This window comes from Bacillus sp. AC266 (genome assembly GCF_979253805.1).
This window is the reverse complement of record NZ_CEEDEC010000007.1, coordinates 1-217905: the sequence shown is the minus strand read 5'-3', so window position 1 is coordinate 217905 and position 217905 is coordinate 1. Positions and strand designations below refer to the sequence as shown.

182 protein-coding genes, 9 tRNA genes and 5 pseudogenes are annotated in these 217905 nt (G+C 35.3%); 141 read left to right on the top strand and 55 right to left on the bottom strand.

The genetic code is table 11. The features are described 5' to 3' along the window. The 8 genes from AC0IXC_RS25005 to AC0IXC_RS24970 all read left to right on the top strand — a co-directional run bounded on the left by AC0IXC_RS25005 (window position 1) and on the right by AC0IXC_RS24970 (window position 744). Window positions 1-76, top strand: a tRNA-Thr gene (locus AC0IXC_RS25005). Window positions 77-86: 10 nt separating this feature from the next. Beyond that, window positions 87-170 (top strand) — tRNA-Tyr (locus AC0IXC_RS25000). Between the two features lie 8 nt (window positions 171-178). Further along, a tRNA-Trp gene (locus tag AC0IXC_RS24995) sits at window positions 179-252 on the top strand. A 19-nt stretch (window positions 253-271) separates the two neighbouring features. Further along, window positions 272-347: transfer RNA gene (locus AC0IXC_RS24990), tRNA-His, on the top strand. Between the two features lie 66 nt (window positions 348-413). Then, a tRNA-Gln gene (locus AC0IXC_RS24985) sits at window positions 414-488 on the top strand. Window positions 489-493: 5 nt separating this feature from the next. After that, window positions 494-568, top strand: a tRNA-Gly gene (locus tag AC0IXC_RS24980). A gap of 14 nt (window positions 569-582) precedes the next feature. Next, window positions 583-653, top strand: a tRNA-Cys gene (locus AC0IXC_RS24975). Window positions 654-662: 9 nt separating this feature from the next. Then, window positions 663-744, top strand: a tRNA-Leu gene (locus tag AC0IXC_RS24970). Between the two features lie 209 nt (window positions 745-953). On the opposite strand, the pseudogene AC0IXC_RS24965 reads toward AC0IXC_RS24970, so the two are convergent. Next, window positions 954-1285 (bottom strand): annotated as a pseudogene (locus tag AC0IXC_RS24965) (DUF3884 family protein). Window positions 1286-1946: 661 nt separating this feature from the next. Here AC0IXC_RS24965 and AC0IXC_RS24960 point away from each other — a divergent pair. From AC0IXC_RS24960 to AC0IXC_RS24900, 13 genes are all read left to right on the top strand, one after another. Then, window positions 1947-2666 (top strand): YebC/PmpR family DNA-binding transcriptional regulator, encoded by a 720-nt coding sequence (locus AC0IXC_RS24960; protein ID WP_002113875.1) that lies wholly within the window; start codon window positions 1947-1949, stop codon window positions 2664-2666. A 150-nt stretch (window positions 2667-2816) separates the two neighbouring features. After that, window positions 2817-3278 carry an NUDIX hydrolase gene (locus tag AC0IXC_RS24955; RefSeq protein ID WP_002010362.1) on the top strand — a complete coding sequence of 154 codons (462 nt, stop codon included), beginning with the start codon at window positions 2817-2819 and terminating at the stop codon, window positions 3276-3278. 529 nt (window positions 3279-3807) lie between these two features. Continuing rightward, a complete protein-coding gene (locus AC0IXC_RS24950; RefSeq protein WP_002029649.1) occupies window positions 3808-4584 on the top strand; it encodes a transglycosylase domain-containing protein in 777 nt (258 codons plus the stop codon). A gap of 186 nt (window positions 4585-4770) precedes the next feature. Continuing rightward, window positions 4771-5424 (top strand): DsbA family protein, encoded by a 654-nt coding sequence (locus tag AC0IXC_RS24945; protein ID WP_002091101.1) that lies wholly within the window; start codon window positions 4771-4773, stop codon window positions 5422-5424. A 115-nt stretch (window positions 5425-5539) separates the two neighbouring features. After that, window positions 5540-5613 (top strand) — tRNA-Gly (locus AC0IXC_RS24940). A gap of 200 nt (window positions 5614-5813) precedes the next feature. After that, on the top strand, window positions 5814-6956 hold the full coding sequence (queG, locus tag AC0IXC_RS24935) for a tRNA epoxyqueuosine(34) reductase QueG (RefSeq protein ID WP_012260276.1): 1143 nt from the start codon (window positions 5814-5816) through the stop codon (window positions 6954-6956). A 44-nt stretch (window positions 6957-7000) separates the two neighbouring features. Next, a complete protein-coding gene (locus AC0IXC_RS24930; protein ID WP_002029655.1) occupies window positions 7001-7888 on the top strand; it encodes an amidase domain-containing protein in 888 nt (295 codons plus the stop codon). Window positions 7889-7946: 58 nt separating this feature from the next. Continuing rightward, the gene (gene trmL, locus AC0IXC_RS24925) at window positions 7947-8435 is read left to right on the top strand and encodes a tRNA (uridine(34)/cytosine(34)/5-carboxymethylaminomethyluridine(34)-2'-O)-methyltransferase TrmL (protein ID WP_002029656.1); all 489 of its coding nucleotides are present in this window, start codon (window positions 7947-7949) and stop codon (window positions 8433-8435) included. A 124-nt stretch (window positions 8436-8559) separates the two neighbouring features. Then, window positions 8560-10629: a sensor domain-containing protein gene (locus AC0IXC_RS24920; RefSeq protein ID WP_471653510.1), complete on the top strand. Its 2070-nt coding sequence runs from the start codon at window positions 8560-8562 to the stop codon at window positions 10627-10629. Between the two features lie 403 nt (window positions 10630-11032). Continuing rightward, window positions 11033-12928, top strand: coding sequence for a PrkA family serine protein kinase (locus AC0IXC_RS24915; RefSeq protein ID WP_471653509.1), 1896 nt, complete (start codon window positions 11033-11035; stop codon window positions 12926-12928). 448 nt (window positions 12929-13376) lie between these two features. Then, window positions 13377-14552: a sporulation protein YhbH gene (gene yhbH, locus AC0IXC_RS24910; RefSeq protein WP_002029660.1), complete on the top strand. Its 1176-nt coding sequence runs from the start codon at window positions 13377-13379 to the stop codon at window positions 14550-14552. A 126-nt stretch (window positions 14553-14678) separates the two neighbouring features. Next, entirely contained in the window at window positions 14679-17624 is a 2946-nt protein-coding gene (locus tag AC0IXC_RS24905; protein WP_471653508.1) for a leucine-rich repeat domain-containing protein, read from the top strand. Window positions 17625-17780: 156 nt separating this feature from the next. After that, window positions 17781-18644, top strand: a complete 864-nt coding sequence (locus AC0IXC_RS24900; protein ID WP_471653507.1) for a GNAT family N-acetyltransferase — start codon at window positions 17781-17783, stop codon at window positions 18642-18644. A gap of 130 nt (window positions 18645-18774) precedes the next feature. On the opposite strand, the gene opuD is transcribed toward AC0IXC_RS24900, so the two are convergent. Further along, window positions 18775-20325, bottom strand: a complete 1551-nt coding sequence (opuD, locus tag AC0IXC_RS24895; protein WP_000591600.1) for a glycine betaine transporter OpuD — start codon at window positions 20323-20325, stop codon at window positions 18775-18777. A 270-nt stretch (window positions 20326-20595) separates the two neighbouring features. On the opposite strand from opuD, the gene colA reads away from it, so the two are divergent. From colA to AC0IXC_RS24860, 7 genes and pseudogenes are all read left to right on the top strand, one after another. After that, the gene (colA, locus tag AC0IXC_RS24890) at window positions 20596-23493 is read left to right on the top strand and encodes a collagenase ColA (protein ID WP_215590661.1); all 2898 of its coding nucleotides are present in this window, start codon (window positions 20596-20598) and stop codon (window positions 23491-23493) included. Window positions 23494-23738: 245 nt separating this feature from the next. Next, entirely contained in the window at window positions 23739-24287 is a 549-nt protein-coding gene (locus tag AC0IXC_RS24885) for an NfeD family protein (protein ID WP_088032433.1), read from the top strand. A gap of 12 nt (window positions 24288-24299) precedes the next feature. After that, window positions 24300-25874, top strand: a complete 1575-nt coding sequence (locus AC0IXC_RS24880) for a flotillin family protein (RefSeq protein WP_002029662.1) — start codon at window positions 24300-24302, stop codon at window positions 25872-25874. 112 nt (window positions 25875-25986) lie between these two features. Then, window positions 25987-27174: pseudogene (locus AC0IXC_RS24875) on the top strand (HAMP domain-containing protein); the annotation flags it as partial. Then, window positions 27166-28113: a methyl-accepting chemotaxis protein gene (locus tag AC0IXC_RS24870; RefSeq protein ID WP_471653512.1), complete on the top strand. Its 948-nt coding sequence runs from the start codon at window positions 27166-27168 to the stop codon at window positions 28111-28113. The pseudogene AC0IXC_RS24875 and the gene AC0IXC_RS24870, both read left to right, overlap by 9 nt. Before the next feature lie 306 nt (window positions 28114-28419). Continuing rightward, a complete protein-coding gene (locus tag AC0IXC_RS24865) occupies window positions 28420-30030 on the top strand; it encodes an ATP-binding protein (protein WP_471653506.1) in 1611 nt (536 codons plus the stop codon). Further along, the gene (locus tag AC0IXC_RS24860) at window positions 30030-30722 is read left to right on the top strand and encodes a response regulator (RefSeq protein ID WP_061689360.1); all 693 of its coding nucleotides are present in this window, start codon (window positions 30030-30032) and stop codon (window positions 30720-30722) included. Before AC0IXC_RS24865 ends, AC0IXC_RS24860 begins: the two co-directional genes overlap by 1 nt. Window positions 30723-30791: 69 nt before the next feature. Here the strand turns inward: AC0IXC_RS24860 and AC0IXC_RS24855 are convergent, their stop codons facing one another. After that, a complete protein-coding gene (locus tag AC0IXC_RS24855; RefSeq protein WP_061689361.1) occupies window positions 30792-32096 on the bottom strand; it encodes a CitMHS family transporter in 1305 nt (434 codons plus the stop codon). A 254-nt stretch (window positions 32097-32350) separates the two neighbouring features. Here AC0IXC_RS24855 and AC0IXC_RS24850 point away from each other — a divergent pair, with 254 nt between their 5' ends. The 20 genes and pseudogenes from AC0IXC_RS24850 to AC0IXC_RS24755 all read left to right on the top strand — a co-directional run bounded on the left by AC0IXC_RS24850 (window position 32351) and on the right by AC0IXC_RS24755 (window position 52858). After that, window positions 32351-32605: a hypothetical protein gene (locus AC0IXC_RS24850; RefSeq protein ID WP_149190134.1), complete on the top strand. Its 255-nt coding sequence runs from the start codon at window positions 32351-32353 to the stop codon at window positions 32603-32605. Between the two features lie 136 nt (window positions 32606-32741). Then, window positions 32742-33245, top strand: a complete 504-nt coding sequence (locus tag AC0IXC_RS24845) for a nitrous oxide reductase accessory protein NosL (RefSeq protein ID WP_002140312.1) — start codon at window positions 32742-32744, stop codon at window positions 33243-33245. Between the two features lie 289 nt (window positions 33246-33534). Continuing rightward, window positions 33535-34407 (top strand): ankyrin repeat domain-containing protein, encoded by an 873-nt coding sequence (locus tag AC0IXC_RS24840; protein ID WP_002029673.1) that lies wholly within the window; start codon window positions 33535-33537, stop codon window positions 34405-34407. A 170-nt stretch (window positions 34408-34577) separates the two neighbouring features. After that, window positions 34578-35258 carry a GNAT family N-acetyltransferase gene (locus AC0IXC_RS24835; RefSeq protein ID WP_002125110.1) on the top strand — a complete coding sequence of 227 codons (681 nt, stop codon included), beginning with the start codon at window positions 34578-34580 and terminating at the stop codon, window positions 35256-35258. A 307-nt stretch (window positions 35259-35565) separates the two neighbouring features. Further along, window positions 35566-36132 (top strand): glycerol-3-phosphate responsive antiterminator, encoded by a 567-nt coding sequence (locus AC0IXC_RS24830; RefSeq protein ID WP_002169199.1) that lies wholly within the window; start codon window positions 35566-35568, stop codon window positions 36130-36132. Continuing rightward, window positions 36129-37226, top strand: a complete 1098-nt coding sequence (locus tag AC0IXC_RS24825; RefSeq protein ID WP_471653505.1) for an ABC transporter ATP-binding protein — start codon at window positions 36129-36131, stop codon at window positions 37224-37226. Before AC0IXC_RS24830 ends, AC0IXC_RS24825 begins: the two co-directional genes overlap by 4 nt. Beyond that, window positions 37226-38158, top strand: a complete 933-nt coding sequence (locus AC0IXC_RS24820; RefSeq protein WP_000573576.1) for a carbohydrate ABC transporter permease — start codon at window positions 37226-37228, stop codon at window positions 38156-38158. The genes AC0IXC_RS24825 and AC0IXC_RS24820 overlap by 1 nt, the downstream gene beginning before the upstream one ends. Beyond that, on the top strand, window positions 38155-38976 hold the full coding sequence (locus AC0IXC_RS24815) for a carbohydrate ABC transporter permease (protein WP_002125118.1): 822 nt from the start codon (window positions 38155-38157) through the stop codon (window positions 38974-38976). The genes AC0IXC_RS24820 and AC0IXC_RS24815 overlap by 4 nt, the downstream gene beginning before the upstream one ends. 27 nt (window positions 38977-39003) lie before the next feature. Next, window positions 39004-40380: an ABC transporter substrate-binding protein gene (locus AC0IXC_RS24810; protein ID WP_002029681.1), complete on the top strand. Its 1377-nt coding sequence runs from the start codon at window positions 39004-39006 to the stop codon at window positions 40378-40380. Between the two features lie 419 nt (window positions 40381-40799). Next, on the top strand, window positions 40800-41504 hold the full coding sequence (locus tag AC0IXC_RS24805; RefSeq protein ID WP_002029682.1) for a metallophosphoesterase family protein: 705 nt from the start codon (window positions 40800-40802) through the stop codon (window positions 41502-41504). 212 nt (window positions 41505-41716) lie between these two features. After that, on the top strand, window positions 41717-42388 hold the full coding sequence (locus AC0IXC_RS24800) for a response regulator transcription factor (RefSeq protein ID WP_002091066.1): 672 nt from the start codon (window positions 41717-41719) through the stop codon (window positions 42386-42388). Between the two features lie 11 nt (window positions 42389-42399). After that, the gene (locus AC0IXC_RS24795; RefSeq protein ID WP_033708775.1) at window positions 42400-43638 is read left to right on the top strand and encodes a sensor histidine kinase; all 1239 of its coding nucleotides are present in this window, start codon (window positions 42400-42402) and stop codon (window positions 43636-43638) included. 233 nt (window positions 43639-43871) lie between these two features. Further along, a complete protein-coding gene (locus tag AC0IXC_RS24790; RefSeq protein ID WP_002140315.1) occupies window positions 43872-44693 on the top strand; it encodes a hypothetical protein in 822 nt (273 codons plus the stop codon). Window positions 44694-44736: 43 nt separating this feature from the next. After that, a complete protein-coding gene (locus AC0IXC_RS24785; RefSeq protein WP_002125127.1) occupies window positions 44737-45465 on the top strand; it encodes a C39 family peptidase in 729 nt (242 codons plus the stop codon). A gap of 293 nt (window positions 45466-45758) precedes the next feature. Beyond that, window positions 45759-46802: pseudogene (locus tag AC0IXC_RS24780) on the top strand (HAMP domain-containing protein); the annotation flags it as partial. After that, entirely contained in the window at window positions 46794-47741 is a 948-nt protein-coding gene (locus AC0IXC_RS24775) for a methyl-accepting chemotaxis protein (protein WP_433736617.1), read from the top strand. The pseudogene AC0IXC_RS24780 and the gene AC0IXC_RS24775, both read left to right, overlap by 9 nt. Window positions 47742-47819: 78 nt before the next feature. Continuing rightward, window positions 47820-49418 (top strand): sensor histidine kinase, encoded by a 1599-nt coding sequence (locus AC0IXC_RS24770; protein WP_002029689.1) that lies wholly within the window; start codon window positions 47820-47822, stop codon window positions 49416-49418. A gap of 1 nt (window position 49419) precedes the next feature. Further along, window positions 49420-50127: a response regulator gene (locus tag AC0IXC_RS24765; protein WP_033708776.1), complete on the top strand. Its 708-nt coding sequence runs from the start codon at window positions 49420-49422 to the stop codon at window positions 50125-50127. A 122-nt stretch (window positions 50128-50249) separates the two neighbouring features. Next, window positions 50250-51596, top strand: a complete 1347-nt coding sequence (locus AC0IXC_RS24760; RefSeq protein WP_002029691.1) for a 2-hydroxycarboxylate transporter family protein — start codon at window positions 50250-50252, stop codon at window positions 51594-51596. Between the two features lie 59 nt (window positions 51597-51655). After that, complete coding sequence (locus AC0IXC_RS24755; protein ID WP_215590670.1) at window positions 51656-52858, top strand: NAD(P)-dependent malic enzyme; 1203 nt, start codon at window positions 51656-51658, stop codon at window positions 52856-52858. Window positions 52859-53151: 293 nt separating this feature from the next. Here AC0IXC_RS24755 and AC0IXC_RS24750 read toward each other — a convergent pair whose 3' ends face one another. Both AC0IXC_RS24750 and AC0IXC_RS24745 read right to left on the bottom strand, forming a co-directional pair. After that, window positions 53152-53676, bottom strand: coding sequence for a DUF4871 domain-containing protein (locus tag AC0IXC_RS24750; protein ID WP_002029695.1), 525 nt, complete (start codon window positions 53674-53676; stop codon window positions 53152-53154). 181 nt (window positions 53677-53857) lie between these two features. Next, complete coding sequence (locus AC0IXC_RS24745; protein WP_002140321.1) at window positions 53858-54784, bottom strand: DMT family transporter; 927 nt, start codon at window positions 54782-54784, stop codon at window positions 53858-53860. Between the two features lie 120 nt (window positions 54785-54904). On the opposite strand from AC0IXC_RS24745, the gene pdxR reads away from it, so the two are divergent. Then, entirely contained in the window at window positions 54905-56305 is a 1401-nt protein-coding gene (pdxR, locus tag AC0IXC_RS24740) for a MocR-like pyridoxine biosynthesis transcription factor PdxR (RefSeq protein WP_341086774.1), read from the top strand. A 34-nt stretch (window positions 56306-56339) separates the two neighbouring features. On the opposite strand, the gene AC0IXC_RS24735 is transcribed toward pdxR, so the two are convergent. The 3 genes from AC0IXC_RS24735 to AC0IXC_RS24725 form a co-directional block, all read right to left on the bottom strand. Continuing rightward, window positions 56340-56852, bottom strand: a complete 513-nt coding sequence (locus tag AC0IXC_RS24735) for a GNAT family N-acetyltransferase (protein ID WP_002029700.1) — start codon at window positions 56850-56852, stop codon at window positions 56340-56342. A gap of 146 nt (window positions 56853-56998) precedes the next feature. Continuing rightward, complete coding sequence (locus AC0IXC_RS24730) at window positions 56999-58462, bottom strand: sensor histidine kinase (RefSeq protein WP_002188251.1); 1464 nt, start codon at window positions 58460-58462, stop codon at window positions 56999-57001. A 77-nt stretch (window positions 58463-58539) separates the two neighbouring features. After that, window positions 58540-59211, bottom strand: a complete 672-nt coding sequence (locus AC0IXC_RS24725; protein ID WP_002010439.1) for a response regulator transcription factor — start codon at window positions 59209-59211, stop codon at window positions 58540-58542. Window positions 59212-59544: 333 nt separating this feature from the next. Here AC0IXC_RS24725 and AC0IXC_RS24720 point away from each other — a divergent pair, with 333 nt between their 5' ends. Next, entirely contained in the window at window positions 59545-59667 is a 123-nt protein-coding gene (locus tag AC0IXC_RS24720) for a hypothetical protein (protein WP_002029704.1), read from the top strand. Window positions 59668-60029: 362 nt separating this feature from the next. Here the strand turns inward: AC0IXC_RS24720 and AC0IXC_RS24715 are convergent, their stop codons facing one another. Then, window positions 60030-60536 carry a GNAT family N-acetyltransferase gene (locus AC0IXC_RS24715; RefSeq protein ID WP_002010444.1) on the bottom strand — a complete coding sequence of 169 codons (507 nt, stop codon included), beginning with the start codon at window positions 60534-60536 and terminating at the stop codon, window positions 60030-60032. A gap of 501 nt (window positions 60537-61037) precedes the next feature. Beyond that, window positions 61038-61844 carry a formate dehydrogenase accessory sulfurtransferase FdhD gene (fdhD, locus tag AC0IXC_RS24710; protein ID WP_215590673.1) on the bottom strand — a complete coding sequence of 269 codons (807 nt, stop codon included), beginning with the start codon at window positions 61842-61844 and terminating at the stop codon, window positions 61038-61040. A gap of 295 nt (window positions 61845-62139) precedes the next feature. Between fdhD and fdhF the strand changes: the two genes are divergently transcribed. The 8 genes from fdhF (at window position 62140) to AC0IXC_RS24670 (ending at window position 74415) form a co-directional block, all read left to right on the top strand. After that, window positions 62140-65082, top strand: a complete 2943-nt coding sequence (fdhF, locus tag AC0IXC_RS24705; RefSeq protein ID WP_002010447.1) for a formate dehydrogenase subunit alpha — start codon at window positions 62140-62142, stop codon at window positions 65080-65082. A gap of 12 nt (window positions 65083-65094) precedes the next feature. Next, on the top strand, window positions 65095-65577 hold the full coding sequence (locus tag AC0IXC_RS24700) for a helical membrane plugin domain-containing protein (RefSeq protein WP_002140332.1): 483 nt from the start codon (window positions 65095-65097) through the stop codon (window positions 65575-65577). Between the two features lie 154 nt (window positions 65578-65731). Further along, window positions 65732-67603, top strand: coding sequence for a glycerophosphodiester phosphodiesterase (locus AC0IXC_RS24695; RefSeq protein WP_341086772.1), 1872 nt, complete (start codon window positions 65732-65734; stop codon window positions 67601-67603). Window positions 67604-67973: 370 nt separating this feature from the next. Beyond that, window positions 67974-69107 (top strand): alanine dehydrogenase, encoded by a 1134-nt coding sequence (gene ald / locus AC0IXC_RS24690; protein WP_002010453.1) that lies wholly within the window; start codon window positions 67974-67976, stop codon window positions 69105-69107. A gap of 103 nt (window positions 69108-69210) precedes the next feature. Continuing rightward, window positions 69211-70626 carry an amino acid permease gene (locus tag AC0IXC_RS24685; RefSeq protein WP_016101851.1) on the top strand — a complete coding sequence of 472 codons (1416 nt, stop codon included), beginning with the start codon at window positions 69211-69213 and terminating at the stop codon, window positions 70624-70626. A 126-nt stretch (window positions 70627-70752) separates the two neighbouring features. Beyond that, window positions 70753-71313 carry a class I SAM-dependent methyltransferase gene (locus AC0IXC_RS24680; protein WP_016101850.1) on the top strand — a complete coding sequence of 187 codons (561 nt, stop codon included), beginning with the start codon at window positions 70753-70755 and terminating at the stop codon, window positions 71311-71313. Window positions 71314-71662: 349 nt separating this feature from the next. Next, window positions 71663-72040: an ArsR/SmtB family transcription factor gene (locus AC0IXC_RS24675; RefSeq protein WP_002010461.1), complete on the top strand. Its 378-nt coding sequence runs from the start codon at window positions 71663-71665 to the stop codon at window positions 72038-72040. Between the two features lie 20 nt (window positions 72041-72060). Beyond that, on the top strand, window positions 72061-74415 hold the full coding sequence (locus AC0IXC_RS24670) for a heavy metal translocating P-type ATPase (RefSeq protein WP_471653504.1): 2355 nt from the start codon (window positions 72061-72063) through the stop codon (window positions 74413-74415). A 224-nt stretch (window positions 74416-74639) separates the two neighbouring features. Here the strand turns inward: AC0IXC_RS24670 and AC0IXC_RS24665 are convergent, their stop codons facing one another. Next, window positions 74640-76103 carry a nicotinate phosphoribosyltransferase gene (locus AC0IXC_RS24665; RefSeq protein WP_002169184.1) on the bottom strand — a complete coding sequence of 488 codons (1464 nt, stop codon included), beginning with the start codon at window positions 76101-76103 and terminating at the stop codon, window positions 74640-74642. 199 nt (window positions 76104-76302) lie between these two features. Between AC0IXC_RS24665 and AC0IXC_RS24660 the strand changes: the two genes are divergently transcribed. The 3 genes from AC0IXC_RS24660 to AC0IXC_RS24650 all read left to right on the top strand — a co-directional run bounded on the left by AC0IXC_RS24660 (window position 76303) and on the right by AC0IXC_RS24650 (window position 79576). Next, entirely contained in the window at window positions 76303-77574 is a 1272-nt protein-coding gene (locus tag AC0IXC_RS24660) for a helix-turn-helix domain-containing protein (protein WP_471653503.1), read from the top strand. 1 nt (window position 77575) lies between these two features. Next, the gene (locus tag AC0IXC_RS24655) at window positions 77576-77701 is read left to right on the top strand and encodes an NprX family peptide pheromone (protein ID WP_002029719.1); all 126 of its coding nucleotides are present in this window, start codon (window positions 77576-77578) and stop codon (window positions 77699-77701) included. 174 nt (window positions 77702-77875) lie between these two features. Then, a complete protein-coding gene (locus AC0IXC_RS24650; RefSeq protein WP_012260292.1) occupies window positions 77876-79576 on the top strand; it encodes a M4 family metallopeptidase in 1701 nt (566 codons plus the stop codon). Between the two features lie 63 nt (window positions 79577-79639). Here the strand turns inward: AC0IXC_RS24650 and AC0IXC_RS24645 are convergent, their stop codons facing one another. Beyond that, window positions 79640-80188: a TVP38/TMEM64 family protein gene (locus AC0IXC_RS24645; RefSeq protein WP_002029716.1), complete on the bottom strand. Its 549-nt coding sequence runs from the start codon at window positions 80186-80188 to the stop codon at window positions 79640-79642. 399 nt (window positions 80189-80587) lie between these two features. On the opposite strand from AC0IXC_RS24645, the gene AC0IXC_RS24640 reads away from it, so the two are divergent. Further along, window positions 80588-81106, top strand: coding sequence for an RNase A-like domain-containing lipoprotein (locus AC0IXC_RS24640; RefSeq protein ID WP_002125157.1), 519 nt, complete (start codon window positions 80588-80590; stop codon window positions 81104-81106). 14 nt (window positions 81107-81120) lie between these two features. Continuing rightward, window positions 81121-81393 (top strand): hypothetical protein, encoded by a 273-nt coding sequence (locus tag AC0IXC_RS24635; RefSeq protein ID WP_016101844.1) that lies wholly within the window; start codon window positions 81121-81123, stop codon window positions 81391-81393. Between the two features lie 54 nt (window positions 81394-81447). Here AC0IXC_RS24635 and AC0IXC_RS24630 read toward each other — a convergent pair whose 3' ends face one another. The 3 genes from AC0IXC_RS24630 to AC0IXC_RS24620 form a co-directional block, all read right to left on the bottom strand. After that, window positions 81448-82710, bottom strand: a complete 1263-nt coding sequence (locus AC0IXC_RS24630; protein ID WP_002010475.1) for a VanW family protein — start codon at window positions 82708-82710, stop codon at window positions 81448-81450. 234 nt (window positions 82711-82944) lie between these two features. Continuing rightward, a complete protein-coding gene (locus AC0IXC_RS24625; protein WP_002029713.1) occupies window positions 82945-83961 on the bottom strand; it encodes an LCP family glycopolymer transferase in 1017 nt (338 codons plus the stop codon). A 331-nt stretch (window positions 83962-84292) separates the two neighbouring features. Continuing rightward, window positions 84293-85471 (bottom strand): NupC/NupG family nucleoside CNT transporter, encoded by a 1179-nt coding sequence (locus AC0IXC_RS24620; RefSeq protein WP_088038426.1) that lies wholly within the window; start codon window positions 85469-85471, stop codon window positions 84293-84295. 91 nt (window positions 85472-85562) lie between these two features. Here AC0IXC_RS24620 and gloA2 point away from each other — a divergent pair, with 91 nt between their 5' ends. The 3 genes from gloA2 to aspA all read left to right on the top strand — a co-directional run bounded on the left by gloA2 (window position 85563) and on the right by aspA (window position 88970). Beyond that, entirely contained in the window at window positions 85563-85949 is a 387-nt protein-coding gene (gene gloA2 / locus AC0IXC_RS24615; RefSeq protein WP_001017670.1) for an SMU1112c/YaeR family gloxylase I-like metalloprotein, read from the top strand. 107 nt (window positions 85950-86056) lie between these two features. Continuing rightward, a complete protein-coding gene (locus AC0IXC_RS24610) occupies window positions 86057-87355 on the top strand; it encodes a hemolysin family protein (protein ID WP_016093357.1) in 1299 nt (432 codons plus the stop codon). Between the two features lie 181 nt (window positions 87356-87536). After that, the gene (aspA, locus tag AC0IXC_RS24605) at window positions 87537-88970 is read left to right on the top strand and encodes an aspartate ammonia-lyase (protein WP_002029742.1); all 1434 of its coding nucleotides are present in this window, start codon (window positions 87537-87539) and stop codon (window positions 88968-88970) included. A 38-nt stretch (window positions 88971-89008) separates the two neighbouring features. Here the strand turns inward: aspA and AC0IXC_RS24600 are convergent, their stop codons facing one another. Further along, the gene (locus AC0IXC_RS24600) at window positions 89009-90628 is read right to left on the bottom strand and encodes a lactate permease LctP family transporter (RefSeq protein ID WP_002029741.1); all 1620 of its coding nucleotides are present in this window, start codon (window positions 90626-90628) and stop codon (window positions 89009-89011) included. Window positions 90629-90831: 203 nt separating this feature from the next. After that, on the bottom strand, window positions 90832-91260 hold the full coding sequence (locus AC0IXC_RS24595; RefSeq protein ID WP_471653511.1) for a TlpA disulfide reductase family protein: 429 nt from the start codon (window positions 91258-91260) through the stop codon (window positions 90832-90834). Window positions 91261-91758: 498 nt separating this feature from the next. On the opposite strand from AC0IXC_RS24595, the gene AC0IXC_RS24590 reads away from it, so the two are divergent. Both AC0IXC_RS24590 and AC0IXC_RS24585 read left to right on the top strand, forming a co-directional pair. Further along, a complete protein-coding gene (locus AC0IXC_RS24590) occupies window positions 91759-92046 on the top strand; it encodes an ArsR/SmtB family transcription factor (RefSeq protein WP_001075217.1) in 288 nt (95 codons plus the stop codon). Window positions 92047-92253: 207 nt separating this feature from the next. Further along, complete coding sequence (locus AC0IXC_RS24585; protein ID WP_002010492.1) at window positions 92254-92433, top strand: acid-soluble spore protein H; 180 nt, start codon at window positions 92254-92256, stop codon at window positions 92431-92433. Window positions 92434-92475: 42 nt separating this feature from the next. Here the strand turns inward: AC0IXC_RS24585 and AC0IXC_RS24580 are convergent, their stop codons facing one another. Both AC0IXC_RS24580 and AC0IXC_RS24575 read right to left on the bottom strand, forming a co-directional pair. Then, window positions 92476-93825 (bottom strand): peptide MFS transporter, encoded by a 1350-nt coding sequence (locus AC0IXC_RS24580; protein WP_061674012.1) that lies wholly within the window; start codon window positions 93823-93825, stop codon window positions 92476-92478. Between the two features lie 380 nt (window positions 93826-94205). After that, window positions 94206-95174, bottom strand: a complete 969-nt coding sequence (locus AC0IXC_RS24575) for an ABC transporter substrate-binding protein (protein ID WP_002125165.1) — start codon at window positions 95172-95174, stop codon at window positions 94206-94208. Window positions 95175-95346: 172 nt separating this feature from the next. Here AC0IXC_RS24575 and AC0IXC_RS24570 point away from each other — a divergent pair, with 172 nt between their 5' ends. From AC0IXC_RS24570 to AC0IXC_RS24560, 3 genes are read left to right on the top strand one after another with little or no spacing between them, the layout of a single operon-like run. Beyond that, a complete protein-coding gene (locus AC0IXC_RS24570) occupies window positions 95347-96351 on the top strand; it encodes a FecCD family ABC transporter permease (RefSeq protein ID WP_002029732.1) in 1005 nt (334 codons plus the stop codon). Then, entirely contained in the window at window positions 96348-97406 is a 1059-nt protein-coding gene (locus AC0IXC_RS24565; protein WP_002125167.1) for a FecCD family ABC transporter permease, read from the top strand. Before AC0IXC_RS24570 ends, AC0IXC_RS24565 begins: the two co-directional genes overlap by 4 nt. A 12-nt stretch (window positions 97407-97418) precedes the next feature. After that, the gene (locus tag AC0IXC_RS24560) at window positions 97419-98240 is read left to right on the top strand and encodes an ABC transporter ATP-binding protein (RefSeq protein WP_002188271.1); all 822 of its coding nucleotides are present in this window, start codon (window positions 97419-97421) and stop codon (window positions 98238-98240) included. Window positions 98241-98272: 32 nt separating this feature from the next. Here AC0IXC_RS24560 and AC0IXC_RS24555 read toward each other — a convergent pair whose 3' ends face one another. Then, on the bottom strand, window positions 98273-99004 hold the full coding sequence (locus AC0IXC_RS24555; protein WP_326997117.1) for a class I SAM-dependent methyltransferase: 732 nt from the start codon (window positions 99002-99004) through the stop codon (window positions 98273-98275). A 212-nt stretch (window positions 99005-99216) separates the two neighbouring features. On the opposite strand from AC0IXC_RS24555, the gene AC0IXC_RS24550 reads away from it, so the two are divergent. From AC0IXC_RS24550 to AC0IXC_RS24540, 3 genes are read left to right on the top strand one after another with little or no spacing between them, the layout of a single operon-like run. Continuing rightward, complete coding sequence (locus AC0IXC_RS24550; protein WP_078180279.1) at window positions 99217-100407, top strand: glycine C-acetyltransferase; 1191 nt, start codon at window positions 99217-99219, stop codon at window positions 100405-100407. A gap of 44 nt (window positions 100408-100451) precedes the next feature. After that, window positions 100452-101417, top strand: a complete 966-nt coding sequence (locus AC0IXC_RS24545) for an L-threonine 3-dehydrogenase (RefSeq protein WP_033708778.1) — start codon at window positions 100452-100454, stop codon at window positions 101415-101417. A gap of 60 nt (window positions 101418-101477) precedes the next feature. Further along, complete coding sequence (locus AC0IXC_RS24540; RefSeq protein ID WP_002029727.1) at window positions 101478-101900, top strand: NUDIX hydrolase; 423 nt, start codon at window positions 101478-101480, stop codon at window positions 101898-101900. Between the two features lie 40 nt (window positions 101901-101940). On the opposite strand, the gene AC0IXC_RS24535 is transcribed toward AC0IXC_RS24540, so the two are convergent. From AC0IXC_RS24535 to AC0IXC_RS24525, 3 genes are all read right to left on the bottom strand, one after another. Then, the gene (locus tag AC0IXC_RS24535) at window positions 101941-103824 is read right to left on the bottom strand and encodes a vWA domain-containing protein (protein WP_215590690.1); all 1884 of its coding nucleotides are present in this window, start codon (window positions 103822-103824) and stop codon (window positions 101941-101943) included. Window positions 103825-103827: 3 nt separating this feature from the next. Continuing rightward, window positions 103828-104721, bottom strand: a complete 894-nt coding sequence (locus AC0IXC_RS24530; protein ID WP_000892986.1) for an ATP-binding protein — start codon at window positions 104719-104721, stop codon at window positions 103828-103830. Between the two features lie 127 nt (window positions 104722-104848). Continuing rightward, window positions 104849-106378 (bottom strand): cardiolipin synthase, encoded by a 1530-nt coding sequence (locus tag AC0IXC_RS24525; protein WP_002010479.1) that lies wholly within the window; start codon window positions 106376-106378, stop codon window positions 104849-104851. A 380-nt stretch (window positions 106379-106758) separates the two neighbouring features. Between AC0IXC_RS24525 and AC0IXC_RS24520 the strand changes: the two genes are divergently transcribed. Then, window positions 106759-107094: a hypothetical protein gene (locus AC0IXC_RS24520; RefSeq protein ID WP_431169705.1), complete on the top strand. Its 336-nt coding sequence runs from the start codon at window positions 106759-106761 to the stop codon at window positions 107092-107094. 823 nt (window positions 107095-107917) lie between these two features. After that, the gene (locus tag AC0IXC_RS24515; protein ID WP_002010499.1) at window positions 107918-109621 is read left to right on the top strand and encodes a putative bifunctional diguanylate cyclase/phosphodiesterase; all 1704 of its coding nucleotides are present in this window, start codon (window positions 107918-107920) and stop codon (window positions 109619-109621) included. A 31-nt stretch (window positions 109622-109652) separates the two neighbouring features. Here AC0IXC_RS24515 and AC0IXC_RS24510 read toward each other — a convergent pair whose 3' ends face one another. Beyond that, complete coding sequence (locus AC0IXC_RS24510; protein WP_002010500.1) at window positions 109653-111050, bottom strand: amino acid permease; 1398 nt, start codon at window positions 111048-111050, stop codon at window positions 109653-109655. Between the two features lie 438 nt (window positions 111051-111488). On the opposite strand from AC0IXC_RS24510, the gene treR reads away from it, so the two are divergent. The 3 genes from treR to treC all read left to right on the top strand — a co-directional run bounded on the left by treR (window position 111489) and on the right by treC (window position 115597). Next, a complete protein-coding gene (treR, locus tag AC0IXC_RS24505) occupies window positions 111489-112199 on the top strand; it encodes a trehalose operon repressor (protein WP_002029746.1) in 711 nt (236 codons plus the stop codon). A 295-nt stretch (window positions 112200-112494) separates the two neighbouring features. Next, on the top strand, window positions 112495-113922 hold the full coding sequence (gene treP, locus AC0IXC_RS24500) for a PTS system trehalose-specific EIIBC component (protein ID WP_002010521.1): 1428 nt from the start codon (window positions 112495-112497) through the stop codon (window positions 113920-113922). A gap of 13 nt (window positions 113923-113935) precedes the next feature. Then, a complete protein-coding gene (gene treC / locus AC0IXC_RS24495; RefSeq protein ID WP_193652946.1) occupies window positions 113936-115597 on the top strand; it encodes an alpha,alpha-phosphotrehalase in 1662 nt (553 codons plus the stop codon). Window positions 115598-115628: 31 nt separating this feature from the next. Here the strand turns inward: treC and gerKC are convergent, their stop codons facing one another. Genes gerKC through gerKA form a run of 3 tightly spaced genes read right to left on the bottom strand, consistent with a single transcriptional unit; the run spans window position 115629 to window position 119323 of the window. Next, on the bottom strand, window positions 115629-116753 hold the full coding sequence (gene gerKC, locus AC0IXC_RS24490) for a spore germination protein GerKC (protein ID WP_471653502.1): 1125 nt from the start codon (window positions 116751-116753) through the stop codon (window positions 115629-115631). Continuing rightward, window positions 116734-117840 (bottom strand): GerAB/ArcD/ProY family transporter, encoded by a 1107-nt coding sequence (locus AC0IXC_RS24485; RefSeq protein WP_341086764.1) that lies wholly within the window; start codon window positions 117838-117840, stop codon window positions 116734-116736. Before AC0IXC_RS24485 ends, gerKC begins: the two co-directional genes overlap by 20 nt. Continuing rightward, window positions 117821-119323, bottom strand: a complete 1503-nt coding sequence (gene gerKA / locus AC0IXC_RS24480; RefSeq protein ID WP_044444478.1) for a spore germination protein GerKA — start codon at window positions 119321-119323, stop codon at window positions 117821-117823. The genes AC0IXC_RS24485 and gerKA overlap by 20 nt, the downstream gene beginning before the upstream one ends. Before the next feature lie 408 nt (window positions 119324-119731). Here gerKA and AC0IXC_RS24475 point away from each other — a divergent pair, with 408 nt between their 5' ends. The 16 genes from AC0IXC_RS24475 (at window position 119732) to AC0IXC_RS24400 (ending at window position 138904) form a co-directional block, all read left to right on the top strand. Continuing rightward, window positions 119732-121564, top strand: a complete 1833-nt coding sequence (locus AC0IXC_RS24475; protein ID WP_215590693.1) for a GAF domain-containing sensor histidine kinase — start codon at window positions 119732-119734, stop codon at window positions 121562-121564. A gap of 1 nt (window position 121565) precedes the next feature. Beyond that, entirely contained in the window at window positions 121566-122207 is a 642-nt protein-coding gene (locus AC0IXC_RS24470) for a response regulator (RefSeq protein WP_199634200.1), read from the top strand. A gap of 389 nt (window positions 122208-122596) precedes the next feature. Then, window positions 122597-126838, top strand: coding sequence for a S8 family serine peptidase (locus AC0IXC_RS24465; RefSeq protein WP_215590695.1), 4242 nt, complete (start codon window positions 122597-122599; stop codon window positions 126836-126838). Between the two features lie 258 nt (window positions 126839-127096). Continuing rightward, window positions 127097-127696 (top strand): TasA family protein, encoded by a 600-nt coding sequence (locus AC0IXC_RS24460; protein ID WP_000023369.1) that lies wholly within the window; start codon window positions 127097-127099, stop codon window positions 127694-127696. 200 nt (window positions 127697-127896) lie between these two features. Further along, entirely contained in the window at window positions 127897-128583 is a 687-nt protein-coding gene (locus tag AC0IXC_RS24455; protein ID WP_215590696.1) for a CPBP family intramembrane glutamic endopeptidase, read from the top strand. 23 nt (window positions 128584-128606) lie between these two features. Next, on the top strand, window positions 128607-129578 hold the full coding sequence (locus AC0IXC_RS24450; protein ID WP_002029766.1) for a phosphotransferase enzyme family protein: 972 nt from the start codon (window positions 128607-128609) through the stop codon (window positions 129576-129578). Between the two features lie 159 nt (window positions 129579-129737). Continuing rightward, complete coding sequence (locus AC0IXC_RS24445; RefSeq protein ID WP_002029764.1) at window positions 129738-131198, top strand: alanine/glycine:cation symporter family protein; 1461 nt, start codon at window positions 129738-129740, stop codon at window positions 131196-131198. Window positions 131199-131208: 10 nt separating this feature from the next. After that, entirely contained in the window at window positions 131209-132063 is an 855-nt protein-coding gene (locus AC0IXC_RS24440) for an amino acid ABC transporter ATP-binding protein (RefSeq protein ID WP_350472269.1), read from the top strand. A 12-nt stretch (window positions 132064-132075) separates the two neighbouring features. Next, window positions 132076-132906 carry a glutamine ABC transporter substrate-binding protein GlnH gene (glnH, locus tag AC0IXC_RS24435; protein ID WP_215590698.1) on the top strand — a complete coding sequence of 277 codons (831 nt, stop codon included), beginning with the start codon at window positions 132076-132078 and terminating at the stop codon, window positions 132904-132906. Window positions 132907-132993: 87 nt separating this feature from the next. After that, window positions 132994-133650, top strand: a complete 657-nt coding sequence (locus tag AC0IXC_RS24430) for an amino acid ABC transporter permease (protein WP_002090963.1) — start codon at window positions 132994-132996, stop codon at window positions 133648-133650. Then, window positions 133651-134295 carry an amino acid ABC transporter permease gene (locus AC0IXC_RS24425; RefSeq protein ID WP_088031299.1) on the top strand — a complete coding sequence of 215 codons (645 nt, stop codon included), beginning with the start codon at window positions 133651-133653 and terminating at the stop codon, window positions 134293-134295. A 205-nt stretch (window positions 134296-134500) separates the two neighbouring features. Then, on the top strand, window positions 134501-135919 hold the full coding sequence (locus AC0IXC_RS24420; RefSeq protein WP_002029755.1) for an amino acid permease: 1419 nt from the start codon (window positions 134501-134503) through the stop codon (window positions 135917-135919). Then, window positions 135903-136280, top strand: coding sequence for an OsmC family protein (locus AC0IXC_RS24415; RefSeq protein ID WP_002090961.1), 378 nt, complete (start codon window positions 135903-135905; stop codon window positions 136278-136280). The genes AC0IXC_RS24420 and AC0IXC_RS24415 overlap by 17 nt, the downstream gene beginning before the upstream one ends. A 62-nt stretch (window positions 136281-136342) precedes the next feature. Further along, on the top strand, window positions 136343-136777 hold the full coding sequence (locus AC0IXC_RS24410) for an HIT family protein (protein ID WP_252188902.1): 435 nt from the start codon (window positions 136343-136345) through the stop codon (window positions 136775-136777). Between the two features lie 179 nt (window positions 136778-136956). Continuing rightward, window positions 136957-137514 carry an RNA polymerase sigma factor gene (locus AC0IXC_RS24405; protein WP_215590700.1) on the top strand — a complete coding sequence of 186 codons (558 nt, stop codon included), beginning with the start codon at window positions 136957-136959 and terminating at the stop codon, window positions 137512-137514. Beyond that, window positions 137480-138904, top strand: a complete 1425-nt coding sequence (locus AC0IXC_RS24400; protein ID WP_215590701.1) for a DUF4367 domain-containing protein — start codon at window positions 137480-137482, stop codon at window positions 138902-138904. Before AC0IXC_RS24405 ends, AC0IXC_RS24400 begins: the two co-directional genes overlap by 35 nt. Before the next feature lie 53 nt (window positions 138905-138957). On the opposite strand, the gene AC0IXC_RS24395 is transcribed toward AC0IXC_RS24400, so the two are convergent. Next, a complete protein-coding gene (locus AC0IXC_RS24395) occupies window positions 138958-139899 on the bottom strand; it encodes a helix-turn-helix transcriptional regulator (RefSeq protein WP_471653501.1) in 942 nt (313 codons plus the stop codon). A 106-nt stretch (window positions 139900-140005) separates the two neighbouring features. Here AC0IXC_RS24395 and AC0IXC_RS24390 point away from each other — a divergent pair, with 106 nt between their 5' ends. Then, window positions 140006-140530: a dihydrofolate reductase family protein gene (locus tag AC0IXC_RS24390; RefSeq protein WP_016101817.1), complete on the top strand. Its 525-nt coding sequence runs from the start codon at window positions 140006-140008 to the stop codon at window positions 140528-140530. 38 nt (window positions 140531-140568) lie between these two features. On the opposite strand, the gene AC0IXC_RS24385 is transcribed toward AC0IXC_RS24390, so the two are convergent. Next, entirely contained in the window at window positions 140569-141939 is a 1371-nt protein-coding gene (locus AC0IXC_RS24385; RefSeq protein WP_471653500.1) for a sensor histidine kinase, read from the bottom strand. 11 nt (window positions 141940-141950) lie between these two features. Further along, a complete protein-coding gene (locus AC0IXC_RS24380; RefSeq protein WP_002029819.1) occupies window positions 141951-142628 on the bottom strand; it encodes a response regulator transcription factor in 678 nt (225 codons plus the stop codon). 174 nt (window positions 142629-142802) lie between these two features. On the opposite strand from AC0IXC_RS24380, the gene AC0IXC_RS24375 reads away from it, so the two are divergent. The 4 genes from AC0IXC_RS24375 (at window position 142803) to AC0IXC_RS24360 (ending at window position 146586) form a co-directional block, all read left to right on the top strand. After that, a complete protein-coding gene (locus tag AC0IXC_RS24375) occupies window positions 142803-144050 on the top strand; it encodes a cell wall-binding repeat-containing protein (protein WP_215590705.1) in 1248 nt (415 codons plus the stop codon). 156 nt (window positions 144051-144206) lie between these two features. Next, a complete protein-coding gene (locus AC0IXC_RS24370) occupies window positions 144207-145658 on the top strand; it encodes a SulP family inorganic anion transporter (RefSeq protein WP_002188312.1) in 1452 nt (483 codons plus the stop codon). 65 nt (window positions 145659-145723) lie between these two features. After that, window positions 145724-146146 (top strand): universal stress protein, encoded by a 423-nt coding sequence (locus tag AC0IXC_RS24365; RefSeq protein ID WP_002010593.1) that lies wholly within the window; start codon window positions 145724-145726, stop codon window positions 146144-146146. Window positions 146147-146469: 323 nt separating this feature from the next. Next, a complete protein-coding gene (locus AC0IXC_RS24360) occupies window positions 146470-146586 on the top strand; it encodes a DUF4027 family protein (RefSeq protein WP_002125236.1) in 117 nt (38 codons plus the stop codon). A gap of 119 nt (window positions 146587-146705) precedes the next feature. On the opposite strand, the gene opp4A is transcribed toward AC0IXC_RS24360, so the two are convergent. The 6 genes from opp4A to glpT all read right to left on the bottom strand — a co-directional run bounded on the left by opp4A (window position 146706) and on the right by glpT (window position 153956). Beyond that, window positions 146706-148481, bottom strand: coding sequence for an oligopeptide ABC transporter substrate-binding protein (gene opp4A, locus AC0IXC_RS24355; protein WP_341086746.1), 1776 nt, complete (start codon window positions 148479-148481; stop codon window positions 146706-146708). A gap of 12 nt (window positions 148482-148493) precedes the next feature. Then, on the bottom strand, window positions 148494-149399 hold the full coding sequence (locus AC0IXC_RS24350) for an ABC transporter permease (RefSeq protein WP_215590709.1): 906 nt from the start codon (window positions 149397-149399) through the stop codon (window positions 148494-148496). Window positions 149400-149416: 17 nt separating this feature from the next. After that, window positions 149417-150385 (bottom strand): oligopeptide ABC transporter permease, encoded by a 969-nt coding sequence (opp4B, locus tag AC0IXC_RS24345; RefSeq protein WP_215590711.1) that lies wholly within the window; start codon window positions 150383-150385, stop codon window positions 149417-149419. Window positions 150386-150399: 14 nt separating this feature from the next. Then, window positions 150400-151326, bottom strand: coding sequence for an ABC transporter ATP-binding protein (locus tag AC0IXC_RS24340; protein WP_002140382.1), 927 nt, complete (start codon window positions 151324-151326; stop codon window positions 150400-150402). After that, window positions 151313-152332 (bottom strand): ABC transporter ATP-binding protein, encoded by a 1020-nt coding sequence (locus AC0IXC_RS24335; RefSeq protein ID WP_215590713.1) that lies wholly within the window; start codon window positions 152330-152332, stop codon window positions 151313-151315. Before AC0IXC_RS24335 ends, AC0IXC_RS24340 begins: the two co-directional genes overlap by 14 nt. Window positions 152333-152606: 274 nt before the next feature. Next, window positions 152607-153956 carry a glycerol-3-phosphate transporter gene (gene glpT, locus AC0IXC_RS24330; protein WP_002029809.1) on the bottom strand — a complete coding sequence of 450 codons (1350 nt, stop codon included), beginning with the start codon at window positions 153954-153956 and terminating at the stop codon, window positions 152607-152609. 271 nt (window positions 153957-154227) lie between these two features. On the opposite strand from glpT, the gene AC0IXC_RS24325 reads away from it, so the two are divergent. The 12 genes from AC0IXC_RS24325 to AC0IXC_RS24270 all read left to right on the top strand — a co-directional run bounded on the left by AC0IXC_RS24325 (window position 154228) and on the right by AC0IXC_RS24270 (window position 166524). Next, complete coding sequence (locus AC0IXC_RS24325; RefSeq protein ID WP_002140385.1) at window positions 154228-154695, top strand: MarR family winged helix-turn-helix transcriptional regulator; 468 nt, start codon at window positions 154228-154230, stop codon at window positions 154693-154695. 19 nt (window positions 154696-154714) lie between these two features. Continuing rightward, window positions 154715-156328, top strand: a complete 1614-nt coding sequence (locus AC0IXC_RS24320) for an MDR family MFS transporter (protein ID WP_044444494.1) — start codon at window positions 154715-154717, stop codon at window positions 156326-156328. Between the two features lie 138 nt (window positions 156329-156466). After that, entirely contained in the window at window positions 156467-157438 is a 972-nt protein-coding gene (gene rbsR, locus AC0IXC_RS24315) for a ribose operon transcriptional repressor RbsR (RefSeq protein WP_002029805.1), read from the top strand. Between the two features lie 13 nt (window positions 157439-157451). Then, on the top strand, window positions 157452-158348 hold the full coding sequence (gene rbsK / locus AC0IXC_RS24310; RefSeq protein WP_002140386.1) for a ribokinase: 897 nt from the start codon (window positions 157452-157454) through the stop codon (window positions 158346-158348). Continuing rightward, window positions 158345-158740: a D-ribose pyranase gene (rbsD, locus tag AC0IXC_RS24305; protein ID WP_002125248.1), complete on the top strand. Its 396-nt coding sequence runs from the start codon at window positions 158345-158347 to the stop codon at window positions 158738-158740. Before rbsK ends, rbsD begins: the two co-directional genes overlap by 4 nt. Before the next feature lie 18 nt (window positions 158741-158758). Continuing rightward, complete coding sequence (rbsA, locus tag AC0IXC_RS24300; RefSeq protein ID WP_002029800.1) at window positions 158759-160243, top strand: ribose ABC transporter ATP-binding protein RbsA; 1485 nt, start codon at window positions 158759-158761, stop codon at window positions 160241-160243. A 3-nt stretch (window positions 160244-160246) separates the two neighbouring features. Continuing rightward, entirely contained in the window at window positions 160247-161182 is a 936-nt protein-coding gene (locus tag AC0IXC_RS24295) for an ABC transporter permease subunit (RefSeq protein WP_002029798.1), read from the top strand. A 14-nt stretch (window positions 161183-161196) separates the two neighbouring features. Continuing rightward, window positions 161197-162120, top strand: a complete 924-nt coding sequence (gene rbsB, locus AC0IXC_RS24290) for a ribose ABC transporter substrate-binding protein RbsB (protein WP_002090926.1) — start codon at window positions 161197-161199, stop codon at window positions 162118-162120. Between the two features lie 38 nt (window positions 162121-162158). Next, window positions 162159-162806 (top strand): fructose-6-phosphate aldolase, encoded by a 648-nt coding sequence (gene fsa, locus AC0IXC_RS24285; RefSeq protein WP_000667669.1) that lies wholly within the window; start codon window positions 162159-162161, stop codon window positions 162804-162806. Between the two features lie 298 nt (window positions 162807-163104). After that, entirely contained in the window at window positions 163105-165495 is a 2391-nt protein-coding gene (gene inhA2, locus AC0IXC_RS24280; RefSeq protein WP_471653499.1) for a M6 family metalloprotease immune inhibitor InhA2, read from the top strand. Window positions 165496-165824: 329 nt separating this feature from the next. After that, complete coding sequence (locus AC0IXC_RS24275) at window positions 165825-166166, top strand: hypothetical protein (protein ID WP_471653498.1); 342 nt, start codon at window positions 165825-165827, stop codon at window positions 166164-166166. A 28-nt stretch (window positions 166167-166194) separates the two neighbouring features. After that, entirely contained in the window at window positions 166195-166524 is a 330-nt protein-coding gene (locus tag AC0IXC_RS24270; protein WP_471653497.1) for a hypothetical protein, read from the top strand. A gap of 17 nt (window positions 166525-166541) precedes the next feature. On the opposite strand, the gene AC0IXC_RS24265 is transcribed toward AC0IXC_RS24270, so the two are convergent. Then, window positions 166542-167696 carry an MFS transporter gene (locus tag AC0IXC_RS24265; RefSeq protein WP_088038465.1) on the bottom strand — a complete coding sequence of 385 codons (1155 nt, stop codon included), beginning with the start codon at window positions 167694-167696 and terminating at the stop codon, window positions 166542-166544. 226 nt (window positions 167697-167922) lie between these two features. On the opposite strand from AC0IXC_RS24265, the gene bdhA reads away from it, so the two are divergent. From bdhA to AC0IXC_RS24235, 6 genes are all read left to right on the top strand, one after another. Then, window positions 167923-168975, top strand: coding sequence for a (R,R)-butanediol dehydrogenase (gene bdhA, locus AC0IXC_RS24260; protein ID WP_000645834.1), 1053 nt, complete (start codon window positions 167923-167925; stop codon window positions 168973-168975). Between the two features lie 118 nt (window positions 168976-169093). Beyond that, window positions 169094-169438 (top strand): potassium channel family protein, encoded by a 345-nt coding sequence (locus AC0IXC_RS24255; RefSeq protein WP_000948238.1) that lies wholly within the window; start codon window positions 169094-169096, stop codon window positions 169436-169438. A 264-nt stretch (window positions 169439-169702) separates the two neighbouring features. After that, window positions 169703-170554 carry a phospholipase CerA gene (cerA, locus tag AC0IXC_RS24250; protein WP_002029789.1) on the top strand — a complete coding sequence of 284 codons (852 nt, stop codon included), beginning with the start codon at window positions 169703-169705 and terminating at the stop codon, window positions 170552-170554. Between the two features lie 76 nt (window positions 170555-170630). Further along, a complete protein-coding gene (sph, locus tag AC0IXC_RS24245; RefSeq protein ID WP_471653496.1) occupies window positions 170631-171632 on the top strand; it encodes a sphingomyelin phosphodiesterase in 1002 nt (333 codons plus the stop codon). Window positions 171633-171745: 113 nt separating this feature from the next. Next, window positions 171746-172918: an amino acid deaminase/aldolase gene (locus tag AC0IXC_RS24240; RefSeq protein WP_002140393.1), complete on the top strand. Its 1173-nt coding sequence runs from the start codon at window positions 171746-171748 to the stop codon at window positions 172916-172918. Further along, window positions 172906-174219 carry a D-arabinono-1,4-lactone oxidase gene (locus tag AC0IXC_RS24235; protein WP_193663954.1) on the top strand — a complete coding sequence of 438 codons (1314 nt, stop codon included), beginning with the start codon at window positions 172906-172908 and terminating at the stop codon, window positions 174217-174219. Before AC0IXC_RS24240 ends, AC0IXC_RS24235 begins: the two co-directional genes overlap by 13 nt. A gap of 4 nt (window positions 174220-174223) precedes the next feature. Here the strand turns inward: AC0IXC_RS24235 and AC0IXC_RS24230 are convergent, their stop codons facing one another. Continuing rightward, a complete protein-coding gene (locus tag AC0IXC_RS24230; RefSeq protein WP_471653495.1) occupies window positions 174224-175378 on the bottom strand; it encodes a VanZ family protein in 1155 nt (384 codons plus the stop codon). A gap of 171 nt (window positions 175379-175549) precedes the next feature. On the opposite strand from AC0IXC_RS24230, the gene AC0IXC_RS24225 reads away from it, so the two are divergent. Next, window positions 175550-175753 carry a hypothetical protein gene (locus AC0IXC_RS24225; RefSeq protein WP_002010557.1) on the top strand — a complete coding sequence of 68 codons (204 nt, stop codon included), beginning with the start codon at window positions 175550-175552 and terminating at the stop codon, window positions 175751-175753. A 190-nt stretch (window positions 175754-175943) separates the two neighbouring features. Here the strand turns inward: AC0IXC_RS24225 and AC0IXC_RS24220 are convergent, their stop codons facing one another. Both AC0IXC_RS24220 and AC0IXC_RS24215 read right to left on the bottom strand, forming a co-directional pair. Beyond that, on the bottom strand, window positions 175944-176756 hold the full coding sequence (locus tag AC0IXC_RS24220) for an undecaprenyl-diphosphate phosphatase (RefSeq protein ID WP_002010553.1): 813 nt from the start codon (window positions 176754-176756) through the stop codon (window positions 175944-175946). Between the two features lie 132 nt (window positions 176757-176888). Beyond that, window positions 176889-177392 (bottom strand): annotated as a pseudogene (locus tag AC0IXC_RS24215) (methyl-accepting chemotaxis protein); the annotation flags it as partial. A 661-nt stretch (window positions 177393-178053) separates the two neighbouring features. On the opposite strand from AC0IXC_RS24215, the gene AC0IXC_RS24210 reads away from it, so the two are divergent. From AC0IXC_RS24210 to AC0IXC_RS24190, 5 genes are all read left to right on the top strand, one after another. After that, window positions 178054-179349 (top strand): 3D domain-containing protein, encoded by a 1296-nt coding sequence (locus tag AC0IXC_RS24210; protein ID WP_471653494.1) that lies wholly within the window; start codon window positions 178054-178056, stop codon window positions 179347-179349. A 103-nt stretch (window positions 179350-179452) separates the two neighbouring features. Next, window positions 179453-179680, top strand: a complete 228-nt coding sequence (locus AC0IXC_RS24205; protein WP_078185072.1) for a helix-turn-helix transcriptional regulator — start codon at window positions 179453-179455, stop codon at window positions 179678-179680. Beyond that, window positions 179673-180146, top strand: a complete 474-nt coding sequence (locus tag AC0IXC_RS24200; protein WP_002134421.1) for a DUF2178 domain-containing protein — start codon at window positions 179673-179675, stop codon at window positions 180144-180146. The genes AC0IXC_RS24205 and AC0IXC_RS24200 overlap by 8 nt, the downstream gene beginning before the upstream one ends. A gap of 116 nt (window positions 180147-180262) precedes the next feature. Continuing rightward, window positions 180263-180895 (top strand): class A sortase, encoded by a 633-nt coding sequence (locus tag AC0IXC_RS24195; RefSeq protein ID WP_002186970.1) that lies wholly within the window; start codon window positions 180263-180265, stop codon window positions 180893-180895. A 145-nt stretch (window positions 180896-181040) separates the two neighbouring features. Beyond that, window positions 181041-182162, top strand: a complete 1122-nt coding sequence (locus tag AC0IXC_RS24190; RefSeq protein ID WP_012260322.1) for a YHYH domain-containing protein — start codon at window positions 181041-181043, stop codon at window positions 182160-182162. A 30-nt stretch (window positions 182163-182192) separates the two neighbouring features. Here AC0IXC_RS24190 and AC0IXC_RS24185 read toward each other — a convergent pair whose 3' ends face one another. Further along, on the bottom strand, window positions 182193-183578 hold the full coding sequence (locus AC0IXC_RS24185; protein ID WP_002167113.1) for a peptide MFS transporter: 1386 nt from the start codon (window positions 183576-183578) through the stop codon (window positions 182193-182195). Between the two features lie 253 nt (window positions 183579-183831). Between AC0IXC_RS24185 and brnQ1 the strand changes: the two genes are divergently transcribed. Together brnQ1 and AC0IXC_RS24175 are read left to right on the top strand one after the other, a co-directional pair. Further along, entirely contained in the window at window positions 183832-185133 is a 1302-nt protein-coding gene (gene brnQ1, locus AC0IXC_RS24180) for a branched-chain amino acid transport system II carrier protein BrnQ1 (RefSeq protein ID WP_445685348.1), read from the top strand. A 132-nt stretch (window positions 185134-185265) separates the two neighbouring features. Further along, on the top strand, window positions 185266-186987 hold the full coding sequence (locus AC0IXC_RS24175; RefSeq protein ID WP_471653493.1) for a DUF2339 domain-containing protein: 1722 nt from the start codon (window positions 185266-185268) through the stop codon (window positions 186985-186987). Between the two features lie 40 nt (window positions 186988-187027). On the opposite strand, the gene AC0IXC_RS24170 is transcribed toward AC0IXC_RS24175, so the two are convergent. Both AC0IXC_RS24170 and AC0IXC_RS24165 read right to left on the bottom strand, forming a co-directional pair. Further along, window positions 187028-188575, bottom strand: a complete 1548-nt coding sequence (locus tag AC0IXC_RS24170) for a DNA-binding protein (RefSeq protein WP_215590724.1) — start codon at window positions 188573-188575, stop codon at window positions 187028-187030. 181 nt (window positions 188576-188756) lie between these two features. Continuing rightward, window positions 188757-190148, bottom strand: a complete 1392-nt coding sequence (locus AC0IXC_RS24165; protein WP_002029773.1) for an amino acid permease — start codon at window positions 190146-190148, stop codon at window positions 188757-188759. Window positions 190149-190413: 265 nt separating this feature from the next. Here AC0IXC_RS24165 and AC0IXC_RS24160 point away from each other — a divergent pair, with 265 nt between their 5' ends. The 3 genes from AC0IXC_RS24160 to AC0IXC_RS24150 all read left to right on the top strand — a co-directional run bounded on the left by AC0IXC_RS24160 (window position 190414) and on the right by AC0IXC_RS24150 (window position 192485). Then, window positions 190414-191706: an NCS2 family permease gene (locus tag AC0IXC_RS24160; RefSeq protein ID WP_002029772.1), complete on the top strand. Its 1293-nt coding sequence runs from the start codon at window positions 190414-190416 to the stop codon at window positions 191704-191706. Between the two features lie 139 nt (window positions 191707-191845). Beyond that, window positions 191846-192046, top strand: coding sequence for a helix-turn-helix transcriptional regulator (locus AC0IXC_RS24155; protein WP_000301182.1), 201 nt, complete (start codon window positions 191846-191848; stop codon window positions 192044-192046). Between the two features lie 4 nt (window positions 192047-192050). Then, entirely contained in the window at window positions 192051-192485 is a 435-nt protein-coding gene (locus AC0IXC_RS24150; RefSeq protein WP_016101797.1) for a hypothetical protein, read from the top strand. 33 nt (window positions 192486-192518) lie between these two features. On the opposite strand, the gene AC0IXC_RS24145 is transcribed toward AC0IXC_RS24150, so the two are convergent. From AC0IXC_RS24145 to AC0IXC_RS24110, 8 genes and pseudogenes are all read right to left on the bottom strand, one after another. Further along, window positions 192519-192956, bottom strand: a complete 438-nt coding sequence (locus AC0IXC_RS24145) for a GNAT family N-acetyltransferase (RefSeq protein WP_471653492.1) — start codon at window positions 192954-192956, stop codon at window positions 192519-192521. Between the two features lie 14 nt (window positions 192957-192970). Continuing rightward, window positions 192971-193261: a DUF4022 family protein gene (locus tag AC0IXC_RS24140; RefSeq protein ID WP_033708800.1), complete on the bottom strand. Its 291-nt coding sequence runs from the start codon at window positions 193259-193261 to the stop codon at window positions 192971-192973. An 18-nt stretch (window positions 193262-193279) separates the two neighbouring features. After that, a complete protein-coding gene (locus AC0IXC_RS24135) occupies window positions 193280-195109 on the bottom strand; it encodes a monovalent cation:proton antiporter family protein (RefSeq protein WP_044444514.1) in 1830 nt (609 codons plus the stop codon). Window positions 195110-195378: 269 nt separating this feature from the next. Further along, on the bottom strand, window positions 195379-195690 hold the full coding sequence (qoxD, locus tag AC0IXC_RS24130; protein WP_002029843.1) for a cytochrome aa3 quinol oxidase subunit IV: 312 nt from the start codon (window positions 195688-195690) through the stop codon (window positions 195379-195381). Then, complete coding sequence (gene qoxC / locus AC0IXC_RS24125) at window positions 195691-196293, bottom strand: cytochrome aa3 quinol oxidase subunit III (RefSeq protein WP_002029841.1); 603 nt, start codon at window positions 196291-196293, stop codon at window positions 195691-195693. 13 nt (window positions 196294-196306) lie between these two features. Next, a complete protein-coding gene (gene qoxB / locus AC0IXC_RS24120; protein ID WP_002063826.1) occupies window positions 196307-198241 on the bottom strand; it encodes a cytochrome aa3 quinol oxidase subunit I in 1935 nt (644 codons plus the stop codon). Window positions 198242-198274: 33 nt separating this feature from the next. Then, window positions 198275-199150 carry a cytochrome aa3 quinol oxidase subunit II gene (locus AC0IXC_RS24115; RefSeq protein ID WP_002010605.1) on the bottom strand — a complete coding sequence of 292 codons (876 nt, stop codon included), beginning with the start codon at window positions 199148-199150 and terminating at the stop codon, window positions 198275-198277. Window positions 199151-199444: 294 nt separating this feature from the next. Then, window positions 199445-199652 (bottom strand): annotated as a pseudogene (locus AC0IXC_RS24110) (amino acid permease); the annotation flags it as partial. Window positions 199653-200061: 409 nt separating this feature from the next. Between AC0IXC_RS24110 and AC0IXC_RS24105 the strand changes: the two are divergent. From AC0IXC_RS24105 to AC0IXC_RS24075, 7 genes are all read left to right on the top strand, one after another. Further along, window positions 200062-200772, top strand: a complete 711-nt coding sequence (locus tag AC0IXC_RS24105; RefSeq protein WP_033708232.1) for a C39 family peptidase — start codon at window positions 200062-200064, stop codon at window positions 200770-200772. Between the two features lie 129 nt (window positions 200773-200901). Beyond that, window positions 200902-202077: an amidohydrolase gene (locus AC0IXC_RS24100; RefSeq protein WP_326997146.1), complete on the top strand. Its 1176-nt coding sequence runs from the start codon at window positions 200902-200904 to the stop codon at window positions 202075-202077. A 1-nt stretch (window position 202078) separates the two neighbouring features. Continuing rightward, a complete protein-coding gene (locus AC0IXC_RS24095; RefSeq protein ID WP_002029838.1) occupies window positions 202079-202276 on the top strand; it encodes a DUF3311 domain-containing protein in 198 nt (65 codons plus the stop codon). Then, window positions 202273-203736 (top strand): sodium:solute symporter family protein, encoded by a 1464-nt coding sequence (locus AC0IXC_RS24090; protein ID WP_471653491.1) that lies wholly within the window; start codon window positions 202273-202275, stop codon window positions 203734-203736. Before AC0IXC_RS24095 ends, AC0IXC_RS24090 begins: the two co-directional genes overlap by 4 nt. A gap of 101 nt (window positions 203737-203837) precedes the next feature. Further along, complete coding sequence (gene gerLA / locus AC0IXC_RS24085) at window positions 203838-205316, top strand: spore germination protein GerLA (protein WP_080019353.1); 1479 nt, start codon at window positions 203838-203840, stop codon at window positions 205314-205316. Beyond that, window positions 205317-206441: a spore germination protein GerLB gene (gene gerLB / locus AC0IXC_RS24080; protein WP_471653490.1), complete on the top strand. Its 1125-nt coding sequence runs from the start codon at window positions 205317-205319 to the stop codon at window positions 206439-206441. It abuts the gene before it with no gap. Continuing rightward, window positions 206425-207591, top strand: coding sequence for a Ger(x)C family spore germination protein (locus AC0IXC_RS24075; RefSeq protein WP_471653489.1), 1167 nt, complete (start codon window positions 206425-206427; stop codon window positions 207589-207591). Before gerLB ends, AC0IXC_RS24075 begins: the two co-directional genes overlap by 17 nt. 203 nt (window positions 207592-207794) lie before the next feature. Here AC0IXC_RS24075 and AC0IXC_RS24070 read toward each other — a convergent pair whose 3' ends face one another. Genes AC0IXC_RS24070 through AC0IXC_RS24060 form a run of 3 tightly spaced genes read right to left on the bottom strand, consistent with a single transcriptional unit; the run spans window position 207795 to window position 210149 of the window. Beyond that, window positions 207795-209195, bottom strand: a complete 1401-nt coding sequence (locus tag AC0IXC_RS24070; protein ID WP_131247887.1) for a nucleoside recognition domain-containing protein — start codon at window positions 209193-209195, stop codon at window positions 207795-207797. Further along, window positions 209173-209895: a FeoB small GTPase domain-containing protein gene (locus AC0IXC_RS24065; protein ID WP_002090874.1), complete on the bottom strand. Its 723-nt coding sequence runs from the start codon at window positions 209893-209895 to the stop codon at window positions 209173-209175. The genes AC0IXC_RS24070 and AC0IXC_RS24065 overlap by 23 nt, the downstream gene beginning before the upstream one ends. Next, entirely contained in the window at window positions 209892-210149 is a 258-nt protein-coding gene (locus tag AC0IXC_RS24060) for a FeoA family protein (protein WP_002090873.1), read from the bottom strand. The genes AC0IXC_RS24065 and AC0IXC_RS24060 overlap by 4 nt, the downstream gene beginning before the upstream one ends. Window positions 210150-210649: 500 nt before the next feature. On the opposite strand from AC0IXC_RS24060, the gene AC0IXC_RS24055 reads away from it, so the two are divergent. The 4 genes from AC0IXC_RS24055 (at window position 210650) to AC0IXC_RS24040 (ending at window position 214101) form a co-directional block, all read left to right on the top strand. Beyond that, complete coding sequence (locus AC0IXC_RS24055; protein WP_002167124.1) at window positions 210650-211549, top strand: phosphate ABC transporter substrate-binding protein PstS family protein; 900 nt, start codon at window positions 210650-210652, stop codon at window positions 211547-211549. Window positions 211550-211620: 71 nt separating this feature from the next. After that, on the top strand, window positions 211621-212511 hold the full coding sequence (gene pstC / locus AC0IXC_RS24050; protein ID WP_016101789.1) for a phosphate ABC transporter permease subunit PstC: 891 nt from the start codon (window positions 211621-211623) through the stop codon (window positions 212509-212511). A gap of 2 nt (window positions 212512-212513) precedes the next feature. After that, complete coding sequence (pstA, locus tag AC0IXC_RS24045; protein ID WP_002010630.1) at window positions 212514-213434, top strand: phosphate ABC transporter permease PstA; 921 nt, start codon at window positions 212514-212516, stop codon at window positions 213432-213434. Window positions 213435-213573: 139 nt separating this feature from the next. After that, window positions 213574-214101, top strand: a complete 528-nt coding sequence (locus tag AC0IXC_RS24040; RefSeq protein WP_471653488.1) for a P-loop nucleotide/nucleoside kinase family protein — start codon at window positions 213574-213576, stop codon at window positions 214099-214101. 49 nt (window positions 214102-214150) lie between these two features. Here the strand turns inward: AC0IXC_RS24040 and AC0IXC_RS24035 are convergent, their stop codons facing one another. After that, window positions 214151-217195, bottom strand: a complete 3045-nt coding sequence (locus tag AC0IXC_RS24035) for an efflux RND transporter permease subunit (protein ID WP_471653487.1) — start codon at window positions 217193-217195, stop codon at window positions 214151-214153. Between the two features lie 569 nt (window positions 217196-217764). Here AC0IXC_RS24035 and AC0IXC_RS24030 point away from each other — a divergent pair. Continuing rightward, window positions 217765-217899 carry a hypothetical protein gene (locus tag AC0IXC_RS24030; protein ID WP_274605602.1) on the top strand — a complete coding sequence of 45 codons (135 nt, stop codon included), beginning with the start codon at window positions 217765-217767 and terminating at the stop codon, window positions 217897-217899. Window positions 217900-217905 lie beyond the last annotated feature (6 nt).

Genomic DNA, 217905 nt, shown 5'->3' with positions numbered 1-217905 from the left:
GCCGGCTTAGCTCAATTGGTAGAGCAACTGACTTGTAATCAGTAGGTTGGGGGTTCAAGTCCTCTAGCCGGCACCATGTAAGTTTCGGAGGGGTAGCGAAGTGGCTAAACGCGGCGGACTGTAAATCCGCTCCTTCGGGTTCGGCAGTTCGAATCTGCCCCCCTCCACCATTTTACATAGGGGCATAGTTTAAAGGTAGAACTGAGGTCTCCAAAACCTCCAGTGTGGGTTCAATTCCTACTGCCCCTGCCAAATATATAAACACAACATGGCGGTTGTGGCGAAGTGGTTAACGCACCGGATTGTGGCTCCGGCATTCGTGGGTTCAATTCCCATCAGTCGCCCCATTTTTATTTTTTAAAAAATTACAAATAAATTAATGGATACTTACATATAATTAAGTAAAACTTCGGTGGGCTATAGCCAAGCGGTAAGGCAACGGACTTTGACTCCGTCATGCGCTGGTTCGAATCCAGCTAGCCCAGCCATTTTTGCGGAAGTAGTTCAGTGGTAGAATACAACCTTGCCAAGGTTGGGGTCGCGGGTTCGAATCCCGTCTTCCGCTCCATTTTAACTTCATATGGCGGCATAGCCAAGTGGTAAGGCAGAGGTCTGCAAAACCTTTACCACCGGTTCAAATCCGGTTGCCGCCTTTCTTTTATGCCGATGTGGCGGAATTGGCAGACGCGCACGACTCAAAATCGTGTTCCTTCGGGAGTGTCGGTTCGACCCCGACCATCGGTATCACGAACGGCGTAACATCAAGGCTCTACACTAATTGTGTAGAGTTTTTTTGTGTTTTTTTCACACTACAAAATAAGCACTAATAGTGCGTTGGGGTAGTGTGCGGTGAGTAAGTGACGAACTTTAGATACAGTTGGAAAAAACTATGAAGTATTAAAAGGATAAAATTTCAGTAGAATATTACATATACAAGAATTTTTTCGAGCACTCTAGAGAGAATCTCTCCACCCTGGTGACATGAAGTTAAATCCGATACCACCAGTTGAAATTACCACATTATCAGCTGGTAATTTCGTAATTTCGAAAAACTTCTTTTCAAACTCTTCTCTGTTGTACTTGTGTTGTACTTGTACATAGTTGAGTGACACGACCATATTTGTGTTGAAGTACTCAACCAGTCCCCTAATTCCTTTAATTTAGGGAACGAATCAAAGTGAATTGGACCATCCAATTTTATGAATCTCACTTGATAGATAGTTGGGTTTAACTTCTCTCCTATTCCTTTAAAACCATGTGATTTTTTCTCATTTGAATGTGTCATAATTCTCCCCCTATCTTTCCTTCAAATTTTTTCCTATTTTAATTATACAGCAATAGAAAGTAATTAAGGAAATATTATGGGATTAGTAGAGGAATGAAAAGGAATAACTTTAGTTTGATAATGAATAGTTCATAACATACTACATAACAAATCTTTAAAAGGACATGGCAGCTTTGCCCTGTTTCTTATTGTTTAGCGAGAAATAATAAAATAAATCATCACAGTAATAAATGAAATATGATAAATTTAATCAAGGGAGAGAAATGAAAGTAAAAGGTGTCAGTTATTTAATATGATTCCATTTTGGCTCCGTTTCATTTTAATTTATCATGTTTAAAGAAGCTCAAAATTTTTAAAATGCTTTAAAATAAAGGATTTTAAGGGTAGCACTCTATATAAATGTCACCTAAAAAGACCCTAACAGAAATGTTAGGTTTTTTTTTGTTAAATTATGCTATGTGATTCTAAAATTCGTAATAAACTTAGGAATTCATGTATAATATAACTTGTCGAAAGAACAAAATGATAGTGATTTATATTATGTCTGTAATATGAATCAAAAATGAACTTTTTATATTTCTTTTAAAAATGTGTTGAATACACATTATATTTCATATTAATATTTTTATGTAGATTTAAAATGGGAAAGAGAGTGGAAAGTATGGGCCGTAAATGGAACAATATTAAAGAAAAAAAAGCATCAAAAGATGCAAATACAAGCCGTATATACGCGAAATTTGGACGTGAAATTTATGTGGCAGCAAAACAAGGCGAGCCAGATCCAGAATCAAACCAAACGTTAAGAGTTGTATTAGAACGTGCGAAAACATACAACGTGCCAAGAACAATTATTGACCGTGCGATTGAAAAGGCAAAAGGCGGTTCAGAAGAAAACTATGACGAGCTTCGTTATGAAGGCTTTGGACCAAACGGATCTATGGTAATTGTAGATACACTGACAAATAACGTAAACCGTACTGCAGCAGATGTACGAGCTGCATTTAGCAAAAACAGTGGTAACATGGGTGTAAACGGTTCTGTCGCTTACATGTTTGATGCGACAGCTGTTATCGGTCTTGAAGGTAAAACATCAGATGAAGTTCTTGAAATCTTAATGGAAGCAGATGTAGATGCACGTGACATTCTAGAAGAAGAAGATTCTGTTATCGTTTATGCTGAACCTGATCAGTTCCATTCAGTACAATCTGCACTTAAAGGTGCTGGTGTTGAAGAATTTACAGTTGCAGAATTAACAATGCTTGCACAAAGTGATGTAGAACTTCCTGAAGATGCTCAAGTGCAATTTGAAAAAATGGTTGATGCATTAGAAGATTTAGAAGATGTACAGCAAGTTTACCACAACGTAGACTTAGGGGAATAATATAAGATAGAAGACCCTTTCCTTTAACGGATAGGGTCTTTTTTTATGGAGTTAATTAAGGTGGTAAAGTATTAAAGGTATTTTGTAGCTGCTAGGGAATATGGTTATAGGTTTGTATTTTAAATAATCATATTTCTAGGAGGTATTTCTGTGGAGCATAAAACACCAAAGCATATTGTTGCCGTAGCAGGTTATTTAACAAATGAAAAGAATGAGGTGCTTTTAACGAAAGTGCACTGGCGAGCAGATACGTGGGAAATGCCTGGAGGACAGGTAGAAGAAGGGGAAGCGCTCGATCAAGCTGTTTGCAGAGAAATAATGGAGGAAACAGGATTAACTGTGAAGCCTATCGGAGTTACAGGGATTTATTATAATGCTTCTATGCATATTGTAGCTGTTGTTTTTAAAGTAGCATATGTTAGTGGTGAAATAAAAATTCAATCTGAAGAAATACAAGAGGCTAAATTTGTTGCTTTAAACGAAGAGAACATTGATGAGTATATAACGCGTCCTCATATGAAATCAAGGACACTTGATGCGATGAAAGCAATGCATTTCATTCCATACGAAACATGGGAAGTTCAGCCATATAATCTTATAGGAAGGTTGTAAAGTTTTGGTTAGTTATTTGAGGACAGCTCAAATTGCTAACCTTTTCTTTATGTATACTGTTTCAGAAAAAGGTCACAATAATAAAGTGTAGGCTAATAATTAGTGGAGGAAGCAGGACTACCACCTAATTTCCTAGCTTTAGCCAAGTTTTGAGGGAGAATTCTTACTGCACACAAATAGCGAGATAATCCGAAAGCTAGTATTGATTTATAGAACGTTTGTTCTGTATAATGGTGATATATCGTATATAATTAGATTGCTAGATGTTTAAAAGCATAAATGTATAAACTGATATAATAAAAGAATAAAGTGAAATTAAGGAGAGTCCTACTTCCTATAAATAGTGTGATAAATAAATGTATATTCAATATTTCATATGAATAGTAGATAAAAAGGGACTGTGATACAATACATTTTTACACCTTACAATGTTGTAAGGTAGGTGTAAGAGAAATCGATGGGATATTCTTTTATAACAAGGTATTCTTAAATTAAGAGTTATATGCTGTGTGGAAAAGAGGTGTTCGAGATGAAAGAACGAGTATTATCAAGAGTGAACTATCATCAAAAAGTTGCATTAAATCCATTAACTAAATTTCTTTATAAAGCCATTATATTATTATTATTGTTAAGTTTTGCATTATTATTCGTTGGAAATGTAATGATTGAGCGAAGTGATATTAGTAAATTACATGTACCTGCTAATTTAGAGGTGCCAGAATCATTAACACACGCATTTATTGCGACGGAAGATAAAAGATTTTATCATCATAACGGTTTAGACTATATAGCGATTATCAGGGCGTCTATTGAGAATATAAAAGCTGGTGGTGTTGTGCAAGGAGGAAGCACGATTACACAGCAGTTATCTAAAAATGCTTTCTTATCTAATGAACGTACATTTTCCCGTAAGTGGAAAGAAATTTTTTATACGAAAAAGATTGAACGTACATTCACAAAGGATGAGATATTAAAATTGTATGTAAGTAATATTTACTACGGAGAAGGCGCATGGGGGATTGAAAAAGCAGCAAACCTTTACTTCGGTAAAAAAGTGGATCAATTAACACTGGCTGAAAGTGCAATGATGGCTGCTATAGTAAAAGCACCGGCTTATTACTCACCTGCACAAAATTATGATAAAGCAGTTGAGAGACGGAATGTAGTTTTAAGGCTAATGGAGAAAGAAGGGTATATAAATCATGATGAATATGTGCAAGCAGTTAGTGAGAAATTAGTAATTCGCCATGATATAAAAACAGAGCAATCCATGTTAAAAAATGCCCGTGAAAAAGCAGTAAGTTAAAAGAAGTTCCTACATAGGAGCTTCTTTTTTTAATAATTTGTGACAAAAGGCGACACAATATTGTCACAAACGTTGTATTTTTGTAATTTATGTGAGCGTGTTCATTGCGTGACCTATGTAAGTATTGATATTATGTGTATTGTGTACAATGATGTATACAGAATATGAAATTAAAGAGGAATGTATATGAAATCATCAAACAAACTCATGGCTCTTGGTATAGTTTTTTCTATCGCAGTATTGATTGTAATCGGGACGATTGTGTATAGCATCATAAATGACAAGAAAGATAAAGGGAATGAGATGTTTGCTTATTCTACGCAACAATCTTTAGGAAAAGATGATGCTCCAGTTAAGGTAGTTGAATTTGGAGACTTTAAATGTCCAGCTTGTCGTACTTGGGATGTAACAGTATTACCACGATTAAAAGAAGAGTATATTGATAAAGGTAAAGTGCAGTTATATTTTATTAACTTCCCGTTTATCGGAAAAGACTCTGATTTAGGTGCAGCTGCCGGTGAAGCAATTTATAAACAAGATCAAGATTCATTCTGGATTTTCTATGATGAGATTTATCAAAATCAAAAGAAAGATACGGAAGAATGGATTACAGAAGAATTACTTCTTAATATTGTGAAAGAAAAGCTTCCGAAAATTAATGTAGAACAGTTTAAAAAAGATTTACACAGTAAAGAAATGAAAGACAAAGTACGTAAAGATTCAGATCGTGCTCAAAAATTAAAAGTTCAAGGTGCTCCTTCAGTATATATAAATGGGAATCTTGCAAACCCTGATTTCGATAGTATGAAGAAGGCGATTGATAAAGAATTGAAAAAGTGATGAGGTATCTCATCACTTTTTCGACTTTTTTCGATAAATTTCTTGCTTCGATTTTTTTTACATGCTATACTACTATACATAAGTTATTTCAATATCTTATATTTTTTTCATATTTGCGGGTGTAGTTTAGTGGTAAAACAAGAGCCTTCCAAGCTCTGGTCGAGAGTTCGATTCTCTTCACCCGCTCCAAATTTTATTTAATGTTTTTCTAATAAATTGTGATCAACGCAGTGTTTCGTTTCTAAGATAAACGAAGCATTGCGTTTTTTAATGTTTGAAAATCATAATTGTATGCGAAAATAGAAGTGAAGAATATTATTCCAAAAGTGAATTGATAACCAGTATAGTCGTTACATAAGGGATGGATTCATCGGTGGAGGCGATTGAAAATGGACTTTGAACAATTAAAGCAAGATGTAATTGCGTATAGTAAAACGATTGGTATAGATAAAATAGGTTTTGCCAGTGCTTCACCATTTGAGGAATTAAAGCAGCGCCTAATCCAGCAACAACAATTGAATTATCAGTCTGGATTCGAAGAGCCTGATATAGAGAAGAGAACGAATCCACAGCTATTGCTACCTGGTGCGAGATCAATTATTGCGATTGCTTTAGCATACCCTTCAAAATTAAAAAATGCACCATTAAGTAAACGAGGGGAACGACGTGGGATTTTTTGCCGTGCTTCTTGGGGCCAAGATTATCACCTTGTTCTACGAGATCGTTTGCAAAAGTTAGAGGCATATTTAATCGAAAAGCTGCCGGATATAGAAGTGAAATCAATGGTTGATACAGGGGAGCTAAGTGATCGAGCTGTTTCAGAGCGTGCCGGTATTGGATGGAGTGGTAAGAACTGCGCTATTATTACGCCGGAATTTGGTTCGTATGTATACTTAGGAGAAATGATTACGAATGTTCCATTCCCTCCTGATCGGCCAATAGAAGATCAATGTGGAAGTTGTACGAAATGTATTGATATTTGTCCTACAGGTGCTTTAGTACAAGGCGGGCAGTTGGACTCGAAGAAATGTATTGCATTTTTAACACAGACAAAAGGGTTTCTGCCTGAAGAATATCGCGATAAAATAGGAAACCGTATATATGGATGTGATACGTGTCAGACTGTTTGTCCGAAAAATAAAGGAATGGATTTTCATAACCATCCTGAAATGGAGCCTGACCCTGAGTTAGTTAAACCGTTATTAACACCACTTTTAACAATTAGTAATCGTGATTTTAAAGAGAAGTATGGAATTATGTCTGGTTCATGGAGAGGTAAAAAACCATTGCAACGAAATGCTATTTTAGCACTTGCGCATTTTAAAGAAACAGCAGCAATTCCTGATTTAATCGGTGTTATGAAAGATGATCCAAGACCAGTCCTTCGGGGAACAGCAGCATGGGCACTTGGGAAAATTGGTGGAGATGGAGTAGGAGAAGCGATTGAAAAAGCGATGGAACGTGAGAAAGATGAAGAGGTTCTTCATGAAATGAATCGTGGACTTGAATTGTTAGCACAGAAAAAAGAGTAGATAATATCTCCCTTTTTCATATTGTAATATGGGAGGGAGACGAAATGGTTGTAAAAGCGAATATTGAAAAGCAAGTGCAACAGTTTTTAGCATATATAACAGAGAAACGAACAGATGTAGATGGTATTGCAGTAGATTTGTTACAAATGGTACAGAGAAAGAAACAATTGTTTCAAAAGCGTAGTGCACATATAGTGAAAGCAACTGCAGATATTTCTTTCGTTAGACAATTAAATAGTAATGAGCATCAAGAAATTGATTATCAAATACACTTGAAATATTTAATTAAGCATAAAGAATTATTTTATATCGAAGAGGAACAATTAAAACGACGAGTTTGTTTAAAAAATAGTTGTATAATAGATGATTATGCTCTCGAAGTGTCAGAAGAAATAGGAATAGGTGAAACGTTAGAACGGGAAGTCACGAAAGAAAAATACGGTTCATATCAATATAATCGTTTAGAGGCAGTGAAATATGCAGAGCGTTGGTGGGATGATCGCAATTCTGCATACCGTAATTTTCCGGATAATTGTACAAATTTCATTTCACAATGTCTGCATACTGGAGAAGTACCAATGAATGGACATCCTAACATTCGTAAAGGGTGGTGGCAAAGGGGAAACCAGTGGAGTTGGAGCTGGGCTGTAGCACACTCTTTTTATTGGTATTTGTCAGGTGCTACAACAGGGCTTCGAGCAGAAGCAGTAGAAAGGCCAGAAGACCTTATTCTTGGCGATGTAATTGCGTATGATTTTGAGGATGATGGTAGGTGGAATCATACGACAATTGTAGTAGCAAAAGACGCAGATGGTATGCCGCTTGTAAATGCACATTCAGCGAATAGCCGCAGGCGTTATTGGAACTATGAAGATTCTAGTAAATATACACCACAAATGAAATATAAATTCTTTCATATTATTAATGGGTAGAGATTTTTCGTTCAAGTGGTATAATACGTAGTAGATAAAAAATAGAGGTGAATATCGCGTGGGAGTACATGTTGTTTTATATCAACCAGAAATTCCAGCAAATACAGGAAATATTGCACGTACTTGTGCAGCAACTGGAACAGAATTACATTTGATTAGACCGCTTGGATTTTCAACGGATGACAAAATGTTAAAGCGTGCAGGATTAGATTATTGGCAGCACGTAAAAGTTACGTATTATGATTCAATCGAAGAATTTTATGAGAAAAATAAAGATGGTGAATTCTTTTATTTAACAAAGTATGGCGAGAAAGCTCATACAGCATTTAATTATAGCAAACGTGAGAAGGATTACTATTTCGTATTTGGAAGAGAAACAAATGGATTACCAGCTAATGTAATTGAAGAAAACTTCGATCATTGTTTACGTATTCCAATGACGGATAAAGTACGTTCATTAAATTTATCTAATACAGCAGCAATTTTAATTTATGAAGCGTTCCGTCAACAAAATTATCCAGGATTAGATTTAGAAATCGTGTATTAAAAGTCGCCATTTGGCGGCTTTTTTATTTTTTTAAAAAATATGTAATCATACATTTTAAAAAAGGTACATATTCATATAGAATGAGATATATGAATAAAAATAGATAAGACGGGTTGAGATAAATATGAAGGAACAATATAATAATCAAAATACCTTTTTAAGTATGATAGATATGGATTTAGTAAGACAGGGATTGTTACATGCTATTCAAGATTTAGTGTTTATTGTGAAAGTTATTGATGATGAAACTTTTAAATATATTTATGTGAATAAAATAGGAATGAATCACGCCAGGCTAGGGAAAGAATGTTATGGGAAAACTTTTGCAGAAGTATTACCAGAAGATACGGCAAGGTTATTGCAAGGACACTATGCAAAAGTAATGAGAGAAGCGAGAGCAATTACATTTTGTGATGTAATTAGTTTGCCAACTGGTGATATACATTATGAATCTTCACTTAATCCAGTATGCGATGTAAATGGAACATGTCAGTTTATTATTTGTATTACTAGAGATATTACAGCACAGGTTAAGAAAAAAGTGGAAATAGAAGAAAAACAAATGTTATTTAAGTCATTACTAGAATATAATAATGATTCCATTATATCTGTAGATTCTATTGGAAGAATTACATATGCAAATCCAGCGACTTATGAAATTTTTGGGTATCGATATGAAGAGTTAAAGGACCAATTTATTTTTCAGTTTATAAATAAAGAATATGAAAAAACTTTTCAAATTATATTTAAAAATGCTTTACAGGGAAGAGCAAAACAAATTGTTGCAAAGAAATATATTCATAAAGAAGGATATGAACTTTATATTTCCGTGAGGACAATCCCCATTATTGTGAATAGTGAAATCGTCGGGGTGTACATTGTTACGAGGGATGTTACGAGGCGAGTATTAAATGAGATGAAAACAGAATATTTGGCTTACTTTGATCAGTTAACGGGGTTAATGAATAGAATATCATGTACAAATAAGCTAAATGAATTTTTAGCTGAGAATAAAGAATTCGCATTGGTTTTTATAGATTTGGATGAATTTCACCTTATTAATGATACATTTGGTCATAAAGAAGGGGATCAAGTCTTAAAAAAAGTTACTGAATGCTTACGAGACCTAAAAATAGAAGATATGCATTTATTTAGAGAACATGATGATCAATTTGTTATGTTAATAGAAAATATAACGAGAGAATACGTAGAGGAAGTTGCACAAACAATATTAAAGAAAATTAGTGGGCATTTTGTAATAGAAGAAGAGGATGTTTATTTGAGTGCATCAATTGGGATTGTAATGGCCCCAGAAGATGGAATGGATGAAAAAATGCTTTTCCAAAGAGTCGACGCAGCTTTGGAAAAAGCAAAGGAAAAAGGAAAAGGGTATTATCATTTTTATTGTAGTGGATTAGATTGTGAACGTGAACAAAGGTTTATAATAGAAAATCAGTTACATCGTGCTATAGAGAAAAATGAATTTTCCCTCTATTATCAACCTCAAATTAATATTGAAACGGGAAAGATGGCCAGTATGGAAGCCTTAATAAGGTGGGAGAATAAGGAGCTAGGTTTTGTCTCGCCAAATCAATTTATCCCACTTGCTGAAAGAACAGGGTTTATTATTAAACTTGATGAATGGGTAGTACATCAAGTTTGTGAACAGATACGTGAATGGTTAAATAAAGGATATGAGGTTGTACCAATCGCAGTTAATATTTCAGCTAGACATTTTCGTTCTATTACATTAATAGAGATGATTACACGTGCTTTAAATAAGTACAACGTTCCCCCTCATTTATTAGCAATAGAAGTTACAGAAGGGGCTCTTATACATAAAGATGTATCAAAAAGAGTGTTATTGCAGTTAAAAGAACAAAATTTAAAGATTCATTTAGATGACTTTGGAACGGGATATTCATCTTTAAGTTATTTAAAAACATATCCGATTGATACGTTAAAAATTGATCGTTCTTTTATGGAAGGTATATATAAAGATGAAAGAGATACGAATATTACGGCTGCAATTATTCATTTAGCACATACTCTAGGGTTAAATGTAATTGCAGAAGGAGTAGAAAAGGCGGAACAAATACAGTTCTTAAAGGAAAAGAATGTGAAAATCGTACAAGGTTATTTTTATAATCGCCCTTTATCGATATACGATGTGGAAAATATTTATTTTAAATAGTGTATAAAAAACAAGAAAAAAAGTGATGTGCTGAAAAGCACATCACTTTTTTTGTGTACCTGGTTTATCGTTATAACCAGATGTGAAAATAGCTGTAAGAAATGTGAGTGATACACCTAAAATTAATAATAACTTCATACTAATTTCCCCCTTACTTTTTCGGTTTACGAATCCTATTTGTGAATCGAAATGTATGTAAGGTTCCCAGAAGAAAAGAATTTATTTACAATGAATAGCAGCGTGAAAACTTTAATATCTTTATTATACAGAATTTTCTTTGAATTTTGGAGAGAATTTTATCGCGCTATTATATATTTCGTTTTGATTTAAAGAATGTTTAAGGACATCCTAGCATACCTTTTATAATAATCCGATTGAACAAGGAGATGGGGGAGGAGCTATAATGGATATTCTAAAGAAAATTGAACAATATCGGGAAGCAGAGGAACGTTTACAATGGGAAGGTACGTTTGCGGAGTATTTGGAGCTTGTGAAAGAAAGACCATGGGTGGCTCAAACAGCACACTCTCGCATTTACAATATGATAAAAGATGCTGGAATTGAAGAAGTTGATGGTAGAAGAAAATATAACTTCTTTAGTAATCAGCTATTTGGATTAGAGGATGCTTTAGAACGCCTTGTGGAAGAATATTTTCATCCATCTGCAAAACGATTAGATGTTAGGAAACGTATTTTGTTATTAATGGGGCCTGTTAGTGGGGGGAAATCAACATTAGTTACGATGTTGAAACGAGGATTAGAAACATATTCACGAACAGATCGTGGAGCGATTTTTGCAATAAAAGGATGCCCAATGCATGAAGATCCACTTCATTTAATTCCGCAACATTTACGGAATGATTTCTTTGATGAATATGGAGTAAGGATTGAAGGGAATTTATCACCATTAAATGTTATGCGTCTAGAGCAAGAATATGGGTCAAGAATTGAGGATGTAGTTGTAGAGCGTATTTTCTTCTCTGAAGATCGCCGTACAGGAATTGGTACATTTAGTCCTTCTGATCCAAAATCACAAGATATTGCCGATTTAACAGGTAGTCTAGACTTTTCTACAATTGCAGAATACGGTTCGGAATCAGATCCTCGTGCATATCGATTTGATGGAGAATTAAATAAGGCGAACCGCGGCATGATGGAATTCCAAGAGATGTTAAAATGTGATGAGAAATTTTTATGGCATTTACTATCGCTTACACAAGAAGGGAATTTTAAAGCAGGAAGATTTGCGCTTATTTCAGCAGATGAATTAATTGTAGCGCATACAAATGAAACAGAGTATCGTTCCTTCATAGCAAATAAGAAAAATGAAGCATTGCATTCACGAATTATTGTAATGCCGGTTCCATATAATTTACGGGTTAGTGAAGAAGAACATATTTATGAAAAAATGATTCGTGAAAGTGATGTGTCCAATGTTCATATTGCACCGCATACACTTCGCGTTGCAGCAATGTTCACTATTTTAACTCGTTTAAAAGATCCGAAGCGTCCAGATATTGATTTAATTAAAAAGATGCGTTTATATGATGGAGAAACGGTAGAAGGATATAATACGATTGATGTAGAGGAACTGCAACGCGAATATCAAGATGAAGGTATGAGGGGGATTGACCCTCGTTATGTCATTAACCGAATTTCTTCTACAATTATTCGAAAAGAGGTACCATCTATTAATGCACTAGATGTACTGAGATCGTTAAAAGACGGATTGGATCAGCACCCGTCAATTAGTAGTGAGGACCGAGAGCGCTATATGAATTTCATCTCATTAGCGAGAAAAGAATACGATGAAATTGCTAAGAAAGAAGTACAAAAAGCATTTGTTTATTCATACGAAGAATCAGCTAAGACACTTATGGATAATTACTTAGATAACGTCGAAGCATACTGCAATAAATCAAAATTACGTGATCCGTTAACTGGTGAAGAAATGAGCCCAGATGAAAAACTTATGCGTTCGATTGAAGAGCAAATTGGAATTTCAGAAAATGCTAAAAAGGCATTCCGTGAAGAAATTTTAATTCGCATTTCTGCTTATGCACGTAAAGGAAAACGCTTTGATTATAATTCACACGAACGTCTTCGTGAAGCGATTCAGAAAAAACTATTTGCCGATTTAAAAGATATAGTGAAAATTACAACATCAACGAAAACACCAGACGAAAATCAGCTTAAGAAAATCAATGATGTTGTTGCACGCTTAATTGATGAGCATGGCTATAATTCTTCATCTGCGAATGAATTGTTACGATATGTAGGTAGTTTGTTAAATCGATAGTTTGATAACAAAACGCTGTCTCTTATTCTTGGGACGGCGTTTTGTTATCTATTGATATTTGTAAAAAATGTCATAGCTTGTCCGAATATAATAAATTAAGATGCGATTTTATGAATTTCTTGTCAATTATTTTTACAATATGCATATGATAGAGTAACCAACCATTCATACAAAAAAGCCAACACAATACAATATGTTGCAAAACGAAAATGTGTGCAACAATGCATTGTGTTTCTTTCTTATCAACGGCTGAATGTTTCTTTCTATTATGTGAGTGGCAAAATTTTGTTTAGGATGCTCGGAGTATTGTATGAAAAACGCTATATATGTTTATGGGATGATTTTCGATGAACAGTTATTTTTCAAATATTCTAGTTACGCACACTAGAAAACAAAATTATAGATTGCTGTTCATAGGGGAAGACAATTACAGTAAGGAGGGAAAGGAATGAGCGAAGAAAACCAACCAAATTACACGATTTCACAGGAAAACTGGTCCCTCCATCGCAAAGGATATGACGACCAACAACGCCATCAAGAAAAAGTGCAGGAGGCAATCAAAAATAATTTACCAGACCTTGTAACAGAAGAAAGTATAGTTATGTCTAATGGCAAGGATGTTGTGAAAATACCGATTCGTTCTTTAGATGAATATAAGATTAGATACAATTATGATAAAAACAAACACGTTGGGCAAGGAAACGGTGACAGTAAAGTTGGTGATGTTGTTGCAAGAGATGGATCAGGTGGTCAAAAGCAGAAGGGACCAGGAAAAGGGCAAGGGGCAGGAGATGCAGCTGGAGAAGATTATTATGAAGCAGAAGTCTCAATTTTAGAATTGGAGCAAGCGTTTTTCAAAGAGTTAGAGCTGCCTAATTTAAAGAGAAAAGAAATAGATGAAAACCGGATTGAACATATTGAATTTAATGATATTAGAAAAACAGGATTATGGGGAAATATTGATAAGAAACGGACGATGATATCTGCATATAAACGAAATGCAATGCGTGGTAAAGCATCTTTCCATCCAATTCACCAAGAAGATTTAAAGTTCCGTACTTGGAATGAAGTGTTAAAGCCAGATTCAAAAGCTGTTGTATTAGCGATGATGGATACGAGTGGATCGATGGGAATATGGGAGAAGTATATGGCACGTAGCTTCTTTTTCTGGATGACAAGATTTTTACGCACAAAGTATGAAACCGTAGACATTGAGTTTATTGCTCACCATACGGAAGCGAAGGTCGTCACAGAAGAAGAGTTTTTCTCAAAAGGGGAAAGTGGCGGAACGATCTGTTCTTCTGTATACAAAAAAGCACTTGAGTTAATCGATAATAAATATTCACCAGACCGTTATAATATTTATCCATTCCATTTTTCAGACGGTGATAATTTAACTTCGGATAATGCTAGATGCGTAAAGCTTGTGGAAGAGTTGATGAAGAAGTGTAATATGTTTGGGTATGGGGAAGTGAATCAGTACAACCGCCACAGTACGCTTATGTCAGCATATAAAAATATTAAAGACGAGAATTTCAGATATTATATTTTAAAGCAAAAAGCAGATGTATTTCATGCGATGAAGAGCTTTTTTAAAGAAGAATCAGGAGAAAGAATGGCATAACCCCTTGTAAAGGGGTTATTTTTTGTAAACTTTTTATTTTTTTAGTTGACAACGATAATGAAAATCATTATCATTTATTCGAAAATGATTATATTTTGATTTATATATTTTGGAGGAGATGTAAAGTTGGAAAGAAATAAAAGAAAACATATAAATGCGATGATTATCGCTGCGGCGTTATCGCTTCCATTTGCTACGTATTCAACGCCTGCTTTAGCAGCTGTAGTAATTGAGGCGAACAAAACTGGACATGCTTTAGAAGATGGTACATATGATGCTGTTATTAAAGCGTATAAAGATAAAACGAATGAAGAGTCTATGGCAGCTGTTTATATAAAAAATCCTAAATTAACCATTGAGAAGGGGAAGAAAATTGTAACGGCAACGTTAAGTGATAGTGATTTCTTCGAATACTTGAAAACAGAGGATATTGATACTCCTGGTGTATTCCATGATGTAAAAGTCATATCAGAGGATAAAAAGAAAAATGGGACGAAGGTTATTCAATTTGAAGCTGGAGAATTAGGAAAAAGATATAATATGCAAATGCATATTTATATTCCGACAATGGCCTATGATAATAAGTACCAGGTGCAGTTTGAAGTAAATGCGTTAAATCTAGAAAACAATGTTCCAAAAGATCAAAAGGAAAATAAAGAGGATAAAGTGGATCAACAAGATGGAAATGTAATAGTAGATAAGCAATTGCAAATGCATATTAATAAATATAACTTGAATAGAGAGAATCTAAATACGCCAATAACTAAGGAAGATTTATTAAAAGTTAAATCTTTAATAGTCGTTGAGGCAAAAAGTAAAGGAATAAAAGACGTAAGCGGTCTAGAATATATGACGAACTTAGAAAACTTAACGTTGGAAGAAGTTAAGTTAGAAAATATACAATTTATCTCGAAGTTGAGACAATTAAAATCATTAAGTATAACTTATGGTGAACTCGAAGATATTGGACCTTTGGCTGAGTTAGAGCATGTTGAGATTTTAAGTTTGAGAAACAATAAAATTTCAGATTTAAGCCCATTGAGTCAAATGAAGAAGATTAAAATGTTAGATTTAAATAGCAATTATATAAAAGATATTAAACCATTATTTACAGTAACGACTTTAAGGACTTTGACTGTAGCAAATAATCAAATTAGTAATGCTAATCTTGCTGGGATTGAGCAATTGAAAAATGTGAAGAATTTATCTTTAAGTAACAATGGACTTACTAATATCGAGCATATTACCTCAATGAAAAAGTTAGTGGAGTTAGACCTTTCTAAAAATGAATTAAAAAACATCGAACCTTTATTAAGATTATCTACTGTACAATCACTTAATTTAGAGGAAAACTATATTTCAGATATAACACCACTTAGTCAATTAACAGGTTTATATGATTTAAAGCTGGGTTCGAATGAAATTCGTGATGTTAGACCTGTCCAAGAATTAGGAAAAAGAATGTATATCGATATTCAAAGACAAAAAATCTTTTTAGATGAAGCAAGTGTGGATGAAGAAATAAAAATTCCAATATACAATCTTAAAGGAGAAACACTTCAAAATATTAATGTAAAAAGTGAAGAGGCTACTCTGAATAACGGATTTATAAAATGGAATAGTCCTGGAGAAAAAATATATGAATTTAAACTAGATACGAATTCTGCTGAAAGTAAAATAAGATTTAATGGGACGGTTATACAAAGTATAGTTGAAAAACAAACAGAAAATAAAAATGTAATTCTTGATAAAAATTTACAACAACATATTAATAAAAAGAATTTTGGTAGAGAGAATCTAAATGCCCCTATAACAAAAGAAGATTTATTACAGATTAAAACATTAGAGATACTTAAAGAAAAAGGAAAAGAGATAAAAGATCTAACTGGTTTAGAATATATGACGAACTTAGAAAACCTCACTTTAGAAGGAGTAGGGTTGAAAAATATTGAGTTCATTTCAAACTTGAAACAATTGAAAGACGTGAATGTATCTCATAATAAAATTGAAGATATAACGCCGTTATCTTCACTGGAAAATTTACAGTGGTTAAACCTTGCGGATAATCATATTAAAGATGTATCAGTTCTTGGTTCAATGTTAGACCTACTCAGTTTAAAATTAGCTGGAAATGAGATTCGTGATGTAAGGCCGTTAATACAATTAGGTCAATGGTTTTCAATTGATGCCGGAAGACAAAAAATCATTTTAAATGAAGCGAAAGTAAATGAAGAAATTCAAGTTCCGGTATATGACTTAGAAGGAGAAACTATTGAGAATATTAAACTAACAAGTGAGGGTGGAACGTTTAATAACGGAGTAATGAAATGGAGTACTCCAGGTGAAAAGGTATATAAATTTGATTTAGAGTCGGATGAAACTAGTATAAGCTTTAGCGGAACAGTTATCCAGAATATAGTTGAAAAAGAAGAAGTGAAAGAACCGGAAAAAGAAGTTGAGGAAGCGAAAGAAGAAGTGAAAGAACCGGAAAAAGAAGTTGAAGAAACGAAAGAAGAAGTAAAAGAGCCAGCAAAAGAAGTTGAAGAAACGAAAGAAGAAGTGAAAGAACCGACAAAAGAAGTTGAAGGATCAAAAGAAGAAGTAAAAGAACCAGCAAAAGAAGTTGAAGGATCAAAAGAAGAAGTAAAAGAGCCTGCAAAAGAAGTTGAAGGACCAAAAGAAGAAGTAAAAGAGCCTGCAAAAGAAGTTGAAGAATCAAAAGAACCAGCAAAAGAAGCTGAAGGCTCGCAAGAAGTGAAAGAGCCAACAACAGAAGTTGAAGGGGCGAAAGAAAAAGAAGTAGCACGAGAGATTGAAAAATCGAAAGAAGAAATAAATCAAGCCACAGTAGTTCAAGAACAAAACGTGAATAATCAGGTTGTGACAGAAAAAGTAGTAGAGAATCAAAGCATGAAAGAAAATAAACCAGTTGTTAATAAACAAGAAGAAAGTAAGAAGTCGCTAGGAGCAACAGGTGGACAAGCGAATACATCAACGTTACTTTCAGGCGTAGCATTAGTTCTTTCAGCACTGAGTATGTTTGTATTTAGAAAGAGATTATTTAAGAAATAAAAACGTTTTATCTTATTATAATGTAAAGTGATTATACGAGTTTTTGAGAAGACATTATCATGGCGATTTCATTTTGAAATATGCTTATGATGATGTCTTTTTTTAGAAGGATATAAATGAGGAAAGTGTAAATGTATTAGAGAAGGAGGAGAGGTTATGCATGTTAGTTCTATTTTGAAAATCGAAGAAGTGGCATCATTTATTGCAACTGTAAATAAAGATGCTACGCATCATGTTGGTTATTGTGGAGATGAGAAAGAGGAGTTATTACAGACAATTACCCATGAGTTTTCTGATATAGGCTGGGAACAATCTTTTGTTATTACTTATGAAAATAATAAAATAATAGGTGTATTAGGATTTGATGTGGATGAAGTAAAAAAATGTGCAGAAATATGGGGGCCTTTTATTATTGCAGAGAATTGGGAAGAAGTTACTTTACATATGTGGAAGGAACTTATAGAAAAGGTGCCTTTTCATATTGAGAAATTTTATGGTTTTTATCATGTGGAAAATAATAATTGTGCCCGCTTAATGAAGGATTTACATGCTAAAGAACAAGATCGACATAGTATTCTCATTTTAAATAATATTGCGGGACAACGTATTATATGTAATGTAGAAGAAGCTTTACCAAAAGTATTTGAGCAGTTTATTACTTTACACAATAATGTTTTCCCTAATACATATTATGAAGGAAATGAAATTATCAAACGTTTAAGTGATACGAATAAATTATTTGTAAGTATGAAGAATGATAAGTTAGAAGGTTATGTATATATTGAAGTAAATCCGGAGTTTCAAGAAGCGAATATAGAATTTATTGCAACCACTGAAAATAGTAGAAGAAAAGGTGTTGGAGAGCGGTTATTACAAGGTGCAATTCAGTATATTTTCTCCTTTCAAGGGATGAGAGAGATAGAACTATGTTTGAATACGAATAATGTTCGTGCGATGAAGTTGTACAAGAAAGTAGGTTTTGAGGAGAAAGCATGTTTACAGCACTATATAATAGAGTAAAAACCCATTCGTATGAAAATTATATTTCATACGAATGGGTTTTATTTAATTTACTTTGCCGCTCTCAGTAATAACGGATTCAGGACTAATCTGAGGAGCGAATACCCCCATTTAGAAGAGGTGCTAATTGTTACATAACCTTTTTTATCTTTTGCGGAACTTCTTTTGTTTGCGAATTAACATCTTCCTTTCTCAGCTCTTTAAAGAGCGAAGTAACCATAAGGACGACTACGATAGAAAATGGTAGAGCTGCGATTATAGCTGCAATTTGTAGTGCATTTAGTCCTCCTGCTTGTAATAAAATAGCTGCAATTATCGCGATTGTTAATCCCCATATAAGTTTTAAACTGTTTTTCGGTGATAAGCTTCCGTTACTCGTTTGCATTGAAACAACAAATGTTGCCGAGTCGGCAGAAGTAACGAAAAATGTGGCTACTAAAATTAACCCGATAATTGTTAAAAATGTAGAGAATGGTAGGTGTGAAATAACAGCAAATAATCCAATCTCTGTACCATTTTTTGCGATTTCATCAGCTATTCCAAGCGATTGGAACATTTCCATATGGATAGCGGTACCGCCAAATACTGCAAACCAAAATGTACAGATAAGAGTTGGAACTAATACAACTCCAAAAATAAATTCTTTTATTGTGCGCCCTTTAGAAATACGGGCGATGAATGTGCCAACGAATGGAGACCAAGAAATCCACCATCCCCAATAAAAAATAGTCCAGTTTTCAATCCAAGAAGAAGATTTTTCATTAAATGCTCCTAAATTTAATCCCATACTAGGTAAAGCCCCAATATAAGAACCGAGTGTAGATGTGAAATATTTCATAATAAATACAGTTGGTCCTAAAAGTAAAAAGGAGACGAGTAAAATACCTGCAAGAGAGAAATTTAAGTTACTCAAATATTTAATCCCACGATCTAAGCCAGTTTGTGCACTTGTTAAATATAAAACAGCGAAGATGGCGATAAGTACGAGCTGTGTAAGTAAAGTGTTATGAATAGAAGGGAATAAATAGCTTAATCCTCCGGCGATTTGTTGAGCACCGATCCCAACAGATGGCACAATACCGAATACTGTGGCTAAAACAGCTAAAATATCGACTGTTTTTCCGATAGGAGAATTTTTCGATCGATTAAATAATGGAGTAACTGTAGCACCAATTGTGCTACCTTTTTGTTTGCGGAACGTGAAATATGCAATTGTTAAAGCAACCATCGCGTATAGTGACCACGGAAAGAGTCCCCAGTGGAAAAATGAATATTGCATAGCGAGCTTGGCGCTTTCTTCTGTGCCTGCTTTTCCTGTTAATGGATCTGTAAAATGTGAAATCGGTTCAGTAATTCCGTAAAAGAGGAGTCCAATTCCCATTCCTGCCCCAAACAACATGGATAGCCAAGATGGATAACTATACTTTGGTTTTTCTCCATCTTTACTAAGACGAATAGATCCATACTTAGAAAATGCTAAATAAGTAGCTAAAATAAGCATTGAGGTCATAAGTAGAGAGTAAAACCATCCAAATTTATTGAGAATGAATGAGTTTAAAGAAGATGTAACGCTTTGTAAATCATAGCCTTGTATCCAACTTGCCGGGGTAATTCCCCATATGATGAATAATGTTGTTAGCAAGATGGAGATATAGAATACACTGTTCTCTTTTTTTATCATAGAATCCCACCTTTATTTAATAAAGTTAACAATTATATTAATCATAACAATTAAAGGTTTAATTGTCAAAAAATTCGTTTTTTTATCGTGTGTAAAAGGACAGTTTAATCGCTATAGATTCATAATCATTGGAGGTTAGATAAAGGCAAGGGCGTTCACGATATGTACAAAATGTAGGAAGAAATAATATGAAATATTGCATTTTATATCTCTGTATCTAGATTTTATGTTAAATTCTTGGATGGAATATTTAAATAGGGGGACAAGGATATGAACAAGAAATCAAAGATTAATAAAGTTATGCTTAGTATTAGTACAATGGCTCTATCGTTAGGGGCACTTCAAACTCATGCATCAGCGGAAGAAAAAGTACCGTATAATGTGTTGAAAACGAAGCCGGTTGGAATTGAAAAACCAGTAGATGAAGTTGGGCATATTTCGAAAGTTGATGAAACATTATCGTTTCAAGAACGTTTAAAAGTAGGAGATTTTTCACAGCGACCAGCATCTATTACGAAGAACTCGGCAGTAAAGCAAGCTAAAGAAAGCTATTCAATGGCTGATTTAAACAAAATGAATGATCAAGAATTAATTGAAACGTTAGGCAGTATTAAGTGGCACCAAATTACAGACTTATTCCAGTTTAATGAAGACGCAAAAGCCTTTTATAAAGATAACGGAAAAATGCAAGTAATTATAGACGAATTAGCTCATAGAGGTAGTACATTTACGAAAGATGATTCAAAAGGAATTCAAACGTTTACTGAAGTGTTACGTTCAGCTTTTTATCTTGCATTTTATAATAATGAATTAAGCGACTTAAATGAAAGAAGCTTCCAGGACAAATGTTTACCAGCGTTAAAAGCTATTGCGAAAAATCCCAACTTTAAGCTTGGAACAAATGAGCAAGATACAGTCGTATCTGCATACGGAAAATTAATTAGTAATGCATCAAGTGATGTTGAAACGGTGCAATACGCATCGAATATTTTAAAACAATATAATGATAATTTTAATGCATATGTAGACGATCGTATGAAAGGACAAGCTGTATACGATATGATGCAAGGCATTGATTATGATATACAGTCTTACTTAAATGAGGCTCGTAAAGAAGCGAATGAAACGATGTGGTATGGAAAAGTAGATGGGTTTATTAATGAAATAAATCGTATTGCTCTTCTAAATGAAGTAACGCCAGAAAATAAATGGCTCGTTAATAATGGAATTTATTTTGCTAGTCGTTTAGGTAAGTTTCATAGTAATCCAAATAAAGGATTAGAGGTTGTTACACAGGCAATGCATATGTACCCGCGTTTAAGTGAGCCGTATTTTGTTGCAGTAGAACAAATTACAACAAACTATAATGGGAAAGATTATAGCGGGAATACGGTAGACTTAGAGAAGATACGTAAAGAAGGAAAAGAGCAATACTTACCAAAAACGTATACATTCGATGATGGATCTATTGTATTTAAAACTGGGGATAAAGTGTCAGAAGAAAAAATCAAGAGATTATATTGGGCTGCGAAGGAAGTAAAAGCGCAATATCACCGTGTGATCGGAAATGACAAAGCTTTAGAACAAGGTAATGCAGACGACGTATTAACGATAGTAATCTATAATACTCCAGACGAATACCAGTTAAATAGACAATTGTATGGATATGAAACAAACAACGGTGGAATTTATATTGAAGAGACAGGGACATTCTTTACATATGAGCGTACGCCAGAGCAAAGTATTTATAGTTTAGAAGAGTTATTCCGTCATGAGTTTACTCATTATCTTCAAGGGAGATATGAAGTTCCCGGTTTATTTGGAAGAGGAGATATGTATCAAAATGAAAGATTAACTTGGTTCCAAGAAGGGAATGCAGAATTTTTCGCAGGAGCTACTCGTACAAATAACGTTGTACCAAGAAAGAGCATCATTAGTGGATTATCATCTGATCCTGCAAGCCGTTATACAGCAGAGCGTACACTATTTGCTAAATATGGTTCTTGGGATTTCTATAACTACTCGTTCGCATTGCAGTCTTACTTATATACTCATCAATTTGAAACGTTTGATAAAATTCAAGATTTAATTCGTGCGAATGATGTGGGAAATTATGATACGTATCGTGAGACTTTAAGTAAAGATTCTAAGTTAAATAAAGAGTATCAAGAGTATATGCAGCAGTTAATTGATAATCAAGATAAGTACAATGTGCCGGAAGTAGCAGATGATTATTTAGCTGAACATGCACCAAAAGCACTAACAGAAGTGAAGAAAGAAATTAGTGAAACGTTGTCTATGAAAGATACAAAAATGACAAAGCATACATCTCAATTCTTTAATACATTTACATTAGAAGGCACGTTTACAGGTAGTGTAACAAAAGGTGAGTCAGAAGACTGGAAAGCAATGAGTAAAAGAGTAAATGAGGCTTTAGAACAATTGACGCAAAAAGAATGGAGTGGCTACAAAACGGTTACAGCATATTTCGTCAATTACCGTGTGAATAGCTCTAATCAATTTGAATATGATGTAGTCTTCCACGGTATCGCAAAAGATGACGGAGAAAATAAAGCCCCGACGGTTAATGTAAACGGACCTTATAACGGGCTTGTAAAAGAAGGAATTCAATTCAAAAGTGATGGGTCAAACGATGAAGATGGAAAAATCGTTTCTTATTTATGGGACTTCGGGGATGGAAGTACAAGTACAGAAGTTAATCCAGTACATGCATATGAAAGAGAAGGAACTTATAAAGTAGCGTTAGTAGTAAAAGACGATAAAGGAAAAGAGAGTAGAAGCGAAACAACTGTTACAATTAAAGATGGAAGTGTAACAGAATCAGAACCAAATAATCGTCCAGAAGAAGCAAATCGTATTGGGTTAAACACTACTATAAAAGGTAGCCTTATCGGCGGGGATCACACCGATGTTTATACATTTAATGTCGCATCAGCGAAAGATATCGATATTTCTGTTTTAAATGAGTATGGAATCGGGATGACATGGGTACTTCACCATGAATCAAATATGCAAAATTACGCAGCTTACGGTCAAGCTAATGGAAATCATATAGAAGCAAAATTTAATGCAAAACCAGGTAAGTATTACTTGTATGTATATAAATATGATAATGGCGATGGAGCGTACGCATTATCAGTAAAATAAGTGCTTTTCCAATGTATGTTTAACTTTACTTTTTGTGGAAAATAGTATATTATATAGATATACAATATATCGGTTATTTACTAGGAGGAGCCTGTCACAATAGGTTTCTCCTGTTCTTTTTTAGAGACCTGTCTACAGGTTTTTCTTTAAAAAGTAAATAACTGAAAATTAAGATTAATGTTTTTTGAAAGAGGTGGGGCATACACATAACAAAAAAGGGATTGTTTAAGAAAGGGGGATAAGAAATGGTCTTGTTTGGTTATCCACTTGAAACAATTTATTTATACGGATTTATAATTGCAACTATACTTACTGTCATTTATATCTTCTTTGGAGATATATTTGAATCAATATTTAGCTTTGGTGGAGGATCTGTATCCATTGTAACTTTATTACTTAGTTTTTTTGCAATGTTATGTGGATTTAGTTATATAGGAGAATATTTATTTTCCTTTAATAGCATTATTATTTTTGGTGGCTCATTTGCTATATCCTTTATCGGTGTTTTCATAATGAAAATATTAATTTTAAAACCGATTGCAGAGGCAGAGCAAAATACAATGCACCGCATGGATGAATTTATTGGACGAAAAGGAGAAGTAATTATATCGATTCCGAAAGAAGGATTTGGAGAAGTATTAATCTCATCCCAATTTGGAAGTAATGCAATACCAGCGAAAACAATTGGGAAAAAAGATATTTCACAAGGAACCGAGGTCATTATTGAAGGAGTTCAAGATGGTGTTTTGCTTGTACAAAACATCGCTTATTCTTTAAAGAAACCAAAATTATAAGGGGGAATTTACATGACGATTCCATTAATTATCGGTGGAGTTTTACTCGCAATTTTACTTCTACTCATTTTAGTATTTATTACGAAGTATCGTACAGTTGGTCCAGATGAAGCATTAATTGTAACAGGGAACTGGCTTGGTGGTGGAAAGAATGTTGTTATCACTGATGATGGAAAGAAGATTAAGATTATCCGCGGTGGTGGTACTTTCGTTGTTCCAATTATGCAACGGGCAGAACTTCTTAGTTTATTAAACTACAAATTAGAAGTTGGAACACGTGATACGTATACGAAACAAGGTGTTCCGATTACAGTAAACGGTGTTTCTATTATTAAAGTAGGATCGACAATTGAAGAAGTTTCTACAGCAGCTGAACAATATTTAGGAAAAGAAACGGAAGAGTTAAAAGTAGAAGCAAAAGAAGTTTTAGAAGGGCATCTACGTGCTATTTTATCTTCTATGACAGTAGAAGATGCTTATAGTAATAGAGAGCAATTCGCACAAAAGGTGCATGAAGTGGCCTCTACTGATTTGAAGAAGATGGGACTTCGCATCGTTTCCTTTACAATTAAAGAAATAATGGATAAAAACGGCTACTTAGATGCACTTGGTCAGCCGCAAATTGCAATGGTTAAGCGTGATGCAACAGTTGCAAATGCAGAGCGTGAAAAAGAAGCACGAATTGAAAAGGCTCGTGCTGAGAAAGAAGCAAAAGAAGCAGAATATCAACGTGATGCACAAATTGCTGAAGCTGAAAAGCATAAGGAATTAAAAGTACAATCTTATAAGAGAGACCAAGAACAAGCTCGCGCAGATGCAGATCTTTCTTATGAATTACAACAAGCGAAAGCGCAACAAGGTGTTACAGAAGAGCAAATGCGAGTTAAAATCATTGAGCGTGAAAAGCAAATTGAGTTAGAAGAAAAAGAGATTGCGCGTCGTGAAAAGCAATACGATGCAGAAGTAAAGAAAAAGGCAGATGCAGATCGCTATGCTGTTGAACAATCAGCCGAAGCGGAAAAAGTAAAACAAATGAAAAAAGCAGATGCGGATCAATATAAAATTGAAGCAGAAGCAAGAGCACGTGCAGAAGAAGTACGTGTAGAAGGTTTAGCAAAAGCAGAAATTGAAAAAGCGCAAGGTCAAGCGAAAGCGGAAGTACAAAAAGCGCAAGGTACAGCGGAAGCAGATGTTATTAGGTTAAAAGGTTTAGCAGAAGCAGAAGCGAAACAAAAAATTGCAGAAGCATTTGAATTATATGGGCAAGCGGCAATTATGGATATGGTTCTAAAAATGCTTCCAAGTTATGCGAAAGAAATCGCAAGTCCACTTAGCAATATTGATAAAATTACAGTTGTTGATACAGGCGGCGGTGGTAAGAATAGCGGTGCCGGTAAGGTTGCAGGCTATGCGACTGATTTAATGGCAACAATGCAAGAAACGTTAAAAGCTTCTTCTGGCATTGATTTAAAAGAATTACTAGAAGGATTCGCTGGAAAAGGTGCCGTGCAACAACTATCAAATGATAAACCTGTAGTATCAGTAGTAGAAGATGAGAAGAAAGAAATAAACAAAGATAAAGAATAGCAAGATGAAAAGAACCTCTAGTAAATGGGATACTAGAGGTTCTTTCGTGAAATGTAATATTTCGAATAATGTACATTTTTATATATTGTTTTAATTATTTAAATTCTATAGAATGAAAAAGGTATGTAACAATACTTTAAATGTAGAGAAAGATGAGGGAAAAGAGAAAGAGGGTCTCATCAATACATTTAAATCGTATGATTTGTATAAAGAGATTAAATGTAAAGCAATTGCATTTAAAACGGTATGGAGGGGTAGGAATATGTTTCAAGGAAAATTAAGGAGTAGAAGCTTAAAAACAAAGTTACTTGTATCATTTATTATTATTTTAATTCTTCCAAGTATTGTAATTGGTTGGACGTCTTATCAGCAGGCGAAGACAAATTTTAATGAAACAATTTTGCAATCAGCAAAAGATAACGTGAAGGTTTTAAATAATGTAATTAATAAAGAGTTAGATAGTAAGAAAGTAGACGCAGCATATTTTACAAAATTATTCACTGGAGCGAGCTATCAAGCAGATCAGCTTCAAAACGTGCAAAATAAATTAGAAGAATATAATAAATTACATCCAGAAATGGAAGCAATCTATACTGGATCTAGTAATGGACAATTTATTCAATCACCGGTACTTCAAATGCCAGAAGGGTATAATCCTACAGAAAGAGATTGGTATAAAGAGGCAGTGAAAAAAAGTGGTGAAGTAATTATCACAGCTCCATATAAATCAAAAACGACAGGAAATATTGTTGTTACAATAGCAAAACAAAATGAAGATAAAAGTGGCGTTCTCGGTATTGATTTAATTATTAATGATATTGTAAATACTTCAAAAATGGTTAATATCGGTAAAGAAGGGTATGTTGCAATTTTTGATCAAGATAAAAATGTAGTAGCACATCCAGCGTTAAAGCCGGGGGAGAAGGTAGAAGAGAAACTTGAAAAAGAGCTGTACAAGCAGGAAATAGGTGATTTTAAATTCTCATTAGATGGTGAGGATCGTAATATTACCTTTAAAACAAATAAGCAAACTGGATGGAAGATAGCAGGAATTATGCCTTCAAAAGAAATAATTGAAGCGGCTGAACCTATTTTCTATAAAACATTAACTGTTATTGGTATCTCGTTAATAATTGGTGGAATTATAATTTACTTCATAATCGCTTCTATTATTAAACCGTTAAAGCAACTTGTTATATCAGCGAGGAAAATTAGCGAAGGTGACTTAACGGAATCAATTGCTGTTCGTTCGAGGGATGAAATTGGACAGTTAGGTGAAAGTTTTAATGAGATGGCGGCATCATTACATGATGTAATTTCAAATATTAATACTTCAGCTGGTCATGTAGCAGCTTCTTCGGAAGAATTAACGGCTAGTATGAAGCAAGCAAGTGAAGCGACGGAACAAATTACAAGGGCGATGGAACAAGTATCGAGTGGGGCAGAAATACAAACGCGGGAAGTTGAAGAAGGAGCGACTCTGTTAGAAGAAGTTACAGAAGGAATTCAGCGTGTTGCGGATAGCTCTTCATTAGTATCCACAGCCTCTATGTATACGAAGCAAAAAGCTGAAGATGGTGGAAAGTTAGTTGAACAAACTGTGAATCAAATGCAATTAATTCATGAGTCTGTGTCACAGTCAGACGAAGTCATTTCTTTATTAGATGATAAGTCGAAGCAAATTGGAGCTATTTTAGAAGTGATTCAACATATTGCACAGCAGACAAACTTATTAGCATTAAATGCTGCAATTGAGGCTGCAAGAGCTGGGGAACAAGGAAGAGGTTTTGCAATTGTAGCCGATGAAGTACGGAAATTAGCAGAACAATCGGGACAATCTTCTACGGAAATTGATAAGCTAGTGAAAGAGATACAATTTGATATAAAAGAAACAGTAAGCTCTATGAATCAAGTTGGGACAGAGGTACAATCAGGGCTTGTAGTTGCAAATGAAACGAAGAAAAGCTTTGTAGAAATATTGAAATCTACAAATGATACAGTAGTACAAATTGATAGTATGGTAGAAGTAGCGAAGCAAATGACGGTAGATGCAAAACAAGTAAGTGCATCTATTAATGAAATTGCAGCAACGATTGAAGAAAATGCAGCAAGCGTTCAAAATATTGCTGGCTCCTCTGAAGAACAAGTAGCTTCAGTAGAAGAAATAAATTCAGCAGCAGTTCACTTATCGCGAATGGCTGAAGAATTACAAGAGATGATTGGTAAATTTAAAGTGTAATAACAAGCATTAAGAAACGAGGTAGTAATTTTACCTCGTTTCTTTTTTTATCCCGCTATTTGTGGGCAGTAAAACTCCCACCTCATAATTCGGCTGGAGCAAAGAAGTTAGGTGGGAGTCGGGCGGCCCGTAGATGCCCGATTGGTGAAGGCTAATAATCAGTGAGGGATGAACAAAACCCCCACTGATTAAAGTTTCACTTTATGAAGATAAAGATAAAAATATATAGTAACCGTGTTATGATAAAAGGTGATATTTAAAAAAACTGTATTTTCTTTAAATTCTATCTTTAGCCATGTTAGGGGAATGATTTTGAAATTGAAGAAATTGAAACTACAACCGAGAATTACATTAACTATTAGTACACTTATTCTTGCTGTGCTTCTGTTAACGAGTTATTTATTTTACTACATATTATCTGAAACAGTAGAAGAACAAATTGGAAAAAGGGCGTTGCATGTTGCGAAAACAGTTGCTGCTATACCGGAAATTGGGGAAGCTTTTCAAAAAGAAAATCCAGCTTCTATTATTCAGCCAATTGCAGAAAAAATTCGAATCGAAACAGATGCTGACTTTATCGTAGTTGGAAATAAAGATGGTATTCGTTATGCACATCCTAAGCGAGATAAAATAGGAGAAGCTATGGTGGGCGGAGATAACAAAGGGGTTCTATTAGAAGGGAAATCTTACGTTTCGAAAGCAACGGGATCATTAGGGCCTTCATTACGTGGAAAAGTCCCAATTCGTAATCAGGATAATGAAATTATTGGTGTAGTATCTGTTGGTTTTTCCATGGATGATATTCATGGAGCGATAGAAGTGTATGGAAAGCGTGTGTTTTGGATTACAATAACAGGTCTGTTAATTGGGATAATTGGCTCTGTATATTTAGCTAAAAGTATTAAGCGGATGATGTTTGGAATGGAGCCAGAAGAAATTTCATCTTTATACGAGGAGCATAGTACAGTTATTCAATCTGTACGTGAAGGAATTGTAGTAATCGATAAAAATGGTATGGTTAGTTTAGTAAATCAAGCGGCATACGATATCCTTTCTTTAGATAAACAACAAAATATAATAGGGAAATTTATTTTAGATGTTATTCCTAATTCATCGATACTGGATGTACTTCAAACCGGAGAAGAACAATTTGATCGCCAATTAAATATAAAGGGGCAGGATGTTATTGCTAATCGTCTACCTATTAAAGTTAATCATAAAGTAACTGGTGTAGTATCCAGTTTACGCTTGAAATCTGAGATGGATCAATTAACAGCAGAATTGTCTCAAACGCGGCAATATACAGAGGCACTGCGGGCACAAACGCATGAATATAACAATTTATTGTATACGCTTTCGGGTCTTATCCAATTAGAGTCGTATGAAGATGCTTTAGAGCTTATTCATAAGGAAACAGCAGTATATCAAGAGTTCGTTCAATTTATTATGAAACGAATTCAAAATCCATGGTTAGGTGGGATTTTAATTGGATTTTATAATAGGGCGCGAGAGTTGAAGATTGATTTTATGTTAGATCGGGAAAGTAGTTTAGAAGAGTTAAGTCCGCATATTGAGAGTAATTACGTTGTTTCTATTTTAGGGAATTTGATCACGAATGCATTTGAAGCAATTGAAAGAAATCAAGATCATGATAAGAAAGTAAGAATGTTTGTAACAGACATGGGGGAAGAAATATTAATTGAAGTAGAAGATTCAGGACAAGGTGTTCATGATGAAATAATTACAAGTATATTCTATAAAGGTTTTTCGACGAAAGTGGGCGAAAAACGTGGATATGGATTAGCGAAAGTGAAAGAGTTAGTGGAAGACTTAAATGGAAGTATTGCGATTGAAAAAGGGGATTTAGGTGGTGCTTTATTTATCATTGCATTACCGAAAGAGAGAGGCGAATTGTAATGAATGAGGGGATTGAAGTATTGATTGTAGAAGATGATATTCGGATTGCGGAAATTCATCGTCGTTTTACTGAAAAAATTGAAGGGTTTAAAGTAATTGGAACAGCAACGACTGGGGAACAGGCGAAAGAATGGTTAGAGTTTGTAAAGCCACAACTCGTTTTATTAGATGTATATTTACCTGACATGCAAGGGACTGAACTCGTCACATATATTAGGCATAATTTGCATGATACAGATATTATTATGATTACAGCCGCATCAGAGACGAATGTAGTGTGGCATGCTTTACGAGGCGGAGTAACAGATTATATTGTAAAGCCACTTACATTTGATCGGTTTAAAACAAGTTTAGAAAGTTATCAAAAGAAGATTACGAAGTTAAAGAAAAATATTCAATTATCTTCAGAACAGATTGAACATCTATGGTCCCAAAGAGGGGTGCAGGCAAATCAAATAGAATATGCGCCAAAAGGAATCGACCCTTTAACGTTAGCAAAAATAAAAAAGCATATGCTAACTATTAATGAAGAGGGAATTACTGCAGAGATACTAAGTTCAATGGTAGGTGTAAGCCGATCAACTGCTAGGCGCTATTTAGAGTATTTGATCTCTGGAAAGAAAGTGCATGCGGAGCTTATATATGGAAGTGTGGGAAGGCCAGAAAGAAGGTACTTCCGCGTTTCTTCATAGGGGATTTTTACAACAATAAAAACAGTAGAGGATTATTACATTTCCTCTACTGTTTTTTCTAGTTTCATCTTATATTGGAATAATTCCAATTACAATTCCAGTAATCAACATAACCATTGTCGTTCCAACGGCCCAAAGTAAAGTGAATCGTTGGTGTTCACCAAAATCAACCTTGGCCATTCCGACTAATAAATAAGTGGAAGCAACGAGGGGACTCAGTAAGTGAACAGGTTGACCGAGTAACGAAGCACGTCCCATTTCTGCTGCACTAATTCCGTAAGCGGCAGCAGCTTTCGTTAAAATAGGTAATACGCCGAAGTAAAAAGCATCATTAGACATGAAAAATGTGAACGGCATACTTAGTAAAGCTGTAATAATTGGAAGCTGTGGGCCAAGTGCATCTGGTATAAGAGTAACAACACTTTGAGCCATCGCATCTACCATTTTTGTTCCAGATAGAATACCTGTGAAAATTCCAGCAGCAAAGACGAGAGAAACAACCGCTAATACGTTTCCAGCGTGAGACGCAATACGCTCTTTTTGTTGCTCTAAGTTTGGATAGTTAATCATAACGGCAATAGCAAAAGCGACTGTAAATAGAACAGGTAGCGGCATAACTTCTAGTATGAGACAGACAAGTAATGTAGCGGTCAATAAAAAGTTAATCCATAGCAGTTTAGGGCGTTTATGCACGGCAGCTTCAACAGTCGCAGCTTGCTCATCCATTGTTTGCATTTGTTTTAAATATTGTACATCCATAATTCCTAAACGTTTTCTTTCTTTTTTTCCAAGATAATAGGCAACGAAAACTACCCAAATTGCACCAGCAATCATTCCTGGTATAAGTGGTGTGAAGAGCTCTGATGCATCAAGTCCAAGAGCACTCATAACCCGAGCAGTTGGTCCACCCCAAGGTGTAAGATTTGTAACACCTGCCCCTAACATAACAACCCCAGCTAATATAAGTGGATTCATTCCAAGACGTTTATATAGTGGATACATTGCGGAAACTGTAATCATATATGTTGTTGTTCCGTCACCATCTAATGAAACGATAATAGTAAGAATAGCTGTACCAACAACAATTTTTAAAGGATCACCTTTTACAAATTTTAAAATTTTACTAATAACAGGATCGAATAAACCGCTATCAATCATAATTCCGAAATATAAAATGGCGAACATAAGCATAATACCAGTAGGTGCTAGCTTTTGAATTCCTTCTAACATCATCGGGCCCATATTGGCATAAAAGCCACCAATTAATGCGAAAGTAATTGGAATTAATATTAATGCTACTAAGGCTGACATACGTTTAGTCATAATCAAAAACATAAAGACGAATACCATTGCAAATCCAAGTAATGCTACCATGTGATCTCCCCCTCAAAAAATGATTACGCTTTCAAAATAAAATAAAAATTCAGATAAAAGGTTTTTTGTTTATAATAAAAGGTTCAATTGGAATGGTAAATAATTTGAAAAATAACATCATTAGAAGCATAATCTTTATTTTGATCATTTTGTTCACAGGGTAATTTTGAATTTTTAAAAAGATAAATGCCTTCGTACAAGAATGATAGAATAAGATGGAAATAGCGAAGCGTGAAGTAGGGAGTAGATTTTGAATGCAAACAAGAATAGAAGAAATTTATAGTTCATGTAAAGGAAAAGTAGAGGAGATTTTTATTAATGAATCCTCTTACGTATATGAATGGGAGAAATTAATGATGATCCGAAAGCACGATGGTGAGCTTGAGAAAATCGGGATAGGGATCAGTGGAAATATAAGATTAGTAAATGTAGAAGTTGGACAGGAAATTGATACGGATACATTATTAGTTAAGCTGGAAGATGATTTATTAATTACTGGTTGTGAATGATGAGGGATGTGTAGAAGTAACTGCACATCTCTTTTTTGTTCCATATATTACAAAAAGAACATTGTTTTTTCACAAATCTCACACAACCTTCTGCTATTCTTTTCGTGGAGTATACGGTTTTTAGGGAGGAATATTAATGAGGGTAAAATATGTCGTACTTGTTATATGTGTATGTTTCATCTTTATGGCAGTAGGATGTGGAAAACAGGAAATAAAAGCTGTGGCAATTAATGAGAAACATGATAAATGTGATATTTGCCAAATCGGGGTAATGGATAATCAATTTGCAACAGAAATCATTTTAGAAAGTGGAAAAGCGTTAAAGTTTGATGATATCGGTTGTATGTATAAATGGATGGAGATCAATTCAGGTGAAAAGACGAAAGAAAAATTTGTTCGAGATTATGATTCGAAAGATTGGGTTTCGTTAGAAGATGCTACTTACGTATATGATAAAACAATAACGACACCGATGGCTTATAATGTCATTTCATTTAAAAATAAAAAAGATGCAGAGAGTTTTGTATCTAACTATAAGGGGAAAGTTCTTTCGTATAAAGAGCTATCAGAGCATAAATGGGAAATGAATAAAGAGATGATGGGGAAACCGAAAACAGGGAATCACGGTGGGCATCATTAATAATAGAAAAAGACAACTATATAGTTGTCTTTTTCTATTATTACTCAGGTGCAAATATAGAAAAGGTGTAAAAATTTTAGAAGAACGGTTACAATGGAATATAGTAACCTAAAGCAATCATTTATGTACTTTTTAGAAATATATACAAATGCGGTAAAAACGTGCTAAACTAATTGCTTCATAATGTTAATGATGAGGCCATCAGGCGTATCATTCCAATAGGTTGAGAAACATAGTATAAGTTTAAGATAATCCGATTAAAGAAGGAATCTAAAGGGCTTATGGATAAATGTACTCAAGAAGAGTTATTGTATGTGATGGAGGAATGGTTAAGAAAACATTATCTTTCATAGGAGCTGTAGTTGTGAGAAAACAAAAAATTTTATTATGTATGTTATTAGGACTTTTAATGACGGTAGTGGCTTGCGATAAGCAAGAGGAGCCAGAATCAAAACCGGTTCATGTGAAAAACGAAAAGAAAAAAGAAAAGCATAAAGAACAGGAAGAATCTAAAGAAGAAAAAAGTATAAATTTAATGGACAAACAGTTGCTACTTTCTGCGACGCTTGGAGACACAGAAACAGCTATGAAGCTGATCCAAGATGGAGCGAATATCAATGTAGAAGGTGACAACGGAGAAACGCCTGTCCTTGCAGCGACGTATCAAAATCATGTAGAGACAGTTAAAGCATTAATTGATGCGGGTGCTGATATTGAAATTCAAGACGAAAAACAAAGTAATCCATTTCTTTATGCAAGTAGAGAAGGATATACGGATATTGTAAAAGTATTAATTAATGCAGGAGTTAATACGAAGGAAACGACTAAGTCAGGTGGAACAGCACTTATTTCTGCATCTGAGCGTGGCCATGTAGAGGTTGTTAAAGAATTATTAGAGCATACAGATATTGATGTGAATTATAAGAATGAACGTGGTGGAACAGCTTTATTAGAAGCAATTGTATTAGGAAATGGTAGTGAAAGTCATAAGAAAGTAATTCAAATGCTTATTGACCACGGGGCAGATGTAAATATGGCCAATAAGGAAAATATTACGCCGCTGCAATATGCTGAAAAAAGAGGTTTTAAAGATATTGCGAATATGTTGAGGATAGCTGGAGCGAATGAAGTAGTACAGCCGCAACCACAACTGGCAGAATAACAAGCTGAAGAAATAAAAAGCACGAGATAATCCCATTTAGATAGACAGAATGAAGAAGTCATTTTAGTATGATGGATTCAGTAATGTGTATTTAAATGGGATTTTTGTTTTGAAAAAATGGATGGATGCTATATCGAGAAGGCTACAAATAGTAGTTAAGGAGGGTATAAATGCGATTTTCAGAACTTGAGTTAATAGCAATTCAGGCAGAAGTTTTATTTGTTCATAATCAAGTAGGAAGAATAAAGTGTGTAAATGAAAATGGAAATCTGAAAGCACCACGTTTTTTTCTTAGCAGAACTCGTGAAGGGAATATAACGAGGTATCATTATAAACTGCATGGTGAAATGATAAGTAAGATTGAGAAATTAATTCGAGAATGCTCAAATCACATTGAGATAGCAAAGATTATTAAAGTATTAAATGAAGAGAGAACGGTGGAGAATATTTGGGTGGGTCCTGCTTTCATGTTCCCTAATAATTTACATAAGCCAACTAGAACAATACAAATAACAGAGAAGAATAAAGAGCTTTTGCGAGAAAATTTTTCTAATCTAATAGAACAGATGGAATGGAGGCGACCTTATTTTGCAATTGTAAAAAATGAAAAGGTAGTTTCTATATGTTGCAGTGCCAGAAGTACGCCCGTAGCTGCTGAGGCAAGTGTGGAAACTTTAGTGGAGTTTCAAGGGAATGGATATGGTGCTGATGTCGTTACAGCCTGGGCACTATCAATACAAGAGGAAAAGCGCATTCCGCTTTATAGTACTTCTTGGGATAACTTTGCTTCGCAAGCAGTGGCGAGAAAACTAAAACTCATTAACTATGGAATGAATTTACACATTGATTGAATTTTAAACATTGTTGTGTTCTGTTGGGGTTTATTCGTATATCTAGATTATTGTAAAAGTGATATGGTGAATATTAACATTCGATTAACATCTAATTAACAATTTATCAAAACTGACTTAATAAATGCGTAATATAGTAAAGATAACAAAATAACTAGGGTAGAGAACATTTGAGAACACCCGCTTACATATAACGTGCCGCTTTCTTAAGTGTGCTCTATTCCCTAGAGTTCAAATAAGGAGAAAGGTGTTCTATGTAAGTAGGTGTTTTTAGTTTGGATAAAAATAGAAAAGCTAGGTGGAATGAATGTTTAAAGAACCTTATATTGCGATGATAAAGGATTGGGAAGGGTACAAAACATACAAAAAATTACCGAAAACAGTTTTTCTTATGACTGGTTCAATGCTGGAGTTACCAGAGCGTGTATATGAACTACAGAAACATGGACACGATGTATTTCTTCATTGTGATTTTATACAAGGCTTAAATACGAACACAGAGGAAGCACTTTTATATATTCAAGATGTTATCGGAGCACAAGGTATTATTTCGACAAAGGGATCGACAATTCGAAATGCCAATAAAATTGGATTGAAAACGATTCAACGCATTTTTATTGTTGATACTTTATCTCTTACAAAATCAATTGAAAATTGTAAAACGACTAAACCGAATGCAGTAGAGATTATGCCTGGCATTATGCCTTCTATTATTAAACAGCTAGCGGAGGAAATAAAATTCCCTATTATTGCAGGTGGGCTGATTCAAACGCGAGAGGATGCAGAAATCGCAATTCGTGCAGGAGCAAGTGCAATTTCAACGAGTCATTATGAAGTGTGGATACAAGAAGAAAAAAGGAGTGCAACCTTGTGATTGAATTGAAAAATGTTTCAAAGGTATATAAAAATACGGAAGAGACAGCAGTTAAAGACGTATCAGTTCATATTAAAAGAGGAGAATTTTTTGTTTTAGTTGGACCTTCTGGATGTGGAAAAAGTACATTATTACGAATGCTGGCTGGTTTAGAAGAAATTTCTTCGGGAGATTTAATTATTAATGAACATGTTGCAAATGATTTAGAGCCGAAAGACCGTAATCTATCAATGGTATTTCAAAATTATGCATTATATCCACACCTAACTGTAGAAGAAAATATTTTATTTGGACTTAAGGTAAGGAAGGTACAAAAAGAAGAGCGACAAAAGCGATTAATGGAAGCTATTGAAATGGTAGGACTGAAAGAGTATGTGAAAATGAAACCGGGCCAATTATCAGGCGGGCAAAGACAGCGTGTTGCACTTGCTAGGGCCATCGTCAGTCAAGCACCGATTTGTTTAATGGATGAACCACTTTCGAATTTAGATGCGAAATTACGTGCACAGATGAGGATTGAAATTAGAGAAATTCAGCAACGATTAGGAATTACGATGATTTACGTTACTCACGATCAAATAGAAGCAATGACTATGGGAGATCGTATTATGGTTTTAAATAAAGGAAGTATACAACAAGTTGGAACACCGCTTGATATATATAACGAACCAGCAAACGAATTTGTTGCAAGTTTTATAGGTTCTCCTTCTATGAATATAAATGATGGGGAAGTGGATAAAGAAAAAGGCATATTACATATAGGGCAATTGCAAATCCCATTATCTATTGGACAGCTAAAGCAATTACCAGAAGGAACTATTCGAATAGGTATGCGTCCTGAGCATATTGCACTGTCTGAGGAAGGACAAGAAGTGACGCTGCAATCTGTAGAAGTATTAGGGAATGAATCTATATTAAACTTTGCGGTAAATGGAACAACTTGGAGTGCGAAAGTCATCGGACAGTTACTCCTGAACAAAGGTGACAAAGTAAAATTATTATTCTCGCAAGAAAAACTATGCTTCTTTCATCAAAATAAGAATGAACGATTAAAAGTGGTGGCTGAAGAAGAGTTGAAAGTGGTGGCGAAATAATGATTGAAGTAGGTAAGTTACCAGTTCAAACAACAGTGTCAAAAAAGAAGAGTTTATGGGGCAGAACGAAAGATTTAAGAATAGGATTATTGTTTTTGGCGCCATCTATTTTGTTATTTTCAATTTTTCTTTTCTATCCATTGTTTAGGACGATCTACTATAGCTTTTATTTAACAGATATACACGGAGAAGCTAATCTTTTCGTTGGCTTAGAAAATTATCAATATTTATTTTCGGATCCTGCTTTCTACAAAAGTATAAAGTCAACTTTATTATTTGTTTTATATACAGTTCCTACTAGCATTGTATTCGCCTTATTTCTTGCATTAATTGCAAATGAAAAAGTAAGAGGGATCGGGTTATTCCGAGTACTATTTTCTTCAACGATGGGAATATCAGTAGCTGCTAGTGCAGTGATTTGGCTATTTTTATTTCATCCAAGTGTAGGGTTATTTAATAATATATTAGCCTCTATGAATCTTCCTGCAATCGCATGGTTAACGAGTCCAGAATGGGCACTGTTTTCTGTATCGGTTACAACGGTTTGGGTGAATACAGGATTTGCATTTTTAGTTATATTAGGTGGTTTACAAAATATTGATACGTCTTTATATGAGAGTGCATCTATAGATGGTGCTAGTTATTTATATAAGCTTCGCCGCGTTACATTACCGATGCTATCACCAACTTTATTTTTTATCGTGACAGTAACGTTAATTAGTGCATTCCAAAGCTTTGGACAAATTGATATTTTAACGCACGGTGGACCGAATGATGCAACGAATTTAATTGTGTACTCGATTTATAAAGAGGCATTTGTGAATCATCAATTTGGAACAGCAAGTGCACAAGCGATGGTATTATTTATTTTCATTTTTATTGCTACATTGATTCAATTTAAGTTTGCTGAGAGAAAGGTGCATTATAAATGATCGTTAAACAGTGGAAACAAAATTTCCTATTATACATGCTGCTCATTATTAGTGCAGTAATGGTGTTTTTTCCTGTACTGTATGCGTTTTTAATAAGCTTTATGACACCAGACGATATTCAAATGAGAAGGTTATTTCCAACTCAATTTACTTTTGATAATTTCATTAATATTTTTCAAAAAGTACCTCTTTTTACATACTTATATAACAGTTTAATTGTATCGACAGTTGTTATGCTTGGACAACTTATCGTATCCAGTTTAGCAGCTTATGCTTTTGTTTTTCTTCAGTTTAAAGGCAGAAACTTAATTTTCTTCTTGTTTATTTCAACAATGCTTATTCCGTGGGAAGCAACGATGGTACCGAACTTTTTAACGATTCAAAACTTCGGATGGATTAATAGTTTTGCTGGGATGACGGTGCCATTTTTTGCAACAGCTTTCGGTATTTTCTTACTACGTCAACATTTTATGACACTTCCGAATGAACTGAAAGAAGCTGCTTTTATTGAAGGGATTGGAAATGTAAGGTTTTTATTCAGTGTTGTAATTCCGTATTGTAAAACGAGTTTTATTACGCTTGGAGTATATAGCTTTTTAACAACGTGGAATATGTATTTGTGGCCGCTCTTAGTAACCACTGATGAAAAAGTAAGAACGGTTCAAATTGGTGTAAAGCAGCTTCAATCTCAAGAAGTTGCAACTGATTGGGGCAGTGTAATGGCCGGTGTTACGGTTATCGTCATTCCAACGTTGATTTTACTATTTTTAGGGCAAAAGCAATTACAAAAAGGATTAACAAAAGGTGCAATTAAATAAGCATACATAGGAAAAGGTGGGATTGAGATGAGTTTATTGAAAAAAAGTGCTGCTCTTTTAATGGCAGCCACAATGGCATTAACCGGCGCAGCTTGTTCAAATAGTAAAACAGAGGGGAAACCTGAAGCACAGGCAAAAGTAGCTCCAGTTGAAAAGAATGGTGATAAAACTGTAATTCGTTTCTGGCATGCAATGGGTGGAAAAACACAAGGTGTACTAGATGGGCTTGTTGCAGACTATAATAAGTCGCAGAATAAATACGAGATAAAGGCAGAGTTCCAAGGAACATACGAAGAGTCTTTAACGAAATTTAAAACGATGTCTGCAACGAAAGAAGCGCCAGCTCTTGTTCAATCGAGTGAAATTACAACGAAGTATATGATTGATAGCAAAAAGATTACGCCTATCGATAGCTGGATTAAAAAAGATAAGTACGATACATCAAAATTAGAAAAAGCAATTACGAACTATTATTCAGTTGATGAAAAAATGTATTCTATGCCGTTTAATTCATCTACACCAGTATTAATTTATAATAAGGATGCTTTCGCGAAGGCTGGATTAGATCCAGAGAAAGCTCCGCAAACATATGATGAGTTAAAAGAAGCGGCGAAAAAGTTAACGATTAAAGAAGGCGGAAATGTAAAGCAGTATGGATTTTCAATGCTGAATTATGGTTGGTTCTTTGAAGAGTTGTTAGCGACACAAGGTGCTTTATATGTAGACAACGAAAACGGCCGTAAAGATGCTGCAAAGAAAGCGGTATTTAACGGAAAAGAAGGTCAAAAAGTATTTGGGATGTTAGATGAATTAAATAAAGCTGGTGCACTTGGAAAGTATGGAGCAAGTTGGGATGATATTCGTGCTGCGTTCCAGTCTGGACAAGTTGCTATGTATTTAGATTCTTCAGCTGGTGTTCGTGATTTAATTGATGCATCTAAGTTTAATGTAGGCGTTTCGTATATTCCGTATCCAGAAGATTCGAAACAAAATGGTGTTGTTATTGGCGGTGCATCATTATGGATGACGAATATGGTTTCAGAAGAAACGCAGCAAGGTGCTTGGGACTTTATGAAATATTTAACGAAGCCAGATGTACAAGCAAAATGGCATACTGCAACAGGATATTTCTCAATTAATCCAGATGCATATAATGAGCCGTTAGTAAAAGAGCAGTATGAAAAGTATCCGCAGTTAAAAGTAACGGTAGAGCAATTACAAGCAACGAAGCAATCTCCAGCAACTCAAGGGGCATTAATTAGTGTATTCCCAGAATCAAGAGATGCAGTTGTAAAAGCATTAGAAGCAATGTATGACGGAAAGAATAGTAAAGAAGCTTTAGATGAAGCTGCAAAAGCAACAGATAGAGCAATTAGTATTTCAGCTCGTACGAGTCAAAAATAAGAGAAAGCCGCATCCTTTTTCAGGATGCGGCTTTCTTTATTGGGAGATAAGGGATCAAAGAAATGATGAAGTCTTATCTCGTTTATATGAGTAAAGGGTCTAGAATGAATTTTGTCTTTTTCATTATTTGTTTAACTCCATTGCAACTTGTTTCCCATTTACAAAAACCTCTGCCACCGCTACTACAACTTCCATCACTTTTTTCATATCTCATCTCTCCTTGTTTTTTGTTTCATTTCTTACTTTTAGTATAAGGAAATGCAGTAATTGCAACCATCGAATTGGATGACAAGAGACTTACATTGTTGTAAGGATAATAGTTTTATTTGTAATAAATGCTATTTCGGATTGTGATTCAGAAATTTCTGTCGTTTTAATCTATAATTAGAAAGAGAATGGTTTAGAAAGAAGGGGAAGAAATGAAGAGAATACTTGTTATTAGTGATATTCATGGAGAAATAGAAAAGTTCGAACAGTTATTGGAAGAAGCTCAATACGATGCAAGACAGGATCAATTGATTTTATTAGGGGATTATGTAGATCGTGGTCCAAATGCGCGTGCAGTAATTGAAAAGGTAAAAGAGTTAAAAGAAGCGGGAGCCCTCGTTCTAAAGGGCAATCATGAAGATATGATGATCAAGGCGTTAACGACTGATGAGGAACGTTCATGGAACCATTGGGTAAAAAGGAATGGTGGAGATAAAACGTTATATAGCTATGGATTTGTAGAAGAAGACATTGCGGTTAATGAGGAAAACTTCCAAAAACCGATTTTACAATCTCACATATTAGAGGAACATGTAACGTTTATTCAAGAATTAGATCATTACATTGAAACAGAAGAGTATATCTTTGTACATGCTGGTGTTGAGCCGATGAACCGAGTTTCTGAATCTGAACCATATACGTTAATGTGGATCCGTAATGAATTTCATAATGGATATAGCGGCGAAAAGGTTGTTGTATTTGGCCATACGGAAACAAAAACGCTTCATGGTAGTGAGAATTGCGGAGTGTATTTTGGTAGTAATCGTATTATTGGAATTGATGGCGGTGCGGTTTATGGTGGTCAGTTAAATTGTTTAGAATTGCCGAGTAAAAAGGTGTATGTAGTAAAAAATTGAAAGAGATAAGGGTAATCTTATTTCTTTCAATTTTTTATTAAGCAAAATTTAAGAAAGAGCCTTTATAATAAAGGTTCAAAATTTTATATCGAGCAAAACTTTAGAAGGAAATAGTTGAAAATGAAATTACATAATATGATTACATTATTTCGTTATGAAGAGAAGAGATGCAATAATAAAGAGAGTTGAAATAGATTGTGGAAGGTGAGAATATGCGCTTACTTGTAGTAGAAGATAATGCCTCGTTATTAGAGTCTATCGTACAAATTTTACGTGATGAATTTGAAGTGGATACGGCAATGAATGGGGAAGACGGCTTGTTTTTGGCGCTGCAAAACATTTATGATGCAATTTTGCTTGATGTGATGATGCCAGAAATGGACGGATTTGAAGTGATTCAAAAAATACGTGATGAAAAGATTGAAACGCCAGTCCTGTTTTTGACAGCGAGAGATTCTTTAGAAGATCGAGTGAAAGGATTGGACTTTGGTGGAGATGATTATATTGTTAAACCGTTTCAGGCCCCTGAATTAAAAGCGAGAATTCGTGCATTACTACGCAGAAGTGGTAGTTTAACAACACAGCAGACCATTCGCTATAAAGGAATTGAATTGTTCGGAAAAGATAAAGACATTCAAGTAGATGGACAAGGTATTAAACTGACATTAAAACAATACGAGCTACTAGAGTATCTCATTCAAAATAGCGGGAAGATTTTAATGCGTGAACAAATTTTCGATCGTGTTTGGGGATTTGATTCAGATACGACAGTAGCAATTGTAGAAGTGTATGTACATCATTTACGTAAAAAATTAGAACCATTCGGTTATCAGAAAGATATTCAAACCGTTCGTGGTATTGGATATATATTAAAAGAACAATGAGAAAGGGAAGCATGTTTCAAAAGACACGTATTCGTCTAACTATATTGAATTCGTTAGTATTTATCCTATTAATAGGTGTATTAGGTAGTATTATTTATTCGTACACATACAAGCGTACTTATAATGAAGTGGATCAATCTATAAAAATGATAACTCAGTATAGAGAAAAATTTGATGTTAAAATGCCACCACCAAGAAAACGTATAGAGAATATCAAAATTCGAGACCCACGGATAACTATAATAACTTGGAATGGAAAAATAGTGGAGATAGAAGGCGATAACCATAAATTTCGCTCTAACTTTGAAGGGGATTTGGAAAAGTTTTCTCCAAAAAAGGTAGGGGATTTGCAAGATATTGAAGTGCAAGGACGATATTTTAGAACGTTTGCGTTTCAAGAAGATGGAAAAATAGTTCAAATTGTACGTGATACAACAGCTGAAGAAGAGATGCTAAATACTTTATTTTTAATTCTCATAATAGGTTGTAGCATAGGCAGTCTATGTGCAATAGGTATCGGTTTTTTCCTAGCTGGCAGGGCACTCATACCTATTCAAAATTCATGGGAGAAACAGCAGCAATTCGTTTCCGATGCATCACATGAATTAAGAACACCGCTTGCAGTTATTCAATCAAAAACGGATGTATTATTCCAGTCGCCATCCGCTACGATAGAAGAAAAAGCCGTGGATATCTCTACAATTTCAAAAGAATGTAGGCGGCTATCGAAACTCGTTAGCAATTTATTGTTGTTAGCACGTTCGGATTCTAATCAAATTGAGATGGATAAGAAAACATTTGAACTGGATAAGTTGTTAGAAGAAATTATAAATCCATATAAAGAAATTGCCTCTTATCAAGAAAAAGCGATGATATTAAAAGTAGAACGTGATATAACGTTTATGGGTGATAGAGAGAGAATCCATCAAATGATGGTCATATTGTTAGATAATGCGATGAAGTATACGAATGAAGATGGGCATATTCAAATTGATTGCACACAAACGAGTAATTCAATTTGTATACGGGTGAAAGATAATGGGATAGGAGTTAAAGAAGAAGATATTCCAAATTTATTTGATCGTTTTTATCAAGGAGACAAAGCAAGAAGTATGTCAGAAGGAGCTGGGTTAGGTCTTTCAATCGCTAATTGGATTGTAGAAAAGCATTATGGAAAAATATCGGTAGAGAGCAAATGGGGAGAAGGAACTTGTTTTGAAGTGATTTTCCCAAAAAATCAAAGATTATAAGTGAGAAGACGACCTTGTTTTTACAAGGTCGTCTTTTTTAAGGGAAAGTTAAGGAATAACTTGTAGCATGTATTACATAATGGAAACTTGTGATGGAAAAAAAAGATGTAAGGTTTTTTTGAATGAACTGGATAAATCATAAGGTTATTTCTAACAGAGATGAAGTTTATGTATAGTATAAAAAAAATTATGGGAAAGCTGGAAAAAGAAAGCGTGAGAGGGAGGAAGAAGTCTTGAAAAAGAAAATGATGACGGTATTCACTATTGGAGTAATGAGTTTAAGTATATTAGGGGGTGCCTCCCCTTCTGGAATGACAAAAGGAAAGACAGATTACACGCAGCGTAGTAAAGAACAATTAAATGATGGGAAAATACATGCAATGCATACGGAAGAAAAAGCGGAAAAGTTAGGCATTGAAACGGATGGGAAAGAACAAATTACGTTAGAAAAAGAAATTCATGAGACGGAAGTAGGAAGAGAAGCTAATCAATTAGGTATCTCGGCAGAAGGAAAAGATGTTGGAATTCTTTCAGAAGAAATTTATGAAACAAAAGTGAGGAAAGAAGCGTTGAAACTAGGAATATCTATAGAGAATACGTCGATTGTAAGTTTAATTGATCAAATTAATAAGATTAAAATTAATAATGAAGCAGAAAAGCTTGGTGTTTCAACTGAAGGAAAAGAAATAGAAGAGATTGAGGAAGAAATCTACGGAACGAAAGTTAGAGAAGAAGCAGAAAAGCTAGGTATTGCTCAACAAGGAAAAGAGATGGAAGAGTTAGCAGGGGAAGTGTACGAACAAAAAGTACAGGAAGAAGCAAAAAAATATCATATTGATTTATATGGCAAAGATATATATCAAGTATTAAGAGAAATAAATGAGCAAAAGGTAATAGAAATAGCAGATGAGCTAGGTATGGATAGAACGAATTTGAAGATTCAAGATTTAGCGGAGAAGATAAATCTTGAACAACCTGAAAAGGGAAAAGAGCTTAAGTTTGTTCCTATGGTTCAAACAGATGCTAATGCGTTTTATTCGTATTTAACGAATTAAAAAGGGCGTGAGAGTGATACGAAAATGGAAGTGGTATATATGTATGGCCTTACTATGTATAGGGGTATGGGGTGCATATACAAATGGAATTACAAAGTATGTGGAGAAAGTAAAGGGGTTACTATTTTCAAGTGTACAAAGTCAAAAACGAATAGAGTTTAGTAATAACGATGAAAAAGTCATGTTATCAAATGTGCCTTTAATTCAGCAATTACCAGAGTTAGATAGAGGCTGCGAAGTAACAAGTTTAGCGATGATGTTACAATACGCAGGTGTTTCTGTAGATAAGATGAAATTAGCAAATGAAATAAAAAAAGTTAATTTTATGGAAGATGGTGTACGTGGGAATCCGAATGAAGGATTTGTAGGGAATATTTATACCTTTTCTGAATCCGGATACGGTGTATATCACGGACCACTTTTTCAATTAGCAAAAAAATATTTACCGAATAAAGCTGTGGACTTAACAGGGAAGAGTATAGAAGAAATTTATAAGAGTGTAAAAGCAGGGCACCCGGTAGTCATGATTACGAATGCAACATATGCTCCTTTAGATGAAGATGAATTTACTACATGGGAAACAAATAGTGGGGATGTTTCTATTACGTATAATGAACATTGTGTTGTACTTGTTGGGTACGATAAGGAATCTGTATATATTCGAGATCCCCTCGATGATAGCTTAGATGTAAAAGTGCCAAGAGGAAAATTTGAACAGGCATGGGTGCAGATGGGGAGTCAGGCAATTAGCTATGTAAATAACTCCAAATAAATTAGGAAGAAGAGCATGAACTATATAACTATAAGGTGAAGGATAAAGATTTAAGGAATTGTAAGAGAAGTTTTGCAGATTTTTTTGAAGAGAAGCTGTTAAAAAACAAGAGAACTTTAGCTTATTATATATGCTAAAGTTCTCTTGTTTTTTAGGATTAAAATGTTTAGGAGAAGTGGATATGTAAAAATGCATAATTGACGAAAAAATTACATGTTATCATTATATATTGTTTTATACATGTTGATTGTATAAAATTACACAAGTGTTCTATTACATAAAGGAGGATTATTATGCAAAAAATATTTAACTGGGTTAAATGTATGAGTATCAATAAAAAATTAATCATTTCATTTTTTATTATTTTAACTATACCAGGACTTATTATCGGTGGTGTTTCATATCAAACTGCCAAAACAAATTTTGAACAACAAATTACAGGTAAAGCAAAGGAAAATATTTCAGTTTTAAATACTGTTATTTCTCAAAATATAGAAGAGAAATTTGTTGATGCGGCGTACTTTGCAGACATTTTAACAGAGGATACATATCCAAACGGACAAGAAGAAATAGTAAGAACGAAGTTAGCACAATATATAAAGCTTCATCCAGAAGTAGAAGGTATTTATATTGGAACGCAGACGGGGAAGTTTATAAGAGAACCATTTATTCAAATGTCTGATGGCTATAACCCAACAGATAGATCTTGGTATAAAGAAGCGCATGAAAATAAAGGAAAGGTAATTGTTACTGCACCATATCAATCAGCATCTACTAAAAATATGGTAGTGACAATTGCTAAAGAAGTAAAAGATGGTAAAGGTGTTATAGGAATTAACTTAAATTTAGATAACATCTTAAAAATTTCCAAAATGATTAACATTGGTGAAAAAGGTTATGCAGTTATTCTAGATCAAAATAAGCAAATTGTTAGTCATCCATCTAGAAAACCAGGTGCAAAAGTTACTGATCCGTGGATTAAACCAATTTATGAAGAAAAACAAGGAAATGTGTCTTATACAGAACAAGGTGATAAAAAGAATTTAATCTTTGCAACAAATGAGAAAACAGGATGGAAAGTAGTTGGAGTTATGTTCGACGAAGAAATTACCCAAGCTGCGAATCCAGTGTTTTATAAGACTTTGATTGTCATTGCTATCGCTATTGTATTTGGTAGTGTATTAATTTATTTCATTACAAAGTCTATTACAAGACCATTAAGAAAAATAGCTGACTCGGCACATAAAATTAGTAAGGGAGATTTGACAGAGAAAATTACAATCCATTCCAAGGATGATATAGGGAAATTAGGGAATTCATTTAATGAAATGTCTGCCTCTTTACAAGATGTGATTACTCAAATTAGTTTTTCAGCAGAACATGTCGCTGCATCGGCTGAAGAGTTAACAGCGAGCGTACAGCAAGCAAATGATGCGACAGATCAAATTACAATTGCAATGGAACAAGTATCAGGTGGGGCTGAATCACAAAGTCAAGGTGTTGAAGAAGGTGCGGCTACATTACAACAAGTAAATACAGCAATTCAAGATGTAACTGGAAGCGCAGAGTCAATTTCTATTTCCTCATTACATGCGCGAGAAAGAGCTGAAGAGGGAGAAGATTTAGTTGAACAAACCGCAAAACAAATGCAGTCTATTTCTAAATCGGTATCCGAGTCAGATGCTATTATTAAACTTCTTGATGAGAAATCAAAGCAGGTAGGAGCTATTTCTGAAGCAATTCAAAACATTGCTACTCAAACGAACTTATTAGCTTTAAATGCAGCTATTGAAGCGGCAAGAGCAGGTGAGCAGGGAAGAGGATTTGCTATTGTAGCTGATGAAGTTAGAAAATTAGCAGAGCAATCAGGAGAATCATCTGGAGAGATTGCAAATTTAATTGCAGAAATTAAGGCTGATATTGAACATACTGTTAAGGCAATGGGTAATGTGAGTGGGGAAGTTCAACAAGGCTTAGATGTTGTAACAAAAACGAAAGTAAGTTTTACAGAAATTTTAAGTTCTACTACTCATATTGTTTCTCAAGTTAATCAAATGGTAGAAACAACGAAGAGAATCGCTGGAGATGCAAATGAAGTGACAAACGCTATTGATGAAATTGCAGCGGCTGCAGAAGAAAATACAGCTAGTATGCAAAGTGTTGCAGCTTCAACAGAAGAACAAGTAAATTCGATGGAAGAAATTAGTTCGGCTTCGCAAAACTTAGCTGAGATGGCCGAAGAACTACAAGCAATGACTAGTAAATTTAAAGTATAATAACAGCAAATAAGTAAGGTGAAAATAATATCACCTTACTTATTTTTATATTCAGTAATTAGGGGAGTCATTAACGGGATGAAAAAAAGAAAAAGACTATGGAATTTATGGAAAACGATTACATTGTTAGTTTGTACAGTTGTAATTTTTTCTTTACTTGTTACAGATATATTAATTAGTCATAATGTAGAGCGGACAACGGAGGATAGCCAGGCAGAGAAAGCGAAAACAATTGCACATATTGTGGCGAATGATTCGATTGTAATTGATGGTTTGATTGGGAAAGCAGGTACTTCTGCAATTCAAACGTATACAAATAGAATATTAAAAAACACAGGTGTTCAATTTATTGTAGTTATGGACATGAATGGAATAAGAAAATCACATCCAGATCCTCAAAAAATAGGTCATCATTTTATTGGGGGAGATGAAGGGCCTGCATTGAAAGGAAAGGAACATGTATCGCTAGCAGAAGGAACTTTAGGTATTTCAATGCGAGTGTTTGTACCTATATTTTCTGAAACAGGTGAACAACTTGGCGCGGTGGCCGTTGGTATCTCGGCAGATAATGTAAAAGAGAGAGTTAAGGAAAGTAGACATATTATTTATATCGGTGTCGGAGTTGGAGTACTAGTCGGACTTATAGGAGCAATATTGCTAGCTAGACATATAAAGAAAAGTTTATTCGGTCTTGAGCCGCACAGGATAGCGAAAATTCTTGAAGAAAGAAATACGATGTTACAATCTGTAAAAGAAGGCATTATTGCTGTAGATAAAGAGGCGAGAGTAACGTTAATTAATAATGAAGCGAAACGGCTATTTAAAAAAAGTGGACTGGAAGAAGATTTTATTGGTAAAGATGTTGAGTTGTATATGCCAAATTCACGTATAAAAGAAGTGTTGCAAACAGGCGAGGTACAATTAAACGAAGAACAAAATATTTACGGAATTACGATTGTCACAAATCGTGTTCCTTTATATGTAAAAGGAGAAATAGTTGGCGCGATCGCAACATTTCGTGATAAAACAGAAATTAGAAAATTAGCAGAAGAACTAACTGGTATTAGGCTATATGCGGAAGCGTTACGGGCACAATCTCATGAATTTATGAATAAAATGCATGTCGTATTAGGGCTAACACATATGAAACAGTATGAAGAATTGCAGAAATATGTAAGTAGTATGGTATCAGAGCATCAATATGAAATTGGCGGGATTATGAAAAAAATTCAAAGCCCAGTATTTGCTGGATTTTTACTAGGTAAACTTAGTTATGCTAGAGAGAAAAATATAAAGTTAGTTATAAAAGAGGATTCTTACTTACCAGAAATATATGATGAACGTATCATTCATGAACTGATTACCATTGTCGGAAATTTAATTAATAATGCATTAGACGCAGTGACGAATTGTGAGAAGAAGCAGGTTGAAGTTGGAATACAATATGGGGATACATTAATAATTACAGTACAAGATACGGGGAAAGGCATACAAGAAGATAAAATTGATGCATTATTTATAAAAGGTTATTCTACAAAGGGTGATAATCGGGGGTATGGTTTGCATCTTGTAAAGGAAAGCATACAGCGAATAGATGGGGAGATTTATGTTCATTCATCGTTAGGAACCGGAACGACAATAACGATTGAAATACCTAAAAGTAGGGATGAGAGATAAGATGATCAAAGTTTTGATTGTAGAAGATGATCCGATGGTTGCGATGTTAAATAAGCATTATTTAGAGCAAGTGGGAGGGTTTGAACTTGTCCATGCAGTTAACTCAGTTAAAGAAGCGATAGAAGTGATAGAGAGGTCACGAGTAGACTTCATATTACTTGATATTTTTATGCCTGAGGAGACTGGATTTGAGCTTTTAATGTATATTCGAAATCAAGAAAAAGAAATTGATATTATGATGATTTCAGCTGTACATGATATGGGAAGTATTAAAAAAGCATTACAATATGGAGTTGTAGACTATCTAATTAAACCATTTACATTTGAACGCTTTAAGGAAGCATTAACGGTGTATCGAGAAAAATTTACTTTCATGAAAGAACAACAAAAAATTAGTCAATCGGAATTAGATTCGTTAATTTTACAAAAAGAAAAAAGAGAGTCCTTTGACTATAAAGAGCTTCCGAAAGGATTAACAAAGCAAACATTGCAATTAATTTGGAAGAAAATCGAATCACTTAATGGACAAGCATTTACAACTGATGAAATGGCACAATTAGTAGGGGTTTCGAGAGTTTCTATTCGAAAGTATGTAATGTTTTTGACTGAAATCGGAGTATTAGAGAATGAAATGGTGTATCAAAATGTGGGAAGACCGGTGAGTAAATTAAGGTGTATTGACCAAAATAAAATAGACTTTTACGTATAAGCGACTTATTATAGGTCGCTTATACTTTTTTTAATTACAAAAGTAGTTACAAAACTTACAAAAACTATTTTTACTATTGAAAGCGTTTTAATATTGTTATTAAGAAAACAAGGGGGTGCCATATGGGAATTCAAAAGAATGTGGAAGCGGTATCATTTTCTGAAGGCAATGAATTGAAAAGTGAATCTTTCGCTTCTAAAATTATGAACGTTAAAATCGGTGTTATACCTTTACCGTTATATGTAGTATTGGCTGCTATTATTTATGGAGCATCTGTATATAATAAATTACCAGCAGATATGATTGGTGGTTTTGCAGTTATTATGATTATGGGTATTTTCTTAGGTGATATTGGAATGAGAATTCCAATATTAAAAAATATCGGTGGTCCAGCAATTCTCTCATTATTTATTCCATCGTTACTTGTATTTTTTAACTGGATGAATCCAGCTTCAATGGAAGCTGCGACCATGTTAATGAAAAAATCGAACTTTTTATATTTATATATTTCTTGTTTAGTAGTTGGAAGTATTTTAGGAATGAACCGTAAAGTATTAGTACAAGGTTTCGTTCGTATGTTTATTCCTTTAGTAGTAGGGACGTTAGCTTCTGTAGCAGTAGGCTTATTAGTCGGTTCACTATTTGGATTTGAAATGAAGCAGACATTCTTCTTTATCATCGTACCAATTGTGAGTGGTGGTATCGGAGAAGGGATTTTACCATTGTCGCTAGCTTATAGTGATATTTTAAATGAATCATCAGCAACATTTGTATCACAGCTTATTCCGGCAGCTATTATTGGAAATATGTTTGCAATCGTGAGTGCAGGGTATATGAAGCGTTTAGGTGAGAAGAAACCGGAGCTTAGTGGGAATGGTGTATTAGTAAAAACAGACAATCAAGCAGATTTATTAAAGGAGCAAAATACAGAAAAACCAATTGATTTCTCATTAATGGGAGCAGGATTATTGATTGCATGTACATTCTTTATTTTCGGAGGATTCGCTTCTAAGTTTATCGGTATTCCAGGAGCAATCATTATGATTTTTTCAGCGGCAATTGTGAAGTACTTTAATCTAATGCCAGCAAAAATGGAGCAAGGAGCATTCCATTTATATAAATTCATTTCAAAGAATTTAACATGGCCATTAATGGTCGGTTTAGGATTGCTATATATTCCTTTAAAAGACGTAGCAGCAGTTCTTTCGGTAGGATATGTTGTTGTATGCGCATCGGTTGTTCTTACAATGGTAGCGTCAGGTTTTCTTGTAGGGAAAGTGATGAAAATGTATCCAGTTGAATCAGCGATTGTAACTGGATGTCATAGTGGTTTAGGTGGAACTGGAGATGTTGCTATTTTATCAGCTTCAAATCGTATGGAATTAATGCCGTTCGCACAAATTTCAACGCGTTTAGGCGGGGCAGCAATGGTCGTAACAGCGACAATTTTATTAAAAATGTTTTCATGATCAAACAAGCTAGCTATATTCATATAGCTAGCTTGTCAAATTAAGGGGAGATTATAAGTATGTTAGAAAAACAAATTAATGAAAGATCATTGTTATTGCATAAAGAATTAGTAGGGAAAATTGAAATTACAAGTAAAGTAGAAGTGAATACAGCGGACGATTTAAGTTTGACTTATACACCGGGGGTAGCAGAGTCTTGTAAAGCAATTGCGGCAGATGAGGAAACAGCCTATGACTATACAGCACGTGGTAATATGGTTGCAGTTGTTTCAGATGGAACTGCAGTACTTGGTTTAGGGAACATTGGACCGAAAGCAGCTATGCCTGTTATGGAAGGGAAAAGTATTTTATTTAAGAATTTTGCGAATGTAGATGCTTTCCCGCTATGTTTAGGTACGACTGATGTGGATGAAATCGTTACCCTTGTGAAAAATCTAGAGCCTACATTTGCAGGAATTAATTTAGAAGATATTGCAGCACCACGTTGCTTTGAAATTGAAAGACGATTAAAAGAAGAAACGAATATTCCTGTATTTCATGATGATCAGCATGGGACGGCTATTGTCGTTTTAGCAGCTGTTATTAATGCACTAAAAGTTGTAAATAAACAAATGAATGATGTGAAAATTGTTATTAACGGTGCGGGCTCGGCAGGAATTGCAATTGGAAAATTGTTATTAAAAGCTGGTGCAAAGCACATTACGTTAGTTAGCTTAGAAGGTATTGTTTGTGAAGGTGAAACATGGATGAATGGAGCACAAATCGAAGTTTCAAAGAAGACAAATCGAGAATACGTACGTGGAACATTAAAGGAAGCAATTCATCAGGCTGATATTTTCATTGGTGTATCGGCGCCTAACGTATTAACGAAAGAACTTGTACAGACGATGAATGAGAAAGCGATTGTGTTTGCAATGGCGAATCCAATTCCAGAAATATTCCCAGAAGATGCATTAGAAGCTGGAGCTGCTGTAGTTGGAACTGGTCGTTCTGATTATTCAAATCAAGTAAATAATGTATTAGCGTTCCCTGGTATATTCCGTGGTGCATTAGACGTACGCGCGACTGATATTACAGAAGAGATGAAATTAGCAGCAGCATATGGGATCGCTAATATAATTACGGACGAAGAGCGTAATGCGAATTATGTAATTCCAAATCCATTAGATAAAAGAGTTGTTCCAAGTGTTGCAGAAGTAGTAGCGAAAGCAGCCATTGATTCAGGTGTGGCACAGATTACGAAAATGCCAAGTTATAAATAGTCAAAAGCAGCGCCTTAAAAAGGCACTGCTTTTTTTGAGATAAGAAATCAAAATAATGAAGAAGTGTAAATTTATTCAAGCCCCTTTCATTATTTATTTAACTCCATTGCAACTTGTTTACCATTTATTAAAACCTCAGTTACTGCTACGATCACTTCTATCATTTTTTTCATCTCTCATCTCTCCTCGCGTCATTTCTTACTTTAAGTATAAGAGAAGAGAGATAATCCACCTATCGAAGTACGTGACGTAGAAATTACATTGTTGTAAGGAAGTGTTTCAGTTTTGTCACTTTATTCGGCATTGATTACAAATTGATCATAATATCTTTCATTCACATATATGTTTAATACCCATAATCCAGATGAAGGTAGTGACATTACGAGAGGGAGTTCCTTTACGGTTGTATCGACTGTATTTGAAGTAGTCCAAGTTTGTTTGGAGGTTTCTTTTTGAAAGAGTACTGGTGTTGGAGTTGTAGTTCCTTGTTTTAACGCGATAATAGATAGTTTTCCAGTTGGCATTTCAGGATCCAGGAAGAACCACATTATTTCATTTTGCTCATTTGCGATAATAGAGCTATCAGCCATTGCAATTTTTCTTTCAATGCCTTTTAACGGTATTTTTCCTTCTACGAATGATGGTGCTTCTTCCCAATTTACATCTTTTAAGACACTAAGGTGAAAAAAGGAAGGTGCGTTAATTTGAGAGGATGACGTTTCTATTACTTCTTTTTTAGGTGCTGTTGAATCGGGTTGCGATTGCGCGCAGCCAGTAATGAGGAAGGAGAAAAGTAGCATAGTTCCGATTTTTTTCATGGTGCCACACTCCTAATTTTTATTGTTAGTGTAATTGTATTTGCTAGAAGACGAGACAATTCCTTTAAATCATAAAAAGAGGTCGTAAGTTTTGTACGACCTCTTTTGACATTTTCTATCCCAATTGGTGAGGGCTAATAATCAGTGGGGGATGGAACCCCTCACTGATTAAAGTTTCACTTTATATTTGTTCAGTTGAAAAGGTTGGTTCTCTCTCTTTTTGAGGCATTGTTAAGAAAATAACAGAAAGGACGATACATACTCCGCCTAATAATTGATATGCTCCAAAAGATTCATTAAGCCAAGCGATTGAAACGATGGCAGCTACAAGTGGTTCAATGCTAGATAAAATACTTGTTTCTGTTGCTGCCAAATATTTAAGACTCCCGATATAAAGAAGGAAAGAAAGAGTGCCACTTATAATGATAAGAATAAGCATAGAAAAAGTTTGAAGTGTGAAAGTTTGCGAAATCTGATTCCATCCAAAAGAACGATTACAAATAAGCAGTGCAATCCCTCCAATTAACATCCCCCAGCCAATTACTATAGTTGTTCCGCATTCTTTAATAAGGGAAGCCGGATGAAGGGTATAAAACGCAAAACCAATCGCTGTTAATAGGCCGAAAGTAATAGCTGCTTTAGATAAAACAATATTTTCGATTGAGCCATTTGTAATAATAAAGTATGTTCCTGTTAGAGCAGTTATAATTGCGAGTATTTGCATAGAAGCAGGGAATTTCTTTTGCTCAAACGCAACGTAAATGGTAATAAGAACAGGGCCTAGAAATTGAAATAGCGTTGCCGTTACGGCATTACTAATATGAACTGTTTCGATAAAAGCGTACTGCGCACCAAGCATGCCAAGAATAGAGAAAATAATAAGCTGTATAGAATGTCTAGGGTGTCTCCAAATTTGAAATATGTTTTGTTTCTTTATTAGTAAGAAAGACAAAATAAATACTCCTGCAAGCAACAAGCGAATTGTTAAAAAATCAATTGATGATACGTTCGTATGTTGAAATAGCCATTGAATCATCGGTCCAGATAATCCCCATAATGTGGCTCCTGTAATAATCATAATGAGTCCGATACGTCTACTTTTGTTCATGATCATGCATCTCCTCTTTAGTATTTGATTTTTTATGTGTGACATGATAAAAGGAATTATATATAAAATCTGGTACTGTAAAAAGTATCAGATTTTAGTTTTATTAAGGGGTCAGATATTATGTTAGAATTAACGCCTAATTTAAATATGAATAGTAAGAAGGCATTGTATGTGCAGTTGTATGAGTATATAAAAAAAGAAATTAAAGATGGAACGATTCTATCTTTTACGAAATTACCGGCTAAGAGGAAGCTAGCAACATATTTACAAGTAAGTAAAAATACAGTAGAGGCGGCTTATGAGCAACTTCTTGCCGAAGGATATATTGAGTCGATTTCTAGAAAAGGTTATTTTGTATGTGAAATCGAGCAAATGATTCATGCGGAAGGTAGCGAAGAGGTAATAGAGGAAGTACCTTTTCAAGAGCAGGTGTATAAATTTGACTTCACTCAAACGGGTGTGGATACTAGTACTTTTCCGTTTCATGTATATCGAAAAATTACGAACGAGGTATGGCAATTTGAAAATAAAGATTTACTTTTTATTGGACATCCGCAAGGGGAGGTAAGTTTACGAGAAGCAATCGCGAGCTATTTGTATGAATCTAGAGGTGTGCGATGTTCGGCTAGTCAAATTGTAATCGGAGCTGGTACGCAAATATTAGTGAAGTTGTTATTTCAATTGTTAAAAGGAAGTGGTTATGCAGTTGAAAATCCAGGCTACCACCGGAAAATGGTTGTTTTTGAGCAAGGGGAACAAAATGTCCAAATGTTATCTTTAGATAAAGATGGTATTTGTATTTCAGAGTTAGAAAATAGTTCAGCTAATATTGTGTTTGTTACACCTTCTCATCAGTTTCCATATGGGATGATTATGCCTATCACGAGAAGGATGCAGCTTTTACAATGGGCGAAGAAAGAAGAAGGTAGGTATATTGTTGAAGATGATTACGATAGTGAATTTCGTTATTCGGGAAAACCTATACCGGCACTGCAAGGGTTAGATACAGACGGGAAAGTTATTTATATGGGGACGCTCTCTAAAGCGCTATTGCCATCATTACGGATGAGTTATATGGTGTTGCCAAAATCCCTTATTAAGCAGTATCAAGAGCAATATTTATTTTACACACAAAGCGTTTCAAGAATGGATCAAGAGATCATTAGGAAATTTTTAAATGACGGGCATTGGGAAAAACATATTCATAAAATGCGTGTTGTGTACCGAAAGAAGAGAGACCGTCTTGTTTCGGTATTAGAAAAATATTTTTCTAATCGCATTGAAGTAATAGGGGAAGATTCCGGCCTACATATTTTATTAAAAGTGCATAATGGGATGGAAGAGAAAGAATTAATGGAAGCTGCAGCTGAAAGGAGTATTAAAGTGTATCCTGCTTCGATATATTATAAGGAAGGGACTTCTCCCAAAAGTACAGTATTGCTTGGATTTGCGACTTTATTAGAGGAAGAAATTGAAGAGGCCATTCAATTATTATATACAGCATGGTTTACAAGAAAGTAAAAAAACATCCTCATAAATGGAGGATGTTTTTTTATTATTTTTCTTCATCTAGGAAAAGAACCATATGCTCTTCATCCCAATATTGTCCGTTATATTTTAATGAACGTTCTTGCACGCCAAATGTTTTAAAGCCTAATGACTCATAAAGTTTTTTTGCACCATCGTTTCCGACAACAACATCAAGCATAACTTGCTCTACTTCTAAAGATTTAGCAAGCTCAAGACATTCTTTAATAAGTGCTTTTCCCGCTCCAAGTCCGCGTGCTTTTGGAGACACGTATACTGAACCGATTTTTGCTTTATGTTCTTGTTTTACATATGGTTTCGTTTCCAGTGTTGCAACTCCGATTAAAGTGCCATCTTTAAATGCACCTAGTGTATAGTTCTCATCTTGTGCTAATTTTTGGGCTTTATATTCAATAGCACACTCTTTATTAATAATATCTTCATAAGAAGAGCTGAAAGCTTCCGGATTTTGTTTTAATCCTTCTACTCGAAGTTCTAAGTAAATTTCTGCTTCGTCTTTTGTTAATACATGGATATCCAATTGTATCACCCTCCAAATCTTTGACAGTTATACCTATATTTTATATTGAAATAAGAATAATTTCAAAAGCTTAGCTTATAATAGTTGGTTTTATAAATAAAATAGCACCAGTAGTGTTGACTACTACTGGTGATTTCACGCATATATTATACAAATGGTAATTCAATTATAAATTCTGTTCCGACTTCTAATTCGCTTTTAACTTCAATAGAACCATTATGAAGTTCTACAATTTCTTTTGCAACAGCCAGTCCGATACCTTTTCCACCTGTAGCTCGTGTTCTGGATTTATCGACACGGTAAAAGCGATCAAAAACATGTGGGATATCTTCTTTTGGAATACCTTCACCTTCATCTTGTACACTTATTGTAAAAGTATTCGCACTGGTTAGTACACGTATTATTATAGAAGTGTTTTCTGGTGAATGTTGATAAGCATTGTGTAATAAATTTAACATAACTTGTTCCATACGTCTTTCGTCTATGCAAACTTCTAAATCATCTTTGCAATGTACATGGAGTTGCATTTGTTTGTTTGTTAATGTTGTTTTTGTTTTTTCAACCATTCGTTCTAAAAATGGTTTAAGAATTACTTTTTGTTTTTTTATAACAAACTGGTGTTGCTCTAATTGTACAAGCATAAATAAATCTTGTACGAGATCGGTTACACTATCCGTTTCGTCTTCAATGATTTGTAAGTATTCTTCACGTTCTTCTTTCGTTAGAGAATCTCTTTTTGCTACCTTTGCATAACCTTTCATATACGTTAATGGAGTTAGTAATTCATGCGCTACACTAGCGAGAAATTCGTTTCGTTCTTTTTTCATATACGTAAGTTCACTAGATAAATCTTCAATCGTTTTTGCTAAGCTTCCAAGTTCATCATTTCGTTTAATTCCTAATTGAATCGGCTTATTTAATTTTGACATTTTTTCTGTCGCCCGCTTCATTTTTATAAGCGGTTCTGTAATAACACGAGAAAAAACAAAGACAGAAATAGTAGTTAAAATAATTGTCAAAACACTAATGATAAGAAATTGATTCATGAGTTTAAGTAACATATTTTCTAAGAAAGATGTCTTTAATAACATATATAACTTACCTTGAAATCCTTGAATTTCCAGCGGGCTTACTGTTGAGATGAATTTTGATTTTTTCCAGTTTTTTTCAACGATTAATCCACCTTCTGGGATAGTCTCAGTTTTACAAGTAAGTTGTTTTTGCATTTCTTTCGTTACGGGTTCTGAGGTAGAAATAATTTTGCCGTTATTGTCTGTTATAATGATAGCTATATCAGAGTTAGCAATTAATTCTGATTCAACTAAGTGTTCAGCCTCAGTGTTGATATCAAACTCGGGGTACACAGCACGTTTAGGTCGTTTACTGTGTTCAGCGCTTTCTGTGAGTTGCCTTTCTTTAGAATATGCACCCCACTTCGCGCGGTTTTTAATCATTTTACTATAGCGATTTCCTTTCTCTAAAAGAGCAAGAGTTTCCTCTTCAATGCGTATGTTTGAAAGGTTCTTATAAAAAGATACGAAGGCAATTGTTTCAATACATAAAGCTAATATTAAAAAGTATGTCCCAACTTTAAGGGAAAGTTTGCTCATTTTCTCACCATACCTTATTTTATATAGAGTGAAACTTTAATCAGTGGGGATTTATCCATCCCCACTGATTAAAGTAATTATTCACTTTTCCATTTATATCCGACTTTATAGACGGTTTCTAAGTAATCTTCAACTGGAAATTCTTTTTTGCGTAATTTATCACGGATATTACGAATATGTGAATCGATAGTTCTGTATTCGATGTCTGTTTGATAGCCCCAAATTTTTTCAATTAAATCATCACGGCTGTAAGCACGGTTTGTATTTTGTAAAAAGAGTCCAAGTAACGAGAATTCAATAGGAGTTAGTGAGATTCTTTCACCATAAACTGTAACAGTATGTTTCGTTTTATCCCACTCAATACCATTGAAGCTAACAAAGCCATCTTTCTTCGTACGGCGTAATATAGCCTCGATTCGCGCGACTAATACATGCTCATCGAATGGTTTTGTAATGTAGTCATCTGCTCCCATAGTCAGACCTTTGACCATATCATAATTTTGGTTGCGAGCTGTTAGCATAATAATTGGAACGTTGGAAATTTGACGGATTTGATAGCAAGTATCCCACCCATCCATATTCGGCATCATAACATCTAATAAAATAATATCGAAGTCCTTTTGTTCGATTAATTCTAGCGCTTCAAGGCCAGAAGTAGCTTTCATACAAAAATAGCCACGAGGGCTTAAGAACAGATCTAACAATCGTAACATACGTTCTTCATCGTCTACTAATAAAATTTTCACCATAATCTTGTGCACCCCAAACTATTCATTCTACTTGTATAGTTTACATGAAAATAATAAAAAACTCTTTTTATGTGATTGAATGGATGGCTGATTTTTTCAATCAGGGCAATTGACATAAAAAATGCACTAGTTTTGCACAACTATTTTTTATAATAGAAAACGTAGCGACACAAATACCCTATGTTGCGACATAACGTCATGTCATTTTATTTATAAAATGACAATTCCATTCTATTGTGTATGTGAGATAGAGAGGGTTTTCGTATTCACCTCGCATCGGATAAGAAAAATTTCCTATCTCACACTTTTTTTAATATAAAGGGGATTGTACACATGAGTAAAAAAGTAGAACGTTTACAAAAAGAAAAGCAAGATCGTAATGCGATTGTAATGTGTGTTGCGGTATCTATGCTTATTATGATAAGTTGTGTAAATAAATTTTTCGGGATTTTATAATAGAAAAAAAGCTTATTGCTTCTTAAGAAGCAATAAGCTTTTTTAATGTGTTCTATATAATAAACCAGGGTAGAATTGCCAGTCCAGAAGTTACAATTGCTGTAGCAAATATTAAAAAGATAGCTTGTTTTTTTTGTTTCATGTTACATTCTCCTCTACATATCAATTGCATGCTATACGTTCATTTAATAATTAGCGGGAGACGGATCCTCCTCGCTGAGTGAAGTTTCACTTTATATTTTTAGTATAACGAATGGAAAGGATTGGAACGATCGATAAAGGTGACATGAAGATTACATTGTTGTAATGAAAAAAGCATCTTAATTAATAAGAAGATGCTTTTGAAAAATTATATTAAAATGTTAATTATTTAAGAATAAAACCATATGCTCTTCGTCCCAATATTGGCCATTATGTTTTAAGGAACGTTCTTGCACACCGTAAGTTTGGAAGCCGAGGGACTCATATAATTTTTTTGCAGCAGTGTTATCAGCGACAACATCAAGCATAAGCTGTTCTACATGTAATTTATCGGCATTTTCAATAATCGCTTTAATTAAAGCTCGTCCTGCACCGAGGCCACGCGCTTTTGGAGAAACAAAAACTGAGCCGATTTTTGCCTTATGCTCTTGCTTAATAAATGGCTTTGTTTCTAGAGTAGCAATACCGATTAAATCATTATCTTTGAAGACACCTAGAGTATACTTATCCGGATTGCTTAATCGCTTTGCCATAGCAGCGACAGGGTTTTCCTGTTTAAGAACATCTTCATAAGAAGAGCTAAAAGCCTCAGGGTTTTTCATTAAACCTTCCATACACACTTTCAAATAAATTTCTGCATCCTCTGTTGTTAATAAGCGAATTTCCATAGTTGTAACCTCCTAGATTGATTCAAATTTAATTCATTAACTTTGTAAGATTAAGTTTAGTTAAATGTATTCTGTGACTATTCTTTCTTAATTTGTAAAAGAATGAAAAGATTATGCTACTATGTTTTCATTTTATTTATCCCGCTATTTGTGGGCAGTAAAACTCCTACCTCAAAATTCGGCTGGAGCAAAGAAGTTAGGTGGGAGCCCTGCTGCCCGTAAAAGCCCGATTGGTGAAGGTTAATAATCAGTGGGGGATGAACACCTCCCACTGATTATAGTTTCACTTTATGTAATGAAATTATATATTAACTTTATTAACTATTCAAGGTTTTAATATGTTACATTTATATAACTAAAATTCCCGCTTTGTAAAGGAGTCATTTTTATCCGAATATTCGTGGGAGTCGGATTGCCCGTAAAAGCCCGATTGGTTGAGCTAATAATCAGTGAGGAGGGAAAAACCCTCCACTGATTAAATTTTCACTTTCTTTTACGTATTCAATCGTTTATTTTGTAGCCATCGATTCGTTCCGGATGTGTATAAATATTGCAAGATCCATTTCGAATAAATCCTACTACGGTAATACCTAAATCGTGGGCGAGTTGCAGGGCTAGTTTAGTTGGAGCTGATTTAGATAGAACAATTTCGCAACCTATTTTTGAAACCTTTAACAAAATTTCAGATGAGATGCGTCCGCTAAACGCAATGATTTTCCCTTGAACAGAGATATTGTTTCGTAAACAATGACCGTATATTTTATCTAGCGCATTATGTCTTCCGATATCCATTCTTGATAAAAGAATGTTATTTCGATCACATAAAGCGGTATTATGCACACCACCCGTTTGGCGAAATGTAGTTGAAGATTGTTGTAAGGAAGTCATTAGGTGAAAACATTCTTCCGGAGTAATAGTTATATGTATATCATGTAACTTTTTTGCTTTTGCTGCATCGTTGACGAAAACAAAACCTTGTCTACTTTTCCCACAACAAGAAGTTACGTACCGTTTATTATATAAAGTTTGATAGAGCGGATTAATTTTTGATGATTTTACATGGACAATTCCGTTTTCTTTTTGGATCCATAATTCTTCAATATCTTTATAAGAAGAAATAATTCCTTCAGAAATTAAAAAACCGGTTACCATATCTTCAATGTAATTAGGAGTGCATACAACTGTTACATATTCTTCGCTATTTAATTTAATTGTAATGGGAGATTCCGTAACAACCTCATCGGTTTGTTTTGAAAATGTACCAGAGTGATAACGTACAATTGTATATGTTTCTTGAATAGGCCCCATATTAAATTCCCCTTTATATGTATTTTTCTCCATATTTATCATAAAACATCGAAAAAACAAAAGCATCTACTAACAAGAAGATGGCAGATTATTTTGGTTATTATTGTATATGTACGATATAATAGATTTGTAGAATAGCGACATTTTCAAGCTTTCGTAGTTATACCTTATAACATCTAGAATCGACTTCCAAAGGAAAGTATTTCAACAGGGCGCTTCAAAAATATGTACAACACAATTATGAAAACGGATTCATAATTGTGTTGTACAGTTAGTTGTAAGGAGAGGGGAAACTATGACAGAACAGACAGTCCGTGTAACCGTTGATGGTAAAGAATTTTTCGTATCAGGTGAAAAGACGATACTCCAATTGTTTAACGAAAGTAATTTAGAACATCCTCAAATTTGTCATGTACCAGAGGTAGATCCTATTCAAACTTGTGATACATGTATTGTAGAAGTGAATGGAAGTTTACTACGTGCCTGTTCGACAAAGTTGGAAGATGGCATGCATATTGAGAGGCAATCGGAACGTGCAAAGGAAGCACAAACTGAAGCGATGGATCGAATATTAGAGAATCATTTATTGTATTGTACAGTATGTGATAACAATAATGGTAACTGTAAAGTCCATAATACAGTACATATGATGGAGATTGAAGAACAGAAATATCCATATGAACCGAAAGTAAGTGCATGCGAAGTGGATACGTCGCATCCATTCTATCGATACGATCCAAATCAATGTATTGCTTGTGGGCAGTGTGTAGAAGTATGCCAAAATTTACAAGTGAATGAAACTTTATCGATTGATTGGAGTTTAGACCGTCCACGTGTTATTTGGGACAATGGTGTGAGTATAAATGACTCGTCTTGTGTTAGCTGTGGGCAATGTGTAACAGTTTGTCCTTGTAATGCATTAATGGAAAAAACGATGCTAGGAGAAGCTGGATTTATGACTGGTTTAAAACCAGATGTGCTTAATCCAATGATTGATTTTGTAAAAGATGTAGAGCCTGGATATAGCAGTATTTTAGCAGTTTCAGAAGTAGAGTCCGCGATGCGTAAGACGAAAATTAATAAGACAAAAACAGTTTGTACATTTTGTGGTGTAGGTTGTTCATTTGAAGTATGGACGAAAGATCGTCAAATTTTAAAAGTGCAACCTGTTTCAGATGCACCGGTTAATGGTATTTCCACATGTGTAAAAGGAAAATTCGGATGGGACTTTGTGAACAGTGAAGAGCGTATTACAAAGCCGTTAATTCGCCAAGGGGATATGTTTGTTGAGGCTTCATGGGAAGAGGCTCTTGAAGTTGTTGCATCTAATATGCAACATATTAAATCAGAGTATGGTAGCGATGCGTTTGGGTTTATTTCTTCTTCGAAAGTAACAAATGAAGAAAACTATCTTATGCAAAAACTAGCTCGTCAAATATATGGAACAAATAATGTAGATAACTGTTCCCGTTATTGCCAATCTCCAGCAACAGACGGTTTATTTAAAACTGTCGGTATGGGCGGAGATGCTGGAACAGTGAAAGATATTGCTGAGGCAGGTCTTGTTATTATTGTTGGGGCAAATCCAACAGAAGGACATCCTGTACTTGCAACTAGAGTGAAGCGTGCTCATAAATTACATGAACAAAAACTAATTGTCGCAGACCTTCGTAAACATGAAATGGCGGAGCGTGCTGATATATTTGTTCACCCGAGTCAAGGGACGGATTATGTATGGCTTGCTGGGATAACGAAATACATTATTGATCAAGATTGGCACGATAAAAAGTTCATAGCTGAAAATGTAAAGAATTTTGATGAATATAGCAAAATGCTAGAAAAATATACGCTTGATTATACTGAGGGAATTACAGGGATTTCTAAAGCTCAGTTAAAAGAAATGGCTCGTATGGTATATGAAGCAGATGGTACTTGTGTACTTTGGGGAATGGGTGTAACTCAAAATACAGGAGGAAGTACAACGTCAGCAGCAATTTCAAATTTACTTCTCGTTACAGGTAACTACCGTCGTCCTGGTGCCGGTGCGTATCCGTTACGCGGGCATAATAACGTACAAGGTGCTTGTGATATGGCGACATTACCGAACTGGCTTCCGGGTTACCAAGCTGTTTCAGATGATGTGCATCGTGCGAAATTTGAAAAAGCATACGGTACTACCATTCCGAAAGAACCGGGATTAAATAATATCGCAATGTTACTTGCGGCCGAAGAAGGAAAACTACGTGGTATGTATGTTATGGGAGAAGAAATGGCTTTAGTAGATTCAAATGCCAACCATGTACAACATATTTTAGCGAATTTAGACTTCCTTGTTGTTCAAGATATGTTCTTATCGAAAACAGCTCGTTTCGCCGATGTTATTTTACCAGCAGCACCAAGCTTAGAAAAAGAAGGAACGTTTACGAATACAGAGCGCCGTATTCAAAGATTATACGAAGTATTGAAACCGCTTGGTGATTCAAAACCAGATTGGTGGATTTTACAAAAAGTAGCTCGTGCACTGGGCGGAGACTGGAATTATGGAAGTCCAAGTGAAATTATGGACGAAATTGCATCGCTTGCACCGTTATACTCTCAAGCGACGTATGACCGTCTAGAAGGCTGGAATAGTTTATGTTGGGGTAGCCATGATGGTAGTGATACACCATTATTATATGTAGATGGATTTAACTTCCCAGACAAACTAGCACGTTTATCACTAGATGAATGGGTTCCGCCAGTTATAGCACCAGATGAGTATGATTTACTATTAAATAATGGCCGTATGCTAGAGCATTTCCATGAAGGGAATATGACGAATAAGTCGGCTGGTATTTTATCTAAAGTGTCTGAAGTATTTGTTGAAATTTCACCTGAACTTGCTAAAGAACGCAATGTGAAAGATGGTGGTCTTGTAGAGTTAGCATCACCATTTGGAAAAATCAAAGTACAAGCGCTTGTTACAGATCGTGTAACTGGAAATGAGTTGTATTTGCCGATGCATGCGACAGTAAATGAAGAGGCAATCAATATTTTAACAGGAACAGCAACAGACATTTATACGTGTACACCAGCTTATAAACAAACAATGGTGAAACTGCGCGTATTACGTGAAAAAGGAAATCGTCCGTTACCATCTTCAAACCCGAGAGATAAAAAACGTCATCCGCAAAATGGTGTTGAAATCGAGCGAAAGTGGCAAAGAAAACAATACGTATCACTTGTGGACCAGAATTAGGGGGCGGAGATAATGGCAAAAGAGATTACTTTAATTAAAAAGAAGATTGTAACAGAAGAAGAAAAAAAACAGCAAGTAACAGATGAGTTGTTAAATGATCTAGCTGAGAATAGAGAAGCAGTAGAAGAGACGATGCAGCTATTAGCGCAGTTGCAAAAAGCAGGAATTTTAGATGCAGCAATTAGTTTACTTGCTGCAAAAGAAGATGTTTCCAAAATAGCTGTTGAACAATTGAATCGTGAACCAGTAAAAAACGCATTAAACAATATGATGGGGGCAGGAGAGGCATTATCTTCAGTGGACCCAGAAATAACGAAACAAATAACATCTAGTTTAGTCACTGGATTACAATTTGCAACAGAGGAATTAAATAGTGGTAAAAAAACAAAAGTGATGGATTTCTTTAAAGTGTTAAAAGATCCAGATATCAATAGAGCAATTACATTCGGTTTTAGCTTCTTGAAAGCATTTGGTCAAGGGTTAGAGAAAAAATAGAGTAAATGAAAAAGTGATGGCAAGTAGCCATCACTTTTTCATTGTATGTATAAGAGTGTTCATGTTAAGCGGAATATATTATTATTAAAAAGATGGGTTGGAAATGGAAATATGGAATCCATCTCAAATATCGTTTTAGAATGTGGAGGAATATATGCAACACCGTAAAAGACTATCTATACCAGGGGTAATGGGACATTCCTTTCAAACAGTTAGATTTGCTTTTTGGAATGTATTAACCTTTCAACTTGCTTATAAATTATTAGCAGCGATTGTATTTGTCCCGCTATTTGGGATCATTTTTAATAAGTTATTGTATTTTGGTGGTTATGCAAATGCGACGAATGATGAATTATTAGCGTTTTTAAAGACACCATACGGCATTTTGGCAATCGTAATTTTATCATTGTTAGCACTGTTTCTTATCTTTACGGAATTTGCGGTGCTTATTATCATTTCGTACTTCGCTCATAAAAGACAAAAGGTGAAATTACGTCCGATTTTATATAAAACCGTAACGTATTTACCTACTCTTTTCACATATTGCTTACCGGGATTTATTTTATATGCTGTCGTATTGTTACCGCTTTTAAATCTTGGATATGAAACGGCATTAATTCCGCAAATTCAAATTCCTAACTTTATTACAGGAGAACTGTTTAAGACAACGATGGGACAAGTTGGTTATTACACGTTCTTTGCTGTAGTTGCGTATTTGAACCTTCGCTGGATTTTTGTTCTACCTATTGTTGTTTTAGAGCAAAAGCCGTTTCGCACAGCAGCACGTAAAAGTGCAACGTTAGTAAAAGAAAGTTTTTTTAAAGTACTATTCTTTTTAGTAGGATTTTTTATTTCAATAGGGATTGTGTACGGTGTATTTTTTGGAATGTATTTATTGTGTCTATGGGGCATGTATGAATTTACAAATCCACAGGGAACATTTGCATTATTAGCAGAATCAACAATGTCTGTATTTTTAACGAGTACATTGTATTTATTTAGTTTTATCGTGACGCCATTTTATGTTATGGCAATAACACGATTGTATTTACAAAAGGTTCCGGTTGAAGATGTTTTATTAGAAGAAGGATTAGATTATTCGAAAACAAAAGCAGATAAATGTTTCTTCCAAAAACATCGTTGGAAATTTATTGGTGTATATATTGTAGGAATTATTACTGCCGGAATGGTCGTTGCCTTCATTGTAACGTTTATTTCAAATTCATATAAAGAACCAATTATTATGGCTCATCGTGGTTATATTTCAAAAGGTGTAGAGAATACGAAAGAAGCTCTGCAGGGGGCTATTGATGCCAAAGCAGACTACGCTGAAATTGATGTACTGCAAACAAAAGACGGTGAACTAGCAGTTATACATGATTTGAAGCTAAAACGTCTTGCGAATGCTAATGTTCACGTGTCAGATTTAACGATGGAGGAGTTAAGAGAGCTTACCCTTAGTCAAGATGGGTTTTCAGGACAAATAAGTACACTTGATGAGATCATTAAGCTGGCAAAAGGAAAAATCAAACTTAATATTGAAGTGAAGCTCCATGGTGGCGAAAAAGATTTCGTAAACAAAGTATTAAAAGCGATTAAAGATAATGAATTTGAGAAGCAATGTGTCATTCAAACGTTACACTATCCGCTTATTAAAGAGTTTAAACGTGCAAATCCAAATATAAAAGTAGGATACATACTGTATGCGAGTAGAGCTAACTTAAAGAATGTGAAGGCTGATTTTTATGTAGCAGAAGAATACATGTTAAATAAGAAATTAGTAAAAGAAGCAAGGAAGCTAAACAAGCCAATTTACGTATGGACAGTAAATGATATGGAAAGTTTAAAGGCATATTATAAGTTAAACGTGGATGGTATCATTACCGATTATCCTGAAGACGCACGTGAAACAATTAAGATGTTAAAAGAGCAAGAAGATCGTGAAAGTGATATGTTTGATAAAATTACCGAGACGACAGAAGATCTATTTTCAAAGTTATTTATGATCTATCCAGCTGCTGGCTAAATGCTAGTAGCTGTTTTTTTTATGGAAAGAATATATTTCTAAAGTATTGTACAAAGTAATAAGTGTATATGTATACGTAACTACTTAGTTTTTTTGCATTGTTACATTATTGTCAAATAATAAATAATTACTATGCGTTTTGAATGGATATAATGTAAATAGAGTGATAGATAATGAGATGGTACAAATAACCCAATAGAATCAATGTTTCGTATATTTACACTATTCTAAATATATAAACTTTAAAAAAATGGTATGTTAGCGTTTTCATAATTTTTAAGTTATGCTAGAATAAGGACATAAGTTATTAATTATTACAAAAAGAAAAAAGAATTCCTTTTTTCTGTTAATTATAAGGGGGCATTTCATTATGCGTATTGGGGTACCAGCAGAAATTAAAAACAACGAAAACCGTGTGGCAATGACACCAGCAGGTGTTGTACATTTAGTTCGTAACAATCACGAAGTATTCATTCAAAAGGATGCAGGTGTAGGATCTGGTTTCACAGATGCTCAGTATGTTGAAGCGGGAGCAAAAATTGTTGATACAGCTGAAGAAGCTTGGAACATGGAAATGGTTATGAAAGTTAAGGAACCAGTTGAAAGCGAATACAAACACTTCAGCGAAGGTTTAATCTTATTCACATACTTACACTTAGCTCCAGAACCAGAATTAACAAAAGCGTTAATCGAGAAGAAAGTTGTTGCTATCGCATATGAAACAGTACAATTAGAAAACCGTTCTTTACCATTACTTGCACCTATGAGTGAAGTAGCTGGTCGTATGGCTGCACAAATCGGTGCGCAATTCCTTGAGAAAAACAAAGGCGGTAAAGGTATCTTACTTGCAGGTGTTCCAGGAGTTAAACGTGGTAAAGTAACAATTATCGGTGGTGGACAAGCTGGTACAAATGCTGCTAAAATTGCAGTTGGACTAGGTGCGGATGTAACAATCATCGACTTAAGTGCAGAACGTCTTCGTCAATTAGATGACATTTTCGGAAACCAAGTAAAAACTTTAATGTCTAATCCTTACAATATTGCAGAAGCTGTAAAAGAGTCTGATCTTGTAATCGGTGCAGTATTAATCCCAGGTGCAAAAGCGCCAAAACTTGTAACAGAAGAAATGATTAAATCAATGGAACAAGGTTCTGTTGTTGTAGATATCGCGATTGACCAAGGTGGTATTTTCGAAACAACTGACCGTATTACAACTCATGATAACCCAACTTATGAAAAACACGGCGTTGTTCACTATGCAGTTGCAAACATGCCAGGTGCGGTTCCACGTACATCAACTCTTGCATTAACAAACGTAACAGTACCATATGCAGTACAAATTGCTAACAAAGGCTACAAAGAAGCTTGCCTAGGCAACACTGCATTATTAAAAGGTATTAATACATTAGAAGGCTATGTAACATTCGAAGCAGTTGCAGAAGCTCACGGTGTAGAGTACAAAGGTGCTAAAGAATTATTAGAAGCAGAAACAGTATCTTGCTAATAGAAGCATTATACAAAACAAAATCGAACAATATATAAAACAACATGATAAGAGCTAAGAGATAATACCTCTTAGCTCTTCTTGGTAAAAGGGGGCATTCATCGTGGCCAACCTATTTAAAAAGAAATCCGTTACGCAATTGTTAGGGGAAAGTAAAAGTAAAACTTTGACGAAAACGCTAGGGGCATTTGACCTAACAATGCTAGGGATTGGTGCGATAATTGGTACAGGAGTTCTAGTATTAACTGGATTAGTAGCAGCAAGAGATGCTGGTCCAGCAGTTATTTTTTCATTTATGATTGCAGCAATTGTTTGTGGATTTGCAGCTTTATGTTATGCAGAGGTTGCATCTGCACTTCCTGTTTCAGGTAGTGTGTACACATATTCATATGCAACAATTGGTGAGTTTATTGCCCATTTAATGGGATGGACATTGCTATCCGTATATGTCGTAACGACTGCCGCAGTAGCTGGTGGATGGACAGGTTATTTCAATAATTTAGTGAGTGGATTGGGACTTGAAATTCCAAAAGCGTTGTTAACGATTCCATCGCAAGGTGGTATGGTGAACTTACCCGCAGTTATCGTTACGTTGGTGATAACTTGGTTATTATCACGAGGTACAAAAGAAAGTAAGCGTGTGAATAACATAATGGTATTAATTAAAATTGGTATTGTTGTTTTATTCATTGCAGTTGGTGTATTCTACGTGAAACCAGAAAACTGGATACCATTTGCACCGTACGGCTTAAGTGGAGTCTTTGCCGGAGGAGCAGCAGTATTCTTCGCTTTCTTAGGATTTGATGCATTAGCAACTTCTGCTGAAGAAGTGAAAAATCCACAACGTGATTTGCCGATTGGTATTATTGCTTCATTAGTCATTTGTACAATCATTTATGTTGTAGTTTGTCTCGTTATGACAGGTATGGTTTCTTATAAGGAATTAGATGTACCTGAAGCGATGGCCTATGTATTAGAAGTTGTAGGACAAGATAAAGTGGCTGGTGTAATCGCTATTGGAGCTGTAATTGGTATTATGGCTGTAATTTTCGCATACATCTACGCTACGACACGTGTATTCTTCGCTATGAGCCGTGACGGTTTATTGCCAAAATCTTTTGCGAAAATTAACAAGAAGACAGAAGCACCAACATTTTCAGTTTGGTTAACAGGAATTGGTAGTGCTTTAATTGCCGGATTTATCGATTTAAAAGAATTGTCGAATTTAGCGAATATTGGAGCGTTATTAACATTTGCGATGGTTGGTGTAACTGTCATCATTCTTCGTAAAACGCACCCGAAATTACAACGTGGATTTATGGTACCACTTGTACCAATCTTACCGATTATTTCAGTTGCAAGCTGTCTATTCTTAATGGTAAATCTACCGTTAAAAACATGGATATACTTCGGTGTTTGGTTAGCAATCGGAGTGGTTGTATACTTTGTTTATTCGAAAAAACATAGTCATTTAAAAGACGATGGAAGTTCGCAAGATAGTTTAGAAAAAGCTAATTAAAGGGATATAAAGTTAGTAAGCCTTGTGCGTCTAGGGAGCGCGCAAGGCTTTTTCTTTTGGGGAAATAAAGGAGACCAATGTTATGTTGTCGAATTTTTATGTCGGAATATAAGAAGGGGTGGAAAGATGGAGACGAAAGTTGTCGTTGGAGCAGAGGGATATAATAATAACCCAGGTTGGTTACATACAAATGAGGATGAATTAAATTTATTAAAAAGAGAAACGTGGCTTAATAAATTTCAGCCTAATTCTTTATCGGTAATTTTAGCTGAACATGTATGGGAGCATTTATCGTATGAAGAAGGTATAGAAGCAGCTAAAATATGCTTTGAGTTTTTACAAGATGATGGTTATATTCGTTGTGCAGTGCCGGATGCATTTTTCCCCAATGAAGAATATCAGCGTGGTGTGCAAGTGGGAGGACCTGGCCCGTTAGATCATCCAGCTGCAAGTCATAAAATTGTACATAACTACAAAACGATTATATCTATGTTTGAAGCAGTAGGTTTTCAAGTAAAGCTTTTAGAATACTGTGATGAGAATGGCCAGTTTCATTATAGTGATTGGGAAGAGAACGGTGGATTTATTTATCGATCGAAACGTTTTGATCATAGAAATCAAGATGGTAAATTAGGATTTGCTTCGTTAATTGTGGATGCAGTAAAAGTTAATAAAGTGAAACTTTAATCAGTGGGGGCTTCATCCCCCACTGATTATTAGCCCTCACCAATCGGGCTTTTACGGGCAGTTAATCTCCCACCTAACTTCTTTGTTCCAGCTGCATTTTGAGGTGGGAGTCTTACTGCCCGTTAATGCGGGATAAATAAGAAGGGATGCACGGTAGTTTTCGTGCATCCTTTTTGTATGAAGGGCATGATAGATGCGGAGAATATTTATATATTTATTTTGAAATATAAACGAAATGTTTTAAAAAATGTATGAGAATTCATTGACACATATGAATGGACGCTCATATAATAAAGATATAAGACATATGAATAGTTGTTCATATGTTCAAATAAAGAGGTGAGCTGTGATGGCTGAAAATAAAGTAGAAACGCAACAGGAAGCATGTTCTCAAACGGTAATTCACGAGGAAATCGTGGATCAAGTAAAACAAACAATTCCGACTGATGAAAGTTTAAGTAAAGTAGCAGAATTATTTAAAGTATTAGGTGACCGTACACGTACGAGAATATTACATGCATTATTTGAAGCTGAAATGTGTGTTTGTGATTTAGCTTATTTATTAGGAATGACGCAATCTTCAATCTCACATCAGCTTCGTGTATTAAAGCAAGCGAAGCTTGTAAAGAACCGTAAAGAAGGAAAGGTAGTTTATTACTCATTAGCTGATCAACACGTAATTCATATCTTCGAGCAAGCGTTTGAACACGTAAACGAGGAAGAATAAAAAAGCGAGGAGGGAGAACGATGGCAGAAGCATTAGTGAAAAAGAAACTTATGCTAGAAGGTTTAGATTGTGCAAATTGTGCAATGAAAATTGAAAAAGGTGTTGGGAATATAGAAGGGGTAACATCTTGTTCCGTAAACTTTGCAACAAAAACGATGCTTTTAGAAACACCGCAAAATAAAGAAAATCAAGTTGTTACGGAAGCGAGGCAACTTGTTACAAAATTAGAGCCACATATTAAAGTGCAAGAAGAGCAAAAAACAAAATCAGTAAAAGAAGTATTTGTACTAGAAGGCTTAGACTGTGCAAATTGTGCAATGAAGATTGAAAATAAGGTAAAGGAAATGCCAACAATTTCAGAAGCGACTGTTGATTTCGTATCAAAGAAATTACGAGTAGAAGTTGCAAATAAACGAGAACTTGAATCGACTGTACAAAATATAAAAAATGTTGTTCAAAAGTTAGAGCCTGATGTAAAAGTTGTTCGTGAAGAGGAAAAAGGACACGACCATGATCATGGTGATGGAAATGTGAAAAAGATGATAGGAAGATTAGTAGTCGGTGGAATTTTGACAGGAATTGCTGCGTTAGCCGGATTACCGCAAATGATAACAATTCCATTATTCGTCCTTGCTTATTTATTAATAGGTGGAGATATCGTTTGGAGAGCGGTAAGAAACATAACTCGCGGCCAAGTGTTCGATGAAAACTTTTTAATGGCAATTGCAACTTTAGGAGCTTTCGCGATTCAACAATATCCAGAAGCGGTAGCAGTTATGCTATTTTACCAAGTAGGGGAACTGTTCCAAAGTATTGCAGTAAATCGTTCTCGAAAATCAATTACGTCATTAATGGATATTCGTCCTGACTATGCGAATGTGAAAGTTGGAAACGAAACGAAACAAGTATCACCAGAAGATGTGCAAATTGGTGAGTATATTATCGTAAAACCAGGTGAAAAAGTACCGTTAGACGGGAAAGTAGTTGAGGGAACATCAATGATGGATACTTCAGCGTTAACAGGTGAGTCTGTACCGAGGGAAGTAGAAGTTGGTAATGACGTATTAAGTGGTTTTGTAAACCAAAATGGTGTATTAATTGTCGAAGTTACAAAAGAGTTCGGTGAATCCACGGTATCGAAAATTTTAGACTTAGTACAAAATGCAAGTAGCAAAAAGGCGCCAACAGAAAACTTTATTACAAAGTTTGCACGTTATTATACTCCTGTTGTAGTTATAACAGCAGCAATAATGGCATTTATTCCACCACTTATTTTAGAGGGTGCTACATTCTCCGATTGGATTTATAGAGCTTTAGTGTTCTTAGTAATCTCTTGTCCATGTGCGCTCGTTGTATCGATTCCTCTTGGATTCTTTGGCGGTATTGGTGGGGCATCTAAAAGTGGTATTTTAGTAAAAGGAAGTAACTATTTAGAAGCATTGAATGATGTGAAATATATCGTTTTTGATAAAACAGGAACATTAACAAAAGGTGTCTTTAAAGTTACGAAGATGGAGCCTAGTGAAGGTATCACAGCTGAAGAGCTATTAGAATATGCAGCATTTGCAGAAGTATATTCAAATCATCCGATTGCACAATCTATTCGAAATGCATATGGAAAATCAATCGATGAAAATGCTATTGAAGACTATAGTGAAATTTCTGGTCATGGTACGGTTGTAAAAGTACAAGGAAAAGAAATTTTCGCAGGTAATGCTAAATTAATGAGCAAAGAAAACATTACATTTAAGCAACCAAATACAGTAGGTACACTAGTTCATGTTGCTGTAGATGGTAAATATGCAGGTTATATTGTTATCTCTGATGAGGTAAAAGAGGATTCAAAACAAGCAATTCAAAAGTTAAAAGAACTAGGTATTAAGAAGACAGTCATGTTAACTGGTGATGCAAAATCAGTCGGGGAAGCTGTTGGTAAAGAATTAGGTTTAGATGAAGTTCATGCCGAATTATTACCACACCAAAAAGTAGAAGAAATCGAAAAAATTGATGCAGCAAAACGCGGTAAAGAAAAGATTGCATTCGTCGGTGATGGTATTAATGATACGCCAGTACTAGCAAGGGCAGACGTTGGTATTGCGATGGGAGGCTTAGGGTCAGATGCAGCAATTGAAGCTGCTGACATCGTTATTATGACTGATGAGCCTTCAAAAATTGTGACAGCAGTAAAAATTGCAAAACGTACACGTAGCATCGTATGGCAAAATATTATATTTGCATTAGGGGTAAAAGGGTTAGTGTTATTACTCGGCGCCTTTGGTATTGCAACAATGTGGGAAGCAGTCTTCTCAGATGTTGGTGTGACGTTACTTGCAGTATTAAATGCAATGCGTGTACTACGAGTAAAAGATTTATAAAAAAGAGGACGCAATTGCGTCCTCTTTTTTATTGGTTATTTTGTTGAAATTGACTCAAGAAAATAATATCAAATATTATTTTGTTTTTAAATAATTTAATATATAAATTTACAAAAATATAATATTCTTCTTATTATTTTAATATATTTTTTACAAATATCCATATAGTATTGAAAAATGGAGAAGTGGGGGAGGGACAAAACCCCACTGATTAAAGCTTCACTTTATTTTTGTATATTTTTTTCAACCTGTTCTCGAACAGTTTGAATATAATTCATTTTATGATCCCAACATTCTTGGCTTAAATCGACAGGGTACTCTTCTGGGTTTAAAGTTCGCATATACTCTTCCCAAAATAGTGAGAGGCTGCGTTCATTATACTTTTGAATATCTAATATATTAGGTAATTCATACGCTCTTTTACCGTTAATGAAAATATCTTGATGTAGTTCGCGTGCTTCAAAGCTTGTTACGAATTTACTTATATATGTATGAACTGGATGAAACATTTTTAAACGCTCTTCTTTTCCGGGTTCTTCTGACTCTAAAGCAATATAATCGCCCTCTGCATGATCGTTAACACGGTTAATAATACGATAAACTCGTTTAAGTCCTGGGGTTGTAATTTTTTCAGGATTAGATGAAATCTTAATCGTATCATTTAATTTTCCGTCAGTATCTTCAATAGCGACTAGTTTATAAACAGCCCCTAATGCTGGCTGCTCAAAGGATGTAATCAGCTTTGTACCAACACCCCATACATCAATTTTTGCCCCTTGAGATTTCAAGTGCATAATCGTATATTCATCTAAATCGCTAGAAGCGATAATTTTTGTGTTTGTAAATCCAGCTGCATCAAGTTGTTTTCTGGCCTCCTTTGATAAATATGCCATATCACCACTATCAAGGCGAATGCCATAAAAATCGATACGATCCCCGAACTCTTTTGCAACACGAATCGCATTTGGAACACCAGATTTTAATGTGTCGTATGTATCGACAAGAAATACACATTTTTTATGTGTTTCAGCATATTTTTTAAATGCAACATATTCATCGCGATATGCTTGAACGAAAGAATGGGCATGTGTGCCAGCTACAGGGATGCCAAATCGTTTCCCTGCGCGAACGTTACTTGTAGATGAAAAACCACCAATAAAGGCAGCTCGTGTTCCCCAAAGGGCAGCATCAAACTCATGAGCGCGTCTTGTACCGAACTCTAAAAGCTCATCATTATTTGCAGCGTGCTTCATACGTGCAGCTTTTGTAGCAATTAATGTTTGGTAATTTACAATATTTAAGAGGGCGGTTTCAATTATTTGTGCCTCGCCAAGCGGTGCATCAACACGTAATAATGGTTCGTTATTAAAAACAACTTCGCCTTCTTGCATACTACGAATCGTGCCAGTAAATTTCATGTTTTGTAAATAATGAAGGAAGTCTTCTTCAAATTGCAGCTCTGCTAAATAAGCGATGTCACTTTCGGTAAAGCTGAAATTTTCTATGTACTCTACAATTTTTTCAAGACCAGCAAAAACAGCATAGCCGTTTTCGAATGGAAGCTTTCGAAAGTATAGATCAAAAACAGAACGGCGAGTATGAATACCATCTTTCCAATATGTATAAGCCATGTTGATTTGATATAAATCTGTATGTAAGGCGTAACTATCGTCTTTATAATGATTCATTGCGAAAACACCTCCGTAATTTGGTTATAGTATACCAATTTTTCCCCTTTCGTAGCAAAGAAGTAATAGGGGATTGAAGTCAAGAGAGAAAAAAATGAAATAATGCATATTTTTTAGAAAATTTACATTTATCAATTTATATTTCTCTAGATTTTATGTATTATTAGAGTAGTGGGGGTAATGAGAATGGAGGAGGACAATGCAACAAACATTAGAAAAAATAGGCAAGCAAGTTTTTTATAAACGGCTACAGCAAAAAATGACACAAGAAGAATTATGTCAGGGCATTTGTTCTGTCTCATACTTAAGTAAGATCGAAAATGGAAAGATTGAAGCATCAGAAGAAATTCTACAATTGCTCTGCACAAGACTAGAAATTGCTGTGACGGATTTGAGAGATGTAGAAGAAGATGTGAAAGTGAAGTTGGACGAGTGGTTGAATGCATTAGTTCATTTGGACAAGCAACAAGTAGAGCGCATATACGAAGAGTTGCAAGGTGAAATGAAGCATGTGTTGGATTTTGAAATTATAAATTATTATAAACTGCTGTATACACGTTATTTAATTATGAAAAGGGATTTTCCTGCTGTCGAAGAAGAGTTAGAGAGCTTAAAGAAGATGTATAAAAAGTATTCACCATTCCAGAAATTATTATATACGTATAGCAAGGGATTATATCATTTCTTACAACATAAATATAAGACGGCATTGGAGTACTTGGCTCGAACAGAAGTAATGGCGAAGGAGCAAGGGTATCACGAAAATGGAATATACTTTAATTTAGCTCTTGTTTACAATGAATTAGAAGTTGAACATATGACTTTACATTTTGCTAATGTAGCAATGGAAGGATTTAAGAATGAATATAAGTTTCGGTATGTAATAAATTGTCAATTACTTATTGCGTTGAGTTACATACAGAAAAGGCAATATGATGAAGCGCTTTCTATTTATAATAATATTTTGAGAGAGGCGAATTCTTTTGCTGATAAAGAAAGCATAACAGCTATTGCTTTAAATAACTTAGGATTTTTGTACTATAACTTAAAAGATTATGCAAAGGCTAAAGATTATTATTTGCAATGCTTAAAGTATAAGAAGGAAGAGGATTTAAATTATATTGATGCAGTATATGAGATTGCTTTACAGTGTATAGAATTAAAAGAATTTGAAGAAGCAAAAGAGTGGATCAGTAAAGGGGTAGATGTCGCGAAGAGGGATGAAAAGTATAAAAGTATGCTATATATACTTTTAGTGCTTAAGCATAAATACTTTGAAACTAAAGATGTTTATAAAAAATTTTTAGAAGTTGAGGCGATCCCATTTTATAGAAGTGAAGAGAATAAAAAGGAATTAAAAATGGTGTATTTAGAACTAGCAGCGTATCATGAAGAATTATTAGAGTTTCGAGAAAGTAATAACTATTATAAATTAGCAATTAATTTATTGGAAGAAAAGGGAGGAAAATAATATGAAGAAAATAATTATTGGTGCTTTGGCTTTGGTAGCTGTATTAGTGGTATTGGAACCTCAGTATGCTTGGACATCGGATATCTATGGTCAAGGAGAGAATGTAGTTGAAGTGGTAAACTCTTAATAAAAACCCCCTTTCCAAACGGAAAGGGGGTTTTTATTTTTCAATATTTGTTCCTCAAAATTCTACAACACTTGAGAAAGAAATTAATTGAATTTTTAGTATATTAATAGTGGAAACATAATGATAATATGAAACTACTCTTTTTCAAAAATTTTTTATTAGGGGGAATGTTAGATGAAAAAGAAGAGTTTAGCGTTAGTGTTAGCGGCAGGAATGGCAGTTACTACGTTCGGAGGGACAGGCTCTGCATTTGCGGATTCTAAAAATGTACTCTCTACTAAGAAGTACAATGAGACGGTACAGTCACCTGAGTTTATTTCTGGTGATCTAACTGGAGCGACTGGTAAGAAAGCGGAATCTGTGGTGTTTGATTACTTAAACGCAGCAAAAGGTGATTATAAGCTAGGGGAAAAGAGTGCACAAGATTCTTTCAAAGTGAAACAAGTGAAAAAAGATGCTGTAACTGATTCAACAGTAGTACGTATGCAACAAGTTTACGAGGGAGTACCTGTATGGGGGTCTACTCAAGTAGCTCACGTAAGTAAAGATGGTTCTTTAAAAGTATTGTCTGGAACAGTTGCGCCTGATTTAGACAAGAAGGAAAAGTTAAAAAACAAAAATAAGATTGAAGGCGCAAAAGCAATTGAAATTGCGCAACAAGATTTAGGAGTAACACCTAAATACGAAGTAGATCCAAAAGCGGATTTATATGTATATCAAAATGGTGAAGAAACGACATATGCATACGTTGTGAATTTAAACTTCTTAGAGCCAAATCCAGGAAACTATTACTATTTCATTGAAGCGGAAAGCGGTAAAGTGTTAAATAAATATAATAAACTTGATCATGTAACGAATGATGATAAGTCACCAGTTAAGCAAGATGCTCCTAAACAGGAAGCGAAAGCGGTTGTAAAGCCTGTAACAGGGACGAATAAAGTTGGAACTGGTAAAGGTGTATTAGGAGATACGAAATCGCTTAATACAACGTTATCTGGATCATCTTACTATTTACAAGATAATACGCGCGGAGCAACAATTTTCACATATGATGCGAAAAACCGCTCAACATTACCAGGAACATTATGGGCAGATGCAGATAATGTTTTCAATGCAGCGTATGATGCAGCGGCAGTAGATGCTCATTACTATGCAGGTAAAACATATGATTACTATAAAGCTACATTTAACAGAAACTCTATTAATGATGCAGGAGCACCATTAAAATCAACAGTTCATTACGGAAGTAAGTATAATAATGCATTCTGGAACGGCTCACAAATGGTATACGGAGATGGTGATGGTGTAACATTCACTTCATTATCTGGTGGCATTGATGTAATTGGCCATGAATTAACACATGCTGTTACGGAAAATAGCTCGGATTTAATTTATCAAAATGAATCAGGAGCGTTAAATGAAGCAATTTCTGATATTTTTGGTACTTTAGTAGAATTCTATGATAACCGTAACCCAGATTGGGAGATTGGTGAAGATATTTATACACCTAGTAAGGCGGGAGATGCACTTCGTTCTATGAGTGATCCAGCGAAATATGGTGACCCAGACCATTATTCTAAGCGTTACACTGGTTCAAGTGATAACGGTGGCGTTCATACAAACAGTGGTATTATTAACAAACAAGCTTATTTATTAGCAAATGGTGGTACGCATTCTGGTGTAACTGTAACTGGTATCGGTAAAGATAAATTAGGTGCGATTTACTACCGTGCAAATACACAGTATTTCACGCAATCTACTACATTTAGTCAAGCACGTGCTGGTGCAGTACAAGCTGCAGCTGATTTATATGGTGCTAGCTCTGCAGAAGTAGCAGCAGTTAAGCAATCATTTAGTGCTGTTGGTGTAAACTAAGGCTTTAAGGGATAGTTATTAATAAAATACCTCAAAAATAAAGAAGGAGCATAGGCTCCTTCTTTATTTTTTTCTCCATTTTTTCCACAAATAAAATAATCCAACACAACCTGCGATTGTAATAATCCATTTCGCTTCATTTGTTCCGTTAATGACATGATATGCAGAATATACTTCAATCAATAAAGCCGGTATTTTCCCTATTGTGCTGGCAATACTGAAAGAGAGTAATGACATTTTGCCTAGAGCTGCAAATAAAGTAACGATACTTGATGGGATGAAAGGTATGAATCGAAACGATAGAACGAGTAGAAAGGCCTCTCTACCTTCTACATAAAGTAGGCGTTCTACCTTTGGATACTTATTTACTTTGTTGTGAGTGAATTTCTGAAGGCCTATACGATAAATATAAAACGAGATAATAGCCCCTAATGCCTCACCTGCGATCGAAATAATGGTTCCGTTTGTTACACCGAAGAGTTGTATGTTAATAGCGGTCAAAAAAATACTAGGGATAAAACCTAAAAGACTGATGATGATGTTAATTAAGATACTAAGTGGAATTGCGATTGAATAATAGTCTGTTAAGAAGTTTTGAATTGTTTCAGCCATTGTTTAAAATCCTTTATCTTTTTTTGCATTACACCATATTTCTATTGTGTAGGCAAGTGCAAATTTACATAATGTAGGAAACTGTTGATAGAAAGGGGTTTCTATACCTCATATAGGTATTGGGTATATGAAAGTAGGGGTATATTTAGTTTGTTTAAAAAACACTCCATAAACCCTGTATTTAAAGGGTTTGTGGAGTATTTCGATTGGTGTTTTCATCTGGGAAATAATTATAAAAACATGGGGGTATATTTTAAAAAGGGCGAAAAACAGTGATTTGATGAAAGGGGGGTGGAAAATATAGCAAAATGAATGAGGATTTTAAAACTGTATACATTTTTTCTTTGTGAAATTGACTTTTAGTGGAGTTACGATAATAATCATGGAAGAGGTGATACGATGAAACGATTAAGTAGTCTTTTCTTGAGTAGTTTATTGGCACTAATGCTGATTTTAAGTGGATGTGCAGGAAAAGAACAAAAAACAGAAAAACCAAAAGAGGATCATTCTACATCAGTAGAAAAAATTAGTGATAATATTTTAGATGAAATGGAAGGGCCACCTAAAAATGGTCATACGATTGAAAGGCATGTAGGCAAATCAGAAGAGGATTTGAAGAATCGTTTGAAGACAGATAAAGTTTCAGCGGCAAGTACATACTATGATAAGGAAACAGCGACAAAGGCTGTGAAAGATAGTTTAAAACAACATGATAAAGAAATTCAGGATTGGTTGAAAAACTCTAAAGAGGCTCGTCTTGTATTGAATACAACTCATTCATTTCCAGTTGGAAAAACAGTAATAAAGAAAAATATGAATGTAAAAGACAAACTAGTAAAGACTGTTACTGTTTTAGCGAGAGATAAATCAGGAAATCTAGGATTTAAGATTATTACTTCTTATCCATCAGATAAATAAAGGGGGGAGTATATATGTATCCAACATTACAATACTTTCTTAAATCGTACTGTACGTTAAGTATTCATGAGGATGAAATAGTAAGCGTGATGGAAGAGTTTATAGAGCAAGAGGACGAAGAGATTGTTTTGAAATTACGCGATGAATTAGTAAATATGAAGAAAAAGAACGCGTGGGAAGAAGCGTGCGTATTAGCTGCGAAGCAAGGCAATCGTGTGTGGTCTTTAGAAGAAACGAAAGATCATCTGGGGATTTTTTTACTATTATTGCAAAAGAAAAAGGCGTGAGTAGATCACGCCTTTTTGTATACGCTTTTTGAAATTTGTCCGTTTGATATTATCTCATTGTTTTGGGGCACTTTTATATACGCTTTTTGAAATTTGTCCATTTGAGAGTACTTCACCGTTTTGTGTTACTTTTTTATACGTAACCGCTGTTATTTTATCACCAGTATTACTAATTACTTGAGAAGAAACTTCAACATTTTTACCAGTATTTGTACCGAAAATACGTGTAGTAATACTACCGCCATTTGAAAATGCTTGAATGTAAATATGCTTACCTGTATTGTTTTTAAATTTTAAATCCGGACCATAATCTGCCACTGCTGCATCCTGCCCAAGTGGTAAATAATTTACGGGCATAGAATGATTGCTTCGAGAAACAATTCCTAAATCTGCCCTTAAAGCTGCGCTGTATAAAGTACTACTTACTTGGCAAACGCCTCCGCCTGCACTTTGTATAACTTTACCTTGTGAATATACTGCTGCGGATTTATAACCATGTGCAGCATCAGTTACGCCAACACGGCCATTAAAACTAAACGTTTCATCAGGTGCTACAATAACTCCACTTAAAGTATTAGCTGACTTATTTACGTTATAGGATTGATTTCCATTACGGCCAGCCATTGGGGTAGAGTATTCAGCAATCACTTCTTTAATCCCCATTTGTTGTATATCTTCTGTAGAACGTTCAGGTTTTATTAGTGTAACTGGTAATACAACATCGGGTGTGCCAGAAGTAATAGCTGCGCTTGTTAAATCGGTTAATTTTCCTTTATCAATTTTTTCTCCATTTTGACTTTGGCTAATATTTACTGTAGAGCCTTCAACACTTAATTCGGCGTTGACAGGATTCTTTAATGTTTCATTATATTTATCCTTTATAAAGGTTTCATAAGTTGTTGTATTTAATTGTGGTGTTAATTTATAGTCACGTTTTACTTCACCGTTTTCAGCTTGCTTACGCATGTTGTAACGATTCATTACGTTCCCTTCTTGTTCTTTAAAGATATTGTCGACAATATCCTTCTCTTTATAATCTACTCCTAAATCTTTCCACGTGTAATTTTGCTTATCATTTTGGAATACGTAGTTAAGAGATTTTTGATTTAATTCATTCATCTTTTGATTAACAAGGGCTTGAATATCTGCTTTATTTTTTCCATCAAGAGAAATACCTTCAAATGTAGTGTTTGGTAGTGCAGTTGTATTTAGTTGATTATTTAATTTGGATACATATTGATATCCACCAATACCACCAACACAAAGTAATATGCCACCAGCAATAGCGGAACCAATCAGTATTTTGCTTAGCTTCATTTATTTCCCCCCAGAAAAATTTGTATAAATATATGTATTACATTTTTTGTATAAAAATGATGAAAATAACATTATGTACGTCCTAGTATACTATTATTTTCACTACGTGTGTAATGTTTTCATAAAAAATGTTACACTGCTGTAATAATTGTCTCTTTTTGTCACAATATGCATGAGAAATATGTTGAAAATTATAATAAAAAGGCTGCTTAGAAAAATCTAGCAGCCTTTTTATTATAATTTTTTATGCTCATTTTTATTCGTAACACCGAGATGTTCTTGAAGTGTTGTCGATATATCATTAACACTCTTTTCGTTTGGAACGTAATAATAAATACCACCTATATATTTATCAGTACCTTCCACTTGCAATTTATCCATTTTTAAATTTGAATCCATTGAATTTTTTGCAATAGTCATCATATCATCAAAAGTTAAATTTGTTTTTAAGTCTGTATCGACAGCATCTAATAGGCTTCCGATTTTATTAATGGAATTGAGAGATAGGGCTTTTTCAGCAATAGCTTCTAAAACAAGTTGTTGTCGTTGACCGCGCATATAATCACTGTCAATATGGCGAGTTCTAGCTAGTGCAAGTGCTTCTTCTCCATTTAAATGTTGACGCCCTTTTTTTAGGTGAATTGCATCTGCTTCGTCGCTACTATTTTGTTCTGTGAACTCAACTGGAACGTCGACAGTTATACCACCTAGAGAATCAACAATCTTGATAAAGGATTTGAAATTAAATTTTACATAGTAATCAACTGGTACATCTAAAAATTTTTCTACTGTATCAATTGTGCTGTCTACACCACCAAATACATGTGCATGTGTAATTTTATCATATTTATCACGTGATTTAATGAAGACGCGTGAATCACGTGGAATGCTGACTAGTTTAACAGATTTATCATTTTTATTAATTGTTGCAAGTAGTAATGCATCTGTACGAGTCGCTTTTCCGTAACCTTTTTCCCTGATATCACTTTCATCAACACCCATGATCAGGACAGAAATATTATCAGTCATAGGTTTAACAGCTTTTTCACGTTTGCTGGATTTATCTCCTCGGCCGAGTTCAGAATAAGCGTTGCTTAAGACGGATTTTGCTTTACTGTATATATGGAAGGAATAGCCTCCTGCTCCCATTGCTACAATAAGTAATGGAATAAGAATGAACCAAAGTAGGCGCTTTTTCTTTGAGCGTCCTTTTTTGGCTCGAGTTTCGTTGTTAATGTCGGATTTCATCATTTTTTCTCCTTTAAAACAATCAAAGTGTATACATCTAGAAGCGTATTAAAACACATAAAAAATATTTTACGCTAAATAAAAGGTATTGTACATGCATAAAAAATAGATGTATTGATTATTTATCCCGCATTAACGGGCAGTAAAACTCCCACCTCAAAGTCCAGCGAATGCAAGGAAGTTAGGTGGGAGATAACTGCCCGTAAATGCCCGATTGGTTCAACTAATAATCAGTGGGGGATAGCCCCCTCTGATTAAAGTTTCACTTTATAAGACATCTATTCGTTATTGTATACAAAAGACAGGGATAAGAAAATGATAAAATTTTACCTAATTAAAGCATAATACTTACAATAATCGCAGATAAAATACTAACAAGAGTAGCGCCGTATAGTAATTTTAGGCCGAAGCGGGCAACAACATTTCCTTGTTCTTCGTTTAACCCTTTTACCGCACCGGAAATAATTCCAATGGAAGAAAAGTTGGCAAAAGAAACGAGGAAGACAGAAATAATACCAACTGTACGGATAGAGAGAGTGCTGGAAATTTTGCTAAGATCCATCATTGCTACAAACTCATTTGTTACAAGCTTTGTTGCCATAATGCTACCAGCTGTGACAATCTCAGAACTTGGTACGCCGATAAGAAATGCAATAGGGGCGAATACATAGCCTATTAATTGTTGGAAAGTAATGCCGAATATAATGAGGAATAGGTCATTAATGCAACTCATTAATGCGACGAATCCAATGAGCATAGCACCGACGACAATTGCTACACGAAAACCATCAAGAATGTATTCTCCAAGCATTTCAAAGAAACTTTGTTTTTCCCCTTTTATTACCAAAATGTCTTCATCATCGTTAACGTCGTAAGGGTTAATAATGAGTACGATAATAAAACCACTAAATAAATTGAGAACGAGTGCGGTTACTACATATTTTGGTTCAATCATTGTCATATAGGCACCGACAATGGACATAGATACTGTTGACATAGCAGAGGCGCAAAGTGTATATAGTCGATGTTTTGGAATTTGGGCTAATTGTTTTTTAACCGTAATAAAAACTTCTGATTGGCCGACAATAGCGGAAGCGATGGCGTTGTAAGATTCTAATTTCCCAAGACCGTTTATTTTACTAAGAAAGAAACCAATCCAACGAATAAAGAATGGTAGTATTTTGAAATGTTGTAATATACCAATTAAGACGGAGATAAAGACAATCGGTAATAATACGTTAAGGAAAAATGGCATTTCCCCTTTATTTGCAAGACCGCCAAATACAAAGTTTATACCACTGGCAGCATACTCAAGTAGCCTCGTAAACAGGCCAGAAATTACCGTAATAAGTATGAGACCAATTTCTGTATTTAATAATAAATAGGTTAAAATTAATTGTATAATAAGCATGATGAAAATTGGTTTAAATTTAATATGTTTTTTATTGTTGCTAGCAATATAAGCAAGGAAGAAAACAACGATAAGTCCCACGAAAAAAGTAATAAATTTCATAGTAAGCCCCCTAAAAGAGATATTCTGCTATATATGTTTTTCATTTCAAGGGAGAATATGCATCTTTGGTAAAGAAAGGAATAGAGAGAGCATGAATATATGTAGAGTGCACCACGTTGCAATTATTTGTTCGAATTATGAACTGTCAAAGGATTTTTATACTCGGATATTAGGTTTTAAAGCGATAAATGAAGTATATAGAAAAGAACGAGATTCTTATAAGTTAGATTTATGTGTAGGGGAAGAGTATCAAATTGAATTATTTTCATTTCCTAGTCCACCTGAGCGCCCAAGTTTTCCAGAAGCAGCTGGACTTAGACATTTAGCATTTGCTGTTACAAATATAGAAGAAGCTGTAAACCATTTAAAACAATGCGGTGTGGAGACTGAAGCGATACGTATGGATGAAATTACGGATAAAAAATTTGTCTTTTTCCAAGATCCTGATGGCTTGCCTTTAGAATTGTATGAGGCTTGAAATTGGTGAATTTTATATAGGGTTGCTTTCAAATAAATGAAGAAACTAAAGTGAAACTTCTTTTTTAAAGGAGGTGTAACTTTAGCTAAGAAAGCTAAAGGACATATGTGGATATTTTAAAATTACTGATGGTAGCCATCCTTATTGCGTTAACAGCATTTTTTGTGGCTGTTGAGTTTGCAATTATTAAGGTGCGTAGCAGTCGTATTGATCAACTCGTTAGTGAAAAACGACGAGGAGCATTGGCAGCTAAAAAAGTAACTTCGAATTTAGATGAGTATTTATCAGCATGTCAGTTAGGTATTACAATTACTGCTTTAGGGCTTGGGTGGTTAGGAGAGCCCACTATAAAACATATACTCGAGCCGTTGTTTTTAAAACTACACCTATCTCCTGCAATTGCAAGTACAGTTTCATTTATTATTGCCTTTGCAGTTATTACGTTTTTACATGTTGTCATTGGTGAACTTGCTCCGAAGACGCTCGCTATACAAAGGGCAGAGCAAGTTAGCTTATTATTATCGAAGCCAATTATTTACTTTTACCGAGTAATGTATCCGTTTATTTGGGCTTTAAATGGTTCTGCAAGGCTTGTAACAGGGTTATTCGGATTACATCCGGCTTCTGAGCATGAAGTAGCTCATTCGGAGGAAGAATTACGATTAATCTTATCTGAGAGTTATGAGAGTGGAGAGATTAATCAAAGGGAATTTAAATATGTAAATAATATTTTTGAATTCGATAATAGAGTCGCAAAGGAAATTATGGTACCTCGTACGGAAGTTGTAGGTTTATATGAGGACGAACCATTTGAAACACATATTAAAATAATCGCACAAGAAAAGTACACGAGATATCCCGTATTTGGTGAAGATAAAGATGAAATTATTGGGATGGTTAATGTAAAGGATTTATTTATTCGTTATATGGATGGTAATCGAGACGAGGGGTGCTCGATTACGCCATATACAAGACCAGTTATTGAAGTGTTAGAAAATATCCCTATTCATGATTTGCTATTACAAATGCAAAGAAAACGAATTCCATTAGCTGTATTATATGATGAATATGGTGGTACAGCGGGGATCGTTACACTAGAAGATATTTTAGAAGAAATTGTTGGAGAAATCCGAGATGAATACGATGAAGATGAACACCCGCCTATAGAGCATATAAGTGAAGGGTGTAAAATCGTAGAGGGAAAAGTGCTTATTAGTGAAGTAAATGATTTATTTGGCATACACTTAATCGCTGATGATGTAGATACAATTGGTGGTTGGATTATGGTACAAAAGCAAATCGTTGCTGAAGGAGATATTATTGAAAAACACGGCTTTTCTTTTAAAGTTCTTGAAAAGGATATGCATCAAATTAAGCGAGTTGAAATAAAGAAAGTAGAAGAATGAATGGATTTTCTATTATATAAACTTTAATAAAAAGTATATATAGAAAAATAAATGTTTGCGCTTTCAAAAAAGGTGCTATATAGTGAAAGTGGATACTGAAGAATTCATTTAATGATACTCGTATTTTATAGGGCGAATTCTTTAGATAAGGATTTAGAATGAAAAGTATAGGTGATGAAAAATGATAGCAACGAAGGATATACGTATAGAAAAAGATTTTTTAGGTGAAAAGGAAGTACCGAGTGTAGCTTATTATGGTGTACAAACATTACGTGCCGTAGAAAACTTTCCTATTACAGGATACCGCATTCATCCGTCACTCATTACGGCAATGGCAATTGTAAAAAAAGCGGCAGCGCTTGCGAATATAGATACAGGTTACTTAGCTAAAGATATCGGACAAGAAATTGCAGAAGCGGCACAAGAGATTGTTGATGGAAAGTTCCATGATCAATTTATCGTAGACCCGATTCAAGGCGGAGCAGGTACTTCAATTAATATGAATACTAATGAAGTAATTGCAAATAGAGCCTTGGAACGTATGGGATACGAAAAAGGTGAATATGCGAAAATTAGCCCAAACACTCATGTGAACATGGCTCAATCAACAAATGATGCGTTCCCAACTGGGATTCATATAGCAACTCTTATGATGCTGGAAGAACTTCTTGTTACAATGGAAGAACTTCACTCTGCTTTTCATGATAAAGCAAAAGAGTTTGATCACGTTATTAAAATGGGGCGTACGCATTTGCAAGATGCAGTTCCAATTCGCCTTGGGCAAGAATTTGAAGCATATAGCAGAGTGCTAGAGCGTGATATAAAAAGAATTAAACAGTCTCGTCAACATTTATACGAAGTTAATATGGGTGCGACAGCTGTCGGTACGGGATTAAATGCAAACCCTACTTATATAGAACAAGTTGTGAAGCATTTACGAACTTTTAGTGGTTTCCCTCTTGTTGGTGCAGAGCACTTAGTTGATGCGACGCAAAACACAGATGCATATACAGAAGTATCTGCAGCACTAAAAGTATGTATGATGAATATGTCTAAAATTGCAAATGACCTTCGTATTATGGCGTCTGGTCCACGTGTTGGGTTGGCGGAAATTCAATTACCAGCTCGTCAACCAGGTTCATCTATTATGCCGGGTAAAGTAAATCCAGTTATGGCGGAAGTAATTAACCAAGTTGCTTTCCAAGTAATTGGAAATGACCATACAATTTGCTTAGCGTCAGAAGCTGGACAATTAGAGTTAAATGTAATGGAGCCGGTATTAGTATTTAATTTAATTCAATCCATCAGTATTATGAATAACGGTTTCCGTGTATTCCGTGAATACTGTATAAAGGGAATTACAGCGAATGAAGAGTTGCTTAAGCAATATGTTGAAAAAAGTGTTGGAGTTATTACAGCAGTGAATCCTCATATTGGTTATGAAGCAGCTTCTCGCATTGCACGTGAAGCAATTGCGACAGGAAAATCTGTTAGGGAGCTATGTTTAGAACATGGTGTACTTACAGCAGAAGAGCTTGATATTATTTTGGATCCATACGAAATGACCCATCCTGAAATTGCTGGTGCTTCTTTATTAAAGACTAAAAAAATGTAATGTAAAAAGCACCGATCCATTTGGATCGGTGCTTTTTTTTAGAAGATATTAAATACAGAGTTAAGTTGAAGTAAGCTAATAATAGCTAAGAAGATTAAACTATATTTCATTACTATTTTAAATAGAGCAGATTCTTGACCAACTAGTCCAACTGCTGCACAAGCAACTGCTACAGATTGTGGTGAAACCATTTTTGCGATTGTACCACCAACTACGTTTAATGAAACGAGAGTAGATGGTACGATGTTTAACTGATCGGCAGTTACTGCTTGAAGTGGTGCGAATAATGAACCACTTGATACGACTGAACCTGTAATGAATACGCCAATCCATCCTAAGATTGGAGAAAGAACTGGGAATGCATTTCCTGTAGAAGAGAATGCAAGTCCAAGTGTAGATGACATACCAGAGTAGTTTTCTACGTAAGCTAAAGCGATAACGCTACAAATTGTATATACTGGAACTTTTAGTTCTTTTATTGTTTCGATCATTAATTCTTTAATCATTTTGCCGTTTACACGGTAGACGATAAGTGAAACGATGATTGCTAATACAATTGCAGTAGTTGTAGAAGAGAATACATCTAGTTTGAAAATCGCTGCGAAAGGTGTATCAGCCTTTGTAATTGGTGCAGTTTTCATAACCGCATTATGAAGACCAGGGAATTGAATGTTAAATACTAAGTTTGCCAATGGACCATCCGGAGCAAATAAAGCTTTAATTGGTTTTAAATTAAAGATTGTTACAAATGCAGTTAAGAATACGAATGGGGACCAAGCATATAAAATTTGATTGAATGTATGAGATTCTTTTTCTTCTTGTTTTTCTTCTTTAGCAGAAGATTTTGGTTGCCAAACACGTAAGAATAATGTAAGAGCGACCATACTTACGACTGCTGCGAAAATATTAGTAAGTTCAGCGCCTAAGAAGTAAGTCACAAGGAACTGAGTAATTGCGAAAGAAACACCACTTACAAGAATACCTTGCCAAGTTTCTTTAATGCCTTTAAATCCATCTACCATTGAAACAAGTAAGAACGGTAAAACAATGCTAATGAATGGCAAAATGTAAACAGCTTGACGACCGACAGTTAATGCATCTAGCCCAGTTAATTGTGCAGGTACTGTAACTGGAATACCCATAGCACCCATAGCACCACCAGCGATATTAGCTACTAAGCAAATACCTGCTGCTTTTAATGGATTAAAGCCCATACCTACAAGTAATGCAGCTGTAATAGCAACTGGAACACCGAAACCAGCTGCACCTTCTAAGAAAGCACCGAAAGAATAAGCGATTAATAATACTTGTAAACGCTGATCATTTGTAATACTTGAAATGCTATCACGAATGACATTGAATTGTTCTGTTTTAACAGTTAATTTGTAAAGGAAGATAGCTGCGATAACGATAGTACAAATTGGATAAAATCCAGATAAAACACCGAATCCGGCAGATGCTACAGCTACAGTTGCGGGCATTTTATAAACAAATATAGCAAGAATAATAGCGACGATCACACTATAAAGCCCAGCCATGTAACCTTTCATTTTGAATCCCACTAAACAAATAATGAAGCAAAAAATTGGGAGTGCTGCGATTAGTGCAGATAACCAAATATTGTTTAATGGGTCATAAATTTGTGTCCAAGTACTCATAATAATGACAACTCCTATCTATTATATGTGAAGAAATTCACATTATTTGTGAAACTATTCACAATCAACTTACATGCTTAGTATATTCTCCTTCAACACTATTGTCAACGTGAAAAAGTATAATTATTCCATAATAGTATTAAAAGTAACATTTTGTTCATAAAGTAGACAAAAAGCGTAATCAAATTGATTTGATTACGCTTCTATAAATTATTTACATATTCTTTCATTTTTTTATATGTCATTGGTCCTACATGCTTATATTGAATGACACCGTTTGTATCGATGACAAAAGATGTTGGAATGCTGATGATTTGATATGCGGCACTTGCCTGGCCTTTCTGATCTAATAGGACGGGGAAGGTATATTTGTTTTCTTCAAGAAATTGTTTTACATTATTCGGGTCTTTTTCAGTAGCTGTCGCATTTATAGCGACAATTTCAATCCCCATATCTTTAGTATCGTGATAAAACTTTTCCATATCAGGCATTTCTATTTTGCATGGACCACACCAGCTTGCCCAAAAATTCAATATTACTTTTTTTCCTTTATAGTCTGTAAGGCGAACTTCTTGACCAGTGGTTGTTTCCAGAAGGAAATCGAGTGCAGCATTGCCAACTTCAGTTCCAATGGGGATGTTTGATTTTGAAGCTATATCTTCTTTTTTGTCTAATAGGAAGTGATTGATAATAGTCCAGCCAACCGCAATGCTAATTAACGCAAAAATAAACCATTTTTTAATATTACATCATCCTCCTTACTTAAATTTCCTTTTTATCGTAACAAAGTGGTTAAATATGGTCAAATTACTTTACGATAGGTTATCAATTATGGACGATATTTTACAATATCATTACTGTACATTTCAGTAAGGTGAAAATATAACAAAAAGCCTGATAAAACAACGTTTGTAAGCAAAGTATTGCTAGCCCTTTGTTTTGCTTTTTTATTGTATCATATAGTATAATATTCAAAATCAGGTGGGATTTTTTCTTGAACTGTGTGCTGATAAAAGTCGGAAAATTTTCTCAGCATTATAGGTTGATAAAGTTATGTCGTAACAGGAAATATAAGAACAGATATATAAATAAATAAAGAGAAAATAAAAAATGAAAATGAGGGGAATTTTATGAACCAAAACCAATTTGACTGTCGTATTTCAGAAGAAGACGTACAGATGTTAAGAGCATTAGCTCATCCACTTCGTCTACGTTTAGTAATGGAACTGATGCAGCGTGGAACATGTAATGTAACACAATTACAAGAGGTATTAGAAATTCCGCAATCAACTGTTTCGCAGCATTTAACGAAATTAAAACAAAATAAAGTAGTACGCTTTGAGAGACGCGGGTTAGAAGTGTACTATCAAATTCATAACGATAAAGTAAGTGAAGTAGTAAAAACATTATTTTCTTAATTTTTGAATATTATGGAAAGAAGACGTGTGAAATATACGTCTTTTTTTATTTGGAAAGGATCTAATAATAGGAAGATTTGAGAGCGTATATATTAGCGCGTTAGAAAGAAACAAACTATCGGTTGAAGTGCTAAATTGACGGAATATATTCTGAAGGGATATGAAAAGATAGAAAGGAGTGTTGTAAGCCAAAGGAGGAATAATATAATGGATGTAAAACGTGTGAAACAGATATTATCTTCTTCAAGTAGAATTGATGTTACATACGAGGGAGTCCCCGTATGGATTGAGAGCTGTGATGAGCAGAAGGGTAGTGCTCAAGTGTATGACGTATCCAACCCAGGAGAGAGCGTTCACGTGGATGTCACGGCTTTAGAAGAGATGTAATAGAAAAGACGCTTCTAATTGTAGAAGCGTCTTTTTTATTTACTATTCCATCATATGTGCAATTTTCTTAGAGAACATAAGAAGTACTAATCCTAGCACGATTACGATAACACCGATGCTTGCGAATACTTCTAAATATCCTAAAGATTGAGTGAAAGCAGCTAATTGTCCTGCTAATAAGTTTGCAAAGCCAGTACCAGCTAACCATACACCCATTAATAAAGATGCTAATTTAAGAGGTGCGATTGCACTTACCATAGATAATCCGATTGGTGATAAGAATAATTCACCGATTGTGTGGAACATGTAAGTGAATACAATGAATAGTAAGTTTGCTTTCATTGTAATGTTACCTTCATCGCTACCAGTTTTTAGAACGGCTAAAGTTAAAACTAAGTACCCGATTCCTAGTAAAATCATACCAAAAGCCATTTTTGTAGGGATTTTTAAATCACCATTTTTTGTTTTTGAAAGTTTAATCCATAATGCAGAAACTGGTAATGCTAGTAAGATAATGAATAGTGGGTTTACAGATTGGAACCAAGGTGTTGGAATTGTAAATCCACCAATTGTACGATCCACGAACTTATCTGTGTAAAGTGTTAAAGAACTACCAGCTTGTTCAAATCCTGCCCAGAAGAATACAACGAAACAAGTTAAAATTAAAATTGCAGTTGTACGCTTTTTCTCTTGTGTTGTTAAAGGTTTTTTCTCAATAGGTTTTGCATTTTGTTCTTTAGATTTTTTACCGACAACAGTTGTTCCGATAGACCCTAAGTAACGAGGTGCTAAGAAATTAAAGGCAATCTGTCCAATAATCATACCGATACAAGCTGTTAAGAAACCGTATCTATAATCTGTGAAGTAACCACAAATGAATGGAGCGATAAGAGCTCCTAAGTTAATTCCCATGTAGAAGATAGTGAAGGCACTATCACGACGAGAATCGTTGTCGCTATATAATTGACCTAGTAAAGTCGAGATATTTGGTTTGAAGAATCCGTTACCGATAACTAATAATCCTAATCCTAAAAATAGTCCAGTTTTCGTGTTCATTGAAAATAGTACGAAGTTACCAATCGCCATAATGATACCGCCGATGGTAATGGCATGTCGTTTCGTAATGAAATGGTCAGTTAACCAGCCACCAATAATCGGTGTGAAATATACAAGCATTGTGAAAATACCGTAAATTTGAACTGCAACTGCTTTATCAAATCCTAAACCGCCACTTACTAAGCTCGTTGTTAAATAAAGAACTAATAAGCCACGCATTCCGTAATAACTAAATCTTTCCCATGCTTCTGTAAAGAACAACAAATATAATCCTGGTGGATGTTTTTTTGGTGATTGTTGCTCTCCAGCTTTGTCTAATTTTAAAGCTGCATCCATGTTTGTTTCCCCCTAATCCTGTATAACGGATATTTATGTAATTATTTTAATTCACAAAATATTTAGAAGTCAATAGAATTATATGGAAATAGCAAGAAAATTTCTGAAAAAATCTATTTTTCTTCAACCGTTATTGTATTTTTCCCTGAAAACAAGATAATAAGCGTTTTCAAATGTAGTAATTGAATTCTAAAATGAAGTAAAATAGTGATAAATCAGAAAATTTAGATTAGAATATTTATTCTGATATAGAGAAAATATTCTATATTTACTTTTATAATATAACATATCGGGAATAAAAATACAAAATGAAATAATGTGACACTTCAGTGAAATGAAAAAAAACAGCTCCATAAAAGAGGGAGCTGGTTACAATGAAATTATTTAACAAAGCGTTTTTCAATGTCGTCTAGTAGTAAGTTAGCAGCCATTACACCGCCAGCTGTATTCCAAATAACGTCGTCAACTTTGTATGCTTTTCCGTTCTTTACTGCATTTAAGTTTTTAAAGAGAGGATCGTTTATATATTCTTTTTCTAGTTCAGAACCTTTTTTCTCATTGCCTTTATCGAATGTGAAGTAGAATAATACATCGCCATCCATTGCCGAAATACGCTCTTTAGATACGTTACGTTCTGCGAAATCATCTTTGTTTTGATCTCCAGGACGTTTAAATCCAAGTTCTTTTAAAATAACACCAGAGAATGTATCGCCATGATAAATACGAACATCACCAGGCATAAAGCGTACCATAGAAATTTCTTGATTTACTGTATCACCAAGTTTGCCTTTTAAATCTTCCATACGTTTTCCGTAATCAGCTAAAACTTTTTGACCTTCTTTTTCCTTATTTAAAGCTTTTGCATAAAATTTGAAGTTATCTTTCCATTCACCACGTAATGTTTCCGAGAAAACAGTAGGTGCAATAGCTTTTAATTGCTCATACACTTTTTCGTGGCGCATTTTGTTACCGATAATTAAGTCTGGTTTTAAAGAAGCGATAGTTTCAACGTTAACTTGTCCTTCATCGCCAACAACTTTTACATCTTTCATTTTATCCTTAATATGCGGATACCATGGGTCACCCGTCCAAGACTTTACAGCCCCAACTGGTTTTACACCTAATTCGAGTAAAGCTTCAGTTCCTTCATTAGTTAAAATAACTACACGTTTTGGATTGGCAGGAACTTCTGTTTTACCCATTGCGTGCTCAACCGTAATCATTTCTTTTTTATTATCTTCTTTTGTTGATTCTTCTTTGTTATTTGATTTTCCACAAGCACTTAAAAGAAGTGAAAAAGCTAGTAAAAATACAAATACTGTAAACGATTTCTTTTGCATGAAATTCATTATGTACCCCCTATATGTTGAGAATATTTTTCAATAGCAAGCATGATGTTAAGCCTTTATCTTTGGATTGTCAATATATATTACTGAAAATAGTTCTCATTATCGTTGACAATGAGAATTAAGTTGAAATACACTTACAACGTATCATTATACATTGAAGGGGAAACGCTGCATGTTATTAAAAACAAATCAAGCAAAATGGATTGGATTACTTGTTGGAATCATTGCAGTCGTTATTTGTATTTGGGGAAGCATTATTTTCGGATATACAAATACGAGCTGGAAATTAGCTTTAGATGCTTTTTTCCATTTTAATGGTTCAAATGAGCATATTATTATTCAAAATGTGCGTCTACCAAGGGCGTTAATTGCAGCAAGTGTTGGTGCTAGTTTAGCCATTGCAGGTTGTTTAATGCAAACTTTAACAAAGAATCCGCTTGCTTCTCCAGATTTTATTGGATTAAATTCAGGCGCTGCGTTCTTTATAGTTGTAGCAATTGTACTTTTTTCCGTGACATCATTATCAGCTTTCACATGGATTGCCTTTTTAGGAGCGGCAGTTGCAGCAGTACTTGTATTTGCCTCTAGTTCTTTAGGAAAAGAAGGGACAACGCCTCTTAAGTTAACATTAGCAGGTGTAGCGATAAGCGCTTTATTTTCATCATTAACACAAGGGTTACTTGTATTAAATGAAAAAGCATTTGAAGAAGTGTTATTTTGGCTTGCCGGATCTGTGCAAGGAAGAAAGTTAGAGATTTTACAATCAGTATTCCCGTATTTATTAATAGGCTGGATTGCATCTTTTATGATGGCAGGGAAAGTAAATACATTAATGATGGGGGAAGATGTTGCAAAGGGGCTCGGACAACGAACGATTTTAATGAAATCATTCGTGTTACTTATTATTGTACTGTTGTCTGGTGGTTCAGTTGCGGTTGCTGGTCCAATTGGATTTATTGGCATCGTTACTCCTCATTTCGCAAGAGCTCTTGTTGGGGTAGATCACAGATGGAGAGTACCCTATAGCGGATTGTTAGGTGCAATACTATTAATCTTGGCTGATATAGCAGCAAGATATGTCATTATGCCACAAGAAGTACCAGTAGGGGTTATGACAGCATTTATCGGGGCCCCATTCTTTATTTATATTGCACGTAAGAGAGGGCTTAGCAAATGAAGAAGTATATTCCGTTTCGTATTGGAAAAGGCGAGCTCTCGTTTTTAATGTATAAACGAGCTTGTCTCGTCTTATTGAGTTTACTAGTTGTTTTAATAGGATTATTTTTTGCGAGTGCAGGTATGGGGGATATGAAAATTGCTCCTTATGACGTATGGCAAGCGATTACCGGAAATGGTGATGCGATGTCAAATATGGTTGTAAATAAATTTCGTATGCCGCGTATTTTAATTGCTATCCTCGTAGGAATTGCGCTTGCGGTAGCGGGCTGTATTTTACAAGGGCTCGTTCGAAACCCACTTGCTTCTCCTGATATCATCGGAATTACGGGCGGGGCAAGTGTTGCAGTTGTACTCTTTTTAGCTATATTTAGTGATAAAAACAATGCGTTAACAGTAAGCATTCATTATATGCCGCTAGCAGCTTTTGCTGGGGCAACAATTGTAGCGTTTTTTGTATATTTATTTGCCTGGAAAAATGATGGATTATCACCGATTAGTCTTGTTTTAATTGGTGTTGGATTTTGGGCATTAACGAAAGCAGCAACAACTTTATTTATGTTGTTAGCACCAATTTATCAAGCAAGTCAAGCGAATGTATGGATCACAGGTACTGTTTATGGCTCTTCGTGGCAAAATGTTATGGTACTTGCGCCGTGGGTTCTCATTTTAACGACAATATCATTTATCGCTGCGAGACATTTAAATGCACAAGAGCTAGGGGATGATATAGCAGTGGGACTTGGTGTTCCTTTAACGAAGTCGCGTGTATTTATGTTGTTACTTAGTACAGCTTTAATTGGCGGGGCAGTTGCCTTTGCAGGAGGAATTGGATTTGTTGGTTTAATGGCACCTCATATTTCGCGAAGATTAGTTGGTTCTTTCTACGGTGCATTGCTCCCAGTTGCGGCGATTATCGGTGCAATTCTAGTACTCGCTGCAGATTTAATTGGGCGTACAGTTTTCACACCACTTGAAATTCCAGCAGGGGTATTTACATCAGCAATTGGTGCACCTTATTTTATTTATTTACTTTATAAAAGTCGGAATTCATAAAGGGAGATGAATATGCAAAAAGCATTGGAGACGAAACGCTTGACGCTGTCGTATGGTGAAACGATTATTATTGATGAGCTGAATTTAGAAATTCCAAAAGGGGAAATTACAATCTTCATCGGTTCTAACGGTTGTGGGAAATCAACTTTATTACGTTCACTAGCTAGATTATTAAAGCCAACAACCGGTGACATTTTGTTAGATAATCAAGCAATTCAAAGTATGCAAACGAAGCAAATCGCTCGTCAAATGGCGATTTTACCGCAAGGGCCACAAGCACCGGAAGGACTTACGGTATTACAACTTGTAAAGCAAGGACGTTATCCATATCAAACATGGCTGAAGCAATGGTCCGAAAAAGATGAGGAAATGGTACAAAAAGCGCTTGCTGCAACGGGTATGACAGAATTTGCTGAGCGTGATGTTCATGCCCTTTCAGGTGGACAACGTCAACGTGCTTGGATTGCAATGACCCTTGCACAAGATACAGATATTATTTTGCTTGATGAGCCGACTACATATTTAGATATGACGCACCAAATTGAAGTGTTAGATTTATTATTCGAATTAAATGAAACAGAGAAAAGAACGATTGTTATGGTATTGCACGATTTAAATTTGGCATGTCGTTATGCAGACAACATTGTCGCTATTCAAGATAAACAAATATATGCGCAAGGTAAACCAGAAGAAGTTATTGACCAGAAGTTAGTTCGGGATGTATTCCGTATGGAGTGTCAAATAAGCGCTGATCCGTTATTTGGGACACCGCTCTGTATCCCGCATGGAAGAGGAAGACGTGTATTTAAAGAGGCTGTTCAGGCGATGAGATAACGAAAAAAGACGATGAGGATTCATCGTCTTTTTTATTTTCGGCAAGAAAATAATAGAAAAAGGGGAATACGTAAACGTCGTTCATATTCTCCTTCATCTTGAAAACAGTTTCGATTTGGTGTAGCTTCTTTTAAGCTTGTAATCGTAAATCCGGCTTGTTGTAATAATGTAAAATATTCTTCCGTAGTCCGGTGATATTTAATAACTTCTTGATCAATCCATGGCTCAACTCGTTTTCCTGTTTCGAAATAATCATCGACGAGCCAACTAGTTCTTTTACCACTCGTTTGCAAGCTTTCAAATGAAGAGGTAACAACGGGATGTTGAACGCTAAAGGTGAAGGTTCCGTTTGTTTTTAAAGTTTGAAACACATTTTGAAAAATGATATCAAGGTGTTCAATATAATGTAAGGCGAGTCTAGATGTTACTAAATCAAAAGTAGAAGGAGGGTATGTGTAGTCTTTGAGGTTTAAAAAATGAACGGTGCCATTTTTATTTTCTAGTTGTTTTTTAGCTTTTTCATACATAAGCTCGGAGCCTTCAATACCAGTGTAAGAGTGGCATCCATGTTCTAATAATTCTTCGCCGAATTTAGCATCACCACAACCTAAATCGAGGATTTGTTTTCCAGTTACATTGCCAATGAGCTGAAAGAATGCTGGTTTTTCAAGGGATTCGTTTGGACTATTTTCTCGATATCTTCGCTGCATATATTGCTCTAAAAACGATTCGTTATTATATACATCAGATTCAGTAAACGCCATTTTAAAAGCCTCCTAAATATTTTTTTAATTCTATCAAATATGAAAAGTAAATGATAGATTTCTTGTAATGAATCATTTATAATCTAGAATTGTAAGCGGTTTCTTTAAACTATTTTTCTATAATAAATTCTGAAAACGTGTTAAGCTAGTAGAGGGATTATTAGAACTATTAAGATAATAATCCGCTTACATGAACGATGGGAGGCTTCACGATGTCTAGTAAAACACTTGCAAATTTTTTAGAAGAAAATTTAGAGGATTTAAAATCAAAGGGGCTTTATAACGTAATTGATCCGCTTGAAAGTCCAAATGGGCCGATTATTACAATTAGCGGAAAAGAATATATTAACTTATCTTCAAACAACTACCTTGGATTAGCGACTGATAATCGCTTACAAGAAGCAGCAATTGGTGCAATTCATAAGTACGGCGTTGGAGCAGGAGCTGTTCGTACAATTAACGGTACTTTAGATTTGCATATTAAATTAGAAGAAACAATTGCAAAGTTTAAACATACAGAAGCAGCAATTGCTTATCAATCAGGATTTAACTGTAATATGGCAGCGATTTCAGCTGTTATGGATAAAAATGATGCGATTCTTTCAGATGAATTAAACCATGCATCTATTATTGATGGTAGTCGTCTATCAAGAGCGAAAATCATCGTTTATAAGCATTCTGATATGGAAGATTTACGCAAAAAAGCAATCGAGGCAAAAGAATCAGGTCTTTATAATAAATTAATGGTTATTACAGACGGTGTTTTCTCAATGGATGGAGATATTGCAAAATTACCAGAGATTGTTGAAATTGCAGAAGAGCTGGATTTAATGACATATGTAGATGATGCACACGGTTCAGGTGTACTTGGCAAAGGTGCAGGTACTGTAAAACATTTCGGCCTTTCTGATAAAGTTGATTTCCAAATTGGTACATTATCAAAAGCAATTGGGGTAATTGGTGGATATGTAGCTGGGAAACAAAACTTAATCGATTGGTTAAAAGTGCGTTCACGTCCATTCTTATTCTCAACAGCTTTAACACCAGCTGATGCAGCTGCTTGTATGAGATCAATTGAAATTCTAATGGAAAGCACAGAGTTACACGATCGTTTATGGGAAAATGGTCGCTATTTAAAACAAGGGTTAAAAGAACTTGGCTTTAACATTGGAGAAAGTGAGACACCAATTACGCCTTGTATTATTGGTGATGAAGTATTAACACAAGAATTTAGTAAACGTCTAAATGAAGAAGGCGTATACGCAAAATCTATCGTATTCCCAACCGTAGCAAAAGGAATGGGACGCGTTCGTAATATGCCTACAGCAGCTCATACGAAAGAAATGCTAGATGAAGCAATTCGTAAGTATGAAAAAGTAGGGAAAGAAATGGGTATCATTTAAGTAACGACATCTTTTGAATAGCTTGCAAATGGGGAGTGGGAAAAATGAAAAAAATTCTAGTAACCGGTTCTTTAGGGCAAATTGGTTCTGAACTAGTAATGAAACTTCGTGATGTATACGGCGCATCAAATGTTATTGCAACAGATATTCGTGAAACAGACAGTGAAGTAGTAACGTCTGGTCCATTTGAAACGTTAGATGTAACGGATGGACAAAAATTACATGATATTGCAAAGCGTAATGAAGTAGATACAATTATTCATTTAGCGGCTTTACTTTCAGCAACTGCAGAAAAAAATCCGTTATTTGCTTGGAATTTAAATATGGGCGGACTTGTAAATGCATTAGAAGCAGCACGTGAATTAAACTGTAAGTTTTTCACGCCAAGTTCTATCGGTGCATTTGGTCCATCAACGCCAAAAGATAATACACCACAAGATACAATTCAGCGTCCTACTACGATGTATGGGGTAAACAAAGTAGCAGGAGAATTACTATGTGATTATTATCATCAAAAGTTTGGCGTTGATACGCGCGGTGTACGTTTCCCAGGCTTAATTTCTTACGTAGCTCCTCCAGGAGGCGGAACAACTGACTATGCAGTTGAAATTTATTATGAGGCGATTAAAAAAGGTACATACACCTCATACATTGCAGAAGGAACATACATGGACATGATGTATATGCCAGATGCTTTACAAGCAATCATCTCATTAATGGAAGCTGATCCAAATAAACTAGTTCATAGAAATGCGTTTAACATTACAGCAATGAGCTTTGAACCAGAGCAAATTGCAGCATCAATCCGTAAACACATTCCGAACTTTACAATGGATTACGCAGTAGATCCAGCTCGTCAAACAATCGCTGATAGCTGGCCGAACTCTATTGATGCAACAGCAGCAATGAAAGAGTGGGGCTTTAAAGCAGAATATGATTTAGACAAAATGACAACTGATATGCTGGCTAAGTTAAAAAAAAAGCTCGCATCTGAGTTAGTAATGAATTAATAAGAAGAGCCGATTCTTAGGAATTGGCTCTTAATTATTTTAGGAAGGAAGAAAAGCAACATGCAAAGAGTTGATGTTGTATATGCATTAATACACGATAGCGAAAAAGATAAAATATTAATGGTACATAATATAGAACAAAACGTTTGGTCATTGCCAGGCGGGGCTGTTGAAAAAGGTGAAATATTAGAGGAAGCACTAGTAAGAGAAGTGAAAGAAGAGACAGGTTTAACTGCTGCGGCAGGTGGACTTGTTGCGATCAATGAAAAATTCTTTGAAGAACTAGGGAATCATGCGTTATTTTTTACATTCCGAGCAAATGTTGTAACAGGTGAACTTGGTGCAGAAGATGAAGAAGAAATTTCCGCAATCGAGTGGGTAGATAGAAAAATTGCGAATGAGCGATTCCCATACTACGATGGAGGGTTCGAATTATTATTAGAAGTTTCCATTCCATACAAGTTTCAACCAGAAACAAAGTAAGTTAACGAAGAAAAACAGGAGCCTCGGGGCTCCTGTTTTTCTATTCAATCGTCTTCAGTAATAGTTTCTTCAACAATGGTTTAATCTTCAGGCGTAAATCTTCAGCATGATTTGCAACTAAGAAGTGATGGTTATAAATGTTTTTCATTAGTTGATAAGTCGCTTCTTTCGCTTCGCCTTCTTCGATAAAGATTCCGATTACTTCCATACCACTTTTACGAGCAAGTTTGACTGCTTCGTGCGTATCTAAAATTCCGTCTTGTTGATAGTCTAGTGCAGAAGGTTCACCGTCTGTAAAGACAAGTAAGAATTTATGTTTTTCTGGTCTTTTCGCAAGCTTTTCGGAAACGATACGAATAATATACCCGTCGCGGTTATCTTCTTCTTCGCGAAGTTGCATAATTTCTGGACCGACGTTTTGTAACGTTGAGTTTTTATACGTAACAACTTCATGGATAACGTTCGGTTTATCTTCAGGTTTAGCACTAGAAGCATCTTCCCAAAATCCACTAATAGCGTGCGGAATTTTTAAAGATTTTAAAGCTTCATGGAATAGGACCACACTCTTCTTCGTTTCTTCCATTTTGTTATACATAGAACCAGAGCAATCCACTAATAGTTGGAATGCAACGTCGAGCTCTTGTGATTCTTGTCCTTTTTTATAAAACATACGCGGCTGCTTTTCAGTATAAATACGAAGGAATTTCTTACGAAGCCTTCCGTAATATTTATCACTGTTTGCATTCGTTTTGTTTTCAATTGTTTTTTCGATAATTTTCTTTAATTCTTTTACATCTTTATTAACGACTGATTTGATAGCTTGGTAATCTTTTTTCTCATCAGGATTCGATTTGCGAGCTTCTTTAAATGTATGAGAAGCTCCCACATTATACTTGCCGTATGCACCGTCGTTTTGGCTAGAAGCATGAGACGCTCTTGCTTCCTCTGTATCAGCACCATCAAAGTTAGATTGTGTACTTTTTTGGGAAGTACCTTGTACAGAACCAAGTGCTTGGTCACCATCTTCTGATTCACGAGCAGTATCACCCATCATATTTGTTTTTGTTCCGCTTTCTAAATCAAAGCGTAAAAAGTTCTCGTTTTCATTGTTTTTATTTTCACGGTGCCATGTCGAGAAGCTTTCATCCATTTTGTTTTTGTTATCATCGTCATCTAGGAGCTGCGTATCATCATTTGCTAATTTTTCAGCGCGACTGTCTTTCTCATCTGCAATCACAGATAAATAAAGCGGTGCATGTCCGAAATAATTATTAAGCATATCACTTTCAAGAAGTCCTTCTAAACGATAGCGAATTTTCTCAACAATATACATAATATCTTCCGTATTACGAGCTTGGAATGTTTCATGCAAAATTGATTCAATTTGCTCGAAATATTCATTATTAAACATTTCATATTTATCACTCGTTAATGAAAGATAGCATAGACAAAATAGACGATCACCGTGATAGTTACGAACACGATTTATTTCATTTTGTGAGCCAAAGTAATTGCGATACATTTCTTTTCGGCGTTTAAAAATATGTTTTGTGCCAGGACGTAAATTTTTGACGATTTCCTCAACACGTAAATCTTCTAATAGAACAAATAATTGTGTTAAAAACTTTTTTAGAGGCGATTCTTGTAACTCAATCGCATAAGAACGAATTAAAGTCATGTCCGAGTAATGTTTATTACCAAGTGCCTTTAAGAACACTTCGCTTTTTAATCCGATTACTGTATCCTCTTCTTTTCGATCATCCCAAAAGTGACTAATGACAACCTTTTTTTCAATTTCGTCGTAGTATGCTTTATAGCCATACTCAAGATAGGCATCGTCTTCTTTTAGAAGAGCATACATTAAGTTTTCCATTTGTAGAAACAGCGACGCATCAATTTTTTTGTCACTAAAAATTTGTCTCATGAATTATCCCTCAAAGAAATAACTTTCTGCTAATTCACGGACAGTCATTTGTTCTGTTTCATCGTTTAATTTTGCGATAATACTACGTTCAATTGCACGCATAACAGGAATATATACACCTAAATCACATGCATCGATAATGCCACGAATACTAGCTGCTTCTTCACTTACGCGCCCATCACGAGCTAAAGGCATAAGATCGCTTGCGAATGCAACGAACTTTTCAATTGTTGCAACATCATTTAATTTTGATTCAGATAGTAATAGTTCTTTTAATGTATCACCTTGAATGTAAGGAACTTCAATAATAACGAAACGGTTTTTTAACGCTTCGTTTAGTTCACTTGTACCAACATAACCTTCGTTAATCGCAGCAATTACGCGATATTCGTCATCACCGTATACAACTTCTTGTGTAAATGGGTTTGTAATCATTTTACGGTAATCTAACGCACCATGAAGAAGTGGTAACGTTTCAGGTTTTGCCATATTGATTTCATCGATATAAAGGAAATGACCGTTTTTCATTGCCTTCATAAGAGGACCGTTAACGAACGTAACTTCAGATGCGCCGTCTTTCGTTTGTAATGTGTTGTATCCTAAAATACCTTCTACATCTAAGTCGACAGAACAGTTAATGCTATGCATTGGTTTTTGGAATAAAGAAGAAAGAGTTTCCGCTAGTACTGTTTTACCACTACCAGTTGGTCCTTTTAATAGAATGTTTTTACCAAGTAAAAGTGCTGTAATGGCATCTTCAATAATGCTGTTATCAGATGCTTTATATATTTTCTTGCCAATTAAATGTGCATTTTCACCAGCTTCTTGTTTATTCTTTTCATGAATTGTAGAAAGCTGCTGTTTTAAATCAGAATGTATATGAAATTGTTCTAACATGTATTTCCCACCTAACATTATTTTCATAAAGTAATACATCTTATGATAACTTGTTTTAATATGGTATGCAAAGAAAAGGAGAAGGGGGAAATATAAAAGAAAAAGCAATCAATATCACATTGATTGCTTATAGTAAAGGAGAAATGAGTCGCATAAAGGACTCTAATATTCGTTTTTTGATACTTCTTTTTTGGAACGAGTTCCATTTAATTTCAGTGGAGTGTTTAAAGTCTTCTTCAAAATCGCGTTTAATATCATGAACGGTTTCTGATTCATATAGTACGCTAATAATTTCATAATTCAATTCAAAGCTACGTACATCCATATTTGCTGTTCCGATTGTTGCAATTTTATCGTCAACGAGTACAATCTTTGCGTGCATAAATCCATCTTTATAACTGTAAATAGAAGCACCAGCTTTTAAAAGTGGAGTGAAATAGGATTGAGATGCTTGATCGCTAATAATACTATCACTCTTACCAGGATATAAAATGCGTACATCTATGCCAGATATTGCACTTAAGCGTAATAATGTTAAAGTTTCTTGATCCGGAATAAAGTATGGTGTAGCGATCCAAATAGATTTTTTGGCTGAGCCCATAACAGCTAGTAATGTATTACGAATACTTTTATCATCTGAGCTTGGTCCACTTGCTACAATTTGCACCGCACCTTCTGCATCCGGAATTTCTTTTCCTGGGAAGTAGTGTCTATTCATAAATTGATCCCAAGAATAAGTATTCAATCCACTAGACGCATAAAGCCAATCTTCTAGAAAGATGGCTTGTAATTTATACAATGCTTTTCCTTCTATTTTTAAATGACTATCACGCCAAACAGGGAATTTTTTTGAGCGACCAAGATATTCATCACCGACGTTGAGCCCTCCGGTAAAACCAATTTCTCCATCTACAATGACGATTTTACGGTGATTACGATAATTAACGGTCTCGAGTAACCAAGCTGAAAAAATAGGGTCAAATTCGACAATTTCAATTCCAGCTTTTTTCATAGGTTGTAAAAATCGTCGTCTTAACGTATTACTTCCGAGTCCATCATAAAGGAAGCGTACAATAACACCATCTTTTGCTTTTTGTATTAAAGCATCTCGTACTTTTGTACCAATCTCATCAGATTTATAAATATAGTATTGAATATGTATGTGATGTTTTGCATTCTCGATTGCGTTCAAAATTTCTGAAAAGGTTTGATCACCGTTTGTTAAAAGTTTTGTTGTCGTTCTATCTGCGGCAGGCCCGCCTCCGAATTTTTGTACGACTTCTGTTAAATGTATAGAACGTTCATGTAATGGGACTGTGAGTGATAATTCTAGTCGTCTTCCTTCTAATATTTCGCGGAATAACTTTCTTTGTTCTTCTGAACGATGAAGATGTTTTTTTCTTCTCCAACGGCTACGCCCGAAAATAGAGTATAAAAGTACACCTACAACAGGAAGAAGTGCTAATACTAAAAACCACGCTAAGGTACTTTGGGGTGATCTATTTTCGATAAAAATAACGAATGAAATTCCTACGATTGTGATGGACCATAGAGCACCAACAAACGTATATAACGAAATAACCGATGTATTTAATAGAAAAAGAACGATAGATACGATTGTAAATATTAATAATAATTGAACGATAGGTTTCTTCATTTCTATAAAATTCCTCAAATCTTTCTTAAATATAGACTTCTTATATAAAAGGTGTAATCTGACATTCTTATTATAAAGTGTTTTGTTTTTTTTACAAAATATAGACATTTTCCCCATGCTTTCCGCATTTGTCCTACATACAGTATATTATTACATTTTTATATAGAAAAGGGGATGAATAAAATGTACGATCTTCCATTTGGTGGATTTGTACATTCTCCATTTTTAGGAGGAGGATTCTTTCCTAGAAGGGGCTTTACTTAGTCCTGCGTTTGGTTATGGCGGATATTGCTATCCATACTATACGGATTATTAACAGTATCCTTACTATTCATACAACACATATTAAAGTAGGGAAATTGAAAAGGAGAGGAAGAAAAATGAACTATATGCTAAATCACGGAGGATATTATCGTAATCATCATGGTGGGGGAGGGCATAATCACCATGGAGGGCATAATCACCATGGAGGACACAATCATTATGATCATCATCATCATCATCATCACGGTGGTGGATGGGGCTGGGGTGGCGGCTCGTGGGGCGGAGGATTTTTCCCAGGAAGTTTTGCTGGAGGCATGTTAGGTGGGCTTACAGCTGGCGCATTAACGGGTGCGGCAGGTGGAGGCTACTATCCAGCACCGTACCCAGTAACATACCCAGCACCATATCCAATGCCATACCCGGGTTATCAGCAAATACCATATCAGTATTAAACTAAAAAAGAGGATATCCTCTTTTTTAGTTTAATAATTTATTTATAAAATATTTCCAAAAACAAGGTGAAAATATGTTAATATTTTGTTATTATAATTCAATATGTTAAATGCAAATTTTGGCTTTATCCCGCTATTTGTGGGCAGTAAAACCCCCACCTCAAAATTCAGCTGGAACAAAGAAGTTAGGTGGAAGCCCTGCTACCCGTAAAAGCCCGATTGGTGATCAGTTGGGATGAACAAACCCCCCACTGATTAAAGTTTCACTTTATATTATTATTCGTGAATCGTTGCATTTTGTATATTAATCTCTATTTCATTATGTATCGGCAGTTAGATTTACATCTTAACATTTAATGAAATAAAAGAGGTTAGGTGTGAGGTCGTATTAGTAGGGAGCAGAGGCTAATAGTGATGAAATTGTCACTTTACAAATTCAAAGAATGTAAGAGAATACTGTATAATAAGCTTAGATAAGTAGAGAGATGAGAAGCTTCTACTATAATTAAAACAGCACCATATTGCTTTTTTTTATAAATAATATTATGTTATTTTAATCGGCCTATTTAGAAAAAAATTGTGATTTATCCCGCATTAACGGGCAGTAAGACTCCCACCTCAAAATTCGGTGAATGTGAGGAAGTTAGGTGGGAGATAAAAGCCCGATTGGTGAAGGCTAATAATCAGTGGGGGATGGACAATCCCCCCACTGATTAAAGTTTCATTTTATGTAAAAGCGTATTGTTAGAAAATGAAATATCTCTATTTCTATGAAGAGAAACGAGTTGTGTTTTAGTCAGATAGGAAGCAAGGAGAGGTGCGCATGCTAGAACAAAGAGGTCATGCATTATATGACTCTTCATTGCAAGATTTAAAATTAGCATTAGATGAGTCTTCAATTGTTGCTATTACAGACCGAAATGGTCTTATTACATATGTGAATGATAAATTTTGTAAAATCTCAAAATATAAAAGAGAAGAGTTAATAGGAAAAGATCACCGTATTTTAAATTCCGGATATCATCCGAAAGCATTTTTTCAAATCCTATGGAAGCGTATTTTGAGTGGAAAAGTCTGGACAGGGGAAATTCGAAATCAAGCAAAAGATGGTACGTATTATTGGGTTAAAACAACAATTGTTCCATTTTTAAATGAAAAGGGAGAACCTTATCAATTTATTGCAATTCGAAATGATATAAGTAGTAGGAAAGAAGCAGAACAAAGATTACGATTAAGCGAAAGTCGTTATAGGGAACTTGCTTATCATGATGCGTTAACAAGTTTACCGAACCGTTTACAGTTAATTACGACTGTAAATAAGATGATTGCAGAGAAAATAGAGTTTGGCATGATTTACTTTGATTTAGATCGTTTTAAATTAGTGAATGATACGTTAGGTCATATGATAGGAGATTTACTTTTAAGCGAAGTTGCTTCACGGTTGCATTATGTGCTAGGAGAGAAAGATGTTCTGGCTAGGCTTGGTGGCGACGAATTTGTGCTGTTAACAAAAACTCATACACATGATGAGATGAGGCAGTTAGCGACATCCGTGTTATCATGCTTTCAAGCGCCATTTATGCTTGAAGGTCATGAAGTATATATTTCAGCTAGTCTAGGACTTTGTTCCTATCCGCAAGATGGAAAAGACGTTGAAACGTTATTAAAAAATTCGGATTTAGCCATGTATAGTGCGAAAGAGCAAGGAAGAAATGCGGCGTGCTTCTTTACAGATGAATTACGTGCGAAAATAAACCGTAGAATGAAAATAGAATTTGCTTTGCAAAAAGCGATTCGTGACGAAGAATTAAAAGTGGCATTACAACCCATTATTGATTTGAAAACAAAGAAATGTACTGGTATTGAGGCTTTAGTACGATGTAAGACAGAAGAAGGTCCTATTTCACCAAGTGAATTTATCCCTGTAGCTGAAGAGTGTGGACTTATTATAAAACTAGGAGACTGGGTACTAGAAAAGTCATGTCGACTGTTTAAAACTTTACCAGATTATCAAGAGGGACTGAAGTTATCTGTTAATTTATCAATACAACAATTGATGCAAAAGCGATTTATTTTATCTGTTCGTAGTATATTGAAGCGAACAGGGTTTCCGCCAAATCGTTTAATATTAGAAATAACAGAAAGTATAGCTGTACGTCATTTTGATTATATTATTGCTACATTACAAGAATTAAGAAGTATGGGAATTTTAATCGCTTTAGACGATTTCGGAACAGGGTATTCCTCATTATATTATTTAAAACAACTACCACTTGATATTGTGAAAATTGATCGTAATTTTATTCGTGAGTTTCATTATGATCATGCACAACCAGAGCGAACGATTGTAAAATCGGTTATTGAAATCGCCCATAGTTTAAATTTATTAGTGGTTGCTGAAGGGGTAGAAACGGTAGAACAAGAAAGTTTATTAAAATCAATGAGTTGCGACTTTGTACAAGGTTTTTATTATGCGAAACCGTTAGATATAGGGGAACTAAAAGAAAAGTTATTAACTGATTTTTAATAAAAAAAGAGAAGCGAAAAGCTTCTCTTTTTTATTGTTTTTTTTGTGAATCTTTCATTAAAACTGGATAAAGAATAAGACCTAATACAAACAAACCAATGCCTAAGAAGAATGTTTTTAAATCAGCAGTTCCCGTTTTAATAACCCATATAGAATATAAAAATGCTAATGCAGTAATGATTCCGTCTTTTATTCGAGATCCCGGCATTATATCATACGTTTCCCCCGTAATAACTAATTTTAACTGATACAAGGTAGAAACAAGGTACGGGATTAAATATGCTAATGTCGCTACAACAATAGCGAAATTATATGCTTCTGAAACAGTACCAGAAATCGTTGAGAATAAGAAAATTTGCGTCATCACATTTGTAATAAATAATGATTTTGAAGGACTACCTTTTTTATTTGTTTTACTGAAAAACTTAGGGAAAAGGCCATTTTTAGCAGCCTGGTAAGGTACTTCTGAGCTAACAACGATCCATCCTACAGTAGAGCCGAATAAAGATACGAGTGCAAGTAAGGCCATTATATAAGCACCTTTAGTACCAATTGCTAAATTTAATGCATCTACTAATGGTTTTTGAGACTCTTTTAAAGCGTCTTGTGGAAGAGCGCCCATTGTTAGTAGAGTAATTGCCATGTAAATAAGAAGAGCGATGATTAATCCGAAAATCGTAGCTTTCTTAACATCGTGCTGAGATTTTGCACGGTTAGAGAGCATAACTGCTGACTCAATACCGATAAACGCCCAAAGTGTTGCAATAGCAGCGGAATTTATTTGTCCACCCAACGAAATAGGTTGTCCAGCTTCATTCATAAATGTTTGACCGTCCCCGAAATTAGAGGCATTGAAAATGAATAATGTGATTACAATAAACATTGTAAATCCGATGATTTTAGCGATTGTTGCCAGAAGGTTCATATTTCCGGCTCTATCAATATTTTGAGAAAGAATATATTGAATTCCCCATAGCATCATACTACATACTATGAAGGTTAAAGCTTTTCCAAGTTCTAATGAAAATCCGTTTGTTGAAAAGAGAATTTGCTTACTTTGTAAAACTGGGAAGAATGTTGATAAATATCCTGCAAAGGAAATAATTACAGATGCTGTAGCAGCCCAGTTAGCAGCCCAGTATCCCCAAGCCATACTATATCCTGCAACTTTACCTGTCTTTTGAGAAGTAAACATTGCTTGGGCGTAACTTTGTGGTCCTGCTTTTAATTCTGGTTTACGAATTGCTAAATTTCCAAATACGAGTGCAATCATAAATACACCAAGTCCTGTAATACTCCATGCCAGTGTAGATCCCATTGGACCTGATACGTGTGCTAAATTTGCTGGGAGCATAAATACGCCACCGCCAACCATATTCCCGATAACAAAAGCTGTTAAAATCCATAATCCCCATTTTTTCGTTTCCATTTTTGTTAACTCCTTTGTAGTAAGTTTTGCTTAAACATCATTTTTTACTAGCATTTTTGGCAATAAAAAAAGAGCCATGTAGATAAAAAATACCTACATGGCTCTTTGCCAAAGCGTAGGTACAACGGGAATAACCCTTGTACCTACGCGTAATTTTTCCGCTAGGTTTCAAGGGTTAAGTATGATGATGATGTTTTTGTGCAAATGTAACTACAGTTGTATAAGTAAGCATAGTTCCTTGCTCCCTTTCTCCTCTGATTTTGAAGTTAGTATACTACATGTTTTTTTGAATGAAAAGAAAAATTTATAAAAATACGTTTTAGAGACTAAATATTTACCTATAGTTTTCTTGTACTGGAAAATAAGTGAGAGATTGGCAGAAGAGTATAGCGTGGTATAATATATATAGAACTAGAAGGTGACAAGGGGCTATTGTAGATGATGAGTAAGTATGAACAAATTTATACAGAAATCAGCAAGTCTATTGATAATAAACAATTAAAAGAAGGATGTAAAATCCCATCAGAAACGGAATTAATGAAGCAGTATGAGGCAAGTAGGGGTACTGTAAGAAAAGCTGTAGATTTATTGCAAGAGCGTGGATATGTTCAAAAAATACACGGAAAAGGTGTTTTTGTATTAAAGCGCAAAAACATTGAATTTAACTTTGGTGGTATTGTAAGTTTTCAAGAAGAAAATGAACGTTTAGGACGTCATTGTATTACAGAAGTCGTGGAAATAGAGAAAATGAAAGCGACACAAGATATAGCAAAGCTATTAAACGTGAAAGAAAAAACGGAAATAAATCATATTAAACGTGTACGAAATATTGATGGAGAAAAAGTAATTTTAGATATAAACCATTTTGTATCGGAATATATTCCAGGATTAACGAGAGAAATTGCAACTGCATCGATTTATAAATACATTGAGAAAGAATTAGGGCTACATATTAGCTATTCACAGCGGGTAATTGAAGTGCAACCATGTACAGAGGATGACCGAAAGTATTTGGATTTAAATGGAACAGACTATGTTGTCGTTGTAAAAAACTTTACTCATTTATACGATGGGAGTCAGTTCGAATATACGGAATCACGTCACCGTTTAGATATTTTTCACTTTTCGGATGTGGCGCGAAGAAAATAAAGAGATGGAGCGAAATAATCGTTCCATCTCTTTATTTATCCCGCTATTTGTGGGCAGTAAAACTCCCACCTCAAAATTCAGCTGGAGCAAAGAAGTTAGGTGGGAGATCAACTGCCTGTAAATGCCCGATTGGTGAAGGCTAATAATCAGTGGGGGATGAACAAAACCCCCACTGATTAAAGTTTCACTTTATAAAAAAATCACCAACTTATATATACGAGTGTTGACTAACTTATATATACGAGTTAATATGTAAGTGTAAACGGTATCAAAAAAAGAAAAGAGGGACGGGAATATGGGGAAAGACTATCGTAAAACAGCAAAAGAAGTGTTGCAGTATATTGGTGGGAAAGACAATATTGAACAAGCTGCGCACTGTGTAACGAGGCTACGTATCGCTTTAAAAGATGAAAATAAAATAGATAATGATAAATTACAGTCTGTTTCATTAGTAAAGGGAGCGTTTCATAACGCTGGGGTATTTCAAATTGTAATTGGTCCAGGTGATGTCGATCGAGTATACGCTGAATTGATAACGCTTGCAGGTATGGAAGAATCGACAGTAGCTGACGTAAAAGGTTCAGGGGATAAAAAATTAAATCCAGTTCAAAAGTTTGTAAAAGTATTTTCAGATGTATTTATGCCGATTTTGCCAGCAATTATTACGGCAGGTTTACTAATGGGGATTAATAACCTGTTAGGGGCAAAGGACTTATTTTTTGATGGGAAAAATTTATTAGAAGTATACCCGAACTTAGGTGGGCTTTGGGATTTAATTAATATGATGGCCAATACAGCATTCGTATTCTTACCGGCACTTGTTGGTTGGTCAGCAACGAAGCGCTTTGGTGGTAGTCCAATACTAGGGATTGTTATGGGATTAATGCTTGTGCATCCGGCCTTATTAAACGCGTGGGATTATGGAAAAGCAGCGACTGGTTTAGAGGGACAAAAGATTGAGTACTTCGATATTTTAGGGCTATTCCAAATTGAAAAGGTAGGATATCAAGGCCAAATTTTACCCATTTTAGTAGCAGCATTCGTATTAAGTAAAGTTGAAATCTTCTTAAAGAAACATGTGCCAAACGCAATTCAATTATTAGTTGTACCAATTACAACAATCGTTGTAACGGGTGTGTTAGCGTTAGGAATTATCGGTCCAGTTACACGTCATATTGGCGATTTATTAACGGCTGGATTAGTTGGCGTATATGAAACGGTACCAGTACTTGGAGCAGTATTATTTGGAGCATTATATGCACCGCTCGTAATTACAGGAATGCATCATATGTTTATTGCAATTGATTTACAGCTAATTGCACAGCACGGCGGTACATTTATTTGGCCGATGATTGCTCTTTCTAACATTGCACAAGGTAGTGCGGCACTAGCGATGTTCTGGATTTCTAAAAATCAAAATGATAAAAGTATGGCATCAACATCAGCAATCTCAGCGTACTTCGGTATTACAGAGCCAGCGATGTTCGGTGTGAATTTAAGAAATAAATTCCCGTTCTATGCAGCGATTATTGGGTCTGCTATAGCAGCGATATTTATTACATTAAATGGTGTATTAGCACCAGCAATCGGAATTGGCGGATTGCCAGCATTTATTTCTATCATTCCGAAATCGATTCCGATGTTTATTGTAGGGATGATAATCGCAGTAGTAATTCCATTTACATTAACATGGTTATTTGCGAAACGAGTAAAACAGAAGTAGGAGGAAATTAAGCATGAAAGATTGGCATAAAAGTGTAGTCTATCAAATTTATCCGAAGAGCTTTAATAGTTACTATAATAAAGAAACCGGTGATATAAAGGGAGTTACAGAGAAATTAGATTATTTAAAGGAACTTGGAGTGGATTATATTTGGTTAACACCGATATACCGATCACCACAAAATGACAATGGATACGATGTAAGTGATTATTACAGCATTGATCCATCTTACGGGACGATGGAAGAGTTTGAAGAGCTTTTAAAAGAAGCGAAAGTACGTGACATTGAAATCATGCTTGATATCGTTGTAAATCATAGTTCAACGGAGCATAAGTGGTTTAAAGAAGCAAAAGAAGATAAGAATAGTCCGTATCGAAATTATTATATTTGGCGTGATGAAAAGAATAATTGGCAGTCTAAATTTGGAGGATCTGCTTGGAAATATGATGAGAAAACAGAGCAATATTTTTTACATCTATTTGATGAGACGCAAGCTGATTTAAACTGGGAAAATGAAAAGCTTCGTGAAGAAGTGTACGATATGATGCGCTTTTGGTTGGAGAAAGGTGTAAAAGGATTCCGCCTTGATGTTATTAACTTAATTTCAAAAGATCAAAGATTTTTAAGTGATGAAGGCACCACTGCTACAAGTGATGGGCGTAAATATTACACAGATGGTCCACGCGTCCATGAATATTTACAAGAGATGAGCCAAAATGTTTTTGAAGGGAAAGATGTAATTACAGTTGGAGAAATGTCATCTACGACAATTGATAATTGTATTAAATATTCGAATCCTGAGCGCAATGAACTAAGCATGACGTTTAGTTTCCATCATTTAAAAGTAGATTATCCGAATGGTGATAAGTGGACGAAAGCTGATTTTGATTTCATTAAATTAAAAGAAATTATGTCTAATTGGCAAATTGAAATGCAAAAGGGCGGAGGATGGAATGCGTTATTTTGGTGTAATCATGACCAGCCTCGTATCGTTTCACGGTTTGGTGATGATGAGAAGTACCGAAATGAATCTGCGAAAATGTTAGCGACAGCTATGCATATGTTGCAAGGAACGCCTTACATTTACCAAGGTGAAGAAATCGGTATGACGAATCCTAAATTCGAGTCCATCGAGCAATATCGTGATGTAGAATCGTTAAATATATATGATATAAAGCTAGAAGAAGGATTATCAAAAAAAGAGATTATCGGGATTTTAAAACAAAAATCTCGTGACAATTCCCGTACTCCGATGCAGTGGAATGAAGAGGCGAATAGTGGTTTTACAACGAGTACACCTTGGATTTCTGTGGCTGAAAACTTTAAAGAAATAAACGTAGAGAAGGCATTAGAAGATAGAGAATCTGTATTTTATCATTATAAAAAGCTAATTGAACTTAGAAAAAAATACGATGTCCTTACAGAAGGGAAATATGCTATTTTAGATGGAAATCATCCTAGCATTTGGGCGTATACACGTACTGTAAATAATGAAGTATTACTTGTTATCAATAACTTCTACGGAGAAGAAATAACGTATTCTGTACCAGTTCATGTTCAATTGGATGGTATGAAACAAGAAGTATTATTATCAAATTACAAAGATTCAAGTAAAGATATTACCAATCTTAACTTAAGACCGTATGAGTCAATTGTATATCGTTATATGAAATAAAAGGTTGGATGCCGGCGGGCGTCCAACCTTTTTATTTTAAGACGCCACTATATAAAATCTTTACTTCTACTTCCGGTTTAAATTTTACCTTTGCATAATCTTTATTCCAATTCTTTTTCTTCCATAACTCTGGATGATAAGCGATAAGATTTCTACCTATACCGAAAGCGTCACAATTTGCTTTTTGTAGCTTTTTCGTTATTTGTTTTGCTTCTTTTGTGAGCTGCTTAGATAATTCTTTGTTTAGTTTTTTTCTTTCTCCCATTTTATAAAGATTATCTCTCGGTGCTTCAAGAGCGATTACTTGTAGCTTTAGTTTTAGATGAGCGTAAACATTTCCTTTTTTGTCAGTCGTTATATTCAAGTCTCTTTTTAGTTTCCGATTGCTCACTTCCATTGTTAAATAATCAGATGTCTTCTCAGACTCATCACTAGTAAGTTTTTGGGTTATACGGGCACTTGTTCCCATTTTTCCGGTTAATAACACGAATAGAACAGATTGTTTCAAAGGTAAATGCCCAGTTAATTTATCGTTGTTAAATAAAGCTAACCCGTTTGTAATTACTTCTTTTCCTTTTATTTTTATAGAAGGGAGAGTAAAGTCTTTACCGGGATCTAACATTTTTGTAGCGCCTGTTTCTAAAGTTTCTTTTGGAAATACACTCATATCTTCTAAGCTTTTCACTTTTTTCTTTAGAAAATCTCCAATTAGTAAATTTCCTACTTTCTTTTTTTCGAGTATCTCGGATGTTTCACCATCTACTGCAATAAGTTTTACTAAAGCAGTTGGGTTTGTTGGATCCCGAAAGCTAACATCTAAATAGGGTAGTATACCTTTTTTTAGAATTTTGGTTCCTAGTAATTGAACACCATATTTGAAATAGCGAATATTCCCAGTCACATTTTTTTTTAGGGCATCGCTTGTATCCCTTATGTTATGCCCGGTTGATGAATGTATTTCATTCTCGAATGAAGATTGCTCTCCGCTTGAACTTTTTACGAGCTCGACTGTTTGCTGGAGTTTATTCTCTTCCGTAATATCAGATCCAATGCTATAAGCTAATCTGGCTTCTCTTAATGGTTCTTGATCCCAACAGCCAGAAAGGAATGAACTAGCACATAATATAAAAAGTAGTTTAACTCTTTTTTTGAACATACTGTTCTCCTTTCTTATTTCTTATTACTGAATAAAGTAGAAATAAAAGAGGGAGAACAACGATGAAAATATAGGTGAACTTATCAGTGAAAGTTGAAATTACTTTTAATTCTTCAGGTGTATCTATAAATAAGGCTACACTAAAAGCAATAATACCAACGATTGGAACGGCCTTTTTATGATTAGCAAGGTTGAATATATGTCCAATTCCTATTGAGGCAGCACAGTAATAACTAGCAATAGAAGCGACAACTGTTATCATCCATATTGGTATGAATAGTAAATCAGTTCGGTCTATAATCCCGATATGCAAGGAGCGTAATAAGTAAGCAACTGGCTCTGGAATAAGTTCAACTTGTTTTGGACTGAATACGATAAAGCAAATCCAAACAGTAAAAGTATAAAAAAGCGTTACAAATCCATTAGCGATAGAAATGGCCTTCAGTTTTGCCACAGAACTGCCATTTACTTTTGGAAAAGCGATAAGAATAATTTCAAAACCATACATGGCTGTAATTGTTTCCTTGGATGCTTGAATTATATTCCACCATCCGGCTTCTGTAAGTGGAAAAATATAAGAAAAATCAGCTCGTGTGAGCCCAAGTGCAATTAAAAGTGCCATTGGGATAATAAGAATAGAAGCCATGACATAAAATCGTACAATCACTTTAAATGTATTATAGGCTACGTAGCAACAAGCTATTGTAAATAGTATGAGAATTGCAGACCAAGGGGTGGCTTGTAAGACCCATACTTTAATGACATTACAAGCATTTAACATAACCGTCATACCGATAAGGGTAAAATAAAAAACATAAGCAAAACCTAGTAGTTTTCCAAACTTATTACCAAATAGCATACAAACACTTTCATACATATCAGCATCAGGAAATCGTTTTAAGAAAAGCCACATAAGTAAAATAATAAGTTGAATCGCAAGCCCAGCGATGAGAGCAGAAATCCACCCACCACCTTTCGCTATTGGGTGAAGACGGTTTGGTAGAGAAAGTATACCAACCCCGATTTGGCATTGAATAACGAAAAAGGTAAATTGAACAAGTGAAATTTTACTTTGCGTGTTTGTCACCGTTCTCATCCTCTCTCGTTACATGTTGTCGTTGCATTTTTTTCGGCTTTGGATCATGAGGTCGTTCCCAAAACGACCAAATTGGAAGTCTTACAAAAGAATCTTTCATATCTTTTATTCGCATCGGTGCAATAGGAGAAAGATATGGTGTATGAAATGAATGTAGCTGGCATAAATGAACGAAAGTTATAATTAGACCAAATGATATTCCTACGTACCCGAATATAGCAGCAAGAATCATTAATGGAAAACGAAGAATTCGAACTGCTGAACTCATATCGTTTGATGGAACGAGAAAAGATGAGATTGCAGTTAAAGCTACAACGATAATCATTGTGTAAGAAACGAGTCCGGCTTTTACAATTGCATCACCAATTACTAAACCACCTACAATACCGATTGTTTGTCCAACGCGGCTCGGCAGACGAATACCAGCTTCCCGTAATAATTCGAAAATTAACTCCATTAAGAGAGCTTCAAAAATAGGAGGAAGTGGCACTTTCTCTAATGAAGCTTTAATTGTATACACAAGTTCGAGCGGCAGCACATCAGGATGAAAAGCGACAGTTGCAATATATAAAGCTGGTAAGAGAAAGGCAATTAAAAAACTTACTAAACGAATCATTCGGACGAAAGAACCGACAATCCAGCGGTTATTATAATCATCTGGCGATTGATAGAAAGCGAATAACGTAACAGGTACGATGAGCGCTGTTGGATCTCCGTCAGATAAAATAGCAACTCGTCCCTCCATTAAATTAGCAACAGTTCTATCTGGACGCTCTGTATTTAATTGTTGTGGAAATGGTGAGAAAGACGTGTCTTCTATAAATTCTTGTATGTATCCTGGTGGCATTAGTGCATCGGTCTTAATCGTTTCTAATCTTCTTTTTACTTCTGTGACGAGATCATCATTAGCTATATTTTGCATATAAACAATTGCTACTTTCGTGTGCATCTCTTCACCAAGGATAAAATATTTAACGACTAAATTTGGACTCTTAATTAGTTTCCGTACGGAGGCTAAATTAGTAGCTAAATCTTCTACAAAACCAGAATGTGGTCCGCGTACAACACCTTCATTGTCAGGCTCTTTTATATCCCTTTTTAAAGATAAAGCTGTTTCAAAAGTACAAAAGCTTTCGACATGTTCATGGAAATACAATGATTTACCCTGTAATAAAAGTTGCACACCATAATTTAAATTTGTTTCTTTTTTCATATTCAATGTAGAAAAAGCTTTTTCTAAAGACAAATCAGATCGAGTTAATAATGGTTCAAGAGCTAATTGATGAATTAAATTTGGGTCTGCTAAAGATTCGATATATAAGATTGTTCCTTTTCCATTTTGAAAAGGAACATCTAATTTTTTTATATCATCAGAATGGCAGAGCTTATTTTCAATGTAATTAATATTTTCCGGAAGTGATGGAAACATATGCTTTTGGTTCTTGCTTTCTTGCTGTTCTTCGTGTTGTGTCATAAATTCCACCTCTTTTAGAATAAAATTCCTTCTGTTAATTTTTGTTTTTTATAAGGAATTTATGCTTGGATTATTTGAAAAAGTAGCTTGAAAGTTCTGTTACGTTATCTTCTATACTTAAAGAAAATGAAAATTAGGGGAATCGAAAGAAAGCGTATAGTTAGATTGGCGATATTAATATATATCTTTTGTACTATAGGAGGGTAAGCCTAGCTGTATGCATAATTACATCATTCGATGAATAGGAAATTTAAGAAAAGCGATTTATACTACAAGTATTGTGTCTTGCCTTTTTAGGTGTAGTACACAGCCGGTGATTGGCTAGTGGAGGTTCTTCCATTTTGCCAGTGCCGGTTTTTTATTGGATAATAGAGAAAATGAAGTTTAATAAAGAAAGAAGGGGTTGTTTTGAAAGAAGTAAATTCTATCTTTATGAGAGAAAAGATTGCTAGTTTTTATCTTTATTTTATTTCTTTTCTTGGTTTGATTACTATAACTATATCTTTACTTGAAATTAAAATCCCTTCTCATCCAACAATACTAATATTGTTATTAATATTTATGGGGATTGCAGAGTATTTTCCTGTACGATTTTGGAGAGGAACTAGCTCGCTTACCTTTCCGATAATTTACGCTATGAGTTGGCAGTTTGGAATCCATATAACTATTATTGCTATTGTACTCGTAACGCTAATTATTCACCTGCATCGTCGTTCACCGATACAAAGAATGTTATTTAATAGTACTCAGCATGCGCTTAGTTTGATCTTGGCCGAATGGTTTTCAAATAAATGTATGTCTTTATTAATTAACAAGATAGATATGTCAGTTCTATATGAAAATTTAATATCTTTGTTGTTATTTTGCGTGTTTTTTGGTTTCTTCAACAACCGCTTTTACGATTTGTTAATGATAATTCTTCCGCAGCCATATTCAATCTATCAGTGGTATAAAAAAACTGTAACGGTATTTCTTTGCGAAACTTTTGGTTTCTCTTATGCGGCCCTGATGCATGTATTAATTAGTACATATAGTGTGGAAATAAACGAGATTACAGTACTGTTTTTCTTTTTTCCACTTGTAGCAATTTCAGTTATTAGTTCTTTTTCTGTACGGATAAGGATGGAGAAGGAACGATTATATGAGCTGTTTCTTATTACGACAGAAATTAGTCGTGGACTAACCGGAGGAAACTTGAAACATATTAAACAAGCACTTAAAGGCTTTTTTGGCATACAAGCATATGTAATATGGACAAAAGATGATGGGAACTGGAATCTTCTATTAAAAGATGGGAAAGTTCGTCTTGATATTTCTGATCATTCAGAAATATCAGAGGCGTTTGAGGGAATCTCTAAAAATCTTGTGTTTAATGATTGGAAAAATGGTACGGCTCCTGGAGATGAAATATTTGATAGCATCATACGCTCGCTTGTATATTTTCCTCTTATTGTAAATGATGAACTAGTCGGAATGTTTGTTGCAGGGAAAAGTAGAACTGCGGGTTTTTTTCCGGAAGATGTACAGTCGTTAGCTACGTTTTCAAACCAATTAGCTAACGTAGTTAAAACAAGGATATTGATTTCTGAACAGGAAAAAAGAATGATTTTAGAAGAAAGAAATAGAATCGCACGCGAAATTCACGATGGTATTGCACAAACATTGGCCGGGGTGATATACCAACTAGAATCCGCGCAAAAAAAATACCGTGATAAACCAATAGATATGCAGCAAATAGTAGAGAAAAGTATAAAAGATTTAAGAGGAAGCCTAGGAGAAGTTCGTTATTCTATTTATGCTTTAAAACCATATCCGACACAACAATTAGGGCTTAAGCAGGCGATAGCAAGTAAAATAAAATCTTTAAAACAAGAATATGAACTAGATATTACATATCATGAAAGAGGTCATGCACGTGCGCTTAGCTTTTCAAAAGAAAGAGTTATTTTTGATACATTACAAGAGAGTTTGCAAAACATTGTAAAACATGCACAAGCAGAAAATACTGATGTTTTACTTAGCTATCAAAGTGAGCACGTGCTTTTAAGGGTTAAGGATAATGGAGTTGGCTTTTCACTATTTGAGTCTATGGTTAAAACGAAGAATGAGCCACATTATGGTATATTACATATGAATGAACAAGCTGAACAATTAGGGGCTACTTTACAGATTGATAGTTCTGTAGGGAAAGGGACAGAAATTACACTATTAATTCCAGATTCACAAACAAGGGGTGCGTAAAATGATTAAAATATTAGTAGTGGATGATCATGCTTTTTTACGAGACGCAATTCGGAACATACTAGAGGATGAATCTGATATGAAAGTGGTTGGAGAAGCTAGCTCTGGGGACGGAGTATTGGGAAAAGTAGAAGAATGCAGACCAGATTGTATTTTGATGGATATTAATCTTCCAGGGAAAAATGGGATTGAAGCCACAGAGTTAGTAAAAAAAAATTATCCAAATTGCCGAGTACTTGTGTTTACAATGTATGAGCATGATGAGTACTTAATGGATGCACTCCAAGCTGGTGCTGATGGTTATTTATTGAAGGATTCATCATCGGAGCAGGTAATAGCAGCAATTCGAATGTTATATCGAGGCGATTCAGTTATTCATCCGCGTATGACTAAAAAATTAATTACATATCATCAGCAAAAAATGAAATTAGAATCAAATGAAAATGAACTGACGGAACGTGAAAAGGAAATTCTCTTTGAATTAGTAAAAGGACTTAGTAATAAAGAAATTGCTGAAGCTCTATATATTAGTGATAAAACAGTTAAAATTCACATCAATAAAATTTTTAAAAAACTAAATGTAAAAAGTCGATCGCAAGCGGTGATTTATGCTGTTCGAAATCAATTGGTTCCGTTGGATTAAATAAGAGATGTTTAAAAGAACTATCGTGTTTCTTTATTCTATATTACAAAGAATAAAGGGCAAGGTAGTTCTTTTGTACTATTTGGGCATAGAATCATTAGAAAAAAATTACTCCTTTTGTTCAATATTCAGAAAAATCAAAATGTGAAATAATAAAAATAGAATTATTGCTTAACGCTACTAATAATTCATGTTGTAAATCATTGTAGTTGGAAACAATTTATGGGGGCTTTTATAGAAAGAAGATTAGAAGTGTGGGGATGGCGGTAGTAGTGTTGGAGATTCTCGATTATTTTAAATAGATTCAAGGTTGATAGAATTGCCAATGCTAAATAGGAGCTCAGAGGATTTATTTTAGAAAAATAAATTTAATAATAAGGAGATGCGCTATGAAGAAGGGGAAATTCGGAAAAATACTTATTGGAACGCTAACTGTTGGTATGTTAATGTCTCAAGGAATTCCATATAACGTATTGGCAGAAGAGGTAAATACAACTACTTTAACTGGGATTGATGATGCAAACGCTATATTGAAAGGTCTTACAAAGGAACAACGTAATGCCTTAAAAACGTTAAATACAAAACCAGGTTTTGTTATTTCACCAGGCATCAATACAGCAAGTCCTGATAATGTGAATGTGATTGTAGAGTTTAAGCAAGCACCTAGCAAAATCGAGATGTTAAAACAAGCAGCTAAAGGGAAAAAAATAGCTCTTTCAACTGCGGAACAAAAGGTAGAAGCATCTCATAAAGAATTTAAATCAGAGTTTGAACAGCTTCAAAAGAATAAAGATAAAGGGACGAATTTTAAATCTGCCAAAATAACAAGAGAATATAAGAATGCTTTTAATGGTGTAGCGATTTCGTTACCTGCGAATATGATTGAAGACTTAGTTCGCACTGGTATTGTTAAGCGCGTATGGGAAGATAGTGAGGTCAAAATTGATTTGCCGAAAGAAACAGCTAAGACTGCTGCTGAACCCAAAATGGCAGATAGTGTACCGCAAATTGGTGTGGACAAGCTGCATGATGAAAAAATAACAGGTAAAGGAATTAAGGTAGGTGTACTGGACACAGGTATTGATTACAACCACCCGGATTTGAAAGATGCATATAAAGGATATCGTGCAAAGCAAGGTGAAGATCCAAGCAAAATAGATCCGAACTCAATAAAAGGATGGGACTTTGTTAATAATGATGCTGATCCAATGGAGACAACGTATAAGGATTGGCAAAATTCTGGAGGATATCCTGAAATTTATGATGGAAGTGCATATTATACATCCCATGGCACTCATGTAGCTGGGACAATTGCTGCAGACAAAAAGAATAATGTGGATTATGCGGTTAAGGGAGTCGCTCCAGATGTAGATTTATATTCATATCGTGTATTAGGACCATATGGAAGTGGACAAACAAGCGGTATTCTTGCTGCGATTGATAAAGCAGTGAAAGACGATATGGATGTTATCAATTTATCATTAGGTGCAGCTATTAATGATCCTTTATATCCAACTTCTGTGGCAGTGAACAATGCCATGTTAGCTGGTGTTGTTACAGTAGTAGCGGCAGGTAATAGTGGTCCTGGAGAAGGTACTATTGGATCACCTAGTGCGGCGGCACTTCCAATTACAGTTGGAGCAAGTGACGCTGCGATGTCTATCCCGACATTTTCTGCCGATGCAGGTGATTTACATGTCGATAAGATGATGCTACTTGGAAAGAGCTTTACTGATAAGCTTGAAGACTTAAAAGGTCAATCCTTATCGGTTGTATATGCAGGACTTGGGAAATTAGATGATTTTAAGGGGAAAGACGTAAAAGGAAAATTAGCGCTCATCCAACGCGGTGAGATTACATTTGATGAAAAGATTAAGAATGCGAAAGAAGCAGGTGCAAAGGCCGTAATTGTATATAACAATGTTGATGGTGAAATCACAAGTTATCTTGGAGAAAGTACGTCATCTATTCCATCGTTCCGCTTAGCGAAAGTAGATGGTGAGAAATTACAAGTAAAAGCTGCACAAGGAGATGTGTCTTTAGCGTTTGGAGAAATTAGTAATATAAAAACAGAGGGAGATCATTTAGCCGATTTTAGCTCTCGTGGTCCTGCAACTAAAACAGATGATATTAAGCCGGACATTGTAGCGCCAGGTGTGTCTATTTTCTCTACTGTTCCTGAATATATTAACGATCCAAAGGATGGAGAAAATTATCCGGTAGCGTATGGACGTATGTCAGGTACATCTATGGCAACTCCTCATACAGCGGGGGTGGCAGCACTCATTTTGCAAGAACATCCAAACTATAGTCCGTTTGAAGTAAAAGAAGCGCTTATGAATACTGCAGTTGACTTAAAAGAAGAGCGCTCTGTATTTGAGGTGGGATCAGGCCGAATTGATGCGTATCGTGCAGTTCATGCAGACGCATCTATCGAGGTTATCGATAAAACATCAAACGTTGTAAATGATGAAGAAGTAGAAATCGAAGAAAAAACAGGTTCAATTGCATTCGGGTATAAAAACCAATTAGGAAATGGACCAATTAAAGATAGTCGAAAAGTCTTAATTAAGAACAACAGTAAAACAGATGGAAAAGAGTTCAAATTAGAAGTAGAGTTTTCAACAACAAGTGTAGGTGTGCAGGATGCAGTAAAGAATGGTGTGAAGCTGAACGTACAAGATTCTATTAAAGTGGCTTCTGGTACATCAGGGGAAATTAGCCCTGAAATTATCATTCCAGAAAACGCAGAATTCGGTAGGTATGAGGGGTATATTCATATTTCAAATAAAAACAATGAAAAAGAAGTATATCAAGTACCGTTTGCAGTTAAATTCACAGAAAAAGGGATTGAGTCTGTAGATTTGCTGAGAGACGCAATGGCAACAGATGCATCAAAATTCCATCCATTTATGGAAAGACCAAGTTCGCCGTTGGCATTTAAATTGAATAGCCCTCTTGAAACTATTGATGCGGTTGTGAAGGATCGAAAAACAGGAAAGGCATTAGGAATCGTTGGTACACTTAATGCAAGTAGTCTAACACCGAATGTTGAATATATGATGTTTTCTGGTATGGGAGGATATGTATTTCCGTTCACAGGAGATCCTGCCCATCCAATTGGGGATAAACCTGTTATGTTGCCTGATGGAGATTACGAATTGAACTTCGTTGGATATGATAAAGAAGGGAAATCTTATACAAAAGGCGATAGCATTATCATTGATAATGTCATACCTGAAATGAAATTTACGGATGTACAACCTGGTATTCATGAAGTAAATGATTCTATGTTCAAAGAAGAAGATGGCCAGCGGGCATTATGGGTGCATGGTAATGTTTATGATTCTACAGTGGATGCATTAAAGGCAAAAGGCCTGCAGTATGACCAAAAAGCTAATCAAATTGTATATTATCAGAACTCGGCCTTTCCATCAGGTTGGCTGAATACAATTCAGGCCAATGGTGACTTTAAATTTGGAGTACTTCCAGAAGAAATAAATGAACCGTTAAATTTAAAATTATTTGGATATGACCTCGCAACTGCAGGGAATATGGCAACTGGATATAAAGATTACGTCTTTGTAAAAGAAGGGACAGAATACGCTGTTCCAAGTTATGACAAAGATAAAATAAAATTAGGAGAAAAAATTACGTTAACTTTAAATCTCAATAATGTAAAACAACTTATGTCAGGTACATTTGAAATTCCTTATTACAAGCAGCTATTTAAATTTACAGATGTGAAACCCAATCCAGCACTTACGGAATATGTAAAACAACATGGACTGAACCTTAAATTAGAAGATCCGAAGATAAGTGAAGAAGGATCTTGGGAAAACAAGGTGAAAGTTGGCGCATCATTGGAAGGAAAAGAATTTAAAGGATTAGATGGAGATACACCATTTTTAGATGTTACATTCGAAATGACTAGCGATGAATATTTTAATGATTTAATTGCATTTGGAGCGGATAAGTTTTCTTATACAAAAGCTGGTGCATCAGACGGCATTGAGATTCCTGTGTTTAAAGATAAGTCTTTTGCTATTGTTTCGAAACATTCAACAGTTACAGGATATATTGGTCCGGAAGCTTTCTTGAATGAAGAGGGGTATTTAGGTAAGAATGATTACACAAAACTAGGAGCAAAAGTGTACGCAGTTGGCAAGGATGGAAAGAAATATACAGGAACGATTAATGATAATGGGCAATTTGAAATTCATAGTGTTCCTGTAAGCGATAAAGAATATGATATTTTCGTAGAAATGCCGGGTCATTTAAATAGTAAATTAACTACAAAAATAGGGAAAATGCAAGATGGAGAATTAGTGGGACAAAACTTTAGAGCCGATATGGATGACAACCTTGCAGGTGATGTAAACGGCGATAAAATGGTGGATATTCAAGATGCTAGAATAGCAGCTCTTTCATATGAAAAAGGAAAAGTGGCTACAAAAGATGGAGATGTCAATCAAGATGGTGTTGTAAATGAAACAGATATTCGTTTTATCGAGAAGAATTTCTTGAAAAAGGGTCGAGATGCTAAAGAAAATCAGAAGCCGAAAGAAAATGTAGGGCCAGTGACGTTAGATAAAATCTTACGCTCTATTGGTTTAGAACCAAAAAAATAAGTGGACAAACTTCTAGAGTAAATAAAGCAATAGGACAATGAATATAAAATTAAATGAGATTGGCTAACAAATAACCGGTAATGATTTACGGTAACATTACTGGTTATTTTAAAGGTAATAATCGCTTGGGTACATGAAGTAACTAGTTTAAAGTTAGTTCGCTTTCGTTGTGGGACAAGGTAGTTGCTTAATTATTATTGTTTGTGGGATGGAAATAAGGTTTGTAGTTTAAACTTTAAAAATAGGGGGACTTGTGAAATGAGTATTAAGAAAAAACTTGGTATGGGTGTTGTAACTGCAGCGCTTGGCTTATCTTTAATTAGCGGGGGAACATATGCGTATTTTAGTGATAAGGAAGTATCACAAAACACGTTTGCAGCGGGTACTTTAGATTTGAGTGTTAATCCTGAAGTTGTTATTAATGTCGACAATATTAAACCAGGTGATGAAATGGAACGTGGTTTTCAATTAGTAAACAAAGGAACCTTAGCAATAGGGGATGTGAAACTTCTGACAGATTACAGTGTAATCGATGCTAAAGGAGATAATGGAAATGCTGATTTTGGTGATCATATCCGTGTTGATTTCTTGTGGAATTTGGATAAAAATGAGGTTCCAATTTGGTCTACTACATTATCTGAATTAAAGGTAGCTACGCAAAACGGAAGTATTCCTGATCTTGTACAAAAAGGTGTTGTAGACCGAGAAGGAAATGGACTTGCTCCTGGTGATGATGATACTTTCTACGTAATGTTCACATTTGTAGATAACGATGAAGAGCAAAATGTATTTCAAGGAGATTCATTGAAGTTAAATTGGACCTTCAACTCAATGCAGACAAAAGGTGAAGAGAAATAAAGATAAATATTATATATGAGAATGAATTGATGAGGAATTGAAGAATAGAATTTTTAATAGTGTAAAGGTTGATTGAGTGAATCAACCTTTTTTTATTTTGTGAGAAAATTATGCTTAGATTATTTGAAAAAAAGTAGCTTGAAAGTTACGTTACGTCATCTTTTATACTAAAGAAAATAGGATATAGGGGGATGGTGTAGATGACTTTAAAATGTATGTGGGGATGGAAAGAAATTTTATATTTATTTGTTTTCGTATTTCTGATTGTACCAGTAATGATTGAATCTCTTTTTTATGATTATGCTTTAAAAATACTAGGGAACTCATTATATGCTGGAGTATTAATGGGACTTATAATGGCAGTGATATTTACGTTTGTAGTTTATCTTTTTTGCATAAAAAGATATAAACTGTCGTGGAAAGATATTGGAATTCGGAAGCTTTCATGGAAAGATTTATTGTGGACATTTGTAGCGGTTATTTCTTTGATTGTAGTGAGTGTTGGAGTATTAATGATAATGGAAAAACTGGGGATTTCTTTCGAAAATAGTAAAACGGAGACGATCCAAAATGATAAATCAATATATGCGTTCTGTATCGCGGTAATTGGAGCAGCAGTTATATCACCAATCTATGAAGAAATTTTATATCGAGGTGTTTTTTATACGTTTTTTCGTGATAGATATGGCATATTGGGCGGGGTGATTATAAGTTCAATAATATTTACCGTTGTTCATATTCCAACATATAACACATTACCGGTGAATTTTTTAAGCGGTGTAGTATTCGCGTGGTTATATGAAAAAACAAATTCTATTTTATCGGCTATGATTGCACACGCACTATTTAATTTCATAGCAGTACTTCTTACATTTATGTCGAATTAAGAAGATATATAGGAGGGATACAAATGGAAATAGCGGTAGAACGTGTTTTTACGAATGAAATTTTAGCAAGAGCAGCAAAGGCATATCATGTAACGGTGGAAGAAAAGCCACTTGGTGATTTTGAAAATTATATTTTTAAGGCGAAGGGTAAAAATAATGAAGATTACGTATTACGCTTAACTCATTCTTCTCATCGTTCTAAAAAAGAGGTAGAGGCCGAACTAGATTTTTTACGGTATGTTGCGGAGCATGGGGCGAAAGTGGCGGGACCTCTTAATTCAATATCTCAAAATCTTGTAGAAGAAATTGGAGCGGAAGATGGCACTTTCTTTTTCGCGTCTTTATTTACATATGCAAAAGGTGAGCAAGTAAAAGGAGAAGAATCGCCTTATTGGGGAGATGCTTACTTTGAAGCGTGGGGAAAAGCGATTGGACAACTGCACCGCCTTACAATGGATTATCCTAAAACAGACTACCGTGATACGTGGGAAGAGGATGAAAGTAGCATTGTTAATGGATTAGAAGATGAGAAGGTGAAAGGGATTGCCACTGTATTAATGGATGAAATAAAGGCTCTTCCAATTGAAAGAGAAACGTTTGGCCTTATGCATGGCGATATTCATCCAGGTAATTTTCATTATGATGGAAAAGGGCTAACAATCTTTGATTTTGATGACGCTGCCTATAATTACTTCATTCATGATTTGGCAATGGTTCTTTATTACTCTGTTCTTTTTACACCGTGGACTACAGAAGAGAGGAAAGAATTTGCTTGCAAACAGTTACAAGTGTTACGAAAAGGTTATGAATATGAGCACAGACTGGCGGATAGTTGGTATGAATCGTTACCGTTATTTTTGCGTCTACGTGATATTGGTTTATACGGTACGCTTCAAAAGAAGTTTAAAGGGAAAGATATGCCAAAGGATTTTCAAAAGTTATCAGATGAGTTGTATGAAAGAATTATAAAGCAAGAGGCAATAGTGAATATATAATACAGATATAAGGGAACAAAGTATATAAAATAAATATATACTTTGTTTTTTTATACAAAAATATGTTTACTTTATTAAAATAATATTGTTATAGATTCGGTATACACTTATAATTTTATATATATTCTGAATATTCTTTATAAAGGAGGAGGGGGAAAGTTGGAAGCTATCGTAAGTTGGATAAATAATATTGTTTGGAGTCCAGCACTTGTCTATTTATGTTTAGGAGTAGGTCTATATTTTTCCATTCGAACAAGGTTTTTACAAGTAAGACATGTAGGGGAAATGGTGAAGCTTACATTTAAGGGAGAAAAGTCTGATGCGGGTGTTTCTTCGTTCCAAGCTTTAGCACTTTCGTTATCAGGGCGCGTTGGAACCGGAAATATTGCCGGTGTTGCAACGGCTGTTGCCTTTGGTGGTCCAGGCGCTGTATTTTGGATGTGGGCGGTAGCCTTTCTAGGAGCTGGTTCTGCATATGTAGAATCGACGCTTGCACAAATATATAAGACGAAGCATCAAGGGCAATTTCGCGGTGGTCCTGCTTATTACATTGAAAAAGGACTAGGTGTTAAATGGTACGCATTAGTGTTCGTCGCAGCGACAATTCTTGCAACAGGAATGCTGCTTCCAGGTGTTCAAGCGAATAGTATTGCTGTAAGTCTAGAAACAGCTTTTGGTATTAATACTTCTGTATCCGGGGCGGTATTAGTAGCGGCATTAGCACTTATTATTTTTGGTGGAGTTAAGCGAATTGTTAACGTAGCGCAAGTTGTAGTACCGTTTATGGCGCTTGGCTATATTTTAGTAGCTTGTGTAATTGTAGGTATGAATATCGAAAAACTACCAGACGCTTTCATGTTAATTTTAAAAAGTGCATTTGCATTAGAAGCAGCTTTTGGCGGGATTATTGGTTTAGCAATTTCTTGGGGTGTAAAACGTGGTATTTATTCAAACGAAGCAGGGCAAGGAACTGGGGCCCATGCAGCAGCAGCTGCTGAAGTATCGCATCCAGCTAAACAAGGGTTAGTACAAGCATTTTCCGTTTACATTGATACATTATTTGTTTGTTCAGCAACAGCATTTATGATGATTATTACGGGCATGTATAACGTATTTGATGCAAGCGGAAAAAACTTTATCGTCAATAAATTAAATGGTGCACAGCCAGGTCCTGGTTATACACAGGCAGCAGTAGAATCTGTTTTCCCTGGATTTGGAAACGGTTTCGTAGCAATCTCTTTACTATTCTTCGCATTTACAACAATTATGGCTTATTACTACATTGCAGAAACGAATATAGCTTACTTAAATCGTGATAAAGACCGTCCTTGGATGTCTATCGTACTAAAGTTTGTATTCTTAGGAGTTGTATTCTACGGTTGTGTAAAAACAGCAGAAACAGCATGGGCTTTAGGAGATATTGGTGTAGGAATTATGGCATGGGTTAACATTATTGCGATTCTATTATTACAAAAACCGGCATTGATCGCATTAAAGGATTATGAAAAGCAGAAAAAAGAAGGAAAAGATCCAGTGTTCGATCCGCAGAAACTAGGAATTAAAAATGCTGATTTCTGGGAGCATGAATACGGGAAAGACAAGAAAGAAGAAGTATCTTAAGAGAATAGAAATGAAGGAGCAAAGGGAGATCCCTTTGCTCTTTTTTATGGACAAAATGAAGATGAAAGTTATTTTTTTGCCTATTTTTGAATATAAAAAGAATGTACATGCTTTGTTTAGGGGAGGGGGGAGTATGGTGATAGAGTTTTGTAATGTAAATAAATATTATGGTAACTTCCAAGTTTTGAAGAATATTAATATGCAAGTGAAAAAAGGTGAAGTGGTAGTAGTTGTTGGTCCTTCAGGATCAGGAAAAAGTACATTGCTTCGGTGTATAAATCAGTTAGAGGCGATTACTGATGGAGAGTTAATCGTACAAAATACAGACGTACACAATAAAAAAACAGATATGAATGAATTACGCCGAAATATTGGTATGGTCTTCCAGCATTTTTACTTATACCCACATAAAACAGTTCTGCAAAATATTACACTAGCACCAATTAAAGTAAATAAAACTTCAAAAGAAGAAGCAGAAAAAACAGCGATGGTTTATTTAGAGAAAGTAGGAATCCCGGAGAAGGCAGGTGTATATCCTCATCAATTATCCGGAGGTCAACAGCAAAGGGTAGCGATCGCTAGAGGGCTCGCGATGCAACCGAAAATTATGCTATTTGATGAGCCTACGTCCGCTCTTGATCCAGAGATGATCGGAGAGGTGCTTGATGTTATGAAAGCGCTGGCTAAAGAAGGAATGACGATGGTCGTCGTCACACATGAGATGGGATTTGCACGTGAGGTAGCAGATAGAATTTTATTTATGGATGACGGTCAAATTATCGAAGATACAACACCATCACAATTTTTTGCAAATCCTGAACAAGAAAGAGCACGTCTATTTTTAAGCCGGGTATTAAATCATTAAAGGAGGAATTTCATGCTTAGGATGAAAAAGTTGTTTACCCTAATCGTATTCTCATGTTTATTCGTGTTTATTGTTGCTGGGTGCGGGGGGAAAAAAGACGAGGCGAAAGAAACGAATACGAAGCAAGGCGGAGCTGTTGAGCAAATTAAGAAGCGCGGGAAGTTAGTAGTTGGAGTGAAGAATGATACGAATTTATTTGGATTGAAAAACCCTTCAACAGGGCAAGTAGAAGGATTCGATATTGATATCGCGAAGGCACTTGCGAAAAAAATTCTTGGTGATGAAAAGAAACTAGAGCTGAAAGAAGTAACGTCTAAAACACGTATTCCGATGCTGAAAAATGGTGATATTGATGCAATTATTGCGACAATGACAATTACGGAAGAACGCAAAAAAGAGGTAGATTTCTCAGATGTATATTTTAAAGCAGGACAATCGTTACTTGTGAAAAAAGGAAGCAATATTAAGAGCATTGATGATATAAAACAAGGCGTTAAAGTATTAGCTGTAAAAGGATCAACATCTACAAATAACATTCGCCAAAAATCACCAGAAGCAACAGTATTAGAGTTTGAGAATTATAGTGAGGCATTTACAGCGTTAAAAGCAGGTAAAGGCGATGTTTTAACTACAGATAATGCGATTCTTTACGGAATGGCAAAACAAGATTCTAATTATGAAGTTGTAGGGAAAATTTTCACGGATGAACCGTATGGAATTGCAGTACAAAAAGGTGCAGACGATTTAACGAAAGAGATTAATAGTTTATTAAAAGATATGAAAGCGAATGGAGAATACGATAAATTGTATAAAAAATGGATTGGTCAAAAACAAGAGAAGTAAAATGAAACTTTATTTCTCGTGATAAATAGTAAGAGTGAGAGGATGAGAGTACTCATCCTCTTCTTGTAAAGAAAGAGGGGAGAATATGTGCCTGATTTTTCTATATTAACGAATAACATTGATATGTATTTAGAAGGATTTAAATATACGGTTATGTCTAGTGTAGTTGCACTAATAGGAAGTTTTGTTTTAGGAATTGTTATGGCAGTGATGCGAATTTCACCTATTCGTATTTTGAATTGGATTGGCTCTGCCTATGTAGAGTTTGTTAGAAATATTCCACTCGTATTAATTGCATTCATTTTCTATTTTGCTTTGCCTGTAATAGGAATTACTTTCAACGGTTTTGTAGCAGGGACAGTTGCGCTTACAGTTTATACAGCGGCTTTTATTGCGGAAGTAATTCGTGCTGGTATTTTATCAGTCGCGAAAGGTCAAATGGAAGCAGCACGTTCTTCAGGATTAACTTATACGCAAGCGATGTATCATGTCGTCTTACCTCAAGCGATGAAAATCGTCATTCCTCCTCTAGGAAATCAATTTCTCAATTTAGTAAAAAACTCTTCAATACTCGGAATTATTGCTGGAACGGATTTAATGTATCAAGGAGACTTAATTTCAACGAAGACGTTCGTTACGTTTGATGTATATATATTTGTCGGGATGTTTTATTTAGTATTAACAATACCGCTAAGTATGCTAGTGCGTTATTTAGAAAAACGCTTGGCAAAGGAGGCGGTATAAATGGATTTTAAAGGAGCGATAACAGGTGATCATATCCTCTTTTTATTAAAAGGATTACTCATAACGTTAGAGGTAGCGCTCGTAGCAATTGTACTTAGCTTTATTATTGGTAGTGTAATAGGGATATTGCGCTACATGAAAATACCTGTCGTCTCACAAGTATTAGGAATTATCGTTGAAGTGATTCGAAACTTACCACTACTTTTAATTATATTTTTCACATATTTTGCGCTTCCAGAAGCAGGCTTGAAATTAGAGATTATAACAGCTGCAATTGTTGCTTTAACAATATTTGAAGCGGCAATGATATCTGAAATTGTTCGAAGCGGTCTATTATCTATCGAAAAAGGGCAGATTGAGGCTGCAAGGTCTTCTGGATTAACGTATGTGCAAGCGCTTTGGCATATTATTTTGCCGCAAGCATTAAGAAGAATGGTCCCCCCGCTTGTTAGTCAATTTATTTCATTGTTAAAAGATACGTCATTAGCGGTTGTTATATCATTGCCAGAGCTTATGCATAATGCTCAAATTATTAGCGGGCAGAATGTAAATTATATGATTCCGACATTTATACTAGCAGCCTGTATGTATTTTGTTGTAAACTACGGTTTATCAATTTTATCTAGAAGATTAGAAATACGTTAACTCTTACAAAAAAATGTAAGAGTTTTTTCCTTATAAATCCTTTTTTTCCTCAAATTAGTATTGTGGGCTCTTAATATTTGAATTTTTATATTGTTTTATCAGAAAAGTTTTAATTTTATATAGAAATTGTAATCGCTTTCGTGTATATTTTTATTATCAGAAAATTTTAAAAAGAGATAGGGGTACTTGTAGGGGGAGGATTAAGATGCAGCAAACAACGAATGAGCAATTACATCGTACGATGAAGAGTAGACATTTATTTATGATCGCACTAGGTGGTGTAATCGGAACTGGTTTTTTTCTAGGTTCAGGTTACACCATTAATCAGGCTGGACCAGGGGGAGCCATCCTTTCATATTTAGTGGGCGGATTTATTATGTATTTAACAATGCTTTGTCTTGGAGAGCTAACGGTAGCAATGCCAGTTTCAGGATCTTTCCAAAAGTATGCGACGAAGTTTATTGGACCAGGGACTGGATTTATGATCGGTTGGCTATACTGGATTGGATGGGCAGTAACAGTAGGATTAGAATTAACATCGATCGGTTTAATGATGAAAAGATGGTTTCCGAATGTTGATGTTTGGGTATGGTGTCTCGTATTCGGAGTTATTTTATATGCTTCAAATGCAATATCAGCGAAGAGTTATGCTGAATTAGAGTTTTGGTTCTCTAGTATTAAAGTAGTTACAATTATTGCATTCATTCTACTTGGTGGTAGCGCATTACTAGGATTCTTACCATACGATGGAAAAGAAGCAGCGCCTCTTTTCTCTAACTTTGTAAGTGATGGTGGGCTATTCCCAAATGGACTAGCTGCAGTGCTTCTTACGATGATTACAGTTAACTTTTCCTTCCAAGGAACAGAGTTAATCGGGATTGCAGCAGGAGAGAGTCAGAATCCTGAAAAAACAATTCCACGTGCGATTCGTAATACAGTATGGCGCATTATGTTATTCTTCATTTTAACAATGACAATTTTAGTAGGGTTAATTTCTTGGAAAGAAGCAGGGATAATTGAAAGCCCATTCGTAGTTGTATTTGATAAAATCGGTATTCCATATGCAGCTGATATTATGAACTTCGTTATTATTACAGCTCTTCTATCTGTAGCGAACTCAGGGTTATATGCAGCAACGCGTATACTATGGTCACTTGCAAATGAAGGAATGGCACCAACTTCTTTCAAGAAAGTAAATAAACGTGGTATTCCGATTACAGCGTTAGTCGTAACGATTGCTGTAGCGGCGTTATCTTTATTAACAAGTTTCCTTGCAGAAGATACAGTATATATGTATTTATTATCTATAGCTGGTTTATCGGCTGTTTCAAGTTGGATCATTATTGCTTTATCACAACTTCGCTTTAGAAGTCAGTATTTAAAAGGCGGAGGAAAATTAGAGGACTTAAAGTATAGAACACCACTATACCCGCTTGTTCCAATTTTAGCTTTAATTACAAATAGCATCGTTGTTATTAGTTTAGCGTTTATTCCAGAACAACGAATGGCGTTATATTGTGGTATTCCATTTATCATTTTCTGCTATATATATTATTATATGAGTAAGAAACGGAAGAAGCCGATGAAAGTGGAGATGGAAGCGAAGTATGAAAATAAAAATTAAGCATGATGATATAGAGGCAGATTTATCGTATGGTCAATTAGCGATTGGGAAAGAAAACGGATATTCACCGTTACAATTACTCGTTTCTTCTATCGCAGGATGTAGTGCAATTGTTTTTCGAACGATTTTAGAAAAGAAACGTATTGCATACGATACGTTTACAATTGAAACTGAAATTGGTAGAAGTGAAGCTTTATCAAAACCAGTTGAAAGTGTTCATTTGCACTATAAAATTAAAGCGCAAAACATTACAGAAGAACAATTAGACAAGGCACTGCAACTTGCGGTGAAAAATTGCACAATTGTTCAATCTGTAAAGGATAGTATAAAAGTTACAGAAACAATTGAATTAGTAAAGTGAAACATAAAAACGTGAGAATAGGGCGCTCACGTTTTTATGTTTTTGGCAGAGGGGGAAGAATGATGGAATGTTTAGGTTGTAAATTAGCAAATGAAGAAGAAATTATATATAAAGTGTATGAAGATGATTATGTAACTTGTTTTTTAGATCATGCGCCTTTCTATACAGGGCATACTTTAATCGTTCCAAAGCAGCATGTTGTAGAAGTGGACGAATTAGAGGATTGTGTAGCGCAAGCGATTATGGATGCTTCTAAGCTTATTTCAAAGGCTATTAAGTTATTATATAAACCAGACGGAGTTACAATTTGTCAAAATGGTGGAATCTTTAACGAGTTAACTCATTATCACATGCATATTGTGCCGAGATATAAAGAGCGTTCGTTTGCTGAGTTTTATACGGTGCAGCCAGGAGAACAGCAAAACCATAACTTTGAAGAGACAAAGAATTTATTAAAAGAAGCAATAGAGAAAATAATACATAGCGAAAAGGCGTAAGAGGGGTTTTCTTAAGGGGACAGTCAGGAAAATTCTAATATTAAAAAGCCCAATTTCTCAGTTAAAATAGAGAAATTGGGCTTTTTTTTATTCTATTATTCAATTTTCTCTATTAAAGAATTCTGCAGTGTCACAAAGTATATCGCTCATTCGTTATATAGAATGAGAGGAGGAATTATATGAAAGTTACAAACAAAGATTACGAAAAGATGGAAGAGCTATACGAGTTGTATGAACAAAAAATTTATTATGTAGCTTATTCTATTTTAAATAATATTCAGCAGGCTGAAGATGCAGTTCAAGAGACGTTTATTACTCTTTATAAAAATTTGAAAAAGCTTCATAGTTTGAACACTGAAGAGCTTAAACGGTATATTTTGAGGATTGCGAAAAACAAAGCGATTGATAGCTACCGGAAAAATAAACGACATGAAACATTTTTAGAAGAATATCAACGAGAATCAACAGAGGTAGTAGATGAAAATATTGAAGAGTGGGAAAAACGTATAATGTCTGAGGTTCAGATTGATACATTGCTAACAGAATTAAGTGAATCTAACAGACAGGTGTTTAAGTACAAAGTCTTCTATAACTTAACGTATCAAGAAATTTCAAGTGTAATGGGGATAACCGAGGCTAATGTCCGCAAGCAATTTGAGCGCGCTCGAAAACGAGTACAAAGTATTATAGGAGGTATACAAAATGACGAATTCAAAGAACTCCAAAGAAATGTATGACCTTGCTGAAAAAATTGCTTTAGATGATTTTGATAAACTGGATGAACAACATGAATTTTCACATACATATACGCGCAAAAAGAAATTGTTCATGGAGGAAATTAAGCTGAAAGGCGAGCGACCACAGACAAAGCGTAAAAGAAACCATATGTTAATCGCTGCTGCCTGCTTATTGATTGGTATGCCGACAACTGTTTTTGGTGCAGTAAAAGTCTATAATATGATTGTTCAAAAACAAAATTACGAAGTAAATGTTTCAGTAACGAATAAGGAATCGAAAAATATTGATAAGTGGTATAAGTTGAAGGTTGGTAAATTACCAGAAAATATGGAAGCAATCGATGACTCTGCTATGAAATATTCATTTAAAGATAACTACGCAATGGGTGGATTTTCATTCGCTCTTTGGAGAGTAGGGGGGGATTCAGATTTTCCAACTTTGTACTCGAAAAGTTATGAAGAAAAAGAGATAAATGGTAAGAAGGCAGTAATTGTCCATAGAGAAACTGGTAATAAAGATTTAATGTTTAATAGAGTGATTTTTCTCTATTTTGAGGAAGAGGGAATTATGCTACAAAGTTATATTGGAAACGATATAAACGAACAACAAATGATGGATGTGTTAGGGAACATTTCACTTGAGCCCACATCAAAAGAAAAGGCATCACATATAGCAGATTATGATAAAAAGTATTTTAGCCAAGCAGATGAACCTAAAAAAACTAAGGTTATTCCTTTGAAAAAAGATAGCAAACGACTATTTCATATAGGACAAAAGGTTCCAGTAACGGTATCTATGGATAACAGCCAAATTGAATATGTGATAGAAAAAGTTGAAGTTTTTGATTCAATCAAAGATTTTAAGCAAGAAAACTTTAATGAAATGGGATTAGGGAGACTAAGCGAGAATCAAGCTTTGGATCAAGCAGGTCAATTGATACCATACAGGCGGGATGAATATAAAGTTGGAAATGGTAAAGACTCAATTGATAAATTAGTAGAGTGGAAATTAGTTCATCCTAAATTTGTCTACCTGACAACAACAGTGAAAAATATAGGTAAACAGAAGACAGAAGAAATTTATATGCATCCATCCATACAAGTGCTTAAAGGTAAAGGGAATGTATGGAAATACGCTGAAAGAGATGGAATTGCAGAAAAAAATATTATGACGGGCGAAGTTGATTATTTAGAACCTCACGGAGATGGGAAAAGCTTTTACAATATTGGCAGTATCACACCAGGGGAAACGGTAAAAGTTAACTTAGGTTATTTTGTAGATGAGGATAAACTAGATTCAATTTTTTTGGATGCTTTCAATTACAGAGGGATTGGTGACACTGAAAATATGAATTCGAAAAATCGTTGGTGGTTTGACATTCGTCAATAATAAAACAATAGGAACAACGGGACTGAAAAAGCTGCTTATATTTAGCAGCTTTTTCAGTCTTCATACATATGTAAAACTTCTTTCGCACGTATACGTAAACCATCTATTAATTCTTTCGGTTCTAAAACTCGTGCATCTTTTCCAAGTCTATAAAATAAAGGGGTAATAAAGTTAATTTCACCTTTATCAATTGTTGAATGTATATAACCTGTCCCGTCTTCGTTTACTATAACGAATTCTTCAAGGTAGGGAACGCTTTTACACTGGCGCACGCCTTCTGTCGTTAATAAAACATGTAACTGAGTAGGAATGTTTATTACGTTAGAGTTAGAGGCGAACCATTCTTCTAAATTCATAAACTTATCTTTATTTTCTTCGGTCGATAATATGGAAAGAATACGATCCACGCGATACAGTAATACTTTGTTTCGACTATAGTCATAGGATGGCAAGTACCATAAACCATCGTGGGCATATACACCGATAGGATGAACATGTTTTGTTTTTATCCCCGATTTAGATTCGTATTGAAAGTGTAAATTTTTATTTTCAATAGCGGCAGTTAACACTTCGTTTAATAGAGGTGTATCAATTGTTCTTTTCGGATTCCAAAAAGCGATATAAGAACGTATTTTATCAACTTTAGCTTTCGCATCATTTTGTAGAGAGCTATACAGTTTATGAGTAACAGAATTGATTTCTGTATTAAAAGGCAAGTTACGATAGTAGCTTAAAGATTGGAAAGCAAAAAAGATGGAGACCGCTTCTTCTTCGGTAAATAAAATGGGGGGAAGCATGCTGCTTGTTAATACTTTATATCCTCCATTACGACCTTGTTCAGCGTAAATGGGTAATCCCATATCACTTAAATCTAAAATATATCTATGGACCGTACGAACGGAAATATTAAATTCATCAGCTATTTCTTGAGCTGTAAATGTTTTTTTTGCAGAAGCAAATATAAGAATTTCTAGTAAACGTTTTGCTTTTGACAAGGATATCACCTTTTCTTTTTTAACATGACATAAGTTGTCATGTTTTATGGTTAGTATAGTGCTTATAAGATGATTTTATCAATAGAAGCTGTAAGGAGGAAAAGATATGTCACGTGAAATTGTTTTATTTATTGCAGCGAGCTTAGATGGATTTATCGCGAAAGAAGATGATGATTTAGAGTGGTTAATGGAAACAGAAGGTGAGGGAGACAACGGTTATACAGAAATGTACGAAACAATTGATACGATAATTATGGGAAAGAGAACGTACGATTATGTGGTAGAGCATACGGAAACATTCCCGTACCTAGATAAAAAATGTTATGTTTTTTCTAATTCAGAAAAAGGTTCAAACGAACATGTAGAGTTTGTAAATGAAGATGTATTAGAGTTTACAAAAAGGTTGAAAGAGCAGGAAGGATCTAAAATATGGATGGTCGGTGGAGGGAGTCTACTGAGAGAGTTCTTTAAGAATAATTTAATTGATGAATATGTTGTTACGATTACACCTCACATATTAGGTTCTGGAGTTCCGTTATTTAAAGAAAAGAACCCGGAAATTCATTTAACTTTAACGGATACGAAACGTTTTGGCCAATTCGTAAATTTATATTATAAAGTAAAGTCCTAAAGGATAAGAAAACACGACTATTGATGATAGTCGTGTTTCTATATAGATGGCAATGAAATTGTAAAGCAAGATCCGTGATCAATTTCACTTGTGACAGTAATATTCCCGCCGTGTAGTTCTACGATTTCTTTTACGATGGAGAGCCCTAAACCAGTGCCTCCTGTAGCTCTAGAGCGCGCTTTATCAACACGGTAAAAGCGATCGGAAATGTGAGGGAGGTCTTCAGGGGGAATACCTTCTCCCTTGTCCTTAATTTTGATGGAAATATGTTTATGTTCTTCTGTAACAGAAATATTAATATGAGAATGTTCTTTTGAATGTCTATACGCGTTATTTAAAATGTTAGCCATAACTTGTTCAAAGCGTTGCTCATCTAGCTTTACTAAGAGTGAGGAAGGACATGTGAAAACAACTTTAATTTGTTTTTCTCCGTACATCACATTTATTTTTTCAGTGATGCGAGTAAGGAAGGTGTGTAAATGCACTTCCTGTACTTGAATGAAAAAGTTATGCTTTTCCATTTGAGCGAGTGAAAATAAATCTTGAACTAAGTTTGTAATATAATCAGACTCGTCTTTTATAATGGATAAGTATCGTAAACGTTGCTCTGGGGGTGTGTTTTCTTTTGATGCAATGTCAGCATAACCTCTTACGTACGTTAATGGTGTTCGTAATTCGTGAGCAACACTTGCTAGAAATTCACTTCGCTCCGTTTTCATATAATGTAAATCATTTGCGAGAGTTTGGATAGATTGTGCTAGTTCACCAATTTCGTCATTTCGAGTAGTTGTTAATGAAACGGATAAATCGCCCTTACTCATTTTTTCAGTCGCTTGTTTCATGTGTAACAATGGTTTTGTTAACAAACGTGATAATAGAAAAATGGTGATGGCTGTTAATAGGAAAGTAATGACTCCAGCGATAATGAATTGCCGTGTGAGCCCGTTAACCATTTCTTCGATTGATTCCGTCCCGAGAAACATATATACATAGCCTTCCGTTTTTCCTGCCACTATAATTGGGCTAACTGTACATATATAATTAGATGTTTTCCAATGATTCTCTATAATTGCTCCATCATGATCTGTTCGTGTTTGCATTCCTTCAATATGTTTTTTTATAGTAGTATTTATTTCATTGGATTTAGCTAGTATTTCCTTATTTGCATTTGTAATAATAACAGTTGTTTCAGCTTCGGATTCCATTAAAGCGACATGGGAGATTGTTTGCCTGTCAAAATATTTTTCAAGGACATCTCGGTGACTATTTCCACGCTTTAATAAAGCAGTCATTTCTTCATTCACTCTATTGTTTACAAGGCTATAATAGAGCAAGACAAATAGAACACTTTCGATTAAAAGTGTAACAATTAGAAAATAAAATCCGAGTTGAATAGAAATTCGCTTCATCGTTTTGCTCCTTAGTTTTCAATATCAATCCATCGATATCCTACTCCGTAAACAGTTTTTAAATGGTGATCAATGGGGAAATTTACTTTTCTTAATTTATCACGTAAATTACGAATATGTGAATCGACTGTTCTATCTTCTGTATTTGTATTTAATCCCCAAATTCGTTCAATGAGCTGATCACGGCTTAATACGTAGTTCACATGACGTAAAAATAATCCGAGTAAAGAGAATTCGATTGGGGTGAGAAGAAGTTCTTCATTATGGACAGAAATGAAATGCTTGGCCTCATCCCATAAAATGCCGTGATATTGGATTTGTGCATGTTGATTGGTTCGGCGTAAAACAGCTTCAATTCTTGCGAAGAGCTCCTCTTCGTGGAATGGTTTCGTCACGTAATCATCTGCTCCAAGTTTTAACCCTTGAACGACATCTACCGTTTGATCACGAGCAGTTACCATAATGATAGGAACGTTACTAAATGATCGAATTCTTTTGCAAGTTTCCCACCCATCCATCTTTGGCATCATAATATCGAGTAAAACAAATTTGAAGTTTCGATTTTCTATATGTGAAATAGCTTCTTCTCCGGATACTGCACATACGCAGTTATATCCGATTGGAGTAAGATAAAGCGTTAATAATTCAAGCATTCTCGGTTCATCATCTACGAGTAGTATATCGATCATAGAGTACCTCCGCATTTGTAGTTATTACTTAAATTGTAAGTCAAAATCATGAAGAAATGGTGCAGATTATAATGCATCTGCATAATTTCTTCAGAATTGCTTGTTATTGTAAAGTTGAAATTCCATTTTAGGTAATAATATTGGCTCGAAAACGAATAATACGGAGGCGATATAGTGAAAAAGATGACCCGAATTTTGGGGATAACAATAATTGCAGCAGTCGGTCTTGCGGCATGCGGACAAACGAGTACAGATCATAAAAATCATGAATCTACAGAAGAGAAGAAAACAGAGCAAAAGGAAATGAAAATGAATCAGGAGGTAACTGCGCCGAAAGAAATGAATCAAGGTGCATCGAATGATTTATTAACGACAAGTTTAAAAAATGTAACGAGATTAAATACAAATGATCCTCTGCAAATGGCAGTATTAACTTCGCAAACGATATGGCCAGCAACGCATAAAGAGAATCAGCCAGGCGCTATTATTTTAGTGCCAGTAAGCGAGTGGCAATTAGGTATTGCAAGTGCGGATCTTATTCATCATCCGAATAACGGACCGATTTTATTTATAGAAAAAGAAAAGGTACCCGAAATGACGTTAAAAGAAATAAAACGATTAAATCCGCTCGGAACGAAAGATGGAACGCAAATTATGGTGATGGGGGATATAGGGGCATCTAGCCTAGAGCAATTAAAAGAATATAAAGTAAAGCAAATAAAAGAAACGGACCCAGCTAAATTTGCTAAAGATGTTGATAAAGAATATGCCGATATAACAGGAAATTATCCAAATAGCGTTATTATCGGTTCGTCTGAAGAAGAAGGACGTTTATATACAACACCAGCTGTAAATTGGATTTCTCATATGCCAGAACCTCTTCTATATACTGAAAAAAATAAAGTGCCAGAAGCGACAATAGAGGCATTAAAGACGAGAAAAGATAAAGCGAATATATATGTGTTAGGACCAGAAAAAATCGTTTCGAAAGAAGTAGAAAAAGAGTTAAGTAAATACGGGAAAGTAACGCGTATTAGTGGGGAGACTCCAACAGAAAATTCGGTTGCATTTGCGAAATTTAAAGATGAAAAAACGAAATTTGGCTGGGGATTCACAAAACCAGGTCACGGTTTGTCATTTGTTTCAAGCAAAACACCAGACTTAGCAATTGCGGGAGCACCGTTTTCACATATGGGTAAACATGCCCCTGTTGTTTTGCTTGAGGAAGGAAAAGCTTCACAACCAGTTTATGACTTCCTTGCTACTATTCAGCCGAAGTTTAAAGATGATCCAACACTTGGACCATATAACCATGGTTTCCTATTAGGAAGTAGTAGTGATGTTTCATTTGAAACACAAGGGATATTAGATGAGAGGTTAGAAATTGTTCAGGAAAGTGGTCAAGGTCACGGTGGACATTAATGAAATGAGAAAAGACGCTGCTAAGGTAGCGTCTTTTCTTTAGGAAACTTTTACATAGCACAACATCCTTTGCTCGTTATATAATAGCCTTCGTGCAGTCGGCCTTGATTTTCTTATGGAGAAAATCAAATGATAAAAGAGTGGAGGAGTGTTACTTTGTTTCAAACTATAAAAAATGAATGGTTCTCAAATATGAGAGGGGACGTGCTGTCAGGAATTGTTGTTGCTTTAGCGTTAATTCCTGAAGCGATTGCTTTTTCTGTTATTGCAGGTGTAGATCCGACGGTTGGATTGTACGCGGCCTTTTGTATTGCGGTTACAATTTCGTTTGTCGGCGGAAGACCAGGGATGATCTCGGCGGCAACGGGTGCGATGGCATTATTAATGGTCACTCTTGTGAAGGATCACGGTTTGCAATATTTATTTGCTGTGACAATAGTAACAGGTATTGTTCAAATTATTTTTGGAGTGTTCAAGCTGAGCTCATTTATGAAGTTTGTTCCTAAATCCGTTATGAGTGGTTTTTTAAATTCACTTGGAATTTTAGTTTTTACAGCGCAATTGCCGCATTTTAAAAATGCAACTTGGCAAATGTATGCACTTGTCGCATTAGGACTTGCAATTATATATTTATTTCCACGTATTACGACGGCTGTTCCGTCTACACTTATTTCAATTATTATTGTGACAAGCATTGCACTTATGAGCGGATTACAGTTGAAAACAGTAGGGGATATGGGAAGCTTACCGAAAGAATTACCGTTCTTTAGTATTCCTGATGTTCCATTTACACTTGAGACATTAGCAATTATTTTACCGTATTCAGTTATGCTAGCGGTTATAGGTTTACTAGAGTCATTATTAACGGCGTCGGTTTTAGACGATATGACACATACGGAAAGTAATAAGCATAAAGAGGCACGTGGACAAGGGATTGCGAACGTTGTTGCTGGTTTCTTCGGAGGAATGGCAGGATGTGCAATGATTGGACAATCTGTTATTAACATTAAATCAGGTGGTCGCGGGAGATTATCGACGTTTGTAGCCGGTGGTTTTTTAATCGTATTGCTATTTGTTTTAGGTGATTACGTTGTTCATATTCCGATGGCAGCTTTAGTTGCAGTTATGATTATGGTTTCGATTGGGACGTTTGATTGGAACTCTGTAGCGACGATTCATAAAGTACCAAAAGGAAACGCATTTGTTATGATCGTAACAGTTGTGATTGTCCTAATTACACATAATTTAGGATTAGGTGTAATTATCGGAACGATAATTAGTGCAGTTTTATTTGCATTCAATATGGCAAAGATTCACGTGAAACATTTGTATATTGAAAATAAGAAAATATACGAAATTCACGGCCAACTATTCTTCGCATCTACGGCAGAGTATATAAATGCTTTTTCATACAATGAAAATGTGAAAGAAATTGAGATGAACTTTACTAACGCACACGTATGGGATGATTCAGCAGTAGCGGCAATTGATAAGGTTATCATGAAATATGAACAGAACGGTGTGAAAGTAAGGATCACAGGGTTAAATGAACGTAGCTCGAAGCTCGTTGCGAATTTAGCTACTTATAATAAGAGAATTGCTAGTTAGAAGCCTCCTTTTTAGGGGGCTTTATTATATAATACGGGTAGGATAACGAAAAGGGGATTCAGCATATGTACAAACAAATTTTATTAGCATGCGATGGTTCTGAACATGCACTTCGAGCAGCCGAGCATGCAACATATATTGCGAAATTTAACGAAGAAACACATGTTGAAGTTGTGTACGTAGTAGATAATAGAACGGCAAAGTCAGATATTATACAAGGACAAACGGATTTAGAAACAATATCAGCTAGTCGAAAAGATAAATTAAAAGAGATTGAGGGTTTATTAAAGAAAGAGAACATTTCCTACAAAATTACGATTCTACATGGCGATCCAGGAGATACGATTGTTCAATATGTAAATACAGGAGATATAGATCTTATTATTGCTGGGAGTAGAGGGCTAAATACACTGCAAGAGATGGTGCTTGGTAGTGTAAGTCATAAAATAGCAAAGCGTGTGAAATGCCCGGTTATGATTATAAAGTGAAGCTTTAATCAGTGGGGGGTTTGTTCATCCCCCACCTAACTTCTTTGCTTTCACTGAATTTTGAGGTGGGGGTCTTACTGCCCGGCGAATAGCGGGGTAAAATGAGTTGAGTGAGATATTATGTAGTGTAAGCAGGACCTTGATATAATTCGAGGTCTTTTTTGATGTATAGAGGGGGAGATTATGGAAATACTAGATATAAGTTTAGAGGGAAGTTGTTAACTTACAAATTTGTAAGTTAGTTGTCAGCGAAATCGATGTTATGAAATTTTTCCCATTGATACAATAAGAATATCAAAGGGGATATAGGGAGGATGGAAGGTATGAAATCATTTCAAAATTTGTCTTATAGCCAAGGGGTAAGTTTAATTTGTTTAGGTGGATTTGCTGGATCTGTTATGTTAGCTGTTTTAATAAAGATGTTTCAGCAAATGTTTTAATCGTATTGTATAAGAAGAAGAAGGGAAATGGTCATTATAAACTACAAAATTTATACTTTAGAGATAAATAAAAAATAGCTCCTAGCGAAAGAAAGTATAGGCTAGGAGCTATTTTTATTTTATTTCTCTGTTTCTGCTTTATCGCTTGTTACGCTAACGTTACCCCATTTATATTGATCTTCTGGTGTATATTTATAGTCTTTTACGCGGTTGTTTACACCTTTTAAATCGAATTTATAATGAAGTGGAATTAATGGTACTTCATCATGAATTAATTTTTGCCATTTATCGTAGACGTCTTTACGATACTTTTCATCAGCAGCCGCTGGAGAAATACCCTGTTTTAATAATTCATTATTTTTGTCATTAGACCAACGCGTGTAATTGAACGATGCATTTTTAGCCCAAATACCAGAAGGGTCTGGGTCAGATGCAGTTCCCCAAGCTCCAGAGAAAATATCAACTTTTGGATCATCCTTTTTAATCATATCGTAGAATGAGTTAAATTCATGTAAGCGACCATCAAGAAGCTCTACTTTTAGGCCGATGTCTTTCCAAGATTGAATAAAGAATTTTGCGAGTGGTTCACTTACATCGCTACCACTCATTGATAAGAAATTAGCTTTAAATTCTTTACCATTCGGATCTTCACGGAATCCATCTCCGTTCGTATCTTTATAGCCAGCTTCATCTAATAACTTTTTAGCTTTCTCTACATCTTTATCGTAAGAACCAACTTTATTGTTGTGATATTTTGGTAGAGATGGTGGGATTGGTGAGTTAGCCGGATAACGTAGGCCATGATATAATTTTTCACCAATTTCTTTTCGATCAATAGCATACGCCATTGCTTGACGTACACGAACATCTTTGAATTTCTCCTTATCCATTACTACTTCTTCTTTTTCTTTATCCATATGGCCTAATTTAAAACCGATATAGCTATAGTATAAATCAGTTTTACCGACTAATTGTGCATTTTTTAATGTACTTACATTTGGATACTGATCTGCACTTACTTCAGCAATGTCAATATCACCATTTTTTAAGGACGCGTTAACAACGGAAGGGTTAACAACTTTTAAAACCATACTTTTTAGTTTTGGTTTTCCGCCATAATAATCATCAAAACGTTCAAATTCAACAGCTTCACCTGGCGTAATTTTCTTCACTTTAAAAGGTCCGAAACCAATTGGGTTTTTACGGATTTTATCAGATTCTGCTAATTTATCGATTGGTACATCTCCTAAGTATTTCTTATGAAGAGGGTATGTCCAAAGCCCAGTTTTCACTGAAGGATTCGGTTCTTTAAACGTAATCGAAATTGTTTTTGGATCCGTTACCTTTATACCTGAAATTTTTTCGGCTTTTCCATTATGGTAATCTTCCATACCTTCAATCATTTGCATTTGAGTGTCATAGCGAGAACCGGCATATTGTTTGTTACCAATCACTAGATAAGAGTATTCTAAATCCTCAGCAGTAACAGGGTTTCCATCATGCCATTTTACATTATCTTTAATTTTAAGGGTAATTGTCTTTTTATCTTTAGAAATTTCATATGTAGCAGCACCATCATTCGTGTATTCCCAGTTTTCGTCATTTGATAATAAAGATTCATCGAAAATTGTAATGACCTGGTTATCAGGATCTCCTTCATATACAGCGAAGTTCAAAAGTCCTTCAAATGGTGTGTTAGAAACAAGACCATATGTTAATGAACCATCTTTAATTTCCTTTTTATCATTTTTAACAGATGCACTAAATTTATTTGTATCTACTTTTTTTGTGCTGCTCGTTTTTTCACTACCACCACTGCCCCCACATGCTGAAAGTAGTAATGTTGAAACCGCAAGTGTACTTAATACTTTGAAAAATTTTGGCTTATTTGTCATTTCTTCCACCCCTTATCCTTTTCTTTGTCTTGCGTCGGCCGAACGACGTAGCGCTTGACCAATAAAATTTATACACAGCATCAATGCTAAAATCATGATTGATGCGGGTAACCAAATCCACCATTTCTCTTGTAATACATCTGGATTTCTAGCATAACTAACAAGTGTACCAAGGCTTGGTGTACTTTCTGGTAGACCAAATCCTAAGAAAGTTAGACCAGATTCAATACCGATGTTTCCAGCAAGATTTAATGTAACACTGACAATGATAATTGAGCTTAAGTTAGGTAGTACTTGAAAAAGAATGATTTTCCAGTTTGGTGTTCCTAATGTTTTTGATGCAGAGACATAATCGAGTTCTTTTTCAGTTAATACTTTTGAGCGAATTAATCTTGCCTTTCCTGTCCATAAGAAAACGGTCATAATTAAAATGAAAGTAAAAATGTTGAATGTAGGAACAAGTGTAATAAAAACAATTACAAGCATTAAAAATGGTAAAACCATGACAAAATCGATAACGCGCATAATGATATTATCAATAGTTCCTCCAAAATAACCGGCAATTAATCCAATTGAAAGACCAATCAAACAAGAAAGAATAGTAATAGCTAGTCCAATTGTAAATGAGTTACGTGTACCAATAATAAGTTGGCCGAAAATATCGCGTCCTCCGTAATCTGTTCCTAACCAATGTTCAGCAGAGGGAGGGGCATAAATGGCGAATAAATCAACTCGTACAATATCTTCTTGTTTCATAATAAAAGATGCTGCGTATACCGCTAGTAATAAGATTGCTAGGAAAAAAAGTGAAAACATTGCTAATTTATCTTTGCGAAGTTCTCGCCACATAATAGAGAAACCAGAAGGACTTTTTTCGTAATGAATAACTTCAGTTTGTTTTTTAGGGTTTGCTAACATTAAAAACCCTCCTTTCTTTAATCAATACGAATACGTGGATCAACGATGCTTAGAATAATATCTGAAAGGAGAGTTCCAAGTAGCGTTGCAAATCCAGTAAACATAACGAGTGCAGTTATTACACTAAAATCGCGTTGAGAGATAGATTGTATAAATAGTTGTCCAATCCCTGGATAACTAAAGATACTTTCCAAGAAGATGGCACCACCAACTAATCCTGTAATTTCATAACCTAAGAAGGCTGCAATTGGTAAGAATGAATTTCGTAAAATATGTCTAGAATAGACTTTTGATTCTGGAACACCCTTTGCTCTTACTGTACGTACAAAATCTTTATGTTTCGTATCGATAATTTCGCTTCGTAAATATTGAACAGTACCAACTGTCGCAATTAATGCGCCGGATAAAGCTGGTAATAGCATGTGATTGAATTTGCTTAAATAGTAAGCAAATGTACCTGTTGCAACTTGAGGATCTACGCTACCGCCAGTCGGAAACAGAGCAAACTTAAATCCGAAAAGGAAGAGCATAATTAGTGCAAATATAAATAGCGGTGTAGCAAAACCTAGATAGTTGTAAAGGGTAATGAGTCGATCAGCCCAGGTATCATTCCAACGCCCACTTATAACTCCGAGTGGTATGGCAATTAAATAAGTAAGAATAAGAATGACAAGTGCTAAAGATACTGTGTTTCCAAGTCGTTCTCCAATTAAATCGGTTACTTTCATTTTATGTGCATAGGAAATACCAAAGTCACCTTGGGCTGCATTTTTAATCCAGCGAACATATTGTGTTGTAACTGGGTCATTTAATCCAAGCTTTTCTCGCTGTTCTTCAATCACTTTTGGATCTGCTTTTGGGTTATTCATTGTTCTACCGGTTAAGGCATCGCCTGGCATTGCTTTAGCTAGTAGAAAGACTAGTATACTTAACACGAATAATTGCGGGATCATCACTAAAAATCTCCGTAATATAAATTTCCACATGTTTTATCACTCCCTTAAGGTAATGCCACCCGGTGAGTTGGCGAGATTGGTTTTAAATCGTAAGCACGACCGTTTTCATTGAAATACTTTTCGTATGATTTTTCGTACTCAGAACTTACTTGTTGACGTAATTTACGTTGTTGTTCGCGGTTTTCTGGACGAATATCAGGAATAGCTGATATTAGGCGTTTCGTATAGATGTGCTGTGGATTATTATAAATTTCTGCACTAGTTGCTTCTTCGACAATGCGCCCGCGATACATTACACCGATGCGGTCACACATATGACGAATTACGCCTAAATCGTGACTTATGAATAGGTACGTTAATCCAAGTTCAGATTGTAAATCTTGTAAGAAGTTTAAAACTTGCGCTTGTACCGACACGTCAAGTGCAGATACTGGTTCATCGGCGATAATAAGTTTTGGTTTTAATGTAAGAGCGCGTGCAATACCAATTCGCTGTCTTTGTCCACCGGAAAATTCATGTGGGTATTTATAAATAGACTCTGGATTTAACCCAACTTTATCAAGGTATTCTTGAACTGCTCGACGCTCTTCATCGGGTGAGAGCTTTTCAAAATTCCGAAGTGGTTCGGCAATAATATCGATAACACGTTTTTTTGGATTCAATGATGAATACGGATCTTGGAAAATCATTTGGATATCTTTTCGTTGTTCTCTTAACTCAGAGCGACTTAATTTCGTTAAATCCCTATTATTAAAATGAATGCTACCGCCTGTCGCTTTCGTTAAGTGCATAATTGCTTTACCCGTTGTTGATTTGCCGCTACCTGATTCACCAACGATTCCATATGTTTCACCAGGTTGTAATTCAAAGCTTACGCCATCGACAGCTCGTACATAATCTAATGTACGTCCGAAGAAACCGCCTTTAATTGGAAAGTGTACTTTTAAATCTTCTACTTTAAGCAGTGCCATGAGTTACGCCATCTCCTTTCTTATGTTGGAAGTTGAAGTGCTTATAGCAAGTACAACGTACCCAATGGTCTGGTTTTACTTCATGTAAAACAGGATTTTCCTCATGTTGATCTGGTCTAACCCAAGGGATTCGGGCTTGGAATCGACATCCAGTGCGAGGAAGCTTCGCTAACGAAGGAACCACGCCTTGAATTACATGCAATTTTTCTTTTTCACCATACGCAGATGGAATGGAGTTTAATAGAGAACGAGTATATGGGTGAAGCGGGTTATTAAAAATCTCTTCTACTGTTCCTGTTTCTACAACTTGTCCTGCATACATAACGACAATACGATCAGCTGTTTCGGCAACAACGCTTAAATCATGTGTAATTAAAATGATGCCCATTTTCGTTTGTTCTTGAATAGATTTTAGTAAGTCTAAAATTTGTGCTTGGATGGTTACGTCAAGAGCCGTTGTTGGCTCATCCGCAATAATGAGTGCTGGGTTACAAGCAATCGCAATCGCGATAACAATTCTTTGTCTCATTCCGCCAGATAATTCGTGAGGGTATTGTTTATATGTAAGTTCTGGTTTTGGAATACCAACTTGATGGAGTAGTTCTAAGGTGCGTTCTTTCTTTTCTGCTTTCGAAAGGTTTGTGTGGTAGTCTAAGTTTTCTTCGATTTGTTTTCCAACTGTCATAAGAGGATCGAGTGCTGTAAGAGGTTCCTGGAAAATCATACCGATGTTTGATCCGCGTACTTTATTCATCTCTGCGGTCGACATAGTAAGTAAATCCTTATCTCTATAGTTAAGTTGCCCTTGTAATTTTGTATTTGCTTCATTATGCAGTCGCATAATGGAAAGGGCAAGTGCACTTTTTCCGCAACCGGATTCACCAACTATCGCGACAATTTCATTTTCATGGACAGTTAACGAAACGTTATCAACTGCTGCATGATATTGATCTTGTATGCGAAAGGAAGTCTGTAAGTTTTCAATGCGAAGAAGTGGATTCTTCATGGTTATCCCTCCATCTTTTCTGAAAAGACTAAATATTTAGTATGTTGTTGCTATTTTAATATAAAGCGACAATGTTTGACAAGAGTAAATATTCAAAAATCTTTTTATATAGAGATGAGATGCAGTAATATAAGGATAAAAACCCTTTTAAAACGCTCACAATTATGGGGTGGATTGATAAATTATTTGTAATAAAAAAGTACTATATGTAGAAAAAAGAGAGGTGTTCTGGAAAGAACTGTCTCTCTTTTTTTTGTAAGTATAATATTATTGTTTAAGCTTGTTTTTGTTTTGTAGATCCTGTATTTAAAGTAAGAGCAAGGAAGAACATTGCAAGGACACAAGAAGCAAGGAGCAAAATGAATCCGCCGTCCCATCCGAATCCATCTACAATAAAGCCCATAGCTGCGCTAGCAAAAGTAGCTCCCCCTAGGTAACCGAAGAACCCAGTTAACCCAGCGGCAGTTCCAGCAGCTTTCTTTGGTGCTAAGTCAAGAGCGTGTAGGCCAATTAACATAACAGGTCCGTAAATTAAAAATCCAATTGCGACAAGTGCGATGCTATCAACCATTGGATTACCAGGAGGGTTTAGCCAGTAAACAAGAACTGCGATAAATACACCGACCATAAATAAAATACCAGCAGGTGCACGGCGTCCTTTAAATAGTTTATCACTCATCCATCCGCAAAGAAGCGTACCTGGAATACCAGCCCATTCATATAGAGCATAAGCTGTACGTGAGCTACTATGAGTAAAGCTTTTTTCTTCAACTAAATAAGTAGGAGCCCAGTCTACAACGCCGTAACGAACGAAATAAACAAAAACGTTAGCGATAGCGATGTACCATAAAAACTTATTGTTTAATACGTATTTAAATAAAATTTCCTTTACCGAAAGTTCGCGTTCACGGTCCGCTACTTTTTCATCTGATGGATATTCCCCAGTATGTTCTTCAATAGAAGGTAATCCGCAAGATTGAGGTGTATCTCTCATCGTAATTAATACATAAATCCCCACTAAAATTGAAAGAATACCTGGGAAGTAAAATATACTTTTCCAGTCATTTGCAAAGAAATATAAGCCTAATGTAACGAGAGAAGGCATAAGCGCGCCGCCGACATTATGAGCGACGTTCCAAATAGACATTTTTGTACCACGTTCACTAACGGAGAACCAGTGAACCATCGTACGACCACAAGGAGGCCATCCCATACCTTGTACCCATCCATTTAAAAACTGAAGTACAAACATAAGTATAATGCTCGTTGTAATGAAAGAAAATGAGCCGAAAATAATATTAATGATACCGGATAAAAATAGCCCAGCTGCTAAAAAGTAGCGAGGATTACAACGATCGGATACGATACCCATAAGAAATTTACTTAATCCGTAAGCGATAGATACTGCTGAAAGGATAACCCCAAGTTCCCCTTTACTAAAGCCTTGTTCGATTAAGTATGGCATTGCGAGTGAAAAGTTTTTTCGAACAAAGTAGTAACCCGCATAACCGATGAAGATGCCTAAGAATACTTGCAAACGCAATTTGCGGTATTCGCTATCAGTGCGATCAGCTGGTAAGCGTTCTGCGTGGGGCGCAGGTTTAAATAATTGTGTGAAAAACATAAAATGAAAATCCTCCCCTAATTAATTGGAAGCGTTTTAAGACAGAGAGAATACAAAAAGGCTATGAAATATAAAAAAGTTCCCTTTTTTATGATTCATAGCCATATACTCCGATTCTCCGTGACTGTCAATATTAACTTCGACGAAAATTATACAACTTTGTGACAAGAATGTAAACGTTTTTATAAAGAAAGTTGTTGACGTATTTTGTTTGTGGGATTAATATTTAAATACGTTAAATATTTTATTGCTTAAATAAGAGGTGGATAACATGCCAAATGATATGACTCATATTGATAAGATTCAAGCTCTTACATTCGCTATAGGAAAGAAAATGCAAACAGAGCTATTAGAACAAATGCAAGCATCAGGACTTACACCACCGCAGTTTTATATTTTAAAGATTTTAGATCATTACGGAGCTTCAAGAGCGACACAATTGGCGGAGAAAATGTACGTGAAACCGAGCGCGATTACAGTAATGACTGATCGTTTAATTGATCATGGGTTAGTAGAGCGCTATCACGACGATAATGATCGCCGCGTTGTTGTCATTGAGCTAACGAAGAAGGGGAAAACTACAGTAGAAGAAGCGATGGCGGCTCGTAATGAGCATATTGCAAAATACTTCTCACACTTAGAATTACAAGAGAGGGAAGATTTGTTGCGCCTCTTTGAAAAGCTAGAAACAATTATTTGTGGGAAACCAGAGAAAAAAGAGAAAAAAGAGAAAAACTAAGAGGAATTGAGGAGATTACATGGAGCAACAAGAAAATCAGAATAGAAAGTTGTTGTTAATCGGTTTAGTAATCGCAATGCTATTTGCTGCATTGGACGGAACAATCGTTGGTACAGCAATGCCGCGTATCGTCGGTGAACTAGGTGGATTAAGTTTAATGACATGGTTAACAACAGCGTACATGTTAACATCAACAACGGTTGTACCGATTGCAGGTAAATTAGCGGATTTACTTGGGCGTCGTAACGTATATATAGCAGGATTAATTATCTTTATGGTTGGTTCAGCGTTATGTGGTATGGCAAACGGTATGACAGAATTAATTATTTTCCGTGGTATTCAAGGTCTTGGTGGCGGTATTATGATGCCAATGGCTATGATTATTATCGGAGATATGTTCACGGGAAAAGAACGTGCTAAATGGCAAGGTATTTTTGGAGCTCTATACGGTCTTGCCTCTGTAATTGGACCACAAGTTGGTGGTTGGATTGTAGACGCAGTGAACTGGAGATGGGTATTCTATATTAACTTACCAGTTGGTATTTTAGCGACAATCTTCATTGCAATGGGATTAAAAGCACATAAACAAACAGGACCAATTAAAATTGATATCGCTGGAATCTTCACGATGATTCTCGGTGTTGTAAGTTTATTACTTGCGTTAACGTTTGGCGGGAAAGATTATGCATGGGGTTCTTGGCAAATTATCGGGTTATTTGCACTAGCTGCCATTGGTATTGTTAGCTTTGTTATCGTTGAAACGAAGGCTGAAGAACCAATTTTACCGATGCACTTCTTTAAAAACCGTACATTTACACTACTGAATGCGATCGGTTTCTTTATGAGTATCGGAATGTTTGGAGCAATTATGTTCGTACCGTTCTTTATGCAAGGAATTGTAGGCGTAAGTGCTGCTGAATCAGGAACGATTATGACACCGATGATGATTACAATGATCGTTATGAGTATTATCGGTGGTCAGCTTGTATTAAAAATTGGTGTGAAACCACAAATTATTACAGGGATGCTTATTATGGCTAGTGGTTTCTGGTTATTAACAACGATGGATATGCATACAACTAAGCTTACCGCTACTTCTTATATGATGGTTATCGGTTTAGGAATGGGTCTTGTTATGCCGATATTAACATTAGCATTACAAGAAAGCTTCCCGAAAAAAGATCTTGGCGTTGTAACATCATCAAGTCAATTCTTCCGTCAAATCGGTGGAACGTTTGGGATTACAATTTTAGGATCAATTATGAATAACACTTCAGGCACAACGTTAACAAATAAATTAGTACCTGTATTAGACACATTCCCAAAAGAAGCGGGACAAATGGTAACAAAATTTAAAGATATGATTCATACAGATCCACAAAGTTTATATTCTATGCTATTTAGTCCAGAGGCATTAAAACAAATGCCAGAAGCATTTTCTAATAGCATCGTACCAATTTTGAAAAGCTCTTTAGTGGACTCACTTCATACTGTATTCTTAACAGGATTGGTATTTATCGTAGTAGGTGCTATCTTTACGATTTTCTTACAGAAAATTAAACTGTCTGATCGTAAAAAAGATGCTGAAGAGCCTGCTGTAGAAGAAAAGGAAAAAACTGTATCATATTCGTAATAAAAAAGCATCGCCTTATGGCGATGCTTTTTTTGAGTATAACCTTAAAAGCTTTTTAGTTAGAAATGATTGACGTATTTTTATAAATGCGTTATATTATTTTCTGTAAACGGTTACATGAAATGAGGAGAAAAGAGAATGAGTACGATTAAAGACGTTGCAAAATTAGCAGGGGTATCTGTTGCGACCGTTTCCAGAGTGTTAAATAAAAATGGATATGTCCATGAGGATACATTAAAGAAAGTAGAGCGAGCAATTGAAATGCTAGATTATAAGCCTAGTACAGTAGCGCGTTCTTTATATAATAAAAAGTCTCGTTTAATTGGCTTAGTTGTTCCAAATATCGTGAATCCATTCTTTCCGGAAGTTGCACGTGCTGTAGAAGATGTAGCACATAAGCAAGGATACACAGTTGTACTTTGTAACTCTGATGAAAATTTAGAAAAAGAGAAGCAATACATTGATGTGCTTAGACAAAATAATGTGGACGGATTTATTGTAGCAACGAATCCACAAAATAGTGTTAATTACATGAATTTGTCTATTCCAGTTGTTGCGATTGACCGTATGTTTAATGAGCGCATTCCTACTGTATATGCAGATAACTATGCAGGGAGCCAGGCGGCGACAAAGTTATTAATAGACAAAGGGTGTAAACATATTGCACATATTCGTGGACCGCGTGATGTGAGCACAGCTAATGAACGTTTTGAAGGTTTTGTAGACGTTATTACGCAAAATAATCTTTCTTATATGATTGCAGAGAGTACATTCGATCCAGCTAATAGTGAACAGGTAGCGGTGGAATTATTAGAAGAATATCCGCATATTGATGGAATTGTTGCTGGGAATGATTTAATTGCAATTGGTATTGTAAAGGCTGCACTTCAAAAGGGAATTTCTATTCCAAACGATTTACAAATTATTGGATTCGATGGAATTTCTTTAACTGAAATGATGTATCCATCTATTACGACTGTTGCACAGCCAATTTATGAAATGGGGAAAATTGCAACAGAATTGTTGTTAGAGCAGATGGAAGGAAATCCATTAGAAGAAAAACACTATCGTTTACCGATTGAAATTATAGAACGAAATACAACGAAGTAAGGAGATGAGACAGATGCCAAATATTGCAGTAGTAGGTAGCATTTCAATGGACTTAGTGGCTGTTTCAAAAATACGGCCGAAAGCAGGAGAAACAGTAATTGGTGAAGCGTTTCATACGATACCAGGAGGAAAAGGGGCCAACCAAGCAGTTGCTGCAGCTAGATTAGGAGCAAATGTAGCGATGGTTGGTGCAGTAGGAAATGATGATTACGGAACAGTAGTTAGAAAAAATTTGGAGAACGAACGCATTTTTATCGACTATGTGGTACCGGTTACAGATAGGACGACAGGAATCGCTCATATCGTTTTAGCAGAAGAGGATAACAGTATTGTTGTCGTACAAGGAGCAAATGCTCTTGTAAATGAGTCGATTGTAGATCGTTCAAAAGACCTTCTTGTAAAAGCAGATATGGTTGTTCTTCAACTAGAGATTCCGCTTGAAACAGTAAAATACGTTCTGGCTATTTGTGAGGAGCATAACATTCCAGTTATGTTGAATCCGGCTCCAGCACAAATCTTATCAGAAGATATTTTAGAAAAAGCGACTTATATTACGCCGAATGAACATGAATGTCGCATCGTATTAAATGATTTCACATCACCAATTGAAGAGTTACTTGCGAAATATCCAAATAAGCTATTGATGACGGAAGGGTCTAACGGTGTTCGTTTCCATAACGGAACGGAAGTTGTTCAAGTTCCAAGTATTGCTGTAGACGTAGTGGATACGACTGGAGCTGGTGATACATTTAACGGCGCGCTAGCAGTTGCACTTTCTGAAGGAGAAATACTTCAAAAAGCAATTCGTTTTGCGAACATTGCTGGTGGTCTTTCTGTAACGAAACTTGGGGCACAGGGCGGTATGCCAACAAGAGATAGAGTACGTGAAGTGCAGGTGATTGTCGGATGAAGAAACACGGTGTATTAAATAGTGAAATTGCGGCGGTCCTTGCTTCACTTGGACATACAGATACGATTGTAATTGCTGATTGCGGGTTACCTATTCCTGATGGAGTAAAACGAATTGATTTAGCAGTTGAAATCGGAAAACCTAGTTTTTTAGACGTATTACAAGTAGTTGCTGATGATATGGCAATTGAAAAAGTGATGTTAGCAGAAGAAGTTATTATAAATAATGCAGAGGTAAATAAAGAAGTTGAGATGCGATTAATAGAGCCAGCATTTGAATATGTGTCTCATAAGGAATTTAAAGAGCATACAAAGAGAGCGAAGGCGATTATTCGTACAGGAGAAGCAACGCCTTATGCGAATGTTATTTTACATGCAGGCGTGATTTTTTAATAAAGGGATGTGATGAGAATGCATATTGAAATGAAGAACATTTCAAAAGCGTTCAGTGGTAATCCTGTTCTAAAAAACGCACAGTTTATGATTGAAACAGGAGAAGTTCATGCATTGATGGGGGAAAATGGAGCGGGGAAATCGACGCTCATGAAGATTTTAACAGGTGTATATAAAAAAGACAGTGGAACAGTCATGATTGATGGGAAAGAACGAACTTTTAAAAATGCGAAAGAAGCTGAAGAGTATGGTATTGCATTTATCCATCAAGAGTTGAACATATTACCGAATTTAACGGTAGCTGAAAATATGTTTCTTGGAAAAGAGTTAATGTATGGGAAAACGGGCATTTTACGTACGCGTCAAATGAATGCGATTGCCCAGCAACAATTAGCAGATCTTGGCCTACATGTGAGAGGTGCTATGCTAGCAGGTGAATTATCAGTTGGACAACAGCAAATTATTGAAATTGCTAAAGCATTAATGACAAAGGCGAGCGTTATTATTATGGATGAACCTACAGCAGCATTAACAGATCGCGAAATTGAAACGCTGTTTATTGTTATTAATAAATTACGTAAAGAGGGCGTTTCATTCGTTTATATTTCACACCGGATGGAAGAAATTTTTTCAATATGTGATGCTATTACGATTTTGCGTGATGGAGAATATGTAGGGAAGAGATTAATTCCAGAAACATCATTTGATGAAGTAGTTAGCATGATGGTGGGGCGCAGTATTGGTGAACGTTATCCAGAACGAAATAGTCAAATTGGCGAAGTGATTTTTGAAATGCGAAACGGAACGAAAAAGGGGAAATTTGAAAATGTTTCGTTTCAAGTTAGAAAAGGTGAAATCCTTGGTGTTGCGGGCTTGATGGGAGCTGGTCGCACGGATATTATGAAAGCAATATTTGGATATGAACCGCTCGATTCAGGAAAAATTTTCATGAATGGACAAGAAGTAAAAATTGATAGTCCAATTGATGCGATTAGACAACGAATTGCCTTTATTACAGAGGATAGAAAATCTGAAGGGCTTGTGTTAGATTTTTCGATTCGTGAAAATTTAGCTTTACCAAATTTAGAAAGTCTTTCAAAGGGAAGCGTTGTTAATAAAGGTTTAGAACAGCAATTTACTGAGGATATGATGAAGCTTCTTAATGTGAAAGCAGCAAACGGAGAGCAAGCTGTAAAATCTCTTTCTGGTGGAAATCAGCAAAAGATTGTAATTGCAAAATGGTTAGGTATTCATCCGCAGTTACTCATTTTAGATGAACCAACGAGAGGTGTAGATGTTGGGGCTAAAAAAGAAATTTACTCTATTATGAATAAGCTTACCGAGCAAGGAGATGCCGTTATTATGGTATCGTCTGAGCTTCCAGAAGTTTTAGGAATGAGTGATCGAGTTCTCGTCATTCATGAAGGGAAAATCGGTGGTATTTTAGAGAAAGATCAGGCATCGCAAGAGTCTATTATGGCACTAGCTACAGGGGGAGAGTAAGATATGGCTAAGAAGGGGAATGTATTACAACAACTTGGTTCTTTAATTGGATTAGTATTAATTATCGTAGTAATTACAGCTTTAAATCCAGCATTTATTGAAATTCCAAATTTATTTAATATACTGCGCCAAGTATCGATTAATGCACTCATTGCATTTGGAATGACCTTCGTTATTTTAACAGGGGGTATTGACTTATCGGTAGGTTCTATTTTAGCATTATCAAGTGCACTTGTTGCCGGAATGATGGCAAGTGGCATGGATCCGTTCCTTGCAATGGTAGTTGGATTATTAGCAGGTCTTGCAATGGGGATTGTAAACGGTATCATTATTGCGAAGGGAAAAGTAGCTCCGTTTATTGCAACTTTAGCAACAATGACTATTTTTCGCGGGTTGACGCTTGTTTATATGGACGGACGTCCGATCACTGGTCTTGGTGATCATTTAATGTTCCAAATGTTTGGCCGTGGTTATTTCCTTGGTATTCCTGTGCCAGCCGTTACAATGATGATCGCTTTTGCAGTACTGTACTTTATTTTAAAGAAAACAACGTTTGGTCGCCGTACGTTTGCGATTGGTGGAAATGAAGAAGCGGCAGCTTTATCAGGTATTAATGTTACGAGAATTAAAGTAATGATTTACGGTCTTTCCGGAATTTTGGCAGCGCTTGCAGGTATTGTCTTAACATCAAGGTTAGATTCTGCACAGCCGACTGCTGGTACTTCTTACGAATTGGATGCAATTGCTGCAGTTGTGTTAGGAGGAACGAGTCTTTCAGGTGGAAGAGGATGGATTGTTGGTACATTCATCGGTGTGCTTATTATTGGTGTACTAAATAACGGTTTAAATTTATTAGGTGTATCTTCTTTCTTCCAACAAGTTGTAAAAGGACTTGTAATCTTACTAGCTGTACTAATTGATCGTCGAAAAGAAGCGTAATGGAGGGGCAATTCATGAAAAAATGGTTACTGATACTCGTTGCATGCATCATGGTAGTTACTGCTGGTTGTTCAATGGAACCACCAGAATGGGCAAAGGATTCTAGCGATAAAGGTCGAAATAAAACTATTAAAGTTGGATTTTCTGTTTCAACTTTAAATAATCCATTTTTCGTCACGTTGAAAAAAGGTGCAGAAAAGAAAGCAAAAGATAGCGGCATTGAATTAATTGCTGTTGATGCACAAAATGATGCAGCGAAGCAAACAAACGATGTTGAAGATTTAATTCAAAAAGGTGTCGATGTAATTGTTATTAATCCAACCGACTCAGATGCTGTTGCTTCAGCGGTAAGTGCAGCCAATGCAGCCAATGTTCCTGTTATTACAGTAGACCGAGTTGCAAATTCAGGTAAAGTTGTTTCTCACATAGCTTCCAACAATGTAGAAGGTGGTCAAATGGCTAGTGATTACATTCGGGAAGTAGTTGGTGAAGGAACAAATGTCGCTGAGTTAGAAGGAATACCTGGATCGTCTGCTGCTCGTGAGCGTGGGAAAGGATTCCATAACGTAGCTGATAAGTCTTTAAAAGTAGTAGCAAAACAAGCAGCTGATTTCGATCGTGCAAAAGGGTTATCTGTTATGGAAAATATTTTGCAAGCAAATAGCGATATTAAAGCGGTATTTGCTCATAATGATGAAATGGCATTAGGCGCAATTGAGGCATTAAAATCTGCTGGTAAAACGGATGTAGTCGTTGTTGGATTTGATGCAACGGATGATGCTGTAAAAGCGGTTAAAGATGGGCGTATGGCAGCAACAGTCGCTCAAAAACCGGAATTAATCGGAGAGAAGGCGATGGAAACAGCAAAAGAGATAACACAAGGTAAAAAAGTGGACAAATTTATTCCGATTGAATTAGAGCTTATTAAGAAAAAATAAATAAATATAAAATGAAAATTAGGAAGGAAGAATAACAAATGAAATTTTTTATTGATACAGCAAACATTAACGAAATTAAAGAGGCAAATGCATTAGGCGTAGTAGCTGGAGTAACGACAAACCCATCACTTGTAGCAAAAGAAGGCGTAGATTTCCATGAGCGTATTCGTGAAATTTGCAGCTTTATTGAAGGACCTGTAAGCGCAGAAGTAATTAGCTTAGAAGCTGACAAAATGATTGAAGAAGGAAAAGAGTTAGCAAAAATCGCTCCAAATGTTGTTGTAAAAGTTCCAATGACAACAGAAGGCTTAAAAGCAGTAAAAGCATTCTCAGATTTAGGAATTCGTACAAACGTTACATTAGTATTCTCAGCAGTGCAAGCATTACTTGCAGCTCGCGCTGGTGCGACATACGTTTCACCGTTCTTAGGTCGCCTAGATGATATCGGTCATAACGGTATGGACTTAATTCGCCAAATCGCAGAAATCTTTGCAATTCACGGCATTGAAACAGAAATCATTGCAGCATCTGTACGTCATAGTGTTCACGTAACAGAAGCAGCATTAAACGGTTCACATATTGCAACAATCCCAGCAAACGTAATCGCTTCATTAGTGAAGCACCCATTAACAGATCAAGGAATTGAGAAATTCTTAGCTGATTGGGAAAAAACACAAGAGAAATAATACGAAATGGAGAACCCAAGTTTAATTAACTTGGGTTCTTTTTTTGTTTGAAAGAATTTTCATGCAATTGTGCATATTGTCTTTTAAATTTTTAATATAAGCTATTTAATATATACAAATCACTCTTTATTTTTCACATTTCGACATAAAAAGATAGAGGGTCTGACCAGAAAACTGGAGGGCATGATTCTATAACAGAAAGCTTATTTCTTATAGAATCATGTCTTTTATTATACAAGGGAGGATAGATTACATATTTTTATCTGAAGTTTAAGATTGATACAAGGGGATGATTAAAATGAGAAAAAAAGCGCCATTTAAAGTGTTGTCATCATTAACGATCGCAACACTCATCGGATGCTCAGCTGTAATGAGTGCTCCGTTAGCATATGCAGAAACGTCAGCAAAAGAAGGTGTGTCTACAACGCCAATTGATCATAACTTAATTCAAGAAGATCGTTTAGCGGAAGCGCTGAAAGAAAGAGGAACAATTAATCCAGCATCGTCTAAAGAAGAGACAAAAAAGGCCGTAGAGCAATATATTGAAAAGAAACAAGGGGATCAGGCGAATAAAGAAATTCTTCCCGATGCGAATCAAGAAGCATCTGATTTCGTGAAAAAGGTAAAAGAGAAGAAGATGGAAGAAAAGGAAAAAGTAAAGAAAGCTGAAAAAAATGTTAGCCCTGAGCAAAAGCCAGAGCCAAATAAAAAGCAATTAGATGGGAAAGTTCCAACTTCTAAGGCGAAACAAGCTCCATATAGTGGACCTGTCCGCAATGATAAAGTGTTAGTGTTACTCGTTGAATTTAGTGATTATAAACATAATAATATTGAGCAAACACCAGGTTATATGTATTCGAAAGACTTTAGTAGAGAACATTATCAAAAAATGTTATTTGGTAATGAGCCTTACACATTATTTGATGGTTCGAAAGTAAAAACATTTAAGCAATATTATGAAGAACAGTCTGGCGGTAGTTATACGACGGATGGATATGTAACAGAGTGGTTAACTGTTCCAGGTAAAGCCGCTGATTATGGTGCTGATGGTAGTAGCGGTCACGATAATAAAGGACCAAAAGGCGCACGTGATTTAGTGAAAGAAGCTTTACATGCAGCTGCTGAGAAAGGGTTAGATTTATCTCAATTTGATCAATTTGATAGATATGATACAAATGGTGATGGAAATCCAAATGAACCTGATGGTGTAATTGATCATTTAATGGTAATCCATGCTGGTGTTGGTCAAGAAGCTGGTGGCGGTAAATTAGGTGATGATGCAATTTGGTCACATCGTTCAAAATTAGCAATAGATCCAGTAGCGATTGAAGGTACAAAATCAAATGTAGATTACTTTGGTGGAAAAGTAGCAGCGCATGATTACACAATTGAACCAGAAGATGGAGCAGTAGGTGTATTTGCGCATGAATTTGGACATGACCTTGGCTTACCGGATGAATATGACACGAAATATACTGGAACTGGTTCACCTGTTGAAGCGTGGTCATTAATGAGTGGAGGTAGCTGGACAGGAAAAATCGCAGGAACAGAGCCAACTAGTTTCTCACCACAAAATAAAGACTTCTTACAAAAGAATATGGGTGGAAACTGGGCGAAAATTTTAGAAGTAGATTACGATAAAATTAAGAGTGGTGTAGGCGTTCCTACATATATTGATCAAAGTGTTACGAAATCCAATCGTCCAGGCGTTGTACGTGTTAACTTACCAGGTAAAAGTGTTGAAACAATTAAACCGGAGTTTGGAAAGCATGCATATTATAGTACAAGAGGAGATGATATGCATACGACATTAGAAACACCATTCTTTGATTTAACAAAAGGAACAAATGCGAAATTTGATTATAAAGCGAATTATGAACTAGAAGCAGAGTGTGATTTCATCGAAGTACATGCTGTAACAGAAGATGGAACGAAGACGTTAATTGATAGAGTTGGAGAAAAAGTAGTACAAGGAGATAAAGACACGACAGATGGAAAATGGATTGATAAATCATACGATTTAAGTCAATTTAAAGGGAAGAAAGTGAAACTACAATTCGACTATATTACAGATCCAGCTGTAACATATAAAGGTTTCGCGATGGATAATGTAAATGTAACAGTTGATGGACAAGTAGTATTTTCTGATGATGCAGAAGGAACATCTAAAATGCAGTTAAATGGATTCGTTGTTTCTGATGGGACAGAACAGAAACCCCATTATTATTATCTAGAGTGGAGAAACTATGCTGAATCAGATAATGGATTAAAAGCAGGAAAAGGTCCGGTGTATAATACTGGTCTTGTCGTTTGGTATGCAGATGATAGTTTCAAAGATAACTGGGTTGGGGTACATCCAGGTGAAGGCTTCCTTGGTGTTGTAGACTCTCATCCAGAAGCGTTTGTTGGTAATTTAAACGGGAAACCAGCGTATGGTAATACAGGCATGCAAATTGCAGACGCTGCCTTTTCATTTGATCAAACACCCGCATGGAGTGCAAATTCATTAACACGTGGACAGTTTAACTATTCTGGATTACAAGGTGTTACAACTTTTGATGATTCAAAAGTATATAGTAACAAACAAATTGCAGACGCGGGAAGAAAAGTTCCAAACCTTGGACTTAAATTCCAAGTTGTTGGACAGGCAGAGGATAAATCGGCAGGCGCTGTTTGGATTAGACGTTAATGCGGGATAAAATAAAAGCACATTCTTCATATGAAGAATGTGCTCTTTTATTTGTACATTAAGTTATTATTTTAGCTTATGTAATACAAGTGTTTATCCATATGTAGTGTATCAAATTATGTGTGGAAAAGAAATATTTCCGAGGAAATTGTCGAAGTATCGTCGATATTTATTCATTTTCTTTTTTAAAAGGAGCAAGTAGTATTGCTTTTATATGTAAGTTTATTTACATTGATATTTGGTTATATACAAAAGTAATATATATTAGGCAATAAAAAGAGTTCTATTTAATAGAACTCTTTTTTGATGAGTAGAAAGGAGGGGGACAAATGAGAGAAACAATTGCATGTCCACAATGTGAAGAGAATATTACTGCACAACATATTATCGACATCCCACATCCTTTTTCATTAAGGTGTCCGCATTGTAAGGTGAAGCTGAAAGAAATGAGGATAACACCATGTTTAATATTAGCGGCAATCTGTGTTATCCCACTGTTTATTATTATTGGAGAGAGTATTAAAGAATTGCTAGTAAAACATTTTTCTATTATAGACAATGTACCAACCGTACTTATTTTCTTCTTATTTTGTTATCCGTTGTATTATTTCTATGAAAAATATAATGCCATATTATTCATTAAATATGGTTTATTGAAAGTTAAAAGTTAAAAGTTGAATTGAATAGGAGATTATCATTATGTTGTGGAAAATTTATTTGGTAATTGTAGCGATATTAGCTATTACTTCGCTAGTGAGAGGGATGTTTCAAACACCAATTCAAAAGTTTGATTTTGTAGTGTCTATTATTACATGGATAGGACTATTTGGATTTGTTTTTGATGTACAAATATTGACGCCGATCGTTTGGCAATGCATCTTCGTATTTAGCATCATTTGGACTTTAACTGCAGTTTTTGTTTTATGTTTATATGAAGAGAAGGATGACCCGCTACCTTTTATATTCAAATTAATTGGTATTATCCCAACGCTGCTATTATATTACGGGTTATATCAATATGCATTTTAAAAAAGACAATGATGGAATTAACCCATCATTGTCTTTTTTACTTTGCTTCTTACAAAAATCATTCCAGCAAATGTTAACAAGAATGCAGTTCCGATAACGAAGCTGACGCTAGGCGATGCCCCGATTGCTCCAACTGTAAAGGAGCCAGCAACAACTCCTAATGAGAAGAAAGCATAAAACAATCCGAATGCTTTCCCTCGGTTACTATCTGTTGTATTTTCAACAAGTAAAGCATTAATTGCTGGGAAGAGGATAGCGAATCCAATTCCATAAATCATCATAACGATAAAGAGCATGCCTCTTGTTGCAAATAATCCGAGTAAAGATAACGCTAGTGCCATTACTGCAATCCCGATTAGCATTAGTTTGGAACGATTAAATCGATCGTAAATGCGATTTGTTGGCAGTAAGAAGAAGAGGATAGCGGTAATTCCGAATACACTTAACATCATGCCTGTTGTAGATGCTTTAAGTGCTAATGCCTCAACTTTTACTGGTAACATATAAGTGACAATCCCTTGTGAAAACATTAGTGTGAAAGCACCAATATATGCTTGTAATAACGGTTCTGATTTCAATAGTTCAATCATATCTTCTTTGTTCATCATTTGTGTTCTTGATGTATCTTTTCTTGATACGTTATTTGGTAAGAAGAATAGAGATACGATTGTACCAAGGACCATTAAAATAGAAATAGTAATGAACACCCACTCTATACCAGCTGTTGCTTTCATAATGCCGCTGAAAGCAGGTCCTACGATTGCAGCTGTTCCAACAGCGGCACCAGATAGAGCCATTGCTTTACCTTGCCTTGCTGAATTCGTTTGCTTTGATAAAAACGTAAAGGCAGCAGGAATTAAAAATCCGTCACTAAAACCGTGCATAAAGCGCACAACTAATAGTTGTTCACCACTTTGAACAACGGTGTATAACAAGACTATGAAACTCGTAATTCCCATGCTTATATAAAGGATTTTTTTTGCACCAAATTTATCGACAGCGGCTCCAGCGATAATATTACCGATCATATTAGCGAATGAGTACATACCGATAACTAGCCCGATAACAAGAGGGGTTCCTCCAAGACTTTGAGCGAAAGTACTCATAATAGGTAATTGTGAAAATGTATCTAGAAACGCTACGATAACAATAAAGTAAATAAAATATTTCAAGCGATATTCACCTCTCCTATGCTATTATGGCATAATGCTAATTTCAACCGCAATGAAATTAGCATTAACAGATGTGGAAAAAAGTACAAAGTGACAAAATATTGAACGTTATTTGTTAAAATTTAGTGGAAATGAGATTGTTTTTTTGAAATATATGGATGGAAGTATTATAATAGATTTGTAAACTTCACCAGGTTAAGTATATACGTAGAGAGGGATGTATAAAATGAAAGCACTACTTTGGCATAATCAACGTGATGTACGAGTAGAAGAAGTACCAGAACCAACTGTAAGACCAGGAGCAGTTAAGATTAAAGTTAAATGGTGTGGTATCTGCGGAACAGACTTGCATGAATATTTAGCAGGACCTATTTTTATTCCAACAGAAGAGCACCCATTAACACACGTAAAAGCACCGGTTATTTTAGGTCATGAGTTTAGTGGTGAGGTAGTTGAAATCGGTGAAGGCGTTACTTCTCATAAAGTGGGAGATCGCGTCGTTGTAGAACCAATTTATTCTTGTGGTAAATGTGAAGCTTGTAAACACGGACATTACAATGTTTGTGAACAACTTGTTTTCCACGGTCTTGGCGGAGAAGGCGGCGGTTTCTCTGAATATACAGTAGTACCAGAAGATATGGTCCACCATATTCCTGATGAAATGACGTATGAACAAGGTGCACTTGTAGAACCAGCAGCAGTAGCAGTTCATGCAGTACGTCAAAGTAAATTAAAAGAGGGAGAAGCTGTAGCGGTATTTGGTTGTGGTCCGATTGGGCTTCTTGTAATCCAAGCAGCAAAAGCAGCAGGAGCAACTCCTGTTATCGCAGTGGAACTTTCTAAAGAACGTCAAGAGCTAGCTAAATTAGCAGGTGCTGATTACGTATTAAATCCAGCAACTCAAGATGTACTAGCAGAAATTCGTAACTTAACAAATGGTTTAGGTGTAAATGTGAGCTTTGAAGTAACAGGTGTCGAAGTAGTACTTCGTCAAGCGATTGAAAGTACAAGTTTTGAAGGACAAACTGTAATTGTTAGTGTGTGGGAAAAAGATGCGACAATTACGCCAAACAACCTTGTACTAAAAGAAAAAGAAGTTATTGGTATTCTTGGATACCGTCATATCTTCCCAGCTGTTATTAAATTAATTAGCTCTGGCCAAATTCAAGCAGAGAAATTAATTACGAAAAAAATCACAGTGGATCAAGTTGTTGAAGAAGGATTTGAAGCACTTGTAAAAGATAAAACACAAGTAAAAATTCTTGTTTCACCTAAATAATAGAGAATAGTAAAAAGTAGCCCTTTTCTAGAAATAGAAGAGGGCTACTTTTTTTCTATACAGAAAGGTGATAGACTTTCCTTTAACTACAGGTATTTTGTTTGGAAGGGGAAGTCTAATGCTTTCATTTATGTTGACATTGAAACGGATGCTAAAAGCTTGTTTACGAGCGTGGAAAGATAAAGAATTTCAAGTATTATTCGTATTAACATTTTTAACATTAACATCTGGTACGATTTTTTATAGTACAGTTGAAGGATTACGTCCTCTTGACGCCCTATATTTTAGTGTGGTCACGTTGACGACTGTCGGTGATGGGAATTTTAGTCCGCAAACTGATTTCGGAAAGGTATTTACGATCTTATACATATTTATCGGGATTGGATTAGTGTTTGGATTTATTCATAAGTTGGCAGTTAATGTACAGCTGCCAAGTATATTATCGAAAAGAAAAAAAGAGTAAAGCATGTGGATGCTTTACTCTTTTTTTACATTAGTTTAGACAATCATTTGCAGTAGCTTAACAATACTTTATTACAATGTAAGTGTATTCATTCATTATATTCACTATGTATAAAGTTATAATGATATGAACATTTGCATATTTTAATTTATTGATAGAAATTTCATGAAAGGTGGGATATTCTAGTCATAGGTTAACCAGACGATATCATAGGATCCTAACAAAAAGTTTACAATAATTCAATTAAAAAATGGAGGATTTTATATGAAAAAGAAAGTACTTGCTTTAGCAGCGGCTATTACATTAGTAGCTCCGTTACAAAGTGTTGCATTTGCTCATGAAAATGATGGGGGAAGTAGAATAAATATAGTTCACCGCTGGTCTGCTGAAGATAAGCATAAAGAAGGCGTAAACTCTCATTTATGGATTGTAAACCGTGCAATGGATATTATGTCTCGTAATACAACACTTGTAAAACAAGATCAGGTTGCACTATTAAATGAATGGCGTACGGAGTTAGAGAACGGTATTTATGCTGCTGACTATGAAAATCCTTATTATGATAATAGCACATTTGCTTCACACTTCTATGACCCTGACAATGGAAAAACTTATATTCCATTTGCAAAGCAGGCAAAGGAAACTGGAGCTAAATATTTTAAATTAGCAGGTGAGTCATACAAAAATAAAGATATGAAACAAGCATTCTTCTATTTGGGGTTATCTCTTCATTATTTAGGGGATGTAAATCAACCGATGCATGCGGCAAACTTTACAAATCTTTCGTATCCACAAGGGTTCCATTCTAAATATGAAAACTTTGTAGATACGATAAAAGATAATTATAAAGTAACGGATGGAAATGGATATTGGAACTGGAAAGGTACAAATCCAGAAGATTGGATTCATGGAGCGGCAGTAGCTGCGAAACAAGATTACTCTGGCATTGTAAATGATAATACGAAAGATTGGTTCGTGAAAGCAGCTGTATCACAAGAATATGCAGATAAATGGCGCGCTGAAGTTACACCAATGACAGGTACGCGATTAATGGATGCACAACGTGTTACTGCTGGATACATACAGCTTTGGTTTGATACGTACGGAAATCGTTAAATATTTGAAAAAGGTCAAATCTCAGAATAGAGTATTTGGCCTTTTTATCACTACACAGTACATGGAGGTATGAAACGTGAAAGGTAAATTGCTAAAAGGTGTACTTAGCTTTGGTATTGGTTTAGGAGCTTTATATAGTGGATCTTCAGCTCAAGCAGAAATGTCTATAAATCAAAATAATACATTAAAAGTGATGACGCATAATGTGTACATGCTATCAACGAACTTATATCCGAACTGGGGACAAAATGAGCGTGCTGATTTAATTGGGGCAGCGGATTATATGAAAAATCAAGATGTTGTTATATTAAATGAAGTATTTGATAATAACGCTTCAAATCGCTTATTAGGAAATTTGAAGAAAGAATATCCAAATCAAACGGCAGTATTAGGTCGTAGTAGTGGAAGCGAGTGGGATAAGACGTTAGGAAACTATTCATCTTCGACTCCTGAAGATGGAGGTGTAGCGATTGTGAGTAAATGGCCAATTGTTGAAAAGATTCAATATGTATTCGAAAAAGGCTGTGGACCAGATAACTTATCAAATAAAGGATTTGTATACACAAAAGTTAAGAAAAATGATCTTTTTGTACATGTGATTGGGACTCATTTACAAGCTGAAGATAGTATGTGTGGACAAATTTCGCCAGCATCTGTACGTACAAAACAGCTACAAGAAATTCAAGAGTTTATTAAAAATAAAAATATACCAAATAACGAGTATGTGTTAATTGGTGGTGATATGAATGTAAATAAAATAAATGCAGAGAATAATAGCAATTCAGAGTATGCATCGATGTTTAAAACATTACATGCGTCTGTTCCATCTTATACAGGACATGCAGCAACTTGGGATGCGACGACAAACAGTATTGCGAAATACAATTATCCAGATGCACCTGCTGAACATTTAGATTATATTATTGCGAGTAAAGATCATGCGAATCCATCATTCGTAGAGAATAACGTATTACAAGTGAAATCTCCAAAGTGGTCTGTTACATCATGGTTCAAAAAATATACGTATGATGATTATTCTGATCATTATCCAGTAGAGGCGACTATTTCTATGAAGTAGAGTAGTCTTAAAAAAGTTTCTTCGTGAAGAAGAAACTTTTTTTATTTGAAAACAGGAAAATCATTTTTTCTTTCCAATATGTATAAGACATATATAGAAGAGGAGAGAAAAATGTGGATAGAGGAATTTTTAAGGAAGTTCCATTACCGTGTGCATTTTTAGATGAAGTGGCTTTAGAGAGGAATATTCAATCAATTATAGAGTTAAGTGGAGATAAGAAAATTCGTATAGCGAGTAAATCATTACGCTCTGTTCCAGTTATGAAAAAGATTTTAGCTGCAAATAATCGGTTTCAAGGTATTATGTGTTTTTCTCCTAGAGAAGCTTTGTTTTTAATTGAACAAGGGTTTAATGATTTATTGCTCGGATATCCTGTTTATGATGAAAGAGCTTTACATGAAATTAGTTTGCTAACAAAGCAAGGGCACATTATAACTTGTATGGTAGATTGTGAAGACCATATTACTTATTTAGAAAAGATTGCTGAGAAGTCTAAAGGGTGTTTTCGCGTTTGTTTGGATATTGATATGAGTAGTCGTTTTTTGAAATTTCATTTTGGTGTAAAAAGATCCCCGGTAAAAGATGTGCAGAGCGCTTTGAAAATAGTAGAAAAGGTGAAGGGCTCATCATATTTAATACTAGATGGTGTAATGGGATATGAAGCTCAAATTGCCGGGGTGGGGGATCATATACCGAATCAATGGATGAAAAGTAAAGCTGTTTCGTATTTAAAGAAGAAATCAGTGTTAGAGGTTAAAGAAAGAAGAGAACGTATCGTAAAAGAAATACAAAACCTTGGTATTGAACTAAGATTTGTAAATGGGGGAGGAACAGGAAGTATAAAAACAACTGAGCAAGATAACTCAGTTTCAGAGATTACTGTAGGATCCGCCTTTTACTCTCCTAAACTGTTTGACTATTATAAAGAAGTGAAATTTCAGCCAGCTGCCGGATTTGCTTTACCAGTTGTACGTAAACCGGATCCTTTTATTTATACTTGCCTAGGTGGCGGATATATTGCCTCAGGTGCAGTTGGTAAAGATAAAGAGCCTGAGGTTTGGATGCCGCATGGTGCAAAACTATTAGCTTTAGAAGGTGCTGGTGAAGTGCAAACACCAATTTTTTATAACGGCGAGGAACGAGTGGATATAGGAGATTCTATCTTGTTTCGCCATAGTAAAGCTGGGGAGTTATGTGAGCGTTTTCCTATTTTATATCGCATTAAACAAGGGGAAATTGTTGGAGAGTATTCAACATATCGGGGGGATGGACAATGCTTTCTATAAAGGGACAAAAATGGAGAAATTGGACAGGGAATGTAGAAGGAACGCCGCATTATACGATGTATCCAAAAAGTATACAAGATGTAGTAGAAGTTGTGGGGCTTGCACGAAAAAAAGGAAAGAAAATTCGTGTTGTCGGTTCAGGTCATTCGTTTACACCTCTTGTGCAAACGGAAGAAATTTTAGTTTCTTTAGATGAATTGAAGGGCATTGTGAATATTGATGCAGAGAAGATGGTTGCCGAAGTATGGGCGGGAACAAAGTTACATGATTTAGGGAAGTTACTTCAGGAAAAAGGTTATGCGCAAGAAAATTTAGGAGATATTGATTCACAATCTATTGCAGGAGCGATTAGTACGGGGACTCATGGGACGGGTGTTACATTTGGGAGTTTATCAACACAAGTTATAGAGATCACGGCAGTTTTATCAACAGGTGAGAGTATAGTTTGTTCAGAAACCGAGAACGCCGAATATTGGAAAGCATTTCAGTTGTCGCTTGGAATGCTAGGTATCATTGTAAAGATAAAATTGAAGGTTATCCCAGCGTATTCGCTTGTTTATGAAAGTGAAAAACAATCATTGTCTACTGTAATGAACAAACTAGAAGAATATAAGAAGAATCGTCATTTTGAATTTTTCGTTTTTCCTTATTCAGATGAAGTGCAAGTGAAATTTACAAACGAAACAACGAGTAAAGAAAGTGATTTGAAATGGCATAAACTAAAGGTGGAGTTACTTGAAAATAGGATGTTCTCTTTATTATCTAAAGGGTGTAAATGGTTTCCTTCTATAAGTAAAGGAGTAAGCCGATTATCAGCTAAGGCTGTACCGAACACGAAAATAATTGGACCAAGCTATGAAGTATTCGCTACATCACGTACAGTTCCATTTTATGAAATGGAGTACAGTGTCCCTTCAAAGTATATGAGGGCTGTTGTAGAAGAAATTTCAAATCTTATTGAAAAGAAAAAGTATAAGGTGCACTTCCCGATTGAATGCCGCTACGTGAGAGGTGATGATATATGGCTCAGTCCAGCATATGGAAGAGATTCAGCGTATATAGCTGTTCATATGTATAAAGGTATGAAGTATGCCGCTTATTTTGGTGAAGTGGAGAAAATTTTTCTAAAGTATGAAGGGCGCCCACATTGGGGGAAAATGCATACGTTAACGTACGAAAAATTGCAAAATATATATCCAGAATTGCATTCGTTTCTAAAAGTGAGGAAGTCACTAGATGAAACAGGAATATTTTTAAGCCCTTATACAGAAAAGTTATTTACGATTATGAAAAAAAGCTGACAAATTAGTATTTGTCAGCTTTTTTAAGTGTAATTGCATTTCTTGTATGACTAATACGCTCGTAAAATAGTAATTTATCACTGCTAAATACATGTAATAAAACATGAATAATAAATAGCCCGTTAATTACAAATTGGAATAACAGTATAACTAGTAATACTAAAGGCTCTGTATGATTTAAAATAGAGCTACTAGAAAGAATGTAATTGATTCCACCTAAAATGAAATAGAATATACCGTAACGAATGAATAATTCTTTTAGTGTAATACGCTCTGCTTGTCCTTTAATGTAAATACGAAGCAACGCTTTCCCTATTGTTCTTCCATTTGTAAAGTATGGGATGATAATAAAGTAAATTAAGATTGAACATGCGATGAAAAGGAGTTCGTATACATTTGTATAAGATTGGATGTTAGAAATAAATAGTGAGTTTCCTTTGTTTTTAATGAAAGGTACAACGATAGATAAGAAGATCCAATCAATTTGCATAGCGATGAGACGACGAACGAATCCGACTGGTTTCGTTTCCAAATCAATATGACTATCTAATTCGCTTGTTTTTGGCAGGAAGTACGTAAATATTGGTGCAATGATAAAACCGATTACGCCGCCTAGTGTGTTTAAAAACAGATCGTCGATATCGAATAAGCGATATGCACAATTATAAATACCATATAATCCAGTTACTTGTGTTAATTCAAAGAACAGTGAAAGGCAAAAAGAAATGCACACTGTTTGGAAGAGACTACGTCGGAAATAATAACGTAAGTAAATACCGAATGGAACGGTTAATAGAACGTTAAAAGCAACTTGTAAAAATGCAGATTCTTTTAATAACAAGAAATAAGTAGTAGGTTTCGTTAAAATTGCCGATGTATGATTACTAATCTCTTGTATGAAATAAAATGGTGAGAGTTGCATATGCTGTGTATTAGCGGGTTGTAGGCTACAAGTATCATACGTTTGTGGTAACGGCAAAATAACAAGAAAATAGGCATTTAATAAGTAAAGTAATAATGAGTATAAAATAAATGAGCGCCATTTATTTAAATAACCGTATTTTCGATAATTAAATATTAAAAAAGGAATTAATAGAAACATTGCTAAAATAGGAAATAAAATAAAAGCTGTTTTTACTGGAAATAAATATGCAGTCAAAATGAAGCTCCTTTCAATGAAATTTCGTTTATCATTATAGCGCTTAAAAGAATGTAAAACAAAGTTGAAATAGCTTGAAATAGAAAAAATTACAAATTTAAAATAGATTAAGTTATAATAAGTTTAATATAAAGATATTATGATTATACAAGTTGAAAGAGGGTACATGATATGCAATATGAGCTTTTTTCGGTAAGCGGGGATCATATTACAACTTTTGAAAGCACATGGCGTTTTCAAGAGGGGGAACAGATTTTTGTTCATGATGATAATACAAAACGAAATTTTATTATTATTCGCTTAACACATGATTTATTTCAAAAAAATACACATGTTATTCGCTTGTATTGTCAGGAAAAGAAAGTTTATGCATAAGGAAAAACCACTTACTGTATGAGGGCAGTAAGTGGTTTTTTATCCCGCTATTTGTGGGAAGTAAAACTCCCACCTCAAAATTCAGGTGGAGCAAAGAAGTTAGGTGGGAGCCCTGCTGCCCGTAAAAGCCCGATTGGTGAGGGCTAATAATCAGGGGGGATGAACAAAACCCCCTGATTAAAGTTTCATTTTATAAGAAAATGATAGTTAGCACACCTACGATAATACAGTAGAAAGAGAAGTATTTTAAATTTCCTTTTGCCATAATGTTCATAAACCATTTTAATGAAATATATGTCATGACAAATGTTGCGATGAAAGCAACAATATAAGGTACAAATAATGTATCTAAATTTGGATCGTTTGCAATGTCTGTAATACTTAACAATAAACCACCTAAGCTAACAGGAATGTATAGTAAGAATGAGAAGCGAAGAGCTGTTTCTTGCTTCATACCAAGTAACATTGCTGCCACGATTGTAGCACCTGATCTGCTTATACCAGGAATTAGTGCACAAGCTTGTGCTAGACCAATAATGATTGCATCTTTCATAGAAAGGTCGCCATCATTTTTACGTCCACGCAAGTTTCGAATAATCCAAAGGCCGATAGCAGTAATAAGAAGGGAAATCCCAACCATTTTAACACCTTTTAAATAGTGGTCGATATAATCTTTAAATAAAACTCCAATTACACCTGCTGGAATGGTTGCAATAACAAGGTAAATAATAAAGAAGAAATCTGATTTTGCATCTTCTGCTCTTGTGAATATATAAGATAGACCATTCTTTGTTAGACGAATTAAGTCATTTCTATAAATAAGTAATACAGCTAATAATGAAGCTGAATTAACAAGTAGCTCAAAGCTAAACCCTTCTATTTTTAGTCCTAGCAAATGCTGTGCTAAAACGAGGTGACCGCTTGAAGAAATTGGAATTGGTTCTGTTAGTCCTTGGAATAGACCAAGAATTAAATATTTTAAAATGTAATAAAATTGTTCCATAATAACCTCCTTGTTTATTAGTCGAAAGAAACAACTTGTCCATTATAACAAGAATACGGATGAATATTGAGAAGAAATAAATATTCAAAATATAATAAAAATCCCTTATAACAGTATAAGGGATTTTTATTATTAATGAGAAACTACTGTTTCTTCAAGACTTTTCGTTAATTGAACATCGACTTTCTCAGCATCATGAATATGATTCATAATAGTAGTATTTAACTTTTGGAACATTTGTTGTGTATTAGCGAATTCACGTAATATATCATCATTACAAGATTTTTGGTTTTCGATAGCTTTAATAACATTTGTAGCACCGCTTTGTAACGTTTGAATCATAATTAAAATGTTTTCAATTCTAGCGTTTGTATCGGCACTCATTTCTACACCTTCATCAACTAAATGCAAATTATCTTTTGTGTTATCGTATGCTTTTTCAATTTCTTCTTGAATTTTTTTCGTTAAGTTACCGATGTTTTTTGTACTTTCAGCTGTACTTTCAGCTAGTTTTCTTACTTCATTAGCAACAACAGCAAATCCTTTACCGTGTTCTCCAGCACGTGCAGCTTCAATACTTGCATTCAACGCTAGTAAATTTGTTTGTGCTGCAATGTTTTGAATCACTTCTACAATTTGTTCAATTTCTTTAGAGCGTTCGCTTAAATGATTCATACTATTAGAAGTACGTTGAGATTGTTCACCTAATCTATTAATTACAATGAGTAAGCGATGAACGGATTCTTTTCCTTCATTAGAGCAATCGATAATTTCCTCAATAGATTGAATTAAGTTTTGCTCTTTTTGTAGCATTTCGTTATTTAATTCGTTGGAATGTGTAGTACGCGTAGAAACATTTTCAAAGCATGCGTTCAATTGTTGAATTAAGTTTTGGAGTGAATGATGTTGGCTATTTACAAGTTCGTGCTCTTGCATAACGCTTTTTACACGATTATGGATAGAAGATATAATTTCTTGTTTTTCCACATCTTTTTGTTTTAATTCTGCTTCTAGTTCATGTATATGAGTTTCTAGTTGATCAATTTTATGTTGGAGTGATTTCTTTTGAGTAAACATTTTATTTAATTCAACCGCCTTTAGGATTTTTAATTTCTCTATATTTGGATTTTAGCATCTTTTATAATTTTTAAATATAGGAATTGTTAAATATTTAAGAATCTATTACATTTTGTTCACAATTCTCTTTTTTTGTCATGAAAAATAAACTGTATTTAATGGTTCTGTAAACAAACTGTAAAATAAATCATGTATAACTGTATAAGAAGGGAGTCGGATTATGAACTATTTTAAGCGAATCAGTAGTCTAGTATTAGCAGGAATTATCGTTCTTTCTAGTACAGTCGCTGTAAAAGCAGAGTCAAACGACGAGAAACTTAACAACATGCAACAGCAATTGCAGCAAAACGATGCAGATATGCAGAAGAAAGAGCAAGAGAAGCAAGCTGTTAGTAAAGAAATTCAAGGTATCGAAAACGAACTACATAATTTAAATAATACAATTGCAAAAAATAAAGAGGATCAAGCTGCTATTCAACGTAAAATCGATGAAACACATAAGCAGATTGAACAAAAAAAAGCAGACATTATCGTTTTAGAAGATAAAGTCCTTGCTCGTAAGGATATTATGAAAAAACGTATGGTTTCTGTTCAAAATAGCTCAAATACGAGTTTAGTAGTAGAAGTTGTTGTAGAATCAAAAAACTTTGCAGATTTCATACAACGTATGAACGCAGTTACTACTATTCTAGAAGCAGATAAAGAAATTTTACGTCTACAAGAACAAGATCTTCGTCAAATTGAAGAAGATAAAAAAGAGATTGATGAAAAAGAAGCATCTTTAGTAGTAGATAAGCAAAAATTAGCAAAAGCACAAGCGGATTTGCAAGATAACTTGAAAAAACGTCAAGATAACTTACAAACAGTTCAAGCTAAATATAATCAGATTGCAAGCCAACTTAATTTAGCAGCGGAAGAGAAAGCAAAAGTTGAAGCAAATATGAAAGCAGTACAAGAAACAATTGCTCGTGAACAAGAAGCAGCAAGAATTGCAGCAGAAGAGCGCGCAAAAGCTGAAGCAGCTGCAAAGGCTGAGCAAGAAGCTTTAGCGAAAGCGCAAGCGGAATTTGCTGAAAAGCAAAAGCAAGAAAAAGCTAATAAACCAGCTGAACCAGTTGCTAATAAACCAGCTGAACCAGTTGCTAATAATAGTTCGAAAGTAGAGCCTGAACAGCCTAAAGTAACTGCTGGCGGAAAAGAAATGTATGTACACGCAACAGCTTATACAGCAGATCCATCTGAAAATGGTTATGCAGCAGGTCAACAAGTATATTCTGCATGGGGACCGGGTGGTAAGCCTTATAACTTAACTGCAAACCCAGGAATGAAATTAATTGCGGTGGATCCATCTGTTATTCCATTAGGATCTACTGTAAATGTTGAAGGCTATGGAATTGCAATTGCAGCAGATACTGGTGGCGCGATTAAAGGTCACAAAATCGATGTTTTAATGCCGGATAAAGCCTCGTCTAGTAATTGGGGCAGAAAAAATGTTAAAGTTACAATTTTAAACTAAAACGTAATCCAACTTTACAAAACGTAAAGTTGGATTTTTTTGTAAAAATAATGTTAAGTTGAGTTTACATTTTGTTAAGGACAGCATACAATGATGGTAAGAGGTGGTAAATTTGACCATTTGCAATAAGGTGAAGGAATTAAGAGCTCGCTTTAATTTTACGCAAAGTGTATTAGCAGAAAAGGTTGGGGTGACGAGACAAACGATCGCTGCAATTGAAAAAGGGGATTACGTTCCTTCATTATTACTAGCATTGACGATTTGTGATGTATTCGAGTTAAAGATGGAAGATGTATTTGTTTTAAATAAGGAGGGGGAAGAGGATGAATAGAATTGGGGTTTCTTATATCTTAAATGTACTGAGATTTGTGATAGCTTTTTGGGCGTTTATTGAGCTCTATTATGCTTGGATAGAGCTGGCAAATATTATTGAAACTGAGAAATTACCGTTTGAAGTAACAATCAACATGATGCCATTAGGATTGTTAACAATTGTAGCTATTATAACGACGATTTTTTATAAAGTTCAAAAGAAGAAACATAAAGCTCTTTCTTATTGGATGTACCCGTTATTATTTCCACAAGAAGACGAGCGGGAAAAAGCAATTACACAAAAGGCATGCCGGACAACATTTATTTCATTTTGGTATGGAATAGTTATTGCTATTGGATTTTTAACACTTTCTCCTGTAGCTAATTTATATATTCCTGGATATCCATTATATATTTTATTTTTTATGCTTTTTATTCAAATGACAGTCTTTTACGTATCCCTGTACAGAAATAAATTAGTCTAAAAAAAACCTTCTTGCTGATGCAAGAAGGTTTCTTTTTTAGCTTACACTTGTACATATAGCAATATTGTCTTATCATTTTATATAGAGTAAGATTTTGTAACGGAAAGGAATTGTATATGAATAAGCAAAGAATTTATAGTATAGTAGCAATCCTTCTATTTGTTGTAGGTGGTGTATTAATCGGAAAGCCATTTTATGATGGATATAATGCAGAGAAGAAGCAGACAGCGAATGTACAAGCTGTTCAAAAGATGGAATATGAAAAGCATGATACAGAATTTGTAGATGCTTCAAAAATTAATCAACCAGACTTGGCAGAAGTAGCGAGTGCATCGTTAGATAAAAAACAAGTAATCGGTCGTATTTCAATTCCGAGCATCTCATTAGAACTTCCTGTTTTAAAAGCGTCGACTGAAAAGAATTTATTATCGGGTGCGGCAACTGTAAGAGAAAATCAAGTAATGGGACAAGGGAATTATGCACTTGCAGGGCATAATATGTCAAAAAAAGGTGTTTTATTTAGTGATGTATCAACTTTAAAGAAGAACGATAAAATTTATTTGTATGACAATGCAAATGAGTATGAGTATACTGTTACCGGTGTATCTGAAGTGACTCCTGATAAATGGGAAGTTGTAGAGGATCATGGGAAAGATGAGATAACACTTATTACATGTGTATCTGTTAAGGATAATTCTAAGCGTTTTGTTATTACGGGTGATTTAGTAGGAACAAAGGCTAAGAAATAAAGAAAAAAGAAGGTTCACTCTTTAAAGAGTGAACCTTCTTTTTTTATCCAATGTTGAGAAATAAAAGAATATTTTAGTTGGTATTTAAATATTTTTCTATTCTTATATAATAAGGTAATGATTCTAGATTTTGGGAGGAACAAAAGTGAAACAGCAAGTAAAAAGACTTCTTTTAACAACAAGTGTAGCGTTATTGGTAGCGCCAATTTCTGCTTATGCACATCCAGGACGTACAGATGCTAATGGTGGACATACGTGTCGTACAAATTGTGAAAAATGGGGATTGCAGTACGGGGAATATCATTATCACAATAAACCAGCTTCTAGCGGTGGAACAACAAGCCCTGCGCCTAGTCAAAATAATAATGGTGCTGTAGAAGCTGAAAGACAAGCAGAAGCGCAGCGCAATGCTGAGGCTGAAAAACAACGTGCTGCAGAAGCACAGCGTAAAGCAGAGGAAGAGAGACAGCGTGCTGCAGAAGAACAACGCAAAGCTGAAGAAGAGAGACAACGTGTAGCCGAAGAGCAAAGAAAAGCAGAAGAGGCACGTAAGCAAGAGGAAGCCCAGCGTCAAGCTGACATGGAAAAAGGGCAGCTTGAAGGTCAAAAAAGTGGAGAGACAGATTTTAAAGCAGGAAAGAATAATGCAGAAGGACATGTAGCTGGAAAGTCAGACGCATATAAACAAGCATTTACAACTGCGTATGCTGCGGCATGGTCTTTAGAAGAACAGAAAAAAGCACATTTTGAAAAAGGTAAAGAGCAAGGGTTAACACAAGAAGCAATGGACGATAGTCAAATTACTCCTGAGTTTAAGGTGAACTTTGCAGAAGGTTTCCAAGTAGGTAATAAAGAGAGAACCGAAAAGATTGAAAAAGAACAAGCGGAACTTGGTGAAAAGGCTGGTAAAGAATTAGCTGAAAAGAAACCTGGAAATACTGAAAAGGATACATATGTGAAAGTATATGAAACCGCGTATGAAAAGGGATATAAGGCTGCTAAAAAGGCAGCGGAAAAAGCTGGATATACATATGCATTTGAAAACTACGACTTAAAAGTTCCTGCTAAGTATGAAAAGAATGAAACATTAAAGAAATGGTTTACTGAAGGATTTAAATCAAATAAAAAGGCAGCGGAAATTCGAGAAGAAGGATATAAAAAAGGAGACAGCTGGCTTTCGTTCTTCTATAAGAGTTTCGTGCCAAGTGAATATAAAGAACATAAAGGCTTGTATGAACAAGCAATAGAAAAGGGAAAGAAAGCGTAAAAAAAGATGAGGAATTTTCCTCATCTTTTTTTAATCCATCCATTTCACTAATTTCTTAGAAATTGATAATAAAACACAACCTAAAACAATCGCCACAGCGCCAATAACTGTGAATACTTCAGCATATCCAAGTGAAGTTGTGAAGCTTGCAAGCTGTCCGCCTAAAATATTAGCAATACCTGAGCTTGCTAACCATACACCCATTAATAAAGAGGCTAGTTTTACTGGAGCGAGAGCACTAACCATTGATAGCCCGACAGGTGATAAGAATAGCTCACCTAACGTATGGAAAAGATACGTAAAGACGATAAATAGTAAGTTTGCTTTTTCTGTAATGTTATGTTCGTCACTGCCTGTTTTTAATGTAGCGATAACAAGAACAATATAACCGATACCGAGTAAGATCATACCAAGTCCCATTTTTGTTGGGATTTTCATGTCACCATTTTTTCTAGTTGCTAGTTTCGCCCATAATGCTGAAATAGCTGGTGCAAGTAAAATAATAAATAACGGATTGACCGATTGGAACCAAGATGTTGGAACTTCCCATCCGAATACGGAGCGGTCAACGAATTTATTTGTATATAATGTTAACGAACTACCAGCTTGTTCAAATCCAGCCCAGAAGAAGACAACGAAGCATGTTAAAATGACGATAACTGTTGTACGTTGTTTTTCTTTTTTTGTTAACGGTGTATTTCCTATTGTTTGTTGTCCAGCATCCGTTTGCAAATCGCGAGTTGGTTTTTTACCGATATCACCAAGGAAGCGATTTGATAGTGTTGTAAATAAAATTTGTCCAATGATCATTCCGATTGAAGCGGCTAAGAAACCGTAACGGAATCCGAAATGAACAACGCCATCTACTGTTGTTTTGAATAAATTTTCTGATAAAAACCCGCAAACGAGTGGAGCTAAAAATGAACCAACGTTAATACCCATATAGAAAATTGTAAATGCACTATCACGTTTTGGATCATTTTCTTCGTATAATTCTCCAACAAGTGTAGAGATATTCGGTTTGAAGAATCCATTACCGATAATAATAAGCGCTAATCCGAGGTATAGACCGACTTGGTTTTGCAAGGCAAATAGTGTAAGGTTACCGATTGCCATTGTTATACCACCAATTGTGATGGCTTTTCGTTTGCCTAGAAAACGGTCCGTTAAGTATCCACCGATCAATGGTGTGAAATAACAAGCACCAGTATAAAATCCGTAAATAGAGAGTGCCCAAGCGGGACTAAACCCAAGACCACCACTTACTAAAGCTGTTGTTAAATATAATGTTAATAATCCTCGTAATCCATAGTAACTAAATCTTTCCCACATTTCTGTAAAGAAGAGTAAGTATAAACCTGGAGGATGTTTCTTTTTTCTTTGTTGTTCTCTTTCTAGTTGTATCGCTGATTCCATAATAGTTTCCTCCTGACACAAGCAAAAAACAAAGTTAATAGTATTGTATGATTAATATTTTACCTTATTAACTATTATAAGTCAATAAAGGTTGATTTTTCAGAAGAAATTTGAAAAGGGAAATAGCTATAGAATGGGTGTTTCTTTTGTGATAGACTATGGACTATGTTTTCTTTGTAAGGAAGCGGATTACCGCATTTTTTTATTTGTGGAATTGATTTCATGTAAGATGAAATTGAAGAAGGAGAAAGAAATGAAATTGTTACAGAAAAAAGAAATTTTGCTTATTAGTCTTATGTTATTCTCTATGTTCTTTGGGGCCGGAAATCTTATATTTCCACCTTTCCTTGGATATGAAGCAGGAGAACATGTATGGATTGCATTGTTAGGTTTTATTATATCAGCAACAGGGCTTCCTATATTAGGTGTTATCGCTATTGCGAAAGCAGGGAGTTTTCAAACGTTAGCGGGCAGGGTTCATTCTTCATTTGCAATTATTTTTCCGTGTATTGTGTACTTATTTATTGGACCAGGTCTTGGTATACCACGTGCAGGAAGTTTAGCTTTTGAAATGGGGCCAGGCCAGTTGTTCCCAGAAGCGGGTAGCGTAGTTTTGTTATTGTACACGGCTATTTTCTTTAGTATTGTTTACTGGTTAAGTTTATCACCGTCTAAATTAATGGGCTTGTTTGGAAAGGTGTTAACGCCTTTATTATTATGTATGATTGCTATTATATTTATAAAAAGTATGTTTACATCAGTAGGCAGTGTGAAAGAGCCTGCAGGAAATTATGGACAAGCTCCTATGTTCCAAGGATTTTTAGATGGATATTTAACGATGGATGCGTTAGCAGCTTTAATATTTGGGATTGTTATTGCAAATGCTCTGCGTGCAAAGGGTGTAGCGGATGATAAAGGTTTAGCGAAATATATGAGTATTGCTGGTATTGGAGCAGGGCTTTTATTATCTATTATTTATGTCATTCTTGGATATGTTGGCTCAATTAGTGGTTCATTGGGTACATTTGATAACGGTGCGAAAGTGTTAGCACAAGTTATGACGACATTATTTGGACAAGGTGGGTTAGTTTTATTAGGTCTTATTTTTACTGTCGCTTGTCTATGCGTTTCCATCGGACTTGTTACGTCTTGTAGTCAATTTTTCACAAGTGTATTTCCGAAAGTATCTTATAAAGTTTGGGCATTTATATTAAGTTTTGTTAGTATGGTTTTAGCTAATTTAGGATTAACGCAAATTTTAAAAGTATCGGTACCGATTCTTGGATTTATTTATCCAGTTGCACTAACGCTTATTATTTTAGGGTTATTCCATAAGTATATTGGAAAGTATGTATACGTATATTCGGTAACGATTGGACTCGTAGCGGTATTTAGTGCGATTGATATTTTAAACAAAAGTGTACTGATGAATAAATGGACACCACTACTAAAAATGCTTCCGTTTTATTCAGAAGGTGTAGGTTGGATCGTTCCGGCATTTGTAGGTGTCTGCCTCGGTGTAATTGTTAGTATTGCTATAAATAAGAATAAATAAGTAAGAGGTGTTTTCCTATTTCGGAAAACACCTTTCTTTTTTGGAAAAATAGTATTGAAAATGAATAGACTAAGAGTATGATAAAGGTAATTGGTAATATATAGGTTTTATATGAATGATGAGGGGGAGCGTATGAAGGAGGATTTGAATAAGAAAATAGAAGCACTCGAAACGGCAATTGAAACGATGCAAGAGGCACTTTATGAATTGAAAGCGAAACAAAGAAAAATAGAAGTAGATAAAGTTCAACAAAATGTTAATAAGGAAAAGAGAGAATATATTGAAGCGGTAAGTAATGAAAAGTTACAAGAAGATGTAGTTAAGACGAGGAAGTCCATGCAAGAGCCAGAGGTGAAACAAGTAGATATATCTGCATTTAAACCAGAACCATTTAATATTATAAAGTTTTGTCAAACGTGGTTACCACGCATATTTGTCGGTATTATGCTACTTGGCGTTATTTGGTTATTCAAAGCAGGGGTAGATGCCGGATTATTGACACCAGCGATACGGGTTGTGTTTGGTATAGTACTATCTGCCGGTTTGTATTACGTAGGAGATATACAAATTAAAAGAGAGCGGCAAGCGTTAGGGTTAGTATTAGCTGGAGGAAGTATTACGGGAATTGTTTTAACAACGTTTGCGGCACATTATTTATATGAGTTTATTCCTGCAAGTATTGCGTTTATCTGTAATATTGTATGGGTTATTTTAGGGATTTATTTAGCGAAAAGATATAGATCGGAATATCTCGCTATTTTCGTGGCGGTGGGAGCATTTTTTGTTCCTTTCTTGTTAAATAGTACGACTCCTAATACGTATATTTTCTTTAGTTATGAGACGATATTAACAATTAGCCTATTATGGTATGCATTGAGAAACCTTTATAAGTACTTGTATATGATTTCTTATGTTGTTGCGGCAATTGTCCTATTTGTCTTCTTTGTTGTTATGTCAATATTAGTAGAGAATGTGCAAGTACAGTTAACAGTTGTATACGGTGCAATTCATTTACTATTATTTTGGCATATGTTTTCGGAGAGAAGGTTTATACAAGAAGCACGATTGGCGATATTTAGTGCGAATGCAGTTTTCTTTATTTTAACCATTTCTCAAATTCCTGAATTTACAACGTGGGGATTAGTTATAAGTTCATTTGTGCATGCTGTTATGTTTGTACTTGAATATAGGAAGAATAAACATTCGGTATTTTCAAATCTAATATTTGGCTTTGCAATGGGATCATTTAGTTTAGCGATTTTATACGAGTATAGTTTGGTGAATGCAGCGATCGTATTATTGTTACAAGGTTTCCTCGGTATGGTTACTGCTATTAAAGTAAAGCAAAACATTAAGTTGTATGTAGGTGCAACGATTTATGCGATTGGAATGGTACAGACGATTTTTAGCCCGTTTGATGAGTTCATTTCAGCAGGGTTTGTCGCTCATATTATTTTAATAGGAACGTTCTATTATTGCATGATACAAGCAAAAGAAGTGTTAGCGAGTTTAGGTAAATATGTTTATTCTATAGCGCTCTACTCGTTAATGGTTATTGTATTTATTACAATTACTAGGATCGGTGAAGTTCTTTCTACAGATGGAAGTATAATTAGCGTATCTGTATCATTATTATGGATGGTATATGCTTTATTTGCAGTTTGGTTTGGCCGTTATAGACAGATGAACGAAATATTATATGCTGGATTAGTCGTATTAGTAGTAACAGTAGGGAAGTTATTCCTTCTCGACCTACCAGAGGTGTCGATGATGATTAGAGCGGTGTTATTCTTAATCATTGGCAGTATCGGTATCGTTATTTCAAGAATGTTTTTCTCAAAAGAAGAGAAGTGAGAAGAAGGCAATCCCTTTACGGATTGCCTTTTCTTTTACTTTACTTCTTACCAATCGTTACAGCCTCATTATATTTAGCTGTTGTGTTTTGTCTTAGGCGAAGTGTTGCTTGTCCAGTTGTATTTGGATCAAGTTGTACGTTCACAATTTTTTCAGCAGATCCTTGGTTATTTGTTATGAAAGAGAATGTACTGCTATATCCGAAAGAAGATGGCCAAGTACCATTTGTATTTTGAACTTTTGCTACTTGTGTTCCGCCAGTTGTGAAAATACCTAACGAATAATTATTGTATGTTGTATTTGGTAATAAGTTATTTACTTGAATCTTCATTTGGAACACTTCATTGTTTGGTAGAATGCTAGGGTGCGTAATTACGTAATCACTCGTTGTCACTGCACCGTTATAGCCGTATGAACCTGGTTTGAAAGTATTTGTATTGAACCACTGGTAACCTTGAGTTGGTGCGCTCCAAGGTTCTGGTTGTGGTTCTGTTGATAAACTTGGTTGTTCAAATGTTTGTAGAGCTGTAGGTGCATCAAGCTGTAAACCACTCACTTGATCTAAGCTTGTAAATGTTTCTTGTTTCGCTAACCAATTCACGATGTTTTCTAATAGAACAGCATCGTTTTCTTCTTTATAACCATCATAAGTTTTCTTTGTTTGACCTGAGTCTTCGCGAACATATTTTGGTGTAGCATCTTCAACAGGAGAAGAATCACCAATAAAGGCAGCTTTTCCAAGACCAACTTTCGAAATAGCAGCATAAGGCCCCTCGGCAACGCCACCACCGTTATAAACGCCGCTATCAACAGCGTTATTCCATTTTGATGGATTTTCTGGAAGATATACAAGGCCTTTCGCTAGTTTTGGATTTGTAATCGCAAGGGTAGAGCCGGCATGCATTGCTACAGATGAAACGCCAGTTGTAATTCCGAATGATTGCGCAGGTGAGACAATATTTTTAGCTGAAACATCACCAAGTGCATTGTAACGGAAGCGAATACCGAAATTATCGGATAGCCAATCAGAGCTTTCTACTCCTTGCATAGCTTGTGAAGTTGTTTCTTCATTAGACATTCCCTTTGCTGGATTATCCCATGCCCCGCGTCTATATCCATTGAACACTTCTGAGGAGTCCCAGCGGTTTTTATTACGATCTGCATTATAATGATCGGCAATGAAGAAAATACTGCCGCCATTTTTCACGTATTGTAACATTGCGTCTTGTTCAGATTTTTTGTAAGGAATATTTGCCTCTGGAACGATAAACACGTTGTAATTTTTTAAATCGTCGTATGTAATAGGTGTTGATTTACGCAGTTCTTTTACATGATATCCGTTTTGGGCAATGCCGTTTCCGAAATCAGAAAAACCGCCATCAATAACCCAATCAGCTGTCCCGGCCGTTTGACCGTGCGTATTATCAAATAATACTTTCTTCCCATTGTTTTGATTTACAACCTTTGCAGCAATTTCAGGAGCTGGGTCTACAGAGCTTTCGGCATAAGTAGACGGTATGAACGAACTCCCCATACTAAGTGTAATTGCTGTTGCTAAAGAAAATGTAATCCATTTTTTATTCTTCATAGAAGAACCCCCCTAATAATAAATATATGTGCTTTAATAATGTAATTTATTTTTCTGAAAAAATAAAGACAGAAAACGTAAAAAATATTAAAAAATTGTAAAAATACCGTGAATTTTGTTGAGAAATATTTATATAGACAATAAAAAATCCCTTCCAATTAATAAGGAAGGGATAGCTTGTTTAACTAATCTTTGAATTAGGTGTTTCATCAATCTTATGAAACCCTTTCATGTAATACACGATAGCTAAGCCGATAAGCCAAATTGGGCCAATGATTAATGCAATTCGTGTATCTTCTGAATACGCCATAATACCTAGTACAAGTGCAAGGAAGCCAAGTGAGAAGTAAGAGCTTAATGGATGTAAAGGCATTTTATACGTTAGCTTGTCTTTTTTCTCAGTTGGCAATCCTTTACGGAATTTAATTTGAGCGACTAATATTATACCCCAAGTCCAAATTGCCCCGAAAGTTGAAATACTAGTTAGCCATGTAAACACTTTTGCAGGAACGAGATAGTTTAATATAACGCCAACGAGTAAAACAATCGCAGTTGCTACAATACCTTGACTTGGAATGCCATTTTTATTTAAACGCCCAAATCGTTCAGGTGCTTTCTTTTGTTTTGCTAGTGTAAATAGCATACGGCCTGTACTAAATAAACCACCGTTACAAGATGAAAGAGCCGCTGTTAAAACGACAAAGTTAATAATACCTGCTGCCTTTGCAATACCGATTTGCTGGAACGTTAGTACGAAGGGACTTCCTTTCTCACCAAATTCGTTCCAAGGATAAATTGCCATCATAACGAATAATGCCCCGACGTAAAAGATTAGGATTCTCCAAAATACGTTATCGATAGCTTTTGCGAGTGTTTTCTTCGGGTTTTGAGCTTCACCAGCTGTAACACCAATTAGTTCAACGCCTAAATAAGCGAATAATACCATTTGTAAGGAAAGCAATAATCCAGAGAAGCCATTTGGGAACCAGCCCCCATGTTCCCAAAGATTTGAAATACCAGTTGCAACGCCGCCATTTCCAAATCCGAATAGAATAATACCAAAGCCAATCACTATCATACAGATAATTGTGACAATTTTAATGAGAGCAAACCAAAACTCAAGTTCTCCAAATACTTTTACTGATAAGAAGTTGAAAGCGCTCATTAATAATAGAGCGAGTAGTGCCCAAGTCCAGCGCGGGATATCTGGGAACCAGTACTGCATGTAAATTCCAGCCGCCGTAATTTCAGCCATACAAGTAACAACCCATAAGAACCAGTAGTTCCAACCAGTAATATAGCCAGCAAGTGGGCCGATATAATCATTAGCATATTTACTAAAAGAGCCGGCAACCGGTTGTTCAATTGCCATTTCTCCGAGCGCTCGCATAATGAAAAAAATAACGAGTCCAGCGATCATATAACCTAGTAAGATGGAAGGACCAGCTAGTTTAATAGCAGAAGCAGATCCTAAAAATAGCCCAACGCCAATAGCCGAACCGAGTGACATTAAAGTAATATGTCGTTCTTTTAAACCTCGATTTAAAGTTCCAGATTTGTTTGTGTGCTGCATAAGAAGAATCCCCCTTGTAGAATGAGCTACCTAAATATTTAACTATTTCAAATTATAAAACATTTCTATCTGTTATGCTACAAAAATAATCAAAATGAACTGTACTACATCTGAACTTGTCAGACTTAAACTTAAAATTCTCACTATTAGAGAATATATTGACTCTTCTTTTTATTGATTGTTAAGATTAAGTATTATATTTTCTCACATACTAGTAAGAAAAGAATGTGTGATAATAATTCAGGTGTAGGAAGGGTACATAGCCATGTTTCAATTACAAAAATATAACACTTCTGTGAAGCAAGAGCTTTTAGCGGGCATCACAACTTTTTTTACATTTGCGTATATTCTTGTCATCAATCCGAAAATATTATCTGATGCAGGTGTACCATTTGATCAAGCGTTTACGGCAACTATTATTGCGACAGTTATTGGGACGCTATGTATGGCGTTTTTAGCTAACTATCCAATTGTTATTGCTCCAGCTATGGGGATGAATGCATATTTTGCTTACTCTGTTGTTCAACAGGCAGAGGGGATTACATATGTCATTGCGTTTTCAGCAGTATTTGTAACAGGTATCATTTTTCTTTTATTATCTTTCACTTCATTTAGGCAAAAGCTAATTATCGCAATTCCTGACAGTTTAAAACATGCAATTGCAGGTGGAATTGGACTATTTATTGCTTTTATTGGATTACGTCTATCTGGAATTATCGTGGATCATCCATCTAACTTAGTTACGATTGGTGATTTTCATTCTCCAGCCGTTATTTTAACTTTAATTGGTTTAATTTTAGCGGCAGTATTAATGGTATTACGTGTGAGTGGTGCATTATTTATTAGTATGATTGTGACAGGAATTATCGCCTTCTTTACGGGGCAACTGAAGTTTGAGGATAAAATTGTAGCGATGCCTCATTTACCAGAGGGTATTATCGTTTCAAATCCAATTAATGCTTTTTCAGATGTAATTCAGTATGGATTATATGGTGTTGTATTTTCATTTTTACTTGTACTTTTATTTGATACGACAGGTGCATTACTCGGTTTAATTAAACAAGCTGGTTTAATTACAGATAATACAGAGAAACGTTTTGGCAAAGCGTTTATTGCAGATGCGATTGGCGGAACGACAGGTTCTATCTTCGGAACAAGCCCAACAGCAGCAACGATTGAATCGTCAGCTGGTATTGCTGCAGGTGGTAAAACTGGATTAACAGGTATTGTAGTTGTTGGTCTAACGATTATAACGGCATTTTTCAGTCCTGTTATCGCGTCTTTATCAAGTGTAGCTGCTATTACAGCTCCTTCATTAATTATTGTAGGTAGTTTAATGGCACAAAGCATTCGTGATATTAATTGGAATGAATTTGAAGATGCATTACCAGCATTTTTAATTTTCGTTGGTATTCCGTTAACGTCTAGTATTGCAAATGGAATTGCAATTGGATTTTTAGTGTATCCAGTATTAAAAATTGTGAAGGGGAAAGGGATGGAAGTACATCCGTTACTATATTTATTTACAATTTTATTTGGATGTCATTTATTCTTATAGTATAGAGATAGGAAAGGGGGCTTCTTATGAGAGGCTCCTTTTTTGTGTATAATAAAGTGAAAAAAACAAATCAATTACGTAAAATATAAATTACTTAATGGAATATATATGTTACTATAAAGGTAGAGGAGGAACATGAATGGCTGTAAGTAAAATAAAAGTCGCACGTGTTCAGTTAGATTTAACACAACAACAATTAGCAGAAAAAGTAGGCGTCACAAGGCAAACAATTAGTTTAATTGAGAAGGGGAAATACAATCCATCTTTAGATTTATGTTTGAAAATTTGTTATGCAGTAGATAAAACATTGAATGATTTGTTTTGGGAGGAAAAGGAGTGATAGGGTGAAAATCGTGAAAGATGAACGTTTAATGATTGAGGGATTAAAACATATTAGATTGGCTTTCATCTTACAAAATGTCGTCATACTAGGCATTGTTTTTTACCGTTACGTCTTGCAAGGGGCAGGGTATGAAAGTGTTTCGGATTTATTAATGGTATTTATGGGCGGGATAATAGTTATTAACTTTTTAAACTTAAAAAATTCAGTGGAAGTGTATGAGCATACAGGTGGAGTATCGCGTAGTTATTTCATGAAACTATTATTAATTCCAGTAGGGATTGTTATTGGACTGTTAGCTATTTGTATCATTGTAACACCAGGTATTTCGATAAAGGAAATTAGTATAACAGGACTTATTATGTTTGTTTGCTTTTTAATTCCTAGTTTGTTTATATACATATATATGAAAAAAATAAAAAGTGAAAATGAAATATAAGAAAAGCTTTCTGCAATATGCAGAAAGCTTTTCTTATATTTCATTATACATTACTTTATGTAGTCCTATTGGATCAATCTCGAAGATTTCACCATGCTCATGGAAGCCTAATCGTTTGTAATAATCCGCTACGGTAATTCGCGCATTACACCATAGAATATTTGCTTCGCGTTCTTGGAGGACTTGTTCAGCTTTACGGATTAAGGAGCTGCCAGCATGCTGGTTTCGGAAATTAGGTAATGTTGCCATTCCTCGTAGACGATAGTGGGTACCAGCTTGTAAATCAGGATGTATTTCTTTAGAGAAAGAGGCGATACTAACAAGTTCATCATATAAAAATGCACCTAAATGAAAGGCGTCTGTTTCGTAATCTGAATCGTATTTACAATCTTCTAATGATTGATTGGGGCGCAAAACCTTTTGACGTAATAAGTATGTTTCAGATGCATCAATATGTTTCACTGTAATCATAATATCATCCTTTCTTATAAGCCTTTTTCTATAAGTTGTAAGAAGAAATATGCGGGTGCAACGAGAAGTCCTAGTATGCTAGCTGTTCCGAGAAGGAGTGAAATTAAGAGACAAAAGTACTTAATTCTATTCGATTTTTTCCATCCGTAACTACAAATTTCAATGCTAATACCGATGAGAATAATGGCGACGAGTACTTCTGCTAATAATAAGAGAGCTAAAGTTGAAATAGACATAATGTGATTCATCCTCATAATATGTGATAGTAACATTTTACCATATGAAATTGAAAAAATGCCCCTCATTTATGTGAGGGGCATTTTCTATTCTAATATGTTTTTCATTGTATCAATATGTTCTTTTGAACCCGTTACAAGTAAAGTATCGCCATGCTGTAACTTCGTATCACCATGTGGTATTAATGCTTTATTACCACGGTAAATTTGAATGACAAGTACATCACCTAGAAACGGAAGGCGACGAAGTGCTAAGCCGTTATATTTATTACTTCGTAGTTCAACCTCACGCACCGTTTCATTTGCTGTTGTAATCAAGCGAACGAGACTCGGTTTATCAATAAGTGCACGTAATAAAATACGTGTAGAGTTAATAGTCGAGAATACAGCGATATGTTCTTGAGTCGCTTTTTCTTGTAGAAGGGGATCTTCTACACTTGCAATGACGTGTTCAACACCTAATTCTTTTGCGTGCTCTGCTAATAATAAGTTTTGTTCATCATCACTTGTCGCAACAACAACACGGTCTGCTTCGAAAGCTTGTTGCTCCATTAAAGATTGAATAGTAATCTCATCTAATTTTACAATAGGGAAGTCATGAGATTTCGCTTCCTCATCATTTATTTTATTTTGACGTATCATATATAGTGTTACGTCATAATCCTCACGTTTTAAATCAAGTGATAACGGAAGGGTAATTCTGCTTGCACCAATAATAGATACTTTCGGTTTTGGTGTTTCCACTTTTGGAAACATCTTTTTAAATAATATAGGTGCAAAAATACAAGTAATAACTGCACTTAAAATAAGAGATGCGGATAAACTTGGGCTAATGATGCCTAGCTTTTCACCGATTTGTGCAGCCGCAATAACTAAAGAAAGTGTTGATGTTAACAAAATAGCACTTCCGAGTACGATATTGCGTGGGTACCATTTTCGTAAGACGAGTGATGGCAACAGTTTTGAAATAAAGAGTCCCACAATTAGAATTGGGATCATTAGCATACTAGAAGGCTCGTTAAAAATAGACCATACTTCTAGATTTACACCAACCATTACGAAGAAAATAGGAATGAAGAAGCCATATCCGATGGAATCAAGTTTTTCAATCATATCTTCATTTGGTGATAATAAAGATACGAGTACACCTGCTAAAAAGGCTCCCAAAATATTTTCTGCCCCAACAGATTCAGATAATCCAACTAATATTAAGATGAGTGCAAAAACAGCTCGTGTATCAATTTGTACACTACCGGCTTTTAAGCTTTCTAGGTATGGAATATTTTTAAACCGTCTTGCGACAAAGTAAATTACAATACCAGCACCGAATAGAAGAAGTAGAAGCCACATGCTTTGGCCACTTTCGGAATTTAATCCGACGAATACAGCGAGTAAAATCATTGTAACTAAGTCTGCAATAACAGCGACTAATAAAATGATTTGCCCGATTGCGGTTTTTCCTAAGTTATTTTCTTTCAATGTTGGTACGACAACACCTAAAGAAATAGTTGAAATAATTAAAGTCATGAACATTGCATTGTCTACGAATCCTAGCCATACGAATATTAATGATAGGGCATAAGATAAAATGAAAATAAACAAGAAGATAATGCTTGCTGCTTGGAATGTGTTCGGTTCGTTTGTCGTATTCTTTTTCCCTTTTTGTTTAAAGATCGAAAAGTCAATTTCTAAACCACTTAAAAACATTAGGAAGATAAACCCTAGTGTTGATAAGACTTGAAGCCACATATCGGGCTCAATGATGTTAAATCCACTTTTACCTACAAAGATTCCTGCGATAATTTCTGCAACAACGACAGGAAGTGCTTTTAATTTAAAGCGCTGTAACAAAAGGGGAACGAAAAACGCGATTGCGACGACAACCATAAGTGATAGAACAGAAGAATGATGTTCCATTGCGTTCTCTCCCTTCAAATAAATATAGTAACTATTTAGCCATATAATAGGAAGAAAAGCAACGGATATGGTTTCGATTTCATAAAGAAAGAGTTTTCTTAACATTTGTCATAATAAGTATATTTTTCATGATTTTGTTGTTAATTCCGTAATGTGGATGTAATAGGGGGAGGGGATAAAGTGAAACTTTAATCAGTGGGGGTCTTACTGCTCGTTAATAGGGGATAAAAAAAGACTGCTGAGGAATCCCAGCAGTCTTTTCATGCAAATTACATTGAGAAGAAGATCCATACAGTAAGTCCAACTGTTGCAGTTGCAACGAAGAAACTGTATATCATTGTAAGAACTTGAATTCTTCCTTCTCCTTCTTTTAAGTGCATGAACATAATTAATTGTAATAACGCTTGCGCAACTGCCATTATGATGATAGTTGTTAATATCGTTGAAAGTGGCAGGTTTGTGTAAAGTGCCACGTATAACGCTAGAAACGTTAGTGCAAGCGATAAAATAAATCCGAAAACGTGTGACCATGGGAATCCGCTATGCCCATGCCCGTTTGCTTGGTTGTTATTTTGACCCATTTACGCCACCATCCCGTTCAAGTAAACTAGTGTGTAAATAAAGACCCAAACAAGATCAAGGAAATGCCAGTATAAGCTGATAATAAATACTTTACGAGCTGTAACTGGTGTTAAACCTCGTTTTAAAATTTGGATAATAACACAAGTTGCCCAGATGATACCACCTGTTACGTGGGCACCATGCGTTCCAAGAAGAACGAAGAATGCCGATAAGAAAGCACTTGTTTGAATCGTTGCACCTTCACCAACGTACAAAATGAATTCTTCAATTTCAAAGAATAGGAAGCCTGCACCTAAAAGTAAAGTCAGGATAAACCAAGCTAACATTCCTTTTTGATTGTGTTTACGCATTTCGTGAATTGCGATCCCACATGTAAAGCTACTTGTTAAAAGTAACAGTGTTTGAATTAAAAGTGTTTTAACTTCAAACAATTGCGCTGGTGTTGGGCCATCAGCCGTACGACCAGCAAGGACTAGATAAGAGGCGAAAAGTGTTGCGAACAGCATAATTTCAGCCCCAAGAAAAATCCAGAATCCTAGGATATTCAATCTGCTTTGCTCGGATTGATATTCCAAAGGTAAGCTTTTATCTAAAGCCGCCATGTCATTTCACCTCTCATGCTATATGTTCTGTTTCTTTAATTTCATCAACGCTTACGTAGTAGCCATCATCATAATCGAATGAACGATAGATTAAGCAACCTAAAATACCAATACCACCGATTGCTGCAATCCAGAACCAGCTAAATACTAATGCAAAACCTGCAAGACCGAAGAATAAAGACGCAATAATAGGCACACCAGAATTACTTGGCATGTGAATTGGTTTTAATTCATCTGCTGTTGGTGTAATTGTTTCTCCACGTTTTTTCATGAACCAGAAAGCATCAGCTTCTTTAATTTCAGGAAGTTTCGCGAAGTTGTAATGTTGTACAGGAGATTGAGTTGCCCATTCAAGTGTACGGCCGTCCCATGGATCTCCAGTTGTGTCACGCTCACCGTGACGTGCACTCCAAATTACGTTATAGCAAAGGATTAGGAAGCCAATAGCCATCATTACAGCACCAACAGATGCGATTTGGTTTAGCCAGCCCCATCCAAGACTTTCAGAGTAAGTGTACATACGACGAGTCATACCGTCTAAACCTAAGAAGTACATTGGGAAGAAACAGATGTTAAATCCGCTCATAAAGATCCAGAATGTCCATTTACCTAGGCGTTCATTTAACATATGACCTGTCATTTTTGGATACCAGTATGTGAATCCAGCAAGCATAGCGAATACTGTACCTGCGATTAATACGTAGTGGAAGTGAGCAATTAGGAAGTAGCTGTTATGGTATTGATAATCAGCTGCTGCCATTCCAAGCATAACCCCTGTAACTCCACCAACTACGAAGTTTGGAATAAATGCCAATGACCAAAGCATTGGAACTGTAAAACGGATACGTCCTTTATACAGTGTAAACAACCAGTTAAAGATCTTAACACCGGTTGGAATCGAAATCGCCATTGTCGAAATCGAGAAGAATGAGTTAACCGCTGGACCTGCACCCATAGTGAAGAAATGGTGAAGCCATACGACGAAACTTAGTAAAGAAATTGCAACCATCGAGTACACCATCGCACTGTAACCGAATAGACGTTTACGTGAGAATGTACTAATGATTTCAGAGAAAATACCGAATGCCGGTAAAATAACAATATATACTTCAGGGTGACCCCATACCCAGAACAAGTTGGCCCATAACATTGGCATACCGCCGCTCGCCATCGTAAAGAAGTGAGCATCGAATAGACGGTCAAATGTCATTAATGCAAGAGCAACTGTTAATACTGGGAAAGCGAAAATAATGATAATTGTTGTAATTAAGATTGACCAAGTAAACATTGGCATTCTCATTAATTTCATACCAGGTGTACGCATTTTTAAGATAGTAACAAGGAAGTTAATACCCGTCATCAGCGTACCCAGACCTGAAATCTGTAATGCAATTGCGTAGTAGTTATTTCCTACACCAGAAGTAAACTCTGTACCTGCCATTGGGAAGTAAGAAGTCCACCCAGCGTCTGGAGAACCACCGATTACGAAAGCGATGTTGAATAACATTGCTCCGACAAAGAATAACCAGAAACTTAAAGCATTTAAGAACGGATATGCAACGTCACGAGCACCAATTTGTAATGGTACTACAAGGTTCATTAATCCCATAACGAATGGCATTGCCATGAAAAGAATCATTACCGTACCATGTGTTGTAAAGATTCCGTTATAGTGTTCAGCGTTTAAATAAGTTGTTTCCGGGAATGTTAACTGGGCACGAATCATTAAACCATCCATACCACCACGGAATAACATTATAACGGCAGAGATAATATACATGGTCCCTATTTTTTTATGGTCAACAGTTGTCAACCACTCATCCCAAAGCCATCTCCATTTTTTGTACTTTGTTAGTACGAAAAGAATCGCTAATGTCACAAGAACGATAGAAGCGTCAGCTCCGTAAATAATCGGGTCACCTGTGACAAAAAATTCATCAAGCTTCACTGTGTTCACTCCAATCTGTTGGAATAATAGCTATTATTTTTTGTTTTTGTAGTAGTTGTAATCACAATATTCAAGTGATTTTGGATCTACATAACTTAAGTGGTGACTAGAGAACGTCATACGCCCCACTACACCAGGTTTAATAATTTCGTTATATTTCTTTTCTGATAATTTAGGGGCAGTTTCTTGTACTTCTTTTACCCACTTATCATACTTTTCTTTTGTTTTTGCTTCAACTTCGAATTCCATGTGAGTAAATCCTTCACCAGAGAAGTTCGAGCTACGACCTAGGTAAGAACCTGGTTTGTCAGCTTGTAAATATAAGTCCATGATCATGCCATCCATTGTATACTTCATACCACCAAGTTCTGGTACCCAGAAAGCATTCATTGGACCTACAGAAGTCAGTTTAAATTGAATTGGTACACCAGCTGGGATGTTTAAATAGTTAACGGTTTCAATTTTTTCCTCCGGGTAACTAAATAACCATTTCCAGTTTGCAGATGTAACATAAATTTCAACTGGTTTAATATGTTTGGACTCTTGCGGAACCTCTTCCGAAGCATAAGTTGCTTTAACTGTTGGAATCGATAATGCGATAACGATAATAACAGGAATAATTGTCCAAATGATTTCTAATAATGTGTTACCATGTTGATCAGGTGGCTCATAGTCCATATTCTCTGGTTTTTCACGATAACGAATCAAGATGACTGTAAACAAGATGAATACAATTGCGATAATTAATGACATAAGCAAGAATGACCAAACAATTAAATCATACTGTGCTTTTGCAACAGGTCCTTGCGGATTTAATACTGCGAGTTTTTTATCACAGCCACCGAGGAACAGAAGTAATGATAACGGAAGAAGCGAAGCCAACTTCCAAAATGCTTTCTTTAGTTGCACGATTGAAAATCTCCTTTCTCCTTGGATTGAAACTATGCCAATAAAACAATATAAACCTATTAATTTATAGATGGCAATAGTTTTTGTTATATTGTTAAAAAATAGACACAAATGCACGCTTTTTAAGGTGAATATCATTTGTAACTTGATAACATTGTAAACTATTTTCCAGATAAAAACGTGATTGTGGGAATTTTAAGATAAATAAAGTTATACCAACATACCCAATAAATAGAAAAAAATTATCTTATCATAAGGAAAAATACTGAATTTTTAATATATTCGGTTTGTTACCTAGGTTATATTTCTTTTTTGCTCAAATGTGACAACTTTCCGAAACTTTAACTCGGTATAAAATGTAACACATGATCATAAATGGAACCCAGCAATAAAGAGCAATTCTCTGATCTGGAATGAAAGCTAAACTAACAAATGTAAGGAAATTGAGTGAGAAAGCTACGATTGGAACTATTGGATAAAGTGGTGTGCGGTATTTTAATTCTGCTTGTTCTACTTGTTGATTCATATGTCCCTCCCCCCATATTTTTTTGTATGTTTTAACTAGATTTTATTCGGTACTTTTAATCATTAGTGGGGGTGAAAAACATACTTGGTTTATTTTGTTGTGAACTGAGTATGTAAAGGAAAAACTAACTATGACTAAATACCTTAGAATGTTTATTAACCTAGTGAAGGAAACGTGATTTTTTCACTGGGTTAATAATTTTGTTTTTTAGTAAAAAGTTCCGAAAAATTATAATTTTTTCTTTCTATTTCAAACAATCGGAATTTTAAAAAAGGTATTTGTGAATAATAATTCACAGAATCTTTCTAGCAAACTAGTAAGAAGAAAGGTACAATGATAGGAGTTGTGCCTTTAAAATAATTGATATAATGGAGTTTGGTTTATGATGAAAAAGTTAAAATATATTTTTATTTTCGGTATTATATTTGCTGTCGTGTTCTTTTTCGAGAAAGATAAAATTATGAAAAAGGCACAAGAATTTCGGTTAGACCTGTTCTCTGAGATGAAAGAAAGTGCAATGATTACAGAGGTTCCGTTTATTAGACAGTTACCTGAATTACCTAGAGGTTGTGAAGTGACAAGTTTAACTATGCTACTACAACATAAAGGTGTACAAGTAGATAAGATGCAACTTGCTAGTGAAATTCATCGCGTTCCATTTAAACAAGATGGTTTGCATGGAAATCCGTATGAGGGATTCGTTGGAAATATTTACACGAAAGCTGAGCCGGGATACGGTGTATATAATCAACCGATTTTTAATTTAGCAGAAAAGTATGTTCCTGAAAAAGTAATTAATTTAACAGGTAGAGACGTGCAAGATCTATATAAAGTAATTAGTTCTGGTTCTCCAGTATGGGTAATTATTAATACAACGTTTAAACCATTAGCCGAAAGTAGTTTTGAAACATGGAATACGAGTTCAGGTAAAGTGAAAATTACATATTATGAGCATAGTGTTGTAGTAATTGGATATGATCAAAACTTTGTATACGTAAATGATCCTCTTGCAAACAATCCACGAAAAGCTGTTCCTCGTGCTGAATTTGAAAAGGCATGGGAGCAAATGGGGAAACAAGCAATTACTATTTTATAAAATGAAAAGTCATCTTGAGATGGCTTTTTCTTTTTGAATATTCATTATAGAAAATTCTGAAAATTCTTTCAGAAGTTAACGATTCACGCTATAATAACATTTAACTTGGTAAAGAAGGGGAGAAGAGAAATGGATGTCGCAAAGGAACTTGTTTTATCAAAGAATCAGTTGATTGAGTGGAGAAGGCATTTTCATAAGTATCCAGAGTTATCTTTTCAAGAGGAAAAAACATCTCAATTTGTATTCGACATACTTCGGGAAATCCCATATTTAGAAGTCTCAAGGCCTACTAAATATAGTGTAATGGCAAGGTTAATTGGTAGGCAGCCTGGTAAAACTATCGCGGTTCGTGCTGATATGGATGCTCTTCCTATTCATGAAGAAAATAAGTTTGATTTTATTTCTATATATCCAGGTGTGATGCATGCGTGTGGTCACGACGGTCACATGGCAATATTGCTTGGTGTAGTACATAAGTTGGTAGAGGAAAGAGAGAAAGTTAAAGGAGAGATTCGCTTTTTATTTCAACATGCAGAAGAAAACTTTCCGGGCGGTGCAGAGGAAATGGTCGCAGCGGGAGTGATGACTGGTGTGGATTACATTATTGGTGCTCATCTTTGGGCGTCATTAGAGGTTGGAAAAGTAGGTGTAATTTATGGTCCTGCGATGGCGGCGCCGGACGTTTTTAAAATTACGATAGAGGGAAAAGGTGGGCATGCTGGAATTCCGCATGAAACAGTTGATAGTATCGCCATTGGTGCGCAAGTAGTTTCGCAAATTCAGCAAATTGTATCTCGCCTCACGAATCCGTTAGATTCTCTCGTAGTATCTGTTACGCAATTTCATTCTGGGACAACTCATAATGTTATCCCGGAACAAGCGGAGATTGAAGGGACAGTGAGAAGTTTAAGGCATGAATTAAGAGAAGAAACAAAGAAGAAGCTTGAAAGGATTGTAAAACATATTACAGAATCCTACGATGCTAAGTATACATTTTCTTATGAATATGGATATCGCCCAGTTGTGAACGATTATGAAGTTACAGAGCTTATTGAACATACAGCATTACAGCTGTATGGAAGAGAAAGAGTTGTTCGTTTACAGCCAACGATGGCAGGGGAAGATTTTTCAGCATTTTTACAAAAGGCACCAGGGACGTTCTTTTTTATAGGGGCAGGAAATGAAGAGAAGGGAATTATATATCCGCATCATCACCCTCGTTTTACAATTGACGAAGACGCATTACCAATTGGAGTGGAAGTCTTTGTATCATCTATTATGAATTTTATAAGTAAAGGAGAATGAGATGAAAAAAATACACGTGCTAGCACTTATTCCAGTTCTTTGTTTAGTAGTTGGACCAGTATTTGCAAATTCGGTCACTCCTTACGTATGGGGGATGCCATTTTTATTATTTTGGGTACTATTATCAGTGCTCATTACGTCTCTTTGTATGGGGCTTGTGTACGTATTCGATCCTGCTAATAAGGGGGACGTAAAATGACTGCATTATTTATCATTATTATATTTTTGTTTCTCGCACTATTTTTAGGAATTCGGGCACAACATGGAAAAGATATGAATTTAGAACAATGGTCAGTTGGAGGAAGAGGATTTGGAACCATTTTCGTTTTTCTCCTTATGGCAGGGGAAATTTATACGACGTTCACATTTTTAGGAGGAAGTGGCTGGGCTTATAGTAAAGGAGCCCCTACATTTTATATTTTAGGGTATGGTGCATTAGCTTATATTTTATCGTATTTCTTATTGCCTCCAATTTGGAAGTATGCAAAAGAACATAACCTCATTTCACAATCAGATTTCTTTGCGAAGAAATATAGGAGTAAGACGCTTGGGGTAATTGTTTCAATTATTGGTGTTATTTCGATTATCCCGTATCTTGTTTTGCAATTAAAGGGATTAGGAATTATCGTTTCGGAGGCTTCCTATGGAAGAGTGACACCTGTTATTGCGGTATGGATTGGTGCTATTGTTATAACTATTTATGTAATGGTTTCAGGTATACATGGATCGGCTTGGACAGCTGCTTTGAAGGACATTATGATACTATTTATCGTTATGTTTTTAGGTATATATTTACCGTATCACTATTACGGAGGATTTCAACCGATGTTTGAAGCTGTAGAAGCTGCAAAACCAGGTTTTTTATCTTTACCTGAAAAGGGAATGAGTATTTCTTGGTTTGTTTCTACTATTATATTAACGGCTCTCGGTTTTTATATGTGGCCTCATACATTTGCCTCAGCTTTCTCAGCGAAAAGTGAAAAAGTATTTAGGAAAAATGCAGCAATTATGCCTCTCTATTCTTTAGTTTTGCTTTTTGTGTTCTTTGCAGGTTTTGCTGCTATCTTGCAAGTTCCAGGGTTAAAGGGAGCGGATGTAGACCTTTCATTATTCCGTCTTGCTCTTCAAACTTTTGATCCATGGTTTATTGGTAGTGCGGGGGTATTAACAGCACTAGTTCCCGGTTCCATGCTTGTTATGGCCGCTTCTACATTATTAGCAAAAAATATTTACCGAACAATGGTGCCATCTGCTTCAGATAGACAAGTTGCAAAAGTAGCTAAGTTATTTGTACCTGTTGTAACGCTTGTTGCAGTATTGTTTACATTTAAAGGGGGAGAAACGATAGGTGCTCTTCTTTTAATGGGATACAGTATAGTTACGCAACTTTTCCCTGCACTTGTATGTAGTTTGTTTCCACGTCAAATTATTACGAAGCAAGGAGCGATTGCAGGAATGGGGATTGGGTTGTTAATTGTCGCATATATTACCTTATCTGGTTCAACTATAGCTACGATGTTTCCAAGTTTTCCGCAATATATAAAAGATTTAAATGTAGGTATAGTCGCATTGTTAATGAATATGATTGTGATGTTTATCGTTAGTGGATTCACAAGAAATGTATCTGTAAAGACCGACAATATAATAGTAGAAAAGTAATTCGTATGTTAGAGCTATCTTCGAAAAGAGATAGCTCTTTTTTGTATATATTTTCTTCTATTAGCGGAATCTAACTAAAAACTTGTTGAAAAGGAAGTTAGGTGGGGAAATTGTTAGAGCTAAAAGGTAACTTGTTTGAAGTTATGAAGGAAATTAGAGATGAGTTAGGTTCACCTAATGATTTAACAATTAGAGAAGTTGCTCTTGCTGGTAGTTTTACACGTTGTGCGGTTGTTTTCTTATGTGGATTGACAGATAAGGATAATGTTTATAAATATGTAGTTCGTACACTTCAATATGAAGAAATACCAAATGAAGCAGCTGTGGTTCAGATATTATTGGATCGTTTTATTTCTATTGCAGAAGTCGGTATGAAGACGACTTTTCCAGATATTATAAATGCGGTTTTAGCAGGAGATACAGTCATATTAATTGATAATATTCAAACGGCTATTGTTGTTAATAGTAGAGCTTGGGAAAAAAGAAGTCTAGAGCCTCCAGTGACAGAAGATTTAATACGTGGACCGAGAGTTGGATTAAATGAAGATATTAATGTGAACAAAATGTTAATTCGTCGTGGTTTACGTGATCCGAAGTTACGGTTTCAATCTTATATTATGGGGAAGCGATCGCAGAAAGAAGTAACCCTAGTATATATAGAGGATATTATTAACCCTTACATCGTAAACGAGCTAGATCGGCGTCTTCAATCAATAGTGACAGATGTCATTTTTGAGACAGGAACGATTGAACAATTAATTCAAGATAATAATTTATCGCCGTTTCCGCAGTTTTTAAATACAGAAAGACCAGATAATATAGTGGCTGCATTGGCGAAAGGGAAAGCGGCCATTTTAGTAGATGGGTCACCATTTGCTCTTATAGCTCCACTAGTGTTTGTTGATATTTTTCAATCTGTAGAAGATCATTATGAGCGTTGGGTAATTGGAACGTTATTAAGAATATTACGTATGGGATCAGGTATCGCTGCTGTTTTATTACCTGCCATGTACGTAGCGCTTGTATCGTATCATCAAGGGCTTATTCCATCTAAACTAGCTTATTCCATTGCGGGAGCGAGAGAAGGGGTACCGTTTCCTGCTTATATAGAAACGTTAATGATGGCATTAACGATGGAATTAATACGAGAAGCCGGGATTAGGCTTCCGAAACCGATGGGACAAACAATTGGCATCGTAGGCGGTCTTGTAATTGGAGAAGCGGCAGTAAATGCGGGGATTGTAAATCCGTTTTTAGTAATTATTATTGCGGTTACCGCAATTGCTACATTTTCACTTCCTGTATATAGTATTACGATTACATTTCGAATTTTACTTTTCGTCTTCGTGTTAGCTGCAACTGCTTTTGGGTTATACGGAATCATTTTAGCTCTTATTGCACTGGCGATCCATATTACAAATTTAAAGAGTGTTGGGGTACCGTATACAACACCTATTGCTCCTGCTTTTTATAAAGATTGGGAAGAAGAATTGGTTCGCCTACCAAAATCAATGTTAAAAGAGAGACCAGAATATTTACAAACGAAAGACTCTACACTACGTCCAAAGGAGCGAGAGTAATTGAAACCATTTGAATATGGGGATGAAGAAATTGGATCTCGGGAACTTGGTTTTGCGGTATCGTCAACAATTATCGGTATAGGTGCATTATCTATGCCTCGAGATATTGCTGACCAAACTTTATTTTCGGATGGTTGGATTATTTTGCTTTTGGGTGGATTGATATGTGCGGTTTTAGGTTGGTTTGTAACGAGGATAGCTATTTTATTCCCAAAACAAAACTTTGTTCAATATACAAGTGCACATTTGACGAAGCCTGTTGCATACACAATTAGTAGCATTTTAGTATTAACATTTGCAGCTTTGACAGCATATGAATCGCGAATGATTGCGGTTATTTCACAAACATATTTATTTAGTGATACACCAATACAGCTATTGTCTTTCTTCTTCTTATTAGTTGTTATTTATGGAGTAGCAGGATCGAGAGCGGCTTTAGTAAGGTTAAATGTTCTATTCTTACCTATCGTGTTCATTGCGATAGTGTTGCTTTCTTTATTGAATGTGAATTTAATGGAAATAAACAATTTACTACCAGCTTTTCAAACGAACGCAAGTCAATATGCTGTAGGAGTTAAAAATTCTATTTTCACATTTATCGGATTTGAGGTAGCTCTGTTTTATGCTGTGATGTTGAACGATAAGACAGCGAAAAAAGCGCCAATGGCAGTTGCAAAAGCAGTGATGGTAAATGTGCTGTCATACATTTTAATTTATGTAACTTGTATTAGCGTTTTTTCGTATATGACAACCCGTGGATTGACGTATCCAACAATTGAATTGGGTAAAGAAATTGAAATTGGTGGAGGTTTTTTAGAAAGATTTGATGCCATTTTTTTTACTACTTGGATTATTACTATTTATAACACTACAGCAATGTATTATGACGTCGCATCTTTATTATTTTGTGCTATGTTTCCGAAAGTGAAGAAACATATTTTCATTTTTGTAAGTGCCCCGATTATTTTTATGGCGAATATGATACCTAGTAATTTGAAAAAATTGTCAAGTTATGGGACTTATTTAGCTTGGATAGATATGGGGTTTGTCGTGCTAGCGCCTTTGTTAGTTTTTATTGTATATAAAATAAAAAGAAGGAATGGTAGAAATGAAACACCTTCTTAAAATTATAATGGTTATGGTTTTAGCTGGATCTATAAGTGGGTGCTCTGAGCTAGAAGAAATAGAAGAAAGAGGATTTGTAGTAGGCGCAGCTTACGATATTGTGAAGGAAAAGAAATCGAATCCAATTATGAAAGGGACGTATCAGATGGTACTTCCCAGTAAGTTAGCGCAACAAGGTGGCCAAGGCGGTGGAGATAGTGAAAATTATATTAATGTTAGTGCGAAAGCAGATAGTGTCTTTGAGCAAATACGAATTATTGCTAAAAAAATTAGTCGCTCACTATTCTTTCCGCATATACAAGTGATAATTTTTTCTAAAGATTTACTAGCGAATCCATATGTTTTACAAAATACGTTAGATGTATATATTCGTGATCACGAGATGAGAAGAAATATTCGTTTGTTCGTTTCTAAGAAAAATGCAGAAGCTATTTTAAAGCAGAGTGCCAAGCCTGAGAACTTACCGGCACAGTATATTGATATGTTAGCTGAGCATCCTCCGAAAAATGCTCAAATGATTGAAGCTGCAAGAATTGGTGAGGTACAGCAAAAAATGATTGCTAACCAAAGTTTCGTATTACCTATTCTCGAACTAACAAAGCAGGGGGTACAAATGAACGGGGCAGCGTTGTTTCGTGGAAAAGATAATAAGTGTGTGGGCAGTTTGAATGGAGAAGAAACATTAGGAATGAATTATGTAATAGGTAAAAAAATTGGAGGGTTCTATACTATCCGTAAACAAGGTCAGCTTGTTACATACGAAATTCATAAGATGCACCGAAAGATTAAAGTATCTACGGAAAATGCTACAAAACCGAAGTTTGATATCCATTTATCTTTGGAAGGGACCTTAGCAGAGTTGCATTTTAGTGATCATAAACAAATTATGAATGAAAAGCGATTAAAGAAAACCATTGCGGAGGAAATGGAGAAGCGTATCCAAAAATCGATTAAGCTTGTTCAAACAAAATATAAGGTAGATGTATTAGCGTTAGGAGAAGTATATAAGCGGCATAATTATAAAGAATGGAAGAAGATAGATGAAAATTGGGATCAAGGTGAAAATTATTTTAGTAATGCTGAGGTTACTGTTCATGTTCATCCGACAATTGAGCATTCAGGTTCAGCTTTACCGAAGAGAGTGAAATAAGGTGATTTAAGTTGTTTACTGGACTAGGAATTAGTTGCACGATATTAATGGCGATTCTTCCGGGAGCCATATACTCCATTCATAAAAAAATCACAACATATGGAGCTCAGCCGTGGAAAGAAAAAAAGAAACCTGAATAATTTCAGGTTTCTTTCGCGCAAAGCATATGTGAAGGGGGATACCTTCTATGTATGCTTTGTTTTTTATACAAGTCCTAACCAATGTACCAATTGTGTAGAGAGGAATGTAACAACAATTGCGATAACAGTAGGGATTGCGAACGATAAGAATGTCCATTTTGCACTTTTTGTTTCTTTATATATGTTAACTAGTGTTGTTCCACACGGGAAATGAAGGAGTGAGAACAACATTGTGTTTAAAGCTGTTAACCAAGTCCAACCATTTTCTAAGAATAGATTTTTAATTTGATTAAAATCATCTATTTCAGTTAAAGCGCCAGTTGATAAGTAAGACATTAATAAAATCGGGATGACAATTTCATTAGCTGGTAGCCCAAGAATGAATGCAGCTAGAATAAAGCCGTCAAGTCCTAACATTTTAGCGAATGGATCTAGGAAGTTTACAAAATACATAAGTAAGCTTGTGTCACCGATGAAAATATTAGCAAGTAACCAAGTTAATGCAGCTGCAGGGGCAGCTACAACTACAGCTCGTTTTAAAACATATATTGATTTATCGAGTGTTGCGCGTACAATTGTATTCCAAACTTTTGGCTTACGGTACGGTGGTAACTCAAGTGTGTAGTGAGTCGGAACACCTTTTAAAGCTGTTTTTGATAGTACCCAAGAAACGGTTAATGTCATAATGACACCAATTACAACCATTCCAACTACAACGCCAGCAGTAACAAGTGTTTGCATACTACCTGTATAACCAGCAGCCATAAATAGTGAAGCCATTAAAATCAACATAGGCCAGCGCCCATTACATGGAACGAAGTTGTTTGTTAAGATTGCAAGCATACGTTCACGTGGTGATTCAATAATACGTGTTGACATAATGGCAGCTGCATTACAACCGAATCCCATTGCCATTGTTAAAGATTGCTTGCCATGTGCACCAGATCGTTTGAATAAGCGGTCCATGTTAAATGCGACACGTGGTAAATATCCGTAGTTTTCTAATAGTGCGAACATAGGGAAAAAGATTGCCATAGGTGGTAACATAACGCTTATAACAGCACTGGTACCGCGGAATAAACCAAGTATTAAAATGCCATGTAACCATTCAGGTGCATGCGCTGCTTGGAACCAAGATGTTAAATATCCTTCTACCCAGCCAAAGAACTTAGCGATCATATCAGAAGGTACGTTAGCGCCTGCAATTGTAAGATAAAAAACAATAGATAAAATACCGAGCATAATTGGGAATCCCCAGATTGGAGATGTGAAAATTTTATCTAGTTTTTCAGAACGATACAATTTATCGGTATTTGTATATTGGACAGCTTCTTTACATATACTTGCGGAGGTTCGATAAATATCTCCGACAATATCATCTCGTATATCTTCTTTTGAAAGTGTTTGTGCATGTTGAACAATATAGTCCAGCGGAAGAGCTTTACTGGCTGAGTGAGATTCCATTTATTACGACCTCCCTTACAAGTGGTTCGTTATGATGTTTTTGAAGTGCAGTTAAGAAATTTTTATCTCCATCTAAAATACGTAACGCAATCCAACGTGCTGGATACGTATTGCCGAACACTTTATAAATTTGTGGTTCTAATTCTTGAATCATATTTTCGATTTTTTCATTATAAGTAATTTTAATTGGTGTTGGAATGAGTTTTTTATTTGCTACTTTAGCGATGACATTTAGCAAATGACCAATGCCTACTCGGTTGCGAGCAGAAATCTTCACTACAGGTACACCGAGTGATTTTGCTAATTTCTTTTCGTCAATAATGATTCCTTTTTTCTCCGCTTCATCAATTAAGTTAATACAAATGACCACATCGTTTGTCATTTCCATCACTTGGAGTGCTAAATTTAAATTTCTTTCCATTGCAGTTGCATCTATAACAACTACAGTTACTTCTGGTTTTTCAAATATAATATAATCTCGTGCTACTTCTTCATCTGCCGAATTTGAATACAGTGAGTAAGTTCCAGGTAAATCTATTATTGTATATATATTTCCGCCATGCTTATATTCCCCTTCAGCCTTTAAAACAGTTTTCCCCGTCCAGTTTCCAGTATGTTGTTTTAAGCCTGTTAAAGTATTAAATAATGTACTTTTCCCGGTATTCGGGTTACCAGCTAACGCAATGCGATGGTTACTCATCTGAAATCATCTCCTATTAATACCCCGAAAATAAGGGAGCTTTCTTCACTACGCAGTGCAATAGTTGTGTTGCTTACTTGATAAGCGACTGGGTCTCCAAGTGGGCTGCGTTGTAATACTTTAATTGTCGCTCCAGGAAAAAAGCCTAAATCTAATAAACGTCGTTTCATAGTTCCTTCTAATTGTATCTTCTCAATTTGTACAAATTCCCCTGTTCTGAATTCGGAAAGGGGTTTAGTATTAGCCGATACCATAAAAGTTACCTCATCTCTATATTTTTAGTTTTAGTTTAAAAAGTTTCCTTAGGTAAACTTTTTGATACTAATATAGTAGACTACATTTAATGATGCTGTCAATTAGTACTTTAAAAATATTCAAATATTTTTAGAATTGTTCCAATTTATTTAGTTGTACCGAAAAATATTACTGGAATTCTTCTTAAAGTAAGAGTGTAAAAGCTTAAAAATATAGGGGAATTGTAAATGTAGTTTTAACCTAAAGGGAAAAATACAGAAAATCATTTACATTGAATTTACATTGTTAAGATTAAATTTACAATACTACGTGTTTAGTGTGGGTTTTGTTGGCTTTTTCAACTGTAAATGTTGGAATGTCTAGCTTTTAGGGGATGTTATCTCTATTTACTTAAACTTAAAAATTGCTTAACACTCACATAATATTGTTGTCCTACAATGAATTTGTGTTCGAAAGAAGATGAATTCGAAAAGTGATAATCCAAATGGGGGTACAAGACATGGTTATGAAAAAGGGTATTAAATTTTCTTTAGCGGCTTTAGTTGTTGCAGGTGCATTAGTTGGATGTGGAAAAGCAGAAAGTACGGATAATAAGGAAGCTGCTAAAGGTAGCGATGCAAAACAAGAATTATCAGGTACGATTGCAGCGGCTGGCTCTACAGCTCTTCAACCTCTTGCGGAGGAAGCTGGAAAGAAATTCATGGAGAAAAATTCAAAAGTTTCTATTCAAGTTCAAGGTGGCGGTAGTGGAACTGGGATTAACCAAGTAGCATCTGGTGCGGTACAAATTGGTAACTCAGATGTTCCAGCTGGAGATAAAATAAAAGATGCTGAAAAAGCAAAAGAATTAGTAGATAACAAAGTTGCGGGTATCGCATTCGCACTTGTCGTAAATAAAGATGTAAAAGTTGATAACTTAACAGTAAAACAAGTGCAAGATATCTTCACTGGAAAAGTAACGAACTGGAAAGAAGTAGGCGGAAAAGATGAAAAAATCAATGTAATTAACCGACCGGCTTCATCTGGTACACGTGCTACTTTTGAAAAGACAGTGATGAAAGACGCGAAGATTAATGATGGAACTGGTACAACACAAGATTCTAATGGTGCTGTAGAGCAAGCGATTAACTCTACTCCAGGTTCAGTTAGTTACTTAGCAATGTCTTACATGGTTGGTGAGAAAAAAGGTGCGTTACAAACGGTTAAAATTGATGGATCTGAACCGAAAGTTGAAAACATCTCTGCTGGTAAATATCCATTCTGGTCTTACGAGTACATGGTAACTAAAGGTGAGGCAAAAGAAGCGACAAAAGCTTACATTGATTATGTAAAAGGTAAAGATTTCGAAAAACAAGTAGAAGATATGGGTTACATCCCAATGTCTAAATTAGATAAGTAATAAAATTTTATGGGGCTGGCTGCAAGGCCAGTCCTGTTCAATGCAATCTATGAAGTGGGGTCTGTCCTGTGATGAAGGGGAAAAAACAAATTAATTACGTAAAGAGTGAATATATAGGTAGATCACTTGTTACGTTTTGCGGTATCTTTATTGTTTTTATTACATTAGCTATTATTGCGTTTATTTGCGGCAAAGGCATTCAATCTTTCACGCAAAGTGGTATCTCATTTTCTGAGGTGTTAACTTCGATGAAATGGAATCCAAATGCTGATCAAGGTACGTATGGTGCTGTCATCTTTATTGTCGGTTCGACGCTTGTGTCGTTAGGTGCTGTTGTCATTAGTGCACCAATTGCTATAGCTCTTGCTATATTCATGAATTTAATTTCGCCGAAGTTTGGGAATAAAGTATTAAAGCCTGTTTTAGAATTATTAGTTGGTATTCCATCAGTTGTATACGGATTATTAGGGGTTACGATCTTGGTTCCTCTATTACGGGATTCGTTCGGTGGAGTGGGATTTAGTTTAATTGCGGGTATTATTGTCCTGAGTATTATGATTTTACCTACTATTGCTAGTATTGCCTCTGATGCAATACGCTCTGTTCCGTTTGATTACTTGGAAGCTTCTTACGGTCTAGGATCGACGAAATGGCAAGCGATTAGCCGAGTTATTGTTCCTGCTGCAAAACAAGGAATTTTAACAGGTATAGTTTTAGGGTTAGCGCGTGCTTTTGGTGAAGCGTTAGCGGTTCAAATGGTAATCGGGAACACGATTAAATTACCGGAAGGAATATATAGTCCAACAGCAACGTTAACAGGTATTCTGACAATGGATATGACGAATACATTGAACGGAACAGCTTGGAACAATGCGCTATGGACGTTAGCAATGATTTTACTTGTTATTTCATTCCTGTTTATTTTAGTAATTCGAGCGATTGGTCAAAGAGGTGAGCGATAATAATGAATGCAAGAACGGTAAATAAAGTTTGGACAGGTATCTTTTATGGGGTTGCAGCTTTAGTTGTAGCTTTGCTAGCTTTTTTAATGTATGAAATTCTGCAAAAGGGATGGGGATTTTGGGATCCTAGTTTCTTATTCGGAGAACCAAGCAATACAAGAGCTGGTGGGGGAATTGGTCCACAGTTATTCAACTCTTTCTACATGCTTGTTATAACACTTATTATATCTATTCCTCTTGGACTAGGGGCTGGAATATATTTAGCGGAGTATGCAAAACAAGGTCGTTTTTTAAGTTTTGTTCGTTTATGTATTGAAACAATGGCGTCTTTACCTTCTATTGTTGTTGGACTATTTGGCTTATTAGTATTTGTTACCATGACAGGCTGGGGATATACAGTAATGGGTGGAGCTCTTGCTTTAACTATTTTGAATTTACCTGGTTTAACACGTGTTTGTGAAAATGCGATTTCTGAAGTTCCTCATAATGTAAAAGAGGCGAGTCTTGGACTAGGTGCAACGAAATGGCAAACAATTGCCCGCATCATTATCCCGTCTTCGTTACCACAAATCATTACAGGTATTATTTTAGCGGCAGGCCGTATATTCGGTGAAGCTGCGGCGTTAATTTATACAGCGGGTTTAACATCACCTATTTTAAATTCAGCAGCGGACTTCTCGAGCCCCTCGCATCCTTTAAATCCATTTAGACCAGCTGAAACGTTAGCTGTTCACATTTGGAAATTAAACTCTGAAGGGATTATCCCGGATGCGAAGTTAATTGCAACAAAATCTGCAGCTGTATTAATTATTATGGTATTACTCTTTAATATCATTTCTCGTTTCGTAGCATCTGTATTACACAAGCGTTTTACAGGAGCGAAAAAAAGTCGTAAAACGACGAAGAAGGTAAAAGCGGCATAAGTTGAAGATGAAAACTCTCTGTTTATAAAACAGGGAGTTTTTTTACGGTCATTTTGTTGCTGGAAGGAAAAGAAGGAGAGTTGTTGAATAGGTAATTTGATATGTGGATATTCGGATGAAAATAGGGAGGGGTTTGAAGGTGTTTTTTCTGCAAATGTCGGGATTTCCTGGATCAGGGAAGTCGACTCTTTCTAAGTATATCGCTAAGTTAACAGGTGCTGTTATTGTAGATCATGACGTCGTGAAATCAGCTTTATTAAAATCATTAAAGGCAAAAGGTGTTGAACCAACAGTGGTTGGGGGAGTCTCCTATGATATTGAGTGGAAACTGATCGATTTTTTGTTGGAGCAAGAGCACAGTGTGATATTAGATAGTCCATGTCTCTATGAAGGGATGGTTAAAAAAGGAATAGATTTATGTCAGAAACATGGTGCTACATATAAATATATTGAATGTTATCTTAATAATATAGAAGAAATTAATCGTAGGTTACAAACGCGTGAACGTAAGATAAGTCAAATTACAAAAGTAGAATCAGAGGTAGCATTTAAAAAATGTCTGGCTGGCAGTAAAAGGCCTTTACATGGTGAATATCTTATTGTGGATTCTGGAGAACCGCTAGAGAAGTATGGTAAAAAAGTGATGGATTATATTATGGATAGATAGAGGGATAAAAAAGGCGTTATCTTCATAATTGAAGATAACGCCTTTTGGTTTAAATATCAGGTGTTTCTGTAGAAGTGCTTATTTTTCTGCGGGAGCGTCTTTTTCTCCCGATTTTATCTAATAGTTCATACATAACGGGAACGACTACTAATGTAAGAACGGTTGAGACTGCCAAACCACCGATTACAACGACGGCCAGACTTTTCGATACCATACTTCCTGCTTGAGATTGCCCGAAGAGGAGTGGTAGCATAGCGACGATTGTTGTTATAGCTGTCATAATAATTGGGCGTAATCTAGTAGATCCTGCTTCTAGTAAGGCTTCTCTAGTTTCCATACCGTTTTCCCGATTTTGTTGCACTCTTTCTATTAATACAATAGCATTTGTAACGACAATCCCGATTAACATTAATGCGCCGATTAATGAATTTACGTCAACAGGTGTTCTGGAAATGATTAATCCTAAAATACCGCCGACAGCAGCTAATGGTAAAGAGAATAAAATTGCGAAAGGAGCGCGTGCTTGCCCGAATGTGATAACCATAATTAAATATACAATCCCGATTGCGATCCCCATAATTTTGAATAAATCTGTGAAGTTCTCTTGCATAGATTCAGTAGCACCTGCGATATTTACTTTTGCTCCGGTAGGTAAATCTAAGTCGGCTATAGCTTTGTTTACTTCTGCGCTTACTTTACTTAAATCTTCACTTGAAGCTTCTGCAGTAATTTGAATCGTTTCTTTCCCGTCTTTATGGAAGATTTCCGTTTGAAGTTGTTTTTCTGAAATAGTTGCAATGTCTTTTAAAGGAATTGGTCCGTTAATAGGTGATAGTATGTTTGTGTTTAAAATATCTTCTTGTTTGTTAACGGATGCCTTTTTATGTTCTATCATAATAGTTGTTTTTTCATTATTGATTGAGATTTCCCCAATAGGAGATTTCTTCATAAGGAATGATACTTGTTGTGCTGCTAATTCTGGTGTTAAACCTAGTTGCTCAGCCTTTGTTTGATCGATATGAATTTGCCATTCTTTTTTAGATTCTTCTATATTTGTTTTTACTTTAGAGAGATCGTCCATACCTTTTAGTTTTGTTTCAACGATGTTAGCGGCCTTTTTTAAATTTGTTTCGTTAGTAGCGGTTACGTTAAATTGTAAGTTGTTTCCGCCTCCGGAATCAGAGTAACTCGTCTTTATATAATCAAGTTCAGCTGGTTCGAAAGCTGTATGATCCTTTTTTAATTCTTTAATATATTGGTCGAGGTCAGATCCTTTTTTAAAGACTACAAATATAGTTGCAAGATTGTTTTGAGTTGTCTGTCCCCATTGTGCATCTTCTGCGCTAGATCCCATTCGCAAAATAACATCTGTTACATCAGAATTAGAGAGGAGTTTCTTTTCGAAATCAAAGGCTTTTTGTTTTTTAGCTTCAGAATCATAATCACCTGGAAATGTCATGTTAACGGAAAGCATTGTATCGTCTTCAGACTTTATGTTCGCTTTCGGAAGTAGTATGTAGGCTGCAATTGATCCTGCAAATAATAAAAAAGAAGTGAGTAGAATGATAAACTTATGAGAAAGAGCCCACTTTAATGTAGTGACATATCGCGGTGAAGAATGTGAATTGCGACGTTTTGTTTTTTTGAGCAGTAAAAAAGCCATAAGTGGAACGACTGTTAATGCCACAATTAAGGAAGACAGTATAGAATACACAACTGCTAACACCATAGGTAACATTAGTTTTCCGATTACTCCCGATACGAGACCGATAGGTAAAAAAACGGCGACTGTCGTTAAAGTAGAAGAGGTAATTGCGACGGCGACCTCTTTTGTTGCATCGAGAATAATATCTTTAGAGAAAGATTCTTTTTGTAAACGACGGAAAATATTCTCGATGACAACGATACTATCATCGACGAGACGTCCAACTGCAACGGCTAAGCCACCAAGAGTTAGAATGTTAAGTGTGATGTTAGATTGATGGAGTAAAAATAGTGTTAATAAAATAGATAATGGAATACTAACGACAGCGATGAGTGTTGTTCGGAAGTTGCGTAAAAAGATTAAGATAATGAGAGTTGCAGCAATTGCCCCAAGGATTACTTCTTTTCCCATACTAGTAACAGCATTTTCAACTTGCTCATGAGTTGAAGCTAAAAGTTTAATAGAGAATTGATCTTTATATTGCTTGCTTATATCTTTAATCTTTTTATCAATCTCTTTTCCGATTGCAACCGCATTTTTACTCGGCTCTTTCATGATGATTAATCCTGTTCCTTCTTCCCCGTTTATGTGCGAGATTGTATCGTAATGTTGTTTTAATTCAATTTGAGCAACATCTTGTAATTTTACTTGAGGTGTAACGGTGATATTTTTTATGTCATTTACATTTTTTATATCCCCGATGACACGAAGATTGTATTCTGCCTTATTAACGGTAATTGCTCCGGCTGGAGTGGAAGTTTCTTTTCCTTGTAAAACTGTTAATACTTGCTGTGATGTTACATTTTTATCTTTTAGTTGGTTAGGATCAAGTACGATGGATAATTCGGAAGTTGATTTTCCGAAAAACATAACATTGGCAACACCATCAATGCTTTCGAGTTGTGGTACGATTTCTTTCTCAATTTGTTTTTCGTCAGCTTTTGAAAATCCGTTTTGCTTCTGGATGGTAATTTGAGCGAGTGGAATCATAGAAGTGTTTAATTGACTAACAACAGGTTTAGTTACATCTTTAGGTAATTTAATCGTATTAATTGTTTTTTCGACTTCGCGTGCCGCGTCTTTCATATTTGCCTTGGATGTATATGCAATGTCGATGCGTGATAATCCTTCATGTGTGGAAGAAGTGATGCCATCGATATGTTCTAAATTACGAAATTGTTTTTCAAGGGGATCAGTTACGTCCTTGGTCATCGTTTCAGCATCGAGCCCTTGAGATAATGTCGTAACAGTTATTGCAGGGTTATCGATGCTTGGTAAAAATTCCATAGGTAATTTAGAGCCGGAATAAACACCGAGTATGGAAATGAGAAAAACCATGATAATAATAGCGGCTCGGTTTTTTAATGAAAATTTTGTTAACCTATCCATAAAATAATTCCTCCATTAGTTTATTTATAGTTTTGTGGGCGCTTTCTTACTATATAACAAAAATTGGATATCTTTCATTAATTAAATGTAAAAAAATTCTAACAATAATCTTAATTTAATATTTCGAGGGGAAGTTTGTTATTTGTGGAAGCAAAATTCCTGATTGGAGAGAAAAATCAGGAATTAAAGTTTTGTTCTAGTATAGTGGCCTCGTTTTTTGTTACTCTACATTTAAATGATTATTTGTCCTTCTTAAGCAGAACTATAGTAATTATAAAATTAAAAAAGGAGAAGACTATAGGTTAGGAAGTTATTGTGAAATACTGCCTGGTTGATGATAGTGTATAGTAACTTGTATACAATCAAAATGAATGTTTTTAGTAGAAAGGATAAGGGTTCTTTCTATAGAAGAAAGTAGGATAGATAACTTTTTGTATTTTTTTATAAAAAATACTTGTTATTTAAAAACCATGATGGTATATTAATAAACGTCGCTGATGCGGAAACGCAGAAAACGACAAAAAAGAAATTCAAAAACATAGTTGACATCGAAAAATGAAGATGTTAATATGATGAAGTCGCTTTTGAAGCGGCAGACAAGTTCTTTGAAAACTGAACGAAACAAACAACGTGAACGTCAATTTTTATTTTTAGATGCTAGACAAACTAACTTTATTGGAGAGTTTGATCCTGGCTCAGGATGAACGCTG

Bases quoted from the DNA above. Each gene is read 5' to 3' on its own strand.
- opp4B (WP_215590711.1), bottom strand. From the start codon at position 150,385: ATGTGGAAATTTATATTACGGAGATTTTTAGTGATGATCCCGCAATTA.
- AC0IXC_RS24515 (WP_002010499.1), top strand. From the start codon at position 107,918: ATGCTAGAACAAAGAGGTCATGCATTATATGACTCTTCATTGCAAGAT.
- AC0IXC_RS24470 (WP_199634200.1), top strand. From the start codon at position 121,566: ATGATTAAAATATTAGTAGTGGATGATCATGCTTTTTTACGAGACGCA.
- AC0IXC_RS24135 (WP_044444514.1), bottom strand. From the start codon at position 195,109: ATGGAACATCATTCTTCTGTTCTATCACTTATGGTTGTCGTCGCAATC.
- AC0IXC_RS24650 (WP_012260292.1), top strand. From the start codon at position 77,876: ATGAAAAAGAAGAGTTTAGCGTTAGTGTTAGCGGCAGGAATGGCAGTT.
- fdhF (WP_002010447.1), top strand. From the start codon at position 62,140: ATGACAGAACAGACAGTCCGTGTAACCGTTGATGGTAAAGAATTTTTC.
- AC0IXC_RS24170 (WP_215590724.1), bottom strand. From the start codon at position 188,575: ATGAAGAATAAAAAATGGATTACATTTTCTTTAGCAACAGCAATTACA.
- AC0IXC_RS24185 (WP_002167113.1), bottom strand. From the start codon at position 183,578: ATGGAATCAGCGATACAACTAGAAAGAGAACAACAAAGAAAAAAGAAA.
- AC0IXC_RS24635 (WP_016101844.1), top strand. From the start codon at position 81,121: ATGTATCCAACATTACAATACTTTCTTAAATCGTACTGTACGTTAAGT.
- AC0IXC_RS24530 (WP_000892986.1), bottom strand. From the start codon at position 104,721: ATGTTAGAACAATTTCATATACATTCTGATTTAAAACAGCAGCTTTCT.
- glnH (WP_215590698.1), top strand. From the start codon at position 132,076: ATGCTTAGGATGAAAAAGTTGTTTACCCTAATCGTATTCTCATGTTTA.
- AC0IXC_RS24720 (WP_002029704.1), top strand. From the start codon at position 59,545: ATGAGTAAAAAAGTAGAACGTTTACAAAAAGAAAAGCAAGATCGTAAT.
- aspA (WP_002029742.1), top strand. From the start codon at position 87,537: ATGATAGCAACGAAGGATATACGTATAGAAAAAGATTTTTTAGGTGAA.
- AC0IXC_RS24840 (WP_002029673.1), top strand. From the start codon at position 33,535: ATGTACTCAAGAAGAGTTATTGTATGTGATGGAGGAATGGTTAAGAAA.
- AC0IXC_RS24675 (WP_002010461.1), top strand. From the start codon at position 71,663: ATGGCTGAAAATAAAGTAGAAACGCAACAGGAAGCATGTTCTCAAACG.
- AC0IXC_RS24920 (WP_471653510.1), top strand. From the start codon at position 8,560: ATGAAGGAACAATATAATAATCAAAATACCTTTTTAAGTATGATAGAT.
- glpT (WP_002029809.1), bottom strand. From the start codon at position 153,956: ATGTTTTTCACACAATTATTTAAACCTGCGCCCCACGCAGAACGCTTA.
- AC0IXC_RS24450 (WP_002029766.1), top strand. From the start codon at position 128,607: ATGGAAATAGCGGTAGAACGTGTTTTTACGAATGAAATTTTAGCAAGA.
- AC0IXC_RS24555 (WP_326997117.1), bottom strand. From the start codon at position 99,004: ATGGCGTTTACTGAATCTGATGTATATAATAACGAATCGTTTTTAGAG.
- AC0IXC_RS24440 (WP_350472269.1), top strand. From the start codon at position 131,209: ATGAAGGAGCAAAGGGAGATCCCTTTGCTCTTTTTTATGGACAAAATG.
- AC0IXC_RS24815 (WP_002125118.1), top strand. From the start codon at position 38,155: ATGATCGTTAAACAGTGGAAACAAAATTTCCTATTATACATGCTGCTC.
- qoxD (WP_002029843.1), bottom strand. From the start codon at position 195,690: ATGGGTCAAAATAACAACCAAGCAAACGGGCATGGGCATAGCGGATTC.
- AC0IXC_RS24535 (WP_215590690.1), bottom strand. From the start codon at position 103,824: ATGAGACAAATTTTTAGTGACAAAAAAATTGATGCGTCGCTGTTTCTA.
- AC0IXC_RS24405 (WP_215590700.1), top strand. From the start codon at position 136,957: ATGAAAGTTACAAACAAAGATTACGAAAAGATGGAAGAGCTATACGAG.
- AC0IXC_RS24520 (WP_431169705.1), top strand. From the start codon at position 106,759: ATGAACTATATGCTAAATCACGGAGGATATTATCGTAATCATCATGGT.
- AC0IXC_RS24700 (WP_002140332.1), top strand. From the start codon at position 65,095: ATGGCAAAAGAGATTACTTTAATTAAAAAGAAGATTGTAACAGAAGAA.
- AC0IXC_RS24295 (WP_002029798.1), top strand. From the start codon at position 160,247: ATGGCTAAGAAGGGGAATGTATTACAACAACTTGGTTCTTTAATTGGA.
- AC0IXC_RS24585 (WP_002010492.1), top strand. From the start codon at position 92,254: ATGGATGTAAAACGTGTGAAACAGATATTATCTTCTTCAAGTAGAATT.
- AC0IXC_RS24590 (WP_001075217.1), top strand. From the start codon at position 91,759: ATGAACCAAAACCAATTTGACTGTCGTATTTCAGAAGAAGACGTACAG.
- AC0IXC_RS24665 (WP_002169184.1), bottom strand. From the start codon at position 76,103: ATGAATCATTATAAAGACGATAGTTACGCCTTACATACAGATTTATAT.
- AC0IXC_RS24235 (WP_193663954.1), top strand. From the start codon at position 172,906: ATGCTTTCTATAAAGGGACAAAAATGGAGAAATTGGACAGGGAATGTA.
- AC0IXC_RS24645 (WP_002029716.1), bottom strand. From the start codon at position 80,188: ATGGCTGAAACAATTCAAAACTTCTTAACAGACTATTATTCAATCGCA.
- AC0IXC_RS24225 (WP_002010557.1), top strand. From the start codon at position 175,550: ATGCAATATGAGCTTTTTTCGGTAAGCGGGGATCATATTACAACTTTT.
- AC0IXC_RS24550 (WP_078180279.1), top strand. From the start codon at position 99,217: ATGTCTAGTAAAACACTTGCAAATTTTTTAGAAGAAAATTTAGAGGAT.
- cerA (WP_002029789.1), top strand. From the start codon at position 169,703: ATGAAAAAGAAAGTACTTGCTTTAGCAGCGGCTATTACATTAGTAGCT.
- AC0IXC_RS24750 (WP_002029695.1), bottom strand. From the start codon at position 53,676: ATGAAAAAAATCGGAACTATGCTACTTTTCTCCTTCCTCATTACTGGC.
- AC0IXC_RS24795 (WP_033708775.1), top strand. From the start codon at position 42,400: ATGTTTCAAAAGACACGTATTCGTCTAACTATATTGAATTCGTTAGTA.
- AC0IXC_RS24365 (WP_002010593.1), top strand. From the start codon at position 145,724: ATGTACAAACAAATTTTATTAGCATGCGATGGTTCTGAACATGCACTT.
- AC0IXC_RS24945 (WP_002091101.1), top strand. From the start codon at position 4,771: ATGAAATCATCAAACAAACTCATGGCTCTTGGTATAGTTTTTTCTATC.
- AC0IXC_RS24915 (WP_471653509.1), top strand. From the start codon at position 11,033: ATGGATATTCTAAAGAAAATTGAACAATATCGGGAAGCAGAGGAACGT.
- AC0IXC_RS24455 (WP_215590696.1), top strand. From the start codon at position 127,897: ATGACTTTAAAATGTATGTGGGGATGGAAAGAAATTTTATATTTATTT.
- AC0IXC_RS24545 (WP_033708778.1), top strand. From the start codon at position 100,452: ATGAAAAAAATTCTAGTAACCGGTTCTTTAGGGCAAATTGGTTCTGAA.
- fsa (WP_000667669.1), top strand. From the start codon at position 162,159: ATGAAATTTTTTATTGATACAGCAAACATTAACGAAATTAAAGAGGCA.
- pstC (WP_016101789.1), top strand. From the start codon at position 211,621: ATGAAGGGGAAAAAACAAATTAATTACGTAAAGAGTGAATATATAGGT.
- AC0IXC_RS24805 (WP_002029682.1), top strand. From the start codon at position 40,800: ATGAAGAGAATACTTGTTATTAGTGATATTCATGGAGAAATAGAAAAG.
- AC0IXC_RS24760 (WP_002029691.1), top strand. From the start codon at position 50,250: ATGGGAATTCAAAAGAATGTGGAAGCGGTATCATTTTCTGAAGGCAAT.
- AC0IXC_RS24055 (WP_002167124.1), top strand. From the start codon at position 210,650: ATGGTTATGAAAAAGGGTATTAAATTTTCTTTAGCGGCTTTAGTTGTT.
- brnQ1 (WP_445685348.1), top strand. From the start codon at position 183,832: ATGAAATTGTTACAGAAAAAAGAAATTTTGCTTATTAGTCTTATGTTA.
- AC0IXC_RS24770 (WP_002029689.1), top strand. From the start codon at position 47,820: ATGAAAAAAAGAAAAAGACTATGGAATTTATGGAAAACGATTACATTG.
- AC0IXC_RS24075 (WP_471653489.1), top strand. From the start codon at position 206,425: ATGAAACACCTTCTTAAAATTATAATGGTTATGGTTTTAGCTGGATCT.
- AC0IXC_RS24625 (WP_002029713.1), bottom strand. From the start codon at position 83,961: ATGATGAAATCCGACATTAACAACGAAACTCGAGCCAAAAAAGGACGC.
- rbsB (WP_002090926.1), top strand. From the start codon at position 161,197: ATGAAAAAATGGTTACTGATACTCGTTGCATGCATCATGGTAGTTACT.
- AC0IXC_RS24960 (WP_002113875.1), top strand. From the start codon at position 1,947: ATGGGCCGTAAATGGAACAATATTAAAGAAAAAAAAGCATCAAAAGAT.
- AC0IXC_RS24415 (WP_002090961.1), top strand. From the start codon at position 135,903: ATGAAAATAAAAATTAAGCATGATGATATAGAGGCAGATTTATCGTAT.
- AC0IXC_RS24855 (WP_061689361.1), bottom strand. From the start codon at position 32,096: ATGGTAGCATTACTTGGATTTGCAATGGTATTCGTCTTTATGTTTTTG.
- AC0IXC_RS24900 (WP_471653507.1), top strand. From the start codon at position 17,781: ATGCATGTTAGTTCTATTTTGAAAATCGAAGAAGTGGCATCATTTATT.
- AC0IXC_RS24725 (WP_002010439.1), bottom strand. From the start codon at position 59,211: ATGGTGAAAATTTTATTAGTAGACGATGAAGAACGTATGTTACGATTG.
- rbsA (WP_002029800.1), top strand. From the start codon at position 158,759: ATGCATATTGAAATGAAGAACATTTCAAAAGCGTTCAGTGGTAATCCT.
- AC0IXC_RS24360 (WP_002125236.1), top strand. From the start codon at position 146,470: ATGAAATCATTTCAAAATTTGTCTTATAGCCAAGGGGTAAGTTTAATT.
- AC0IXC_RS24785 (WP_002125127.1), top strand. From the start codon at position 44,737: ATGGCCTTACTATGTATAGGGGTATGGGGTGCATATACAAATGGAATT.
- AC0IXC_RS24575 (WP_002125165.1), bottom strand. From the start codon at position 95,174: ATGAATTTCATGCAAAAGAAATCGTTTACAGTATTTGTATTTTTACTA.
- AC0IXC_RS24070 (WP_131247887.1), bottom strand. From the start codon at position 209,195: ATGGAATCTCACTCAGCCAGTAAAGCTCTTCCGCTGGACTATATTGTT.
- AC0IXC_RS24630 (WP_002010475.1), bottom strand. From the start codon at position 82,710: ATGAAGCTAAGCAAAATACTGATTGGTTCCGCTATTGCTGGTGGCATA.
- AC0IXC_RS24390 (WP_016101817.1), top strand. From the start codon at position 140,006: ATGTCACGTGAAATTGTTTTATTTATTGCAGCGAGCTTAGATGGATTT.
- AC0IXC_RS24730 (WP_002188251.1), bottom strand. From the start codon at position 58,462: ATGAGCAAACTTTCCCTTAAAGTTGGGACATACTTTTTAATATTAGCT.
- AC0IXC_RS24525 (WP_002010479.1), bottom strand. From the start codon at position 106,378: ATGAAGAAACCTATCGTTCAATTATTATTAATATTTACAATCGTATCT.
- AC0IXC_RS24560 (WP_002188271.1), top strand. From the start codon at position 97,419: ATGCAAAAAGCATTGGAGACGAAACGCTTGACGCTGTCGTATGGTGAA.
- AC0IXC_RS24620 (WP_088038426.1), bottom strand. From the start codon at position 85,471: ATGAAATTTATTACTTTTTTCGTGGGACTTATCGTTGTTTTCTTCCTT.
- pdxR (WP_341086774.1), top strand. From the start codon at position 54,905: ATGTTAGAATTAACGCCTAATTTAAATATGAATAGTAAGAAGGCATTG.
- AC0IXC_RS24880 (WP_002029662.1), top strand. From the start codon at position 24,300: ATGACGATTCCATTAATTATCGGTGGAGTTTTACTCGCAATTTTACTT.
- gerKA (WP_044444478.1), bottom strand. From the start codon at position 119,323: ATGACACAACACGAAGAACAGCAAGAAAGCAAGAACCAAAAGCATATG.
- treC (WP_193652946.1), top strand. From the start codon at position 113,936: ATGAAAGATTGGCATAAAAGTGTAGTCTATCAAATTTATCCGAAGAGC.
- gerKC (WP_471653502.1), bottom strand. From the start codon at position 116,753: ATGTTCAAAAAAAGAGTTAAACTACTTTTTATATTATGTGCTAGTTCA.
- AC0IXC_RS24810 (WP_002029681.1), top strand. From the start codon at position 39,004: ATGAGTTTATTGAAAAAAAGTGCTGCTCTTTTAATGGCAGCCACAATG.
- AC0IXC_RS24165 (WP_002029773.1), bottom strand. From the start codon at position 190,148: ATGCAGCACACAAACAAATCTGGAACTTTAAATCGAGGTTTAAAAGAA.
- AC0IXC_RS24565 (WP_002125167.1), top strand. From the start codon at position 96,348: ATGAAGAAGTATATTCCGTTTCGTATTGGAAAAGGCGAGCTCTCGTTT.
- inhA2 (WP_471653499.1), top strand. From the start codon at position 163,105: ATGAGAAAAAAAGCGCCATTTAAAGTGTTGTCATCATTAACGATCGCA.
- fdhD (WP_215590673.1), bottom strand. From the start codon at position 61,844: ATGGGGCCTATTCAAGAAACATATACAATTGTACGTTATCACTCTGGT.
- AC0IXC_RS24670 (WP_471653504.1), top strand. From the start codon at position 72,061: ATGGCAGAAGCATTAGTGAAAAAGAAACTTATGCTAGAAGGTTTAGAT.
- AC0IXC_RS24160 (WP_002029772.1), top strand. From the start codon at position 190,414: ATGTTTCAATTACAAAAATATAACACTTCTGTGAAGCAAGAGCTTTTA.
- AC0IXC_RS24950 (WP_002029649.1), top strand. From the start codon at position 3,808: ATGAAAGAACGAGTATTATCAAGAGTGAACTATCATCAAAAAGTTGCA.
- AC0IXC_RS24540 (WP_002029727.1), top strand. From the start codon at position 101,478: ATGCAAAGAGTTGATGTTGTATATGCATTAATACACGATAGCGAAAAA.
- AC0IXC_RS24100 (WP_326997146.1), top strand. From the start codon at position 200,902: ATGGATGTCGCAAAGGAACTTGTTTTATCAAAGAATCAGTTGATTGAG.
- AC0IXC_RS24400 (WP_215590701.1), top strand. From the start codon at position 137,480: ATGACGAATTCAAAGAACTCCAAAGAAATGTATGACCTTGCTGAAAAA.
- AC0IXC_RS24465 (WP_215590695.1), top strand. From the start codon at position 122,597: ATGAAGAAGGGGAAATTCGGAAAAATACTTATTGGAACGCTAACTGTT.
- AC0IXC_RS24830 (WP_002169199.1), top strand. From the start codon at position 35,566: ATGTTTAAAGAACCTTATATTGCGATGATAAAGGATTGGGAAGGGTAC.
- AC0IXC_RS24145 (WP_471653492.1), bottom strand. From the start codon at position 192,956: ATGATTACAGTGAAACATATTGATGCATCTGAAACATACTTATTACGT.
- AC0IXC_RS24035 (WP_471653487.1), bottom strand. From the start codon at position 217,195: ATGGATAGGTTAACAAAATTTTCATTAAAAAACCGAGCCGCTATTATT.
- AC0IXC_RS24695 (WP_341086772.1), top strand. From the start codon at position 65,732: ATGCAACACCGTAAAAGACTATCTATACCAGGGGTAATGGGACATTCC.
- AC0IXC_RS24340 (WP_002140382.1), bottom strand. From the start codon at position 151,326: ATGGCACTGCTTAAAGTAGAAGATTTAAAAGTACACTTTCCAATTAAA.
- AC0IXC_RS24765 (WP_033708776.1), top strand. From the start codon at position 49,420: ATGATCAAAGTTTTGATTGTAGAAGATGATCCGATGGTTGCGATGTTA.
- AC0IXC_RS24155 (WP_000301182.1), top strand. From the start codon at position 191,846: ATGGCTGTAAGTAAAATAAAAGTCGCACGTGTTCAGTTAGATTTAACA.
- AC0IXC_RS24835 (WP_002125110.1), top strand. From the start codon at position 34,578: ATGCGATTTTCAGAACTTGAGTTAATAGCAATTCAGGCAGAAGTTTTA.
- AC0IXC_RS24350 (WP_215590709.1), bottom strand. From the start codon at position 149,399: ATGTTAGCAAACCCTAAAAAACAAACTGAAGTTATTCATTACGAAAAA.
- AC0IXC_RS24510 (WP_002010500.1), bottom strand. From the start codon at position 111,050: ATGGAAACGAAAAAATGGGGATTATGGATTTTAACAGCTTTTGTTATC.
- AC0IXC_RS24570 (WP_002029732.1), top strand. From the start codon at position 95,347: ATGTTATTAAAAACAAATCAAGCAAAATGGATTGGATTACTTGTTGGA.
- AC0IXC_RS24420 (WP_002029755.1), top strand. From the start codon at position 134,501: ATGCAGCAAACAACGAATGAGCAATTACATCGTACGATGAAGAGTAGA.
- queG (WP_012260276.1), top strand. From the start codon at position 5,814: ATGGACTTTGAACAATTAAAGCAAGATGTAATTGCGTATAGTAAAACG.
- rbsD (WP_002125248.1), top strand. From the start codon at position 158,345: ATGAAGAAACACGGTGTATTAAATAGTGAAATTGCGGCGGTCCTTGCT.
- AC0IXC_RS24845 (WP_002140312.1), top strand. From the start codon at position 32,742: ATGAGGGTAAAATATGTCGTACTTGTTATATGTGTATGTTTCATCTTT.
- AC0IXC_RS24320 (WP_044444494.1), top strand. From the start codon at position 154,715: ATGGAGCAACAAGAAAATCAGAATAGAAAGTTGTTGTTAATCGGTTTA.
- AC0IXC_RS24105 (WP_033708232.1), top strand. From the start codon at position 200,062: ATGAAAAAGTTAAAATATATTTTTATTTTCGGTATTATATTTGCTGTC.
- AC0IXC_RS24715 (WP_002010444.1), bottom strand. From the start codon at position 60,536: ATGGAAATTCGCTTATTAACAACAGAGGATGCAGAAATTTATTTGAAA.
- AC0IXC_RS24270 (WP_471653497.1), top strand. From the start codon at position 166,195: ATGTTGTGGAAAATTTATTTGGTAATTGTAGCGATATTAGCTATTACT.
- gloA2 (WP_001017670.1), top strand. From the start codon at position 85,563: ATGAATATATGTAGAGTGCACCACGTTGCAATTATTTGTTCGAATTAT.
- AC0IXC_RS24680 (WP_016101850.1), top strand. From the start codon at position 70,753: ATGGAGACGAAAGTTGTCGTTGGAGCAGAGGGATATAATAATAACCCA.
- AC0IXC_RS24580 (WP_061674012.1), bottom strand. From the start codon at position 93,825: ATGGATGCAGCTTTAAAATTAGACAAAGCTGGAGAGCAACAATCACCA.
- AC0IXC_RS24410 (WP_252188902.1), top strand. From the start codon at position 136,343: ATGGAATGTTTAGGTTGTAAATTAGCAAATGAAGAAGAAATTATATAT.
- rbsR (WP_002029805.1), top strand. From the start codon at position 156,467: ATGAGTACGATTAAAGACGTTGCAAAATTAGCAGGGGTATCTGTTGCG.
- AC0IXC_RS24775 (WP_433736617.1), top strand. From the start codon at position 46,794: ATGTCTGCCTCTTTACAAGATGTGATTACTCAAATTAGTTTTTCAGCA.
- AC0IXC_RS24865 (WP_471653506.1), top strand. From the start codon at position 28,420: ATGATTTTGAAATTGAAGAAATTGAAACTACAACCGAGAATTACATTA.
- treR (WP_002029746.1), top strand. From the start codon at position 111,489: ATGATGAGTAAGTATGAACAAATTTATACAGAAATCAGCAAGTCTATT.
- AC0IXC_RS24655 (WP_002029719.1), top strand. From the start codon at position 77,576: ATGAAGAAAATAATTATTGGTGCTTTGGCTTTGGTAGCTGTATTAGTG.
- AC0IXC_RS24195 (WP_002186970.1), top strand. From the start codon at position 180,263: ATGAATAAGCAAAGAATTTATAGTATAGTAGCAATCCTTCTATTTGTT.
- AC0IXC_RS24745 (WP_002140321.1), bottom strand. From the start codon at position 54,784: ATGAACAAAAGTAGACGTATCGGACTCATTATGATTATTACAGGAGCC.
- AC0IXC_RS24885 (WP_088032433.1), top strand. From the start codon at position 23,739: ATGGTCTTGTTTGGTTATCCACTTGAAACAATTTATTTATACGGATTT.
- AC0IXC_RS24640 (WP_002125157.1), top strand. From the start codon at position 80,588: ATGAAACGATTAAGTAGTCTTTTCTTGAGTAGTTTATTGGCACTAATG.
- AC0IXC_RS24820 (WP_000573576.1), top strand. From the start codon at position 37,226: ATGATTGAAGTAGGTAAGTTACCAGTTCAAACAACAGTGTCAAAAAAG.
- treP (WP_002010521.1), top strand. From the start codon at position 112,495: ATGGGGAAAGACTATCGTAAAACAGCAAAAGAAGTGTTGCAGTATATT.
- AC0IXC_RS24800 (WP_002091066.1), top strand. From the start codon at position 41,717: ATGCGCTTACTTGTAGTAGAAGATAATGCCTCGTTATTAGAGTCTATC.
- rbsK (WP_002140386.1), top strand. From the start codon at position 157,452: ATGCCAAATATTGCAGTAGTAGGTAGCATTTCAATGGACTTAGTGGCT.
- opuD (WP_000591600.1), bottom strand. From the start codon at position 20,325: ATGATAAAAAAAGAGAACAGTGTATTCTATATCTCCATCTTGCTAACA.
- AC0IXC_RS24275 (WP_471653498.1), top strand. From the start codon at position 165,825: ATGAGAGAAACAATTGCATGTCCACAATGTGAAGAGAATATTACTGCA.
- AC0IXC_RS24600 (WP_002029741.1), bottom strand. From the start codon at position 90,628: ATGAGTACTTGGACACAAATTTATGACCCATTAAACAATATTTGGTTA.
- AC0IXC_RS24460 (WP_000023369.1), top strand. From the start codon at position 127,097: ATGAGTATTAAGAAAAAACTTGGTATGGGTGTTGTAACTGCAGCGCTT.
- AC0IXC_RS24930 (WP_002029655.1), top strand. From the start codon at position 7,001: ATGGTTGTAAAAGCGAATATTGAAAAGCAAGTGCAACAGTTTTTAGCA.
- pstA (WP_002010630.1), top strand. From the start codon at position 212,514: ATGAATGCAAGAACGGTAAATAAAGTTTGGACAGGTATCTTTTATGGG.
- AC0IXC_RS24660 (WP_471653503.1), top strand. From the start codon at position 76,303: ATGCAACAAACATTAGAAAAAATAGGCAAGCAAGTTTTTTATAAACGG.
- AC0IXC_RS24425 (WP_088031299.1), top strand. From the start codon at position 133,651: ATGGATTTTAAAGGAGCGATAACAGGTGATCATATCCTCTTTTTATTA.
- AC0IXC_RS24220 (WP_002010553.1), bottom strand. From the start codon at position 176,756: ATGGAACAATTTTATTACATTTTAAAATATTTAATTCTTGGTCTATTC.
- AC0IXC_RS24755 (WP_215590670.1), top strand. From the start codon at position 51,656: ATGTTAGAAAAACAAATTAATGAAAGATCATTGTTATTGCATAAAGAA.
- bdhA (WP_000645834.1), top strand. From the start codon at position 167,923: ATGAAAGCACTACTTTGGCATAATCAACGTGATGTACGAGTAGAAGAA.
- AC0IXC_RS24175 (WP_471653493.1), top strand. From the start codon at position 185,266: ATGAAGGAGGATTTGAATAAGAAAATAGAAGCACTCGAAACGGCAATT.
- AC0IXC_RS24030 (WP_274605602.1), top strand. From the start codon at position 217,765: ATGATGAAGTCGCTTTTGAAGCGGCAGACAAGTTCTTTGAAAACTGAA.
- AC0IXC_RS24065 (WP_002090874.1), bottom strand. From the start codon at position 209,895: ATGAGTAACCATCGCATTGCGTTAGCTGGTAACCCGAATACCGGGAAA.
- AC0IXC_RS24090 (WP_471653491.1), top strand. From the start codon at position 202,273: ATGACTGCATTATTTATCATTATTATATTTTTGTTTCTCGCACTATTT.
- AC0IXC_RS24255 (WP_000948238.1), top strand. From the start codon at position 169,094: ATGCTTTCATTTATGTTGACATTGAAACGGATGCTAAAAGCTTGTTTA.
- qoxC (WP_002029841.1), bottom strand. From the start codon at position 196,293: ATGGCGGCTTTAGATAAAAGCTTACCTTTGGAATATCAATCCGAGCAA.
- opp4A (WP_341086746.1), bottom strand. From the start codon at position 148,481: ATGACAAATAAGCCAAAATTTTTCAAAGTATTAAGTACACTTGCGGTT.
- AC0IXC_RS24870 (WP_471653512.1), top strand. From the start codon at position 27,166: ATGGCGGCATCATTACATGATGTAATTTCAAATATTAATACTTCAGCT.
- AC0IXC_RS24385 (WP_471653500.1), bottom strand. From the start codon at position 141,939: ATGAAGCGAATTTCTATTCAACTCGGATTTTATTTTCTAATTGTTACA.
- colA (WP_215590661.1), top strand. From the start codon at position 20,596: ATGAACAAGAAATCAAAGATTAATAAAGTTATGCTTAGTATTAGTACA.
- AC0IXC_RS24860 (WP_061689360.1), top strand. From the start codon at position 30,030: ATGAATGAGGGGATTGAAGTATTGATTGTAGAAGATGATATTCGGATT.
- AC0IXC_RS24200 (WP_002134421.1), top strand. From the start codon at position 179,673: ATGAATAGAATTGGGGTTTCTTATATCTTAAATGTACTGAGATTTGTG.
- AC0IXC_RS24325 (WP_002140385.1), top strand. From the start codon at position 154,228: ATGCCAAATGATATGACTCATATTGATAAGATTCAAGCTCTTACATTC.
- AC0IXC_RS24140 (WP_033708800.1), bottom strand. From the start codon at position 193,261: ATGAGGGGCATTTTTTCAATTTCATATGGTAAAATGTTACTATCACAT.
- AC0IXC_RS24850 (WP_149190134.1), top strand. From the start codon at position 32,351: ATGCAAACAAGAATAGAAGAAATTTATAGTTCATGTAAAGGAAAAGTA.
- yhbH (WP_002029660.1), top strand. From the start codon at position 13,377: ATGAGCGAAGAAAACCAACCAAATTACACGATTTCACAGGAAAACTGG.
- AC0IXC_RS24210 (WP_471653494.1), top strand. From the start codon at position 178,054: ATGAACTATTTTAAGCGAATCAGTAGTCTAGTATTAGCAGGAATTATC.
- AC0IXC_RS24380 (WP_002029819.1), bottom strand. From the start codon at position 142,628: ATGATCGATATACTACTCGTAGATGATGAACCGAGAATGCTTGAATTA.
- AC0IXC_RS24095 (WP_002029838.1), top strand. From the start codon at position 202,079: ATGAAAAAAATACACGTGCTAGCACTTATTCCAGTTCTTTGTTTAGTA.
- AC0IXC_RS24060 (WP_002090873.1), bottom strand. From the start codon at position 210,149: ATGGTATCGGCTAATACTAAACCCCTTTCCGAATTCAGAACAGGGGAA.
- AC0IXC_RS24335 (WP_215590713.1), bottom strand. From the start codon at position 152,332: ATGAAGAATCCACTTCTTCGCATTGAAAACTTACAGACTTCCTTTCGC.
- ald (WP_002010453.1), top strand. From the start codon at position 67,974: ATGCGTATTGGGGTACCAGCAGAAATTAAAAACAACGAAAACCGTGTG.